This window comes from Streptomyces lomondensis, from assembly GCF_014651035.1.
In the GTDB taxonomy this organism is placed as follows: domain Bacteria; phylum Actinomycetota; class Actinomycetes; order Streptomycetales; family Streptomycetaceae; genus Streptomyces; species Streptomyces lomondensis.
The window spans coordinates 57,672-286,811 of sequence record NZ_BMWC01000008.1; the positions used below are offsets into that span (position 1 = coordinate 57,672).

A 229,140-nucleotide genomic window follows, 5' to 3' on the forward strand; every position below is an offset into this window, starting at 1 on the left:
TCAGGAAGCCGACGGCCACCGCTCGGGGCAGCGCCGTGACGTTCGGCGTGATCGGCGCCGGGGTCGATACCGCGAGGTCAGAACTAGACCGATTCCTCTCGGTATTTGTCGATTCCTCCGCATTCGCGGTCGGCGCTGCGATCGGGGCGGGGCGGTGGTGCAGCACCTTCGCCACAAGGTCCGACCCGAAGTAGATCGATCCCACCGGCAGCGAGGTGGCCAGCAACACCAGGGCCCAGTTCGCCGGGTCCCAGTCGGCCAGTCGACCCCAGTCGACCGAGCGGCCGTGCAGCTCCGGGACCAGGCCGTGCACGTAGTTCAGCACGAGTGAGGCGATGGTGTAGCCAGCCAGCACCCGCAGCGCGAAGGTCCGGTCCCGTCCGGCGAGCACGAGCGTCGCGATCAGGGCCAGAGCCATGAGGCCATCGACGACGAACGGGTACAGCATCGCGGCCGTGTCGTCGGCGCCGATGGCGCCCGCAACGTCGCGCAGAGCGTTCCAGGACACCCGGAAAGCCATCGCGACCACGACGACCAGCGCGAGCACGAGGGCCGCGCGGCCCTTGCGGTGAAGACTCACGCCGCACCCCCTGCCGTGAGCAGGGCGGCCAGGATGAGCAGCGCCCCACCGGTGCAGGTCAGGTCGACCGCACGGCGCAGGCATGTGAACTTGGCGACCGCGAGCCGGGAGAGACCGGCGATGTCAGCGGCCAGGTCGGTGGCGACGGCGTCTGTGATCTCCTCGGCGGTGAGCGTGGCCCACAGCGGGAACCCGTGCCGGCCGCGCAGGTTCGGGCGGGTCGAGCGCAGCAGCAGCCCGGCCGCCGCGACCAGCAGCGCGATACCGGCCCCGCCCACGAGGTAGGCGGGGAGGTTCAGCGGCAGGTCACGGGCGACCGTCCAGGCGCCGGCGAGTACGGCGCCGACGAACGCCAGCAGTAACCCGGTTTTGGTGTCGGTCCGCGTGATCTCGGCCTTCACCTCGGCGTGCGCGGCGGTCAGGCTCCGGGTGGTGGTGCTCATGCGGCACCCCCGGGCAGGGTCGCGGCGGCGGTGCGGTTGGCCAGGATGAGACGCTCGGCGAGCACCCGGCGGCGGGCCCGGCGGATGCGCCGGTTGTCCAGCTCGGTCGGGGTGCGGTCCAGGGTGATGATCTGCGCGTCCAGCAACTCGATGTCCGCCCGAATGACGGGCATCTCCTGCTCGATCGCGTCCAGCTCCGCGTTCGTCGGCTCCATCCAGTCGGCGAACGCGGTAACAGCGTCCTGGACAGTGACGATGTGGTCCATGGGTCGTGGTCTCCCTAGCAGGTGAAACGGCCCGAACAGCGGCCCCGGTGTTCCAGCACCGGGGCCGCGCGCCGTTGAAGTCGGAACATCCGGCTCCCCTCAGCGCCGCTCGTACGAGACGAGCAGCGGAGGCAACCGGCCGCAGCAGGCTGCGGAGATTGAGTCGCGCTGTACCTCACACGGGGACCCCGTGTGGCCGCCTACTTGGCCGAGGAGAGGCGGCGTAATCCCCATTCAGTTGTCAAGGAACTGACGCTTCCTTCGTACTCACCCGCCTGAGCTGGGCTTTCCTCCGGACGTTCCGCGCCGCCCCCGGTACGCCTGTCGTGGGCACAGGCGCGCCGAGGTTCAGCAACCGCTGATCCGGTCGGTGTGACCGGCGGGCACATCCCTAGGGTTCCCTAAGGTTCCCTGCGGTGTCAAGCGGTAAGCTAGGGAACCTAAGGGCACTGCGATGAGGGAGCTGACGAAATGGCTGGTCAGGCTGACAATCGAGCGCCATACGCGCGGATTGCCGCCCATTACGCGGACCTGATCGCGTCGGGTCAGCTACAGCCGGGAACACTTCTGCCGAGCATCAAAAACCTCTCGGAGGAGTGGAGTGTGAGCACCGCGACGGCCGAGAAGGCGTTGCGCAAGCTGCGCAACGATGGCCTGGTGAGGGGGATCCACGGAATCGGGACGGAGGTCTTGGACCGCCCCGGCCCAATGTCTTCGGGATCCCAACGGCAGGACCGCGGGCGGCGTACCGGATCGAGTTGGGGATCAGGCGAGCGGTCCGACTCGCACCAGGCCGCCGTGGTACCCGCGCCGGCAGACGTGGCTCAAGCCCTTGACATTGAGCCCGGTTCCGAGGTGATCCGGCGACGCCGGGTGTACAGGGACCGGCATGGCATCGTGGCACACAGCACGTCCTGGATCCCCGCTCGGTACGGGAAGCTCATCCCGCAGTTGGCGATGAGCGAGCGACTGACCGGGGGAACCTCGCTCCAGCTCATCGCGCAGGCGACCGGCCGCCCGATCACCCATCGAATCGACTCCGCCTCTGCACGCCTGCTGACAGCGGAGGATGCCCAACTCCTGGAGTTGGACCCGAGGACCCCACCCGATGAACCAGTGGTCGTCATGACAGCGAAATTCATCGACAGCGAGGGCAGCATCGTGGAGTACGGCGTCGACCTCGGCGCTCCTGGGCGCACCTGGCGGACGGAGTCGGAGGTCTTCCAGTGACATTCGAGGACGACACGCTCTTGAGCGTGCTCGAAGACCGCTTGGGTACTCTGCTTGCCGCTCGACGTAGCGGCCCGCTCGCCCCCGAAGCCGAAGCCGAAATGTCTGCCATCACCCAGACAATGACAAGGTCAATGCCCCCACGTCCGCCCTTCTGCGTCCTGATGGCCGGGTTGCCCGGCTCCGGCAAGACAACGCTCGCGCGTGTTCTCACCGCTCGCGGGTTCGTGCGCCTGTCCGTCGATGAGGAGATGTGGCGCCGCCACGGCGTGTATGGCGTGGACTTCCCGCGGGGCACTTTTCCCACCCTTGAGCGTCCGGTCCTTGAAGATCTCGCCGTGGAGCTCCGCAAGCACCTGGAGGCTGGGCACGACGTTGTCGTCGACCATGGCTTCTGGACGCCGGACGACCGCGCACGTTGGCGCGCCATCGCGACCGACGCCGGCGCCACTCCGGTGCTCGTCTATCTCGCAGCAAGCCACGATGAACTCTGGGCACGGATCAGCAAGCGCAACAAGGACCACGCGCACGACCCCAACGCGATCTACTTCTCCGAGAGCGACCTCCAGCGGTACCGCACTCGGTTCACACCTCCCGGATCGGAGGAACCGCACTTCACGTACCGCGGCGATCCCGCGGCCGTGGTCGCGGCACTTGACGCCGCTCGCCCCTGACCCTCACCACGCCCGGCGCCGCCGGCTTCAGCGCTCACATAGAACATGCGAGGCAGCGAAGCGAGCAGCGGTTGAGACCTTCGTCACATACGTGGTTGATGCGAAGGCAACTGTCATCAGGGGTCACAATCGGACGACGCCACTGGCGCCGTCTCTTATGGCTCGACATGGGCGCCCGGGCAGCGCATGCGGGGAAGTGCGTGTCCCAGGGGGACACAGTGCCGCGACCTGCACATTGCTTCTTAAAAAGTGCAACATCGGGTTGCAACCCAACCTTACAAAACCCCAGATGGCATTGCATGGCAATGCCGATACGGGGACTCTGACGCGGGGGTTGCACTAGCGAAGCGCAACCCTTGGTGCCTGTTTCACAAGGTGCGCGATTCGCGTCTGATGGGTCACCCTGTTGGCTCCTAACCGCAGCGCCTGCCCCCGCCACACTTTGCCGGCGGACGGGGGCAGCACGCCTGACTCATCGGAGAGCCGTAATGAGTGTTGCCCAGTGCTTACCTCTGCCGTCAAGTGAAGCCCGCGTCCGTTGGGTCGTTGTGGCGATCCTGGTCGTAGTCGCGACCGCTTCACGGCAGGTCGCAGAAGTCCTCGCCTGCGCCGCGAGTGCTGCGGCGGTAGTCGGCCTTAGTGCCTCCCAGAAGTGCAGTGGAGTGACGCACTAGGTCTGCGTTGGCGTACGCCAACCCGTACGCCAACAACAGCGCACAAGGACGAGCAACCGAGGCCGCCTGCGCCCTGCGCGATCAGGCCCTCGCCCGCCAGGACACGGCCTGAAAAGCGGAAGGTCGCCGGTTCGACCCCGGCCCCAGCCACCGCAGCCCTCACCGGGCCTGAGCCCCTCTCCGTCGACAGCGGAGAGGGGCTCTTTCGTGCTGTCTCGTCCGCAGTTGCCGCACCAGGGCCGACCTCAAAAGAGCCCTCGAATATGACACGCAGTACATGTCCGTGCACACAGAGCGTGAACTAGTTCACGCCGTGGCCATCACCGCCGCAGCAGCGTGCGTGCTGGTTCCGCAGTCGGGTTCACAGCCGGCACACGCTTCCTGCGTGAGCGATGAGTTCGGGCGGCGGATCGGGTCTGCCCTGGCATGACTCGAATCATCGCTGACATCTCGGCCTCCCTCGACGGCTTCGTCACCGGGCCCGGCGTGCTGGGTGCAGGGACGCCCCTGTTCACCGGCGGAGCGCCGCGCACGCTGGTGCAGCGGAGCGTGACTTCGGCATCGCCGGCGACGCACCTGACCTACGACGTCCTCCGGTGATCCGATGACCACCGTCAACGCCAATGGGATCACCTTGGGCATCGAGTCGTTCAGTGCCGACGACGCGCCACTCGTCCTGCTCGCGGGCGGGACGACGATGCTCTCCTGGCCCGACGCGCTGTGCGAGCGCCTCGCTGCCGGCGGGCGCCGCGTGGTGCGCTACGACCTGCGCGACAGCGGGGAGTCGACGACGGCGGACCCGACGGCGCCCGCCTACACCCTGCGCGACCTCGCCGCCGATGCGGCGGCCCTTGCCGACGTGCTCGGCGGCGGGCCCGCGCACCTCGCGGGGGTCGGCGTCGGCGGGATGGTCGCCCAAGTGGCCGTCCTCGACCATCCGGACGCGTTCTCGGCACTCACCCTGGTCGGCACCCGCGCGGTTGCGCCCGGCCCGCCCGATGACGACCTCCCCGACCACGACCAGGCGACGATGAGCCGGCTGTTCGCGCGTCCGATGCCCGACTGGGCCGACCGCGAGGCGGTGGCGGAGTTCGCCGCCGCCAGCGCGGAGATCCTCGGCGACGACCCCGTCGCCGCGCGTGCGATCGCCACACGCATCTGGGACCGCACGCCCGGCACCGCACCCCCGGTCCAGATGGCCAACCAGATGGGCATGGTGTTCTCCAGGCTCGACTGCAAACCCCGCTGGCGCGAGCGCCTGCCCGAGATCGAGGTCCCCACGCTCGTCGTCCACGGCCGCCGCAACCGCTTCTTCCCCCTCGGCAACGGCGAGGCGATCGCCCGCGAGATCCCCGGGGCGCAGCTGCTCGCCCTCGAGGAGACCGCCACCGCGATCCCCGATGCGGCGGTCGGCGAGGTCGCCGAGGCGATGCTCACCCTCGGGTAGAAGGCCGGTTCGACCCCGGCCCCCAGCCCAGCAGAAGCCCCGTCGAGAATTCGACGGGGCTTCACCCTTCGCCGAGGACCTCCACGGCGGGCAGCCGAAGGAGCCACAGGCCGCCGCAGGCACCCGGCCCCACCGCCGGAGGCAAAAGCGTTCGCCACGAAATTCCGTGGGATGAGATCCTGGACCCCGTATGTCTACGCAATCCGCCCCCGCCCTCGGCGCCCTCGCCCCCCGCCTGACCGAGCTGTCCCTGCGCGACGCGCACCGGCTCGGGCGCAGGCTCGAAGGTGCGCGCAAGATCCGTAAGCCGGAGGCCCGGTCCGCCGTCCTCGCCGAGATCGAGGCCGAGATCGCCAAGGGCGAGGAGCGTATCGCCACCCGGCGCTCCCGCGTGCCCCGCGTCACGTACCCCGAGCAACTGCCGGTCAGCCAGAAGAAGGACGACATCGCGGCCGCGATCCGCGACCATCAGGTCGTGATCGTCGCCGGCGAGACCGGCTCCGGCAAGACGACGCAGATCCCCAAGATCTGCATGGAGCTCGGCCGTGGCGTGCGCGGCATGATCGGCCACACCCAGCCGAGGAGGATCGCCGCCCGGACCGTCGCCGAGCGCGTCGCGGAGGAGCTGGACACCCCTCTCGGCGAGGCCGTCGGCTGGAAGGTCCGCTTCACCGACCAGGTCGACCCGGACGCCACCTTCGTCAAGCTGATGACGGACGGCATCCTGCTCGCCGAGATCCAGACCGACCGCGAGCTGCGCGCCTACGACACGATCATCATCGACGAGGCCCACGAGCGGTCCCTCAACATCGACTTCCTGCTCGGCTACCTCGCCCAGCTGCTGCCCAAGCGCCCGGACCTCAAGGTCGTCATCACCTCGGCGACGATCGACCCCGAGCGCTTCTCCCGGCACTTCGGCGACGCCCCGATCATCGAGGTCAGCGGCCGTACGTACCCGGTGGAGGTCCGCTACCGCCCGCTCCTGGAGGAGGACGGCGACGACGCCGACCGCGACCAGATCACGGCGATCATCGACGCGGTCGAGGAGCTTCAGAAGGAGGGCCAGGGCGACATCCTCGTCTTCCTCTCCGGCGAACGCGAGATCCGTGACACGGCAGACGCCCTGACCAAGAAGAACTACCGCTTCACGGAGATCCTGCCCCTCTACGCCCGGCTGTCGCACGCCGAACAGCACCGCGTCTTCCAGCCGCACACCGGACGCAGGATCGTGCTGGCCACGAACGTCGCCGAGACCTCGCTGACCGTCCCGGGCATCAAGTACGTCATCGACCCGGGCTTCGCGCGGATCTCCCGCTACAGCCACCGCACCAAGGTCCAGCGCCTCCCCATCGAGCCGGTCTCCCAGGCCAGCGCCAACCAGCGCAAGGGCCGCTGCGGCCGTACGTCCGACGGCATCTGCATCCGGCTGTACAGCGAGGAGGACTTCGACGCGCGCCCGGAGTTCACGGACGCCGAGATCCTCCGGACGAACCTCGCCTCCGTCATCCTGCAGATGACCGCGGCCGGCCTCGGCGACATCGAGAAGTTCCCCTTCATCGACCCGCCGGACCACCGCAACATCCGCGACGGCGTGCAGCTGCTCCAGGAGCTGGGCGCCCTCGACCCGGCGCAGAAGGACCCCCGCAAGCGGCTCACGGACACCGGCCGCAAGCTCGCCCAGCTGCCCGTCGACCCGCGGCTGGCCCGCATGGTCCTGGAGGCGGACAGGAACGGCTGCGTCCGCGAGGTGATGGTCATAGCCGCCGCGCTGTCCATCCAGGACCCGCGCGAGCGCCCCGCCGACAAGCAGACCCAGGCCGACCAGCAGCACGCCCGCTTCAAGGACGAGACCAGCGACTTCCTGGCCTACCTCAACCTCTGGCGCTACATCCGCGAGCAGCAGAAGGAGCGCGGCTCGTCCTCCTTCCGCCGGATGTGCAAGCAGGAGTACCTCAACTTCCTTCGCATCCGCGAATGGCAGGACATCTACAGCCAGTTGCGCACGGTCGCGAAACAGATGGGCATCCACCTCAACGAGGACGACGCCCCGGCCGACCGCATCCACGTCTCCCTCCTGGCCGGCCTGCTGTCGCACATCGGCATGAAGGACGTGAAGGACGGCGCGAAGAACGAGTACCTGGGCGCCCGCAACGCCAAGTTCGCGATCTTCCCGGGCTCGGCCCTCTTCAAGAAGCCCCCGCGCTTCGTGATGTCCGCCGAACTCGTCGAGACCTCCCGCCTCTGGGCCCGGGTCAACGCCAAGATCGAGCCCGAGTGGGTCGAACCCCTCGCCCAGCACCTCGTCAAGCGCACCTACAGCGAACCGCACTGGGAGAAGGACCAGGCCGCGGTGATGGCGTACGAGAAGGTGACGCTGTACGGCGTGCCGATCGTGGCGCAGCGGAAGGTCAACTACGGGCGGATCGACCCGGAGGCCAGCCGCGAGCTGTTCATCCGGAACGCGCTCGTCGAAGGCGACTGGCGCACGCACCACAAGTTCTTCTCGGACAACCGCCGGCTCCTCACCGAGGTCGAGGAGCTGGAGCACCGGGCCCGGCGCCGGGACATCCTCGTCGACGACGAGACGCTGTTCGACTTCTACGACCAGCGCATCCCCGAACACGTCGTCTCCGGCGCCCACTTCGACTCCTGGTGGAAGCACAAGCGGCACGAGCAGCCCGACTTCCTCGACTTCGAGCGCGAGATGCTCATCAACGAGAAGGCGGGCGAGGTCACCAAGGCCGACTACCCCGACTCGTGGCGCCAGGGGAACCTCAAGTTCCGTGTGACGTACCAGTTTGAGCCGGGCGCGGACGCCGACGGCGTGACCGTCCACATCCCGCTCCAGGTCCTCAACCAGGTCACGGACGAGGGCTTCGACTGGCAGATCCCGGGCCTGCGGGAGGAACTGGTCACGGAGCTCATCCGGTCCCTGCCCAAGCCGATCCGCCGCAACTACGTCCCCGCGCCCAACTACGCGAAGGCCTTCCTGGACAAGGCGGTCCCCCTCCAGGAGCCGCTCACGACGACCATGGCGCGCGAGCTGAGGCTCATGGTCGGCGTGCCCTTCGACGCGGACGACTTCGACTGGTCGAAGGTCCCCGACCACCTCAAGATCACGTTCCGGATCGTCGACGAACGCCGCCGCAAGCTGGCCGAGGACAAGGACCTGGAGACGCTGAAGCTCCGGCTGAAGCCGAAGGCGCGCAAGGCCCTCTCGCAGGCGGCAGCGGCGACGGCGGAACGCCAGGGCGGCGAGTCCCTGGAGCGCAAGGGCCTCACCGACTGGACGATCGGCACGCTCACCCGCGTCTTCGAGACCCGCCGGGCCGGCCAGCCGGTGAAGGCGTACCCGGCGCTGGTCGACGACGGCGACACGGTCTCCGTCCGCCTCTTCGACACCGAGGCCGAGCAGGCCGAGGCGATGTGGAAGGGCACGCGCCGGCTGATCCTGCGCAACATCCCGGTCAACCCGGCGAAGTTCGCCTCCGAGAAACTGACGAACGCCCAGAAGCTGGCCCTGTCCGCGAATCCGCACGGCTCCGTCCAGGGCCTGTTCGACGACTGCGCGATGGCCGCCGCCGACAAGCTGATCGCGGACTTCGGCGGGCCGGCGTGGGACGAGGAGTCGTACCGGAAGCTGTACGACAAGGTGCGCGCCGAGATCGTCGACACGACCGTCCGTACGGTGGGCCAGGTGCAGCAGGTCCTGGCGGCCTGGCAGGCCTGTGAGCGCCGTCTGAAGGCCGTCCGCAGCCCCGCGCTGCTGCCGAACCTCCAGGACGTGCGGCGGCAGCTGGACGCCCTGGTGAAGCCGGGCTTCGTGACGGAGGCGGGGGTGCGCCGGATGCCCGACCTGATGCGCTACCTGGTCGCGGCCGACCGGCGCCTCCAGCAGATGCCGACGAACGTCCAGCGCGACACCACGCGCATGGAGAAGGTCCAGGAGATGCAGGACGAGTACGCCTGGCTCCTGGAGCAGATGCCGCAGGGCCGGCCGGTGCCGCGGCAGGTCCTGGACGTCCGCTGGATGCTGGAGGAGCTACGCGTCAGCTATTTCGCCCATGCGCTCGGCACGGCGTACCCGGTCTCCGACAAGCGGATCGTGAAGGCGATCGACGCGCTGGCGCCGTAACGGCATGCGCACGCAGGGTGAGTTCGACCAGGGGGCTCACCCTCCTGTACAGTCTCTTCTCGCAGCGCAACGCAAGAAAAGTGCCGCGAAACCTGGTCCTGTGGAGCAGTTTGGAGTGCTCGCCACCCTGTCAAGGTGGAGGCCGCGGGTTCAAATCCCGTCAGGACCGCAGTGAGAAGGGCTCGGATCTTCGGATCCGGGCCCTTTTTCGTGTGCCCTGACCTCCCGAGGAGCCCTCCCCACCCCCTCACGCCGTCTTGACGGCCCTTCGTTCGCTAGGTACCCCAGAACCAGGGCCGTTCCCCGTACGGCCCCCTGGAGGTGGCGTATGGCGGCATCGGCTAGGCACGAGACGCGGGCCCTGCTCCGCGCGCACCTGGCGGCCGCGTCGTCGTACCGGCATCTCACACGACACTGCCCGATCTGCCACCACCTGCTGCGGCTGGCGATGGAGTCGGCCCCGCGCGCCGCCCGGGCCGCGACCCCGGTCACCGAGGAGGCCGTCGAGGACGAGAGCCCCGCGCCCGCGTGATCGCCGCCGGGTCTCAACACCCGCACCGGCAGGGGATGCTGGAGCCGCGGGCTCCTCTACCGCACCGGCGCCAGAGCTAACAAGCCGCTTGGTATGTGACGGGTGTCACCGCATGAGTTCTGGAAAGTGCGGTATTTACCCGCCTCCTACAACAGGTCAATTTAATATGTGCAATTGCACCCCACCCGGGGCACCGCGCACAGGGGATCCGACACCCCTCCCCAGACTCCGACAAGGCCACTCACAGCGAGCCCGGCAGCCCCCCAGTCCGCGCACAAAAAAGATCGCGCTGGACCCGGCGGAGTCCAGCGCGACCGACGACGCACCCTGTTACGTGCCTGCAAGGCTCTTACTTGCTTGGGCGTGGGGCCTGTTGGGGCAGGACCCGCGTCGCTTGGAGCTGTGGTTCCGGACGTCACGGCCAGTGGGGGACCGGCCGGTTTGCCCGGTTATTCAGTTGTTCAGGCCTCGCTGCGCTGCTGCGGGATGCCCGCGAGCAGGGCGCGGACCTCGGCCTCGCGGTAGCGCCGATGCCCGCCGAGCGTGCGGATCGACGTGAGCTTGCCGGCCTTCGCCCACCGCGTGACCGTCTTGGGGTCGACGCGGAACATCGTGGCGACCTCAGCCGGGGTCAGCAGCGGCTCGGCATCAGGGGTGCGAGCGGTCATGAGCGGCCTCCTCGGGAGAACCGAACCTTCTCGGTTCTTTCCTCTAAATTCTGCACCTTGACCCGCGTTGCCCGAAATGGCGGACGCGAGTCGAGTCGGTTATAGGACGAACGGCTTGTCCTCGGCACTACAACTACACCATCTGTCCAGCCGCGTCGGCCAAACCGATGGAATTGCCCCTCCAGGTGTTCATCAGCGACGGAAGCCGATGGACCATGCCATAGCGGACAGTCACGCCGCTGTGACGATCAGTCACAGGGCGATCAGGAGTCACGAGACCCCCCAAAGCGTGCAATGCTGAGATTCCGCCCATAGTGCAGCACTAGGGACGGAAGGAGCCCTCCCCGGACTCCTTGTCCTATTTTGGCATGAGGAGGGGCAAGGGGCGCAAGGGCCACGTACGTGTAGTCCGTCACGCTTGGCCTACTTGAGAGGTACGCCCGGATCGGGTCCTACGTCCCTTGTTGACGAAGCTTCAGGAAACGCACACTGCGCTTCAGGAACTCGGTGCGAGGACGAAACCCCAAATCGGGCGGTTCGTCAAACGTCAGTTCGTGACCGACCACGAGCGGTCCGTACCGAAACCAAGGTCAGAGGTCAGTTCGCGGACCGTAGATCCCGTACGGAACGCCACCGCTCCACCAGCCGCCCGTACGCCGCCCCCGCGGCCGTCCCGTCGCCCCGGCGCAGCGCGGCGATGCCCTCGGCCACGTCCGCCGCCGAATGGTCGTCCTCCAGGGCGCCGGCCGGCAGGGCGTGCACCAGGCCGCCGTAGTCCAGCTCCACGAGCGAGCGCGGGTGGAACTCCTCCAGCCAGCGCCCGACGTCCACCAGACCGTCGATCAGCGGCCCCTCGTCCATGGCCTCCTTCAGGGCCCTGAGGCCCCGGGCCACGCGCCGCCGGGCCTGAACCATGGGCGTGCGGTAGCGCAGCACGGGCGGGCTGCCGGCCGAGGCGCCCTTGTCGTACTCGCGCTCCTCGTCAGAGACGAGCACGAACCAGTTGATCGGCACCTGCCAGGTCGCCGTACGGATCCACGGCCGGGCGTCGGGGTTGATCGCCAGCCAGCGCTCGTAGTCCTGGGCGGCCTGGCGGCGCAGGACGGGCGGCAGGACCGCGTCCAGGACCGGCGGCGGGAGCTCCTCCGAGAGGTCCTCCAAGGCCAGCCAGCCGCGCAGCCGGGTGCGCCAGGGGCAGACGCAGACGACGCCGTCGACGTCGAGCACGAAGGCGTCCTCGCTCTCGTGCACCGGCACCGGGACCGGCGGCGTGGGCGCCAAGTCGGCCAGCGCGCGGCGGAGTTCGTCCTGGTACGACGGGCGGTCCGTACGGCGGGCGTAGCGGGCCCAGTGGCCGCGCTCCGGCTCGGGGAAGGCGGCCAGCGGTTCGTACACGCGCAGATAGGTCGCGTAGGGGACGATCACCGAGGACACCTTGGGCACGCCTGCTCCCTCCCCCGCGCTCCGTCGTGAAAACCTGCGGAACCCACTCACAAAGGCGCGAGAAATCTATACAAATCGTCGCACGGGTGTACTCCGGTCGGAGGTGATCCTGAGCACTGTGCGGTCGGCGGGCCGACCAGGCTCTAATCTCGTGCTCAACAGCCCCCGCCACCCGCACGGGAGCTGCTCTCCACCCGCCGCAACTTACTCAGGAGTCACCACAGTGACCGACGTAACCGGCGCACCTGCTGATGTACTGCACAGCCTGTTCCACTCGGACCAGGGCGGTCATGAGCAAGTCGTGCTCTGCCAGGACCGCGCGAGCGGCCTCAAGGCCGTCATCGCCATCCACTCCACCGCCCTGGGCCCCGCGCTCGGCGGTACGCGCTTCTACCCGTACGCGACCGAGGCCGAGGCCGTCGCCGACGCGCTGAACCTCGCCCGCGGGATGTCGTACAAGAACGCCATGGCCGGTCTCGACCACGGCGGCGGCAAGGCCGTGATCATCGGCGACCCCGAGCGGATCAAGACCGAGGAGCTGCTCCTCGCCTACGGCCGCTTCGTCGCCTCCCTCGGCGGCCGGTACGTCACCGCCTGCGACGTCGGGACGTACGTCGCCGACATGGACGTCGTGGCCCGCGAGTGCCGCTGGACGACCGGCCGCTCCCCGGAGAACGGCGGCGCCGGGGACTCCTCCGTCCTCACCGCCTACGGCGTCTACCAGGGCATGCGGGCCTCCGCGCAGCACCTGTGGGGCGACCCCTCGCTGCGCGCGAAGCGGGTCGGCATCGCCGGCGTCGGCAAGGTCGGCCACCACCTGGTGGAGCACCTCGTGAAGGAGGGCGCCGAGATCTTCGTCACGGACGTCCGCGAGGAGGCCGTACGGCGGATCACCGAGCGGCACCGGAACGTGATCGCCGCCCGGGACACCGACGAGCTGATCCGGGTCGACGGGCTCGACATCTACGCCCCCTGCGCGCTGGGCGGGGCGCTGAGCGACGACACCGCGCCCGTGCTGACCGCCCGGGTGGTCTGCGGCGCCGCCAACAACCAGCTCGCCCACCCGGGTGTGGAGAAGGACCTCGCCGACCGCGGGATCCTCTACGCGCCGGACTACGTGGTGAACGCCGGCGGTGTCATCCAGGTCGCCGACGAGCTGCACGGCTTCGACTTCGAGCGGTGCAAGGCGAAGGCGGCGAAGATCTACGACACGACGCTGGCCATATTCGCACGTGCGAAGGGCGACGGCATTCCGCCGGCTGCCGCGGCCGACCGGATCGCCGAGCAGCGGATGCACGACGCGGCCATGGCGCGCCGGGCGCGCTGACCGCGGTCCGGCCCGCAGCCGGTGCGGACGCCTCGCACGTTTGGCCGGTACCGTTCGGTGGGCAGTTAGAGAGAACTCTCACTTCTACCGGCGGGTCGATCGCCGATAAGTGGTTAAAATCGCGGTTGACCAGCGAGGACGGGGCACCTCGAAGGCTCTGAGCGCGGGCACGTCATGCGGGCGACGTACCGTATGGGCGCGGGCTCAGGTACCGTGGAAGCCCTACGGACCGGTCTCTCTGCGGAGAGTCCGTGCCGGACCATGAACGCGTGTCAAGACTCTGGGGCCGTCGAGCCCCGTCGTTGAGGGGGTCGAGCCATGGGGCGCGGCCGGGCCAAGGCCAAGCAGACGAAGGTCGCCCGCCAGCTGAAGTACAACAGCGGTGGGACTGACCTCTCACGCCTGGCCGAGGAGCTGGGTGCATCGCCTTCGAATCCGCAGCCGCCTAACGGCGGGCCGTTCGAGGACGATGATCAGGACGACGACCTGTACGCACGGTACGCCGACCTCTACGAGGACGACGATGAGGACGAGGACGACCAGTCCCCGCAACATCGTCGCGGCGCTTGACCTTGCACTGAGCACTTGCCCGGTCGGTGACCTCGGTCACCGACCGGGTTCTGTGCTGCCTTCGGGTCCTCAGTCGGCGTAGTCACCGATCAGGGCGGCACCAGTGGTGTGCTCGCCCCGGTCCGTGATCTCGCCGGCCACCCAGGCGTCCACGCCGCGGTCGGCGAGGGTCGCCAGGGCGACCTCCGTGGATTCCTGCGGCACGATCGCGATCATGCCGACACCCATGTTCAGGGTCTTCTCCAGCTCCAGCCGCTCGACGTTCCCCGTCCGGCCGACGAGGTCGAAGATCGGGCCCGGGGTCCAGGTGGAGCGGTCGACGATCGCGTGCAGCTCGTCGGGGATGACCCGGGCGAGGTTGGCCGCGAGTCCGCCGCCGGTGACGTGGCTGAAGGCATGCACCTCGGTGGTGCGCATCAGGGCCAGGCAGTCCAGCGAGTAGATCTTCGTCGGCTCCAGCAGCTCTTCGCCGAGGGTGCGGCCGAGCTCCTCGATGTGCGCGTCCAGCGCGAGGCCCGCCTGGTTCAGCAGGACGTGCCGGACGAGGGAGTACCCGTTCGAGTGAAGACCGGAGGACGCCATGGCGATCACCGCGTCACCCGTCCGGATACGATCCGCGCCGAGCAGCCGGTCGGCCTCCACGACGCCCGTACCGGCGCCGGCGACGTCGAAGTCGTCCTCGCCCAGCAGGCCCGGGTGCTCGGCCGTCTCGCCGCCGACCAGGGCGCAGCCGGCCAGCACACAGCCCTCGGCGATGCCCTTGACGATGGCGGCGACCCGCTCGGGGTGGACCTTGCCGACGCAGATGTAGTCAGTCATGAACAGCGGCTCGGCGCCGCAGACCACGATGTCGTCCATGACCATGGCGACCAGGTCGTGGCCGATCGTGTCGTAGACGCCCAGCTGGCGGGCGATGTCGACCTTGGTGCCGACGCCGTCGGTGGCGGAGGCGAGCAGGGGCCGCTCGTAGTTCTTCAGGGCGGAGGCGTCGAAGAGGCCGGCGAACCCGCCGAGGCCGCCGAGGACCTCGGGGCGCTGGGCCTTCTTCACCCACTCCTTCATCAGCTCGACGGCGCGGTCGCCCGCTTCGATGTCGACGCCCGCAGCTGCGTAGCTGGCACCAGTTGTCTCAGACATGGCTAATGAGAACCTTCGTGTCGTACAGCAGGTAGTGCGGGCTGCCTACGGGCGGCGGATCGCGTCGGTGGCGGCCGTGGCGGCCGGGCCGGCGGCCAGCTCCGTCTCCAGCAGCTGCTTGCCGAGCAGCTCGGGGTCGGGCAGCTCCATCGGGTACTCGCCGTCGAAGCAGGCGCGGCACAGGTTCGGCTTGGCGATGGTGGTCGCCTCGATCATGCCGTCGATGGAGATGTAGGCCAGGGAGTCGGCGCCGAGCGAGGTGCCGATCTCGTCGATCGTCATGCCGTTGGCGATGAGCTCGGCGCGGGTGGCGAAGTCGATGCCGAAGAAGCACGGCCACTTCACGGGCGGCGAGGAGATCCGGATGTGGACCTCGGCGGCGCCCGCCTCGCGGAGCATGCGGACCAGGGCCCGCTGGGTGTTGCCGCGCACGATCGAGTCGTCGACGACGACCAGGCGCTTGCCCTTGATGACTTCCTTCAGCGGGTTCAGCTTCAGGCGGATGCCCAGCTGGCGGATGGTCTGCGAGGGCTGGATGAACGTACGGCCGACGTAGGCGTTCTTCACCAGGCCGGCGCCGAAGGGGATGCCGGACGCCTCCGCGTAGCCGATCGCGGCCGGGGTGCCGGACTCCGGGGTCGCTATCACCAGGTCGGCCTCGACCGGAGACTCCTTCGCCAGCTTGCGGCCCATCTCCACACGGGAGAGGTAGACGTTCCGGCCGGCGATGTCGGTGTCCGGGCGGGCCAGGTACACGTACTCGAAGACGCAGCCCTTGGGCTTCGCTTCCGCGAATCGGGAGGTGCGCAGGCCGTTCTCGTCGATGGCGACGAACTCGCCCGGCTCGATCTCGCGGACGTAAGCGGCGCCGCAGATGTCGAGGGCGGCGGACTCGGAGGCGACGACCCAGCCGCGCTCCAGGCGGCCGAGGACCAGGGGGCGGATACCCTGCGGGTCGCGGGCCGCGTACAGGGTGTGCTCGTCCATGAAGACGAGGGAGAAGGCGCCCCGGACCTGCGGGAGGACGCTGTGGGCGGCCTCCTCGATGGTCAGCGGCTTGCCGTCCTCGTCCGTCTGGGCCGCGAGGAGCGCGGTGAGCAGGTCGGTGTCGTTGGTCGCCGCGACGCGCGGGGTGCGGCCGCCCTCCTGCTTGGGGAGGTCGGCGACCATCTCGGCGAGCTGGGCGGTGTTGACGAGGTTGCCGTTGTGGCCGAGCGCGATGGAGCCGTGCCCGGTGGCGCGGAACGTCGGCTGGGCGTTCTCCCAGACCGATGCGCCGGTGGTCGAGTAGCGGGCGTGTCCGACCGCGATGTGTCCCTGGAGCGAGCCGAGGGACGTCTCGTCGAAGACCTGGGAGACCAGGCCCATGTCCTTGAAGACGAGGATCTGCGAGCCGTTGCTGACCGCGATTCCCGCGGATTCCTGGCCTCGATGCTGGAGGGCGTAGAGCCCGAAGTACGTGAGCTTGGCGACCTCTTCGCCCGGAGCCCAGACACCGAAGACGCCGCAAGCGTCCTGGGGGCCCTTCTCACCGGGGAGCAGGTCGTGGTTGAGTCGTCCGTCACCACGTGGCACGCCACCGAGTGTAGGCGAGGTCGACCACTGGTCCGAATTGGGGATACCGGACTTTCCGGTGGATCACCGCTCGGCGACAGCTCGCACACTCGTGCCGTTTTCGCTGGTCAGGGTGAGGGTTTGGTGATCGACTCGGTACTTCGCCGTCCCGTCGAAAAGTCGCAGCAGCTTCTTCTCGTCGGCCATGAGTGAGTCTTCGCACATCATCCGGGTCGTGGCCGGGGGGCCGAGGGTGATATGGCCGTCGCGGACGGTGGCCTTGGCGTTGACCTTGTTGCAGCCGAGGCTGCCGGCGACGGTGCCCTTCTTCTCGTCGAAGGTGAGGTGGGCGCGGTCGTCGGCCCTCGGGGTCGTGACGGTCCACTTGGTGCCGCTGAGCGGGGCGTCCTTGGCCTCGGTCAGGCGGACGGTGTCCCCGTCGCCGGTGGTGAGGGTGAGGCGGCCGTTCTCCGTGCGGGCCTGGAGCTCGCCGTCGGAGAGGGTGCGGGACAGGGTCTGTTCGAAGGTCGCGGGCACCTTGTCGCAGGCCATCTCGGTCGCCGCGGTGTCGGTGAGCCGGACGCGGTCGCCGTCGACGGTGGCCCGGGCGCTGAAGTTGTTGCAGCCGAAGCTGCCCTCGGCCCGGCCGCCCTCGCCGATCGTCACGTGCGCGCCGGCGGGGGCGCGGTGGGTGGTGCCGTCCACCGTGACGCTGTCGATGCTCCAGTGCACACCGGTCACGGGCTGGTCGGCACCGACGGAGCCGCTGCCGCTGTCCGCCTGCTCACTGCCGCAGGCCGCCGCGAGCGGGACGAGCACGGCGACGGCCGTCAGGGTCATGCGCTGCTTCTGCCTGTACATGCCGATTCGACGGGGAGGGGGAGTGATCGGTTCCCCTCCGGCCGCCCCGTCCGTTTCCCTCCGCTCACCCCATCAGGGGCAGCAGTCCCCGGAGATCCGCCCGTTCCCCGCCGGCGCTGACCTTGGCGTCCCGGAGCGCCTGGTCCCAGGAGAGCCGCCCGGTCGCCAGCCGGATCCAGGTCAGCGGGTCCGTTTCGACCACGTTGGGCGGGGTGCCCCGGGTGTGCCTCGGACCCTCCACGCACTGCACCACCGCGTAGGGCGGGACCCGCACCTCCGTCGAGCCGCCGGGCGCCTTCGCGGCGAGCGCGTCGGCCAGCAGCCGGGTGCAGGCGGCGAGGGCCTGACGGTCGTAGGGGATGTCCAGGCCGGGGACGGCGGCGTTGAGGTCGTCGGTGTGGACGACGAGTTCGACGGTGCGGGTGACCAGGTAGTCCGCGAGGGTCATGGCACCCGTGCGAGCGGCCAGGACGCGGGTGCCGGGGGCGCCCGCGAGCTTCTCGGCGAAGCGCTCCGCGGTCCTGGCGTACAGGGCGTCGAGGTCGGGGTCGGCCTCGGCGAGCTGCCGGGTGCCGTCGTCGATGCCGACGGCCCGGGCAGCGGTGGCGAAGGGCCAGTCGAGGAGACCGAGTTCCGGTTTGGCCGGCTCGTCGCGGTCGAGGTTGCGGCTGACGCTCTCCAGGGCCATGGTCACGTGGGCCGCCAGCTCCCGGACCGTCCAGTCGCCGAGCCGGGTGGGCAGGGCGAGTTGCTCGGGGGTGAGGCCGGCGACAGCGGTCCGTACGTTCCCGAACTGGGCGAGCACGGCCGCCCGGATCTTGACGGGGTCGTAGCTGCGGGTGCGCTTCTTGGCCGGGGACATGGAGGTCAGCCTAGAGCGACGGTCGTCGGCGGCGCCTCGAAGATCTCTCCGTTGCGCGGCACGCCGATTCCGCGCCAGGTGAAGGGGACGCCCCGGGCCGCGTCCGGGTCCGGGCCGTCCATCAGCTGGAAGTGGAGGTGCGGCTCGGAGGAGTTGCCCGAGTTGCCGCAGCGGGCGAGCGGCTGCCCGGCGTGCACGCGGTCGCCCTCGCGGACGGTGAGCGAGCCGCGCTGCAGGTGGGCGTAGGCGGCGTAGGTGCCGTCGCCGAGGTCGAGGACGAGGTGGTTGCCGAGGAGGCGGCGGGTGCCGGACATCTCGCGCACCGAGGCCTCGATCAGCATCAGGTACAGCAGTCCCGGCAGGGACGTGCGGCTGAGGTGGTCGCGCTGACGGTCTTCCGCCCGGACGACCGTGGCGTCGGCGACCGCGAGGATCGGGGCGCCGAAGGCCGGGAAGTCCTGGGGGCGGCGGATGAGCGGCCACAGCCACCGGAAGGCGGGGCGGGCGCCCGGCTCGGGCTCGGCGAGGATGTCGATCGCGTACGTCTGACCGTGGGCGTGGACGCCGTGGCTCGGGGTGCGGTCGGCCGGGCTGTTCAGCGCGGACCAGCGGCCGGTGACCGGCGGGTCCACCTCGACGGGCTCGCGGGCCGCCCGTGGGCTGTCCGGGGCGCCGCCCCACCGGTTGGCGACGGTGACGACGGCGTACGCCAGGACCAGCGGCAGGCAGTTCCACAGGACGTGGTAGCCCCAGTCGAAGCAGATGTGTGCGACCACCAGGGCGATGAAGACCAGCTGTAATCCCCGGAAAGCCACCATGCCGAGCTTGCGTGCGGACATCCTGTCCCCCTTCGATGCGTTCTTATGGACGGGCCGTCGCCAGCGCCACCAGCAGCGGTACGACCCGCCCCGGCGGCACCTCGTGGCGGCCCCGGCCGGTCGTGTGCAGCCAGCCGGTGCCGGTGAGCTGGCGCAGGTGGTGGTAGATCTGGCCGGTCGTGCCGACCTCGTCCAGCTCGGCGAGTTCGGCCGCGGTGCGCCGGCCGCCGAGGATCTCGCGCAGCAGCCGGAGCCGGACCGGGTGGCCGAGGGCCGCGAACGACTCGGCGGCCGCCGTCCAGTCGCCCTCCAGCAGGTCTTCCGTGAGGGCGCCCAGCTGCCAGGCGTACTGCTCACCCGTCGGCAGCCGTACGGAGCCGGTGTAGAGGACGCCTCCGTCGGTGGCTCCCACCTCGGACAGCTGCTCCTTCAGCCCGTTCAGGGCCCAGAAGTCGCCGCCGTCCAGGCGGGGTCCGGTGCGCTGGGCGCCTTCCAGTGCCGCCAGTCGGCGCTCCAGGTCGGCGACGCGTTGTTCGAGATCCACGCCACGATATTACGGAACTACGTAATTACGTTCAAGAGCGGAATCCGGACACGGCGAAGCCCCCGCCCGGCGGACCGGACGGGGGCTTCGGAGGGAGTTGCCTACGCCAGCAGCGCCGGAATCGTCCCCTCGTGCGCCTCGCGCAGCTCGGACAGGGTGAGCGCGAACTCGCCCTGGACGTCCACCGTGTCGCCGTCGACGACACCGATGCGGGTGGCCGGGAGGCCCCGGGCGCCGCACATGTCGTTGAAGCGGAGCTCCTCGGAGCGCGGCACGGCGACGATCGCGCGGCCGGCCGACTCGGAGAAGAGGAAGGTGAACGCGTCGAGCCCGTCCGGGACGATCAGGCGCGCGCCCTTGCCGCCGAGCAGCGCCGACTCGACCACGGCCTGGATCAGACCGCCGTCGGACAGGTCGTGCGCGGAGTCGATCATGCCGTCGCGGGAGGCGGCGATCAGGATCTCGGCGAGCAGCCGCTCGCGCTCCAGGTCGACCTTGGGCGGCAGACCGCCGAGGTGGTCGTGCACGACCTGGGACCAGGCCGAGCCGCCGAACTCCTCACGCGTGTCGCCGAGGAGGTAGAGCAGCTGGCCCTCCTCCTGGAAGGCGACCGGCGTGCGGCGGGCCACGTCGTCGATCACGCCGAGGACCGCGACCACCGGGGTCGGGTGGATGGCGGCCTCGCCCGTCTGGTTGTACAGCGACACGTTGCCGCCGGTCACCGGCGTGCCCAGCTGCTGGCAGGCGTCCGCCAGACCGCGCACGGCCTCCGCGAACTGCCACATGACCGCCGGGTCCTCGGGCGAACCGAAGTTCAGGCAGTCGGAGACCGCGAGCGGCTTGGCGCCGGTCGTGGCGACATTGCGGTACGCCTCCGCCAGGGCCAGCTGCGCGCCCGCGTACGGGTCGAGCTTGGCGTACCGGCCGTTGCCGTCCGTGGCGAGGGCCACGCCGAGGCCGGTCTCCTCGTCGATCCGGATCATGCCGGAGTCCTCGGGCTGGGCGAGGACGGTGTTGCCCTGCACGAAGTGGTCGTACTGGCTGGTGATCCAGGACTTGGAGGCCTGGTTCGGGGAGGCGACCAGCTTCAGGACCTGGTCCTTCAGCTCCTCGGACGTCTGCGGACGCGGCAGCTTGTTCGCGTCGTCCGCCTGGAGGGCGTCCTGCCAGGACGGGCGGGCGTAGGGGCGCTCGTAGACCGGGCCCTCGTGCGCCACCGTGCGCGGGTCGACGTCGACGATCTTGCCGCCGTGCCAGTAGATCTCCAGGCGGTCGCCGTCGGTCACCTCACCGATGACGGTGGCGATGACGTCCCACTTCTCGCAGATCTCCAGGAAGCGGTCGACCTTCTCCGGCTCGACGACCGCGCACATGCGCTCCTGCGACTCGCTCATGAGGATCTCCTCGGGCGAGAGCGTGGAGTCGCGCAGCGGGACGTCGTCCAGGGTGACGCGCATGCCGCCCGAGCCGTTCGAGGCGAGCTCGGACGTGGCGCAGGACAGGCCGGCCGCGCCGAGGTCCTGGATGCCGACGACCAGCTTCTCCTTGAAGGCCTCCAGGGTGCACTCGATGAGCAGCTTCTCCTGGAAGGGGTCGCCGACCTGGACGGCCGGGCGCTTGGAGGGCTTGGCGTCGTCGAAGGTCTCGGAGGCGAGGATGGAGGCGCCGCCGATGCCGTCACCACCCGTCCGGGCCCCGTACAGGATGACCTTGTTGCCCGCGCCGGACGCCTTCGCGAGGTGGATGTCCTCGTGCCGCATCACACCGATGCAGCCGGCGTTGACCAGCGGGTTGCCCTGGTAGCAGGAGTCGAAGACGACCTCACCGCCGATGTTGGGCAGGCCCAGGCAGTTGCCGTAGCCGCCGATGCCGGCGACGACACCCGGCAGCACGCGCTTGGTGTCGGGGTGGTCGGCCGCGCCGAACCGCAGCGGGTCGACGACCGCGACCGGCCGGGCGCCCATGGCGATGATGTCGCGGACGATGCCACCGACACCCGTGGCCGCGCCCTGGTAGGGCTCGACGTACGACGGGTGGTTGTGCGACTCGACCTTGAAAGTGACCGCGTAGCCCTGGCCGACGTCCACGACACCGGCGTTCTCGCCGATGCCGACCAGCATGGCGTCGTTCTCGGGTGCCTTCTCGCCGAACTGGCGCAGGTGCACCTTGCTGCTCTTGTACGAGCAGTGCTCCGACCACATCACCGAGTACATGGCGAGCTCGGCCCCGGTGGGCCGGCGGCCGAGGATCTCCACGACCCGCTCGTACTCGTCCTTCTTCAGGCCCAGTTCGGCCCAGGGCAGCTCGACGTCGGGGGTCGCGGCCGCGTGCTCGACCGTGTCCAGAGGCGTCCGGCTCATGCGTTGACCAGCTTCTTGAGGATCGAGGTGAAGAACGGGAGGCCGTCGGTGCGACCGGTGCCGATCAGCGGCTCGACGGCGTGCTCGGGGTGCGGCATCAGGCCTACGACGTTGCCGGCCTCGTTGGTGACACCCGCGATGTCGTTGTTCGAGCCGTTGGGGTTGACGTCCAGGTACCGGAAGGCGACCCGGCCCTCGGACTCCAGCGTGTCCAGCGTGCGCTGGTCGGCGACGTACTGCCCGTCGATGTTCTTCAGCGGGATGTGGATCTCCTGGCCGGCGGTGTAGTCGCTGGTCCAGGCCGTCTCGGCGTTCTCCACGCGCAGCTTCTGGTCACGGCAGATGAAGTGCAGGTGGTTGTTGCGCAGCATCGTGCCGGGCAGCAGGTGGGCCTCGGTGAGGATCTGGAAGCCGTTGCAGATGCCGAGCACCGGCAGTCCGGCCCTCGCCTGCTCCAGCAGCGGCTCCATGACCGGCGAGAAACGGGCGATGGCCCCGGCGCGCAGATAGTCGCCGTAGGAGAAACCACCGCACAGCACCACGGCGTCGACCTGCTTGAGGTCCTTGTCCTTGTGCCACAGGGCGACCGGCTCGGCGCCCGCCAGACGGATCGCGCGCTGGGTGTCCCGGTCGTCCAGACTGCCGGGGAAAGTGACGACGCCAATACGAGCGGTCACTTCACGGCCTCCGCGACTTCCTCGACCCGGACGGTGAAGTCCTCGATCACGGTGTTCGCGAGGAACGACTCCGCAAGATCGTGAATGCGGGCGAGGGCGGCCTCGTCGACCGGCCCGTCAACTTCCAGTTCGAAACGCTTTCCCTGGCGGACGTCCGAGATCCCGTCGAAACCCAGCCGCGGCAGTGCGCGCTGCACCGCCTGGCCCTGGGGGTCGAGGATCTCCGGCTTGAGCATGACGTCGACTACGACGCGTGCCACTGGCACTCCCGGTGTGTGGTGCTGAGCAGGTTCCTTCAGACTACCCGCACAAAATTTCTACGCGCGTCGACTTGTAGGAAGCTACGTGACCGTCATCACGATCCGGCATCGGCGAGCACACACACGAAAATTTCCGGGAAAGATTCCGGATCGACACCCGAAACCTATTGCGTTCGGACACGCGGAAGGATTTAGTCGGGTTTCACAATGCATTGTCGGGCACTGTACAAATAAATTGGCAAGTGCCGCAGGAAGGGACCGATATTCGTGGCGCAGAAGGTCGTGGTCACTCTCTTTGACGACATCGACGGCTCGGAAGCGGCGGAAACGATCGCCTTCGGACTGGACGGCAGGTCGTACGAGATCGACCTGAGCGAGGTCAACGCCGGACAACTGCGGAAGGCGCTCGCGCCCTACGTGGAGGCCGGCCGCAAGCGGTCCCGCTCGGGCAAGGCGTACCGGCAGACGGAGGTCGCCCCCGACCCGTCGGCCGTGCGGGCCTGGGCTCAGGCCAACAAGATGGAGGTGCCCGCGCGCGGGCGCATCCCCAAGAAGGTCTACGAGGCGTTCAGCGCCGCCCAGTGACGGCTTTCCCGAGCACGGGCCGACGGCCGGTCACCCGCCCCTCGCGGCAACCGACTTGCGCAGCACCCCGGCTGATCAGCTAGAGTCTGGAGCACGCCGAGGGGCGAGGCCGAAAGGCCCAGCTCACGGAGATATGCGGGTGTAGTTCAGTAGTAGAACATCCCCCTTCCAGGGGGAAGGCGCAGTGTGCGATTCCTGTCACCCGCTCTGCACAGCCGTACCGACCACTCCTGTGGATCAGGTAAGCTGGTGCTCGCACCGATCGGTGAAAGCTGGTCGGGAGCAATGCGGACGTAGCTCAGTTGGTAGAGCGCAACCTTGCCAAGGTTGAGGTCGCGAGTTCGAGCCTCGTCGTCCGCTCGGGAAATGAGACCCCGGTCCTTCTGGACCGGGGTCTTTTTCGTGTGCGGCGTGTTGCGGCGTGTGCGGCGTTTGCGGCCAAGTCCCCTCCTGACATTTGTCATGGCGAGTGATGACAGCGCGCACTGCTCTCGGGGCTGTCCGGGCGGAACGCTGAAGACATGGAAAGCAACGGACACGAACACGTGATTGAGGTCACTGACCTGCGGCGTGTGTACGGGGGCGGGTTCGAGGCGGTAAGCGGAATCAGCTTTTCCGTGCGACGCGGGGAGATCTTCGCCCTGCTCGGCACCAATGGCGCGGGCAAGACGTCGACCGTCGAACTCCTGGAGGGGCTCGCGGCGCCGGCCGGCGGCCGGGTGCGGGTCCTCGGGCACGACCCGTACAGCGAGCGGGCCGCCGTACGGCCCCGCACCGGCGTGATGCTCCAGGAGGGCGGCTTCCCGTCCGAGCTGACCGTCGCGGAGACCGCGCGGATGTGGGCGGGGTGCGTGAGCGGCGCCCGGCCGGCGGCGGAGGTCCTGGCGCTGGTCGGTCTCGAGTCGAAGGCCGGCATCCGGGTCAAGCAGCTGTCCGGCGGCCAGCGGCGCCGGCTGGACCTGGCGCTCGCCCTGCTCGGCGACCCCGAGGTGCTCTTCCTGGACGAGCCGAGCACCGGGCTGGACGCCGAAGGCCGCCGGGACACCTGGGAGTTGGTGAGCGCGCTGCGCGACGGCGGCACGACGGTGCTGCTGACCACGCACTACCTGGAGGAGGCCGAGCACCTCGCCGACCGGCTGGCGATCATGCACGAGGGACGGATCGCCGTCACCGGGACGCCCGCCGAGGTGACCGCCACACAGCCGTCGCGGATCTCCTTCGAGCTGCCCGAGGGCTACTTCGTGGGCGACCTGCCACCGCTCGGCGAGCTGGGCGTGACCGGCCACGAGACCGACGGCCGGACCGTCCGGCTCCGCACCCGTGAACTCCAGCGGTCGGCCACCGGGCTGCTGACGTGGGCCGAGCGGGCCGGGGTGGAGCTGCGCGGCCTGGACGTGCGGTCGGCGTCCCTGGAGGAGGCATTCCTCGGGATCGCCAGGACCGTCTCGGCGGAGCAGGCCGGCGGGATGACGACGAAGGAGTACGCGGCATGAGCACCACCCGCACGATGTCCCGCCCGGCACCGACGGCGACCACCGCACTGAGCCGGATGACGGCTCTCGCCCGCGCCGAACTGACCCTGCTCGGCCGGACCAGGGGCGCGCTCGTCGCCGCGCTGTTCCTGCCACTGGTGATGCCGGTCAGCGTGCGGTCGGCGGCCGAGGAGATGGACCTCGCCGAGGCAGGGCTGAACGCCGGCACCCTGGTGCTGCCCGCCGCGATCGGCTTCTCCCTGCTCTTCGCCGTCTACTCGGTGCTCGTCGGCGCCTTCGTCGTCCGGCGCGAGGAACTCGTCCTCAAGCGGCTGCGCACCGGCGAGCTGCGGGACGTCGAGATCCTGGCCGGCTCCGCGCTGCCGGCCGTCCTCACCGGGCTGGTGCAGTGCCTGCTGCTGGCGGCGGCCTGCTCGGTGCTGCTGGACCTGTCCGCGCCCTCGGCGCCCCAGCTGGCGGTCCTCGGCCTGCTGGTGGGGCTCGTGATGTGCACTGCCCTCGCCGCGGCCACCGCGAGCTTCACCCGGACCGGCGAGAGCGCCCAGGTCACGCCCATGCCGCTGATGCTCGTCTCGATGATGGGCTCCGGGCTGTTCGTGCCGCTGGAGCTGCTGCCGGACAAGGTGGCCGCCATCTGCGAACTGCTGCCCCTGACGCCCGTCGTCACCCTGGTGCGCGGCGGCTGGACCGGCGACCTGTCTGCCTCCGAGTCCCTGGGCGCCCTGGTGACGGCGGTGGCCTGGATCCTGCTCGGGGTGTTTGCTGTACGGCGGTGGTTCCGCTGGGAACCGCGGCGCTGACCGAAGGGGGAGTGACGGGCTGATGCGGGGGCCGGGCAGGTGGTGGCGGCGGAAGACCACACCGGAGAAGGTCGAGACGTACACGCGGGCGTCGTTCCACTTCTTCGCGGTGGTCGAGTTCTTCTCCGTGGGGCTCACGGCCGTGGCACCGCTGGGAGAGCGACTGGGCGGCCTGGTGCTGCTGCTGGTGGGGGTGCACGCCGTCACCTGCTGCGCCATCGTCTCGCGGGCGGTGGACTGGACGCGTGGCCGGCGGCCGCAGCCCGTGCGGCTGCTGTGGACCCTGGCCGCCGTCACCGCCGCCGTGGCCGTCGCCGCGATCGGCATCGCCGAGCACGGACCGGACCGCGAGAGCGTCGACACCGCCGCGGGCGGGGTCTTCGGAGTCGTCCTGATCTTCGGTCCCGCCATCATCGCGCTCGGCGTCCGGAACCGGCGGCGGGTCTTCGGGATCGCGGGCGGCTTCGCCCTGGGCGCCTGGATCGTGTCGTTCGCGCTGGGAGCCTCCGCGCTCGCCGCGTTCTTCACAGCGGTGATCGTGCTGGCCGGCGGAGTGTTCCTGTCCTTCACGGCCGTCTTCTCCGTGTGGCTGCTCAACGCCGTCTACGAACTCGACGAGGCGCGCGAGACCAGGGCCCGGCTCGCCGTCGCCGAGGAGCGGCTGAGGTTCGGGCGGGATCTGCACGACGTCATGGGGCGGAACCTCGCCGTCATCGCGCTCAAGAGCGAACTGGCCGTGCAGCTCGCCCAGCGGGGTCGGCCGGAGGCCGTGGCGCAGATGGTCGAGGTGCAGCGGCTCGCGCACGAGTCGCAGCGGGAGGTGCGGGAGGTCGTGCGCGGCTACCGCGAGGCCGACCTCGTCTCGGAACTCGCCGGAGCGCAGGGCGTGCTGGCCGCCGCCGGCATCGACTGCACGGTCAGCGGGGCCACGGCGGCCGGGCTGCCGCCCGCGGTGCAGTCCGCCCTCGGGTGGGTCGTACGGGAGGCCGCGACGAACGTGCTGCGGCACGGGGACGCGCGGCGGTGTGTTGTGCGGCTTCGGATGCTGGAGGGGCGGGTGGTGTTGTCCGTGGAGAACGACGGGGTCACCGAGGCCGGGGACGGTTCGTCCGGCTCGTCCGGCTCCGGGCTCACCGGGCTGCGGGAACGGCTGGCGCAGATCGACGGGACGCTGGAGGCCGGGCCCGCGGGGCAGGGCCTGTTCCGGCTGACGGCGGAGATCCCGCTGCCCTCGGTTCCCGTGCCGCCCGCCCCCGCCGTACAGGCCGTGAGCGAGGTCACGGCATGACGGCCGCGGAATCCGTGCGGCTGCTGCTCGCCGACGACGAGCACCTCATCCGGGGGGCGCTCGCCGCGCTGCTGTCGCTGGAGGGCGATCTCATCGTCGTAGCCGAGGCGGCCACCGGGCCGGAGGCGCTGGCGATGGCCCGGGCGCACAAGCCCGATGTCGCCGTGCTGGATCTCCAGATGCCCGGCGCCGACGGTGTGAAGGTCGCCACATCCCTGCGGGCCGAGCTGCCCGGCTGCAAGGTGCTCATCGTCACCAGCCACGGGCGGCCCGGGCATCTGAAGCGGGCGCTGGCGGCCGGGGTGCGGGGATTCGTGCCGAAGACGGTGAGCGCGCAGCGGCTCGCGGAGATCATCCGCACGGTGCACGCCGGGAACCGTTACGTCGACCCGGAGTTGGCCGCCGACGCGATCGCCGCCGGTGACTCGCCGCTGACCGCCCGGGAGGCCGAGGTGCTGGAACTCGCCGCCGACGGGGCGCCCGTCGCGGAGATCGCCGAGCGGGCCGCGCTGTCGCAGGGGACCGTACGGAACTACCTGTCGTCGGCGGTGTCGAAGCTCGGGGCGGAGAACCGGCACGCGGCGGTGCGGCTCGCGCGGGAGCGAGGTTGGGTATAGTGGTTCCCGCGCCACGGCGCATGCGAACGTAGCTCAGTTGGTAGAGCGCAACCTTGCCAAGGTTGAGGTCGCGAGTTCGAACCTCGTCGTTCGCTCCAGCGAGAAGCCCCCCGGTTCCGGCCGGGGGGCTTCTTCGTGTTCTACGACCAGCTGGTGCCGGTGAGACGCTCGTACGCCTCCACGTACTTGGCGCGGGTGGCGTCGACGACCTGCTGCGGCAGCGGGGGTGGCGGCTGCTCGCTCTTGCGGTCCCAGCCGGACTCCGGCGAGGTCAGCCAGTCCCGGACGAACTGCTTGTCGTACGACGGCTGCGCGCGGCCCGGCTGCCACTGGTCGGCCGGCCAGAAGCGGGAGGAGTCCGCGGTGAGGACCTCGTCGGCGAGGACCAGGCTGTCGCCGTCGAAGCCGAACTCGAACTTGGTGTCCGCGAGGATGATGCCCCGCTCCCGGGCGATGTTCCGGCCCCGGGAGTAGACCGCGAGGGTCGCCTGGCGGAGCCGGGCCGCGGTGTCCGCGCCGACCTGGCGGGCGACCTCCTCGTAGGAGACGTTCTCGTCGTGCTCGCCGACGGCGGCCTTGGTGGCCGGGGTGAAGATCGGGGCGGGCAGTTCGCTGCCGTCGACCAGGCCCTCGGGCAGGGCGAGTCCGCAGACCGTGCGGGACTCGTTGTACTCGGCCAGGCCCGAGCCGGTGAGGTAGCCGCGGGCCACGCACTCCACGGGGACCATCTGGAGCGACTTGCAGACCAGGGTGCGGCCCTGCCAGTCGGCGGGGGCGCCCGCGGGCAGTTCCGTGCTCAGGACGTGGTTCGGGACCAGGTCGGCGAGCTGGTCGAACCACCACAGGGAGAGCTGCGTGAGGATCCGGCCCTTGTCGGGGATCTCGGTCGGCAGCACCCAGTCGAACGCGGAGATGCGGTCGCTGGCGACCATCACGAGGTCGCCCGCCTCGTTCTGGTACAGCTCGCGCACCTTGCCGGTGTGCAGATGCACCAGGCCCGGAACCTGGAGCGGCTCGGGCTTTTCGACGAATCCGGACACGGTTCCTCCCCGTGGTTCTGTACGAGTGGCTCGATTCTCCCGTATGCGAGCTTGATCACCGACAGCGGGTCAGTCGCGTTTGCAGATGCGGTCGAGGAGGTTCGCGGTGGCGCGCTGGACACGGGGGTCGACGTGGCCCGGGCGGTCCAGGGCCGGGGACCAGGCGAACGTTCCGGATGCGAAGACCCAGGCCCCGGAGGGGGCGCGGTAGAGGGACGTCTCCTGGTGGCGGAGGACGCCCTCCTTGTCGGTGTACGGGGAGTGGGCGAGCAGCACGCGCTCCTCGTGCTCGGGCAGCGGGGTGCGCGGGAAGTAGCGGTCGGCCTCGCCCGCCACCAGGTTCTCGATCTCGTCGCCCTCGTGTGCCCCGGTCGCCTCCCACAGCCAGTGCCCGGCGTTCCGCACGATCAGCGGGTGCGGTTCGGGGACGTGCCCCGCGTACTGGATGCCGAGGAGCTGCTGCTCCGCCCGGTCGATCTCCCGCCACAGCACCGGCTTGCCCGGGCCCTTGCGCTTGCGGCAGGTCAGCAGCCGGTGCGGGACGCCGGACGGGGAGGGGCCCAGCTCCACCTGCCAGTACAGGGAGTTGGCGGAGAGGAAGACGAGCGAGGTGCCGGCGTCGCGGGCGACCTCCACGGTCCGGCGCATCTCGGCCGACCAGTACTCGTCGTGGCCCGGGAAGACCAGGCCGCGGTAGCGGGTGGGGTCGACGCGGCCGGCGTGCAGGTCGCCGGCGTCGGCGTAGGCGACGTCGTAGCCGTAGCGCTCGGCCCAGCGGATGAAGTCGTAGGCGTGGCCGACGTGGAGGGGGAGGCCGGCGCCCGCGTACGGCCGGTCGAAGGAGACCGTCGTGGCGGCGTCGGCCTCGCCGAGCAGCCGGCCCTTCTCGTCCCAGGCGTGGTACAGGCTGGCGCCGGTGCGGCCGTCCTCCGGGTAGAGGTTGTACGCCTGCCAGGTGATGTCGGGCAGGACCAGGAGCAGGTCGGCGGGCTGGTCGTGGCGGACGGTGAACGGCACGTGGGAGCGGTAGCCGTCGGCGGTGGTGAGGACGGCGACGTACGCCCCGATGTTCCAGTACGACGGGACCTGGAGGCGCCAGGACAGCCACCAGTGGTGGCAGGAGACCGTACGGTCCGCGGTGAGCGGCGGGGGCTGCACGATGCCGGACAGGCGCGGGCTGTTGGTGATCTTGGCGGCGCCGTCACCGCCGTAGTGGCCGATGCGGTAGATGTCGACGCCGAACTCCTGGGGCGGGTCGACGGTGATGTGGAAGTCGATGGCCTCGCCGGGCGCGACCGCGCCGGTGGAGGTGAAGCCCTTGATCTGGCGGCGGATGTCGTCGGCCGCGCGGGGGCCGCCGGAGCGGCTGCCCGCCTTCGGCGCGTGGGGCGCGTCCTGCTCCGCGTACCAGGGGACGACCTGTCCGGTGTCGTCGAAGTACGTCACGCTGCCGCGCAGCCACGGAACCGGGCCCAGCCCGAAGGGATCCGTCACGGCGTGCGCCAGCGCTCCCGACTCCCAGCGGCGGATCTGCTCCGAACCCATGGTCGCTTCCCCTCCCCTTTGCCCCCGTGGTGTGCGTGCCGGTCTGCCGGTGTGGTGCGTGCGGTGCATGCGGTGCTTGAGGTGCTTGCGGTGCGGCGTGCAGTGGTGCGGTTCTGCGGTTGGTGCGATGTGGCGTGCCCTATGTGCTTGTCGTATGTCGCGCGCTCATGCCATGCGCGCGATCGGTCCAAGCACATCACATAACGCACGCACTCCGTCACTGTTCGTCTTGAATTGACCAGAAGCGGAAGGCCGGAGTCCGCATGCTGTGGCGCGGGGCCGTCAGCCGAGCCGGACCGGCTTCTCCGGGCGTATGCCGAGCTGGGAGAGCCAGGACCGCAGCGGGGTGGGGTCGCCGTCCTCGATGAGGCTGAGGACCTTGGGCGCCAGGTCGGCGGTGCGGTCGCCGTTGACGAGGAGGGTGGGGCCGTCCAGCCAGTCCAGGCCCGGTGTCGCGCCGGCGGTGTCCATCGCGGCGCAGCAGACCATCGCCGTGAGGTGGTCGGCGAGCAGTTCACGGGCCGTGCGCGGGGGCTGGAGGGGGAAGAGGGGGAGGGTCCGGTCGTCCCAGAGGGCGGGGTCGGGGGTGGTGGTCTGGCCGGTGGGCGGTGCGGTGGCCGCGGCGGGGGTGGTAGCCGAGACGGCGGTGGTAGCCGAGGCGGCGCTGGTGGGCGAGGCGGTGGTGGTGGGCGAGGCGGTGGTGGCCGTCCGGGGCGTCGCGGTGGCCTCCTCTCGGGCCAGTTCGGCGCTGAGGCGGGCGGCCAGGGTGGCGCTGCGGGGGGTTGTGCCGGAGAGGTCTTCGTCGTCGGAGGGGGCTGGGTCGCCGGCTGTAGCCCCCTCGGTCCCGTCGGTCTCTCTGATCGCATCGGTGTCTGGTCTGGATCCGGGTGCGGGTCCGGGTCCGGGGCCGTCTGTCGGCCAGGCGGGGGGCGTCTCCGTCAGGTGGTCCAGGACGCGGGAGAGGGTCGGGGCGCCGGTGGCCGGGGCCGTGGGGCCGGTGGCGGGGCGGACGCCCATCTCGTCCAGGACGCGGTGGAGGCGGGCCGCGTCCAGGCGCCACTTGCGGTCCACGACCTCCTCCGGATACTCGCTCCAGTCCACCGGGGACCAGTCGGGGCCGGGCCCCGCGGGGCCGCCGTGGAAGAGGCGGGCGGCGAGCAGGGAGGCGGCCTCGTCGATGGCGCCCGGTTCCTCCAGCAGATCGCAGGCCGGCCGCTCACCGAGCCGGGACGCGAAGCCCTCGGCCAGGCGGTCGCGCCGGGACAGCTCCGTGAGCGCCGCGACGACGCCCGCGTCCAGCCGGGACGGCCAGCGGCCCATCCGCCAGGCGGGCAGGGCCACCCTGGTCAGCAGCCGGTCCCAGCCCGCGTACGCCAGCCCCACCTGCTCCTGGGCGACGATCCGCAGGCCGTAATCCACAGCCTGTGCACGCTCCGCGGCCGCGGCCGCCACGCCCCGCTCCATCTCGGCGGCGTGCCCGCGGCAGCTGCGCAGCAGAAGCCGGGCCACCCAGCCGACACCGGCGAGCACCACCCGCGACACCGGGTCGCGGCGGGGCGCCGAGGTCACGGCCACCGCGGCGTCCAGACCCCGGACGAAGCGCCGGGCGGCGGCTATGTCCGGGTGGGCCGAAGGGCCCGTACCGGCGACGACCGGCGCGAGGACCGCGCGCAGCTCGCCGACCCGCATCCACCACAGGAAGGGCGAGCCGATGACGAGGACCGGCGCGACGGGGTGACGGCGCTGCGCGTACTTCCCCGCACCCGCTATCTCGTCGTGCTCCTCGACCGGGGGCGGGCCGTGGGCCCGGTGGGTGCGGTCCTCCAGCCAGCTGTCGCAGTCCGGGGTGAGCGCTATCGCGGAGGGTGCGGGGACGTCGAGACGGTCGGCGAGGTCGCGCACCATCCGGTACAGGTCGGGGGCCGCCTCCTCGGCGATCGGAACGGTCGGGCTGATGGCGGGGCGGGCCCGGGCGACGACGAGGGCGACACCGGCGGCGGCGAGCAGCACGAGGACAGCGACCGGCGTCAGGACCCAGCGGGCGGCGTCCCACCCGGGACCCGTGAGACGGCCGGTGGCGGCGCCCGCGAGCAGGATCACGGCGACGGCGGCGGGCAGCAGGGCGACGGCCAGCGCGCGGCTGCGGATGCGCAGCACGACGAGCGCCCGGGACCGCGCGGCCTGCGCGCCTGCCTCCACACCCATTCCGGTCACGACCGACCTCACCCCCTCCCCGTTGACCTGACGCTTTCCTTGCTCACTCCCCCACTGTGGCACCCGCCACCGACATCGCAATGCCGGTGGGCCAAGTGCCGGAACGCTTGCGCCGCACCCTAGTTGGGGCCTCGGCCCACGTCAGCCGGATAGGGCATCGGTCACTCGATGGAATGGCTTTGGGGAGAGGTGGATGACGGACGGCGAGGATCAGGCCCCCGCAACCCGACAACTTCAGGCCCCGGATCCTGAGACGGATCCGGGGCCTGTGAGGTTCATCGGCGGCGGGGTGGTTTCCCTGTGGCCTGCGGGGTGGTTTCCCTGCGCGGTTCGGTTACGCGCCGGCCACTCCGGCCGCCTTCGCGGCGATGTCCGTGCGGTGCTGGGAGCCGTCCAGGTGGATGCGTCCGACCGCCTTGTAGGCGCGGTCGCGGGCCTCGGCGAGGTCCTTGCCGGTGGCCGTGACGGACAGGACGCGGCCGCCCGCGCTGACGATCGCGTCACCGTCCCGCTTGGTGCCGGCGTGCAGCACGTACGCGTGCGGGGCGTCCTGGGCGGCGACCTCGTCCAGGCCGGTGATCGGGTCGCCGGTGCGCGGGGTGCCGGGGTAGTTGTGCGAGGCGACGACCACGGTCACGGCCGCGTCGTCGCTCCAGCGCAGCGGCTCCAGGTGGGCGAGGTTGCCGGTGGCGGCGGCCATCAGGACACCGGCCAGCGGCGTCTTCAGCCGGGCCAGGACGACCTGGGTCTCGGGGTCGCCGAAGCGGGCGTTGAACTCGATCACGCGGACGCCACGGGAGGTGATCGCGAGTCCGGCGTAGAGCAGGCCGGAGAACGGCGTGCCGCGGCGCTGCATCTCGTCGACGGTCGGCTGCAGGACGGTCTGCATCACCTCGTCGACCAGCTTCGGGTCGGCCCACGGCAGCGGGGAGTACGCCCCCATGCCGCCGGTGTTCGGGCCCTCGTCGCCGTCCAGCGCGCGCTTGAAGTCCTGGGCGGGCTGGAGCGGCACGACCGTCTCGCCGTCGGTGACGGCGAACAGGGAGACCTCGGGGCCGTCGAGGTACTCCTCGATGACCACGCGCTCGCAGGCGGCGGCGTGGGCCCGGGCCGCGTCCAGGTCGTCGGTGACGACGACGCCCTTGCCGGCGGCGAGCCCGTCGTCCTTGACGACGTACGGGGCGCCGAAGGCGTCGAGGGCCGCGTCGACCTCTTCCAGTGTCGTGCAGACGTACGACCGTGCCGTGGGCACCTCGGCCACCGCCATGACGTCCTTTGCGAAGGCCTTGGAGCCCTCGAGCTGCGCGGCCTGGCCGGAGGGGCCGAAGACCGGGATGCCCGCCTCGCGTACGGCGTCGGCGACACCGGCGACCAGCGGTGCCTCCGGGCCGACCACCACGAGATCCGCGCCGAGCTGCGTGGCCAGCGCGGTGACGGCCGCGCCGTCCAGGGCGTCGACCTGGTGCAGCTCGGCCACCTCGGCGATGCCGGCGTTGCCGGGGGCGCAGTGCAGCGCGGTGACGTCGGGGTCGTGGGACAGGGAGTGGCACAGGGCGTGTTCGCGGGCGCCGCTGCCGATGACGAGGACCTTCACGGGGGTCAGCCTAACCGGAGGGGCCGGGGTTCCTTTGTGCGGGCTTCCGAAGGGGGTGGGGATGTTGGGTTGGAGGTTCCTCCATGGCGGTTCCTCCATGGCGGGGATCGCTACTCGTTCGAGAACTCCGCTACTCGTTTACTCGTTCGAGAACTCCTCGACCACCGTCGCGCCCAGTTCCCGGACGATCAGCTCCTGGCCGGAGAGGGCCGACTCGTCGAGGTCCGGGTCGTCGTCCTCGGGGATGTCCTCCTCGACGGAGACGTGGCGGGGCTCCGGGGCGGAGGGCTGGGGGCCGGGGGCGGTCGGTGCGGGGGCCTGGGTGGAGGCGGCAGCCGGTCTGCTCGACTGCTGGGGCGGGGTGGCCGAAGCGGTCGGCTGGGTCGCGGCGGGGCGTTGGGCGGTCGCCGTACCGCCGCCGGAGTTGTATCCGACGCCGGAGTTGGATCCGCCGCCGCCACTGCCGGCGCTGCCGGCGCTGTAGCCTCCACCGCCGCCGAAACCGGAGGGGCCGCCGCCCGGCGTCGGGGGCGCGGAGCCGCCGGAGGGGTCGACGATCGCCTCGATCTTCCACTGGACGTTGAACTGCTCGCCCAGGGCCTGCCGCAGTACGTCCTCGCTGCCGCTGCTCAGGAAGTTGTCCCGGGCGCCCGCGTTGACGAAGCCGAGTTGGAGGGTCGTGCCGTCGAAGCCGGCCACCTGGGCGTTCTGGCTGAGCAGGATCCAGGTGAAGCGGCGGCGGTTCTTGACCGCTTCCAGGATGTTCGGCCAGAGCATGCGGGGGTCGAGACCGCCGGCGGGGGGCGAGGCGGGTGCCGGGGCAGGGGCCGGGGCCGCCTGTGCGGGCGCCGGGGGTGAGGGCGGGGTGCTGGGGGCGCTCGGCACCGGGGTGTGCGCTGCCGGAGCGCTCGGGGCGGGTGCGCCCGGGGCGGACGTGGGCCAGCCGCCGGGGCGACGGCCGCCGCTGCCTGCGGAGGCGGCGGTGGGCCAGGCGCCGGGGGCCGGTGCCTGGGGTGGCTGGGCGGGTGCGCCGGGGCTGGGGGCGGGAGGGGCGTCGGCGGGAGCTGCTGGTGCGCCGGGGGCGTGTGCCGCGGGCGTATCCGGCCCCTGCGGCGGCGTGCCCTGACCCGCTGCCGCCGGGGCGGGCTGCGCCGGAGCCGTCGTAGGACCGCCGCCAGGACCTCCGGGGCCGCCGCTGCTTCCACCGGGACCACTGGGTGCACCGGGGCCACCGGGTGCGCCGGGGACGCCGGAAGCCCGGACCGCCGCCCGGGCCGCGGCCGGGCCGCCGCCGGACGGGACCGGAGCCGCGCCCGCTCCCCCGTGCGCCGCCTCGTGGTGGCTCTCCGGCCCGGGGACGTACCCCATGGCGGGCATGCCGGCCGCGGGCCCCGCGGAGAAGTTCACACCGCGCTCGATCCGGTCCAGGCGGGCCATGACGGACCGCTCGTCGCCGTAGGCGGCGGGGAGCAGGACGCGGGCGCAGATCAGCTCGAGCTGGAGACGGGGCGAGTTGGCGCCGCGCATCTCGGTCAGTCCCTCGTTGACGAGGTCGGCGGCCCGGCTCAGCTCGGCGGGGCCGAAGGTGCCGGCCTGGGCCTGCATGCGCTCGACGACGTCGGCAGGGGCGTCGATGAGCCCCTTCTCGGCCGCGTCCGGGACGGCAGAGAGGATCACCAGGTCACGCAGCCGCTCCAGCAGGTCGGCGACGAAACGACGGGGATCGTTCCCGCCCTCGATCACGCGGTCGACGACCTCGAAGGCGGCGGCCCCGTCCCCGGTGGCGAAGGCCTCGACGACGGCGTCGAGGAGCGAGCCTTCGGTGTAGCCGAGCAGGGCGGTGGCCATGGCGTATGTCACACCGTCCGCCGCGGCGCCGGCGAGCAGCTGGTCCATGACGGACATCGAGTCACGCACGGACCCACCGCCGGCCCGCACGACGAGGGGAAGCACCCCTTCCTCGACCGGGATGTTCTCCTTTTGGCACACCTCGGCGAGGTAGTCCCGCAGGGTCCCGGGCGGGACGAGCCGGAAGGGATAGTGATGGGTCCGCGACCGGATGGTCCCGATGACCTTCTCGGGCTCGGTGGTCGCGAAGATGAACTTGAGATGCTCCGGGGGCTCCTCGACGACCTTCAGCAGCGCGTTGAAACCGGCCGACGTGACCATGTGGGCCTCGTCGATGATGTAGATCTTGTACCGGCTGCGCGCGGGGCCGAAGAAGGCCTTTTCCCGCAGGTCACGGGCGTCGTCCACACCGCCGTGGGAAGCGGCGTCGATCTCGATGACGTCGATGGAACCGGGCCCGTTGCGAGCGAGGTCCTGACACGACTGGCACTCGCCGCACGGCGTCGGCGTCGGGCCCTGCTCGCAGTTCAGGCACCGGGCCAGGATCCGCGCGCTGGTCGTCTTGCCACAGCCGCGCGGCCCGCTGAACAGGTACGCGTGGTTGACCCGGTTGTTCCGCAGCGCCTGCTGCAACGGGGCGGTGACATGCTCCTGCCCGATGACCTCGGCGAAGGTCTCCGGGCGATAGCGGCGGTACAGAGCGAGAGACGACACGCATACGAGGTTATAGGCGCCCACTGACATCGGTCCCCGCCCCGGACGCGGCCCGGGGCCCCAGGGCCCACGCGGGTCCACCCGGGAACGCAGACGCCCCCCACGCACCCGCCAGAGCCAACCTACCCTTGCTGCCTTCCGGCCCTGGGGGAGTTCAGTCAGATAGCGCCGCGTGAGGGGCTGCGCCAAGGCTACCTGATGTCCGGGGCGGGGAACGAGTTCGCGAGCACTCCTCTCGGTCATGTAATGTTTCCGGCGGAGGATTCGCCTAGAGGCCTAGGGCGCACGCTTGGAAAGCGTGTTGGGGGCAACCCCTCACGAGTTCGAATCTCGTATCCTCCGCCAGTGCCTCACCGGGCACGATGTCGAAGGGCCCCACCGCTCGCGGTGGGGCCCTTCGACGTGTCTCAGACCTCGTTGTCCTGGTTTTTGTCCACTGCGGGTGCTTCCGGGGCTCCCCAGATGGCATCGGCGATCTTCCGGCTCCCGCCCCATGATCTGGTCGATGACACGATCCGGGACGCCGAGCATGCCGCGCGTTCTCAGGCCCGCAAGACCCCGACCATGGGCGTCCCGGGCCTGACCGCCGACGAGCGCGCGGAGTTCGAGAGGCAGGGCGGCGAGACCACGCCTCTCAAGCGCATGGGCACGGGGGAGGAGGTCGCCGCCGCCGCGCTGTTCCTGGCCGCCGACGCCACGTTCACCACCAACGTCGAGTTCCCCGTCGACGGCGGCTTCGCCCAGGGCCTGACGGGCGCCGGCCACTGATCGCCCGTCACGGGCGTGTCACCGGCGCGTGAACGTAAACGTGACCCCCGCCCGCCCCGCCAGCTCTCCCCCGGACCCGAGCAGCGACACCGTGCCCTTCGCGCTCACCTCGGCGCTGAACGTCACCTCGTTCAGTTGGAACTCGCCCCCGTGCTGGGGCAGGGAGGCGATCACGTCCTGCATCGTCGTGATGAAGTCGGCGAGGCGGGCGCGGAGTTCGTCGGCGGGGATCTCCGTACGTGCGGCCCGCCATTCCTCCAGGCGGCGCAGGGTGAGGCGGTCGGTGCGGCCCTGGTCGGTGTCCTCCAGGCCGAGGACGCTGATCGTCCGGGTGGTGTCAGGGGTGGGCTGGGGCACGGGGTGTCTCCTCGAGTGTCGGGCGGACGTGGAGGCCGGGGTCGGCGTACGCGGCGTACGTGAGGCCGAGCGGGTTTCGTAGCGTGTAGAGCAGGTGCAGGCGGGACTCCAGGAGTGCTCTGCCCAGGGGGATCCTGCGGATGAGGAAGCGTTCGTACAGCGCCTTGGAGAACGCGGCGGCGATGTCGTCGGGGATCTCGGTCTCGGTGCCGATGAAGCCGCGGTTGCCGTTCATGAGGAAGAGGTACGGGAACGACGGCGCTCCCGGAGCTCGCATCCGGCCCGAACCGCAGGCGTTCATCATCACCAGCGGCAGGTCGAAGTCGCGCAGGTCCCGGCCGGCGGCGAGGGCGACGAGGTCCGCGCCGAGGGCGCCCAGCGTGGTGCGCGAGTGGTGTCCCGCTCCGCTGAGCTCGATCTCGGCCGCGAGGGTGTCGTCCGAGCGCGTGTAGCAGTGGCAGGCGAAGTGCTGGACCTGGTCGGGCAGCTCGCGGCGGGCGCCGTCGAGGAGGAGCCGGGGGTCGAAGATCTGCTCGGCCAGGCCCGGTGCGCGCTCGGCGCCGTCGGGGTACGGGCCTTCGAGGTCGATGTGCGTGCTTCCGGCGCCGCTGAACCAGGCCAGTTCCTCGACGGCCCCTTCCAGGTGCTCGTAGTACAGGTAGCGGGCGGGGACGCGGCCGTGCGGGCCGGTGTGCAGCGCGAGGCCGCCGTGGACCGGGGCGGGCAGCATGGCGCGGCGCACCACGCACGAGAAGCCGACGAGGGTCCGGCAGGCGGCGATGAAGTCGCCCGGGGTCTCGACGGGCGCGCCGGGGAACATCCGGAACAGCGGCAGGAACTCCAGGGGCAGGAAACCGTCCCGGCCGCCGACGCACTCGACGAGCGGGGGCGGCAGTTCGGGGTTCATGCCGTAGGGCAGGGCGTTGTTCCAGAAGGACTGGAGTTCCTTGAGGACGGTCTGCTGTCCGCCGAACAGGATGAAGAGCAGGGTGCGGCCGAGGCCGTGCAGGCTCTGGAAGACCCGGTTGAGGTCCTTGTCCTCGACGGCGAACGCGGTGAGTTCGTCCTTGAGGCGGGTCAGCCCCCTGTCCAGTTCTTCGCGGACCCTGAGCAGCGCGTCGCTGCCGACCAGGGTGGCACGCACGGGCGCGATACCCGGGCGCCCGGCGGTGAACTCCAGACGGGTCGCCTCGTCGGTGGTCAGGACGCGTACGGAGACGTCCGGCGGCCGTGCCTCGCTCATGCGTCGCCTGTCGCCCCCGCCGGGGCCCGCACCTCTACCTTGAGGGCGACGACCTGGACGAGGTGGCCCGCCTGGTAGAGCTGGAACCACACCTCGTGGCCGCCCTCCTCCTCGGGCAGCCGGAACTCGAAGGCCGTCTGCCGCTCGTTCTCGACGAGGAGGTTCCTGCGCTGGGGCAGGGGGGTGAGCGTGGAGCTGTCGGCCATGGCGTCGAAGGAGACCGTGCGGGTGTCCCTGCCGCCCTCGACGCGGACCGGCTCGAAGACGAAGAAGTCCCGGCCCGGGGGACTCTCGACGACCGACGGGAGGTCGCCCGCGCGCGGGTCGCGCACGACGGAGACGAAGAGCCTCACCCGCTGCCCCGCCGGGGCCGTGACCGTGCCGCCCTCGGCCCGTACGTCCTGCTGCCCGCGGTCCAGCTCGATGGCGAGGTAGCCGACGAAGTTCGACAGGGCGGGGCCGGTCACGGACTCCTTCACGGAGGAGTGGATCGCGGCTCGGACGTCCCGCTCGAACTGCCGGTGGAGGGCCGTCAGATGCTTCTTCAGGTCTTCCTTCAGGCCTTCGCCGACGGGGCCGGCCGTCCGGCGGGCGACCTCCCGCGCGAGCAGGTTCAGGTCGAGTTCCCCGCCTGCGGCGCCGGCCGGGAACCGCAGGCCGAGTGCCGCGTACTCCTCCCGGACCGCCTGGCGTACGTCGGCGCGTACGCCCTCCCGCACTCGTTGCGCCACGAGGGCGGCGAGTTCGTCGAGCCGGGCGCCCTGGGGAAGCTCCGGCTCCTCCGGCCGGTGCCAGCCGGACCGGTCCGGGGGCTCGCCGCCGCTCAGCACGGCGGCCAGCCGGATCATGTACTGGTCCGAGGGATCCGCCGGCAGGGTGATGTGCAGTCGCTTCGCCAGGTCGTACCGGTAGACCTCGACCGCCTCCGCCTTGGTCTCGTACACCTCGGCCAGCAGCCTGCGCGCCTGCACGAGCGCGACCGCCGCCACGAGCAGCGGCCCTCCGACGAGCGGGGCGGGCCGCCAGTCCATGAAGTGGAAACCGCCGAGCCCGGTGAGCGCGACGAGCAGCCAGGCGCCTGCCGTGCACAGGGCGGCGGCGATGGTGATCCGCCAGACGAGGACGCCGCGTTCCCCGCGCCGCACCTGTCGCAGGACCGCGTCGGGGGTGACCAGGGCGATCCGGGGCCAGATCTCGTCGATGACCAGGCCGGTCGCGCAGGCGGTACGCCGATGGAGTTCGGTCACGGTGGCGGACAGGAGGGGGTGCAGGAGACGCTGCGGCCAGGTGGGGTCACCGCCCTGCAGCGAGTCCGGATCGCGCCGGCGATGCTCGCGCTCCCACTCGTCCTCCGGGGACGCCGACCGCCCTGGCCCGTACCCGTCATACGCGCGGGGCGGCCGGCCGGAGTAATACGGACGCTCGGCCCGCTCGCGTGCCCGCCGGGCCAGTTCGGCCGCCCAGCTCCACGGCAGCGACGTGCCCGTCCAGACCAGGACGGCGTACTGCGCCACCAGCAGGACGGCGCCGGCCGCGGCCAGCCGGCCGGCCCGCAGCAGCAACTCGTCGGAGTCCGCCCCGCTCCACGGCGACCCGTGCGACATCGCCCACGCCAGACTGCCCAGCGGGACCAGGATCCCGGCGAGCTGTGCCCCGGGCGGAGCCGCCTGGGCGCCGGCGGTCCGCCGCCGCCGGGAGGCGGAGGCGAGGGACAGCACACCGGCGACGAGCAGCGGTCCGCCCACCGCGACACCGCCCGTCCACCACGCGGCCACGGTCTCGCCCCGCAGCGCGAACCGCGCCACCACACCGCCCGCGCCCAGGACCGCCGTGGCCCCGAACACCTTCGGATACCGGTCCTCGGCCGCCCAGTCCTGCGAGTCGGACAGCCAGAAGCCCGCGGCCAGCGCCACCATCGCGCCGCCCACGGCCCAGGCCGCCCACAGGGGCCCCTCGGCCGCGCAGCGGGCGGTGAGCCAGGCGCCGCACGCCTCGGCCAGGGCGAAGGCGGCGATGGTGAGGATGTTCTCGGAGGGGGTGTAGCCACTGGCCGAGCCGTAGCGGCCGCCGGCCTCGGCGGTGCGCCAGGACGCCGCGCCGGCCAGCGCGAGGAGCAGGCCTCCGGCCGCCCAGGCCGTCGCGTACTCCTGGCCGCGGGTCAGTCTGGCGATGATCAGGGTCAGTTCGGCCACCAGGGCCGTCGCCAGGATCCCGGTCGTGTACAGGTGCAGCGTCCGGGTCTCCGCATGACGAGTGAACGGGCGACCGCTCCGGACGCGGGCGACGGCCGCCTCGGCGGACCACCCGGCGGCCGCCGCGAGCACCAGCCAGCCGCCGAGCAGCCACAGACCGCCTGCCGGACCGCCGTCCACGGGAACGAGTACGGCGCCCGCGCCGCCCGCGGCGACCAGGAACGCGGCCGTCGCGAAGAGGGCGAGGCCCCGCGTCGTGCCCGTGCTCCCCGCCATCACACCCCCGTCGGCCGCTCCGAGTCCGGCAACTCATCGACCAGTATGGCCAGTTGCGGGACCGCCCGCGACGCCCCGGACGAAGGCGCTCATGGCGTGGTACTGGGGATCACGCAGTTCTTCGGCTGGGGCCGGCCCGTGGGCCAGCCCAGGCCGACGAACTTGAGGGTGCCGTTGCCCTTCGTGCCCGGGTCCAGTTCGACGATCGCGACCGGTTTGTCGTAGGCGTTGCCGCCGGTGGTCAGGCAGATCAGGCCGCTGGTGCCCGCGACGCGGTGGCGGGACTGGAGGAGCGACCACTGGCGGCCGACGTCCTCGCGCGAGGGGACCGTCGTCTCGGGGGCGCCCTGCTGGGCCTGGTGGAGGGCCTTGCCGATGGTGAGGAGGCCGTCGTGGACGAGCATCGTGCGGGAGTCGTCCAGGTTCGGGGTGGCGCCGAGGTCGATGCCCTCGGCTTCCGTCGCGGTGATCTGGCGGCGCAGGGCGTCCAGGGCCGCCTTCGGTTCGGTGAGGTACTGGGGGAGGTCCCGCTCGGCCGGCTCCCGGTCGTGGGTCGCCCGCCACTTCTTCGACCAGGCGGCCAGCTCGGTGGTCCAGGCGGCGGGGTGTGCGGGGGCCGCGTACTGCACCGTGACCTTCGCAGTGCCGTCGTCGCCGCGGAGCTTCGCCCAGTCCTGCTCCTTCATGTCCTGGCGCAGCGAGGCCGCGTCGGAGCCGCTGACGATGGTGTAGTGCCGGCCCTCACAGCCCACCTGGGCGAGTTTGAGGGCGAAGATGCGCAGGTGGAGGGTGCGGCCCGCGAAGTAGACGGTGTCGGCCTCGGAGTCGCAGATGTTGTTGGCCGTCTGGGTGAACTGGTTGCCGGTCGAGCCCGCCTCGTCGATGGACGGGGACTCGAAGGACATCGCGGCGGGGCCGGCCGGGCCCTTCTCCTTGATCCGGCTGAACGCCCTCGCCAGCGACTCGTTGTAGCCGTCGGGGCGTTTGTCGTAGACCAGGACCGTCTTGAAATTCTGGCGGCCCCGTTCGCCGTTGAAGCCGGCCAGGGCCTGGGCCGCGTCGTTGTTGGTGGGGAGGATGCGGGCCAGGCCCGGGAAGCGCAGCTCGGCCATGCCGTCGGCCCGGTCCTTGTTGGCGATCCGGTCTCCGCTGATGCGGGCGGCCAGCACCGGGATCCTGTTCTCGGTGAGGCGGGCGACGGCCGCCTCCGTGGCGGCGAGGCTCAGGTTGAAGCCGGTGACCGCGCGCAGCCGGTCCTCGGGCGAGGCCGCCATCCGCAGCAGGGTGTCGACGACCTTCTCCTGACGGCCGTAGTCCTGCCCGGGGTTGGCCAGCACCAGCCGGATCTTCGGTGGTTCTCCCTCGCCGGAGTTGGCCTGCCGCTGCCCCAGGTAGGCGCCCTGGAGGTCGCTGCGCATCTGCCGGCGCAGCGCCTCGCGGTCCGACTGGAGCGGCAGCATCATCGCCACCGTGACATGGGGCTGCTTCTCGATCCTGCGGTTCTCGCGGGCGATGGCCCGGGCCACGTCGGCGATCTCCGGGGTGCCGAAGTCGTAGCCCTCGCCGTTGACGCCGACGCACTCGCCCTCGATCCGCTCGACACCGTCGGCGCAGGTGTCCGGCTTGCGGACGAGTGAGGTGGTGACCGCGATGCCCGCGATGACCAGCACCGCACCTAACACCGAGTAGAGGATCTTCTTCCATCTGGGCATGCCCGCTATCTCCTTCGCCGGAGCTGTTCGGTGCAGGTGCAGCGCAGCAGGGGCTGCTCGTTCTCCGCCAGGCCGCTCCAGTCCGTCGCCGTCCTGCTGAGCAGGCCCGCGCCGTCGAAGTCCATGATCGAGAGCAGGTCCAGCAGCTTGGCCAGGGTGCGGGCCGTCTCCTTGCCGGTCGGCCGGGTCCGCTCCTCGCACAGCCACACGGCGTGCAGCAGCTGGTCGACCGTGCGGCGCAGCGGCGGGCCGTCCGCCGGTACCAGGCCCTGGGCGCGCTCCCGCCGGGCGTCCGCCCCGCCCGGGTAGGGCGCCTGGGCGATCTCCAGGAGCTCGGCGCACCACTGGCGAGGGCGGCCGGGGAGGGTGGCGGCGAGGTGGCTGACGACGTCGTCGGCGCCGCCGGACACCAGGTGGTGGTTCATCCGGTGCGCGGTGAGGGAGCGGAAGGCGCCGTCCGGCGACGGGGTGTCCTCCCCCTCCGCCGCGCGTGCCGCGTAGTGGTCGCGCAGCAGGTGGTGGTCGGCGTACCAGGCGGCGCCGCCGGGGAGCAGTCCGTACAGCCGGTGCACCAGCAGCTGGCGCAGGCCGAAGTCGCCGATGAAGTGGCGTTCGCAGGTGGGCCAGCCGGTGTCGGTGAGGAGCCGGGAGACGTGGTGGGCGGTCAGGTGGTGGACGTGGCCCGACTGGTGGTGGCGGAGCAGGACGTCCGCGCACTCCGTGTCGTGGGCCACCGACAGGTGGGTGAGGAGGTCGAGCCAGTGGGCGTGGTGCTCGGTGGGGAGCCGTACCGGTAACTGGTCCAGGACCAGCTCCCGCAACAGCACCTCCGCGACCGGGCGTTCCTCGTCGCCGGGGAGGCGCAGCGGGGCGTCCAGGATGTCCCGGTCGTTGGCGTCCGGCGGCATGCGGAAGGCCGCCGCGGCGGCGGCCAGGCGGATCACCGTGTGCGGCCGGCCGCCGCTCAGCCGGGCCACGGCGGCGTCGATGCGGCGGCGGTTCGCACCGCCCTCCGGCTCGGCGCGCTGCTGTCTTCGTACGGTCTCGCGGCGGAGCTGGTCGCCGGTGAGCAGCGGCATCCGCAGCAGGAGCACGCCGTCGGCGAGCGGGGCCCGGTCCGCGCCCTCGTCGGTGCGCCGGGACCAGGCGGGCGGGGCGCCGTCGGCGGGCCGGTACTCCGCCGGGGGCGTCGCCTCGCGGGGCGGCAGGCCGCCGTGCAGGAAGGCGCCGCCGTCGGAGCGGCGGGCCGTGCCCACGATGACGACGCGGTCGCGCTGCCCGCCCCGGCGGTCGGTGAGCACGGCCCGCAGCAGCTGCTCGCCCAGGGACGATTCGGCGTGGTCCAGCAGCAGGCCCGGGCGGCCGACCCGGCGCAGCCAGCCGGCCGGGCCGGCGTACGCCGCCTCCAGGTCCTCGCGCAGGGCCCGGAACAGGAAGCTCTCCGCGACCTCCCGTGCCTCGCCCCCGGCCTGGAAGTCGGCGGCGAGGATGCGCAGCCCGATCCGGGGCTGGCCGGCCGCGCCGGGGTAGGCGCCGTAGATCCGCTCCAGTTCCGCCCTGCCCCGGGGAGCGAGCCGCTCGAAGACGGCGTCCAGCAGGGCGTTGCTGACGGCCGCCGAGTACGGGTCGAGGGCCTGCCCGCCCAGGGTCGTCAGCAGGTTGCGGATGGCGCCGCGCAGCACGCCCCGCCAGAAGTCGCCGGCGCCCAGGCCCCGCAGGCGCTGCTTCTGGGGCAGGTTCTCGTAGCGCTCGGCCTCCGTGGCGACCGCCTCGGGCGTGCCCTCCGCGACGCCGGTGGCGATCACGGCGAGGCCGGTGAAGAGCCGGGGGAAGGCGAACGAGCCGCCCGTGCCCTGCCAGGTGCACAGCCGCCGGGCGACCTCGACCAGGGCCTCGGTGGCGGCCGAACGGGCGCCCGGCTCCGGGTCCGCGCGGTCCGCGTACACCGGGGAGGCGCAGTCCAGGTGGATCACCGGCACCTTGGCGGCGAAGCGGTCCCGCACGGCGCGCAGCAGCCGGCCCTTGCCCATGCCCGGGCCGCCGGTGAGCAGCACCACGGGCAGGTCGGGGCCGTACAGCGGGTCCGTGCCGGCACCCGACGGTGCCCGGCCGAACAGCCGGGCGAAGAAGTCCTCCTCGCCGAGGAGTTTCTCGAAACCCAGTTCTTCACACACGGACCCCCCATGGAGTGCCTGCCCGCCCGGGGGCGGGTGACCCGTGACCGATGTGCCAGAAAAGATCCAGTGGAACACGGAACCATCCGGTCGACAACGGTGGCCGCGTGGAAGGGAGTTGCGAAAACCGGGCCTATTGCTTGCGGTCCGACGCCGGCCAGACGTAGGGGAGGTCGTCGGGTACGCCGGGGAAGAGCTCCGCGTACGTGGCCGGGTCCTTGCGGACCAGGGCCGAGCGGTGGCTGCGGTGGAAGCCGGCGTCGCCCAGCCAGGGCGGCAGTTCGCCCTCGGCGGCCAGCCGGGACTGGTCGCGGACCGGCGCGTGCGGGCGGGCGGCGGCGAGGTCGGCGACCAGGGTGGCCGCGCAGCTGTCCTGGTGGCCCCGTTCCCGCCAGACCCGGCAGATCTCCAGGCCGTAGCGGACCAGGGCCTCCTCGTACCCCGCCCACATCCGCACGGCCGGATGGCGGCGCCAGCCGTAGCCCGGCACGATCAGGCCGCGCAGGACCTGCAACGCCTCGACCCGCTGCTTGCCGAGCCGCCGGCGGTCCAGGGCCAGGGCCGAGTCCCGGAAGCCGGGGTGGGGGAGGAAGGTCTGCATGCCGTGGCCCCCGGACCTCAGCGGGTCTCGCGGGAGCGGGTGGTGCGGCGGCTCAGGGCGAGGGCCAGGCCGATCATGGCGACGCCCAGGGCGAAGTGGAGCCAGTCGTCCGCGGTGTTGAGGGGGACGAAGTTGGCGTCGCTGTCGTGGCCGACGGACAGGCCGTAGACCCACAGCACGAGGTAGACGGCACCGCCGACCATCAGGTACGCGTACGCTCCGGCGGCCGTGCGGGCCAGGGCGAGACCGGCGAGACCGTAGGCCAGGTGCACGAGGTTGTGCAGGATCGAGACCTGGAACACGCCCAGCAGCTCGGCGCCCGACTCGTGGCCGGCGAACTCGATCGAGTCGTAGTCGGTGGTGATGCCGGGGATGAAGCCCAGCACGCCGACCAGCAGGAAGACGAGGCCGACCAGCAGGGCGGCCTGCTGGACGGGGGCGCGGGCGGCCCGGTGGGAGGTGGGTGTGGTCATGGCCGGTGGCTCCTCACTGGAAGGATGGGACAGACAGGGACTGTTCCGCCCAGATGGTCTTGCCCGTGGCGCCCTGGCGGGTGCCCCAGCGCTCGGTCAGCTGGGCGACGAGGAGCAGGCCCCGGCCGCCCTCGTCGTAGCTGCGGGCGCGCCGCAGGTGGGGGGCGGTGTTGCCGCCGTCGGAGACCTCGCAGATGAGGGTGGTGTCGTGGATCAGGCGGAGCTGGATCGGCGGCTCGGCGTGGCGGATGGCGTTGGTGACGAGTTCGCTGACGACCAGTTCCGTGACGAAGACGGCGTCGGACAGCCCCCACCGCTCCAGTTGCGCCACCACGTCCTTGCGGGTCTGGGCGACCGCGGACGGGTCGTCGGGGACCGCCCAGGTGGCGACCTGGTTCGCGTCGAGCGCGCGGGTACGGGCGATGAGCAGGGCCACGTCGTCGGACGGCCGCTGCGGCTGCGGCAGCAGGTCGGCGAGCACCCTGTCGCACAGCGCGTCCAGCGAGGGGGCCGGGCGGGCGAGGGCCTCCCGCAGCCGGTGGACGCCGTCGTCGAGGTCACGGTCGCGGGTCTCGATCAGACCGTTGGTGTAGAGCGCGAGCAGGCTGCCCTCGGGGAGTTCCACCTCGGTGGCCTCGTACGGCAGCCCGCCCACGCCGAGCGGGGGCGCGGCCGGGAGCCCGACGAGTCCGACAGTGCCGTCGGGACTCACCACGGCCGGCACGGGGTGCCCGGCACCGGCGAGGCAGCAGCGGCGTGACACGGGGTCGTAAACGACGTACAGGCAGGTCGCGCCTACGTCGCCGGAGGTCTCGGCGTAGCCGGCGGGCTCGGGGTAACGGTAGGTCTCGGCGTAGCCGGCGGGCTCCGGGTACCGGTAGGTCTCGGCGTAGACGGCCTGGTCCGGGGTCTCGTCGGTCTCGGCGTAGCCGGCCTGGTCCGGGGTCCCGGAGATCTCCGCGGGTCCGGAAGTGTCCGCGGGCCAGGAGGTCTCCGCGTGCCCGGAGGCGTCCGCGGGCGCCACAGGGGCAGCGTGCCCGGAGGCGTCCGCGGGCGCCGCGGGTCCAGCGCGGCCCGAAGCGTCCGCGGGCCCGGAAGTCTCCACATGCCCGAAGCCCTCCGCAGGCGCCGCAGGTCCAGCACGCCCAGAGCCATCCACAGGCGCCGCGGGTCCAGCGCGCCCAGAGGCATCCGCACCAGGCGCCGCGGGTCCAGCGCGCCCCGAAACGTCCGCGTGCCCGGAAGTCTCCGCGTGCCCGAAGGCCTCCGCAGGCGCCGCAGATGCAGCACGCCCAGAGCCATCCACAGGCGCCGCGGGTCCAGCGCGCCCAGAGGCATCCGCACCAGGCGCCGCGGGTCCAGCGCGCCCCGAAACGTCCGCGTGCCCGGAAGTCTCCGCGTGCCCGAAGGCCTCCGCAGGCGCCGCAGATGCAGCACGCCCAGAGCCATCCGCAGGCGCCACAGGTGCGGCTCGCCCAGAGGCATCCGCAGGCGCCGCAGGCGCAGCGGATCCGGCCGCCGCCCCGCCCCGGGCGTCCCCGTCCTCCTCCTCCGTGCTCAGGCGGGCCACGAGGTCGTCGAGGTGGGTGAGGAGTTCGTCGCAGGGCAGGTCGATGTCGGCGAGGGTGCGTACGGCCGTGCGCAGTCGGCCCATGGTCGCCGAGGCGTGCAGCCCGTGGCCCACGACGTCGCCGACGACCAGCGCCACCCGCGCCCCGGACAGCGGGATGACGTCGAACCAGTCCCCGCCGACGCCGGCGTGCGCGCCGGCCGGCAGATAGCGGGAGGCGACCTCGACCGCGGCCTGCCGGGGCAGCCGCTGCGGCAGCAGGCTGCGCTGGAGGGTGACCGCCGTGGCGCGCTCACGGCTGTAGCGGCGGGCGTTGTCGATGCTGACCGCCGCCCGCGCCGCGAGTTCCCCGGCCAGGACCTGGTCGTCGTGCCGGAAGGGCTCGGGGGTGCGGTACCGGACGAAGAAGGCGACTCCCAGGGTAGTGCCGCGGGCAGCCAGCGGCACGGTCATCACCGAGTGGATGCCGAGCGTCCGGACGCGGGCGGCACGGGCCGGGTCGTACGCCGGCCAGCCGGTGACCGCCGCGTCGGTCACCGCGTGCACGGCGGGCCGTCCGGTGCGCATGCTCTCGAAGGGCGCCGAGCCCTCCGGGTAGGACTCCACCCGCCCGATCGGCCCGACCGCCTCCGGGACACCGGGCGTCACCGACCGCAGGGCAACCCGCCGCAGCAGCAGCGGCCCGTCGGCCGGAACCCGGTGCGCGGGCGGTTCGTGCAGGTCGTCCAGCTCGGCCAGGAGATCGACGCTGACGAAGTCGGCCAGCACCGGGACGGTCACGTCCGCGAGTTCCTGGGCCGTGCGCGTCACGTCGAGCGTGCTGCCGATGCGCCGGCCGGCCTCGGCGATCAGCTGGAGCCGCTTGCGGGCCCAGAACTGCTCCGTCATGTCGTGCGCGGAGAGGCAGACGCCCCGGATCGTGCCCTCCTCGTCGCGCAGCGCGGACGTGAAGACCGACCAGGCGTGCTCGTGGTCCTCACCCGGGGCGCGCAGGTAGTTCTCGTCGTACTGCGGCTCCCCGGTCCGCAGCACCCGGGCCATGCTGAGTTCCGCCCGGACACCGGCGTCGTTGTCGACGATCTCGCAGACGCGCAGCCCCCGCATCTCCTCCTCGGTGAGCGCGACGGAGCGCTCCATGTCCGCGTTGGCCCGGCGCAGCCGCAGCCGGGTGTCGTAGAGCGCCAGGGCGCAGCACGGGGACTGGGCGAAGCTCCAGCTCACCAGGGCGTCGTCGAGGTCGGGCCGCGGCTGCTCGCCGGTCAGGGCCGAGACGATGAGCCAGGCGGGGGCGCCGGTGCCGGGTTCCCGGTGGTGGGCGAGGAGCCTGACCGTCAGCTTCCGGCCGTCCCGGTGCCGGAGCGCGACGTCGCCGTTCCAGCGGGGCAGCCCGGCGAGGGCGGGCATGCCGCCGCGCACCGGGATCGGCTCGGCCAGCAGATCCGCGGCGCGGCGGCCGGTCATCTGCCCGGCGGAGTACCCGAGGAGCCGCTCGGCGCCCGCGTTCCAGCCCGTCACCGTGCCGCGGTCGTCGAGGGTGACGCGGGCGGTGAGGGCTTCGCCGACGAGGGCTTCGAGGGTCTCGGGCCCTTCTCCGGACGACCGGGTGGCCCGGCCGAGGGTGACGGGCTGCTCCATGTCGGTCATCTCACTCTCACGGGGAATCAGGCAAACCCCAGATATATGCAATTATCTCCTGTTTACCCTGATTGCGGGGGCTTCACCGTCCTCGGCCGCCCGGCAGGAGGGCCTGCCGCCGCCCGGCTGGGGAGCCTGCCGACGACCGGCCCGGGTAACCGCTCCCCCATGGGCGAGATCCTCGTGGGCACGTGTTCCTGGACCGACCGGGCGCTGGTCGGCAGCGGCTGGTATCCGCCGGGTCGGCGGGACGCCGAGGGGCGGTTACGGCACTACGCCGAGCAATTCCCGGTCGTCGAGGTCGACGCGTCGTACTACGCGCTGCCGAGCGAGCGGAACAGCCTGTTGTGGGCCGAGCGGACACCGGACGGGTTCGTGTTCGACGTGAAGGCGTTCTCGCTGCTGACGGGGCATCCCACCCGGGAGGCGGTGATGCCGGGCGGGCTGCCGCCCGACCCCCGGGACCCGGCGGTGCTGGACGAGGTGTGGGCCAGGTTCGTCGCGGCGATCGAGCCGCTGCGGCGGGCCGGGCGGCTCGGGAGCGTGCTGTTCCAGTTCCCGCCCTGGTTCCGGCCCGGACAGCGGGCGGAGGCGTTCCTCGGGGAGTGCGCCGAGCGGACGCGGGGGTGGCCCGTCGCCGTGGAGTTCCGGCATCCGGCGTGGTGGGAGCCGGGCCGGGCCGAGGCGACGTGCGCGCTGCTCGCCCGGTACGGCATGGCCGCGGTCGCCGTCGACATGACGCAGACGCTGCCCTCCTCCGTACCGCCCGCGACCCCGGTGACCTCGCCCCGGCTGGCCGTCGTACGGTTCCACGGCCGCAGCACCGCCTGGGGGACCGGCAGCAAGGAGGACCGGTTCCGGTACGCGTACGGCGAGGACGAACTCGCCGAGTGGCTGCCCCGGGTGCGACGGCTGGCGGAGCGGGCCGAGCAGGTCCATGTCCTGTTCAACAACTGCTGCGGCGACGCCGCCGTATGCGCCGCCGAGACCATGACCCGGCTGCTCGACGGCGACCTGCCGACGGCGGCTCCGACGCTGCCTAGGGCACGATCCGCACCTTCTTCTCCACCGTCACCTGGTCCACCTCCGACACCCGCACGGTCGTCTTCATCGTCCACGTCCCGGGAAGGGGCAGGTTGACGGCGTTGGCACCCCAGTAGCCGCCCTGGTCGGTGACTTCGGCGTCGATCGGGCCGATCTTCCGGGAGGGGAGGCTGAAGGTGATGCGGATCTCGGGGACGACGACCAGCCCCGTGTCGGCGCCGTAGACCACGGCCTGCACGCCGTTCTCGCCGACCCGGGCCGGGTCCAGCGTGACCTGCACCTTGCCGCGGCCGGTCACGGAGCCCAGGCCCGTGTCGAAGGGCACGGTGGCCTGGGTCGTGGGCGGCAGCGCGCCCGCCGGGGCCTGCTGCGCCGCCTCGGCCTGGGCGCGGCCGGGCAGGGTCCCGGTGAGCACGGTCGTGATCAGCAACACCACGGCCGCGACGGCGACTTCGACGAGGACGGACCGGCGCAGGCCGCGGCGCAAAGTGTCCGGGGCATCCGGGTCGTCCGGGTCGTCCGGCGTCGGCTCAGGACTCTCCGGCTGCTCCGGTTCCGCCGGTGCCCCGACCGGCTGCGGGACCCGTGCCGGTACGGCGGCCCGGGCGGTGGCCGCCGGTGCGGCGATCCGCGCCGTCCAGCGCCGCGAGTACCCGGCCATCAGCAACAGCGCGGTCACCGCCACGAGTTTGGCCAGCAGCAGCCTGCCGTACGACGTGCCGGTCAGCGCGGAGAGGGAGCCGAGGCCGCGCCAGGACTGGTAGAGGCCGGTGACGGCCAGGACGGTCACCGAGGCGAACGCGATCCGGGAGAAGCGGGGCACGACCTCCGCCAGGTCCTCGCCGGACGAGCGGCGCAGGGTCAGCAGCAGCGCCACGAGGCCGCCGAGCCACACCCCGGTCGCCAGCAGGTGCAGCACCGATGACGTCATCGCCAGCGGCACCTGGATTCCGGCGGAGGCGTGCTCGGCCGCCGCCCAGGTCAGGGCCAGGCCGACGGCCAGGGCCGTGCCCACGGCGAGCGCGACGGGTTCCCGGCGGTCGCGGCGGTCACGGCGCCTCGACAGCCACACCAGGAAAGCGGCGGTCAGCAGGAGGACGACCAGCCGGGCGAGCAGGGCCAGGCCCGGGCGGCCGGTCAGGGTGCGGCCGAGGGCGTCGGCGTCGAAGGCGGTCGCCGGGCCGGCGCCTGCCTCGTAGGGGGCGCGGAGCAGGAGCAGGGCGGCCGTCGAGCCCAGCAGTGTCCACCAGGCCGCGACCACGGGGCGGCGCAGCGGGGACGTGTTCGCCGGTCGGCACAGCAGCGCGAACGCGACCGCGCCGACGAGCAGCGCGGCGGCGAGGTAGGCGAGGTAGCGGGCGGCGACGTGGAGGCCGGCGGTGAGCGGATCCTCGGGCGGGCCGGTGTCGACCTGGGCCGTCGTCGCGGAGCGTTTGCCCACGGAGAAGGTGAAGGCGCCGGAGACGGGGTGGCTGTCGGCGGAGACCACCCGCCAGGCCACGGTGTAGGTGCCCTGGGCGAGCTTGCCAGGGAGGGCTACCCGGGCCGTGTCGGAGCGGTCGTCGGCGTGGACGGCCTCGCCGGTGGGGACGCGGCGCTGGTCCGGGCCGAAGACCCGGAAGGAGTCGTCGAGCAGGCCTACGGACTCGGTGAAGGTCAGGGTGACGTGGCGGGGGGCCTGCCGGGCGACGGATCCGTCGTCGGGGTCGGTGCTGCGGAGGGCGGCGTGGGCCGAGGCGGGGGTTGCTCCGCCGAGGAGCAGTACCAGCACGGTGCCGAGCAGCACCAGGGCCTGGAATCGCCGGGGGTGTCCGACATTGCGCTCCACGTGGGTCTCCGGGGTCGGGCTGTACGGCTCCCGGTTATGTACGGATGGGAGTTGTGTAGCGCTCAGCGGGGAGGGTGGTGTCTGTTGTGCGGCGGCTGCGGGTTGTGGGGGGTTGTTCGCGCAGTTCCCCGCGCCCCTAAGAAGGTCGGGAAAGTCCTGCGATCTTGTCAGCCACTGCCGGATAGCTCGCCGCCAACTCCTCCGCGTCTCCGTGTTCGTAGCCCTGGAACGTGAAGCCGGGCGCCATCGTGCAGCCGAACAGAGTCCACGCCCCGCCCTCGGTCACCCTGCCGCCCATCCACGTGCCCGCCGGGACCGTGAACTGGACGTGCTGGCCGTGCAGGACGTCCGGGCCCAGTACCACCGTCCGGGTGCTTCCGTCCGGGGCGAGCAGGAGGAGCTCCAGGGGATCGCCCTGGTAGAAGTGCCAGATCTCGTCCGTGGGCAGGCGGTGGAGGGCGGAGAAGTCGTCCGCGGTGAGGAGCGCGACGATCGCCGTGCCCTCCGGTCTGCCGTCGGGGCGTTCGGGGCCGGCCCAGGTCTGGCGGAACAGGCCGCCCTCGCGGGGGATCGGCTCCAGGCCGTAGTGGGCGATGAGGTCGTCGGGCGTCACGCGGGGAAGAGTATCTCCCGGTCGAGGAAGGCGAGCTGGGCCTTCTTCTCCGGCAGGTACACGTCCGGGAGGTCGATCTCCGGCAGGACGACCACCGGTCCCGCCCGGAAGCCCTGCTTGAGGAAACGGGCGATCGCCTTCTCGTTGCGCACGTCCGGGTCGACGACGATCCGCCGGCGGTCCAGGCCGAGCAGGACGTACTCGGCGACGGCGGTCACCAGCCCGGCGGTCCAGCCGGGCCGCACGCCGTCCGGCCCGGCGGGTGCGAGCAGCAGGTGGACGCCGATGTCGCCGGGCCGGACGTCGTAGCAGTCGCCGACGCGGTCGGCCTCCGGCTCGTAGGTCTGGAGGAGCCCGACCGGGTCGCCGTCCCGGACGACGAGGAAGGCGTGGTGGGTGGTGAGTGTGTCCATGTGGGCGTAGATCTCGGCGACCTGCCGCTCGGTGAGGCCGGTCATGCCCCAGAAGACGGCCCGGTCCTCGCTCACCCAGCGGTGCACCGTCCCGGCGTCGGCCCGCGGGTCCAGCGGCAGGACGCGAACGGTGCCGAAGCCGTCGGCCACCTGCTGGTGGACGGCCGTGCGGGAGGCGTACGGGTCAGACATCGGTCTCCTTCTTCAGCAGGGTCCAGTCGGTGACGACCGGGACGAGGTCGCCGGCGAGCCACAGGGGGAGCTGGTCGCGGTGGTGGGGCGAGCCGGGGACGCCCGAGGCGCCGAGCGGGATCACCCAGCCGCTGTCCTCGCGCCGGGCCAGGTCCCAGACGTACCGGGCCGCCGGGCCCCGTGCGGCGCGGTCGGTGAGGCCCGGCACGCCCGAGGTGCACAGCACGCAGTCGTGGTCGCCGGACAGCCCCGGTTCGTCGTACGGCTGCTCCGGCTCCAGCGCCCGCCAGGGGGCGAGCCGGTGGGTGTCGCCCCAGACCCCGGCCGGTGGACGTGCGGCCACCTCCTCGACGGCCGCGCGGACCGCCGCCGGGCGGTCGATCCCGTACAGCTCCTCGGCGGCCAGCAGGTGTTCGAGGGCGAAGCCGACGCGCGGCACGAGGGCGAGCCAGGGCAGGAACACCTCGGGGTACGCCGGTGGTGTCGCCAGCGCGGTGAACGCCGGGTGCGCCGCCAGGTGCCGTACGACCGCCGAGCGCACCGCCGCGTACAGGGCCGCGTCGGCGCTGCCGGCGTCCATGCGGCGGTTCCAGCCCAGGAGGCGGTCCCGGAGGGCGGCGGCCTCGGGGGTGAGGTCGTCGAGGGACTTGAGGTGGTTCAGGAGGGTGGTCGCGGAGGCGAGGTGGGTGTCCGTGTGGACGGCGGGCATGTCGGCGGCGGACCAGCGCTCCTTGCCGGCGAGCAGCGCGGCGATGCGGTCGTGGCGGTGGGGCGGGGCGAACTCGACGCCGAGGGGTTCGGCCGGGCCGCGCTGGTTGGCCATGACGGCGACGCCGTCGGTGAGCCCGGCGCGGGGCGTCTCGTGCCAGCCGCGCCACTCGTGGCCGGGCTCCCAGGCGGGCACCAGGCGCAGCCGGTTGGCCTCGGCGCGCAGCGGCACCCGCCCGGCCACGCGGTGCAGCACACCGCCCTCGGTGTCGGCGGCCTGGACGACGTTGACGGGCTCGGCCCAGCGGTCGAAGGCCCGGTCCACATCGGCGACCCGGCGGGCCCGCAGCAGCGGCAGCAGGGCACCGAAGCCGAGGTCGCCGGTGACGCGGGGCGGGTAGCGCAGGCTGACGGCGACCGGGGGCAGGTCCGGCTCGGTGGTGCCGCCGTCCAGGCCCTCCGGTCCGCCGATGACCACCGGGCCCCGGCCGGTCTCGATCACCTCGACCTCGACCGGCTCCTCGCCCGCCACCTCGACGGTCTCCGTGTGCCGGACGGCCCGCCGCCAGACGCCGTCCGGGTCCAGCGCCTCCACTCCGGCTCCGGTGCGCCGCAGCCGCTCCCGGTACAGGTCCTGGTAGTCGGCCATGGCGTTGGTGATGGCCCAGGCGACCGTGCCGGTGTGCCCGAAGTGGGCGATGCCGGGGACGCCCGGGACGGCGAGGCCCACGACGTCGAACTCGGGGCAGGACAGCCGGATCTGCTGGTAGACGCCCGGGTCCTCGATCCAGCGGTGCGGGTCGCCGGCGATGAGCGCCTGCCCGGTGACCGTCCGCTCGCCGCCGACCAGCCAGCCGTTGCTGCCGGAGGTGCCGGGGCCGTCGGTGGCGAACAGGCCGACGGCGTCCGCGCCGAGGTGGGACACCACGTGCTCGCGCCAGAGCTTGGCCGGGAACCCGGCGAAGAGGATGTGCGTGGCGAGCCAGACGCCGAGGGGGGTCCAGGGCTCCCAGCGACCGGGAGCGAGCCGGGTGCGGGTGAACTCGGGGGCCGCGTCCGCTCCCTCGGCCAGCCCCGCGTTGACCCCGTCGACGTACGCCGTCACCCACGCGGCCGTCTCCGGGTCCTGTCTCTCCAGGTGCTCGAAGCAGCGTCTCGCCGTGTCGTCGAGTCCGGCCCGTCTGGCGAACCGGTCCCAGGCCAGGGCGCTCTCGCCGAGGAACGACGCCGAGGTGCCCCGCGCCCGGTGGCGCTCGACCTCCAGCTGCCAGGCCCGGTCCCGGGCGGTGACGAGGCCCTGCGCGTGGGCGAGTCCGGCCGCGCTGCCCGCGCGCAGATGCGGGATGCCCCAGGCATCACGGTAGATCTCGGTGGCCACGCTGTGCCCCTACTTTCCTTTAGGTTAGCCTTGCCTAAGTCAGAGCTGGGGCGAAATCGTACGCGAAGGGTGAACACGGGATGGGGCAGGGGCGGGGTTGGGAGGGAGCGGTCCTACGACTGCTGCGCGCGAAGGACTTCGTGTTCACCGTGACGGACGCCGAGGACGTCACCCCGGACTACCGGCGGCTGCGCTTCACCGACGGCGGTCTGCTGGCGGCGACCGGAGTCCACCCCACCATGTGGGTCCGGCTGTGGTTCGACAACGCGGGCAAGCCCCACCAGCGGGCCTACACCCTCGTCGACCCCGACCCGGCGGCCGGCACCTTCAGCCTGGAGTTCGCCCTGCACGAGGGGTGCGCCAGCGACTGGGCCCGGGCGGCGAAGCCCGGCGACACCATCGAGGCGACCGTCCAGGGCACCGGCTTCGAGCATCCCGACCCCGCTCCCTCCCACGTCTTCGCCGTCGGCGACCCGGCCTCCCTGCCGGCCATCAACTCCCTGCTGGACGCCCTCGGCTCCGCCCCGGCCACCGTCTGGTTCGAGGGCGGCGACGACGACCTGCCGTTCCGCACCGACCCGGACCGGCACGAGCTGCGCAAGGTGCCCCGCCAGGACTCCGGCGCCCATCTGGTCGACCGCGTGAAGTCGGACCTGCCCGGGCTGCTCCAGGACACCTCCGACCCGTACGTCTGGATCGCCTGCGACACGGCCACCACCCGGACGCTGGCGGCGTACGTCCGCAAGGAACTGGGCCTGCCCAAGCAGCGGGTGCACGCGCTGGGCTACTGGCGGGCCGGCTGAGGACGCGGCCGGACCCGCCCCGGGGGATGATCGGGGCATGGACGTCACTCTTCACCTCGCCCAGGACCCCGAGGCGGACGCGCTGCTCGGCCGCAGTCCGCTCGCCGCGCTGGTCGGGATGCTGCTGGACCAGCAGATCCCGATGGAGTGGGCGTTCAAGGGTCCGGCGACGATCGCCCAGCGGCTGGGCACCGACGATCTGGACGCGCACGAGATCGCGGCGCACGCGCCCGAGGCCTTCGCCGCGCTGCTCTCCCAGAAGCCCGCGGTGCACCGCTACCCGGGCTCCATGGCCAAGCGGATCCAGCAGCTGTGCCAGTACCTCGTCGAGCACTACGACGGCGACGCCGAGGCCGTCTGGAAGGACGTCGGCACGGGCCAGGAGCTGCTGAAGCGGCTGGCGGAACTGCCGGGCTTCGGCAAGCAGAAGGCCCAGATCTTCCTCGCCCTGCTGGGCAAGCAGCTCGGGGTGCGGCCGACCGGGTGGCGGGAGGCGGCCGGCTCCTACGGCGAGCCCAAGTCCTTCCGCTCGGTCGCCGACATCACCGGCCCCGAGTCGCTGGCCAAGGTACGGGCGCACAAGCAGGAGATGAAGGCGGCGGCCAAGGCCGCGAAGGCCGCCGGCGGCTAGGGCCTGTCGTTTGGATCAGGTCGCAGGGAAGTGACGGTGCTGTTCAGTGCCGGTGAGCGGGGTCTGGTGCGTGCAGCTGCAAGGCGGAGGAGGGCGTCGACGCGGAGCGTCGGCAACCGACGACAACGCGGCAGATGTGCGTGCCAGACCCCGCGTCTGCGGCGTGATCCAAACGACAGGCCCTAGCCGTCAGCCGCCTGGCCCGCCCCGGGTGGCGGGCCCCTCCGGCCCGGTCCAAGCATGGACCATGACCGAGCCACCGAGCGGCTCCCCCTGGGAACCGGAGCGCGAACCCTCCCACGACCGCGCCCCCCGCCCGCCCCAGGGCCCGGAACCCTACGTCCCCGAGGGCCCGGGCCCGGACGGCCCGCACACCCACGAACGGCACGGTCACACACCGCCCGGCCCCCCTGACCGCTGGCCGCGGGACCCGCAGGCGCCCCAGGACCAGGGCCACCGCGAACGTCCCGGTCGCACGCCACCTGCCGGCCGGCCGGACACCTGGCCCCCCGACCCGCACGGCCCGGCCCCCTCCGCACGCCGCAAGCCGCACACCACGAGCCGTCCCCCGGAGAGCGACCAGCGGTCGGCTCCCCTCGACCCCGGGCCCGCCGTACGCCGAGCGGGCGGTTCTCCGAGCGGGCGGGATGAACGGCCCGAACACGGCGGGGAATGACCTCCCATGAACCCCGCACCCCAGCCGCTCCCCCGCGCCCCGCGCCGGAACGCCTGGCTGCGGGTGCTCGTCCTGCTGCTCGCCCTGCTCGTGCCCGGCGCGCACGCCGCGACGCACACGGGGCCGGCGGCCACCGTCCCGGGGGAGAGCACGACCGTCGAGTACGACGCCTTCGACACCGCCCTGCGCCTGCCGGCCCGCACCGCCCGCCGCACCCCCGTACCGCTGCGCCCGGCCCCTCTCCCCGCCCCCGGGCCCGCGTCCACCGCACGGCTCCCCGTGCCCGTGCCGCCGAGCCCGCCGCACGACCCCCGCCCCCTGCGTTCCGAGGTCCTGCGCTGCTGAACGGACCCGCAACCGGTCCATCAGTGCCGCACGGAACGGAAGGAACGACACAGCCATGCTTCAAGACCCGTACGCGGTCCTGCGCGCCCTGGTGCGCGCGGAGGCCGTCCGCAGCGCCCCCAAGCCGTCCCGGCCCAAGCCGGACACGCGCAAGCAGCAGCCCGTCAGGGAACAGGAGCGCGGCTGACCCACCGCGGCGGCGGAGGCGACCCGGTCGACGCCTCCGCCGTCCGGAACGCCGCGCCGTCCTGGTACTCGGGGGCCCGGGCGGGCCTGGGGCACGAAGAAGACGCCGACCCCTTTCGAGCGAATCGGGCGCGCACGGGCAGGTCTCGCGGTCCGGCATATTCACGCCCTGTTCCCTTTTCGTACCGCCTTGCGGGGTTTTTTTCGGCGTCGTACCTCGGCGCCATGGCTGCGCCCGGAAGGTCTTGACCGGTAGGCTTTCCGTGTGATCTTCAAGCGCATCGGAAACGGCCGGCCGTACCCCGACCACGGCCGGGAAAGCACCCGGCAGTGGGCGGACGTCGCGCCGCGCCCGGTCCGCCTCGATCAGCTCGTGACGACGAAACAGCAGCTCGACCTCGAGACCCTCCTCGCCGAGGACTCGACGTTCTACGGGGACCTCTTCGCGCACGTCGTGAAGTGGCAGGGCGATCTGTACCTGGAGGACGGCCTGCACCGCGCGGTGCGGGCGGCGCTCCAGCAGCGCCAGGTGCTGCACGCGCGCGTGCTCGAGCTCGACTGACACCCGCCGGAAACGGGTTGGCCCTTTCGGGTTCCCCTGGGCGACGTCGAATGATCATCTAGTAGGCATCGTCGTCCGGGCGCACTACGCTGCGCTCATGAGCATGCTGACTCCCCCCGGCATGGGCGGCAAGTACCGCATCACGGGCAACAAGTACCCGCGGATGCGGCGGCCCCGGCGGCGCGGCAGGCTCGTCGTCCTGGTCGCCGCCTCCGCCGTCGTCCTCGGCGTGGGCGGCTGGGGCACGCTCCAGCTCGTCGACGTCTTCACCGGCGGCGGCAGAAAGGCTTCGGCGGCCGGCGGCGGCACGGAGTGCGGCCCCGCCACCAAGGCGAGCCCCTCGCCCAGCGCCAGGCCCCTGCCCGAGCCGCGCGCGATCACGGTCAACGTGCTCAACGCCACCACCCGCAGCGGCCTGGCGAAGAAGACCGCCGACGAGCTGAAGAAGCGCGGCTTCAAGATCGGCGACGTGGGCAACGCCAGCAAGGAGTACGACAAGAAGGTCAAGGGCCCCGGCGTGCTGCTCGGCCCCGCCGCCGCCCTCGACACCTCGCTGCCCGTGCTCGGCACCCAGCTCCCGGGCGCCGAGCGGCGCACCGAGGCGGCCCGCAAGGGCACCGCCGTCGACCTCGTCATCGGCGACGGCTTCAAGGAACTGGCGAAGCGGACGGACGCCGACCAGGCCCTGACCAAGCTGGCCAGGCCCGAGCCGACGCCGACGAAGAAGGGCTGCTGAGCCCCGTAGGGCCCGGGGGCCGGCCGGGTTACTCGGCCGAGCCGTACATCCGGTCCCCCGCGTCTCCGAGGCCCGGCACGATGTAGCCGTGCTCGTTCAGGCGCTCGTCGACCGAGGCGGTCACGACCGTCACCGGCGTGCCCGCCAGCTCGCGCTCCATGACCTCCACGCCCTCCGGCGCGGCCAGCAGCACCACGGCGGTCACGTCGTCGGCGCCGCGCCGGATCAGCTCCTGGATCGCCGCGACCAGCGTCCCGCCGGTGGCGAGCATCGGGTCGAGCACGTACACCTGACGGCCCGACAGGTCCTCCGGCATGCGCGTGGCGTACGTGGAGGCCTGGAGCGTCTCCTCGTTGCGGATCATGCCGAGGAAGCCCACCTCGGCGGTCGGCAGCAGCCGCACCATGCCGTCCAGCATGCCGAGGCCGGCCCGCAGGATCGGCACCACCAGCGGACGCGGGTGGGACAGCTTGACGCCCGTGGTCGCGGCCACCGGCGTCCGGATGTCGACCTGTTCGGTGCGCACGTCGCGCGTGGCCTCGTAGGCGAGCAGGGTGACCAGCTCGTCGGCGAGACGGCGGAAGGTCGCGGAGTCGGTGCGCTGGTCGCGCAGCGTGGTGAGCTTGTGGGCGACCAGGGGGTGGTCGACGACATGGAGACGCATGCCGACAACAGTAACCGGGCCGGATGAGCCCGTCCGCCCGGCAAGCCCCCCGCCCGGCCGTCACCCGTTCGCTGGCGTCAAACCGCCCGTCCGGGGGAAAGTGGGAGGGACGGACTTGGGGGTGGTGAACCTGATGCCCGACCGGGATTCCCTGGAAGATCCGTCGCCGCGCGCGCAGCCCGGGGCGGATCTGTACACCGACCGGACGGACCGGACGGACGAGTCGGACGCCGAGCGCCGCAGGCGCCGCGCCCGGTTCCTGCGCGACCTGGCCGAGGCGCGGGAGCTGCGCGACCGCGTCCAGCCGCGCCGCGCCAAGACGGCCCGGCTGCGGCACGCGATGCGCATGCGCACGTTCCGCTGGTAGGAAACGGGTGAGGAAACCGCCGGGGAAGATCACGAACCGCGCGGGCGTTGTCGAGGTGGCCGTGCGTGGAGCGGGGCAAAGCCGCGTACGATCCGCAGGTGGCGGCAACGAGCGTGCGAGCAGAAGTGCCGGACACAGGGAGCCGAAGACGTCCCCTGAACGCCTTGTTTCTGCCACGATTCCGAGTGGGTGGGGCTCGGAGGAGCACTCCCCGCCCGCAACCTCCGCCGGGGGGACCCCCAACCGGCACGCCTATGACCAGTGGGAGAGTCACGGTGTACTTCGCCGCACTGCTCGCGCGCACCGAAGACGGGTGGGAAGCGAGCGACACAGAGCTCGACGATGTGGAAACCCTGTCGGATCTGGCCGACCTGGCCCGTGAAGCCTCCCCCGACGAGGACACGGTGCTCGTGCTCATCGAGCAGGAGGACGCCTGGTTCGGCGTGGTCCGCGTGGACGGCGAGGAGGACCCTCGCATCTACGTCTCGGACGCCGCCGCCGCTGCCCGCAGCAGCTACGGCGAGATCCTGCTCACCGACGAGTTGCTCGGCCGGGATCCGGACGACGGGGACGTCCTGGACGCCCTCGACCTCGACGGCACCGAGGACGGTGAACCCGACGACGACGAGGCCGATGACGCCGAGCCGGTCGTCGGCACCGCCGACTCCGTGCCGCACGGCCCGGTCGGCGACGCCCAGATCCTGGACGACCTCGGCGTGAGCGAGAAGGAGCTGCGCTCGCTGACGACGGACGCCGTCACCGAGATCGCCGAGTCGCTGGGCGCCTCGGAGACCCTGGAGACCGTCCGCTGACCGCTCGTCCCGCCCCCGGGCCGCCGGATCCGGTACGGGACCCCTGGCGGCCCGCGATGCGACGCGCCCTGGACGAGGCCGCCGAGGCCGTCCGGGGCGGGGACGTCCCCGTCGGCGCCGTCGTCCTCGCCGAGGACGGCACCGTGCTGGCGACAGGGCACAACGAACGCGAGGCCGGCGGCGATCCCACGGCCCACGCCGAGGTCCTCGCCCTGCGGCGGGCCGCGGCCGGGCTCGGGCAGTGGCGACTGGCCGGCTGCACGCTCGTGGTCACGCTGGAGCCCTGCACGATGTGCGCGGGCGCGATCCAGCAGTCCCGCGTCGACCGGCTCGTCTACGGCGCCCGCGACGAGAAGGCCGGCGCGGCGGGCTCCCTCTGGGACCTCCTCCGCGACCGGCGGCTCAACCACCGGCCCGAGGTGATCGAGGGCGTGCTCGCCGAGGAGTGCGCCCGGCTCCTCACCGAGTTCTTCCGCACCCGCTGAACCCCGAATACCGATTTCGGAGCACGCCGCATCTTGCTGTAAGGTCTCCCTCGGTAGCGTGTCCGAGCGGCCGAAGGAGCTCGCCTCGAAAGCGAGTGTGGCGCAAGTCACCGAGGGTTCAAATCCCTCCGCTACCGCTTGAGAAGGGCCCCGTCGTCAGACGGGGCCCTTCATGCGATCAGCCCCTTCGTGCGATCATGTGCGCTGCATGGGACACCAGGGACAGGGGAGGCCGCGATGGCGGTGAACGCCAAGAAGGTTGCCGTCTACGTGCTCGTGGTCTTCATCTTCTACGTGATCATCACTGACCCGGAGAAGGCCTCCGACTACGTCTTGATAGGGTTCCAGGGCATATCGGACGCCGCGGGTGCCCTCGGCGACTTCGCCACCTGGGTCGCCAACGGAGGTAAGTGATGATCCGCCACCTGGTCCTCTTCAAGCTCCACGAAGGTGTCGAGCGCGACGACCCGCGGGTCCTGAAGGGCGTCGAGGCCTTCCGCGCGCTCGACGGCACGATCCCCGAGATCCGCTACTGGGAGCTCGGCTGGAACGTCAGCGACCGCCCCATCGCCCACGACTTCGCCATCAACTCGGCCTTCGACGACGCGGACGCGCTGCGCCGGTACGTCGAGCATCCGGCCCACCAGGCGGGCGTCGCGCTGTGGCGCGAGTTCTCCACGTGGGTGATCGCGGACTACGAGTTCTGAGCCCCTCACTTCGAGCCCCCCGCCGTACCGGCGGGGGGCTCTTCTGTTGCCCGCGTTGATCTGCTGCGGGCCGATTTATGCGGCATTCATCCCTCAACACGTAGTTATGGGGTTCTTGCACACAGTGCACATGTCTTGTGATGCTATGACCGCTTTTGATGGAGTAGACGATGAGTTGACGATGACGAGGTGGAGTTGACCGTGCTGGCCAGTACCGCACCTCAGGCACCCACCTCCGAAGCCGCCCCAGCCGCTCCGCAGCGGAGCCGTGGCGCCGACACCCGCGCCCTGACGCAGGTGCTCTTCGCCCAGCTCAAGGAGCTCCAGCCGGGCACACCCGAACACGACCGGGTGCGCGGGGCGCTCATCGAGGCCAACCTCCCGCTCGTGCGCTACGCGGCCGCCCGGTTCCGCTCCCGCAACGAGCCGATGGAGGACGTCGTCCAGGTCGGCACCATCGGGCTCATCAACGCCATCGACCGCTTCGACCCCGACCGGGGCGTGCAGTTCCCGACCTTCGCGATGCCGACGGTCGTGGGCGAGATCAAGCGCTACTTCCGCGACAACGTCCGCACGGTCCATGTGCCGCGCCGGCTGCACGAGCTGTGGGTGCAGGTCAACAGCGCGACCGAGGACCTGACGACCGCCTTCGGGCGGTCCCCGACGACCGCGGAGATCGCCGAGCGGCTGCGCATCGGCGAGGACGAGGTGCTGTCCTGCATCGAGGCCGGGCGGTCGTACCACGCCACCTCGCTGGAGGCCGCCCAGGAGGGCGACGGGCTGCCCGGGCTGCTGGACCGGCTCGGCTACGAGGACCCCGCGCTGGACGGTGTGGAGCACCGGGATCTCGTACGGCATCTGCTCGTCCAGCTGCCCGAAAGGGAGCAGCGCATTCTGCTGCTGCGGTACTACAGCAATCTCACGCAGTCTCAGATCAGCGCGGAACTCGGCGTCTCGCAGATGCACGTGTCGCGGCTACTCGCGCGTAGCTTCCAGCGGTTGCGGTCTGCGAACCGGATCGACGCCTAACCGCAAACAGGAGCGAGAGGTCACCGGCGGGAGGGAATCCCTCATCAGGGCTGTTCTCGGCGGTTCCGGGCCGAAAAGGCGTCAGACCCCTTGTTTGCAGGGCTGATTCGCGTCTCAGATGTCGACATGTCACTACAGCGTGTTGCCGACATGTGACATTCTGCGTGAAGCGCGTTTGCCGGGGCTTCGGCTCCGGTATTCAGGTGAAGGCTGCGTTCCTCAGGCGGGGGCGTTCGCCGCGACCGTCCCGCGACCCAAAGGGGGTGGCATGTCCGCAGAACAGGGCAGCTCGAAGGTGCTCACGCTCGCGGAGAGCGACACAGCTCCCCATGCTCTCGACTCACTCGGCCCCATCGACGACGTTCCGGCCGAGCTCGCGACCGAGCCCGCGCCGGCGCTTCCGGCCACGGGGGCCATCGACACCCGCACCCTGTCCCGCTCCCTGTTCCTGCGGCTGGCCGCGCTCGACGAGGACAGCCCCGAGCGTGCGTACGTCCGTGACACGCTGATCGAGCTCAACCTGCCGCTGGTGCGGTACGCGGCCGCGCGGTTCCGGTCGCGGAACGAGCCGATGGAGGACATCGTCCAGGTCGGCACGATCGGGCTGATCAAGGCGATCGACCGGTTCGACTGCGAACGGGGCGTCGAGTTCCCCACGTTCGCGATGCCAACCGTCGTGGGTGAGATCAAGCGGTTCTTCCGCGACACGTCCTGGTCGGTGCGGGTGCCGCGCCGGCTTCAGGAGCTGCGGCTCGCGCTGACCAAGGCCAGCGACGAGCTCTCGCAGAAGCTGGACCGGTCGCCGACGGTGACCGAACTCGCCTCCGTGCTCGGGGTGTCCGAGGAAGATGTCGTCGACGGCCTGGCGGTGGGGAACGCGTACACGGCGTCCTCGCTGGACTCGCCGGCGCCGGAGGACGACGGTGGCGAGGGGTCGCTGGCGGACCGGCTGGGGTACGAGGACACGGCGCTGGAGGGCGTGGAGTACCGGGAGTCCCTGAAGCCGCTGCTGGCGAAGCTGCCGCCGCGCGAACGGCGGATCATCATGCTCCGCTTCTTCGCGAACATGACGCAGTCGCAGATCGGCGAGGAGGTCGGCATCTCGCAGATGCACGTCTCGCGGTTGCTGACGCGGACGTTGGCGCAGCTGCGGGAAGGTCTGATCTCGGACTGACGCTGCGGGTAGCGGGTCGCCGCGGGGTGCCTGCGGCGGCCTGTGGCTGCTTCGGTGGGGGTGCGCGCCCTCGCCTGACGCCGGGTGTGGGTCGGGGCCGCGCCGGGGGGTATCCGTCCTCGGAACGGCGCGATGGGGTGTCTTACCGACTGACTGGCGTTGACGCGCCAACCGCTGCGGGCGGACACCCCCCGACACGGCCCCTTCTCGCCGTACGCGGGTGCGGGCGCGCCGGGGCGGGCCGCCAGTCCCGCTCAGCTGCGGACAGTCGTGCCGCTGGTCCGCTCAGCTGCGGGCAATCGTGCCGCTAAGGGCGGCACGGGTGGGCGCAGCGGCACCCCGCTCCGCCGGGCTGCGCGACGCCCCGGCCTCAGCACCGACGCCGAGCACCTGAAACCGGCAGCACCAGGCAACGGCCTGCCCCACCCGCGGAAAACCCTCCGTACGGGTTACGCCAGCGCCAGCCAAGCCACCGCCGCGACAACCGCGACGGCGACGACAACGCCGAGGATGAGACCGATCCGCGGTCCGCCGCCGGTCGCCGCGGCCTGCCGCCCCTGCGGCGCCTCGTCGACGAACGCGCGGAACATCTGGGTGCTGCCGGCAGGGTCGTGATTGCCCTGGGGGGCCTGGTTGTTAGCCATGGCCCGAGACCCTAGCGAAAACACCGGGACTCCCCAAGTGGGGGTTGGCCTTCCGTTTGCCCCGGCGCGACCCGTACCTCCGGGGTCGCCACCTGCACATTTACTGTCGCAATACTTGCCTTTGCCAACTTTTTGTGCCGCACCCACCTCTTTTATTTGCCTTCAGCAACCAATAGCTGTCATGGTTGCCCTAAGCAACGAACGCGGAGGTGTCATGGCCGAGAGGGCGCAGTACGAAGAGCTGGTCCGCCAGTTCAGTGCCTTCGGCGCCGTGAAGCGGGAGCTCGGCCGGATCATGCCGGCCGAGTGCCCCGGCGGGTCGGCGGCCGTACTGACGCTGCTGGGCCGCCACGGCGACATGCGCATGAGCAAGCTCGCCGAGCTGCTCGCGGTGGACATGTCGGTCACCAGCCGCCATGTCGCGCACGTCGTGGCCCGGGGCTGGATCGAACGCTCCCCCGACCCCGCCGACAAGCGCTCCCGCATCCTGCGCCTCACCCCCGCGGGCCACGCACAGCTCGACGAGCTGTCCCGGCGGACCACCGAGGTCCTCGCCGAGCGCCTGAGCGACTGGACCGACGAGGACGTCGGCCGGCTCACCCAGCTGATGGCGCGGCTGAGGGAGAGCTTCGACTGCCGGCCCGCGGCCCGCGCGGCCCCGCCCGCCTCCCACCGGACCACCCGTACACCCGCAAGCACATAAGAGAAGGAAGCCCATGGCAACGACCACACCAGCCGGTGTGCGGGCTCATGCCAAGCACGGGGGAGGCTCCCACGGCTCCCCCGGCGACGGCGCTCCGATGACGCACCGGCAGATCATGGAGGCCCTCACCGGCCTGCTGCTCGGCATGTTCGTCGCGATCCTGTCGTCGACGATCGTCTCCAACGCCCTGCCCCGGATCATCAGCGACCTCGGCGGCGGCCAGAGCGCCTACACCTGGGTCGTGACCGCCGCCCTGCTGGCGATGACAGCGTCCACCCCGCTGTGGGGCAAGCTCGCCGACCTGTTCTCCAAGAAGCTGCTCGTGCAGCTGGCGCTCGTGATCTACGTGGCCGGCTCGGCCGCGGCTGGCATGTCGCAGAACCCGGAAACGCTCATCACGTTCCGCGCGGTCCAGGGCATCGGCATGGGCGGTCTGTCCGCGCTGGCCCAGATCATCATGGCGGCGATGATCTCGCCGCGTGAGCGCGGCCGGTACAACGGCTACCTGGGCGCCGTCTTCGCCACGGCGATGGTCGGCGGCCCCCTGGTCGGCGGTGTCATCACCGACACCGACTGGCTCGGCTGGCGCTGGTGCTTCTACGTCGGCGTGCCCTTCGCGGTGATCGCCCTGATCGTGCTGCAGAAGACCCTGCACCTGCCCGTGGTAAAGCGGAAGGTCAAGGTCGACTGGGGCGGTGCCTTCTTCATCACCGCGGCCGTCTGCCTGCTGCTCATCTGGGTCACCTTCGCCGGTGACAAGTACGACTGGGTGTCGTGGCAGACGTATGCGATGGTCGGCGGTTCCGTGGTGCTGCTGGCGCTGTTCGTCCTGGTCGAGGCCAAGGCGAGCGAGCCGATCATCCCGCTGCGGCTGTTCCGCAACCGCACCATCACGCTGGCCTCCCTGGCCTCGCTGTTCGTCGGTGTCGCGATGTTCGCGGGGACCGTCTTCTTCAGCCAGTACTTCCAGCTGGCCCGGGACAAGTCGCCCACGATGTCCGGTGTCATGACGATCCCGATGATCGCGGGTCTGTTCGTCTCCTCCACCGTCTCCGGGCAGATCATCACCCGGACCGGGCGCTGGAAGGGGTGGCTGCTCGGTGGTGGTGTGCTGGTGACGGCCGGGCTCGGGCTGCTGGGCACGATCCGGTACGACACCGAGTACTGGCACATAGCGATCTTCATGGCGCTGCTGGGTCTCGGCATCGGCATGATGATGCAGAACCTGGTTCTGTGCACGCAGAACCAGGTGGAGCCGGGTGATCTCGGTGCCGCGAGCTCGACGGTGACCTTCTTCCGGTCCCTCGGCGGTGCCGTGGGCGTCTCCGCCCTGGGCGCGGTCCTGGCCAACCGGATCACCGACTACGTCAAGGACGGCCTCGCCGACCTCGGTCCCAAGGGCGCGGCCCTCGGTCACGCCGGCACGGGCGAGGGCAACATCCCCGACCTCGGCGCGATGCCCGCGCCGATCCGCACCGTCGTGGAGAGCGCCTACGGCCACGGTGTCGCGGACGTGTTCCTCTACTCGGCCCCGCTGGCGCTGCTCGCGCTGCTGGTGTCGCTGTTCATCAAGGAGGTCCCGTTGAAGACGAGGGGTGGGCTGGCGCAGGCGGCGGACACCGGCGCCCGCGCGGAGGCTCCCGCCGAGGTGGCCGCCGAGGCTCCCGCCGCGGAGAAGGCCGTGCCGAGCTGGGCCGTGGCGGACACCGAGACCGCCGGCGGGACCGGGCCCGAGGGCACGCGGCGGCTCGCCGCCGTCGCCACGGTGGCCCGGGCCGAGGAGCCCGTGTCCGACGGGGGCGGTGTGCCGGTCCGCGGTTTCGTCCGCGGCAGCGAGAGCGCGCCGGTGCCGCAGGCCGCCGTCACGCTGATCTCGCTGGCCGGGCGCCAGCTGGGCCGGTCCGTGGCGCAGGCCGACGGCTCGTACGCGGTGGACGCCCCGGGCTCCGGGTCGTACGTCCTGATCGCCTCCGCCGACGGCTACCAGCCGCAGGCGTCCACGGTCGTGGTGAACGGCGAGCCGCTCGCCTACGACATCCTGCTCAGCGGCACCAGCGGGCTGACCGGCCTGGTGCGGGCCGCGGAGAGCGGGCAGCCGGTCAAGGACGCGATGGTCATCGTGACCGATGTGCGCGGGGATCTGCTGGCCACCCAGGCCACGGGTGAGCAGGGCGAGTTCTCCTTCGCCGAGCTGGTGCCGGGGGCGGTGACCGTGGCGGTGAACGCCGCCGGGTACCGGCCGCGCGCCCTGCCCGTCGAGGTGGGCGGCACCGGGGTCACCCGGGTCGAGATCGACCTGGACTCGGGCGCCCGCGTCCAGGGTGTCGTCCGCGCCCCGCACGGGCCGCTGGCCGACGCCCGGGTGACGCTGGTCGACCAGGCGGGCAACGTCGTCGGCTCGGCCACGACCGGGACGGACGGGGCCTACGCCTTCACCGACCTGGACGGCGGCGAGTACACCGTCATCGCCACGGGCTACCCGCCGGTGGCCACCGCCCTGACGGTCACCGGCCGCGGCACCGACGGCCACGACATCGAACTCGCCCACCCCGGCGAGTAGTACGGACCCCGGCCCGTGGCGGTGGGCGCGCTCTGAGCGGAGGTGCGCCCCTGCCGCGGGCCGGTTTCTTTCTGAGGAGTTGCGTGAGATGGGACTGACCGCGAGGATCCGCACCCGGGACGGATGGGCCGTGTCGCACGCGGTCGTCACGGTGGCGGACATGACGGGCGCGCAGGTGCTGCGGGCCGAGGCCGACGCGGAGGGCGCCGTACGGGACGCCACGCAGCTGGAGCCGGGGGCGTACACCGTCATCGTCACGGCTGTCGGATACGCGCCCGCGGCCTCCAGTGTGATCGTCACGGCGAGCGGGCGGGCCGAGGTCGGCACGGTGACGCTGGCGCGGCAGGGCGGCACCGAGCTGCCGCCGCCGGGGCCGTGGACGATCGACCCGGTGCACTCCAGCGTGGCCGCCGTGGCGCAGCACCTGGGCATCTCCAGCGTGCACGGCCGGTTCACGGAGTTCTCCGGCGCGATCGAGATCGCCCCGGACGACGTCACCAAGTCCCGCGTGGAGGCGGTGATCCGGGCCGCGTCCATCGACACCGGCAACGGCATGCGCGACGGGCACCTGAAGTCGGCGGACTTCCTCGACGTCGAGCGGTTCCCCGAGATCACCTACCGGTCCACGGGGCTGACGGCCACCGGGTCCGACCGGTGGACCGTCCACGGCGAGCTCGGCATGCACGGCGTCGTACGGCCGGTCGACCTGGACCTGGCCTACCTCGGCACCGGCCCGGACCCCTGGGGCGGCACCCGGGCGGCGTTCCGCGCCACGACCGAACTGCACCGCGAGGACTTCGCGATGAAATACAACCAGGTCCTCCAGGCGGGCATCGCCGCCGTCGGCACGACGCTCAAGGTGGAGCTGGACATCCAGGCCGTGCAGGGCGAGTCACTGCCGTCTGCCTGAGGCCGGGTCGGAGACCTTCGCCACCAACTGGCCGCACAGGTCCCGGAGTTTGACGTTCCGGTGCTGCGAGGCGCGGCGCAGCCGCTCCAGCGCGTCACGGGCGTCGATCCGCTCCCGGGCCATGAGGATGCCGATCGCCTGGTCGATGACGCTGCGGGAGAGCAGCGCGGTGCGCACGTCGGCCGCCGACTGGCGCCGCCGCTCGATGCGCAGCGCCACGCTGATCGCGTCTCCGGCCCGGGCCGCGAAGGCGCGGGCCGCCTCCCGGCCCGTGCCCAGCACCCCGGCCCGCGCCCCGTAGAAGTTGATCGCGGCACCCGTCTCGCCCTCGACGGCGATCGGCACCGCCAGCACGCAGCGGACGCCCGTGGACAGCGCGTAGCCCGTGTACGACGGCCAGCGGGACTCCGCGGCCAGGTCCGGGGCGTACTGCTCGGCGCCGGTCTCGGCGGCCTCGACGCAGGGCCCGGAGCCGTTCTCGTACTGCCGCAGGTCCAGCCCCCTGGGCAGGCCGTCGCTGCCGGCCAGGGTGAGCAGCCGGTCCACGCGGCGCACCGTGATGCTGCACGCGGTGGCGCCGGGCACCTCCTGCACCGCGCGGTCGGTCAGATCGCGCAGCAGGGTGTCGAGACCGCTGCTGCGCACCATCGCCTGGTCCAGCGTGTCGGACGTCTCGGAACTCATGACCGTACGGGTATCCCGTCGTCACGCGAACACGCCCCCGAGGTACCTCACGTCACCTCAGGCGGTGTTGTGAGCCCCGACGATACGGCGGGCCAGATCGCGCAGTTTCACGTTCTCGCGCTGGGAGGCGCGCACCAGGCTCTCGAAGGCCGCGGCCGCGTCGATGCCCTGGCGCTCCATGAGGATGCCGGTGGCCTGGCCGATCAGGTCCCGGGTGTGCATGGCCTCGGTGAGCTGCTCGCGCACGGTCGCGGAGTCCAGGGCGATGCTGACGTGCGCGGTGAACAGCCGGCCGATGCGCGTCGCGTCCTCGTCGAAGACGCCCGGCTTGCGCGCGTAGGCCGTGAGCACGGTCAGCCGGCGGCGGTCGGCGCGCAGCCGCAGCGACAGCGCCGAGCGCAGCCCCAGGGCCGACAGCACGTCCCAGCCGCCGTCCGCCTCGCTGTCCGCTATCCGCGCCACCGGGCTGGTCCACAGCTGCTCCCAGTGCCCGGGCTGTTCGCGGCCCTCGTGCCGGGCCTCGGCGGAGCGCACCACCTCGTCGGTCCAGGCGAGCGTACGGAGCTTGTTGCCGCGGTCGATCTCGGAGATGCCGGCGTGCTCGGCCCCGGGCATGAGGTGGACGGCCAGCCGGACCGCCGTGCGCAGCGTGCTGTGCGGAGTGAGGGTCTCGTGCAGTTGCTGAGAAGCCACCGTGAGGGCTTCGGCCAGCTCGAAGCCGACCGGAAAACGGGGCAAATCAGGAAACTCGGACGCAGCCACCACGAACCTCTTCGGCGTGCACGGCCATGGCCGTGCGCAGGAGAGCTCCGCAGCACATTCCCGACTGCGAGCACAGGACGGACAGCACTCTAACTGCTCGGTTGCCTCGAAGTGACGTCCGGCCGACGGGCACGGCAGACGCTTCCGCGACCGCCCCGCGGCATGGTGGAATGGGCCCACGGGTCAGGAAGCGGCCTTACCGGAATACGGACGAACGTCTGCCAGGTGAGCACCGTGACTTTCCTCCCGAATCCCACCGAATCGCGCGACCTGCCCGGCCGCGTCCACCTCGCCATGCCCGCCGAGATCGACTTCTGCAACGCGGCGGAGCTGCTGCCCCTAGTCGTGTCCGCGGCCGAGTCCCGGGGCGACCGACTGGAGGTCCTCGTCCTCGACCTCAGCTCGACCTGTTTCATGGACTCCCAGGGCGTCCGTCTCATCAACGCCGTACGGCACCGGCTGCGCCCCGAGGCGCGGGTGCGCCTGGTGGCCCGGCCCGACGGCGTCGCGAGCCGCGTCCTGGAGCTGACCGGACTGCGCCGGGACGTCCCGGTGTACGACAACCTCGCCGAGGCCCTGGCGTCGTAGGCTGCCGGACATGGCACCGAACATCGCGACGAACACCCGCGTCTCCCTGGACGAGTTGCTCGACTTCGTCCGCCCCCGGCACCACGCGATCCTGCTGACCCGGCGGGCCGACGGCGGCCCCCAGGGCTCCCCGCTGACCTGCGGGGTGGACGACTCCGGCCGGATCGTGGTCTCCACCTACCCGGAGCGCGCCAAGACCCGCAACGCCAAGCGCGACCCGCGGGTAAGCCTGATCGTCCTCAGCGACGACTGGAACGGCCCCTGGGTCCAGATCGACGGCACGGCCGAGGTCGTCGACGCCCCCGACTCCGTCGAACCGCTCGTGGAGTACTACCGGAACATCGCCGGGGAGCACCCCGACTGGGACGAGTACCGCGCGGCCATGGTCAAGCAGGGCAAGTCCATCATCCGGATCACCCCGGAGCGGTGGGGCCCGGTGGCGACGGGCGGGTTCCCGGCGCGGCTGGCCGAGGGGGAGTAGCCGGTCCCTCGTCAGGAGGCTCCGCGCTCCCGGGCGACCATCGCCTCGATGCCCGCGACGAGCAGTTCCAGCGCGAACTCGAAGTCGCGCTCCAGCATCTCGGCGACCGTGTCGCCGCCGCGCGCCGCCATGATCTCCTGCGACTCCTGCATCACGTCGGCGGCCTGCGGGGCCGCGGTCACCGTGCTCAGGGCCTGCTGGAAGTACTCGTCCACGGTCAGGCCGGCGGTCGCGGCCCGGGTGGCGAGGTGGCCCTCCAGCGTTCCGTAGCCGTAGACGAACTGGAAGACGGCCGAGATCGTGCTCGTCAGGCGTTTCGCCGGCAGCCCGGTCCTGCGGACGACGCGCTGGACGGCCCGCGAGAAGGCCAGGTTGTTGGGGCCGATGTTGAGGAAGACGCCGACCAGCGCGGACACCCAGGGGTGGCGCACCAGCAGCGTCCGGTACTCCCGGGCGAGCGCCCGCACCTGGTCGCGCCAGTCCTCATCGGCGTCCGGGTCGGGCAGCCGCATCTCGCCCATGACGTGATCCAGGGCGAGTTCGAGGAGGTCGTCCTTGGTGTCGACGTACCAGTAGACGGACATCGCGGTCACGTTCAGCTCGGCCGCGAGCCGCCGCATGGAGAACCCGGCCAGCCCCTCGGCGTCCAGCAGCCGCACGGTGACCTCGATGATCCGCCCCCGGTCCAGCCCCGAGGGCTGCCCCCCACCGCGCCGCCGGTGCGCCTTGCCTTCCAGCCAGACACTGGCCCGCGCCTGCCCTTCCCGGGCTGCTTTCGCCATGGCGCACCTTCCTCGATCTTTCAATGCCGCTCATGCTAGACGCGCCTCTTGGGGGCGCGGGGAACTGCGCGACCAGCCCAAACGCTCCCGCAGCCGCCCACTACCCAGCCGCCCGAGCTCTTAGGCGGACTCTGCCCGCTCGGCCCGCCGCAACAACGCCGCCGCGACGAGTCCACCAGCCAGCACAGCAACCGCCCCGACCAACTGACTGGTCTCCAACCCAGAGGCGAACGCGTCAGAGATTCGCGCCCTCTCCGCCGCACTGTCGGCAGACGCCAGCGCCGCCGGCAACGACGCCGCCGAGACGGCAACCAGCGACGCGAACCGCGAGTTGAGCACGGCCCCGAGGACAGCAACACCCAGCCCGTTCCCGAACTCCGCGAGCGTCCCGTTGATCCCCGCGCCCACACCCGCCTTCTCGGGCGGTATCGCGCTCATGATCGCGTTGGCCATGGCGGGCATGGACAAGGCCACACCCGCCCCCATCACGACCAGGCCGAGCAGCATCCCCTCGTACCCGTGCCCGCCGAGCAGCGCGATCGCCGCCAGCCCGGCCGACACCAGGGTCATGCCGAGCGCGATCGCCCCCGGCGTACCGACCTTGAGCACCAGCTTCGCCCCGACCCCGGTGAAGTTGAGCGCCACGACGGTCAACGCCAGCGGAGCGGTCCGCAGCCCCGCGTCCAGCGGCTCGTAACCGAGCACGAACTGGAGGTGCTGCGTGAGCAGGAACAGCGACCCCGTCATACCGAACGCCACGAGGATCGCGCCCGCGACCGCGCCCACGAACTTCTGGTTGCGGAAGAAGTGCATGTCGAGCATCGGGTGCTCGATCCGCAGCTCCCACGTCACGAAGAGACCGAGGACGACCACGCCGATCAGGGCGGCGACCAGCACCTGCGCGGAGGTCCAGCCGTGCTCGGGGCCGGTGATGATCGCGTACACGATCGCCGTCATGCCGATGGTGGACAGCACCGCGCCGACCAGGTCGGGCCGGTCGCCCGCCTTGTGCTTGGACTCCGGTACGAGCGCGGCGACCGCTATCAGGCCGAGGACCGCGACCGGGATGTTGATCAGGAAGATCGCGCCCCACCAGAAGTGGTTCAGCATCACTCCGCCGATCAGCGGCCCGGCCGCGAAACCGAGCGAACTGACCGTCGACCACAGGGCGATGGCCTTCACCCGCTCCTTGTCGTCGAAGATCTGCACGACGACCGCGAGGGTCGTGGTCATCAGCAGGGCGCCGCCGACGCCCATGCCCGCACGGGCCGCGATCAACTGGGCGGGGCTCTGGGACAGTCCGGCCACGAGCGAGCCGACGCCGAAGATCGCGAGGCCCGACATCAGCAGCAGCTTGCGGCCGTAGCGGTCGGCGGCGTTGCCCGCGGTGAGCAGCAGGCCGGCCTGCACCAGCGAGTAGGCGTTCATCATCCACTGGACGTCGGAGGTCGACGCGTTCATCTCGCTGGTGAGCGAGGGGATCGCCACGTTGAGGATCGTGTTGTCGAGCAACACGGTCAGCTGCGCCAGGCAGATGACACCGAGGATCAGCCAGCGCTGTGGGTGGCCCTGAACCTGTGGCTGGGCCTGTTCCTGGGGAGTCGTCGTCATGCTGTACACCGTAGAATAGCTCCCATACGCTGTACAACCGAGTAACGGCGAAGGGCGGTGGCTTTCGGCCACCGCCCTTCTCCCGGTCGGGGAGTGTCAGCTGCTCGCCTTCTGCGTGAGGTCGTAGAAGGTCGCCGAACCGACCGTGACCTTCTTGAAGTTGGCCTCGACCCAGGAGGTGATCTGGGAGGAGGTGCCGTCGCTGCTGCCGCCCATGCCACCGCCCATGCCGGAGGCGATGAAGTAGTGGATCTTCCCGTCGGCCACATACTGCTTGAACTGGGCGAGCGTCGGGGACGGGTCGGTCCCGTTGAAGCCGCCGATCGCCATCACCGGCTCGCCGGTGGACAGCTGGTAACTCGCCGCGTTCTGGGCGCCGATGGCCGCCGCGGCCCACGTGTACTGGTCGGCGTCGGCCTCCAGGAGCTTCTTGGCCGCGGAGCTGACGCTGGCGCCGTTGAGCAGACCGCCCATGCCGCCACCGCCGCCCATGCCGCCCATGCCGCCCATCCGGCCGCCGTCGCCGTTCTGCTGGTTCTGTCCCTGCTGGTTCTGGTTCTGGCCCGGCAGGCCGCCGCCGGGGAAGCCCTGCCGGCCTTGCTGGTTCTGCTGCCCCTGCTGGTTCTGCTGCCCCTGCTGGTTCTGCTGTCCCTGCTGGTTCTGGCCCCCGCCCGGGAAGCCGCCACCGCCGGGACCACCGCCGCCGGGGCCGCCGCCACCCGGACCGCCGCGTCCGCCGGCCACCGCCGGACCCGCCGTGACGATCGAGCCGGTGTGCCCCTCGTTCAGCGTGGTGAGGGTGTACGCCGCCGGACCGGCCAGCGCGGCGACCAGGCCCAGCCCCGCGGCGCCCAGGGCCAGCCGGCGGCCCAGCCGGCCGGCGAAGATCAGGCCGAGGGCCGCCGTCAGACCGCCGACCAGCACCAGCCACTTCAGCCAGGGCAGGTAGTCGGAGGAGCGGTTGAGCAGGACGTATCCCCAGGCCGCGGTCGCCGTCATGGCCGCCGCCAGGGTCAGCGACGCCCACGCCTTGTCCCGCTTCTCCCAGAGCAGCACCGCGCCCATGCCGATCAGCGGGGCGATGTAGGGGGCCAGGGCCACCGTGTAGTACTCGTGGAAGATGCCCTGCATGTAGCTGAAGACCAGCATGGTCGTGAGCAGCGCGCCGCCCCAGACGAGGAACGCGCCGCGGGTCGCCGACGTGCGCTTCGCCTTGCGTGTGGCCACCAGTCCGGCGACGAGCAGGATCAGCGCGGCCGGGATCAGCCAGGAGATCTGGCCGCCGATGGAGGAGCTGAACAGCCGGTCCCAGCCGGTCTCGCCCCAGTTGCCCCCGCCGCCGACGCTGCCGGTCTCCTCGCCGTTGAGGCGGCCCAGGCCGTTGTAGCCGAAGGTCAGTTCCAGGAAGCTGTTGTTCTGCGAGCCGCCGATGTACGGCCGGGACGACGCGGGCCACAGCTCGACGATCGCGACCCACCACCCGCCGGAGACGACGATCGCGGCCAGGCCGGCGGCGAGCTGCCCGATCCGCTTCTTCACCGGCACCGGGGCGCAGACGCCGTAGACCAGGGCGAGCCCCGGCAGGATCAGGAAGGCCTGGAGGGTCTTGGCGAGGAAGGCGAAGCCGATGGCCGCACCGGCCCAGAGCAGCCACTTCGTGCGGCCGTCCTCCAGACCCCGGATGACGAGGTAGCAGGCCACGGCCATCAGCAGCGCCAGCAGCGCGTCCGGGTTGTTGAAGCGGAACATCAGCGCCGCGACGGGGGTGAGCGCGAGCACCGCGCCCGCGATCAGACCGGCCGCGGGGCTGAACCGGCGGCGCACCGCCGCGTAGACGACGGCGACGGTGCCGACGCCCATGAGGACCTCGGGGGCGAGGATCGCCCAGGAGCTGAGCCCGAAGAGCCGCACGGACAGGGCCATCGGCCACAGGGCGGCCGGGGGCTTGTCGACAGTGATGGCATTGGCCGCGTCCAGCGAGCCGAAGAAGAACGCCTTCCAGGACTGGCTGCCGGCCTGGACGGCCGCCGAGTAGAAGGAGTTGGCGTAGCCGGAGGCGCTCAGGTTGTAGAGGTAGAGCGCGGTGGTGACGAGCAGCAGGCCCAGGAAGGCCGGGCGGGCCCAGCGGGGGTCCTCGGGGCGGCCGCGCCAGAGCCGTTGCGTGAAGGGCCGCTTGGAGGCGGGGGGCGGCGGGGTGGCCGTGGCGGGCTGCTCCCGGGTGGCCGTGGCGGGCTGCTCCCAGGTGGCGGGGCTCGTGCCCGTCTCGCGGGTTCCCTCGTCGTAGGACGTCGTCATCGGGCGTTCCTCGGGTCGGTGTCGGTCGGGCGTACCGGCTGGAGTTGCACGGTGGCGTCCCTCCAGGTGCGGTCCGCGGCGTCACCGACGCGGAACCGGGTCGTGTCGTACGGGGCGTGCCGCCGCTCGGCCGGCCGCTGCGGGAGCGGGCCGTAGTCCTGGCGCGGGTCGGGTGTTTCCTGGGCCGCCGGGGGCTCCTGGTCGTCCCGCCGGTCGGGGAACACCCACGCCCGGAAGAGCAGGAAGCGCAGCACGGTCGCCGCGAGGTTGGCCGCGATGAGGACGGCCAGTTCGGTGGAGTGCGCGGGCTCGGCGGTGGCCGCGTTCAGTGCCGCGAGCGAACCGCTGGTCAGCGCCAGCCCGATACCGAACACGACCAGGCCCTGCGCCTGGTGCCGGACGGCCCCGCCGGGCCCGCGCACCCCGAAGGTGAGCCGCCGGTTCGCCGCCGTGTTGGCGATCGCGGAGACCAGCAGGGCGAGGGCGTTGGCGGTCTGCGAGCCGGTGAAGACGCGGAAGCCGCTGTAGAGCAGCAGGTAGAAGAGGGTGGACAGACCGCCGACCACGCAGAACCCGACGAGCTGGCGGGCCAGTCCCTTCGGTACGTCCTTGATCTCGCGGTCGCGCGGGTCGTCGCCGAACGGCCGGGTGAGCCGGTCCAGCGGCAGCGAACCGGTGGCCAGGGCCCTGCCGACCCGCCACACGCCCTTGAGGTCGTCGGTCGCCGTCTTGACGATGTGCACGGTCGAGTCGGGGTCGTCGACCCAGTCGACCGGCACCTCGTGGATCCTGAGGCCCGCCCGCTCGGCGAGCACCAGCATCTCGGTGTCGAAGAACCAGCCGGTGTCCTCGACGAGCGGCAGCAGCACCTGCGCCACGTCACGGCGGATCGCCTTGAACCCGCACTGGGCGTCGGAGAAGCGGGCCTGGAGCGAGCCGCGCAGGATGAGGTTGTAGGCCCGGCTGATGAACTCCCGCTTGGGGCCGCGCACCACGCGCGAGCTGCGGGCCAGCCGGGAGCCGATCGCGAGGTCCGAATGGCCGGAGATCAGCGGCGCCACCAGCGGGAGCAGGGCGTTGAGGTCGGTGGACAGGTCCACGTCCATGTAGGCGAGGACGGGGGCGTCCGAGGCCGACCAGACGGCCCGCAGGGCCCGGCCGCGGCCCTTCTGCTCCAGCCGGAAGGTGGTGACCTCGGGGATCTCCGCCGCCAGCCGTGCCGCCACCCGCGGGGTGGTGTCAGTGGAGGCGTTGTCCGCGATCGTGATGCGGAACGCGTACGGGAAGGTGCGGGCGAGGTGCTCGTGCAGTCTGCGGACGCACGGCTGGAGGTCCTTCTCCTCGTTGTAGACGGGGATCACTACGTCCAGGACAGGCGTACCGGCTGGTGCGGCCGGGAGGTGCTCCCGCGCCGGCAGGGTGCCGGGAGAAGAATCGGTTCGCATGGAACCGACTTTCGTCAGGCGCCCTGTTGTGCCCATGTGGTGACGCTGTGGCGTGCCTGTGAGTGCTGTTGCCGGCTCAATTCCCGCCGCGGCGGGGGCGGCAGGGCGGGCAGGTGCACCGTGAACACGGTCCGCCCGGGCACGCTGTCGACGGTCACGGCACCGCCGTGCGCGGTCGCCACGGCCTGCACGATGGCGAGGCCGAGACCGGTCGAGCCGGTGGCGCGGGTCCGCGCGGAGTCGCCCCGCGCGAACCGTTCGAAGACGCGCGGGAGCAACTCGGCCGGAATCCCCTGCCCGTTGTCCTCCACGTCCACGCACCACGAGGTCCCGTGCCGCCGCACCCGCGCGGTGACAGTCGTCCCGGGTGGCGTGTGGTTGCGGGCGTTGCCGAGCAGGTTGACGAGGACCTGCTGGAGCCGGGCCGCGTCCGCCGACACCAGGGCGGGCTCGTCGGGCAGGTCGAGACGCCAGTTGTGGTCCTGGCCGGCGGCACGGGCGTCGCTGACGGTGTCGACGACCAGCGGTACGAGGTCGGTCTGCTCGAACTGGAGCGGCCGTCCGGCGTCCAGCCGGGCCAGCAGCAGCAGATCCTCGACGAGGAGGGTCATACGGCCCGCCTCGGACTCGATCCGGCCGAGCGCGTGCCGGGTGTCGGGCCCGACCTGCTCCCTGCCCCGTCTGGTGAGTTCGGCGTACCCGCGGATGGAGGCGAGGGGTGTCCTGAGCTCGTGACTGGCGTCGGCGACGAACTGCCGTACCCGCATCTCGCTCTGCTGCCGTGCGTGCAGCGCGCCGTGGACGTGGTCGAGCATCCGGTTCAGCGCGGCGCCGACCTGGCCGACCTCGGTGTGCGGGTCGGTCTCGGAGTCGGGGACGCGCTCGCTGAGGTTCACCTCGCCGGTGTGCAGCGGGAGCTCGGAGACGCGGGTGGCGGTGGCGGCGACGCGGCGGAGGGGGCGGGTGGCCACGCCGACGATGACGGTGCCGGCGATGCCCGCGGCGATGAGCCCGGCCGCGGTGACGCTGACCTCGACGAGGATGAGGGTGTTGAGGGTGTCGGTGACCTCGGTGGTCGGCAGCGCCACGTAGTAGGCGCCGTTGGCCCCCTCGCGGTACTCCACGCGGTACTCACCGAGACCCGAGATGGTCACGGTGTGCGCCCTGCCGTCCCTGGCGACGGCGTTCAGCTCGCCCATCTGCGTCCGGCTCAGCGTGTACGGCGCGGCCTGCGTGACGCCGTTGTCGTCCTGCGCGGGCTTGCTGACCATGCCCTCGGTGACGGTGCCGCCCTCGACCTTCGCGGCGATGGTGCCGATCATCTGCTGCGGCCCCTTGGTGACGAACTCCGAGAGGTCGGGAACCTTGGGCCGCACCTCCGGCTCGCCGTCGGGCTTGGGCTGCCCGCCGCCCGGCAGCTCGGGACCGGCTCCCGCGGCGCGTCCCACCACCCCGCTGAGCACGCTGTCCAGCTGCTCGTACAGGCGTGAGTGCATCGCGATCGTCGTCACCGTCCCGATGACGGCGCACACCACCGCGATCAGCGCCAGCGCGGAGACGACGAGCCGCGTCCGCAGCGTGCGCGGCTGTCGTCCCCGCCGCTGCCTCTGCGTCTGCGCCTGCTTCTGCTTCTGCTTCTGCTTCTGCTTCTGCTGTTGCGCACGCGGTCGTCGTCGTCCGCTCATGAGGCCGCGGGCTTGATCAGGTAACCGGCACCGCGCCGCGTGTGGATCATCGGCTCGCGCCCGGCGTCGATCTTCCGCCGCAGATAGGAGATGTAGAGCTCGACGACGTTGGCCTGCCCGCCGAAGTCGTACGACCACACCCGGTCGAGGATCTGCGCCTTGCTGAGCACGCGCCGCGGATTACGCATCAGGAACCGCAGCAGCTCGAACTCGGTCGCCGTCAGGTGGATGTTCTCACCGGCCCGGGTCACCTCGTGACTGTCCTCGTCGAGGGTGAGGTCCCCGACGACCAGCATGGAGTCGGAGCGCCGGTCGGCCGCGCCGGACCGCCGTATCAGCCCCCGCAGCCGCGCGACGACCTCCTCCAGGCTGAACGGCTTGGTGACGTAGTCGTCCCCGCCCGCCGTCAGCCCGGCGATCCGGTCCTCGACGGCGTCCTTGGCGGTCAGGAACAGCACGGGCACGTCCGGCAGCTCGCGGCGCAGCCGCCCGAGCACGGTCAGCCCGTCCATGTCCGGCAGCATCATGTCGAGGACGACGGCGTCGGGCCGGAAGTCACGCGCGGTCTGGATCGCGCCCGTGCCGTCACCGGCACTCCGGATCTGCCATCCCTCGTAGCGCAGGGCCATGGACAGCAGCTCGGTGATCGACATCTCGTCGTCCACCACCAGCACTCGGACGGGGCTCCCGTCCGGCCTGAGCAGTTCGGTGCGCCCCTGGGGCGAGGTCGTGGTCATGTGAACACGATGTCGGGGCCCTCTGAGAGCGCCCTTTCGACAACCTGTGATTTCCCTGAGAAACGCACAGGCACTTCTCAGGGAACGCCTGGGAATATCGGCGGGGCCGTGGCCCTGGTCAGAACAACCCGTCCTGCACGCCCACCGCCCCTCGGAACTCCCGCACGGGAACCGTCAGTTCATCCCCCGGGGCCGGCACCAGCCCCCACCCGGTCATCAACCGCGTATCCAGCACGGCGACGCCACCCCCGGTCGCCAGATGGAGATCGAGCCCGGCGACAGCGACCAGCTCCCCACTGACCACGCCCCCGGCAACCAGCTCGCTCACCTCCCCGACGGCACCGGGCACCCCCGCGAGCCCGAACACGTCGACATGATCGACGACTCGCAGGGGCTCCCGCACCAGCGACTCCGGCCACGCGGGCAGCGCCACGGCCCGCGCATGCAGCTCACTGATCTCGGCGGCCCGGTCTGCGGACGCCTCCGGCAGCCCTGCCCGCACGGCCCGCTTCTCGGCGTACGGAATCCGGTCCGGCACGCGCAGGGCGGCCCGCAGCAGCTCCTCCGTACGCCGCGCGGCCATGAGCGGACCGACGCCCAGCCAGCTGAAGCAGACGGCCCCCTGCTCCAGCAGCCGCGCGGAGCCGCGCTCCTCCGCCGTGATCCCGACCTTGACCATGCCGGGCCCGAACCACGCCAGATATACGTGGTACGGCCGCGGGTCGTCCGCGAGGGTGTCCGCCGCCACGGAGTGCGCCCGGTCCAGCCGCGCACACTCCTCGCACCGCGCCCCCGTACTCCGCGCCGGCACGACCGCCCCCGCCGGACACGCATGCCCCCGAGCCCCCACGCATCTCCGCACACCCCCGTCCGCGACCCCGAAGGCCACGCGTTTCCCCCAGGTCAGCGCGGTGCACCGCCCGCCGTCCCACAGCAGCACGGGACCGTCCGCCGACCACCGCAGCCCCGAGCACTTCCATGCCTGTGCCATATCCTGTCGAGAGTAGGGGGCACCACTGACAACGGGGTCGGCCGACGAGGGCCGACGAACCTCACCGCACGGAGTCGGCACCCACGGCAGTAGCGTCAGCAGCGGTCTCCTGCTCCCCGTCCCGCTGAACCGGCATGGCCAGCTCCACCGAACCCCCGGCACGCCGCCGTCCCCGCCCGGCCAGCCGGCACCCCAGGCACTCCTCATGCCCACCCGGCGCCGCCGAATCCCGCACCCGCCAGCTCCACTCGTCCCGAGGCCGCACGCCGGGCCCCTTCCCCCACCCGGAGAGATGCAGCGCCCAGGTGACGAGCAAGCTCACCACCCCGATCCCGAGCCCCCCGGCGATCAGCACGCCCGAGACCGTACAAACCCCCAGCCCCACCACACCGGCCCCGACGCTGGCGATCGCGAATCCGACCCACCCCGCGACCGTGTGCCCGTGGTCATACTGATGTGCGCTCACGTGCTGCCCCCTCCGGAAGAGCCCTCACCCCGAGGACTCCGGAAGAGCACCCCCCGGACCCCTCACCGCTAAGCCATTTAGGCCCCAAACCTCTCACGAACTAAGGGAATTGGGAATGCAAGCCAAGCCGCGTCCGGCCGCCACACCGGAGCAGGCGCTCGCGGCGATGGACCACCTCATCGCCACCCACCTGGTCGGACAGCACGAGATCGCCCAACAGGTGGGCCTGAGTGTGACCGACCTCACCTGCTTCGCCTACGTCATCGAGGCCGGCGAGAACCTCCCCACAGCCGGCGACCTGGCAGCCCGCGTCCACGTCACCACCGGCGCGGTCACCGGCATCCTCGACCGCCTGGAACGCGCCGGCTACATCACCCGCCGCCCCGACCCGACCGACCGCCGCCGCGTCCGGGTGGCTGCCCGGCCGGACGCGGTCGCCCGCGTCCGCGAGGTCTACGAGCCGTACTACGCCCGCCTCACGGAACTCTTCGCGGACTACTCCCCCGACGAGATCGCCGTCCTCAACGACTGGTTCACCCGCGCGAGCACCCTGGCGGCGAACTACCTGGAGGAACACTGCCGCACCGAGTGACCGGCCCCAGCCGACCTGACGGCGGGACGCGGGACAGCGGGACGGCGGGACGGCGGGACGGCGGGACACGCCAGAGGCTCTGCGGATCATCGATCCTCAGAGCCTCTGGTCCGTGCACACTCGTGGAACTAAGCGGCCTTGGGTCGCGCCGTACGCCGACCCGGAACGGGCTCCCCGGCGTCCTCGGTCAGGAAACCCTCGTCCTCCCCGAAGTCCGGGGCCTGGAAGGGGTTCGTCGCCGGAGGCGGCGATGCTGCGGCGGAACGGCGGGGTTGCCCTTCCGGAGCGGAGAACAGCGAAGTCGGTTCGATGAGAGTCTCTCTTTCGTTGCAGGTCCCTGGAGGGGCCGTGCGTGCCGTGACCGGGCACAGCGGTCCTACAGCTTGGTCATCTTGGCGTACGGGCTCAAGATCCGCATGGGCGCCGACCCGAAGTCGACGAGCGCCGCGATCCCGTCCTCGATGCCGATGACCCTCCCGAGGCCGTACATGTCGTGGGTGACCTGGTCACCCACGGCGAAGTGCTTGGGAGCCGGTGCGACCGGAGCCTTGAAGGGGCTGGTGGGCAAGTGACGCTTCTGTGCAGCAGGCTTTGTCATTGCCCCCAGTATGCGCCTACATCCATCCGGCGCGCCTGTGGTCGTCCACGTCCGTGCTGTACTTCTCACCGCTGTACCCCCCTTTGATCGTTCTCCTGCCTCCGCACGCCGAAGCCGCTCCTCCACCCACCGCCACTCACCGACCGCCGTGGCCCAGTCCTCGGAGACCTCCGGAAGCTCCTCACCAAGCGGGCAAGGACATGCCGCCAACCGGGCAGCCCATGCGGCGTCGACCGGGCCGGCGGGTGGAGATGCGGCAGTCCACGGGGGCGAACCCGAGCAATCCCGTCGTTCAAGATTTCGTCCGCCGACGCCTGGATACAACGTGGCCGGAGAAGACCACCTGATCACTTGACCGGTGGAATCCATCCGCTTCCTATCGGCTGCGCACAGATCGTACGATCGACGCGAGGTGAGGGGGCCTGTGGACATCTCCCAAGTGCGCAATCCGTACGACTACCGGAATCCAGTGCGCGATGCCGCCGTCTTCGCCGGGCGAGGTGAGGAGGTCGCAGCGATTGAGTACGAGCTCGGCCAGGCGGCCGTCGACCGGCCGTCGATCTGCATCGCGCTGCACGGGCCGCGGGCCGCTGGGAAGACAAGTCTGCTCCATACGACGAAACGGATAGCCGCTGCATACGGAATGACCACCGCCTGGGTCGACTTGATCGAGGGCGACGGGGAGCCGATCCGCTTCTTCCGCAAGTTGTACGACGAGTTAGTCCCAGCGCTGGTCGCCGAGGCCGAGCGGAGTGGCAAAGACCTCCCCTTCGACGTGCCATCCGTGCGGCGAGTCATGGCCGGGATCGGCGACGCGGCATCCGTGTCCCCGCTGGAGTTCCCGGAGGCGCTGGCTCTCGCGGAGGCCGGAGGGCGCGTGCCGGAGGCGGCGCTGCGGGCCGACCTCTCCTTCTTCAAGCGCCTGCTCAACCATCCGATCGCTCTGCTGGTCGACGAGGCGCAGCTGATCGCCCAAGACGTCCGCGCGCTCGCGGTGTTGCGTTCCCTCACTACTCGTGTCGACGGATTGGTGCTGGTACTCGCGGGAACAGCCGGACTTATCGAGCGGATCACCGAGGTGCACTCACCGATCCTCCGACAGTTCAAGGAGATTGAGGTCGGGGGGTTTGTCGAGCGAGACGAGGTCGAGGACTGTGTCAGGCGCCCGCTCAGCAACGCTGGGATATACGGCTTGGCCGGGCACGATCTCGTCACCTCGCTGAGGCAGCTCACGGATGGCAATCCGTATGAGATCCAGCTGTACTGCTATGAAATGTTCGCGCGCCTACAGCGCGGCCTGGCAGATGACTTGGTACTCACGCCCGAGGTGCTCGAAGACATCCGCCGCCGCATGGAGTCTGGCGGCCGCGACGTCCTCGACCGTCCGCTGATCCGCGCCGTGCGCGCCATGAACTCGCGCGAGCTGCTGGCCTTCAACATTCTGACGTCGGCGTTGGGCCACGCGACACTGGACGAAGCCTGGTTCGCCTACTGCCTGACCGGCCCGCCGGAGATCACGCGTGACGAGTGCGAAGCGTTCAGGAAGACGCTGGTCGCCCAAGGCATTCTCGCGCCAGAGGAAACCCTCCGGCTCGCCATCGACACTGAGCTCTTCGACGAAATCTACGCACGGCTTTGGACTGCCGGCACCATCGGCAGGGCGCCCCACGCCCGCGCCATCACCAGCCGGACCGACGTTCGGGGCATGCTGATCGACCAGCTGGCCGGTCTGCTGCGCGAGATCGCCCAGGATCCCTTGCAGATCTACGTCACGTTCGGTTCCCAGATGAACGCGGAGCACGTCGAAGAAAGCTTCCGTGCCCTGGAGAGTCTGCCGGCAGCCGGACCGGACAGCGTCCCGCCGATCGACTTCCTCCACTACGCAATCCTCAGAGCGGGCGAACCGGCAGCCCTCGACCTCACCACCGTGACCTGTCAATACCGCAACCACACCGTCGAAAGATGGCTGTTCGCGGCGGACACGGACGACATATCGCTGGAGGAGACCTCTGGCTTCAAGGCGGCTGCCGACCGAATCGCCGCGTTGGGCGGCCGACTCACCGCTGATCGGGTTCGCTTGCCTCTACGGTCCTGGCCGGCCGAAGACTGGTTTCAGAGGGCTACGGGGCATCTACGGGCGGAACTGGCGAAGAACCACCTCATCGCCGCGTACGACGCGTACAGGAGTGGTGATGTCAGTCGTGCCCGGGCCCGCTTCCAGTCATGCTTCGCACTGGACCCAGGCTGGGAGCCGGCCAACTGTCTGACGTACCTCAGCCTCGTTACGGGGCGCGGGGCCGACGCACTCGAGTGGTCCAGTCGCGCCCTCGAACAGGCCAACGACCCGTGGGATCGCTCCCTGGCTCACTACAACACCGCCATGGCTCACCTCATAAGCGGCGACCGTGCCCTGGCGGCTGAGCACATCACCAAGTCGGCCGCAACATTGGAAAACATCTCGATGCCGCCTCACGGCATCGAGTTCATGGTTCTGCCAGATCCCGACGACACCACCAGCCTGCAAGAGGAAAAGCACGTCAATCTCGCCGACGCCGTGCACCGTGTCCGTACCCTGCTCAGCGACGGCCCCCAGGCGACGGTGGAAGCCGCGCACCCGCAGGAAGTCACTCCCGGTACGACGGTCTCCGCCCGCCGGCCCTCCGTCATCCTGTCCGTGGCCACCGAGTGGGCCTCCAACCACGGCGGGCTCAGTACGTTCAACCGTGAGCTGTGTCGAGGGCTGGCTGCCGCCGGAGCAGAGGTGTTCTGCGTGGTTCTCGACGCGAGCGAAGCCGACGCCGCCTCGGCCAGGGCAGCGAATGTCACTCTGCTTCCGGCCGCCGTCAGGCCCGGCGCCTCTGAGGACGTGCGCTTGACGAGCCGTCCGAAACTGCCCTCTGGCACCGAACCGGATCTGGTCCTGGGTCATGGCCGGATCACCGGGCCCGCGGCTCAGAAACTCGTCGAGGACTTCTATCCCACTGCCCGGCGCCTGCACTTCGTGCACATGGCCCCGGACGACATCGAGTGGCACAAGCCGGACAGGGCCAACGACGCCGGTCTCCGGGCCGAGGAGCGCACCGGCATCGAGCGGGCGCTCGGCCGAACCGCCCATCGCATGGTCGCGGTGGGACCTCGGCTTTATCAGCAGTTCCTCGCCGAGGTGAAAAGCGCCGCCGGCCTTCCTCCGCTTCGGCTCGATCCTGGGTTCGACTCTGAGGTACCGCATGCGTCGGGCCGCACGCCACCGGAGGGTGCGCCACTGCGGGTCCTCCTGCTGGGCCGCGCAGAGGACGCCGAGCTCAAGGGCGTCGACGTAGCCGCAGCGGCCTGCGGCCAAGTCGCCAAGTGGCAGCACCAGGACGGCCTCAAGGACGTTCGGCTCATCGTGCGCGGCGCTCCGGCGGCCGAGGTGGACGCGGCGAGGAAGGGCATCGTGCACTGGGCTGCGAGTCCGGGGCTGGAGGTTGTAGTCCGCCCCTACACGTCCGAACAAGCCCGTATTGACGACGATCTGGAAACCGCCAGCCTGGTAATAATGCCCTCCCGGAAGGAAGGGTTCGGCTTGGTCGGGCGTGAGGCGATTACCTTGGGCATTCCGGTTCTGGTCGGCTCACAGAGCGGACTAGCTGATCTGTTGCGTGAGACACTCGGGCATGAGCGGGCAAGCCGGTTCGTAGTCGAATTGTCGCGAGACGACGAAAAGGACACTGCCAATTGGGCACGAGCCATCGACCGGAAGCTACGCGACCGGGAAGCCGCCTTCGGACACGCGGCGGAACTCCGGGACGAGCTTGCCCAGCGGGTCACATGGGCAAAGGCGGCCGCTGTGGTACTCGGTGAGGTCGCTAAGGGGTGAGAGTCATCCACGGATGAACGCGGCCGCGGTTACCTCCCGCGCAAGTTCCGCTCGATGGAATTCATAGGTAGCGATTCCGGAAATTTTGATCATTATGCAGAATCGCTCCAGCGAGGACAGCTCCTTGGCCACCTGCTCGTATTCGCGGCGGAGGAAGTGAATCGCAGCCAAGTTGGCCATAGAGGTCTGCCCAGAGACCAGGAAGACCGGGCGGCTGGACTCTGCGGGCGTGAACTTCGCCACCAGGGCGAATTCCTGGTTGCCTCGGTCGAAGGGAAACTTCTCGCCACCGACCTCTATGGCAACCGAGTCCGGGTTGGTGCCGTCGTAGGGGTGGACGGTTACTCCTGGCAGATGGGCGGCCAGGTGGCCGCCGGCACGGATGTTGGCCTCGCCGAGGGGGCCGCCCACGCAGAACTCGGTGCGATCGCCGTTGCTGCCACGGAAGTCACCGGCCTCCACCGAAACATCACAGCCCAACTCGCCTGCGAGCACCGCCAGTTCCACGGCGGCACGCACGTCCCGATAGTGCGCGGTGCCGGGCGCGTTGTACTTGCCACCCAGAACAATCAGACATGTATGCCCTGGCCGGACACCGAAGAAGGCCGCTCGCCTGTTCACCGCACGCGTGCGCTTGGCCCGTTCCCACAACCAGACGAATCCGCCGCCCAGCAGGCTGGTCACCAGCCCGATCGCAACGTTCGCGATAACCGACAGTATCGTGTCCCCCTCTCCCCGCCCGCATCGTGCCATGACAAGCGAAGTCGCACCACAAGAACTTTCCGCGATCCGTAGGATCTACGCCACGGCCGAGTGTCCGCCCATGTCCCCGGCGGAGCCGCTCCCACCGACCCCGCCTCCGACCAGCCTTAGACGTCGAAGCTCATGGGAGCGCCTTGGGCGAAGACGATTTCGAGGCGGAGCCGCGTGATGCGCCGACCGTCCTCGGTTCGGCGGGCGACGGCGTGATACCTGCCGCCGGCGTCCACGTGTGTCGTCAGCTCCGACGCTTTCGGGAGGTGGTAGGCGACTTGGTAGGTGAGGATCGTGGCCTCATCCTCGTCGAGGTCGATGTATATCTGGCCCATGTGGTGATACGTCGCCCCGTAGCGGGTTGCCAGATCGTGCTTGGGACCGTCGATGATCGCTTGTCGGCCACGGCGGACTTGCCCGCCGATCTCCAGCACAGCGTCCTCGGTGAACAGTGCATCGAAGCCGTCTAAATCCCGTTCCTCGAGTGCTCACGGCAGCGCCTGCATCAGCTTCCGCAGCTCCGACTCGTCCAGCAATCGCTGCACCGTCGCAGTGTCCATGTCTTCGTTCCTCTCGCTGGCCGGCCTCGTCGGTGATGGTCGCTAGGGTGCGGTCGCGATGATGTTCGCGACGGATTCGTCGTTCATGAACCCCTCCGGCTCGGGCAGTCCGGGTTTTGGCGCGTGCGACGGAGGCCTGCAGTACGGTGCGCGCCCGATCGACGCGCCGAGCGTGGAATTCCGCCCAGAGGTGCTCGTCCACGCGGGACCTGCCCGGCAACAATTCGGCTAGCACCAAGGCGTCTTCGAGGCCTTGCGCAGCCCCTTGTGCAAATGTGGGCGGACTCACCACGGGGGAAGCCGAGCCCACGCCGGAAGCCGACGTCTACGCCCTCGGTGCCTCCCTGCTCATCTCGGCCACCGGCTGGCGGGCTGTCGAGTACCCGGACGACGCTCCACGCCCCGTCCAGAGGGAGGCCGTGGCCAACGGCAGACGCCGCGCGGTCAAGGCGCCCGGTGAGTTGGGCGAGTTGATCGAGGCGATACTCAGCCCTGCTCCCGAAGACCGGCCGACCATCTTCGAGGTGGGCAAGGCCCTGAGCTGAGCCGAGCCCGCCGGCTACTGCCTATGCATCCTGTTGGCCGCCGTCCTTTTCGGGCCGCTCGGCGACGAACGACCCGAGGCCGACCTCAGCTCGGATGAGTCCCTCAGCCTTGAGGTGGGCGAGTGCCTTCTGCGCCGTCGAGGTCGCGATACCGAATTCGGCGGACAACTCGACGACGGAGGGCACGCGAGCACCCACGGGGTACTCACCGTCGGTAATACGGGTGGCAATGGTTGCGGCGACCTGCCGCCAGACAGGGCGGGTGCGGTCAAGCTCGGGGCTCATACGGTGGACGCTAAAACACTGCGGTAGACCGCGCGACCGCGGTAGACTGCGGTAGACCGCGACAGACAGTGATGAGAAACCCCCGCGACGGGTGCTGCCGTCCGGGGGCGCGGCCACCAGCCAAATGGATCGGAGCTGATGACGTGACCGACCTTATCCGCCGACTCCTCGCTTGGGCGTCCCTCCTGCTGATGGGGCCCGCCTCGACACCGCGGCCAAGGCCCTCGTCTGCACCCTCGCCCTACGGGCCTCCACGGAACCTCACCCCGCCGCTTCCTCCCCACCGCAGCCCGTACACCCGAGACGACACCCCCCTGGACGTCACGGCAATCAGGCCAGTACGCCCGTACCTGATCGCTCATGAGCAACGACAGCATCGGCGGGAGCTGGCGGTGGCCACGCTGGGCCAGCACATGCCCGGCCCGTACGTAATGCACGGACTGGAGGTGGCCTGATGCCGGACCAACCCCGCCAGCCGCCCTGGTCCGGCCCCGAGGGCAAGCGCAGCTACCTGATCACCGACCACCACGGCGGACCGGTCTCCCGGCTGGCTGATGCCACGGAGTCGATCCAGCTCCACATGGGAAGCCAGCTCGTCGAGCACGCCCTCGCCCTGCTCCCCGGGACTCCGCCCAGCGATCTCCGCTATCTCGCCGAGCGCCTGACCGAGGCGCTCCGGGACGCCCTCCGTATCGCCGACAGCCGAGGTCGGCGTCTGGACGGTATGAGTCAGCGGTAGCAGAAACACCGAGGGCCCCGGATCTCTCCGGGGCCCTCGGTCTGTGTGCACTCGGCAGGATTCGAACCTGCAACCTTCTGATCCGTAGTCAGATGCTCTATCCGTTAAGCTACGAGTGCTTGTTCTGTTTTTTCGCCGCTCCCGGGCCTTCCGGCTCGCTCGCGGCGACAGGAAGAACATTACATGACTGCCGCCGCCATGTGAAATCCGTTTGCCATACCCCTTGTGACCTGCGGAAACGGCCGTACGGGGGGGGTGGCCGGGGGTAACGACAGCGAAGCCCCGGTCGGGGGGACCGGGGCTTCGTGATCAGGTGCGGAGGCGGAGGGATTTGAACCCTCGATGGGCTTTAAGGCCCAAACCGCATTAGCAGTGCGGCGCCATAGACCGGACTAGGCGACGCCTCCAGACACATCCTCCCGCGCGAGCGCGAGTCGGTGCGTGCCGATGATGACACAGTCGAGCGTGGTGTCACCAATCGCCCCCCACGGTACTAGGCGGGAAGGGCGCAGGGCAAAGGCCTTCTCCGCGCCCCGGACCCGCCCCGGACCCGCGGGCGCGCAACGTCCGGGACCGTGTCGCGTTAAGCAGGGCATGATGCGTGCCACCCCCCGGGCAACTGCCCGCCCCGCCCTGCGGCGCCTCCTCGTCGGTGCCGCCGCCTCCGTCGCCGCCGCCGGTTCGCTGGCCGCCGTGTCCCCGGCCGCGTACGCCCAGGCCGACGCGCCCGACCTGCTGTCCCCGCCCCGGCTCGGCGGCGGTCCGGACCGTGATCACCTCACCGTCACCGTGCGGAACGCCGGCGGCGGTGCCGACGGGACGTTCGAGCTGTACTGCGGCCCCGACGGCGGCAGCCACCCCGACCCGCGCGGAGCCTGTGCCGCCCTGGAGCGGGACACGCGGTGGGGGCAGGACGTCTTCGCGCCCGCGCCGGAAGGCGGCTTCTGCACCATGCAGTACGGCGGGCCGGCCACCGCGCACGTCACCGGTACCTGGGCCGGACGCCCCGTCGACGCCACGTACGACCGCCGCGACGGCTGCGAGATCGCCCGCTGGGACCGGCTCGTGCCGCTCCTGCCGGACATGAAGTCGGACATGAGGGGCGACGGAGGGGCCTGAGTTCAAGCGAGGGAGCCGTATCAGCACGTCCGTTTGCGCCACGCTCCGCGCCGATCGCGCCAGCCCGGCCAAAACGTACAGAAACGTCTCCCTCGTAAAGGTCCCGCGAAGGTCCCGCGACGTCGTCGCAGGAGGGCGGGCGTTTGACGGTTACTCGGTCGTCAGTTCGGGGTCACTTCCTCGTGCGACCTCGCTCTCATCCGGCGTCGCGAGCGCAACCGCAGCCCTTAGACTCCCTCGCGTGACACGCCGCGGGCCGGTTGGCAAGATGGCCCGAGCGGTCGGCAAGGTGCGGTAACAGGGAGGAAGCGTCGCGTGAGCAGCAGGCCATCCCGAGGCGCTGCTCGCCTCGCAGCCATACTGGACGCTCTTCCTGACGCGTTGGTGCTGGTCAATGCCAACGGGACGGTCGTCAACGCCAACAGCATCGCCTTGGAGGCCTTCGAGACGCCGGGCACCGCCCTGGTGGGGCGCGGGCTGCTCGATCTGCTGCCGCACTTCGACTCCAAGCTGATCCCCGGGTCCATGCGGCGGCCGGAGCACCTCGACCCGCGGGCCCGGACCAAGCCGACCCGGATGGTCGCGCGCAGGACCGACGGGACGGAATTCCCCGTCGAGGTCACCAGTGCGAATCTGGAGAACGGCCAGCAGGCCTACGACGGGTACGGCTACAGCGGGGACGAGTTGCTCATGCTCGTCGTGCGGGACCTCACCGGGACCGTCGACACCGAGGCCGAGCTGGCCCGCTCGCAGCGGCAGACCGAGATGATCCTGCGGGCCGCGGCCGAGGGCGTCGTCGGGACCGACACCGACGGGCGGATCGTCCTCGTCAATCCGGCCGCCGCTCAGATACTGGGTTATCGGGCCAGTGACCTCGGCGGGCGGGAGCTGCACACCCTCGTCCTGCACTCGCGTCCCGACGGGTCGCCCTTCCCGTACGACGAGTCGCCGCTCGCCGACACCCTGCGCTCCGGGCGCAAGCACCGGGTGCGCGGGCAGGTGCTGTTCGCCAAGGACGGCGGCAAGGTGCCGGTCGACCTGACGACCGCGCCCGTGCGCGACGGCGACCAGCTCGTCGGCGCCGTCATGACCTTCACCGACAGGCGGCCGTACGACGCGGTCGTCGAGGAGAAGGAGGCGGCGGAGAAGCGCCACGCCGAGGAGCTGGAGCGCATTGCCGAGGAGCACGCCTCCGAGCTGACCGCGCTGCGCCAGCAGCACGTCACCGAGCTGGAGGAACTGCAGGAGCGCCACGCCGAGGAACTCGGCGCGAACGAGGAGCGGTACGCCGCCCTCGGGGAGCGGGAGAAGGACCGGTTCGAGGCCCTCGCCGCCCGGCACGAGCAGCTGCTGACCCTGCTCGGGCGGTCCCTGCGCGGGCCGCTGGAGGAGCTGCGCCGCGAGCTGGCCGCGCTGGCCGCCGACGACGCCGGGCAGCTGTGGCCCGAGGCCAACCAGGTGCTCCACCATCTGTCGGCCGGCTATTCGCGCATCACGACGCTGATCGACAACGTCCTCGGGTACCAGCGGCTCGACGCGGGCAGCGAGAACATCTCCCGTACGAAGGTGATGCTGGACGCCGTCGTCGCCGCCGGTGTCGACGGGGCCGTCGAGCTCATCGGGCCCGGGCGGGTGCAGTTCGCCGTGCACGCGCCGCCCATCGAGGCCGAGGTCGATCCCCGGCTGCTGGCGACCGCCCTCGCGCATCTCGTCGCCGACGTGGCGGGGGTCGACGCGACCGGCAACACGCCCGTGTCGGCGGGCGGTTACCTGGACAACACCGTCGTGGTGGCGGCGGCGCAACGCGGCGAGGTCGTCCGCATCGAGGTGCGCGGGCCGTACGCCGGCGGCGACACCGTGCACGAGCCGATCGTGCGCGGGATCGTCCGGGCGCACGGCGGTGTGCTCCAGACGCATGAGGTGCCGGGGATGAGCGGGAGCGCGTACGTCCTCGAAGTGCCGATCGGGGGTGGGGCCGGGGCCGTCGCCTCGCAGGCGCTGGAGGTGGCTGTTCCTGCTGCTCCCGGTGACCAGACCGTCGGTGACCATGCCCCCGGTGAGCAGGCCCTCGGTGACCAGACCTCCGGTGGGGGGCGGCGCCGGGCTCGGCGGTCCTCCACCGATGCCTTCCTGGACGCGGACGCGGTCGCGGATGGTCCGGGGGCCGAAGGCGACGGTGCCGGTGCTGCCGGTTCCGGTGCCGAGGGGGCCGCCGCGCCCACCGGGCGGCGGCGGAGGCGGGCCGCCGGGGAACCGGCCGCGCTTCCGGCGCAGGCTTCCGGTGAGGGCGGGGCCGTGTCGGGCGGTACCGGGCGGCGGCGCGGGCGGCCTGCCGAGGATGCCGCAGCGGCCGCCATCGGGAGTGCCGTCCAGGGTGTCGCCGAGGGGGCCGTCGTCACGGCCGCCGAGCATGCGGCCGGGACCGCCGCCTCGGGAACGGGGCTGGGCGGGACCGTTCCGCCGCAGGGCGTGCCCGCGCCGTCCGGGCGGCGGGCCCGGCGCGAACCGGGTGAGCAGCACGCGCTGCCGCCGGCGCTGCCCGCGCTGTCGTCCGGTGAGGCCACGGGTTCGGCCGACGCGGCGCAGGAGGGGCAGGCCGAGCAGCCGACAGGGCGGCGACGGCGTGCGCTGGCCGCCGCCAACGAGCGGGCGGCCGCGCAGGAGGAGGCCGCCGCCGGGCCGCGTCAGGTGTTCGCGCTGCCGCCGGCCGAGGCCGACCAGACCGGTCCGGTCGACCAGGAGGTTCCGGCCGCCGGGCAGGGCGACCAGGTGCCGGGGCAGGGGCAGCAGGCCGTGGCGGTTGCCGGTCCCGGTGGCTCCGGTCCCGGTGGCTCCGGTCCCGGTGGCTCTGGTCCCGGTGGTTCCGGTGACGGGGCGGTCGAGGAAGGGCGGCATGACGCCGTCCCGCACGACCAGTCCGCCGATCACACCCCGCCGCAGCCGCATCCCACCAGTGCGCCGACGGGCCGCCGGCGACGGGCCGTGGCGCCGCCGCGTCCGGCGGCGGCCGGGGCGGCCGATGCGCCCGCGCAGGGGGCCGGGGCGCAGGCGGGTGCCGACCAGGTTGGACCGGCACCGGCAGGTTCTGCGCCAGCTGGTGCTGTGCCGACCGGCCCTGTGCCGACCGGTGCCGTGCCGACAGGCCCCATGCCGACCGGCCCCGGGGCCGTCCATGTCGGGCCCGGGCAGGGGGTTCCCGCGCAGCAGGACACCGGTGGTCAGGTCCCGCCGGGGCAGGCCGTGCCGGGCCAGGGCGCGCCCGTGCAGGTGGGAGTGGCCGCTGCCCAGGGCGGGCCGGGTACGGCCGTGCACCCGCAGGGCAACGCCGTTCCTCCCCAGGGCAACGCCGCCCACGGGAACGCCCCGCAGGGGAACATCCCGAACATCCCCCAGCCGCAGGGGGCCGCGGTCCCGCCGCAGGGCGCTGCCATCCCGCCCCACGGTGTCGCGGTGCCGCCGCAGGGCGTCGCCGTACCCCCGCACGGCGTGTCCGTCCCCGCCCAGGGCGGGCTCGGGCACAGTGTGCAGGCGGCTCTGCCGGGGCAGGCGCTTCAGCCTGCGGCCCAGCTCCAGCCCCACGCCGCGCAGCCCCTGCCGCAGCAGGGCGTCGCCGCGCCGGGGCAGCAGCCCTCCGCCGGTCAGCCGCTTCCCGCCGAGGCCGCCCCGGGGCAGGTCACCGGCATCCCAGGCCAGGGCACTCCGGCCCAGGGGACCACTGCTCAGGGCACCCCTCCCCAAGGCTCCCCGGCCCAGGGCACCCCCGCCCCCCAGCCCTGGCCCGCCGCCGACAACACGTCGGGAGCCGGTGTCGCCGTACCCCCGAACGGCATGCCGCCTCAGGCCCCGCAGGCGAACACCCCGGCCCCGGGCACGCCGTTGCCGCCGGAGGGTGCTCGGGCGGCTCAGCCGTTGCCCGCGGAGGCCGCGGCGGGTGTCGATCCGCACTCGACGCAGGGGCGGGCGATCAGCGTCCGGACGCTCGGGCAGGGCGTGCCCTTCAACCGGCAGGCGGCGCAGGTCCAGCAGCCGGCCGCACCCGCCGCACCCGCCGCCCCACCGACTCCGCAGGGACCGGGCGGTCCGGCGACGCCTCCCCCGCACCAGCCGGGTGGATCGGGCCGGCGCCGCAAGCTCGGCACGCCGCCCGACCCGGCCGCGCGTACGGAACAGGGGGCCCGGCAGGAGCAGGGACCGCGTCAGGAACAGGCAGCGCGTCCGGAACAAGGCGCCAGGCCGCATCCGACGGCCGAGCCGACATCCGCGCCGGCCGCCGCCCAGGCGCAGGCCCAGGTCCAGGCGCCGGTGTCCACGCCCGTCCCGGCGCAGCCGTCGCTCGCCGGTCAGTCGCGGCTCGCCCAGATGACCGAGGGCGGCGGGCGGTCGTACGCCATAGGCGCTCCGGACGAGAACGCCGCCGAGGGGCCCGAGCCGCTCGACGGGCCCGGCGGTGCCGTCGAGGTGGCGGATCCGCCGCGGCCGCAGCCGATGGACGACGAGTTGCCGCCGGAGCCGCTGGACAACCCGCGGCGGCTGCTGGTGTGGCCGGCGCCGGACGTCAGCACCTCGCAGGCGCTGAGCGACCGCGGCTACCGGCCAGTGATCGTGAATTCGCGCGAGGAGGTCGACGCGCAGATCGCGGCCTTCCCCGCCGCGCTGTTCGTCGACCCGCTGACCGGGCCGATCACGCGTACGGCGCTCCAGTCGCTGCGGCAGGCCGCCGTGGCCGCCGAGGTGCCCGTCCTCGTCACGGCCGGGCTCGGGCAGGCCTCGCGGGACGCGGCGTACGGTGCCGATCCGGCCGTCCTGCTGAAGGCGCTGGCGCCGCGCGACAGTGAGCAGCACCCCCCGCGGGTGCTGCTGATCGAGGAGCACGCGGAGATAGCGCTGGCGCTGACGGCGACGCTGGAGCGGCGCGGGATGCAGGTCGCGCGGGCCGCGAGCGACACGGACGCGGTGACGCTGGCGGGGCAGTTCCGGCCGAACCTGGTCGTGATGGACCTGCTTCAGGTGCACCGGCGGCAGGCCGGGATCGTGGACTGGCTGCGGGCGAACGGGCAGCTCAATCGCACCCCGCTCGTCGTCTACACCGCCGCCGTCGACCAGGCCGACCTGCCGCGGCTCGCCTCCGGAGAAACGGTGCTCTTCCTCGCGGAGCGGTCCACCAGCGGCGAGGTGCAGGCCCGGATCGTCGAGCTGCTGGCCCGGATCGGGACCAACTAGGAAACCTGCGGCCGGTGTACGGAGACGACCTCGTACGGTACGAGGTCGAGCGTCGCGATCTCCAGTACTTGCTCCATGCAGGCCCGCACTTCGGCGTCTTCGCGCGCGGCCGCCAGATCCGCCTGCGAGCGCCACTGGTTGTAGTTGGCCACTCGAGTGCCCTCAAGACCCCGGTGAATATTGGCCTGCACATAGCCAGGCTGCTTCGGCATGACCTCCCGCGCCATGTACTGGAGCAGCTCGATGAGACGTTGCTGATTCTCGGGAGCGACGGTGAAGACATTGATGTAAGTGACCAGGTCGCCGCCCGTACTGATTTCGGTCATGCTCAATGTCTCCTCGCAGGCCCTGTGAATCATGGTGGTGTCCGGCACAGGCGGCAACACGGATCGGCTCCGCGTTTCTTCCGGGCCGTGGCACTGCGCAACGCGCCGTCGCAGCTCTAACGGGCCGCGAGCCGGCGTGCCGCTTCCTTCACCGAGGCGCGCAGGCGGTCCCGGTCGGTGTCCTCGTCGCCGAGCAGGATGCGCCGCATCTGCGGCACGACGGCGGTCCAGTTGGCCAGGGCGGTCAGCAGGAACAGCAGGTCGGCCGCCGGGATCGCGTCGGTGACGACTCCCCGGTCCTGGCCGTCCTGGAGGGCGGCGACCTTGCGGGCGTAGTGCTCCTGGCGGTCGGACTCGTGGGGCAGTTCCGTGCTGCCGTACTCCAGGCCCTCCCAGAAGAGCAGGCGCAGCAGCTCGGGGTGGGCGGCGTGGTAGTCCATCAGGCGGTCGATCCAGCTCTCCAGGTCGTCCGGGTCGACGGGGACGGCCTCGGCGAGGTGGAGCATCTTGCGTTCGAGGACGATCGCGAACAGCTCCGCCTTGTTGCCGAAGTAGGCGTAGATGAGCTGCTTGTTGGCCTTCGCCTCGGCGGCGATGCGGTCGATGCGGGCGCCGGCGATGCCGTGCCGGGCGAACTCGGCGACCGCCGCCTCGAAGATCCGGGCCTTGGTGGCCTCGGGGTCCCTTGCTGCCATGGGGGAGAGGGTAGCGCGCCAGGTAACCAACTGTTTGGTTGACAGGGAATGGCGGACCGTCCCAGACTGTTCCCCCATCATCCAACCAACCAGTTAGTTGTTAGAGCCGACTCCAAGGAGTCCTCCCTCATGCCGTCAGCGACCACCACCCCGACCACGCCCGGCCGGGCCGGCACGGCCCCGGGGCGGCCCGCGCGCACGCCCTCCCCCGGTCTCTTCCTCACCCTGCTCGCCGTGTGCAGCGCGGTCACCGCCGCCAACATCTACCTCGCCGCACCGCTGCTCTCGCTCATGGCCCGCGACTTCGGCTCGGCCCCCTCGGCCGTGGCCTGGATCGCCTCGGTCGCCCAGCTCGGCTACGCGGTCGGCCTGCTGTTCTTCGCGCCGCTCGGCGACAGCGCGAACCGGCGCCGGCTGGTCGCCGGGCTCACGCTCGTCACCACGGTCGCGCTGGCCGCCAGTGCGGCCGCCCCGGGCGCCGCCGCCCTCGCGGTCGCCGTGTTCGTCGCCTCGGCCGCGACCGTCATCCCGCAGCTGCTCGTCCCGCTGGTCGCCGAGCGGGCCCCCGCGGAACGGCGGGCCCGCCATGTCGCGGCCGTCATCGCGGGTCTGTTCACCGGGATCGTCGCGGCCCGGGTGCTGGGCGGACTCGCCGGGCAGGCCTTCGGCTGGCGCTGGGTGTTCGCCGGAGCGGCCCTGCTCACCCTCGTCCTGGGGCTCGCGACCGCCGCCGTCCTGCCGTCGCGGCGGCGGCGGGAAGGGCCGCTGTTCGCGGGCCTCGCCGCGCTGCCGTCGGTCCTGCGGCACTCGCCCGACCTGTGGCGGGCGTGCCTGCGGCAGGCCGGGATGTTCGGTGCGTGGAGCGCGCTGTGGACCTCGCTCGCCCTGCTGCTGACCGGGCCGGTGTACGGGCTGTCCACCGCGACCGCCGGGCTCTTCGGGCTCTTCGGGCTGACGGCGACCGCGGTGGCGCCGTTGGCCGGCGGGCTCGTGGACCGGTTCGGCGCGGCGCGGGTCGTGCGGTCCGCGTACCTTCTCGCCGCCGTGTCCGTGCCGCTGTTCTGGCTGGGCGGGCAGGTGCTGGGGGCGCTGTGCGCCGCCGCGGTCCTGATCCACGCGGCGCTGGTCGCCTCCCACGTCGCCAACCAGACGCTCGCCCTGACCGCGACCGCGACGCCGGCCACCGCCAACACCGCCTATGTGGTCGCCGGTTTCGCGGGCGGCGCGGCCGCCTCGGCCCTCGCGGGCGTCGCCTTCAGCCACTTCGGCTGGGGCGGGGTGTGCGCGGTGGCGGGCCTGTGGCTGGTGCTGGGGTGGGGGCTGACCTGGTCGCGGCGGTGAGGTGACGCCGCCGGTGGTCTCGCGCACGGCCTCCGGCCCCGTCGGATGACAGCCGTGCGCTCGTGCGGCCGGGACCGGTCCCGGCCGCACGGCGGTATGTCTGGGTCCGGACACAACGGCCGCGGGGGCAGTGACGTGATCTTGGTTGCCTTGATCGTCGGCGGGATCGCCGCTTACGCCCTTTTCCAGTGGCTGGGCGTCGCCTATTACCTCCTGGCCATCTCCTGGGTCGCCGTCACCGGCGCCGTCCTGTTCTTCCTCGCCGTCGCCTCGCATGCGATCCGGTACGTGCGTGACGTACTGATCCCCGACATGAGGCGGAACCGGCTCATCAAGACGTACAACCGGCTGGGCGGGCAGACGATCTCGCCGCTGAACGTGCACAGCGCGCGCGTGGTCGCCATCGGTCTCGTCCGCAATGAGGCGGACGAGGCGTCACTGCCCCCGGAGACCACCTTCGACGGAATCCCCCTGTCCGAGGTGATGCGTCTGCGCTCGCGGACGTTCTACCTGATCACCACGAAGGCGTCGATCGAACTCTGGGAGCGCCACAAGGCGTCCTTCCTCGACATCGCCTGGTTCGACAAGGAACTGGTCGACTACGAGGTCCACTCGCCCTACTTCCACAGCCACACCATGGAACTGCGTTTCCCCGAGGGCACGTTCATCCGGCTCGCCTACGGTGCGACATGAGACGAGCCCCTGGCCGTGGCCAGGGGCTGTCGGGGTCCGGCCGGGTCAGCCGAGGCTGGTGACGTCCAGCTCGCCCTGCGCGTACTGCCTGCGCAGCACCTTCTTGTCGAACTTGCCGACGCTCGTCTTCGGCACTGCCTCGATCACCGTCCAGCGCTCCGGGAGCTGCCACTTGGCGATCCTGCCCTCGTCGGCGAGGAAGGCGCGCAGGGTCTCGAAGGTGGCGGTGGCGCCCTCCTTGAGGACGACCGTGGCCAGGGGGCGCTCGCCCCACTTGTCGTCGGGGACGGCGACGACGGCCGCCTCGGCGACGTCCGGGTGGGACATGAGCGCGTTCTCCAGCTCCACCGACGAGATCCACTCGCCGCCGGACTTGATGACGTCCTTGGCCCGGTCGGTGAGGGTGAGGTAGCCGTCGGGGGAGATGGTGCCGACGTCTCCCGTCTTCAGCCAGCCGTCCTCGCTGAACTTGTCGGCGGGGCGCAGGGGGTCGGCGTCGGGGCCGTTGTAGTAGGCGCCCGCGATCCAGGGGCCGCGGACCTCCAGCTCGCCGGCCGACTCGCCGTCCCAGGGGAGGCGTTCGCCGCCGGGGCCGGTCAGGCGGGCCTCGACGCCGGCCGGGAAGCGGCCCTGGGTGAGGCGGTAGGCGAACTCCTCCTCCGTGCCGACCACGCCGGCCGGCGGACGGGCGACCGTGCCGAGCGGGGACGTCTCCGTCATGCCCCAGGCGTGGCAGACCCGCATGCCCAGCTTGTCGAAGGCCTCCATCAGCGACGGCGGACAGGCCGAGCCGCCGATCGTGACCTGGGTGAGGGAGGAGACGTCCCGGGGGTGCGCGGTCAGCTCGGCGAGCAGGCCCTGCCAGATGGTCGGGACGGCCGCCGCGTGGGTCGGCTTCTCGCTCTCGATCATCGCGGCGAGGGGGGCCGGCTGGAGGAAGCGGTCCGGCATCAGCATGTTCACGCCGGTCATGAAGGTGGCGTGCGGCAGCCCCCACGCGTTCACGTGGAATTGCGGGACCACGACCAGCGAGGTGTCCTGGTCGGTCAGGCCCATCGACTGGGCCATGTTGACCTGCATGGAGTGCAGATAGATGGAGCGGTGGCTGTAGACCACGCCCTTGGGGTCGCCGGTGGTGCCGGAGGTGTAGCACATGGCGGCGGCCTGGCGCTCGTCCAGCTCGGGCCAGTCGTAGGAGGTCGGCTTCCCGGCGAGCAGGTCCTCGTACTCGTGCACCCGCGCGGTCGCGTCCGCGAGCAGGGAGCGGTCTCCGGGGCCCGTCACGACCACGTGCTCGACGGTCTTCAGGTGCGGCAGCAGCGGGGCGAGCAGGGGGAGCAGCGAACCGTTGGCGATGATCACGCGGTCGGCGGCGTGGTTGACGATCCAGGCCAGCTGCTCGGGCGGGAGGCGGAGGTTCAGGGTGTGCAGGACCGCGCCCATGGACGGGATCGCGAAGTAGGCCTCCACATGCTCCGCGTTGTTCCAGGCCAGCGTCGCGACCCGCTCGTCGGCGGTGACGCCGAGGTCCTCCCGGAGGGCGTGGGCCAGCTGGGCCGCGCGGGCGCCGATCTCCGCGAAGGAGCGGCGGTGCGGCTCGTCCTCACCGGTCCACGTGGTCACCTGCGATGAACCGTGGATCGTCGACCCGTGGGTCAGGATCCTCGAGATCAGCAGCGGTACGTCCTGCATCGTGCTCAGCACGGCGTCCTCCCGGGGCGACATTGCCTACGCGGTGGTAAAGGTTGCGCTGATTCTGCGCACATACCACTCGGTATGTCACTAGGAGGCGGTGATCGATCAGCTGACGTTAGCCCACGCTTCGGCTCAGGACCGAACAAGTCCCAGATCAGGGTCCTCGCGCAGCTTGCCGAGCGCGCGGGAGACGGCCGACTTCACCGTGCCCACCGACACGCCGAGCACCTCGGCCGTCTGGACCTCGCTGAGGTCCTCGTAATACCTGAGGACTACCATCGCCCGCTGCCGCGCGGGCAGCCGCATGATCGCCCGCCACATCGCGTCGTGCAGCGCCTGCTGCTCGGCCGGGTCGTCACCGCCGGGCACCGGATCCGGCTCGGGCAGCTCGTCGCAGGCGAACTCGTCGACCTTGCGCTTGCGCCACTGCGACGTCCGCGTGTTCAGCAGCGCCCGGCGCACATAGCCGTCGAGGGCTCGGTGGTCCTCGATGCGCTCCCAGGCGACGTACGTCTTGGCGAGCGCGGTCTGCAACAGGTCTTCGGCGTCGCTCGGGTTGCCGGTGAGCGAGCGGGCGGTACGCAGCAGCACCGGCTGGCGGGCCCTGACGTACGACGAGAACGACGGGTACGGAAGGGTCTGCGCCGCTGGTGCGGCCGCCTTCGAAGCGCTGGTGCAGACGGGTGTGGTCATGGCTCAACGCTATGAGCGGCGCCCTGCCGAGCGGATCGGCCGCAGGTCCCGAAGCGGTGTCCCCCTCAGGTTGTAGGGGTGGGGCTGACTGCACCTCCTGTAGGTGGAGCGCAGGGCCCGGGGTACTGCGGGATCACCCCTGGGGGCCGGCGGTCAGGACGAGCCCCGACGTAGGCACGCCCGTCCCGGCCGTCACCAGGACCCGTTCCGCCCCCGGCACCTGGTTCACCGCCGTCCCCCTGAGCTGCCGGACGGCCTCCGCGATCCCGTTCATGCCGTGCAGGTACGCCTCCCCCAGCTGCCCGCCGTGCGTGTTGAGCGGCAGCCGCTCCTCGGCCACGAAGTCGGGTGCCTCGCCGGGGCCGCAGAAGCCGAACTCCTCCAGCTGCGTGAGCACGAACGGCGTGAAGTGGTCGTAGAGGATGCCCACGTCGATGTCGGCCGGTGCGAGCCCCGAGGTGCGCCACAGCTGTCGGGCCACCACCGCCGTCTCGGGCAGGCCGGTGAGGTCGTCCCGGTAGAAGCTTGTCATCTGCTCCTGCGCGCGTCCCGCGCCCTGGGCGGCCGCCGTGATCACGGCCGGCCGGTGCGGCAGGTCGCGGGCCCGTTCGACGGAGGTGACGACGAGCGCCTGTCCGCCGTCCGTCTCCTGGCAGCAGTCGAGCAGCCTGAGCGGCTCGACGATCCAGCGGGAGGCGGCGTGGTCGGCGAGGGTGATGGGCCGGCCGTGGAAGTACGCCGCCGGGTTGGTCGCCGCGTGCTTGCGGTCGACGACGGCCACGTGCCCGAACGCCTCCGGGGTCAGCCCGTAGGTGTGGAGGTACCGCTGGGCCGCCATCGCCACCCACGAGGCGGGGGTGAGCAGTCCGAACGGCAGCGACCAGCCGAGCGCCGCGCCCTCCGCCGTCGGCTCCCGGTGCCGCACCCCGGAGCCGAAGCGGCGGCCGGAGCGCTCGTTGAACGCCCGGTAGCAGACGACCACGTCCGCCACGCCCGCGGCGATCGCGAGGGCGGCCTGCTGGACGGTGGCGCAGGCCGCTCCGCCGCCGTAGTGGATCCGGGAGAAGAAGGAGAGCTCGCCGATGCCCGCCGCCTGGGCGACGGTGATCTCGGGGCTGGTGTCCATGGTGAAGGTGACCATCCCGTCGACGTCGGCCGGTGTCAGCCCGGCGTCCGCGAGGGCCGCGCGCACCGCCTCGACGGCGAGGCGCAGTTCGCTGCGGCCCGAGTCCTTGGAGAACTCGGTGGCCCCGATGCCGACGACGGCCGCGCGCCCGCCGAGACCGTCCCGGCTTCTCAGGCTCATGCCGGGACCCGCACGGTGACCGTGCCGGTGACGTGCCGGCCGATGCCGTTGACGCCGACGATCCGGACCGTCGCCGTGTCGCCGTCGACCTCCTCGACCGTGCCCGTCAGCACCATCGTGTCGCCGGGGTGGTTGGGCGCGCCGAGCCGGATGGCCACCCGGCGCAGCTCCGCCCGGGGGCCGAAGTGGCCGGTGACGTAGCGGCCGACCAGGCCGTTGGTCGTCAGGATGTTCATGAAGATGTCGGGGGAGCCCTTCTGCCGGGCGAGCTCCGGGTCGTGGTGGACGTCCTGGTAGTCGCGGGAGGCGATCGCCCCGGTGACGATCAGGGTGCGGGTGATGGGGATCTCCAGCGGCGGAAGGCGGTCGCCGGCGTTCACGGCGCCACCCCCTGGAAGACCGGCAGCACCAGCTCCTCGTCGTAGCGCCGGAACTCCAGCCGCACCGGCATGCCGATCCGCACCTTGTCGTACGGCACCCCGACCACGTTGCTGACGATCCGCACACCCTCGGCGAGCTCGATCAGTCCGACCGCGTAAGGAGGCTCGAAGGCCGGGAAGGGCGGGTGGTGCATGACGACGTACGAGTAGACCGTGCCCTCGCCGCTCGCCTCGACGGTGTCCCAGTCCGGGGAGCCGCAGCCGTTGCACCCCGGCAGCCAGGGGAAGCGCAGGGCGCGGCAGGCGGTGCAGCGCTGGATCAGCAGCTCGTGGCGGGCCACGCCCTCCCAGAAGCCGGCGTTGTCGCGGTTGACGACGGGGCGCGGGCGGCGCTCCCGCGGTTTCTCCGGTCGGCGTGCGGGGGCGTACTTGAGGATGCGGAAGCGGTGGGTGCCGGCGAGTTCGCCGCCCGCGCGGACGTCCGTGCGGGTCGTGACGAAGTAGCCGGTGCCCAGCTTCGTGGTCTTGCGGTCCGACACCGACTCGATCACGGAGTCGAAGGTGATCTCGTCCCCCGGGCGCAGGGGGCGCAGGTACTCCTGCTCGCAGTCGGTGGCGACGACGGCGGTGCAGCCCGCCTCGTCGAGCAGGCCGAGCAGTTCGTCGTAGGCGGCCGCGCGCCCCGGGTGGCCGGACAGGCCGCCCATCGTCCACACCTGGAGCATGGTGGGCGGGGCCACCGCGTCGGGTCCCGTGTAGGCGGGGTGGGTGTCGCCCATCGCCTCGCACCAGTGGCGGATCATCGGCGCGTTGACGGGGTCCTTTCCCACGCCGGTGACGGCCGCGGGCCGCCCCTCGTAGGCCTTCAGGCGCGCGTCGAACTCCTCGTGGACATCGGGCTCAGCGCTCACAGTTTCTGACTGTCCGTCAGATATTGGGGTCTGTCAAGGTCGTCCGCCGCACGCGGAAAGCGCCTGGGCGGCGGTACCGAAGTACCGCCGCCCAGGCGCTTGTCACCCCACGAAGCACACCCACAGGAAACGGGCCGGTGCCGGTACACCGGCCCGCTCAGCTCACCACAGGGGGGCGAAGCTGACGGCGGTGTTGTCGTTGCCCTGGTTGACGGCCGTGAACGCCGAGCCGTTGACCTGGGCGGTGTTGCTCTGGTTCGAGGCGCCGTCGCCGACGGCCTGCTGCTGGGTGGTGGCCGAGTTGCCGAAGTTGTCGCCGCCGACTCCGCCGATGAGGCCCTGCTCGGCCTCCGTGGCGGACGCGATCGAACCGTTGTCCGCGAAGGCGCCGTTGTCCGCCGTCGCAACACCGGTGAAGAGAGCGGCTGCGAGCGGCAGGGCGGAGACGGCTGCGATGACGCGGGCGGTACGGAGACTTGCCATGTTTCTTGTCCCTCCAGGACTTCAGAACCGAGGACGCACCGACTTATGGCCGTCTGTGCGTGAAGTACTGCTGCCACCAGGGAAGTTGGCCGGCCGCCCCGGTGCGGTGCTCGACGTCGCGAGTCCAGAGTTGCCCACCGAATCCCCGGCGAACCACCCCGAAAGCCGCTATTCGCTCTCAAGCGTGATGACAAGTCGATAAACCCCTTTGCGTCACTTCCGTCCCGGACGGGGGCACAAGGGGGCGTTCGAACCCAGGTGCCGCAAGGGCCGAAGCGTTCCAGCACTTTTCCCCGACGGCACTCCGCCCCGGCGCGTCGCACCCGCTCCCTCTTTCCTTTTTCGAACGTACGTACGAAACTAGGAGCATGGCCACCACCGACCGGCAGGCCACGACGCTGGCCCTCGCACACGCCCTGTCAGCCGCCGAACGCGGACTGGCCGTCATCCCCCTGTCCCGCACCAAGCTCCCGGCGCTGCGCTCCCCGCACCGCGACGACCCCGCCCCGTCCCCCTGCCACGGCGAGTGCGGCCGCCTCGGCCACGGGGTGTACGACGCCTCCAGCGACCCGGCCCGCATCCGCGAACTGTTCGCCGCGGCGCCCTGGGCGAGCGGCTACGGCATCGCCTGCGGCCTGCCCCCGCACCACCTGATCGGCATCGACCTGGACGTGAAGACCGGCACGGACTCCTCGGCCGCCCTGCGCGAGCTGGCCCTGCGGCACCTGTTCACCATCCCCCCGACCGTGGTGGTGCTGACCCCGTCCGGCGGGCGTCACCTGTGGCTCAGCGGCCCGCCCGACGTGGTGGTCCCCAACTCGGCGGGCCGCCTCGCCCCCGGCATCGACATCCGGGGCGCCGGCGGCTACCTCGTCGGCCCGGGCTCCCGCACGGGCCAGGGCGTGTACGCCGCCGCGCCCGGCACCGCGCACCTGCCCCCCGCCCGCTGCCCGCGCTCCCTGCTGCGCCTGCTGCTCCCGCCGCCCCGCGCCCACCACCCCACGCCCCCGTCGGCCGGCGGACACGGCCAGGGCCTGGTCCAGTTCGTGCTCGCCGCCCACGAGGGCCAGCGCAACACCCGCCTGTTCTGGGCGGCCTGCCGCGCCTACGAGGACGGCATCGGCCCCGCGCTCGTGGACCCCCTGGTCGAGGCGGCCCTGAACACCGGCCTGTCCGAACGGGAGGCCCGGGCGACGATCGCCTCGGCGGCACGGCTGACGGGGCACCGGCCGTGAGCCGGACCCCGTCCACGAGCACCGAAAGACCCCCATGCACCGCACGCCAAACCGCCGGCCCTGGCGCTCGCCCGCCTCCTCCTGGCCTCCGGCCGCCCGGTGGATCTCGCCGACCTGCGGTTCACGTCGACGTACGGCGACCTGCGGGAGGGCTATCCCTGCAAGACGGTGAACGACCTGCGGATCCGCGGCCTGCTGCGGGCCGCCGAGCGGGCCCACCCCGGCACGCCGGTGCATCTCGTCCCGCCGCCGCGCGAGTATCCCGACCAGTACGCGGGCGGCCTCGGGCCCGTCGAGGTGCTGCCCGCCGTGGCCTGCCTCGGCACGTTCCACTCCACGGCCCTCGACCCGGCCCACGACCCGGTCGCGTACCGCTCCCGGCTCACCGTCCTCTGGTTCCAGTCCGCGCCGCACCTGCCGTCGGGGTGCGGCCCGGAGCAGGCGCTGCGGGACCTCGACTGGCCGGGACTGGCCCGGGACACCCGGGCGCCTGCGTAGGGTCGTCCGATGAGCGTCTCCCGTACGGAACTGCTGCGCGCGCAGTTCGAGTTGACCTGGTCCCTGTTCGAGTACCACCTGGAGCGGCTGGAGCCGGAGGACTTCCTCTGGGAGCCCGCGCCGCTCGTCTGGACCATGCGCCGGTCCGCCGACGGCAGCTGGGTGCCGGACTGGGCGGACACCGAGCCGGACCCCGTGCCCGTGCCCACCGTCGCCTGGGTGAGCTGGCACATCGGGTGGTGGTGGAGCGTCACCCTCGACCACGCGCAGGGCCGCCCGCCCCGCGACCGCACGGACGTCGTATGGCCCGGCGCGGGCGAGCCGACCGTCGAGTGGCTGCGCGGCCTGCGCACGCAGTGGCTGACGGTCCTGGACGACCTCACGGACACCGGCCTGGACGCCCCGGCCGGGTTCCCCGTGCCCGACGACCCTCAGTACACGGTCGCGCACATGGCGGCCTGGGTGAACACGGAACTGACGAAGAACGTCAGCGAGATCGGCCAGCTGCGCATGCTGAGGGCGGCCTCGGCGGTACGTCAAAATCACTAACCGCAAGCCTGTGACCAGCGACAAAGCAGTTCGTTGAAGCGGGCATGCGATCTCGTCTGCTCTCCCGTGCCGCCGTGCTGCTCGTCGCTCTCGTCGTTCTCCAGGCCGGCTCGCCCGCCCAGGCCGCCGAGGGCGGCGGAGGCGGCGGCAGCCGGTCGGGTTCGATCGATCCGCTCACGCCGTTCGCGCAGGGCGCCTCGGCCCTCGCCGGCATGGCCCAGCCGTTCTACAACGCGTTCAGCCAGACCGTGTCCCCGCCGCGGAAGGCCTGACCGAGCGGCGGGGCCGCGCGGCGCGTGCCATCGTGGGGGCATGAGCATCGACGTTCGCCCCGCCACGGACTTCGAGGACGTCCGTGCCGTGCTCGGCCCGAAGTCGCCGACCGCGAACGTCTGCTGGTGCCTGAGCTACCGGATCCCCTCCAAGCTCAACAACGAACTGCGCGGCGAGGCCCGCGGCGCGTACGTCGCCGAGCTGTGCCGCGCGGACCCGCCCCCCGGCGTGCTCGCCTACGACGGTGACGAACCGGTCGGCTGGGCCGCCGTCGCTCCGCGCGCGGACACCTCCTTCGCCCGCAACCGCAAGATCCCGCACGTCGACGACCTGCCCGTCTGGTCGCTGTGGTGCGTCCGGGTCCGCCCCGGTCACCGCAAGCAGGGCATCTCGCACGCCCTCATCGCCGGCGCGGTGGAGTTCGCCCGCGCCCACGGCGCACCGGCGGTCGAGGCCTACCCCCTCGACAACGGCGACGCCAAGGTCGACCTGACCATGGCCTACGCCGGCCTGCGGAAGAACTTCGAACGCGCCGGCTTCGCCTACGCGGCGCCCACCACCTCGGTCCTGGCCGGCCATCCCCGGGTCCTGATGCGCCTGGACCTGCGCTGAGAAAAGGCTCGACCGCTGGCGACGGGGGATGCACCAGCGGTCGAGCTATGGCCAAGGGTAACAAGCGCTTGCCCAGCGCGAGCCGACCATCCGTCAGGAAGTCGGCGTTGTGACTCGTATCACTCAACTCCCGTGACAGTTCGGCCTGTTGTGCACATGCCTCCCGTCAGCCGGCGCACGGCGGGTCGTACGAGAGCCGGGGCAGGTACTCGCTCCAGGTGTCCGGCGTCAGCACGCCCCGGGTCATCGAGCAGACGCGGCGTACGGCCTGGTCGACGTCCAGGTTCCAGATCCGGATGGTGTCGGCGCCGCTCGACACGGCCAGCATGTGGCTGTTCGGGCTGAACGACAGGTAGTTGCCGGTCTTGGCGCTGGGGCTCATCGACTGGCCGATCGCGGTGGCCCGGGAGGGGTCGGAGACGTTCCACAGCCGGACGGTGCTGTCGTTGCCGCCGCTCGCCAGGGTGCGCCCGTCCCGGCTGAACGTCAGGGACACCACCGCTTCCGTGTGACCGGTGAGGCGCGCCTGTTCGGACGCGCCGGCGGGGTCCGTGACGTCCCAAAGGCGGACGGAGCTGTCGTCGCCGGCGCTGGCGAGCGTTCTGCCGTCGCGGCTGAAGGCGAGGGAGTTGACGGCTCCGAGATGGCCTCTGAGGGGTGTGCCGAACAGGGTGACCCGGCCGGGGTCGGCCGCGTTCCACAGCCGGATGGTGCCGTCCGCGCTGCCGCTGGCGAGCGTCCGGCCGTCCGGGCTGAAGACGAGGAAGTTGACGTAGCCCTTGTGCCCGGTGAGGGGAGCGCCGAGGGCCCGGGGCCGGGTCGGGTCGCCGATGTCCCAGAGCTGGATGGTGCGGTCGTCGTGGGCGGTGGCCAGGGTGTGCCCGTCCGGGCTGAACGCCAGCGGGTCGGCGTACCGGATGCGCAGGGGAAGCGGGGACCCGTATGGAACAGGGCGTTCCGGATCGCTGAGGTTCCACAGCTGCACGGCCCGGTTGCCCGTCACCGCCGCGAGGGTGCGGCCGTCCGGGGAGAACTCCAGGGAGCGTACGTCGCCCTTCCCCGGCCGGAACGGCTCGCCCATCGGCACCGGCCTGCCGGGCTTGCGCACGTCCCACAGCCGGACCCGGCCGTCCCGCCCCGCTGTCGCGAGCACCCGCCCGTCCGGGCGGAACGTCCCGGTCCGGCCGGTCATGTCCGAGGTCGGCAGCGCCCACAGGCGGACCTTGTTGTCGCCCGTGCCGGTGGCGAGGGTGCGCCCGTCGGGGCTGAAGCCGAGCGCGTACATCTCGCCGCTGCTTCCCGCCAGGGGACCGCCGACCTGCGACGGGTACTCCGGATCACTGACCTTCCACAGACTCGCGGTGCTGTCCGCGCTGGCGGCGGCGAGCATGTTCCCGTCGGGGCTGAAGGCGACCGACCAGATCGGGCCGGTGTGGCCGGTGAGCGGCGCTCCGATCTGTTCCGGGTGGTGCGGATCGGCCATGTTCCACAGCCGGACGGTGTTGTCCTCACCGCCGCTGGCGAGCGTCCGGCCGTCGGGGCTGAAGGCCACGGAGTGCACGAGGGCGCTGTGCCCGGTCAGCGGCCTGCCGACCGGCGCCGGACGCCCGGGCTCGGTCACGTCCCACAGCCGGATCGTGCCGTCGTCGCCGCCCGCCGCCAGCGTCCGGCCGTCCGGGCTGAACGCCACCGAGCGCACCGCGGCCGTGTGCCCGGTCAGCGGCTCGCCGAGCGCCCGCGGCCGCCGCGGGTCGGCCACGTCCCAGAGCCGGACGGTGTGGTCCTCGGCGGCGGAGGCCAGCGTGCGCCCGTCCGGGCTGAAGGCGATCAGGTAGATCGTGCCGTCGTGGCCGGTCAGGGGCCGGCCGAGCGACTGCGGGCGGCCAGGGCTGGTCACGTCCCACAGCCGGATCGTGCCGTCGTCGGAGGCGCTCGCGAGCGTACGGCCGTCCGGGCTGAAGATCGCGCTGCTCACCCAGCTCGTGTGGCCGGTGAGCGGCTTGCCCAGGGGACTCGGACGCCTGGGGTCGGCCACGTTCCACAGCCGGACCGTCCGGTCGTAGCTGGCGGTGGCCAGGGTCCGGCCGTCCGGGCTGAACGTCGTGAGGTAGACGGCGCCCGTGTGCCCGGGCAGGGGCGTGGCCAGCGGGGCGTTCACGACGGAGAGCAGGCGGCTGTTCGCGCCCTTGTCGTCCGGCCGCAGCCGGTGTGCCACCAGGTCGAGCTGCGCGGACAGCGACGGATCCGTGTCCTGGACGCGGTCGGCCTGCGCGAGCACCTGCTCGAACACCGCGTCGTCCCGCTGCTTCCAGGCGACGACGGCCGTCCCGGCGGCCAGCACCGCCAGCGCCACCAGCGCCGCCACCGCGCCCCGGCTGATCCAGATGACGCGTCTGCGCAGCCTGACCGAGGCGGCCAGGAACTCCACCGCGCTCCGGGTCAGGAACCTGTCCCCGGCGGATCTCGCCCAGGCATGGGCCTGTTCCAGCCGGGAGCCCCGGTAGAGCAGCGAGGTGTCGCGGTCCGACTCCTCCCAGGCCCGGCCGTCCTCCTCCAGGCGCTGGCGCAGCAGGTTGCCCTGCCGGTCCTCGTCGATCCAGTCCCGCAGGCGCGGCCAGGCGTGCAGCAACGCCTCGTGGGTGATCTCCACGGTCTCCGCGTCGAGCGTCACCAGCCGGGCGCGGACCAGCGCCTCCAGGGACTCCTCGGTCTTGCCGGGGTCGGTCGACTCCTCCGCCAGCTGGCGCCGGGTCCCGCGCCGGCGCGTGGCCTGGGTGTCCTCGCCCAGCCGGACCAGCCTGAGCAGGAGCAGCCGGGCCGCCGTGCGCGCCGCCGGGTCGAGGCCGGTCCAGGCCCGTTCGGCGGTCGCCGCGACCGCGCCCTGGATGCCGCCGGCCGCGCGGTAGCCGGCGAGCGTCAGCCGGCCCGCCTTCCTGCGCTGCCAGGTGGCGAGCAGGGCGTGCGACAGCAGTGGCAGCACCCCGGCGTCGTGCGCCCCGCGCGGGCCGTCGGCGCTCACCTCCCGGACGATCAGCTCGGCCAGGCCCGGTTCCAGCTCCAGCCCGACGGCCTTGGCCGGGCCGGTCACCGCCTCGCGCAGCTCGGCGGTGGTGAGCGGCCCGAGCACCATGTGCCGGTGCTGGAGCGCGTCGGCCAGTTCGGGGTATCGGAGGCACTGCTCGTAGAAGTCGGCCCGGATGCCCAGGACCACCACCGCCGGGGCCGGTTCGCCGGGGCCGGCGGGTGAGCAGGCGGCGTGCAGGACCTCGATGAAGGCACGCCGGTCCGCCTCGTCGGGGCAGAGGGTGAACGTCTCCTCGAACTGGTCCACGATGACGACCGGCCGGGCGGCGGTGGGCGCCGCGCGGCGGGCCCAGGCGGTGACGGCGGCGCGGACCGCTTCGGCGCGGGGCGGAGCGGCGGCGTCCGAGCGGGGCGGAGTGACCGCTTCCGCGCGGGGGGAAGTGGCCGCCGCTTCCGCGCGGGGCTGAGCGCCGGGCTTTACGGCCGGGGGGCCGGGCTTTACGGCCGTGGGGCCGGGGTTCAGGGCCGTGGGGCCGGGTGTTGGGGCCGCGGGGTCGGGCTTTACGGCCGTGGGGTCGGCGGCGGGATTCTCCGGCGCCGGTCCGGCCGCGGACGGGACGCCGTCCCTCTCTCTTGCAGTCGTCTCTCCGGCAGGCGTCCCCTCTGCCCCGGGTCGGACCGGTGCCGACACGACCGGCCCCAGCTCGGGGATGCACCGGGCCAGCTCGGCCATCGGATCGGCGCCCGGAACGAGCTGCACCACTTCCCGGGCCCGACCGCCGCCGTCGCCACCGTCGTCGTCACCGTCGTCGCCGCCCAGCGCGCCGTCCCGCAGCGCGGGCACCAGACCGGCGTTCAGCAGCGACGACTTCCCCGCCCCCGACGCGCCGACGAGCATGACCAGGCCGCCCGTCTCCGCCACGGCCCGCAACTGGGCGACGAGCGCGTCCGTGCTCCGCTCCCGGCCGAAGAACCACCGGGCGTCCTCCCGGCGGTAGGAGGCCAGCCCCCGGTACGGGCACACCCCGCCGGGCGCGGCCGGGGCCTCGGCCGGATCCTGCTCCTGTTCCGGGGACGCGGCAGGACGCTCGCCGACCGGGTCGGCCACCGCGCGTTCCCACAGCCGCTGCCACTGGCCGAGGTCGTACAGGCCCGGGGACACCGGCGTGGGCCGCTCGCGCCGCGCCTCGGGGATCAGCACGTGCAGCACCGCCGCGAGGGCGGGGAACTGCGCGGGTACGTTCCGGGCCCGCCGCCAGTCGCTGATGCGCTGGGCGGACACCCGCACGGGCCGCCCGCGTTCGTCGACCCGCTGGAGCCGCCCGACCGCTTCGGACACACGTTTGAGTGGAGGGTTGCCGGCTTCCTTGTACAGCAGTGCGAGGCGTTCTGCGAAGGCGGTGCGTGCCCCCGAGTCGGAACTCAAGGTTTCCACTCCTCACTTCCCGCGCCTGGACGTCCGGACCGGAAAACTCACTCTATATGGCTGACCTGCGGTAATGCCCTCCGCAAAGCCTCGGAACCTCCCCCTCCATGGCCAGGAATGGCAGGATCCGGACGCAGCAGCGCACCCATCCGGTCAGCTTCCATCCGAGTTCCATCCGAGCCGGACGACGGTAGCTCCACCGTCCGGCACCGGTCCCCACGAGGGGAGGGACCGGTGCCGGACGACGTGGTGATCCTCCCCGGTGGCGTGCGCCCCCCAACCCCGCGGCCGCCGCTCTCCCGCCCTGGATAACTGACGACCCGTCAGCTATGGTCGGCCTGCCGTACCGCTTCCGGAGCGAAGTACAGGGGTGAGCGCAGTGGAGTCACGTCCCGAGAGCCCACAGCCGCAGGGCGCTCCGCGCTGGGTGGCGATGTTCCACCGGCCGACCGAGGGCTCCTGGCGGACGGCGGCGGAGTCGCCCCATCGCCAGCCGGTGCTGTACGCGCTCGGGGAGATGACCCAGACCCTGCGGGCGCGCGGCGACGAGGTGACCGCCGCCCTGTGGGGGCCGAAGGACGGTGGATGGCACCTCTTCGACGCCCCCCTCAAGCAGGCGGCCGCACCCCGGTCCGCCCCCGAGGCCACACCCAGCGAATCGAACAAACTGGCGGAGCGGATGACCGGCCGCCGCCATCAGGTCCTCATGGCCGGCCTGAACCAGGCGGGCCTCCACGACCTCTCCCCCGAGGACGACACGACCGTCCAGGCCCTGGTCGAACGGCTCGACGAGGCCGCCGTACGCCGGGTCGCCCAGTGGCTGGCGGCGGCCGGCGGCGCACGTTAGGGCCGGGCCGGTTCAGCCGGAGGTGCGCTGGGCAGTCAACTCCTCGCGGCAGGGCTTCCGCTGCCGCGAGGAGGGGGATGAAGAGGCATGAAGGTCTCCGTAGACCGCGAGCTCTGCTACGGCTCCGCCGAGTGCGTCCACCGGGCCCCGGCGGTCTTCGAGTTCGTCGACGGATTCGGCGTCGTCCGCCCGGGCCGCGAGGAGACGGGCGACGACCCGGAGATCCTGGAAGCGGCGGAGAAGTGCCCGAGCCAGGCGATCCGCATCACCGCGTCGCCGGACGCCCGTGGCGAGGGATGATGCCGGCGCCGAGTCTGCTGGCGGTCTTCGCCCACCCCGACGACGAGTCCCTGTCGGCGGGCGGCGTCCTCGCCCGGCACGCGTCCGCGGGCGCGCGCACCGCGGTCGTCACGGCGACCTGGGCCGAGGACACCCCGCGCGCCGCGGAACTGGCCGAAGCCCTCCGCGTCCTCGGCGCCGGCGAGCCGCGGATGCTCGGCTACGCCGACTCCCGCGTCCCCGGCTCGGCCCCGGGCAGACCACGCCTGTGCGACGCCCCGCTGGACCAGGCGGTGGGGGAACTGGTCGCCCACCTGCGGGCCTTCCGCCCGGACATCGTGGTCACCCATGACGCGTACGGCGGCCTGACCGGCCACGAGGACCATGTGCACACCCACCGGGTGGCCCTGCTCGCGGTCCACGCCGCCGGACTCGAACGCCTCTACCCGGACGTCGGCGAGCCCTGGCGGCCGAGCGCCCTGTACCTGGCCACGCACCCCCACTCGGCCGTCCGGGCATGGGGCGGGCACCTGGCGCCCACGGGCAAGGCGATGCGCACGGTCCCGGACGAGCTGGTCACCGCGGCCGTCGACGTCACCCCCTGGCTGGAACGCAAGGTCGCCGCCGTCCTGGCCCATCGCACGGAGGTGGAGCGGGGAGCGGTCCCGGGCCTGATCGCGGCGCTCCCGCCGCCCGAGCGGGAGCGGCTGCTCGGCACCGAGTACTACATCCGCCACGACCCCGTCGCCCAGGTGCCGCCCCAGACAGAACTCCGGTCATAGAGCCGCCGGGAAACCCCACGGCAGCCGCGCCAAGGCCCTGGCCCTGGCCTCCACGACCGCCATCCGAGCAGCACGCTCGGCGCGGTCCGCATGGGCCGCCTGCCCGGTCATCTGCCCGCCCCACTTCCGGTACAGCAGCCCCACCTCCCCCGAGAACCAGCCCCGGCTCACGGCGTTCAGCGCGAGCAACAGTCCCGTGTCCTCGGAGGCGGGAAGGGCCATCCACCCGCCGAGGGCGAGCAGCAGCTCCCGCCGCACGAACAGCGAGGCCGGATGCACCTGGGCAAGGAAGCCGTTGGCCTTCCAGTGCTCCAGCACGGCCCCCCGCTCGATGACCCCCTCGTCGGGATCGCCCGGAAACCCGACGGTCGACCCGTCGGGCATCAGATCCAGCACCCGCGACGTCACCCAGCCGAGACCGCGGTCCCCTTCCAGCACCGCCAGATTCCGCCCGAGCACCCCCGCCGCCAGCTGGTCGTCGGCGTCCAGCACGGTCACGTACTCACCCTCGGCATGGGCCAGCGCGACGGTCCGCGCCACACCGGGCCCACCGGCCCGCCCCTGCCGGAAGGTCACCCGCGGGTCGTCGGGCACATACGGCCGTACGTCCTCCCCCTCCCCGTCCTCCTGAACCACCCAGTGCCACTCCCACCCCTCCGGCAGCCCCTGCTCGCACAGCGACGCGTAGGCCTCCGGCAGGAACCGGGCATGAGGTCCGTGCACAGCGGTGACGACGACGATGCGCCGGCTCACGACGCGCACTCACCACCTTTCAGAGCACGTGCCTCGAAAACACGAGAGGGACTGCCGGCACCCGGCAGCCCCTCTCGTCTGTCCATCAGCTGTCCATCAGCGCGGAGGCGGTGGGATTTGAACCCACGGTGACATCGCTGCCACGACGGTTTTCAAGACCGTTCCCTTAGGCCGCTCGGGCACACCTCCCCGCGCCTGCCGTGATCGGCGGCGCGGGGACAAGGGTAACGGGTCGGTGCCCGCCGGTGGACGTCAGTTGTCGCCGACGCGGGAGCCCAGGGTGACGTCGACCGTGTGCTGCTTGCCGCCGCGCTCGTAGGTGATCGTGACCTTGTCGCCGGGCTTGTGCGTCCAGATCTCGCCGATCAGGGTGGGGCCGGAGTCGATCACCCGGTCGTCGAGCTTGGTGATGACGTCGCCGGGCTTGAGGCCCGCCTTGGCGGCCGGGCCGCCGGGCTCCACCGGGGGCGCGCCGCCCGCGCCCTGGTCGGTGATCTTCGCGCCGTCGGAGCTGTCGTCCAGGGAGACGGACGCGCCGATCTTCGCGTACACCGGCTTGCCGGTCTTGATCAGCTCCTGGGCGACGTACTCGGCCTGGTTGATCGGGATGGCGAAGCCCAGGCCGATGGAGCCGGACTGGCCGGTGCCGAAGCCGCCGTTGCCGGTGGACTGGATCGCGGAGTTGATGCCGATGACGTTGCCCTGCGCGTCCAGCAGCGGACCGCCGGAGTTGCCCGGGTTGATCGAGGCGTCGGTCTGCAGGGCGCTCATGTACGACGCCTGGCTGCCGCTGCCGTCGCTGGAGGCCACGGGGCGGTTCTTGGCGCTGATGATGCCCGTCGTCACCGTGTCGGACAGGCCGAAGGGGGCGCCGATCGCGATGGTGGCGTCGCCGACGGCCACCTTGTCCGAGTCGCCGAGGGTGAGCGGCTTCAGGTCGGAGGGGGCGTTCTTGAGCTTGATGACCGCCACGTCGTAGCCCTGGGCGTTGCCGATCACCTCGGCGTCGTACTTCTTGCCGTCCGGGAACGTCGCCGTCAGCTTGCCGCCGTCCACCGCGTCGGCCACCACGTGGTTGTTGGTGACGATGTGGCCCTGCTTGTCGAAGACGAAGCCCGTGCCCGTGCCGCCCTCGCCGCTGGTGCTCTCGGCCTCGATCGTGACCGTGCTCGGCAGCGCCTTGGCGGCCACGCCCGCGACCGTGCCCGGGTCGCGCTTGACGTCGCCGCCGCTGGTGGAGGCGGAGACCGTCGTCGAGCCGGTGCTGTCGTCGTTGTTCTTCGCCAGCGTGTAGCCGAGGCCGCCGCCCGCGCCGCCCGCGACCAGCGCGGCCACCAGGATCCCGGCGACCAGACCACCGCGCCCGCGGCCGGACTTCGGCGCCGGCTGCTGGTACGACGAACCCCAGCCGCCCGCGCCGTAACCGGAACCGCCGTCGCCGTGCGCATGGGCGGTCGGCGGCGGGGGCGGGGGCCACGACGGGTCGGGGGCGGAGGAGGAGACGCCGGGGTGGCCGGCGTCACCAGGAGCGCCCTGGCCCTGAGCGGGCTGCCCCTGGGGGTCCTGCCCGTACGGCCCCTGAGGGGCCTGTCCCTGGGGTGCCGGAGCAGCGGGAGCGTCCACCGGCACGGGGGGTGCGGACGGGGCGGGGGGTACCGCGGTGCCCTCGTTCTCGGTGCTCACAGCTTCTCTCCTCGATCCACGGCTGTTCCTGGGTCGCACTCGGTCACGCTCTTCACGCTGGTCGACGGGTCCGGCGCGATACAGCTGTGCTCATCCCTTTGTATGCCGTCAGCTTTTCCCACGGGCCGTCAGAGCACCATAAGCGGTTGCTGTGGGTCCGGGGTCATTCTTTATATAGGTCATTACTGGCGAAAAGGATGCAATCCCAATGCCTCCGTCCGGACCTGCCCAGCCGTCGGGTCCGTCCGACCGGACGCGTACCCGCACACGGTGGCACCATGACGCGGTGACCCACGCTCGGCAGCATGTGACTCAAGTCGTCGCCCACCGCGGGGCCTCCGAGGACGCCCCGGAACACACCCTGGCCGCGTACACCAAGGCGATCGAGGACGGCGCGGACGCCCTCGAATGCGATGTGCGCCTCACCGCCGACGGCCACCTGGTGTGCGTGCACGACCGCCGGATCAACCGTACGTCCAACGGCCGCGGCGCGGTCTCCGCCCTGGAGCTCGCCGACCTCGCCGCCCTGGACTTCGGCTCCTGGAAGACGGGCGAGGCCTACAAGGGGCGTGACGAGGACCCCGACTGGGAGCACCGCCCGGAGGACCGCGAGGCGACCTCCGTCCTCACCCTGGAGCGGCTGCTGGAACTCGTCGCCGACGCCGGGCGCCGGGTGGAGCTGGCCATCGAGACCAAGCACCCCACCCGCTGGGCCGGACAGGTCGAGGACCGGCTGCTGGTCCTGCTGAAGCGGTTCGGACTCGACGCCCCGGCTGCCGCCGAGGAGTCGCCGGTGCGGGTCATGAGCTTCTCGGCCCGGTCGCTGCACCGCGTGCGGGCCGCCTCGCCCACGCTGCCGACCGTCTATCTGACGCAGTTCGTCACACCCCGGCTGCGGGACGGGCGGCTGCCCGTGGGCGTGCGGATCGCGGGCCCCTCCCTCCGGATCGTGCGCAACCATCCGGGCTGCGTCACGCGCCTGAAGCGGGCCGGCCACCAGGTGCACGTGTGGACGGTGAACGAGCCCGAGGACGTCGACCTCTGCGTCGGCCTGGGCGTCGACGCCATCATCACCAACCGCCCGCGCGCGGTGCTCGACCAGCTCGGCCGCTGACCCTCCGTGCCCGGTATCGGCACCACACAAGTCACACCAGTCCCATGCACACCCCTTGACCCGCTCCGCGTCAGACGGGATCCTCGCGTCTCGGCCACACCGATGAAATCCAGCCACACGATCACAGGGAGTGCTCCGGCGCGTTCGGTCCGTATTCGGTCGTGGTGAATGCGTCACCGGAGATGGGTTGGCCGGTTTCCGGTACAGGCCAATGGGGCATCCACACCGTGGCGTGGGGCGAAGGAGGTCTCGGGGGTGGCGTTGGTGGTGGCACAGGAGGTGCCCACGTCGTCGAGCATGGCCGTTCCCCATGGCCCTGCGGGCGTGGGGGAAGCGAGACACTGTATGCGCGCGCAGTTGCGCAGAGGTGGCGTAGCGGAATCGGTCATCGACGACGCCGTGCTGATCCTTTCCGAACTCTTGAGCAACGCGTGCAAACACGGCAGACCGCTGGGCGACGCCCTCTCCGGTGACGGCGACGTCCGTGCCGCGTGGCGCGTGGACCCGTCCGGCCGACTCATCGTCGAGGTCACGGACGGCGGCGGCCCGACCCGCCCCGCCCCCGCGACCCCGTCGGTCACGGCGCACGGCGGCCGCGGGCTGAACATCATCACCGCGCTCGCCGACGACTGGGGCGTCCGGGACGACAGCAGTGGCGAGGTCACGGTCTGGGTCGTCGTCCACGACGACGTGTACGACCCGGACGCCGGCCACCGCCGCGACGACTTCGCGACGCGCGTCACCGCCCCGGCGGTCTCCCAGATACCCGGACTGGACTTCGCAGACGCCTTCGACGACATGGACTGAGCGCGGTACGCCGCGACGCGCCTGGGGTTGTCCACAGGACCCCGTCGCCCGGGGCATCAGCGGCTAGGCTCGCGACCGTACGAGACCAGCCGTAACCGGGAGACCCATCGATGGCCAAGAAGCGACCCCAGACGAAGGCCAAGCGCCCGCAGACCACGGGCGGGGCCCGCGCCGCAGGCACTGATGGAGAAGTTCCGGTCGTCGGTGCCCGCGAGCCCTGCCCCTGCGGCAGCGGCCGCCGCTACAAGGCCTGTCACGGCCGGGCCGCCGCCCACGCCGCGACCGAGCTGGTGCACCGCCCCTTCGAGGGCCTGCCCGGCGAGTGCGACTGGGTGGCCCTGCGCGAGCTGGTGCCCGCGGCCACGGTCGAGCTGACGCTCAGGGGCGGCCTGCCCGAAGGCGTCCCCGCGGTCACGCTGGCCACGGTCCTGCCGATGGCCTGGCCCGCCCTGCGCCGCGACGACGGCTCGGTCCTGCTCGGCCTCCAGAACGACACCGCGTCGGGCGACATCAGCCGCGACCTCGCCGACACCCTCCAGCGCGCCCTGGAAGCGCAGCCCGGCACGCCCGTGCAGGGCCGCCGCGCCCCGGCCGACAGCCCGCGGCTCCAGGACCTGCTCGACCCGGAGGGCGCCTTCGAGCCAGAAGTGCACAGCGGCTTCGAGTTCTGGGTCCCGGACCCGGAGAACGCCACGCCGGAGGTGACCGCCTCCCTGGAGCGGGCCAACGCCGCGGCCATCCCGACCGTCAAGCTCCAGGGCGTGGACGCCGCGTACTGGTGCGAGACGCCGGAGAAGAACCACCTGCGGTGGGTCATGCCCCACCCCGAGGAGCAGCTTCTGGACGCTCTCGCGCGGCTGCACGCCGCGGGCCGCTCCAGCCTCGGCGAGGGCACCCGCCTGGTGGGCTCCTTCCGCGCCCACGGGCTCACGGTGCCGGTGTGGGACCTGCCGAGCGGGGTCTTGGCCGAGGACGTGGAGAAGCCGGCGGCGGAGTTCGCCGAGCGCCTGGCCGCCGCCCTGGCGACGGACGCGCCGCTCACGGCGGACGAGCGCCGGGCGCGCGGCGGCCTCACCAACCGGCAGGTCACGCTGAGCTGACGGCGCGCGCCGCCGCGTCCCGTCCGGGAGGAACCAGGACTCCCTCCAGAAAGCACAACTCCCGGCAGGGACAAGCCAGTCGGTGACTGGAAAGGCGAGATCGAATTTGCGAACCGCCGATCTCTTGTTACCGTTCCTGTAGCCCGGTTGCTGGTGCATCCCCCGTCGCCAGCAACCGGGTCTTTTCGTCCGCGCTTCCCCTCACGGCACGTAGCCGCCCGTCAACTGCCTGTCCAGGCAGGGGAGTTGCTTCCCGAGCGCAGCAGCAGCGGCCCTTGCCCGCCCCGCTGGGCGAACTCCGCGACGGCCGTGTAGGCCGCCGGCTCCCCCCGCGCGGGCTCCCGGGGCGTCTCACATGTCCTCGGCTCGTCCTCCGCACCCACCGCGCACGTCATCCGCACGGTCCGGTCGTCGGGCCCCATCAGGCTCAGTACGGCGTCCAGCGCCTCGCCGGTCGCGTTGCGGTAGTAGGTCCTGGCCCAGACGGCCGTGCCCTGCCTGACCACACAGGTCTGCGCCTCGATGCCGTCGGGGGAGGAGAGTTCGGGGCCGCAGCGCACGGCGGCGGGTGCCTTGTCGTCGGCGAGTGGTTTGTCGTCGGCGGGTGCGTTGTCGTCGGACGTCTGCGCGCCGGAACCGGAGTCATGTGCGCCGGCACCGCTCACCGAGCCCGCGGACGCCACCGCCAGCGGCAGTGCGACCGCACACGCCGCAAGGACGCCCGCGAGGGCGAGCAGTCGGGTCTTACGGGGGTCCCGGCGGCGGCCCCGGGAATGACACGGCATGGCCCCGGAACTTAACGCGCCGGGGCGTGCGCGGCGCTCGGCGCGCCCGACGGTCCTAGAACTCGGGCGCGCTCACACCCGTACGAGTGAGGGCTTCGACCACGGCGTCCACCACGGCCTCGACATCGGGCACCCACGGCGAGGCGGAACCGGGCAGCGGCGCCCGCTCCCAGCGGATCTCGCCCTGGCCCGTCTCGGACGGGGGCAGGGCCAGGTAGCCGCCCTCGCCGTGGAAGCGGAGGGAGCCGGGCACGAAGTCCTTGGCGTAGAGCAGCTCGCCGAGCTGCTCCATGGAGTACGGCTTGACGAGGATCGCCCAGCGGCTGGGGGAAGCGACGACCGGGCCGAGCCGCATACCCATGCGGTCGAGCGCCCCGAGGGCGCGGGCGGCCGGCAGGGCGGGCAGCGAGACCGCGCAGGGGGCCTTGCCGCCGGTGGCCAGGACGATCGGCGCCGTCGGCCGGTTGCCCCACCACCAGCGGATCATGCGCCCGTCGGTGGTGGCCGCGAGGAGGCCGGGGTCGAAGGGGTGCGCGCCGGGCACCGTGCAGTCGGGGTCGGGGCAGCTGCACCGGGAGTGCCGCTGCGGGTCCGCCGCCACGCCCGGGAGTACGGGCCACTGCCATTCCGTCGCGTAGGTCAGGGCCGCGCCGATCAGCTCAGGCCTCCCGTCACTGCGCTGGGACAGGAGCCCGCGTCGCCTTCCGAGGATCTCGCGCATGAGCGCTCGTTCCTTTCCGTTGCACGCCGGCAACACCGTGGTCCATATCACACCATGTGTCGATCACTTCACTGTGCGTACCTGTTGGCGCATCACACCCCTGCCGGAAGCAAGGGGAACCCCTATGGGTCGAGCGTTGGCTGCCTCCGCGGCCGTCCCGCCCATACTGCGTCTATCAAAAGCACGGGCGTGGCGTAGGGGTGGCGAAGTATGGCGTTTGCCGTCGCGCGTATTTCTCTCCGCCTCCGCCACGGGAGGATGGGGCACGGTCGTCGGTGGATAGGACGCCCGGTTCCGTCACCAGGTTCCGGGTGGTTCCCAACCACCCCTGGCCTTCACCGAGTACGTACCCATCACGACCGTCGTGACGCTCCGTCGAGCAAGCCCAGTCGACCGCAATAAGCCGTCCCCTGCGGCAGTTTTAAGCCAACTTTGCATTTCGGCACGAGGAAGGAGAGTTGGCCCCTCTGACCTCACGGACACCAGGAATCCCAGCAGGACAATGCTGGACATCTCCTCACGAGTGCGTGTACATGTGGAGACACTGCTAGCGGCGCAGAATGACATGGGGGTTTGCGATGCTTTTGAGCAGTACGCGCCGGTCGGAAGGCCGGACGCCATGAACGCCCCGCACCCTCCGAAAGTGGCTGGAATCGATTCAACGGTTCCCTCGCCCGCACACACTGTCGCGCCCGTCGCGGCGGGTACCGCCGCCCCCGCAGACCCACCGGCCCCGCCCGGCGCGGTGCTCCAGGACCGTCTCGCCGGCTGGGTCTCCGACCTCACCACGCTGCACGAGCTGACCGAGCGCCTGGTGCGCACGGCCGCCCTCGACGAGGCGCTCCAGGAACTGCTGCGGGCCGGCGCCGCCCTCGTCGGCGCGCGGCGCGGCCTCGTCGTCCTCGAACCCGGGGACGGACTCGGCCCGGACACCACCATCGGCCTGGGCCTCGCCCGCGCCGACCTCGGCCATATCGAGACCGTGCCGCGCAGCGCCCTGTCCTACGGCCGGATCCTCGAAGGACTCCCGGGCGGCGAGGGCGGGATCGCCGACCCCGACCTGTTCGCCGAGAAGGGGCTCGACCCCCGCCACCGTGAGGTCGCGGCCCGCCTCGGCTACTCCGCCAGCTACGCCCTCCCCCTTTCCACCGATACCGCGGGCCGCCTCGGCGCCGCCGTCTGGCTCTACGACGAACCCGCCGAGCCAGGCGAGCGGCAGCGCCACCTCGCCGGCCTGTACGCCCGGTACGCCGCCGAGCACCTCGCCCGGCTCCTGGAACTGGAGCGCACCCGCACGTCCATGGCGGCCATGGCGGACGAGCTGCTGCCCTCCCGGCTGCCGCGGGTGGCCGGCGTCCAGCTCGCCGCCCGGCACCGCACCGGCCCGCGCGGCGGCGGCGACTGGTACGACGCGCTGCCGCTGCCCGACGCCGCCCTCGGCCTCGCCGTCGGCTCCGTCACGGGGTCGGGGCCCAGCGCGGTCGCGGCGATGGGCCGGCTGCGGGCGTCCCTGCGCGCGTACGCCGTGATGGAGGGCGAGGACCCGGTCGCGGTCCTGTCCGACCTGGAGCTGCTGCTGCGGCTGACCGAGCCGGCCCGCTCGGCCACCGCCCTGTTCGGCTACTGCGAACCGGCCGCCCGCAAGATCACGCTGGCCGGGGCCGGGCACAGCCCGCCGCTGCTGATCGGACAGCGCCGCACGGAGTTCGTGGAGACGTCGGTCTCGGCCCCGCTGGGCATGCTCGCCTGCTGGGAGGCGCCGAGCGTGGAGATCCTCGCCGAGCCCGGCGAGACGGTCCTGCTGTACACCGACGGGCTGCTGCACCGCACCGGCGAGGCCACGGACCGGGCCTTCGCCCGGCTGCACGCGGCGGCGGCCGGAGTGCCCCGGGCGCTGCGGCGCGACCCCGGCGCGCTCGCCGACCACGTCCTGCGCAGTGTGCTGCCGGACGGGCTGGACGCGGCGGACGGCGCGGAGGACGTCGTTCTGCTGGCGGCGCGGTTCGAGTAACGCTCCTCGTCATCGGCCCGGCCCCCCTTCCACGCCGCCGTACAGTGGACGGTGGTCCAGTGCCGTATCGAGGAGGATGACCGTGGCGGAGGAGCTCACACCGGAAGCTTCTGATTCTGCTGCTGACGCAGCGGGCCCGGAAGAGAGCGAAGAGCCGATCAAGCAGCGGAAGAACGGACTGTACCCCGGCGTGTCCGACGAGCTGGCCGAGAACATGAAGAGCGGCTGGGCCGACACCGAGCTGCGTGACCTCCAGCCCATCCCCCAGGCCGCCGAGACCGCCGCCCGCCGGGCCACGCTGTCCGCGCGCTTCCCGGGCGAGCGTCTGGTGATCCCCGCGGGCAACCTGAAGACCCGCTCGAACGACACCGAGTACCCCTTCCGGGCCTCCGTCGAGTACGCCTACCTCACCGGCAACCAGACCGAGGACGGCGTCCTCGTCCTGGAGCCCAGGGACGAGGGCCACGAGGCGACGATCTACCTGCTGCCCCGGTCCGACCGCGAGAACGGCGAGTTCTGGCTGGACGGCCAGGGCGAGCTGTGGGTCGGCCGCCGGCACTCCCTCACCGAGGCCGAGCAGCTCTACGGCATCCCCGCCTCCGACGTGCGGGAGCTGGCCGACGCGCTGCGCCAGGCCACCGGGCCGGTGCGGGTCGTCCGCGGCTACGACGCCGGCATCGAGGCCGCGCTCACCGACAAGGTCACCGCCGAGCGCGACGAGGAGCTGCGGGTCTTCCTCTCCGAGGCGCGGCTGGTCAAGGACGCGTTCGAGATCGGCGAGCTCCAGAAGGCGGTCGACTCGACCGTGCGCGGCTTCGAGGACGTCGTGAAGGTCCTCGACAAGGCCCAGGCCACCTCCGAGCGGTACATCGAGGGCACGTTCTTCCTCCGGGCGCGCGTGGAGGGCAACGACGTCGGCTACGGCACGATCGCCGCGGCCGGGCCGCACGCCTGCACGCTGCACTGGGTGCGCAACGACGGGCCCGTGCGGTCGGGCGATCTGCTGCTGCTCGACGCGGGTGTGGAGACGCACACGTACTACACGGCCGACGTGACGCGCACGCTGCCGGTCAACGGGCGGTTCAGCGAGATCCAGAAGAAGATCTACGACGCCGTGTACGAGGCGCAGGAGGCCGGGATCGCGGCCGTGCAGCCGGGGGCGAAGTACCGGGACTTCCATGACGCCGCACAGCGGGTCCTGGCCGAGAGGCTCGTCGAGTGGGGGCTGGTCGAGGGGCCCGTGGAGCGGGTGCTGGAGCTGGGGCTCCAGCGGCGGTGGACGCTGCACGGGACGGGTCACATGCTGGGCATGGACGTGCACGACTGCGCTGCCGCGCGGACCGAGACGTACGTGGACGGCGTGCTGGAGCCGGGCATGTGCCTGACCGTCGAGCCGGGGCTGTACTTCCAGGCCGACGATCTGACGGTGCCGGAGGAGTACCGCGGCATCGGGGTGCGGATCGAGGACGACATCCTGGTCACCGAGGACGGCAACCGGAATCTGAGTGCGGCGCTGCCCCGGCGGTCCGATGAGGTCGAGGCTTGGATGGCCTCCGTCAGGGGCTGAGCTTCGGGCGGTGAAAAACCAGCAGGTCAGCCGTAGTTGACGTGTGAGATCATGACCGACCTTGCCGGGCCGACTCGGAAAACAGGCGCGATCATCATGAAGAACGCTCAGACGGCACTGACCATGCAGGACGCCATCCTCACCCTGCAGAAGTACTGGAGCGACAACGGCTGCATGATCACGCAGCCGTTGAACACCGAGGTCGGAGCCGGTACGGCCAACCCGGCCACGGCGCTGCGGGTGCTCGGCCCCGAGCCGTGGAGCGTCGCCTACGTCGAGCCGAGCGTGCGGCCGGACGACTCGCGCTACGGCGAGAACCCCAACCGGCTCCAGACCCACACCCAGTTCCAGGTCATCCTCAAGCCCGACCCGGGCAATCCGCAGGAGCTGTACCTGGGCAGCCTCCGCGCGCTCGGCGTCGATCTGAACGCGCACGACGTGCGGTTCGTCGAGGACAACTGGGCCTCGCCCGCGCTCGGCGCCTGGGGGCTGGGCTGGGAGGTCTGGCTGGACGGCATGGAGATCACCCAGTTCACCTACTTCCAGCAGGTCGGCGGCGTCGCCCTGGACCCGGTGTCGGTGGAGATCACGTACGGCCTCGAACGCATCCTGATGAACCTTCAGGGCGTCTCGCACTTCAAGGACATCGCGTACGCGCCGGGCATCACGTACGGCGAGGTGTTCGGGCAGAACGAGTACGAGATGAGCCGCTACTACCTCGACGACGCCGACATCGACACCAACCACCGGCTGTTCGAGTCGTACGCGGGCGAGGCCCGGCGCCTGCTCGACCTGGAGCTGCCGGTCCCGGCGTACACGTACGTCCTCAAGTGCAGCCACACCTTCAACGTGCTCGACGCGCGCGGTGCGATCAGCACCACCGAGCGGGCCAAGGCGTTCTCGCTGATGCGCGGGCTGACGCACGAGTGCGCGAAGCTGTGGGAGCGGCGGAGGGCCGCGCTGGAGCATCCGCTCGGGGTCGCGGCCGCGCCGGCTCCGGCCGTACGGGCCACGCTGCCCAAGGTGCCCAGCGTCGAGACGCTGCTGTTCGAGATCGGTGTGGAGGAACTGCCGTACGCCGACGTCCCCGCCACCACCGAGGCGGTGCGCGAGTCGGTCACCGCCAAGCTGGCCGAGACCCGGCTCGGGCACGGCGCGATCACCGTGATGGCCACACCGCGCCGGATCGTGATCACGGTCGAGGGCGTGCAGCCGCGCGAGCGGGACACCATGCGGACCGTGCGCGGGCCCAAGGTCGCCGCCGCCTACAAGGACGGCGCTCCCACTCCCGCGCTGCTGGGCTTCGCCCGCAGTCAGGGCGCCGAGCCTGCGGACGTGCGGGTCGTCGAGGTCAAGGGTGTGGAGTACGTGTCGGTCACCCGGCACGAGCCGGGGCGTCCGGCCGTCGAGGTGCTCAGCGAGCTGCTGGCGGAGGTCGTGTCCGGGCTGCGGGCCGGGCGGAACATGCGGTGGAGTGACCCGGGGCTGTCGTTCTCCCGTCCCGTGCGCTGGCTGCTCGCGCTGCTGGGCCGTACTCCCCTGCCCGTGGTCGTCTCCTCCCTCGCCGCCGGTGACACCACCCGGGTGCAGCGCCAGGCCCCCTATCCGGAGGTCCGGGTCACCTCCGCCGAGGGCTACCCGCACTTCCTGCACATGCACGGCATCCTGCTCGACCGGGAGGCCCGGCGGGGCGCGGTGGTACGCGGTGCCCTGGAGGCGGCGGCCGAGGTGGGCGGGCGGATCGACGTGGCGGGCCAGGCCGGGCTGATCGACGAGATCACCGACATCCTGGAGTTCCCGTACGCCGTGCGGGGGTCGTTCGACGAGCGCTACCTCGAACTGCCCGCGAGCGTCCTGACCACCGTGATGCGCAAGCACCAGCGCTATCTGCCCGTGCTGGACGGCGAGCGCCTCATGCCGTACTTCGTCACCTTCGCCAACGCCCTGTGCGACGACGACGTGGTGCGGGCGGGCAACGAGGCGGTGCTGCGCGCCCGTTACGAGGACGCCGCGTTCTTCTGGCGGGCGGATCTGAAGGTGGCGCCGGAGGAGTTCCGGCGGCGGCTGGACAAGCTGACCTTCGAGGACCGGCTCGGCACGGTCGCCGACCGCGCCGAGCGCATCGCCGCCCTCGCCCTGAACCTCGCCGGGCGGGCCGGGCTCCCGGAGGAGACGGTGGAGGTCGTGCGCCGCGCCGGTGCGCTGGCGAAGTTCGACCTGGCCTCGCAGATGGTGATCGAGTTCTCCGGGCTGGCCGGGGTGATGGCCGAGGAGTACGCCCGCCGGGCCGGCGAGTCCGCCGACGTCGCCCGGGCCCTGGCGGAGATGGAGCTGCCGCGCTCCGCCGGCGGCGACCTGCCCGCCGGTGACGCCGGTGCCGTGCTGTCGCTCGCCGACCGGTTCGACCTGGTGACGGGCATGTTCCTGATCGGGGCCGCGCCGACCGGGAGCTCCGATCCGTACGGGGTGCGGCGGGCCGCGATCGGCCTGCTCAACGTGCTGAGGAGCGTGCCCGCCGTGGCGGGTGTCCGGGTGGGCGACGGGCTGCGCGCGGCGGCCGTACGATACGCCGCGCAGGGCGTCGAGGTGCCCAAGGAGCGGGTCGCTGAGGCCGCCGAGCTGATCACCCGGCGGTACGAGCAGCAGCTCACGGACGCCGGGCACGAGCATCGGCTGGTGCAGGCCGTCCTGGTGTGGGCCGACCGGCCCGCCCAGGGCGATCGCACGCTGGCCGCGCTGGAGCGGCACATCGGCAGCGAGGCGTTCGAGGCGCTCACCGCGGCGCTCCAGAGGGTGGTACGCATCCTGCCCGAGGACGCTGCTGCGGCCGATGCGGATCTGTCCCTGCTGACCGCGCCCGCCGAGCTGCGTCTGGCCGAGAGCGCGGACGCCGTACGCCAGGCCCTGCACGGCCGCGAGGACGACCTCGACGCGCTGGTCGAGGTCTCCGCCCCGCTGGTCGACGCGATCGGCGGCTTCTTCGACGAGGTGCTGGTGATGGACCCCGACCCGGCGGTCCGTGCGGCGCGGCTGGCGCTGCTGACGGAGGTGGCGGGGCTGGCGCGGACGACGCTGGACTGGGGTGCGCTGTAGCGCGGGCGTTCACGGGCGGTGTGGCACGGGCGGTGTTTCACGAGCGGTGTTTCACGTGAAACACCGCGCCGCCGGTGGGACTCAGACCGTCATCAGTGGGGCGTCCTCACGCCACTTCAGGACCTTGTCGAAGCTCACCACGGCCCCGCCCCGGCCCGGCTTGTTGCCGATGTGGACGTGGTCGGCGAGCTCCTCGATGAGGCACAGCCCTCTGCCATGCTCCGCGTCGGAGTGCGCGGGGCGGATCTGCGGGCGGGACCGGCCGGCGGAGGACCCGGGGAACCCCGGGCCCGCGTCGGCGACCTCGATCCGGCATTTCTCGCCGTCGAGGTACGCCGTGACCCGGTACGCCTCCGAACCGGGGCCGCGCCCCGTGTCCCCGCCGTGCTCCACGGCGTTCGCGCAGGCCTCGCTGAGGGCGACGGAGAGGTCGTAGGAGATGTCCGGGTCGACGCCCGCGGTTTCCATCGTGCCGATCAGAAGGCGCCGGGCGAGCGGCACGCTCGCAGCTTCGCGCCGCAGATGGAGTGACCACCAGATGCTCATGCTCCAGCCTCCTGGCCGCGGCTCGACATACCGTTACGTATTGCCCTGAGTCCCCGCATGTAAGCGTGAAGTTGACGTGATGCCGCCCATACGGCGGATGCGCGCTGGTACTGATCCGTGTATGCGAGGGACGGGCGGGGCCAGAGGGTGACGTTCCGGTCGTACGGCATCTTGCGGACCTGCCACACGAGGCATGCGGGGCCAGTGCGATGATGAGCCCGCCATGACTGCCCCCCACGCGCGCGCGACGCGCTCCGGACACACGCTCCGGATTCTGCGGGCCGCGGTGTTCGCCGCGGTCTGCGTCGTGCTGGCCGGGGCAGGTCACGCGCTCGCCTCCTGCGACGGTATTCCGCTGTGGACGCTGGGCGCCGGGTTCCTCGGAGCGGCCGCGGTGGCGGCCCCGCTCGCCGGACGCGTCCGCTCACTGCCGGGGATCACGGCACTGCTCGCGATCGGCCAGACGGTGCTGCACACGCTGTTCGGCCTCGGCCAGCACGGCACGGCCGCCGTCACGTCCTCGGCACCGACGGGCCTGAGCGACGCGGCGCTGGTCCAGCAGGCCGCGCGGTTCGTATGCGGTACGACGGCGGCGGCGATCAGCCCGGCGCAGGCCCACAAGATCCTCACCGACGCCCGGATCCAGCCGGTCACGGGGGCGCACACGCATCTGCCCTCGGACGCCGCGCCGGGGGCCTCGGCCTCGCTGTGGCCGTCCCTGCCGATGCTGCTCGGCCACATCCTGGCGGCGATCGCCGCGGGCTGGCTGCTGCGCCACGGCGACCTGGCCCTGCTGCGGCTGACCGAACTGTCGGCGCAGGGAGTCGCCGAAGGGGCGCTCGTACGCTCCCTGCGGGCCGCGCTCGCGCTGGTGCGGGCGCTGCGCGCCGGTCTCCCGGGAACGCCGGAGGCACCTCAGCGCCCCGCGCACACCGTGCGGCCCGCGCCCGAGATGCCCCGCACCGACGCACTCCAGCACACGGTGATCCGGCGCGGTCCGCCGGCCGTCACGGTTCCCGCAGCCGCATTCGCCCTCGCCGCCTGACGCGACGCGACCACCATTCCGTTTCCGCGGACACCTCCTGGGTTTCCGTATGGGTCGGATGAGGGGCCGCCGTCGTGCGGCACGCGCGCGTGCGCGCATCCCTCTGCCCTTTCCGACCGACTCACAGCGGAGTGCTCCTTCCATGAAGGCTTCCCGTATCGCCGCGGCCGGTGCCGCCGCCGGTGTCACCGTCCTCGCCCTGTCCGCCCCCGCCTTCGCGCACGTCACCGTGCAGCCCGAGGGCACGGCCGCCAAGGGCGGCTACGCGGTCGTGGACTTCAAGGTCCCCAACGAGCGCGACAACGCCTCGACCACGAAGCTCGAGGTCACCTTCCCGACCGACCACCCGCTGGCCTCCGTCATGCCGGAGCCGATGCCGGGCTGGAAGATCGAGATCACCAAGTCGAAGCTGGACAAGCCGCTGGAGATGCACGGCGAGAAGATCTCCGAGGCCGTCACCAAAGTCACCTGGACCGCCGACGGCAAGGGCATCGAGCCCGGCTACTTCGAGAAGTTCCCGGTCTCCATCGGCCAGCTGCCCGAGGACGCCGACCAGCTGGTCTTCAAGGCCCTCCAGACGTACTCCAACAAGGAGGTCGTCCGCTGGATCGAGGTGCCGCAGAAGGGCCAGGAGGAGCCCGACAACCCGGCCCCGGTGCTGGAGCTGTCCGCCGCCTCCGAGGACGGGCACCACACCTCGTCGGCCGGCGAGGACTCCGACAGCGGGTCGGCCGAGAAGGCCTCCGCCGACAGCACCGCCTCCGACTCCGCCTCCTCCGACACCACCGACACCACCGCCCGCGTCCTGGGCGTCGTCGGCATCGTGATCGGCGCGGCGGGCGTCGCCTACGGCGTGCTCGCCGGGCGCCGGCGCGCCGACGCCTGAGGCCGCTTCCGTTGCACGGCGCGTGCCGGGTCCCCGCCCCCGGGCGGGGGCACCCCGGTGCGCGCCGGGTTACCGACATCTGGGACATTTTTCTATGCGCACCAAGACTTTCGCCGCGGCTGCCCTGCTCGCCGCCGCCTCCCTGACCCTGACCGCCTGCGGCAGCGGCGACGCCGGCGACAAGCCCGTCGCCGTGGTGTCGGAGGAGGCCGGCTCCGACAAGGCCGCCACCGTCCTCGACAAGCCGTTCGAGAAGCCGGACCTGGTCCTCACCGACACGCAGGGCAAGAAGTACGACCTCCGCAAGGAGACCGAGGGCAAGCCCACGCTGATCTACTTCGGCTACACCCACTGCCCGGACGTGTGCCCGCTGACGATGAACAACCTCGCCGTCGCCAAGAAGCAGCTGCCCAAGGCCGAGCAGGAGGACCTGCGCGTGGTGTTCGTCACCACCGACCCCCAGCGCGACACCTCGGCCGAGCTCGGCAAGTGGCTCAAGGGCATCGACCCCGAGTTCATCGGCCTCACCGGCGACTTCGCGACCATCCAGGCCGGCGCCCGCACCCTCGGCATCTCCATCGATCCGCCGCACAAGGACAAGAACGGCAAGATCGTCTCCGAGCACGGCACCCAGGTCATCGCGTTCTCGCCGAAGACCGACGGCGGCTATGTGCTCTACGGCGAGGACGCCACCGTCGACGACTACACCAAGGACCTCCCCAAGATCGTCAAGGGGGAGAACCCGTGAGCCGGCGACTCGGCCCGGCGGCCCTCGTCATAGCCGGGGCGCTGGCCCTGGCGGGCTGCGGCGGCTCGGACTCGGGGAGCGGCAGCGGCTCCGGTTCCGGGGGCGGCAAGGCGGAACTCTCCGTCGGCTCCGCCTACATGCCGCAACCGGTCTCCGACGAGATGGCGGCCGGCTTCCTCACCGTCACCAACAAGGGCGGTACCGCAGACGAACTGACCTCCGTCACCAGCGACATCGCCGGGCAGGTCACCGTGCACGAGACCACCGGCGGAGCCATGCGGGAGGTCGAGAGCCTGAAGGTCCCCGCCCACGGCGAACTGATCCTGAAGAGCGGCGGCGACCACCTGATGTTCGAGCAGCTGAAGCGCAAGCCGAAGGAAGGCCAGACCGTCTCGGTCGAGCTGCACTTCGCCCGCTCCGGCCCCGTCAAGGTCGAGATGCCTGTGAAGCCGGCTACCTACACCCCGAAGACCGGACACTGAGGGAGGGACCACTGTGACGCCGACCATCGCCCCCCGCGTCCGGGCCCTGGTGCTGCTGCTCCTGGCCGCGGCCTGCGCACTCCTCGCCGGAGCCGGCCCGGCCTCCGCGCACGCCGCGGTCACCGGCAGCGACCCCGGTCAGGGGGCGGTGGTCGACAAGGCCCCGGCCCGGATCACGCTCACCTTCTCCGAGCAGGTCGCGATGTCCGACGACTCGCTGCGCGTGCTCGACCCCGAGGGCAAGCGCGTCGACACGGGCAAGCCGTCCGACGTCAGCGGCACGACGTACGCCGTGCGGCTCCGGTCCGGGCTGCCCGACGGCACCTACACGGTGGCCTACCAGGTCGTGTCGGCCGACAGCCACCCCGTCGCCGGCGCCTACACCTTCTCCATCGGCGCCCCCTCCAAGACGTCCGTGACAGTCTCCGGGCAGGGGACCGACGACGGCGTCGTCGGCTGGCTCTACGGCTTCGGGCGGTACGTGTCCTACGCCGGGTTCATCGTGATGGCCGGCGGCGCCGCCTTCGTGCTCGCCTGCTGGCCGCGCGGCTCCGGGGTACGCCCGGTGCAGCGGTTCGTCGTCTCCGGGTGGCTCGCGCTCACCGCCGCGACCCTCGCCCTGCTGCTCCTGCGCGGCTCCTTCACCGGCTCCGGGAAGGTCGCCGACGTCTTCGACCTGTCCCTGCTCGGGCAGGTGCTCCAGACCAAGACCGGCGCCGCCCTGGTATCCCGGCTGCTGCTGCTCGCCGCGGCGGCACTGTTCATCGCCGTGCTGTTCGGGGCCTACGACAAGCGGGACGACCCCCAGGAGAAGCGCGACCTGACCTTCGGCCTCGCCATCGGCGGTGTCGTCGTGGCGGCCGGGATCGCCGCGAGCTGGGCGATGTCCGAGCACGCCTCGGTCGGACTCCAGGCGGGCATCGCCATGCCGGTGGACGTGCTCCACCTGCTGGCCGTCGCGGCCTGGCTGGGCGGACTGGGCGCGCTGCTGGTCGCCCTGTACCGCGCACCCGCCGACGCGCCCGTCGACGCGTCGGCCGTCCACCGCTTCTCCCGCGTCGCCTTCGGCAGCGTGCTCGCGCTGATCGCGACCGGCACGTACCAGTCCTGGCGCCAGCTCGGCTCTTGGTCGGCCTTCACCGACACCCGGTACGGCCAGCTCCTGCTGGCCAAGATCGCCCTTGTGGCCGTCATGGTGGGCGTCGCCTGGATCTCTCGGCGGTGGACGGGACGGCTGGCGGGGACGGCTGCGCCAGTACCGGCGGAGCGGGAGAGGGCGAGGGTGGGGACCGGTGGCTCCGACACCACCGCCGATGCACCTGCCGACGCACAGCACGCCTCCGAGCCTGCCGACGAGCAGCACGAGCAGGGTGTCATCGCCCCCGCCGACGCCGAACGCGCCGCCCAGCTCGCCCGGCAGCAGGCCGCTCGGGACGCCGCCCGGCAGAAGCGGCTGCGGGACGCCGACCCGAACCGCTTCGGCCTGCGCCGCTCCGTGCTGGCCGAGGCCGGTATCGCCGTCGTCCTGCTCGCCGTCACCACCGTGCTGACGCAGACCGAGCCGGGACGCACGGAGCAGGAGGCCAAGGCGGCCACCTCGGCCGCCGCATCCGCCGACGCGGGCGCGTCCGGGGCGCTGACCCTGAACATGCCGTTCGACACCGGCGGCAAGGACGGCAAGGGCATCGTCACGGTCGACCTCGACCCCGCGCGCGTGGGCGACAACGAGATGCACGTCTACGTGGAGCGGCCCAACGGCCGCGCCTTCGACATCCCCGAGGTGAAGGTCGAGTTCACCCTGAAAGCCAAGGACATCGGGCCCCTGCCCGTCGTCCCCGACCACATCGCTACCGGACACTGGTCGGCGAACGGAGTGCAGATCCCCATGTCCGGCGACTGGGAGGTCGACGTGACCGTGCGGACCTCCGACATCGACGAGGTGACCGTTTCCAAGAACGCGCAGATCGGCTGAACGACCATGCCTGACCAGTCCATTCCGGAGGCCCGTACCCCCGACACCGTCCCGGGGGAGACGGAAGCGGCCTCCTCCCAGGGCCTCTCGCGCCGGCGGCTGCTCGGCACCGCCGGCGCCACCGGGCTCGTACTCGGCACGGCGGGAGCGGCCGTGGGATACGCCGCCGCCCCCTCCGAGGCCACCGCTCCGCTCACCTCGCTCGGCACCGACCGGGCGATGTTTCACGGGAAACATCAGCCCGGCATCACCGAGGGCCTCCAGGCCCGCGGCCATCTCATCGCCTTCGACCTGGCCGCGGGCGCAGGCCGCAAGGAAGCCGCCGCCCTGCTCCGCCGTTGGTCGGAGACGGCCCGGCGGCTGATGGCGGGCGAGCCGAGCGCGCACGGCGACACCGACGTGGCCCGCGACGCCGGGCCCTCGTCGCTGACGGTCACCTTCGGCTTCGGCCACAGCTTCTTCGCCAGGACAGGCCTGGAGAAGCAGCGTCCGGTCGCCCTCGACCCGCTGCCCGAGTTCTCCTCCGACCATCTCGACAAGAACCGCAGCAACGGCGACCTGTGGGTGCAGATCGGCGCCAACGACGCCCTGGTCGCCTTCCACGCCCTGCGCGCGATCCAGAAGGACGCGGGCCAGGCCGCCAGGGTGCGGTGGCAGATGAACGGCTTCAACCGCTCGCCGGGCGCCACCGCCCACCCCATGACGGCCCGCAACCTGATGGGCCAGATCGACGGTACCCGCAACCCCAAACCGAGCGAGCCCGACTTCGACCAGCGGATCTTTGTGCCGGAGAAGGGCGAGCCGGCCTGGATGGCGAACGGCTCCTACGCCGTCGTACGCCGGATCCGCATGCTCCTCGACGACTGGGAGAAGCTCTCCGTCAAGGCGCAGGAGGACGTCATCGGGCGCCGCAAGTCCGACGGGGCGGCGCTGTCCGGGGGCACCGAGACGACCGCGATGGACCTGGAGAAGACGGACGCCAAGGGCAACCTCGTCGTCCCGATCAACGCCCACGCCCGCATCACCCGGCCCGACCAGAACGGCGGCGCGGCGATGCTCCGCCGCCCGTTCTCCTTCCACGACGGCGTCGACGCCGACGGGGTGCCCGACGCGGGCCTGCTCTTCATCTGCTGGCAGGCCGATCCGCTGCGCGGCTTCGTCCCGGTGCAGCGCAAGCTCGACCGCGGCGACGCCCTGTCGCCGTTCATCCGGCACGAGTCGAGCGGGCTGTTCGCGGTGCCGGGCGGGGCCGCGCAGGGCGCGTATGTGGGGCAGAAGTTGCTGGAGGGGTGAGAGTCCGCCTGTGTACGGGCTTGTGGGGGATAGCGCTTCCGCGAGCCCACTAGGGTGAGGGTCATGCCAGCGAGCTATGCGTATCTCGGCCCCGAGGGCACCTTCACCGAAGTCGCCCTGCGCACGCTTCCCGAGGCCGCCACCCGGGAACTCATCCCGTACGTGTCCGTCCAGTCCGCACTCGACGCGGTACGCGCCGGCGAGGCCGAGGCCGCGTTCGTGCCGATCGAGAACTCCGTCGAGGGCGGCATCACCACCACCCTCGACGAGCTGGTCGCCGGGGCCCCGCTGATGATCTACCGCGAGGTGCTGCTGTCGATCACCTTCGCGCTGCTCGTCAGGCCCGGCACCGAGCTGTCGGACATCAAGACGGTCTCCGCCCACCCGGCCGCGCAGCCGCAGGTGCGCAACTGGCTGAAGAAGCACCTCCCGGACGCGCACTGGGAGTCGGCCGCCTCGAACGCGGACGCCGCCCGGCTGGTGCAGGAGGGCCAGTACGACGCCGCCTTCGCCGGTGAGTTCGCCGCCGCCCGCTACGGCCTGGAGGCCCTGGAGACCGGGATCCACGACGCGGAGAACGCCCAGACGCGGTTCGTGCTGGTCGGCCGGCCCGCCCGGCCCGCAGCGCCGACCGGCGCGGACAAGACCTCCGTCGTGCTGTGGCAGCGCGACGACCATCCCGGCGGCCTGCGCGACCTGCTGGGCGAGTTCGCCACCCGCGGCATCAACCTGATGCTGCTCCAGTCCCGGCCCACCGGCGCGGGCATCGGCAACTACTGCTTCTGCGTCGACGCCGAGGGCCACATCTCCGACCGCCGGGTGGCGGAAGCCCTGATGGGCCTGAAGCGGATCTGCCTCCAGGTGCGCTACCTCGGCTCCTATCCGCGCGCCGACGCGCAACCGGCGGACGTGCGGCAGCCGCGACTGGGGACGTCCGACGAGGAGTTCGTGGCGGCGGCGGACTGGGTCGCGCGGTGCCAGGACGGCCGCTTCTAGGCCGGTCGTACCTGCTGATCGTCGTTATCCACAGAAGTTATCCACAGGTCCGCTTCTCGACCTGGGGACAAGTCGACAACGAAGCGCGACTCAGTCGACAAATCGCCCTACAGGCCCCTGATGCGTCCATCGACGGGCAGGTCACCCTTCGTCCACCGTTTCCCCTTGCGTAACTCTTTAGGGTGACCCGTTTCCACTCGAAAGTGAGGGTAGAGGGGGTTTGCGACGGGGATTCTCAGGGTCGGCACCGCCTTCCGGAGTGATCAATTCCGAAGTCCACAGATCTTCCACACAGCCTGTGGATAACTCTTCGGCGGGTGTGGATTCCTGTGGACAACCGAATCCCAAGTCCCGCTCCCCACAAGGGATTCGAGTCAATGCGACGCCCGCCGGATGCCTCGTTACGGGGAGAGGTATCCCCATTATTGACACTGCGCGCAATTCCCCCATAACGGTACGTAAGGCGCGACAGGAATAGTGAGTCGTGGGCTGTCATCCCACACCGGTAGCCTTGAGCGCGTGATTGACCTTCGCCTGCTCCGTGAGGACCCCGACCGTGTGCGCGCGTCGCAGCGCGCCCGTGGAGAGGACGTCGCGCTCGTCGACTCCCTCCTGTCTGCCGACGAGCGGCGCAGGTCGTCCGGCGTCCGCTTCGACGAGCTCCGCGCCGAGCAGAAGGCGCTCGGCAAGCTCATCCCCAAGGCGAGCGGGGACGAGAAGGCCGAGCTGCTGAAGAAGGCGAGCCAGCTCGCCGCCGACGTCAAGGCCGCCGACGCGGACCGCGACGCGGCCGCCGCCGAGACCCAGGAGCTGCTGCTCCGCCTCGGCAACCTCGTCCACCCGGACGTGCCCGTGGGCGGCGAGGAGGACTTCGTCACGCTGGAGACGCACGGCACGATCCGGGACTTCGCCGCCGAGGGCTTCGATCCCAAGGACCACCTGGAGCTCGGCCAGATCCTCGGCGCGATCGACGTCGAGCGCGGCGCCAAGGTCTCCGGCTCGCGCTTCTACTTCCTCACCGGTGTGGGCGCCCTCCTGGAGCTTGCGCTCGTCAACGCCGCGATCGCGCAGGCCACGGCAGCCGGCTTCACGCCGATGCTGACCCCCGCGCTGGTCCGTCCCCAGTCCATGGCGGGCACGGGCTTCCTCGGCCAGGCCGCCCAGGACGTCTACCACCTCGCCAACGACGACCTGTACCTGGTCGGCACGTCCGAGGTGCCGCTCGCGGCGTACCACATGGACGAGATCATCGACGCCGACCGCCTCCCCCTGCGCTACGCGGGCTTCTCGCCCTGCTTCCGCCGCGAGGCCGGCTCGCACGGCAAGGACACCCGGGGCATCTTCCGCGTGCACCAGTTCGACAAGGTCGAGATGTTCTCCTACGTCACTCCCGAGGACTCGCAGGCCGAGCACCAGCGCCTGCTGGAGTGGGAGAAGCAGTGGCTGACCTCGCTGGAGCTGCCGTACCGCGTGATCGACGTGGCGAGCGCCGACCTGGGCTCCTCGGCCTCCCGCAAGTTCGACTGCGAGGCGTGGATCCCGACGCAGGGCAAGTACCGCGAGCTGACCTCCACCTCGGACTGCACGGAGTTCCAGTCCCGCCGCCTGTCGATCCGCGTCCGCGACGGCAAGCAGGTCCGCCCGCTGGCCACGCTCAACGGCACGCTGTGCGCCGTACCGCGCACGATCGTGGCGATCCTGGAGAACCACCAGCAGGCCGACGGCTCGGTGCGCGTGCCCGAGGTGCTGCGGCCGTACCTCGGCGGGCGTGAGGTGCTGGAGCCGGTCGCCAAGTGAGCGCCGGTTTCCCCTACCGACTGATCGCCACCGACCTCGACGGAACGCTCCTGCGCTCCGACGAGTCGGTCTCGCAGCGCACCCGTGACGCGCTCGCCGCGGCCACCGCGGCGGGCGCCGCGCACATCGTCGTCACCGGCCGCGCGGTCCCCTGGACCCGGCACATCCTCGACGACCTCGGCTACGAGGGGCTGGCCGTCTGCGGTCAGGGCGCGCAGGTGTACGACGCCGGCGCGCGCCGCCTGCTGACGTCGGTCACGCTGGACCGGCAGCTCGCCGGGCTGGCGCTGGCCAAGATCGAGGCGGAGGTCGGCCCGCTGTACCTGGCGGCGAGCCGCGACGGCCTGGACGGCGAGGTGCTGGTGGGTCCCGGCTACGCGGCGCACGGCAACCTGCCCGCGACCCCCTTCACGGACGCGTCGGACCTGTGGACCGCGCCCCTGAACAAGCTGTACATCCAGCACCCGACGCTGAGCGACGACGAGCTGTGCGAGGTGGCCACGCGCACGGCGGGTGGTTTCGTCACCGTCACCATGGCGGGCGCGGGCATCGTCGAACTGCTCCCCCTCGGCCTGTCCAAGGCGACCGGTCTGTCCCTGGCGGCCCGCCGGCTCAAGATGAAGGCGGCGGACACGATCGCCTTCGGGGACATGCCCAACGACATACCGATGTTCGCCTGGTCCTCCTACGGCGTCGCCATGGCGGACGCCCACGAGGAACTGAAGGCGGTGGCCGACGAGGTGACGTCCTCCAACGAGGAGGACGGGATCGCGGTGGTGCTGGAGCGGTTGCTGGGCTGAGCCTGCGTAGCGCGTGTGCGGCGGAGGATGCACGGATCGAACGTGCGCGGGCTTTTCAGCCCGACCATGGCTGCATGTGATCGAACACAGTGCAAGCCAGTGCCTTACCGCTCGGCCAATCCTCCGGGTGGGCGGCCTCACGCGATGTGCGATTCGCGTGCTCGAAGCGGCCGCCCCGGGCAGCTCCCCGTACGAGGCGGGTTCGACGGAGGGGTAGCGACTACTCCGGAACCCGCCGCGGGCTGCCCTGAAGGGAGCTGGACGTACTGCCGTGCATGGACATCGTCCCGCTCCTCTCCCAGAACGTGGCGCCGGATCGATGAACCCGGCGGTGACGACAACCACTCTGCCTGCCGGGCGAATTGGACGCCACTGAATAAATCGGGGCGCCTGCCGCAGTGTCAGCGCCTGCGCCACCTGCGTCTGCGGGCCTTGCTGAAGAACCAGCCCGCGGGCGGCTCGTCGGAGCGCCAGGGCTGTGGCTCGGGCTCCTCGCGGCGCCAGCGCTCGGCGAGCATCCGGGCACGGGCGGACGGCTCGGAGGTCTCGGCGGAGCGTATGAAGTCCTCGTCCAGGACGAGGTCGTCCCAGGCGTCCTCCCCGGACCCGGATCCCGACTGCCCGCGGTCGTCGTACTGAGCCCTCTCGCCCGCCATTCCCGCCTCCCAGCCGTCCAACTTCCGTGTGGTTTGCCTACATCCCGTTTGCCCAGTGTGCCCTGACAGGGGTGAAGCCCCCGTCAAGGCCGGGGCACGTCACTCCTCGCCGGCGAGGGTGAGCGAGCGCAGCTTCTGACCGGCGTACCAGGTGGCCAGGACCGTGACCGCCACCAGCAGCACCGCCGCCGTGGTCAGGCCCACGTCCGAGGTCACCAGATCCCCGCCGGACACCTTCTGAGCCACCGCCAGCGACCACTGCTGGACGCTCAGCGTGCGGGCGCCCGGCACCAGGGAGCCGAACAGGGCCTCCCAGACCAGGGCGTAGACGAGCCCGAACACCACGGCGTGCCGCGAGACCGTGCCGAGCAGCAGGAACAGGGCCGCGTACGCGATGGACGCGACCAGCGCCGCCACCGTGTAGGCCACGGCGACCTGCTGGCCGTTGCCGTTCAGGATGAAGCCCGCGATGAGCGTCGGCACCGCGGAGAACACCATCGTCACCGCGATGGCGACGATCAGCTTGGTGAAGATGATGGTCGGCCGCTTGATCGGCTTGGACAGCAGGTACACCACCGAGCCGTCGTCGATCTCCGGTCCGATCGCGCCGGTGCCGGCGATGACGCCGATGATCGGCACCATCGTGGCGAGGGCGAGGCCGCCGAGCAGGTCCGCCGCCGTCTGGTCGTCCGCCCCGGCGAGGAAGCGCACCACCACCGAGATGGCGATGAGCAGCAGCGGCAGGGCACCGAGGATGAGGGCCCGGCGCCGGCCGAGCAGGGCCCGGTAAGTGAGCCGGGCGACTGTGGGGTCGTACATCAGGGCCTCCTACGCCGCGACGAGGTACGAGAAGACGGACTCGAGGGACTCGTCGGACGGCGAGACGGTGAGCAGCCGGATGCCGTGGTCCCTGGCGACCCTGGGCAGCAGGGCCGTGAAGCGGCCGAAGTCGACGGCCTGGATGCGCAGCGCGCCCTCGGCGTGGTCGACCTCGATGCCGGACGTCGACGGGTCGGCGATCAGCGCGGCCGCGAGGGCGCGGTCGTCGCTGGAGCGCACCAGGTAGCGGTGCGGCCGGTCGGTCATCAGGCGGCGGATCTTGCGGAAGTCGCCGCTTGCCGCGTGCCGGCCGGCGACGACGACCTCGATGTGCCAGGCGAGTTGCTCGACCTCTTCGAGGATGTGGGACGAGAACAGCACCGTGCGGCCCTCGTCGCCCATGCGCCGCAGCAGGTCCATCAGCTGCATGCGCTGGCGCGGGTCCATGCCGTTGAAGGGCTCGTCGAGCAGCAGCAGCGAGGGGTCGTGGACGAGGGCGCTCGCCATCTTCACGCGCTGGCGCATGCCCTTGGAGTACGTCTGGATCTTGCGGTCCTGCGCGTACTCCATCTCGACCGTGGCCAGGGCCTTCTGGGCCGCCTTGGCGCCCAGGCCGTGCAGCTCGGCGTTGGCGAGGACGAACTCCTTGCCGGTGAGGAAGTCGTACATCGCCTCCCGCTCGGGGACGACGCCGATGTGCTTGTAGATCTGCTCGTTGCGCCACACCGGCTGCCCGTCGAGGGTGACCGTGCCCGTCGAGGGAGCCAGGAAGCCGCCCATCATGTTGATGAGGGTGGACTTTCCGGCGCCGTTGGGGCCGAGCAGGCCCGTGACGCCGGGGCCGATGGTCATGGTGATGTCGTTGACGGCGACCACGTTGCCGAACCAGCGGGAGACGTGGTCGATGGAGAGCGTGGTCACAGTCCCACCTTCTTGTAGCGGCGCATCAGGAGGCCGTAGCTCGCCGCGATCAGGCCGAGGGCGACGAGGAGGAAGACGACGCCCTCGGCGTTGCTCGGACCCACCCCGCCGGGGAAGGCCGAGGTCGCGCCCAGGAACGCCGACTGCACACCGTCGACGAGGGTGATCGGCGAGAACAGCCCGATCCACGGCACGGCCTCGCCGCTGCCCTGGACGTCGGCGATGGCCTGGAGGGTGGAGACCGCGCCGTAGGTGATGGTCAGCACGGCGATCACGGCCGCGATGCCGAAGCCGCGGCGCGGGGTGAAGGAGGCGATGACCAGGCCGATACCGGCGAACAGCAGTGAGAGCAGTGCCACGGAGACGAGTCCCTGTGCGAATCCCTTGGTCTGGTCGGCGAAGTCCAGCTTGGCGAGCAGCGCGCCCACGTAGAGCACGAGGAGCGGGGCAGCCGTCAGGATGAACAGCGCCGAGGCCAGCGCCGCGAACTTGGCGCGGACGTAGTCGGCGGTCTCGATCGGCCGCGAGAAGTACAGCGGCACGGTCTTGAAGCGCAGGTCCCGCGAGACGGACTGGGGCGCCTGCGAGGCGACGTACAGGCTGATCACGGCCTGCATGACGATCGCGTAGCGCGTGTAGTCGAGCGGCAGGTCCTTGGCCTTGGTGGCGACCGCGACGGCGACCATGATGGCCGCTGGCACGCACATCACCACGAACAGCAGCATCGGCAGCACCTTGGACTTGACCGAGCGGCCGAGGCCGTAGGAGCCGCGCAGGGACTGCGAGTACAGGGAGCGGCGGGCGTAGGACCGGCCCAGGCGGGGCCCGTCGTAACTGCGGTAGCCGATGTTGTGGATGCGGGTCTGGTCGCCCGGCCCCGGGGCGGATGTCCCCATGGTGTGCTCAACCGCCATGGCCGACCGCCTCCTTCCGCTGCTCGCGCTCGTCGCTGCTCGTGAAGACCTCGGAGATGTGGTGCCGGCGCTGCTCCATGCGCACCAGGCCGAGTCCGAGGTCGGCGATCACGTCCCGGACCAGGTCGTACGTCTCCTCGCCCTGCGCGGTGAGCAGCAGGACATGGCCGGCGCCCGGCAGGCCGCTGCCGTCCTCGACGCTCACCCCGCGCGCGTGCAGCGCCTCGCGGACCGCTCGGGTGCCGTCCGGGTGCTCGTCGGTGTCGGTGACCTCGATGGCGAGGGTCGTCGTGGTCTGGGTGAAGTCCGTGGTGGAGCTGGAGCGCAGGAGCTTGCCGCCGTCGATGACGACGACGTGGTCGCAGGTGCGCTCCAGTTCGCCCAGCAGGTGCGAGGTGACCAGGACCGAGATGCCGAAGTCGGTGTGGATCCGGCGGATCAGGCCGAGCATCTCGTCGCGGCCGACCGGGTCGAGGCCGTTGGTCGGCTCGTCCAGGAAGACCAGCTGCGGGTCGTGCACCAGCGCCTGCGCGAGCTTCACGCGCTGCTTCATGCCGGTCGAGTAGCCGCCGATGGGGCGGTAGCGCTCCTCGTACAGGCCGACGTGGCGCAGCGTGTCGGCGGTGCGCTCGCGCGCGGCCGTCGGCGGCAGGCCGGACATGCGCGCCATGTGGACGACGAACTCGGTGGCCGAGACGTCCGGCGGCAGGCAGTCGTGCTCGGGCATGTAGCCGACCCGCTCGCGGATGGCGGCGCCCTTGGTGGCGACGTCGAGGCCGAGCACTTCGGCGCGGCCCTCGGTGGCGGGGGACAGACCCAGCAGGATCTTGATCAGTGTGGACTTGCCGGCTCCATTTGCTCCGACGAGTCCGGTCACACCGGGCCCGACGTCCACGGAGAGCCGGTCAAGCGCGGTCACCCGGGGGAACCGCTTGCTCAGGCTTTCGGTCGCGATCACAGTCACGCTTCGAAGGTAGGGGCCGCGATCGTGGCGGTCGTCACTCCGCAGAGCTGTCTTCGGGTCAACCTGGAGTAGTAGGGGCCCTTAGGGGGCCTGGTTCTTCAGAGTTACCACGAGCGGGAACCTCCTATTGACGAACTCTCTAACAACTGCCAGATTCACCGGATGACGTTGCTCACGGGCGCGCGGGAGCGCAGGGTGCGGACCGGCGAAGTCGAGCTGTGCGTGGCCGAGCTGGGTGATCCAGGGCGGCCGACGGTCGTCCTGGTGCACGGCTATCCCGACAGCAAGGAGGTGTGGTCGGAGGTCGCCGCGCGGCTCGCGGAGCGGTTCCACGTGGTGGCGTACGACGTCCGCGGCCACGGCCGGTCCACGGCGCCGGAGCCACTGCGGGGCGGGTTCACGCTGGAGAAGCTGACGGACGACTTCCTGGCCGTCGCGGACGCGGTGAGCCCGGACCGGCCGGTGCACCTGGTCGGGCACGACTGGGGCTCGGTGCAGGGCTGGGAGTTCACCACCGTCGAGCGCACCGAGGGCCGCATCGCCTCCTTCACCTCGATGTCCGGGCCGTCCCTCGACCACTTCGGCCACTGGCTGGGCCGGCGCCTGAAGCGCCCCACCCCGCGCCGGGTCGGCCAGCTCCTCGGGCAGAGTGCCAGGTCCTGGTACGTCTACTTGCTGCACACGCCCGTGCTGCCCGAGCTGGCCTGGCGCGGCCCGCTCGGCAAGCGCTGGCCCCGGGTCCTGGAACGTGTCGAGAAGGTGCCCCGGGGTGACTACCCGACCTCGTCCCTGCCGTCGGACGCGGCCCACGGGGCCTGGCTGTACCGGGACAACGTACGGCGCCGGCTGCGCGACCCCCGCCCGGACGCGTACGCCCACGCGCCCGTGCAGGTCGTCACGCCCCTGGACGACCGGTTCCTGTCGGAGCGGCTCCACGACGGACTGGAGCAGTGGGTTCCGCAGCTGACCCGTCGGACGATCGCGGCGGGGCACTGGGTCCCGCGTACCCGCCCGGATCAGCTGGCCGCGTGGATCGAGGACTTCGTGACGTCCGTCGAGAACGGCCGGTCCCCGGTGGCCGCGAGCGGGAAGCTCGCCGAGCGGTTCGCCGGGCAGCTCGTGCTGGTCACCGGGGCGGGCAGCGGCATCGGGCGGGCGACGGCGCTCGCGTTCGCCGGGGCCGGCGCGCGCGTGGTGGCCGTCGACCGGGACGCGGAGGCGGCGGCCCGCACCGCCGAGTCGTCCCGCCGGGCGGGCGCCCCCGCGGCCTGGGCGGAGACGGCAGACGTCTCCGACGAGCAGGCCATGGAGACGCTCGCCGAGAAGGTCGGCGCCGCGTACGGCGTGGTGGACGTGCTGGTGAACAACGCCGGGATCGGACTGTCCGGCTCCTTCTTCGACACCACGCCGGAGGACTGGAAGAAGGTCCTCGACGTCAACCTGTGGGGTGTGATCCACGGCTGCCGGCTCTTCGGCCGGCGGATGGCCGAGCGGGGGCAGGGCGGCCACATCGTCAACGTGGCGTCGGCGGCGGCCTACCAGCCGTCCAGGGCGCTGCCCGCGTACAGCACCTCCAAGGCGGCCGTGCTGATGCTCAGCGAGTGCCTGCGCGCGGAACTCGCCGGGCAGGGGATCGGGGTGACGGCGGTCTGTCCCGGCTTCGTCAATACCGCCATCACCTCCACGGCGCACTTCGCCGGGGTCGACGCCGAGGAGGAGAAGCGGCTCCAGCAGCGCGCCGCCCGCATCTACGGGCTGCGCAACTATCCGCCGGAGAAGGTCGCCAGGGCGATCCTGCGGGCGGTGGCACGCAACGAGGCGGTGGTGCCGGTGACACCGGAAGCGCGGGGCGCGCGTGTGCTGTCGCGGTGGGCGCCGGGGGTGCTGCGGAGGATCGCACGGGTGAAGCCGCCGGTATGACGGTCTGAGACAGCCGGCATGACGGGCGAGACAGCCAGCGGGATGGCCCAAGACAGCGAAAACGAAGGCCAGTTGTCCACAGAATCGCCAATTCCCCTGTGGATAACACCACTTGGCTGTGGATCAAACCTCCGAAGGGAAACTCGATCGCGTGATTCACGTCTCTCTCGCACCCTGGTGAGGGAGTGTGACCGAGAGTGACTGTTTCACGTGAAACACAGGCGTCCTCCAGGGCTCCCTTAGGCTCGATGTCATGAGTCTGCGCCTGAGCACCGTGATCCTCCCGTACCGCCGCTGGCACGAAGGCGGCCGTGCGGCCTGGACGCGCGCCGAGCAGCTCGGCTTCCACGCCGCGTACACCTACGACCACCTGTCCTGGCGCAGCTTCCGGGACGGCCCGTGGTTCGGCGCCGTGCCGACCCTCACCGCCGCCGCGACCGTCACCGACCGGCTGCGGCTCGGCACCCTGGTGACCTCGCCGAACTTCCGGCACCCGGTGACCCTCGCCAAGGAGCTGATCTCCCTGGACGACATCTCCGGCGGGCGCGTCACCCTGGGCATCGGCGCGGGCGGCTCCGGCTTCGACGCCACCGCGCTCGGCCAGGAACCGTGGACCCCGCGCGAGCGCGCCGACCGCTTCGCCGAGTTCGTCCCGCTGCTCGACCGGCTGCTCAGCGAGGAGGCGGTCTCGTACGAGGGCGACTTCTACTCGGCCCATGAGGCACGGAACATCCCCGGCTGTGTGCAGCGCCCCAGGCTGCCGTTCGCGGTGGCCGCGACCGGGCCGCGCGGCATGCGGCTCGCCGCCCGGTACGGACAGGCCTGGGTGACCACCGGCGACCCCAAGCTGTACGAGAACGGCACTCCTGAACAGTCGATTCAGGCCATTCGCGGGCAGGCGGAGAAGCTCGCCGACATCTGCGCCGAGATCGGCCGGGACATGACCGACCTCGACAAGGTCCTGCTCACCGGATTCACCCCGGACCGCGGCGGCCCGCTCCAGTCCCTGGACGCCTTCGTCGACTTCGCCGGCCGGCACACGGAACTGGGCTTCACGGAGATCGTGATCCACTGGCCCGTGCCCGACTCGGCCTTCGCGGCGGAGGAGAAGGTCTTCGAGCAGATCGCGATGGAGGCGCCGGGGCAGCTGCGCTGAGGGCACCGAGGGCGAGCCCCTGATGAGGAGCCCCTGGTGAGCGCGGCATCCACTCACCTGTGCGGAGTCCCGCACGCCCGTGCAGGCATATGCGGGACAATGGCCGGGTGATCTCAGCGACCCGACAGCCCGAGACCGCGGCCGAGACCCTCCCGCCGCGGCTGATCGCCACCGACCTCGACGGCACCCTGCTGCGCGACGACAAGTCGGTGTCCCCGCGCACGGTCGCCGCGCTGGCCGCCGCCGAGGAGGCCGGTATCGAGGTCTTCTTCGTCACCGGGCGCCCGGCCCGCTGGATGGACGTCGTCAGCGACCACGTGCACGGCCACGGCCTGGCGATCTGCGGCAACGGCGCCGCCGTGGTCGACCTGCACGGCGGCCCCGGCAGCCACCGCTTCGTGAAGGTGCGGGAGCTGGCACGGGAGAACGCGCGGGACGCCGTACGGCTGCTGCGCGAGGCGGCGCCGGGCACGGTGTACGCGGTCGAGCAGACGTACGGCTTCTACCAGGAGCCGGCGTACCCGAAGCTGCACATGGAGATACCCGACAGTCTCGCCCCGGCCGAGGAACTGCTGTCCGCGGACCACCCGGCGGCTGCGGAGCCGGTGCTGAAGATCCTCGCCTACCACCCCGAGATCGACCCCGACGCCTTCCTGACCCTGGCCCGGCTCGCCATCGGCGACCGCGCCAACGTGACCCGCTCCAGCCCCAGCGCCCTGCTGGAGATCAGCGGTCCCGGGGTGTCCAAGGCCAGCACCCTCGCCCTGTGCTGCGCCGAGCGCGGCATCTCGCACGAGCAGGTCGTCGCCTTCGGCGACATGCCGAATGACGTGGAGATGCTGACCTGGGCGGGCCGGTCGTACGCGATGGGCAACGCCCACCCGGACGTGATCGCCGCGGCCTCGGGGCAGACGGTCGCGAACAACGAGGACGGGGTGGCGGTCGTGATCGAGCAGCTGCTGACCGAGCTGCCCTAGCGGTCGGCCCGCCCGGTCACAGCGACACCCCGCGCGCCGCCAGCCACGACACCGGGTTCACCGCCGAGCCCATCTCCGGCGTGACCCGGGTCTCGAAGTGCAGGTGCGGTCCGGTGGAGTTGCCCGTGCTGCCCGACTGGCCGATCCACTGGCCGGGGCTGACGTGCTCCCCCTGCTCGACCGCGACGGACGCGAGATGGGCGTACTGCGTGTAGTAACCGCCCGCGTGCCGGAGCACGATCTCGATCCCGAAGGCACCGCCGCAGGACACCTTCACCACCCGGCCCGCGCCCACGGCCCGCACCGGCGTGCCGACCGGCACCGCGAAGTCCTGCCCGGTGTGCCGGCTCGACCACCGCGCACCGCCGCTGCCGTAGGACGCGGACAGCTCGTACGTCTCCACGGGCGCGACCCACGCGCTGGTGAACCCCGTCTCCGGCTGGTCGAGCCGGACGGCCCCCCGGCATGACCCGGCGGCGACCGCGGCATCCGCCTGGCCCTGGAGCTGTGACCGTGCCGCTTCGAGCTTCTGCTCGATACCCGCCTTCAGAGCGGCGAGTTGGGTGTTCCGCGTCTCCAGCGCCTGCCACTGGGCCGCGGCCTTGGCCTCGTCCGCGGCGAGCCGGGCCTCGGCCCGGCGGTTCTTGGAGATCGCGTTGTTCACGGCGAGATCCGCCTGCGAGAAAGCGTGCTGACCTCGCATCAGGTCGTCGGGGCTGTCGGCGAGGATCATCTGCGCGGCGACCGGCAGGCCGCCGCTGGTGCGGTACTGGGCGCGGGCGATCCGGCCCAGGTCCTCGTGCAGGGCGGCGATGTGCCGCCGCTGGGCGTCCAGGAGCTCTTCCGCCCGCTGGGCTCTGGCCCGCTGCTCATCGGCCTCCTTGCGGCCGGCCTCGTACTGCTGGGTCGCCACCGCGGCCTCCTCGTACAGCCGCACCACCTCGGCGCTGAGGCCCTCCGAGTCGCCGCCGGTGCCGGTCCCGGGTTCCTTCTCCGCCGCCGTGGGCCGGGCCGCGAGGACCGCCAGGGCGCACAGCAGGACCGGAATCAGCAGCCGCAGACGGCGATATGAACGCATGTCAGCGATCGTCGCCCAGCCCCGCGGTCCGGTCCTGTTCATGTCGTACGGCCGGGGGACCGGCTGCCCCGAACGGATCAGCGCGGCACTTTCCGCGGCCGACCGGGCCGGGGGCGGGCCCGTATGAGCTAAGGCACTGCCACGAGCGACTCCGACGCAGCCTCCCGTTCCGCCATCTCCCGCAACGGCCCGTCCGCCGACACCAGCTCCGCGTATGGCCCGCGCTGCACGATCCGTCCCCGGTCCAGCACGATCACCTCGTCCACCGCCTCCAGGCCCGCCAGCCGGTGCGTGATGAGCAGCGTCGTACGGCCCTCGGTGGCGGCCAGCAGGTCGGCAGTGAGCGCGTCGGCGGTCGGCAGGTCGAGGTGCTCGGCGGGCTCGTCCAGCACCAGGACGGGGAAGTCGGCCAGCAGCGCGCGGGCGAGCGCCAGCCGCTGCCGCTGCCCTCCGGACAGCCGCGCCCCGTGCTCGCCGACGAGCGTGTCGAGCCCGTCCGGCAGGCTGTCGGCCCACTCCAGCAGCCGGGCCCGGCCGAGCGCGGCGCGCAGTTCGTCCTCGGTGGCGTCCCTCCTGGCTAGCAGCAGGTTCTCGCGCAGTGAGCTGTCGAAGAGGTGCGCGTCCTGCGCACACAGTCCGACGAGCCTCCGCACGTCGTCACCGAGCAGGGCGTACGCGTCCACGCCCGCCAGCGTGTAGGAACCCGCCTCCGCGTCGAGGAAGCGCAGCAGCACCTGCGCCAGCGTCGTCTTGCCGGAGCCGGAGGGTCCGACCACGGCGACCCGACGGCCCTCCTCCAGGGTCAGGTCGAGCCCGGCGAGCGCCTCCCGGTCCTGCCCGGCGTGCCGCGCGGCCAGCCCCTTGACGACGAGCGGGAACGGCGACGCCGGCGCCTGCCGCGGCCGCTCCGGCTCCCCCACGGGCTCGGGAGCGTCCAGCACCTCGTGGACCCGCTCGGCGCTGCGGCGCACCCGCTGCCGGTACTGCACGGCCAGCGGCAGCCCGAGCACGGCCTCGAAGGCGGCCAGCGGGGTGAGGACGACGACGGCCATGGTCACGCCGTCCAGCCGCCCGGCTACGACCGCCTGCGCGCCGAGCAGGGCGGCGGCCGTGACGGTCAGGCCGGAGATCAGCGCGGTGAGCCCGTCGCCGAGTGCCGTGGCGGTGGCGGCGCGCGAGGCGATCCGGGTGAGCACCCCGTCGGCCTCGCGTGCCTGGGCGGTCCGCGCGGGCAGGGCACCGGCGACGGTCAGTTCCGCGGTGCCGGTGAGCAGATCGGCCACCCGCGTCGCGAGCACCCCGCGGGCGGGCGCCAGCCGGTGCTCGGCCCGCCGGGCGACGGCACCGGTGACCAGCGGCACGCCCACGCCCGCGGCCAGCAGCCCGGCCGCGAGCACGGCCCCGGCCTCGGGCAGCAGCCACGCCGTGAAGCCGACGGAGGCGGCCGACACGACGACGGCCGCTCCGGCCGGCAGCAGCCACCGCAGCCAGTAGTCCTGGAGCGCGTCCACGTCCGCGACCAGCCGGGAGAGCAGATCACCCCGGCGGGTCCGGTGCAGCCCGGCGGGCGCCAGCCGCTCCAGCCTGCGGAAGACCGCGACCCTGGTGTCCGCCAGCATCCGCAGCACGGCGTCGTGCGACACCAGCCGCTCGGCGTACCGGAACACGGCCCGCCCGATCCCGAAGGCCCGCGTCGCCGTCACGGCCACCATCAGGTACAGCACCGGCGGCTGCTGTGACGCCCGCGAGATCAGCCACCCGGACGTGGCCATGAGCCCTACAGCACTCCCCAGCGCGAGGCTCCCGAGCAGCAGCGCGAGTCCCAGCCGCCCGCGCCGGGCACCGGACATGGCGCGGACGCGCGCGAGGGCACCGCCGGACGCGGGCTCGCCGACCGGCTCGGCCGGGACGGCCTCGACGGGCGGCCCGGCCTCGATGGAGCGCGCTCCGCGCATCGCGGCCGGCGCCGCGGGCACCGCGGCGGCCTCGGGCTCGGCCAGCCGCACGACCCGGTCCGCAACCCCCAGCAACGCCGGCCGGTGCACCACCAGCAGCACCGTCCGCCCGGCCGCCAGCCGCCGCACCGCCGCCACGACCTCGGCCTCGGTTGCCCCGTCCAGCGCGGCCGTCGGCTCGTCGAGCAGCAGCACGGGCCGGTCGGCGAGGAAAGCCCGGGCCAGGGCGAGCCGCTGCCGCTGCCCGGCGGACAGCCCGGCCCCGTCCTCGCCGAGCACGGTGGCGGCACCTTCGGGCAGCGCGTCCACGAACTCCAGCGCCCCGGCGTCCCGCAGCGCCCGCCGCACGGCCTCGTCGTCGGCGTCGGGCCGGGCCAGCCGTACGTTCTCGGCGATCGTCCCGGCGTACAGATGCGGCCGCTGCGGCACCCACGCGATCCGGGACCGCCACTGCTCCAGGTCCGCGTCGGCGAGATCGACTCCCCCGGCCCGCACCCGCCCCTCGGCCGGAGACACGAACCCGAGCAGGGCGTGCAGCAGCGTCGACTTGCCCGCACCGCTCGGGCCGACCAGCGCGACCGTCTCCCCGGGCTCGACGGTGAAGGTCACGTCGGAGACGGCGTCCGCCGACCGCCCCGGGTACCGGACGGTCACGCCCTCGAAGGACAGCGCACCGTCCGGCATGGCCTCGGAACCGGACGCCGGAACGGGCGTCTCCAGGACCTCGAAGATCTCCTCGGCCGCCGCGAGCCCCTCCGCAGCCGCGTGGTACTGCGCCCCGACCTGCCGCAACGGCAGATACGCCTCCGGCGCCAGGATCAGGATGACCAGGCCGGTGTACAGGTCCATCTCGCCGTGCACCAGCCGCATGCCGATCGTCACGGCGACCAGCGCCACCGAGATCGTCGCGAGCAGCTCCAGCGCGAAGGAGGAGATGAAGGCGATCCGCAGCGTCCGCATGGTCGCCCGCCGGTACTCGCCGGTGATCCGCCGGATCGACTCGGCCTGCGCCTTGGCACGGCCGAAGACCTTCAGCGTCGGCAGCCCCGCCACGACGTCCAGGAAGTGCCCCGACAGCCGCGACAGCAGCCGCCACTGACGGTCCATCCGGGACTGGGTGGCCCAGCCGATCAGCACCATGAAGACCGGGATGAGCGGCAGGGTGCCCACGATGATGGCCGCGGAGACCCAGTCCTCGGTGACGATCCGCGCCAGCACCGCCACCGGCACCACCACCGCGAGACCGAGCTGCGGCAGATACCGCGAGAAGTAGTCGTCGAGGGCATCGACACCCCGGGTGGCCAGGGCGACCAGCGAACCGGTCCGCTGCCCGCTCAGCCAGCCCGGGCCCAGCTGAGCGGCACGCTCCAGCAGTCGCCCCCGCAGCTCGGACTTGACCGCCGCGCTCGCCCGGTGCGCGGCGAGCTCGGTGAGCCAGCCGACCAGCGCCCGACCGACCGCGACGACGGCCAACAGCAGCAGGGGAGTGCCCAGTGCGGAGACCGCCATACGGTGCTGGAACGCGCCGACCACGACCTCGGCGATGAGCATCGCCTGGGCGATGACCAGCCCCGCCCCGACGGCGCCCAGGGCGATGACCGCCACCAGGAAGCCCCGGGTGGCACGGGCGTACCGGAGCAGACGCGGATCGATTGGTTTCACGTGAAACACACCTCAGTGCACGGGGTCGGCGATGTGCTGCGTACCGATCCGCTTGCGGAACACCCAGTACGTCCAGCCCTGGTAGAGCATCACGACCGGAGTGGCGATGGCCGCACACCACGTCATGATCTTCAGCGTGTACGGGCTGGACGAGGCGTTGGTGACCGTCAGGCTCCAGTCGGGGTTCAGCGTCGACGGCATGACGTTCGGGAACAGCGTCAGGAAGAGCACCGCCACCGTGGCCACGATGGTGAGCCCCGACAGGGCGAACGCCCAACCCTCACGCCCTGCCCGCGCCGCGACCAGCGCCAGGACGAGCGATGCCACGGCCGCCACCACGGCGACGAGCGACGCCCCGTCGCCTCGGTCGGCCTGCGTCCACAGCAGGAACCCAGCGGCCAGCAGGGCGGTCACCAGTCCGACGCGCAGCGCCAGCTTCCGCGCCCGCTCCCGGATCTCCCCGACGGTCTTGAGCCCGACGAACACCGTGCCGTGGAAGGTGAACAGCGCCAGCGTGACCAGGCCGCCCAGGAGCGCGTACGGGTTGAGCAGGTCCAGGACGCCGCCGGCGTAGTTGAAGTCCTGGTCGATCTTCACGCCCCGCACGATGTTGCCGAAAGCCGCACCCCACAGGAACGCGGGGATCAGCGAGGTCCAGAAGATCGCCGTCTCCCAGTTGCGCTGCCAGTTCTCCTCGGGCCGCTTGGCGCGGTACTCGAAGGCCACTCCCCGGACGATCAGGCAGACCAGGATGACCAGCAGGGGAAGGTAGAAACCGGAGAAGAGCGTGGCGTACCACTCGGGGAAGGCGGCGAAGGTCGCGCCGGCCGCGGAGAGCAGCCACACCTCGTTGCCGTCCCAGACGGGCCCGATGGTGTTGATCAGCACCCGCTTCTCGGGCCGGTTGCGGGCGAGCAGCTTCGTGAGCACACCGACCCCGAAGTCGAAGCCCTCCAGGAAGAAGTAGCCGGTCCACAGGACGGCGATCAGGACGAACCAGACGTCGTGCAGTTCCATGACTGTGCAGCTCCCTCGGCCTAGTACGAGAAGGCCATCGGCTTGTCGGCGTCACGGGTGTCGCCGCCGATCTTCGTGGGCGGGTTGAGGTCGGCCTCGGTGAGCTCGGGCGGGCCCGCCTTGACGTACTTGACCAGCAGCTTGACCTCGACGACGGCGAGGATCGCGTAGAGCGTGGTGAAGACGATCATCGAGGTGAGGACCTCGGCCTGGGAGACACCGGGGGAGACCGCGTCCCGCGTCTGGAACAGTCCGTAGACGACCCACGGCTGGCGGCCCATCTCGGTGAAGATCCAGCCCCAGGAGTTGGCGATCAGCGGGAAGCCCAGTGTGAGGATCGCGATGCGCCAGTACCACTTGGTGAGGGTCGGTCCGAGCGCCTTGTGGGGCAGCAGCACGAGATGCGGCACCTCGTCGTCGCCCACCCGCAGGTGCTGTGGCAGCAGGAACTTCTTGCGGGTCAGCCAGAGCCCGGCCAGGCCGATCGCGAACGACGTCATGCCGAAGCCGATCATCCAGCGGAAGCCCCAGTAGGCCACGGGGATGTTGGGCCGGTAGTCGCCGGGACCGTACTTCTCCTGCTCGGCCTTGTTGACGTCGTTGATGCCGGGGACGTACGAGGTGAAGTCGTCCTTGGCGAGGAAGGACAGCAGGCCGGGGATCTCGATGGCGACCACGTTGTGGCCCTTGTCGACGTCGCCGACGGCGAAGACCGAGAAGGGCGCCGGCTTCTCGCCGTCCCACAGGGCCTCGGCGGCGGCCATCTTCATGGGCTGCTGCTCGTACATGATCTTGCCCAGGACGTCACCGCTGATCGCGGTGAGCATGCCGCCGATGACGACGGTGACCAGGCCCAGCCGCAGGGAGGTCTTCATCACCGGCACATGCCGCTTGCGGACCAGGTGGAAGGCGGCGATGCCGACCATGAAGGCGCCGCCGGTCAGGAAGGCCGCGGAGAGCGTGTGGAAGGCCTGGGCGAGCGCGGTGTTCTGGGTCAGCACCAGCCAGAAGTCGGTGAGCTCGGCCCGCCCCTTCGCCTCGTTGATCCGGTAGCCGACCGGGTGCTGCATCCAGGAGTTGGCCGCGAGGATGAAGTACGCCGACAGGATCGTGCCGATCGAGACCATCCATATGCAGGCCAGGTGGATCTTCTTGGGCAGCTTGTCCCAGCCGAAGATCCACAGGCCGATGAAGGTGGACTCGAAGAAGAAGGCGATCAGGGCCTCGAAGGCGAGCGGCGCACCGAAGACGTCACCGACGAAGCGCGAGTAGTCGGACCAGTTCATGCCGAACTGGAACTCCTGCACGATGCCAGTGACCACACCCATCGCGATGTTGATCAGGAAGAGCTTGCCCCAGAACTTCGTCGCCCGGAGGTACTTCTCCTTCTCCGTCCGCACCCAGGCGGTCTGAAGCCCGGCCGTGAGCGCGGCCAGCGAGATCGTCAGGGGGACGAACAGAAAGTGATAGACGGTGGTGATGCCGAACTGCCATCGCGCCAGGGTCTCCGGCGCCAAAGCCAGGTCCACGTCGCCGCTCCTTACGTACGCTTGTGAAAGCGTTCACATTCACAAGCCATTATGCAGCACGCACTTTCGAGCCCCGGAGGGGGTCCCCCTGTGACGGTCAACCCCTTGGTGTGTGCTTCGACACACGGGTGTCCGTTTCACGTGAAACAGGCGCCCGGGAGGTCGTGGACGGCAACCCCCGCCTGCTCGAGGCCGTGCGCGACGGTGACCTGATACGCGTCGAGCCGGCCGACGTCTGACGCGCCGACCGGCTCGCTCAACAGGGCCCTTCTCAGCCCTCAGAACTCCTTGCGAAACCCTTCCGCCACCTTCAGGAAGATGTCGTTCGCCTCGGTCTCCCCGACCGTCACCCGCACGCCCTCACCCGGGAACGGCCGGATCACCACGCCCGCCTGCTCGCACGCCTCCGCGAACGCGACCGTGCGCTCCCCCAGCCGCAGCCACACGAAGTTGGCCTGGGTCTCGGGCACCGTCCAGCCCTGGGCGCGCAGCCCGTCGACCACGCGCGTGCGCTCACACACCAGCGAGCCGACCCGGCCGAACAGCTCGTCCTCGGCCCGCAAGGAGGCGATCGCCGCCTCCTGCGCGAGCTGGCTCACGCCGAACGGCACCGCCGTCTTGCGCAGCGCCGCCGCCACCGGCTCATGGGCGATGGCGAACCCGACGCGCAGCCCGGCCAGGCCGTACGCCTTGGAGAAGGTCCGCAGGACGCAGACGTTGGGCCGGTCACGGTAGAACTCCACGCCGTCCGGCACCTCGGGGTCGCGGATGAACTCACGGTAGGCCTCGTCGAGCACCACCAGCACATCGCCCGGGACCCGGTCGAGGAAGCGCTCCAGCTCCGCCCGCCGCACCACCGTGCCGGTCGGGTTGTTGGGGTTGCAGACGAAGATCAGCCGGGTCCGGTCGGTGATCGCCTCCGCCATCGCGTCGAGGTCGTGCACGTCACCGGAGGTCAGCGGCACCTGCACCGACGTCGCGCCGCTGATCTGCGTGATGATCGGGTACGCCTCGAAGGACCGCCAGGCGTAGATGACCTCGTCGCCGGGGCCGGAGGTGGCCTGGATCAGCTGCTGGGCGACGCCGACCGACCCGGTGCCGGTGGACAGGTGAGAGAGGGGCACGCCGAACCGCTCGGACAGCTCGTTCATCAGCGCCGTGCAGGCCATGTCCGGGTAGCGGTTGAAGCTGCCGGCCGCCGCCGTCACGGTCTCCATCACACCCGGCAGCGGCGGATAGGGGTTCTCGTTGGAGGACAGCTTGTAGGCCACCGGCCCGCCTGCCGCGGCGGGCTTGCCCGGCTTGTAGGTGGGGATCCCCTCCAGCTCGGCGCGCAGCTTGGGGCTCGTCTCGCTCACCGCAGTCCTCCTCGCGAAGACCGGCGGCCCATGACCGCCGCCGACATCCAATACTCCTCACCTTATGAGGATTCGGCGCCGCTGCGTACAGCCCTGAGGAGAGCGACGCCCGCAGGCCTCCTTCGCCCCATCGGCATCAGGTGCATCGCCGTACGAAGGCGTACGAATTCGGGGGCGCGCCGCACATATATCTACGCGCCGGTGGTGCACGCCGTGGCGCGCATCCCCCGTGCAGGTGAGTTGAGACCTCTTCGCAACATCTGCCACTTGGCAGGCCCGTGACGGCCGCTACGGCACGTCCTGCCATGGGAGCGCTCAACCCCCTTGGTTTCCCAAGCAATTGGGGTTAAATAATCATGCAGAAACGTGCCTGTCAACGCGCGCATATGCGTCCGCACTACCCCACCGCATGAGCCCTACTATCGGCTCGCCATGACAGCAGCAGGGAAGCACCAGGTGAGCCGCGCGGAAACCTCACGTCGAGGCAGTCGGCCGGGTCGGGCGGGTATCAGAGACGTGGCCGCCGCCGCCGGAGTGTCCATCACGACCGTCTCCGACGCCCTCAACGGCAAGGGCAGGCTCCCGGACGCCACCCGGCGCCATGTCCGCGAGGTCGCCGACCGGCTGGGCTACCGCCCGTCGGCCGCCGCCCGGACCCTCCGTACCGGCAAGTCGGGACTCATCGGCCTGACCGTGACGACGTACGGGGATGAACCTTTCACCTTCACCGAGTTCGCGTACTTCGCCGAGATGGCGCGCGCCGCCACCTCCGCCGCGCTCGCCCGCGGCTACGCCCTCGTCATCCTGCCCGCGACCTCCCGCCACGACGTGTGGTCGAACGTCGCACTGGACGGCACGGTCGTCATCGACCCCTCCGACCAGGACCCGGTCGTCAGCGAACTCGTCCGGCAGGGTCTGCCGGTCGTCTCCGACGGCCGCCCGGCCGGCTCGCTGCCGGTCACGGCCTGGGTCGACAACGACCACGAGGCCGCCGTCCTCGGCATCCTCGACCACCTGGCCGACGCCGGCGCCCGCCGCATCGGCCTGCTGACCGGCACGACCACGGACACGTACACCCACCTGTCCACCACGGCATACCTGCGCTGGTGTGAGCGGGTCGGCCAGGATCCGGTGTACGAGGCCTACCCGGCGCACGATCCGTGCGCGGGCGCCGTCGCCGCCGACCGCCTCCTCGCCCGGCCCGACCGCCCCGACGCGGTCTACGGCCTGTTCGACCCGAACGGCACCGACCTGCTCGCCGCCGCCCGCCGCTACGGACTGCGCGTACCGGACGACCTGCTGCTCGTCTGCTGCAGCGAGTCCACCGTGTACGCCAACACCGAGCCGCCCATCACCACGCTCTCCCTGAAGCCGCGCCGCATCGGCACAGCGGTGGTACAGCTTCTGATCGACGCCATCGAGGGAGTGGACTCCGACCGTCCGGTGGAGCAGGTGATACCGACGGAGCTGATCGTGCGCACGTCCTCGCAGCGACGCCCGCCGCGCACGACGGTCAGCCCGCCGCGGTCCCCCGAAGGAACGTAGGTCCGGCACCCGGGTGCACCCACACGACCCGGGTAAAGGGAAGGTCGCACTCCTGGGGAGAAACGGGGCTGGTCCCCCGGAGAGAAGGGATCGTTCTCGCGAAGAGAAGAAGAGCGAGGACGGTCACACGGTGGTCGAAGCCCGGCTCAATCGGGGCGAAAGCCGCGGTGAACTGGAGTCTTGCTCTGATTCACCACCCCTGGGTCATCACATGGCGCGATCCGCATTCCTATGATGGGCCCACGACACCGACGGGCCGCTACGACCAGGCAGTCCGATGCGGTGCAGATGCGGCGCGATGGTGGAGGGGTCGATGACTCAGGGGGCCGGTCAGGGACCCGAGGTGGAGCGGACGGCTACGTTGCGCGACTTCCGGGTGCCCGCGTACGTCCACGAGACCGGTCCGTACGTCCACAGCGCCCACCCCGGCGAGGTGGCCCCGCCGCCCGTCGAGGAGAGCTACCCCGAGGGCTACACGCCGACCCAGCGCGACCTTCCCGTCGTCAACCGGGGCGACACTGTCCAGGTGACCGTCGACCCCGAGAACGCCCCCGCCCCGCAGGCCACCACCGGGCAGGGCCCGCTGTACGTCGTGGGCGACGTGCACGGCTACCTCGACCAGCTGGTGGCCGCCCTCCAGGAGAAGGGCCTCCTCGACGCCGCCGGCCACTGGTGCGCGGGCACCGCCCGGCTGTGGTTCCTCGGCGACTTCACCGACCGCGGGCCGGACGGCATCGGCGTCATCGACCTGGTGATGCGCCTGTCCGCCGAGGCCGCCGCGGCCGGCGGCTACTGCAAGGCGCTCATGGGCAACCACGAGCTGCTGCTGCTCGGCGCCAAGCGGTTCGGCGACACCCCCGTAAACTCCGGCGCCGGCACCGCCACCTTCCAGGCGGCCTGGCTGCTCAACGGCGGCCAGAAGACCGACATGGACCGCCTCCAGGACCACCACCTGCAGTGGATGGCCCGCCTGGACGCCGTCGAGGAGGTCGACGGCCACCTGCTCGTCCACTCCGACACCACCGCCTACCTCGACTACGGCCGTTCCATCGAAGAAGTCAACGACACCGTCCGCGAGACGCTCACGCGCAACGACGCGGACGAGGTCTGGGACCTGTTCCGCAAGTTCACCAAGCGGTTCTCCTTCCGCGACGAGGGCGGCGCCGACGCCGTACGCTCCCTGCTCGATACGTACGGGGGCAGCCGCATCGTTCACGGACACAGCCCGATTCCGTATCTGCTGGGCGAAGTCGGCTCCGAGGACGACGAGGACAGCACCGACCCCGTCGTCGAGGGACCACATGTCTACGCCGGCGGACTCGCCATCGCGATGGACGGCGGCGTGACCATGGCCGGAAAGCTGCTGGTCCAGCAACTGCCGCTGGGTACGTGAACGTTCACTGGGCAGGCGTTCCCCGTCACAGGACCGGACCGGTGAGGGGTCAATTTCGGTAAACCCCCTGTCACCGCCTGCCTTCACCGCTCTACCATCGGCTTATCCGTAGCAGGCTCCCCTCCGTTTCTGCCCGACGGCTCGTCAGCATGCCGAGCCACAAGCCCTACGGAGCATCGGGGGATGCACATGAACAGCGTTCCGCAGCACCTGCTGAGCGAGGACCGCCAGGAATACGAGCGGATCCTCGATGAGGCGCTGCGCTCCGCACCACACCGTCCGGAACTGGCCGCTGTCGGACAGCGGCTGAACCCCGAACAACTGCGCACCATGGCACTCAACGCCACCGCGCTCATCACAGCGGCCGCGTCGACCGAATACCGGCACTACGTCAAGGTCCGCGAGGAACTGCGCCACCCGGCGCCGTCCGCCTCGCCGTCCGTCCGCGAGTCCGGCTCCTCCGAGCCTGACTCGGGCGCGGCGGGCCTAGCCGCCACCATGGGCGAGGTCGCCGAGACCGCGGGCGCGGGTGCCGTCGCCGTCGTCGCCGTCCTCGCGCCCGTCCTGGCCGGCACCGCCGCGGCGATCTTCCTGCTCGTCGGCTACATCCTGCGGATGCTCGACCCCGGGCAGGCGTTCGCCGGGACCCTGCTCACCACGGGCTGGGTGTTCGGCGCCGTCACTGCGGTCGCGATCCTCGTCGCCGCGGTGGGACTCCTGCTCACCGCCCTGCGCAACAAGCCGACGGCCGAAAGCGGACCGTACGGCGAACTCCAGAGGGAGGTGGCGCAGGCCAGGAAGGCCTGGCGCGAGGCCCTGCTGGAGCGGGGCATCCTGCCCTTCCTGCGGGAGGCGCTCGCCGACCCGGGTGCGGCCGCCGCGCTGCACCCCACGTCCTCGTCCGCGCCGATCAGCCGCATCCCACATCTCGGCTACGACCGCCCGGGTTTCACCAGCCCGGACGACGGCGGCCGCGGCTCGCGGCCGAGCTTCAGCAGCCCGGACTACACCAGCCCGGACTTCGGGGGACCGGAACACCAGCCGGAGTAGCCGCGGGCGCCCTGTCGCAGCGCCCGTCGGCTTGCGCTCCCGCGGGGAACGCATCAGGGAGCGCAAGCCGGGAACTCCGCCGTGCGGCACCGGACCCATGTGGTCGGTGCTGCGGTCGGTGTCCTCACAGACGGCGAAGGACCTGGGCCTCGACCCGCTCGACCGTGCGACGGCTGAAGGCATGCACCAGCGCGAGGTGGTACAGCGCCGGTGCCGTCGGCGCCCACCGGTGGACGCGGTCGTCGCGCAGCAGGTACCTGACCACCGTCGCCGGGCGGAAGGGGACGAAGTCGATGGTCCGGTGCTCCCAGCGGTCGGCGACGCCCCTGCTCATCCGTGCTTGCAGATCGGTGCTTCCGAGCTCCCGCAACCTGGCGTAGAAGTGCGCACTCCAGCCCCGCCTCTCCACGTCCAGCACGAAGGCCAGCAGTTCGAGCGAGTACTCCTGGGCCTCCAGGGAGAGTTCCTCCCGCATACCGCGGCGGGCCACCGCGTGCAGGTCCGGTGCGTTCCTCCCCGACGAGTCGATGTGGCGTGCCAGTCCTTCGTTGACGGAGGAGTTCCAGACGCCCGGTGCCACACGGACCCGGTCGCTGCGCTGGGTCACCACGAGCATGTCGTCCGCGGTGACGACCGCGATGTTGACCCCCAGGCTGCACTGGAGGAAGGCCGGGGCCTTCAGCGGCTCGTCCGGGTCCAGATAGCGCGACCTGGGCGTCGCGCCGTCCGGGAGCCGGCGGTCGAGTTGCTGCGCGGCGAGGAAGGTGTAGTAGTCGGTCGGCCGCAGCCTCAGGTGGACTTCGGGTCGCTCCTCGAGTGCCGTACGCGAGATGTCGAGGGATTCGACGGCGTACCGGGGGCCGTTCCACAGGGGAGTGCGTCCCTCAGCCTGTAGGCGCTCGCTCTCCTCTGCGATCTCGTCGCGCCAGCCGGCCATCTCCGGGGGCAGCGTCACCTCCTCGTCGAGTACGTGCACATGGACGGTTTCGGGTGATATGGGCAGCTCGCCGTCGCCCTCGACGATCAGGGCGGACGTCTGGAGCGGACCGAGGGAGAACGCCCGCCAGGCGGGCGCCGACTCGTCCCGGCGACCCAGGCTGCGGATCGCGCTCGTCGAGCGTCTGCGCAGGCGGTACCACGCGTCCTGGAGCGGCTGCTGGAACAGCACGGCGAACAACATGCCGAATACAGCGCCCACGACGCCGTTGACCACATCGATCCCATCCATGCCAGAGACCTTAGGGATCTTGGGTCGGGCAGGGTACGCCGTGCTGTTTCCGTAGTGCGGTCGGCAGGGCGGGATCAGTCCGCGATCGGCAGGTACACCCTGTTCCCGCTCGCCGCGAACTCCTTCGACTTCTGGGCCATGCCCTCCTCGATCTCGGTCCTGCTGCCGCCGTGTTCACGGCGGATGTCCTGCGAGATCTTCATGCTGCAGAACTTGGGACCGCACATCGAGCAGAAGTGAGCCGTCTTGGCGGGCTCCGCCGGCAGGGTCTCGTCGTGGAACTCCCGCGCCGTGTCCGGGTCGAGGGCGAGGTTGAACTGGTCCTCCCACCGGAACTCGAAGCGGGCGTCGGAGAGCGCGTCGTCCCACTCCTGCGCGCCCGGGTGTCCCTTGGCGAGGTCGGCCGCGTGGGCGGCGATCTTGTAGGTGATGACGCCCGTCTTGACGTCGTCACGGTTCGGCAGGCCCAGGTGCTCCTTGGGCGTGACGTAACAGAGCATCGCCGTGCCCCACCAGGCGATCATCGCGGCGCCGATGCCGGAGGTGATGTGGTCGTACGCCGGCGCGACGTCCGTGGTCAGCGGGCCGAGCGTATAGAACGGCGCTTCATCGCAGATCTCCTGCTGAAGGTCGATGTTCTCCTTGATCTTGTGCATCGGGACGTGGCCCGGGCCCTCGATCATGGTCTGTACGTTGAAACGCTTCGCGATCCGGTTGAGTTCCCCGAGTGTCCTCAACTCCGCGAACTGCGCCTCGTCGTTGGCGTCCGCGATCGAGCCGGGCCGCAGGCCGTCGCCGAGGGAGTACGTGACGTCGTACGCGGCGAGGATCTCGCAGAGCTCCTCGAAGTTCTCGTAGAGGAACGACTCCTTGTGGTGCGCGAGGCACCAGGCGGCCATGATCGAGCCGCCGCGGGAGACGATGCCGGTCTTGCGGTTCGCCGTCAGCGGCACGTACGCCAGGCGCACGCCCGCGTGGACCGTCATGTAGTCCACGCCCTGCTCGGCCTGTTCGATGACCGTGTCCTTGTAGATCTCCCAGGTCAGCTCCTCGGCACGCCCGTCGACCTTCTCCAGGGCCTGGTAGAGCGGCACGGTGCCGATGGGGACCGGGGAGTTGCGCAGCACCCACTCGCGCGTGGTGTGGATGTTGCGGCCGGTGGACAGGTCCATGACCGTGTCGGCGCCCCAGCGGGTCGCCCAGGTCATCTTCTCGACCTCCTCCTCGATGGAGGACGTCACGGCCGAGTTGCCGATGTTGGCGTTGACCTTCACCAGGAACCGCTTGCCGATGATCATCGGCTCGATCTCCGGGTGGTTGACGTTGGCCAGCAGCACGGCCCGCCCCGCCGCGATCTCGTCGCGCACGACCTCGGGCGACACGTTCTCCCGGATGGCCACGTACTCCATCTCGGGCGTGATCTCGCCGCGGCGGGCGTACGCGAGCTGCGTGACGGCCTTGCCGTCCCTGCTGCGGCGCGGCTGGCGCGGCCGGCCGGGGAAGACGGCGTCGAGGTTGCGGAGGCCGCCGCGGGGCGAGGTGTGCTTGATGCCGTCGTCCTCGGGGCGGACGGGGCGGCCCGCGTACTCCTCGGTGTCGCCGCGGGCGATGATCCAGTTCTCGCGCAGCGGCGGCAGGCCCCTGCGGACGTCGGTCTCTACGAGCGGATCGGTGTACGGGCCCGACGTGTCGTACAGCGTGACGGACTGCCCGTTGGTGAGGTGCACCTGGCGGACCGGCACGCGCAGGTCGGGGCGGGTGCCCTCGATGTACGCCTTGTGCCAGCCGATGGACTTCCCGGCCTCCTCGGACTGTCCGTCCTGAACGGAGGCAGGCGTGCGTGCGTCCTTGTTGGTCATGAGACCTACTCCCTACGCCGGCATTACCCGGTAACAGGTTCGGCGGTCGACGCAGCGGTTTCCGTCTGCCGACGTTCCGTGTGAAACATCACTCGACTTCGGTGATGTTTCATGTGAAACATCGCTGGGACGGAGGTCAGCGCCCTCTCAGCCCGGTGCTCCGAGCTCCCGCGTGTACAAAAGGTGCCTCCACGCTAGCGGCAATCTTGGCGCGGTGAACAGAGGGCCCCCCTCGTTCTTGCGATGATCGGTCGGTGACCACGACGCAGCGTCCCCCTTACCCACCGCCCGAACCGCCCCGCGGATCCGGCGCCGGAAACGGCAACGGCCCTGGAGACGGCCATGATTTCGCCGCCGGGGCCGGGCATGCCCCTGCCCGGAGGCAGGGGCACGGGTACGGACCCGGTGCGCGTTTCGGTGCCGGGGCCGGCGGTGAGCGCGGTCCCGGTTCCGCCGGCGGGCAGGGTGCCGGCCCCAGCGGTGGGTACGGGTCCGGCTACGGCAACGGCCAAGGTGCCGACCCCAGCAGTGGGCAGGGCCCCGGCCCCGCCGGTGGACAGGGCCCCGGTTCTGGAGGCGGACCCGGCGGAGGCGACGGGCACGGGCACGGACCCGGCTCCGGCTCGGGACCTGGCGGCGGACACGGGCATGCGCACAGCCACGGTCCGGCCACGCCCGTCTCCATGCATCTGCGCAAGGTCATCGCGGCCGTCCTGATCCCGTTCGCCGCGGCGGTGCTGGTCGGTCTCGCCGTGCTGTGGCCGGGCGGCGCCCCGCCGCACGAGCGCACCGGCGTCGGCTTCGACCGGCAGACCCAGCAGGCCACGGTCACCAGGGTGGTCGAGGTGAGCTGCAAGGAGGCCGGCACCTCGGGCGTCCCGCCGACCGGCGACACCTCCACCGCCGAGGGCTCCTCCGCAGTGCAGCAGGAGAACGGCACCTGCAAGCGGGCGACGATCCGGGTCGACAGCGGCAAGGACAAGGGGCGTACCTTCACCGAGATCGTCCAGCCGGACCAGTCCCGCCAGCTGCACGAGGGCCAGGAGGTCGTGGTCGCCTACGAGCCCTCCGCGCCGAGGGACCTCCAGTACTCGGTCACCGACGTCAACCGCCGCCTGCCCATGGGGCTGCTCGCCGGCATCTTCGCACTCGCCGTCGTGGTGGTCGGGCGGCTGCGCGGTCTCATGGCCCTGGTCGCGCTGGCCATCAGCTTCCTGGTGCTGAACTTCTTCATCCTGCCCGCGATCCTCCAGGGCTCGAACCCGCTGGTCGTGGCGGTGGTGGGCTCGAGCGCCATCATGCTCATCGCCCTGTACCTGTGTCACGGGCTGTCCGCCCGGACGTCCGTGGCGGTGCTCGGCACGCTCATCTCCCTGCTGCTGATCGGCATCCTCGGCTCGCTGTTCATCGGCTGGGCCGCGCTCACCGGCAACACCGACGACAACACCGGCCTGATCCACGGCCTCTACCCGACGATCGACATGAGCGGTCTGCTGCTCGCCGGCGTCATCATCGGCTCGCTCGGTGTGCTCGACGACGTGACGGTCACGCAGACGTCGGCGGTCTGGGAGCTGCACGAGGCCAACCCGTCGATGGGCTGGCGCGGGCTCTACCGCGCGGGCATCCGGATCGGCCGCGACCACATCGCCTCGGTCGTCAACACGCTGGTCCTCGCCTACGCGGGTGCCGCGCTGCCGCTGCTGCTGCTGTTCTCCATCGCGCAGAGCAGTGTCGGGACGGTCGCCAACAGCGAGCTGGTGGCGGAGGAGATCGTGCGCACGCTGGTCGGTTCGATCGGCCTGGTCGCCTCGGTGCCGGTCACCACAGCTCTGGCCGCGCTCGTCGTCTCGGCCGACCGCACGGGAGGGGAGCCCGCGAAGGAGGCCTCCGCGGTCCCGGCGCGCGGAGGGAAGGGCGGCCGACGCCGCAAGCGCTGACGCACCGGCAGGCGCTCACCCAGTCCCAGAGTCCCGGGGAGAAGCGTTCCTGCACAGCTCGGCGGCATCCGGTGAAGCGTTACTCCACCGTGCCGCCGGCTCGTGTCTCAGCCGGCGCCCTGCTCCGCCAGGATGCGGTCCAGGGCCTCGTCGAGGTGGGCGTCGAAGTCGGCGAGCGAGCCCTCCTGGCCGAGCGGCACCAGCTTGTCGGTGCGGTCGAGGAAGGCGACGAGCGGCGCCGTCGAGGAGCGGAACAGCGCCTGGTCGCTGCCGACCTGAAGCCGGATCAGCACCTCGCCCAGGGCGTCCGGTTCGACGGGGGTCACCCGCACATCGCCCTCACCGCACGGGCGGCCGACCCCGTCGATCAGCAACTCCCGGCCGAAAGCCCACGTCACCGGGGCATCACCGGGCAAGTGGAAGGTCAGCCGGACGGCATAGGGATCACTGCTGTCATAGCGCAGCTCCACCGGAATGCGGAAGGAGAGCTCCTCGGACACGAGAAAGCTCATCATGACCTCTGCCTGTACGGACTCGCGCATCGCTAACCCCGTCATTCGCCGTGGACTGGCCGGGAACGAACCTCTGACACTTGGTGGAATCTTGCTGAACGTACACAGCAGATCACAAGGAGTGAGTTTTCACATACTGATAGAGAGCGCGAGCGACCCCAGCAGCCGCCCGATCTCACTCTGCAACTGCCGGGCCGCGGGCAGCAGCCGGTCCTCCTGGTGAGCGGGCAGCGAGATGGCCACCGTCGCGGCCGTGGTGCCGAGGGTGAGCGGGATCGCCGCGCAGACCGCGCCGAGGGCGTATTCCTGACGCTCGGTCACGGGCTCCATCCGCCGCAACCGCTCCAGGCGCCGGAGCAGGCTGTGGTTGTCCCGCACCGTGTACGGCGTGAGCGGCTGCACCGGGTAGCGGTCGAGGTGGTCGCGGCGGGCCTCCTCGTCCAGCTGGGACAGCAGGCACTGCCCGATGGCGTGCGCGTGCCCGGTCTCCCGGAAGTCGGCCCACTCCTCGACCGCCGGAGTGCCCGGGGTGTCGGAGACGCACATGACCTCGATCTCGCCCTCGCGGTACACCGCGTAGTACACCGGGACGCCGAGCACGTCCCGCCAGTGCGCGAGCGCGTCGACGACCGTGCTGCGACGTTTCTGCCGCGCTCCGCTGCTGCTCAGCCGCTCGGCCGACTCCCCGAGGAAGAACAGGCCCTTCTCGCGGCGCAGATAGCCCTCGTGCACGAGGGTGCGCAGCAGGTGGTACGTCGTGGGCAGGGCCAGCCCGGTCTCGCGGGCCAGTTGCTTGGCGGGGGCGCCGTACTCGTGCCCGGCGACAGTCTCCAGCAGGCGCATCGCGCGCTGGACGGATCCGATGAGGGTCGCCGGAGGCGGCGGTGGGGCGGAACGCGGTGGCTCCGAGGGGGCCGCCGAGCGGGGTTGCGCGGGGACCGCGTGGAGGTGGACGGGTGCGATGTCAGCCGGGGTCAAGGGTCACTCCCGAAACGCGAGGGGGGCAGCCCGTGCCGATGAACACGGGTGGGGGTGTACGCCGCTCGCGGGGGATGTCCCCGCGTCGAGTTCCGGACTCTATTCGTCTGCCACCGCGCGCAGACGGCCCGGCCGGGAAACTTCCCCCGGCCGAGGGAACCGATGCTTCCAGGCGTTTCCCGCTACCCCCACCGGTTTCCCAGCGGTCTCACCAGTCGCTGCGCGACGAGGAGCCGGCGGTGAACTTCCGTACGACGTAGATCAGTCCACCGACCAGCGCCACGAAGACCAGCACCTTGAAGAGCAGTCCGATGACGAAGCCGACCACACTGGCGATCAGCCCGCCGAACACGACGAGGGCGATGACCGGCACCGCGACCCACTTCACCCACCACGGCAGCCCCGCGAAGATCTCTCGCATCGCCCTTGTCCCCATCTCTCCGCCCGTTCGAATGCCGGGTCCTGTCGGTCCTTCTGGATCTCTGACGTCCTGCACTCGATGCTAGGTCCGGGAGGGGGCCCTGCGGGGGCCTCGCGCCCCTTGTCCTCCCCTGACCGATCCCCTAGGGAACCCGGAGGCGGCGCCTCAGCTCTCGGGCGGAGAGAAGACCACCAGCACCCTGAGGTCCTCGGTGATGTGGTGGAACTTGTGGGCGACGCCCGCCGGTACGTAGACCACGCTGCCGCGCGCCACCTGAGTCGTCTCCATGCCGACGGTGATCGCGGCACGGCCGCTCACAACGAAGTAGACCTCGTCCTGATTGTGCGGCTTCTGTGGATCCTGCGCGCCGGCATCGAGGGCGTACAGGCCGACCGACATGTTCTGCTCCCGGAGAAACTGCAGGTAGGCGCCCTCATTGGCGGCGCGCTCCGCCTCCAGTTCGTCCAGCCGGAATGCCTTCATCGCCTGTCCGCCCCTGCCTCTTGTGCCCATGTCCGATCAGGTCTGCCACGATCAGACACATGATGAATTTCGTAGTCAAGACGATCGCCAACGCGGGTGCCCTGGCGGTCGCCGTATGGCTGCTCGAAAAGATCACCCTGACGGGTGACAGTACGGGCAAGAAGATCGGCACCCTGATCGTCGTCGCGCTGCTCTTCGGTCTGGTGAACTTCCTGGTCAAGCCGGTCGTCAAGCTCCTCAGCCTGCCGCTGCTGATCCTGACACTCGGCCTGTTCACCCTGGTCGTCAACGCGCTGATGCTGCTGCTCACCTCGTGGCTGGCCGACCAGCTCGACCTGAGCTTCCACGTGGAGGGCTTCTGGACGGCCGTCCTGGGCGGCCTGATCATCTCGGTCGTCTCCTGGGCGCTGAACGTCGTCCTGCCCGACAAGGACTGAGCGCGCATGACGTACCGCGTCTGCTTCGTCTGCACGGGCAACATCTGCCGCTCCCCGATGGCCGAGGCCGTCTTCCGCGCACGCGTCGCGGAGGCCGGTCTCGGCGGCCTGGTCGAGGTCGACAGCGCTGGCACGGGCGGCTGGCACGAGGGCGACGGCGCCGATCCGCGCACCGTGGCCGTCCTGGAGGAGAACGGGTACGCCGCCGGCCACACGGCCCGGCAGTTCCAGCCGTCCTGGTTCGCCCGCCTCGACCTGGTCGTCGCCCTCGACGCCGGCCACCTCAGGGCGCTGCGCCGCCTCGCGCCAACGGAACAGGACGCCCAGAAGGTGCGGCTGCTGCGCTCGTACGACCCCGCCGCCGGGGACGACCTCGACGTACCGGACCCCTACTACGGGGGCACGGACGGCTTCGAGGAGTGCCTTGAGATGGTGGAGGCCGCGAGCACCGGTCTGCTCGCGGCGGTGCGCGAGGACGTGGAGGGACGGGCGGCATGAGTGGATCCGCGACGGGTGGCGGAGACGGTTCGACGGGCGGCGCGGGCCGGGTTCCGGGTGACGCGGGGCGGGTTCCGGGTGAGGCGGGTCAGGTTCCGGGTGACGCGGGCCAGGTGGCAGGCGCGCCGGGTCCGGTGGTCGCCGGCTCCGGTGACGGCACGCGCGCGGTGCGGGCCGGGCTGCCCGAGGCGGTCAAGTACGAGCCCACCCTCCCCGGGCCCGTGTTCGCCGCCCACTACCACCTGCCGGGCGACCCGACCGGCCCCTACACCTACGGCCGTGACGAGAACCCGACGTGGACGCTGCTGGAGCGCGCCGTCGGCGAGCTGGAGGCGCCCGGCCAGGACGGGGTCGAGACGCTCGTCTTCGCCTCGGGGATGGCCGCGATCTCGGCGGTGCTCTTCTCCCAGCTGCGCACCGGGGACGTCTGCGTCCTGCCCGACGACGGCTACCAGGCGCTGCCCCTGGTCCGCGCCCAGCTGGAGGCGTACGGCATCGAGGTGCGCACCGCGCCGACCCGCGGCGACGCCCAGCTCGACGTCCTCGACGACGCGAAGCTGCTGTGGATCGAGACGCCGTCGAACCCCGGGCTCGACGTGTGCGACATCAGGCGGCTCGCCGAGGCGGCACACGCGCGTGGTGCCCTGGTGGCCGTCGACAACACCCTCGCGACACCGCTCGGCCAGCGCCCCCTGGAGCTCGGCGCCGACTTCGCGGTGGCCAGCGGCACCAAGCAGCTGACCGGCCACGGCGACGTCCTCCTGGGCTACGTCGTCGGCCGGGACGCCCAGGCCATGGCCGCCGTCCGCCGTTGGCGCAAGATCGTCGGTGCGATTCCCGGGCCCATGGAGGCCTGGCTCGCACACCGTTCGATCGCGACGCTCCAGATGCGGGTCGACCGGCAGAGCGCGACCGCCCTGGCCCTCGCCGAGGCGCTGCGCGAGCGGCCCGAGGTGACGGGGCTGCGCTACCCCGGGCTTCCAGACGACCCGGCGCACAAGATCGCCTCGCAGCAGATGCGCCGCTACGGGTGCGTGGTGTCGTTCACGCTGCCCACGCGCGCGCGTGCCGACCGTTTCCTCGACGCGCTGCGGCTCGTGGACGACGCGACGAGCTTCGGCGGAGTACGGTCCACGGCCGAACGGCGCGGACGCTGGGGCGGGGACGCGGTACCGGAGGGCTTCATCCGCCTGTCGGTCGGCGCGGAGGATCCCGAGGACCTGGTGACGGACGTACTGCGCGCACTGGACACGTCGGCGGACCGACCGGCCCGCTGACCGGCCCGCCGCGACGCCGCCTTGGGGCTGGTCCGCTCATTCCCGCCCCTTCGGGGGTTCTGACCGCGCTTCCTTGAGGGCTACGCCGAGTAGCACATCCGGCCGGAGCCACCTGAGGGTTCACGGAATCGCGGGCAGAACGTCATCGATCCGAAGGGAGGCTGGCGGCGGATGTCAGCCGGCCAGCTGGTTGATCTTGCGGATCTGCTTGTCGAAGGCCCGGGCAGGAACGATGCGGCGTAGTGTGCGTCGAAGGTTTGCCGCTGGTCCGCGTAGACCTGCAGAGAAGTGTCGGGCTGTTCGACGTTCGCGTCGAATGCGGTCCGGGTGTTGGCGGGTTCGACGAGAAGGGCTTGGACGCCGTGTTCCGCTGGCCGTCGCCGACGGCATCGCCGCCCACCTGGCGCCCGACGGTCCGCAGCAGGCATGCGTGAAGGCGCTCGGCCTCCTCGCCCTGATAGCCGGAGCGCTGCAGCTCTCCCGTGTCCTGGCCGACCCGAAACCTGCCGACGAGGTCCTCGAACAGGGCATCCACAACGCCACGGCGCTGATGCGTGCCGCAAGCTGACGCCATCACGACACCGCAGCACGCCGGCGGAGCTACGGCCGGAGACGCCTCTTCTCACCACCCCTAGTCGCACACCGGACCGGCCCCCTCAGTGAACTGAAGGGGGGCGAGGAGGCCGTCATGCGGGTGGAGACGCTGCAGGATGCCCTCTGGCCGGGCCTGAGCCCCAAGGTGCGGGCAGGTCACAGTCGTCGATGACCACCTGCTCAGAGCCCGTGTCCCCTCCAGCCGTAGCCATCACGGAAGCGCGGTCAGAACCCTTTCCGGAGCGCCACGGAGTTCCACCGCACCGCTTCACGGCCGAGCCGGTCCGCTCCCTCGTCCACGAGGCGAGTCGGTATCAGACCGACTGCGGCTCCGTGGCCGGCGACCTCCTCCGCAGGGATGTCGAACATGCGCCGGTCCACCGGCGGCTCACCGCGGCGCAGAGTGATCAGCAGAGTGCCGCCCGGCGCCAGCAGCTCGGCCAGGCGCCGCATGGCGGCGGGGCGCTCCTCCGATCCGAGGTGCATCCACACGGCGGACAGCAGGACGACGTCGTACGGTCCCTGGACGCCGTGCAGCTCGGGGAGCGCACCCGCGCGCCACGTCACGCCGGTGCCCGGGTGCAGCCGCTCGGCGACGCGCCGGAGCTCCGTCACCGGTTCCACCGCGTCGACCGTGAAGTCCCGTCCGGCCAGCGCCGCCGCGTCTCGGCCGGTCCCCGCTCCGACGTCCAGCACGCGCGCGGGCGGCTCAGGGAGCAGGTCCAGCAGCGCCTCGTGCACCGACTCGAACGAGACGCTCTCGTACACCGTCGCCAGCCGCTCCGCCGACTCGGCGTAGTAGGCCTGGACTCCCGCACCCGAAGTTCGCTCCATGCCCGAACCGTACGACGCGGCACTGACAGCGCTGGTGTAGTCGGGGCGCGGGATCGGCATACGAAAGACGGACGGTCCGAACCTCCCCCCTCGTGGCTCGGACCGTCCCCCGGTTCCGCGCGCAAGAACCGCGCGACCAAGGCTAGTTGACTCTCTGTCAGTGTCCAATCACAGTAGCGACAGAGACCTATCGACTTATTTATAGTTGGGCGCGGCCGGGGGGCCGGGAGCGGGGGCCGAAGAGGGGAGTGTGTCCGGTGGATCTGGCCTTGCTGCGGACCTTTGTGACCGTGCACCGGGCCGGCTCCTTCACCCGCGCCGCCGCGCTGCTCGGTCTGTCCCAGCCGGCCGTGACCTCGCAGATCCGGACGCTGGAGCGGCAACTGGGCCGCCCCCTGTTCCTGCGGCAGGCCCGCGGCGTGACCCCGACGAGCATCGGCGACGAACTCGCCCACAAGGCCGCACCGCATCTCGACGCCCTTGTGGAGATCACCGAGACCGGCCTCGACGACGACTCCTCCTTACGGACGCTGCACCTCGCCGGGCCTCCGGAGTTCACCGCCGAACGAGCCCTGCCCGCACTCACGGAGCTGACCGGCGAGGACGGCCAGGGCTTCGCCCTGCGGGCCTCCTTCGGAAACGCGGAGGAAACGCTGGAAGGACTTTCCGCCGGGCATCACGATCTGGCCATCAGCACGGCCCGGCCACGCGGCGCCCTGCTCACGGCGACTGCGCTCTGCGACGAGGAGCACGTCCTGGTCGCCGCCCCGCGCTGGGCCGAACAGCTCGGCGCCGGGCAGCCGGACCGCAAGCCGGAGCCGGCCCTGGAGCAGGTGCCCGTGGTGGAGGTGCACGAGTCGCTGCCCTTCGTCTCCCGCTACTGGGCCTCCGTCTTCGACTCGCGCCCGGCCGCCCCGGGCACCGTCGTCGTCCCCGACCTGCGCGCGGTCCTGGCCTGTGCGGTCGCTGGCGCGGGGCTGGCGGTGCTGCCGCGCTATCTGTGCGCGGCGGCGCTGGAGCGGGGTGACGTCGTCGCCCTGCACGAGCCGGCGGTGCCGCCGCTGCGGACGTACTTCCTGGTCGTGCGGACCGGGACTCTCGCGATGCCCCATATCGCCCGTGCTCATGAGTGGTTGCAGCGAGCAGCGACCGACTGGTGCTGAGGCGCTCGGGGCGGGCGCGGAGTCGCTCCGGCGGGCGTGCGGGGCGCCCCACCACCGTGCCTCACTCTGGGAGGTCGGCCGGTGACCTTTCGCGATGTTTCACGTGGAACCAGCCGGGCCACATTTCACCCATGACCGTCCGACCCGTGGTCAAGCGCACCGCCCGCGCCGTTCTGCTGGACGGTGACGACCTGATCCTGATCAAGCGCACCAAGCCGGGCATGGATCCGTACTGGCTCACTCCCGGCGGTGGGGTGGAGCCCGGCGACTCGACCGTCGTCGACGCCCTCCACCGAGAGGTGTACGAGGAACTCGGCGCGAAGATCACCGACGTCGTGCCCTGCTTCGTGGACACCGTGGAGCACATCGGGGAGGACGGCGGCGCGACCGGCGTGAAGGTGCAGCACTTCTTCGTCTGCCGCCTGGAGTCCATGGACCCCTCGCTGCGGCACGGCCCCGAGGTGGACGAGCCCATCGGCGAGTACGAGATCGTGCGCATCCCCTTCACCCGGGTCGGGATCGCCTCCGTCCACCTCGTCCCGCTGTCGCTGCGGCACTACCTGGACGGCAACATCGAGGGCGTACGCGCCATGCACGCCCCCGACCTGGGCTGAGACCGGCGGCGGGTCAGGGCCCGGCCGCGACCAGTTCCTCCACGGAGTCGTGCCGTATGCGGTCCGACGGGATGCCGATGTCCCTCAGGGCGTCCACACCGCTGCGAATCATCCCGGGCGGGCCCGAGAGGTAGGCGTCGTACTCGTTCCACGGCCCGTAGGCGCGTATCGCGTCCGGGAGCTGCTGGTGCGCCTGCTGGTCGATGATCGCGCGGACCGAGAGCCAGGGGTGGGTCTGCTGGAGGCGGAGCATCGTGTCGATGTCGTACAGGTCGTGGTCGGTGCGGGCGCCGTAGAAGACCTCGACCGGCCGGCGTTCCCCGTGCTCGGCGACGTCCTCGACCAGTGCCTTGATGGGCGCTATGCCGGTGCCGCCGCCCAGGCAGAGCAGGCCGCTGTCGGTGGTGTGGTCCACGGTCATGGTGCCGGCGGGCGGGCCCAGCCGGATGATGTCACCAGGGCGGGCGCGGTGCACCAGGGCGTTGGAGACCCAGCCGGCCGGGACGGCCTTCACGTGGAACGACAGCAGGCCGTCGGAGCGGGGCGCCGAGGCGAAGGAGTAGTGCCGCCAGATGCGGGGCCACCAGGGAGTCTCCACGCTCGTGTACTGCCCGGCGAGGAAGGGGTACGGCTGGTCGGGCCGGACGGTGACGACCGCGACGTCCGGCGTTCTCAGGTCGTGCGTGACGACCTCGGCGTACCACCAGGCCGGGGCACGCAGCTCGTCCGCGGCCGCCGCGTCGATCATGATCTGGGAGATCGTGGTGTAGGTCCGGACCCAGGCCGCCTCCATCTCCTCGTTCCAGACGGCGGCGGCGTACTTGCTCAGCGCGCCGATGAGGCATTCGCCGACGGCCGGGTAGTGCTCGGCCCGCGTTCCGTACTTCCGGTGGCCCCGGCCGAGGTTCTGCAGGTAGTCGACGAGCACCTCGGTGTTGTCGATGTGCTCGGCGGCCGTCAGCAGGGCCCTGAGCAGCCGGTCCCGCTGGGTGTCCATCGCGGCCGGGAACAGCGACCGCAGGTCGGGGTGGCGCACGAAGAGCAGGGCGTAGAAGTACGAGGTGACCTTGTCGGCCACGGGGGCGACCTCGGTCATGGCCCGGCGGACGAGGACGGCGTCCGGAGACGCTTCCTCGGCCGGGGCGGAGGCGGCCGGTCCGGGAGGCGATGCCGGTACGGGCCGCTGGGCGGGAACGCGTGGCTCGGCTGCGGCACTGGCGGGAGAAGCCGCGGTGGAGGTGATGGACTCCTCGGCCGGGGCGAACGCCATGGGCGCGGGGCGCGGCGATGTGGCCGCGGCGACTCCCGAGGTCACAGGGGTGGGGGCTGGCGGTGTGGATGCGAGGGCGGGTGCGGATATCGCGTCCTGAGACTCGCCCTCCGGCTCCCGGCCACCGGTGCGCGTGCTGCCGGCCGTCGCGTCGGGCGGCGCGGCTGTGTCGTCCGCCGGCGCTTCCGGATCGGTGGCGTGTCGACCCACCGGGCGTATCGCCGCCGGTCGACGCCCCTCTGCCGTACCGGGCTCGCTGCCCGGCTCCGGCTTCTTGCGGGGCGTGAACCAGCCGCCCCCGCCGCCAGAAGTGCCGTTGTCGGCCGACGTGGTGGTCGGAGCGTCCATGGTGTGCCTCGCCTCGAGCATCTTTCGGTCGGTCTGCGCACTTCCCCGGTCGGAAGGTGCCTGCTTTCCCCCGTGGACGGACTGCTTCCCGTCCTGTGTCGCGGCCAATGCCGCCACATTTAACCCGTATTTCGGCTCCGTACGGACAAGTAGGCGAGAGTGTGACATTGGCCGCAGTACTCTCACCGAGCTTCCCACTCGCCTGGACGGCTCAGTCGCATTAACCGGAAACGCGGGTCTTCGATCTCTCCGTCCCGTTAGGCTGCAGTGCCCTGCACTCGGCCGCACGGGACGGGTCACCTCGCCCCAGACGCGAACCGGAGTCGACCCTACCGGCCGTCGCCTCGCACACAAGTCCCCCCTTCCCTCGTCACGAATGCGGGCACGACGCGAATCAGCAGTTCCGTGAACTACGGGACAAGAACCCCTCGTTCGCCGTCCCGATCGGACACTCGCTGTTCTTACGTGTTTCACGTGAAACACCCAGCGTCTGTCCACGCGCTGTGCATGCGGCTACAACTGGCCAAAAGCTCGTATGTCTCCGCTGAAAGCGGTGGACGGCAGGGGTCCCTGTCGGACAGCCTGACCTGCGTGTCGACTCCTTCCCTTGCCTCTTTGCCCATCCGCCGTCTGACGCTCCGCGATCTCGCCGCCTGCGCCGACTTGTCCGAGGACCGGGGGTGGCCACGGGAGGAGCACAAGTGGGGCTTCCTCCTCACAGCCGGGAAGGGCTACGGCATCGACGACCCCGACGGCGGCCTGGTGAGCGCCTGCGTCGTCACCGAGTACGGACCTCATGAGCACCCCGCCCTCGCGGCGATCGGCATGGTCCTCGTCGCCGAACGGCACGCTCGGCAGGGCGTGGCGCGCCGGCTGATGCGGCATGTCGTCTCCGCGATGGCCGCCACACCCCTCACCCTGCACGCGACTCCGTACGGCCGCCCCCTCTACGAGGAGCTCGGCTTCAAGGTCACCGGGCGGGCCGAGATGGTGCGCGGGCACTTCACTCCTGGCGGACCGGAGCCGAAGGTCGCCACCCGTGCCGCGACCGCCGAGGATCTCGCCGCGATCCTGCGACTCGACGAGCAGGCGTTCGGGACCGACCGCACCCACATCGTCACCCGGCTGCCCGCCTTCGCCGACCAGCTGCGCGTGGCGGAGGAGGACGGACGGATCGTCGGCTACGCGGCCGCCTGGCCCAACATGGAGACCCACGTGGTGGGCCCGCTCATCGCACGCGACACGTCGGTGGCCCAGGCGCTCATCGCCTCCCTCGCCGCCCACACCGACCGCCCGCTGCGCACCGACATCGACGTGCGGCACGAAGAACTGCTCGCGTGGGTGAAGGCGCGTGGCCTGGCGTCCGTCGCCTTCAATTCGGTGATGACGTACGGGATCACCGAGCTGCCCGGAGACTGGAGCCGGCGGTTCGCACCGGTGACGGTCGCGGCGGGCTGACGGCCCCGACACGACGACGCCGACTCCTCGGGGGATCGGGGAACCGGCGTTGTCTCGCGGAAGGGCCCGGTCAGCCGAGGGCCTCCACGGCGGCCGTGGCGAAGGCGTGGTCCTGCTCCGTGGCACCGCCGCCGACACCGACCGCGCCGATGAGCCGGCCGTCGCGGTGCACCGGCACACCGCCTGCGATGAACAGCAACGGCCGGTCGAGCGCGGTGGGCAGCGTGTGGAAGAGGCCTCCGGGCTGCACGGCGTCGACGAGATCCGCGGTGGGCGCGTCCAGTTGGAGCGCCGTGTAGGCCTTGCGGGTGCTGGTCTCGCCTGAGATCAGCACGGCCCGGTCGTCCCGCCGGAAGGCGAGCAGGTGCCCGCCCGCGTCCAGCACGGTGACGCTGACGGTGGCTCCCGCGGCCTCGGCGGCCCGGCGGGCTGCGGTGACGAGGACGTCGGCGTCCTGGGTGGTCAGCGGGGCGACAGCGGTGGTGGTGCTCATCAGGGTGTTCTCCTGGAAGAGTTTCGGGTGACGGGTCGTGGTCCCGGGCGGCCTGGTTGCTCAGTGGTGCACAGCGGTCCGCTGCTCGGCCGGCGCGGATCCGGTGACGACCGTGCTGGGGGCACCTCGGCGCTCCAGAGCGGCCGAGAGGAAGGCCAGCAGCAGGGCTCCCGCGGCCAGGGCGGCACCGACCCAGTTGGGGGCGGTGTAGCCGAGTCCCGCCGCGATCACGAGGCCGCCGAGCCAGGCGGACAGCGCGTTGCCGAGGTTGAAGGCGCCGATGTTCACGGCGGAGGCCAGGGTCGGGGCGCCGTGCGCCTGGTCGAGGACCCGCTTCTGGAGCGGCGGCACGGTGGCGAAGCCCAGGGCACCGATCAGCGCGATGGTGACGGCCGACAGCAGCTTGTCGTGCGCGGTGAGGGTGAACAGCGCCAGCACGACGGCCAGGGCGCCCAGGGAGACGTACAGCATGGGCATCAGGGCGCGGTCGGCGAACTTGCCGCCGACGAGGTTGCCGCCGACCATGCCGAGGCCGAAGAGGACCAGCAGCCAGGTGACGGAGCCGTCGGCGAAGCCGGCGACGTGGGTCATCATCGGCGCGATGTAGGTGATGGCAGCGAAGACACCGCCGAAGCCGAGGACGGTCATCGCCATCGCGAGCAGCACCTGCACGTTCTTGAAGGCTGCCAGTTCGTGCCGCAGACGCACGCCCTCCGGCTTGGGCATGTCGGGGACGAGCCGGGCGATGCCCAGCAGGCCGACGACACCGAGAGCGGCGACGATGCCGAAGGTCACCCGCCAGCCGACGGACTGCCCGACGAGCGTGCCCAGGGGGACGCCGACGACGTTGGCGACGGTCAGTCCGGTGAACATCATCGCGATGGCTCCGGCCTTCTTGTCCGGGGCCACGAGGTCGGCCGCGACGACCGAGCCGATACCGAAGAAGGCACCGTGGGCCAGCGAGGCGACGATGCGGCCGATCAGCATGACGGCGAAGGCCGGGGCGAATGCCGAGAGCAGGTTGCCGACGATGAACAGGCCCATCAGCAGCATCAGCATCCGCTTGCGGGAGACCTTGGTGCCGAGAACGGTCATCAGCGGGGCACCGAACATGACACCAAGCGCGTAGCCGGTCACCAGGTATCCGGCGGTGGGGATGGAAACCCCGTAGTCGGCCGCGACCTCGGGCAGCAAGCCCATAATCACGAACTCTGTCGTTCCGATCCCGAAGGCCCCGATCGCGAGGGCCAGAAGCGCGAGAGGCATGGAGGGGTTACCTTCCCAGACGATTGCAGGAGCGCTTAGCGTGCGTCCACAATAGTTGCGCACGCGGACTATACGCAAACGCCTTCAATTGCGATCCTGCTCTATCCTGGGTGTCAGCCGCTCCGGGACGGAGGAAACGCCAATGACAGCGACGGACCCCGCGCTCACCGCTCTGGCCCAGGGCTGGTGCGCCCTCTCCCTGCTGCACGGGAGGATCGAGGCCCACATCGAGCGCGCCCTACAGGCCAAGCACGACCTGAGCGTGCGCGAGTACTCCCTGCTCGACGTGCTCAGCCGGCAGCACGACGGGGACGGCGGCCATCTGCAGATGAAGCAGGTCGCCGACGCGGTCGTCCTCAGCCAGAGCGCCACCACGCGCCTGGTCACCCGGCTCGAGGACCGCGGGCTCCTGGAGCGCTACCTGTGCCCCACCGACCGCCGGGGCATCTACACGAACGTCACCGAGGCCGGCCTCGAGCTGCTGGAGGCGGCGCGGCCGACCAATGACGCCGCCCTGCGTGAGGCCCTCGACGAGGCGGCCAAGAACCCGGAGCTCGCCCCGCTGGTCCGGGCCGTGGAGACACTGAAGGCCCCGGTGCCCGCGTAGAACGTCTCCGTAACCGGCCGCCTCTGCATAGGGTGCGGTCATGGGAGACCTTGAGATACGTGCCGCCGTCGCCGACGACGTCCCGGCGATCGTCGCCATGCTCGCGGACGACCCCTTGGGCGCACAGCGCGAGTCGCCGGACGACCTCGCCCCCTACCTGACCGCGCTGGAGCGGCTCAGCGCCGACCCGAACCAGCACCTGGTCGTGGCGGTGCGGGAGGGCCGCGTCGTCGGCACGCTCCAGCTCACGATCATTCCCGGACTGTCCCGGCGCGGTGCGACCAGGTCGATCATCGAAGGCGTACGCATCCATGCCGGTGAACGCGGCAGCGGCCTCGGAACACAGCTCATCGAGTGGGCGATCAACGAATCCCGTGACCAGGGCTGCCAGTTGGTCCAGCTGACCTCCGACAAGACACGCACCGACGCCCACCGCTTCTACGAACGGCTCGGCTTCACGGCCTCCCACACGGGCTTCAAACTTCAGTTGTGACCGCCGTGAAGGGGCGCCCTGTTTCACGTGAAACAGCCGTGAAACAGGGCACTGAAGCAGGGCACTGAAACAGGGTGCCCCTCCATGTCACCGCCTAGCCGATCCCACGCCACCCCTCGGGGTCGATCCCACCGGGCACAGGAGCCCCTTCGTCGTACGGCTGACGCGTGAACACGAAGGACCCGAGGTCCAGGTGGCTCACGGATCCGTCCGGCCGCCGTACGGCCTTCAGGAGCTCGCCGGCGTAGTAGCCCTCCAGCCCGGTCCAGGTGCCGTCGCCGTTCGAGCGGAACCGCGAGCGACGGCCGCTGCCGGACAACGGCCCCAGCGAGACGAGCCCCTCGGCCGTGAGCCGCAACGCGAAGGCATGTGTTCCCCAGTACCACTGACCCGTGAGTTCCAGCACGGACGGGTCGACCTCACGCAGCGGTTTCCACGGGGTGGGGATGCGCGGTTCCGCCTCGGCGACGATACGGACCAGGTCGGAGGCGACGGGGAACAGCAGCGGGCCGGAGGTGCAGTTGGCCAGGACGATCGCCGCCACGTCGTCCTCGACACCGATCATGAGGCAGGCGAGGAAGCCGGGCAGCGAACCGGTGTGGCCCACGAGGGACCGTCCGTCCCGGCGCCGGATCTCCATGCCCAGGCAGTAGGCGTAGCCGCTCGCCACGTCCGACGCGTCGTGCGGCGCTGCCGGTGTCCGCATCTCCCGCAGCGACTCGCGGTTCAGCACCCGCTCGTCGCCGTGGGCCAGGAAGGCCGCGAACCGCGCCAAGTCGCTCGCCGTCGACCAGAGTTGGCCGGCCGGGGCCATGCGCCCCAGGTCCTCGGCGGGCTCGGGCAGCATCACGTCGGCCCAGGGATGCACGGCCCAGCCACCCGCATGCGGCGGCTGCGGCCGCACGCTCGTGCGGTGCAGCTCCAGGGGTTCGAGCACTTCACGCCGAAGGACCGCCTCCCATGAATCGCCGCGCAGCTTCTCGATGAGTGCGCCGAGCAGTGCGTAACCGGGGTTCGAGTAGTGGAACCGGCGCCCGGGTGGGGACAGCGAGGGCCGCTCGCCCAGCACGTCGGCGAGTTCGGGCCGCAGGGATCCGGGGCTCCGCTCCCACCACGGCCCCGGGGTCTCGGCGGCCAGCCCTCCCGTGTGCGCCAGCAGTTCGGCGACGGTCGCCTCCCCCACGCCGGTGCCCGGCAGATGCCTCTCCAGTGGATCCCCGAGATCCAGGGCGCCCTCGTCACGCAGCCGCAGGACGAGAACCGCCGTGAACGTCTTGGTAATGGAGCCGATCCGGTACTGCACGTTCTCGTCCGGCGCATGCCCTTCCACTGAGCTCCGCGCGCCTGTCCACACCGGTTTCCCGTCCCGCACGACGGCCGCGACGAGCGACGGCGCCCGCCCTTCGGCCTGCGCGACGGCGATCCGGTGCAGCAGCGCGCGGCGCGTGCCGGGAAGCAGCTCTCCCTGAGATGTCGTCATGGACCCCAGTCCACCCGGCCCGGGGTCCCCGCGTCGAGCACAGGAGGCGCAGGTTCTCTCGGCTCATGTCATGACGCAGCACGCGGCTGAGCGACGGACGCTATCGGGACAGTGATCGGCGACGCAGACACGGCTGAGCAAGCGATCGCCTTGGTGACAGGCGGTCTGTCGACCGACTGCGGTCCGGCTGTTACCGGCACTGCGAATGATCTAGGCAACCAGCGTTCTTCGTGCTCGGCTAACCATGCCTAGAGCCTCTGCGGCAGCTCGACCGAGACGCAGCGGCCTTCTCGGGCTTGTCTCATGGCTGAGCGATGAATCCTGCGGATCGGTCGAGCCGGAAAGGAGAACCGGACCGGGTCGGATCCCAGCCTTGCTCCCGGGCTTCGCGAATGCTGGCACCAAGGTGAGCTGGAAGAAGAGGCTCTGCCTCGACACCCACCCAGTTGCTGGGATGGGCCTGGCCGCTGGTAATGATCAAGGTCGTCCCCGACTGGCTGCCATGGGCCGCCTCGACCGCGTAGGTCATCGGTGTCCAGCAGAGTCCCTGCGTGTAGGAGGGCTTCCTCCGGATCCGCCAGCGGTACTCGATCCCGTCAACAGTTATGCGCCGGGACCCCTTCTTGTTCAGCGCCATCAGTCCCCCTCTTCGGTCGGACTGTAGCGCCCTGCAACTGCCCGTCCCACGGGCATTCCTGGGTGCGGCGGCCTGCTGTGGACGGGTATCAGCAGCCGTCCGCTCCCGCCCACTCGCGCACGGTCACGGCATGCTCCATACGGTTGACGATGTCCTTCCTGGACGCCGTGTCCAAGGTCTCCGGGATCTTGTCGAAGGTGTCGGGAAGGACATCGAGCAAGCCCCAGATCTGTTCGCCGGTCCTGACGGTCAGCAGTTGCTGACACCTCCACTGCAGCGGCACCTCGGGACGGTGCCTCAGCTGCTGCACGAGTGTGGGGAACAGGTAGTGCGTCGCCTCTGCGGCCAGGTGATCTTGGAGCCAGTCGACCGGAAGCCGCTGGCTGAAGCCGTACACGGCGGTCTCCTGGGCCAGGTTCAGGAGCTGAGCGGTGTCGACGGCTCGGACGGTGCGGGGAAGGGCCGGGATCATGCCGAGATGATGCCAAGCATCCGACAGCGGCGACGAGACCGAATGAGAACCAACAGCTTCAACGCGACAGGACACCGCCGCGGTCAGGTCTGCGCCATGTCCACGAACCGCGAGTAGTGCCCCTGGAAGGCGACCGTGATCGTCGCCGTCGGGCCGTTCCGGTGCTTGGCCACGATCAGGTCGGCCTCGCCCGCACGCGGCGACTCCTTCTCGTAGGCGTCCTCGCGGTGCAGCAGGATGACCATGTCGGCGTCCTGCTCGATGGAGCCGGACTCACGCAGGTCGGAGACCATCGGCTTCTTGTCCGTGCGCTGCTCGGGACCACGGTTCAGCTGGGAGAGCGCGATGACCGGGATCTCCAGCTCCTTGGCCAGCAGCTTGAGGTTACGGGACATGTCCGAGACCTCCTGCTGACGGCTCTCGGCCCGCTTGGACCCGCCCGACTGCATCAGCTGGAGGTAGTCGATGACGACCAGCCTGAGGTCGTTGCGCTGCTTGAGGCGGCGGCACTTGGCGCGGATCTCCATCATCGACAGGTTCGGCGAGTCGTCGATGTAGAGCGGCGCCGCCGAGACGTCCGGCATCCGCCGGGCCAGGCGCGTCCAGTCCTCGTCCGTCATCGTGCCGGACCGCATGTGGTGAAGGGCGACCCGGGCCTCGGCGGACAGCAGACGCATCGCGATCTCGTTGCGCCCCATCTCGAGGGAGAAGATCACGCTCGGCAGGTTGTTCTTGATCGAGGCGGCCCGCGCGAAGTCCAGCGCGAGCGTGGACTTGCCCATCGCGGGACGCGCGGCGATGACGATCATCTGGCCCGGGTGCAGCCCGTTGGTGAGCGAGTCGAAGTCCGTGAACCCCGTGGGCACACCGGTCATCTCACCGCTGCGCGAGCCGATCGCCTCGATCTCGTCGAGCGCGCCCTCCATGATGTCGCCGAGCGGCAGGTAGTCCTCGCTGGTCCGCTGCTCGGTGACCGCGTAGACCTCCGCCTGGGCGCGGTTGACGATCTCGTCGACGTCGTCGTCGGCCGCGTATCCCATCTGCGTGATGCGCGTGCCGGCTTCGACCAGGCGGCGCAGGACGGCCCGCTCGTGGACGATCTCCGCGTAGTAGGCGGCGTTGGCCGCCGTGGGGACCGTCTGGACGAGGGTGTGCAGGTAGGAGGCCCCGCCGACCTTGTTGATCTCGCCGCGCTTGGTGAGTTCGGCGGCGATCGTGATGGGGTCGGCCGGCTCGCCCTTGGCGTAGACGTCGAGGATGGCCTGGTAGATCGTCTCGTGGGCGGGCTTGTAGAAGTCGTGGCCCTTGAGGATCTCGACGACGTCGGCGATCGCGTCCTTGGACAGGAGCATGCCGCCGAGGACGGACTGCTCGGCCTCGATGTCCTGTGGCGGTACGCGCTCGAACGCCGTGCCCCCGCCGCCGCCGTCCCACACCCCGTTATCACTGCCGCGCTCGTGCTGCTCGTCGCGACCCCGCGGGCCGTCGCCACGGCGGCGGGAGGCGGGCAGACGATCACTGGGACCGCTGTCGGCCCACGGGTCGTCCAAGGGCTCGGAAATGCTCACCGAGCCACCTCCTCCCGTCCGCCGCAGCAGACCTCGCCGTGCCCCTCTTTTCTACGGCACGGCACTGACAAATGAGAGGCCCAACTCCGGTTAGCGGACGCCGGGTTTGTGGCGTTTTGAAAACCGGCGGACGGAGCGGGCGCCGGACCACCGTAGGCCCGTCGGCACCGTCAGCCAATCTGGTTATCCACAGGCCATGTGGACGACGGCCCAGATGCTGTGGAGAACTCCGCGAAACCTGTGCACGACCCGGTGGACAGGCCTGTGAACAAGCACCGAGCCGCCTTGAGGGAACCGCTCTGACCTGCAATTTTGCCGTCCACGGGCTGTGCAGAAGAAAAACTTCCCCACCCGGGCCAAGATCGCTTCGAATGGTGCACAGCAGTGCGCACGACTAGACGGAAAGTAAGGGTCACAAAAGGCTTCCATCTCTTACCTGTGGACGATTAGATTGGTGCACATGACACAGGCCCCCGCGCGCCGCCGAGCCGACCGGAGACAGCACGACAGAGAGATCGTCGCGCTGGCCGTGCCGGCGTTCGGCTCCCTCGTCGCCGAGCCCCTCTTCCTCATGGCCGACACCGCCATCGTGGGCCATCTGGGCACGGCCCAGCTCGCCGGCCTCGGCGTCGCCTCGGCCCTCCTGATGACCGCCGTCAGTGTCTTCGTCTTCCTCGCCTACGCCACCACGGCAGCGGTCGCCCGCCGTGTCGGCGCCGGCGACCTCCCGTCCGCCATCCGCCAGGGCATGGACGGCATCTGGCTGGCGCTGCTTCTGGGCGCCGCCCTCGTCGCCGTCGCACTGCCGACCGCGCCTCACCTCGTGGATCTCTTCGGCGCATCGGACGCGGCAGCCCCCTATGCGACGACCTACCTACGCATCTCCGTGCTCGGCATACCGGCCATGCTCGTCGTCCTCGCCGCGACCGGTGTCCTGCGCGGTCTACAGGACACCAAGACCCCGCTCTACGTCGCCATCGCCGGCTTCGTCGCCAACGGCGCTCTCAACGCGGGACTCGTCTACGGCGCCGACCTGGGGATCGCCGGCTCCGCCTGGGGCACCGTCATCGCCCAGTGCGGCATGGCCGCGGCCTACCTCGTGGTGGTCCTGCGCGGGGCGCGCAAGCACGGCGCCTCACTGCGGCCGGACGCCGCCGGGATCAGGGCCTGCGCCCAAGCCGGTGTTCCCCTGCTGGTCCGTACGCTCTCCCTGCGGGCGATCCTGATGATCGCCACGGCGGTCGCCGCCCGTCTCGGAGATGCCGACATCGCCGCCCACCAGATCATCCTGTCCCTGTGGAGCCTGCTCGCCTTCGCCCTCGATGCAATCGCCATCGCGGGTCAGGCCATCATCGGGCGCTATCTCGGAGCCGGTGACGCCCAGGGCGCCCGCGAGGCATGTCGTCGCATGGTGGAGTGGGGTATAGCTGTCGGCGTCGTCCTCGGCGTCCTGGTGGTCATCACCCGACCGGTGTTCCTGCCCGTCTTCACCAGTGACCCGGCGGTCAAGGATGTGGCGTTGCCCGCCCTCATCATCGTCGCCCTCTCGCAGCCGATCTCCGGCATCGTCTTCGTCCTGGACGGAGTCCTGATGGGCGCCGGCGACGGACCCTACCTGGCCTGGGCGATGCTGCTCACCCTGGCCGTCTTCAGCCCGGTCGCCCTGCTGGTTCCGGTGCTGGGCGGTGGGCTCACCGCCCTCTGGGCGACGATGACGCTGATGATGACCGTGCGGATGCTGACCCTGTGGCTCCGCACCCGGTCGGGCCGCTGGATCGTCACAGGCGCGACCCGCTGACCGTTTCACGTGAAACGCCGACTGTTTCACGTGAAACGGCGTGATCCACAGATCGCGGTGTTTCACGTGAAACACAGAGGCTGGCCCGCCTCGCAGACACGACGATGGGGCCGTACCCCGAAGGGCACGACCCCATCGCTCACTGCTTCAGCGAGCGCGGCACTCAGGCCGCGACGACCTCGATGCTGACCTTGGCGGCAACCTCGGGGTGCAGACGCACGGACGTCTCGTGAGCGCCCAGCGTCTTGATCGGCGAGCCCAGCTCGATGCGGCGCTTGTCGACCTCGGGGCCACCGGAAGCCTTGATCGCCGAGGCGATGTCGGCCGGGGTGACGGAACCGAAGAGGCGACCGGCGTCGCCGGAGCGGACAGCCAGACGGACCTTGACACCCTCGAGCTGGGCCTTGACCTGGTTGGCCTGCTCGATGGTCTGGATCTCGTGGATTTTGCGAGCACGACGGATCTGCTCGACGTCCTTCTCGCCGCCCTTGGTCCAGCGGATCGCGAACTTCCGCGGGATCAGGTAGTTGCGAGCGTAACCGTCCTTGACGTCAACGACGTCGCCCGCGGCACCGAGGCCGGAGACCTCGTGGGTGAGGATGATCTTCATGAGTCGGTCACCCTTCCCTTATCGCGCGGTGGAGGTGTAGGGCAGCAGCGCCATCTCACGGCTGTTCTTGACGGCCGTGGCGACGTCACGCTGGTGCTGCGTGCAGTTGCCGGTCACGCGGCGGGCACGGATCTTGCCGCGGTCGGAAATGAACTTCCGCAGCATGTTCGTGTCCTTGTAGTCCACGTACGTGACCTTGTCCTTGCAGAAAGCGCAGACCTTCTTCTTCGGCTTGCGCACAGGCGGCTTCGCCATGGTGTATCTCCTGTGTGATCAAGAAGTTGGGGTGCGAGCCCGCCCTAGAAGGGGGGCTCGTCCGAGTAGCCGCCGCCCTGCTGGCCGCCGCCGGAGCCACCGCCCCAGCCGCCGCCACCCTGGTTGCCACCGGCGGGAGCGCCGGTCGCCCACGGGTCGTCAGCGGGAGCGCCGCCGCCCTGCTGGCCGCCACCGGGGCCGCCGCCCCAGCCGCCGCCACCCTGGGCGCCGCCGCCACCGCCGCCGTAGCCGCCCTGGCCACCCCGGCCGCTGGTCTTGGTGACCTTGGCCGTGGCGTTGCGCAGGCTGGCGCCGACTTCCTCGACGTCCAGCTCGTAGACCGTGCGCTTGACGCCCTCGCGGTCCTCGTAGGACCGCTGCTTCAGCCGGCCCTGCACGATGACGCGCATGCCTCGCTGGAGCGACTCAGCGACGTTCTCCGCCGCCTGACGCCAGACCGAGCAGGTCAGGAAGAGGCTCTCGCCGTCCTTCCACTCGTTCGTCTGACGGTCGAAGGTGCGGGGAGTGGACGCGACACGGAACTTCGCGACGGCCGCACCGGAGGGGGTGAAGCGCAGCTCGGGGTCGTCGACAAGATTGCCGACCACCGTGATGACGGTCTCGCCTGCCATGGGGGAACCTCTCGGCGGGTTTGCTCTGGCTGCTTGCTACTCGAATCCCGGATTCAGCTGAGCGTGCGAGCTCAGTGGGTCTCGGGACGGAGGACCTTGGTCCGGAGGACCGACTCGTTCAGGTTCATCTGGCGGTCGAGCTCCTTGACGACCGCAGGCTCAGCCTGCAGGTCGATGACCGAGTAGATGCCCTCGGGCTTCTTCTTGATCTCGTACGCGAGACGACGACGGCCCCAGGTGTCGACCTTCTCGACCTTTCCGCCGCCGTCACGGACGACAGAGAGGAAGTTCTCGATCAGCGGGGAGACAGCGCGCTCCTCGACGTCGGGGTCGAGGATGACCATCACCTCGTAGTGACGCATGTGGAACCCACCTCCTTTGGACTCAGCGGCCACGGTCGTTCCGTGGCAGGAGGGTTGTGATGCGTAGCAACGGTATCGGCCACCACTGACAATCGGGGTTCTGTGGAGAAGCCCTTGCCGTGACATGGGCAGACACCGGTGCGGACGGTACAGAGTACCCGCACAGCGGCTTGCGGTTGAAATCCGGCCGCCAGGGCAGCCAATCTGTACACATCGGGTGTGTATGGCGCTACGATGCGCCGACTTTCGCAGGAGGTGCCCTATGGCACAGGCATTGCGACCCAACACCGCCGGCGGCCTCTTCGCCACGGACGGCAAGCCCCACCCCCTCCAGGACACCCTGCTCGCGGTGACCTTGGTGCTGGGCATCACGTCGTTCATCACGGCACTCATCGACGAGGACCTGCATCTGCTGAGCTCCTGGACCGGCCTGGTGGGCATTCTCACCGGCGCGTACGGCCAGTGGATCTCGGTGACCACCCGTGAACGCTTCGGCCTGATCCTGGGCCTGGGCGCCGCAGGCGTCGGGTTCTTCCTGGGCATGGCGCACGGCGGCCTCTTCGGCGGGCTCATCGACTGACGCCAGGGACACCCCCCTTCTGAACACCGCGTGACGCCACGGCCGGCCACGGGCCGTGGCGCAGGTTCCGTACGCCCAACCGGCGCGCTCCCAAGGCGCAGTAGGCTTCGCGCGAGAGCCGGAGCCCCTGAACCCATGGGGACACACCAGCCCGAGGAGCGCCCCGAATGAGCCTGACCCTGAGGACCATCAGTCGAGAGCAGCATCTGGCCTACATCCAGAGCCTGCCGTCGGCGAGCCACATGCAGGTCCCGGCCTGGGCTGACGTCAAGGCGGAGTGGCGCTCCGAGAACCTCGGCTGGTTCGACGACCGGACGGGCGAGCTGGTCGGTGTCGGTCTGGTCCTCTACCGGCAGCTGCCCAAGATCAAGCGCTACCTCGCGTATCTGCCCGAGGGCCCGGTCATCAACTGGTTCGCGCCGAATCTGCAGGAGTGGATCGAGCCGATGCTGGCGCACCTGAAGCAGCAGGGCGCCTTCTCCGTGAAGATGGGTCCGCCGGTGATCATCCGGCGCTGGGAGGCGGCCTCCATCAAGGCGGGCATCCAGAACCCGGACGTCAAGCGCCTGCGGGACATCGAGGCCGACCACATCGAGCCGCGGGCCTTCGAGGTCGCCGACAAGCTGCGCCGCATGGGCTGGCAGCAGGGCGAGGACGGCGGCGCCGGCTTCGGCGACGTCCAGCCCCGCTACGTCTACCAGGTGCCGCTGGCGAACCGCTCCCTGGAAGAGGTCCACAAGAACTTCAACCAGCTGTGGCGCCGCAACATCAAGAAGGCCGAGAAGGCCGGCGTCGAGGTCGTCCAGGGCGGCTACCAGGACCTCGAGGAATGGCAGCGGCTGTACGAGATCACGGCCGTTCGCGACCACTTCCGGCCGCGCCCCCTGTCGTACTTCCAGCGCATGTGGACGGCCCTCAACTCCGAGGACCCCAACCGCATGCGGCTGTACTTCGCCCGGCACAACGGCGTGAACCTGTCGGCGGCGACGATGCTGATCGTCGGCGGGCACGTCTGGTACTCCTACGGCGCCTCCGACAACATCGGCCGCGAGGTCCGGCCCTCGAACGCCATGCAGTGGCGGATGCTGCGCGACGCCTACGCGCTCGGCGCCACCGTCTACGACCTGCGCGGCATCTCCGACTCCCTGGACGAGACCGACCACCTCTTCGGCCTGATCCAGTTCAAGGTGGGCACGGGCGGCCAGGCCGCCGAGTACCTCGGTGAGTGGGACTTCCCGCTGAACAAGCTGCTGCACAAGGCGCTCGACATCTACATGTCGCGCCGCTGATGTCACGTTCAGTGCTTCTATACCTCTGATACACGGCAACCACCGATACACGGCAACCACGAGAAAGGTTCCAGGTCCGGCCATGGCGCTCACGCTCTACGTCGACACCGCGCGCTGGCGGGCGCACCACAAGCACGTGCAGGAGCAGTTCCCGGGCCTCGTGCCGGTCTGCAAGGGCAACGGCTACGGCTTCGGGCACGAGCGGCTGGCGGAGGAGGCCACGCGGCTGGGCTCGGACGTCCTCGCCGTCGGCACGACGTACGAGGCCGCCCGGATCAAGGACTGGTTCGGCGGGGACCTGCTGGTGCTGACGCCCTACCGCCGCGGCGAGGAGCCGGTACCGCTGCCGGACCGGGTCATCCGCTCCGTGTCGTCGATAGACGGTGTGTACGGCCTCGTCGGTGCCCGCGTGGTGATCGAGGTGATGTCCTCGATGAAGCGGCACGGCATCAGCGAGCAGGACCTGCCCCAGCTGCACGCCGCCATCGAGAACATCCGGCTGGAGGGCTTCGCCATCCACCTGCCGCTGGACCGCACCGACGGCTCGGACGCCGTCGAGGAGGTCATCGGCTGGATGGACCGGCTCCGTGCGGCCCGGCTGCCCCTGCACACCATGTTCGTCAGCCACCTCAAGGCCGAGGAACTCGCCCGGCTCCAGCAGCAGTTCCCGCAGACCCGGTTCCGGGCCCGCATCGGCACGCGGCTGTGGCTGGGGGACCACGATGCCACCGAGTACCGCGGCGCGGTCCTGGACGTCACGCGCGTCGCCAAGGGCGACCGTTTCGGCTACCGGCAGCAGAAGGCGGCCTCCGACGGCTTCCTGGTGGTCGTGGCGGGCGGTACGTCCCACGGGGTGGGCCTGGAGGCCCCCAAGGCGCTGCACGGCGTCATGCCGCGCGCCAAGGGCGTCGCCCGCGCCGGCCTGGCGACGGTGAACCGGAACCTTTCTCCGTTCGTCTGGGGCGGCAAGCAGCGCTGGTTCGCCGAGCCGCCGCACATGCAGGTCTCGATCCTTTTCGTGCCCGCGGACGCGCCGGAGCCGAAGGTCGGCGAGGAGCTGGTGGCCCATCTGCGGCACACCACCACCCAGTTCGACCGGATCGTGGACCGCTGACCGGCACGGTTCACTGCTTCAATGACCGACGCGCTTCAGCGCAAAGGCCGTACACGACTTCTCGTGTACGGCCTTTCGGCTTTCTGGAGACGGCCCCGGGGCCGTTCGCTCAGAGCGAACCGCCCGAGGCGCCCCGCCTGCCCCACTCGACCAGCGGCCCGTCGAACTGGGCGGCCTCGTGCTGCCGGGGCCGGGCCGCGGGGCCGAAGACGAAGACGTCCTCCGCACCGTCGAGCACGCCGCCCGAAGGATCGTCGTCGCCGGACCTGCGCACCGGATCCCGCTCCGGCATGAAGATGTCCCGCACGACCATGACGCACAGGTACAGCGTCCCCAGCAGATGCATGCCGATGGCCCAGTGGTAGCCGTCGGTGGGCAAGCCCTTGTGAGCGTCTCCGCTGGTCGTGTACGCCAGGTACATCCAGATCCCCAGGAAGTACGCCACCTCGCAGGCCTGCCAGATCAGGAAGTCCCGCCACTTCGGCCGGGCGAGGGCGGCCAGCGGCACCAGCCACAGCACGTACTGCGGCGAGTAGACCTTGTTGGTGAGGATGAACGCCGCGACGATCAGGAAGGCGAGCTGGGCGAACCGCGGACGGCGCGGTGCGGTCAGAGCGAGCGCCGCCACAGCCGCGCAGCACACCAGCATCAGCAGCGTGGCAAGCGTGTTGACGGTCTCGGTGCTGAGCGGGTTGTCCGAGTTCTGGGCCATGATCAGCCAGAAGGAGCCGAAGTCGACGCCCCGTTCCTGGCTGAACGTGTAGAACTTCGACCAGCCCTCGAACGCGAAGAGCATCACCGGCCCGTTCACGACGACCCAGGCGATGATCGCGCCGCCCAGAGCCGTGCCGAACTCCCGCCACCTGCCCGCGCGCCAGCACAGCACCAGCAACGGGCCGAGGAGCAGGAAGGGGTAGAGCTTGGCTGCCGTGGCGAGCCCCAGCAGGACACCGAAGGCGAGGGAGCGGCCACGCGACCACATCAGCATCGCCGCGGCCGTCAGAGCGACCGCCAGCAGGTCCCAGTTGATCGTGGCCGTCAGTGCGGCGGCGGGCGCCAGGGCGACCAGCAGGCCGTCCCAGGGACGCCGGGCGTGGGTGCGGGTCACGCAGACGGCGATGACCGACGCGCACACCATGAGCATCCCGGCGTTGACCATCCAGTACCACTGCTCCTGGTACTGGATGGTGCCGCTGCCCGGCGTGAGCCAAGCGGCGACCTCCATGAAGACACCGGTCAGCACCGGGTACTCCAGGTACTGCATGTCCCCGGGGAGCCTGTCGAAGTACGGCACGAGCCCGTCGGCGAAGCCGCGCCCCTGGTAGAGGTGCGGGATGTCCGAGTAACACGCGTGCGTGTACTGGGAGCTGGCGCCGAAGAACCAGGCGCCGTTGTAGCAGGGCGCCTTCTGGACCAGGCCGAGGGCGAACATGCCGATCGCCACCAGCGCGATCACTCGTACCGGAGTCCACCAGGACGCCCCGAGCAGGGCACGCCGCCCGAGCGGGCCGCCGATCAGCTCGCTGCCGGCCGCGGCGACCTCGTCCTCCTTGGTCGGCCGCACCGGCTCCGGCTCGTGGACGCTCGCTCGCGTCGATTCTGCACTGGGCATGCCGCACATCCTGCCGTACGTGTCTAGTCATACGCCGAGGGCCGCCGTACCCGAGTGGGTGCGGCGGCCCTTGTTTCACGTGAAACAGCCTTGCGTTTCACGTGAAACACCCAAGCCGGGCGATCGGTCGGCTATCCGGCAGGGCCTCCGAAGATGCCGCCGTTGCCGTTACCCCTGCTGTTTCCGTTCTCGCCGGTATCCGAGGGTGAGGGTGAGGGGCTCACTTCTCCGCCGGTGCCCCCGTTCTCCGCGCCACCGTCGCTCTCGCACCCGAAGAACCCACAGGTGTCGCTCGGCGAAGGCGACGGAAGCGTCGGGCTCTCGCTGGGCGTGGCGCTCGGCGACTCGGTCGGAGTCTCGCTGGGCGTGGCGCTCGGGGTCGGGGTCGGCGACGGAGCACCCACCTCGTCCTGGATCTCGCCGATCGTCTCGGCCTCCGGGAAGCCGGGGTCGGGCTTGCCCTTCAGCGCGGCCTTCATGTACTCGGTCCACACCAGCGTCGGGACGTCACCACCGTGGATGGACTCCTCACCCGCCGTGCCGTTCATGGAGAGCAGCCTGGCGCTCTTGGGGTCCTCACGGAACATCGCGACCGAGGTCGACAGTTGCTGGGTGTAGCCGACGAACCAGGCGGACTTGTTCTCGTCCGTGGTGCCGGTCTTGCCGGCCGCCGTACGTCCCAGGGACAGCGCGTTCTGACCCGTACCGTTCTGGATGACGTTCTCCAGGACGTCCGTGACGTTGTTCGCCACCTTCTCGGGCATCGCCTGAGTGATCCTCGGCTTGTCGAAGCCGGCGATTTCCTGCCCGTTGAACTTGACGCTGGTCACCGAGTACGGGGCGGCCTGCTTGCCCGCGGCGGCGAACGTCGCGTAGGCGTCGGCCATGCGGATCGCGCTGGGAGTCGACGTACCGAGCGCGAACGACGGGTTGAGGGTGGCGAAGCTGGCGTCCAGGATGCCGGCCTTCTCGGCCACGTCCCGCACGTTCCTCATCCCCACGTCCATGCCCAGCTGCACGAACGGGGTGTTGACGGACTGCTCCATCGCCTTGCGCAGGGTGATGTAGCCCCAGGGGCGCGGACTCTCGTTCTTCTGGCGGAAGGGCGTGTTGTCCTTCTTGAGAACGTAGGAGCCGTCGTTGTTCCTGACCTTCAGATTGTCGTTGCCGTTGTACTTGCTGAGCGGCGAGAGGGGACCGTCACTCCGGTAGGTGCCGTGCTCCATGGCGGCGGCGAGCACGAAGGGCTTCCACGTCGAACCGACGGGGACACCCGAGGTGTCCGCGTTGTTGTTGAAGTGGCCCTTCTCGTAGCCCGCGCCACCGTAGAGCGCGACGATCGCGCCGTCCTTGGGCTTCACCGACGCCGCGCCGAACTGGACGTGCTTGTCCAGCTCACGGTTCTCCGGGTCGAGCTTCTCCTTCTCGATCTTCTTGACAGCCTTGGCCAGCGCCTCGACCTTGTCCTTCTCGAAGGTCGTCTTGATCTGGTAGCCGCCCTGGTCGAACTGCTGCTCCGTGATGTTGGAGTGGTTCAGGACGTACTTCTTGGCGGTGTCCACCAGGTAGCTGATCTGGCCGCTCATGCCCTTGGTGGCCTTCCGGCCCTGCGGCATGGGGTACTTGCTGATCGCTTTCTGGTACTGGGTGTCCGTGAGCCTCTTGTCGTTGTGCATCTGCTGGAGGATCCAGCCCCAGCGCTCCTTGGACCGCTTGAGGTTGTCGTCCTTGTTCGCCGAGGGATCAAGGCTCTCGTTGCCCGCGGGGTCGTAGTACGTCGGGCCCTTGAGCAGGGCGGCGAGGAAGGCGCATTCACTCTCCGTGAGCTTGTCCGCGTCCTTGCCGTAGTAGGTCTGGGCGGCGGCCTGGAGGCCGTAGGCACCACGTCCGTAGTACGAGGTGTTCAGGTAGCCCTGAAGGATCTCCTTCTTGGAGAGCTTCGTCCCCACCTTGATGGAGATGAACATCTCCTTGAACTTACGAGTGATCGTCTGTTCCTGGCTCAGGTAGGTGTTCTTGACGAACTGCTGGGTGATCGTCGAACCACCCTGCGTGTCCCCGCCCCGGGCCATGTTCGCCAGCGCCCGGGCGATGCCCATGGGGTCGACGCCCGAGTCCTGGTAGAAGGTCTTGTTCTCGGCCGAGATGACCGCCCACTGCATGGCCTCGGGGATCCGCTCGATCCCGATGTTCTGCCGGTTCTGGCCGCTGCCCGTCGCCACCATCTGCTGGCCGTTGGACCAGTAGTAGACGTTGTTCTGCGACCGGGCCGCCGCGTTCTCCTCGTTGGGGACGCCGACCATGGCGTACCCGATGCCCGCCACGGCCACCAGGCTGCCGAAGAAGCCGATGCACAGGCCGGAGACGAGCTTCCAGGAAGGCAGCCAGCGCTGCCAGCCGTACTTGCCGGCCCGCGGATAGTCGATCAGCCGCTTCTTGTCGGGGACGGCCGCGCGCCCTCGGCCCCGCCCTGGTCCGGTCGGACCGCCGGGAGCGGCGCGCCGGCCGCCGCGGGTCGGTTCGGCCGCTCTGCGGCGGCCACCTCCGCTTCTCTGCGCCGCACGCCGGGCCTCGGCACGGCCGCCGTACGGACGCTCCTCACCCCCCGAGCCGTAGGAACCCGACCCATAGGAGTCGGACGGAGACTCGGTGGCGCCTCGCGGTGCCGCGCGGCGGCCGGAGGACGAGCCGGGCTGGCCGCGTCGGGCCGCGGCACGTCCGCCTCCCTGCGGCTGCGGCGGTTTGCGACGGTGCTCGCTCATCGAACGACTACTCCTCGGGCAGGCGCACTCCTGCGCGCCTGGAAACGGCGGCTGGTTTCCGGTCCCCCCGAAGTACGGATGCGGTCGGCTCCGCATTCATCGGTCCCGCATGCACCCGTACTACACCGAAGACAACGACGCCCTCAGGCGCCACTTGGTTCCCGGTGATGTGCATGGCGCACAGACTACGCACCGCCAAAACCTGCCGAGCCCCGAAGTTCACCTCAAATCAGGCAACTCGCGTCCGATGAATCGGTGATGTGACCCCGTTCACCACACCCCCTCTTGTCGCATCCGGAAGGCCGTTCTATCGTCGTGATGTATCGAGTCGATACATCAGCGCGACACATCGGCCCGAGACATCGGACCGATACATGCGCACCGCGGCAGAGAGGAGGCGACGATGAGCCGGCGTTCCGGGATCCTCGAGTTCGCCGTCCTCGGCCTGCTCCGCGAATCTCCGATGCACGGCTACGAGCTGCGCAAACGACTCAACACGTCACTGGGCGTGTTCCGTGCGTTCAGCTACGGGACGCTCTACCCCTGCCTCAAGACGCTGGTCGCCAACGGCTGGTTGATCGAGGAACCGGGGAACGAGTCCGAGGCCGTGCCCCTCACCGGCCGCCGCGCCAAGATCGTCTACCGGTTGACGGCAGAGGGTAAGGAGCACTTCGAGCAGCTGCTCTCGCAGACCGGGCCCGACGCATACGAGGACGAGCACTTCGCGGCCCGTTTCGCTTTCTTCGGGCAAACCTCACGCGACGTCCGCATGCGCGTGCTGGAGGGCCGCCGCAGCCGGCTGGAGGAGCGCCTGGAGAAGATGCGCGTCTCCCTGGCCCGGACGCGGGAGCGCCTCGACGACTACACGCTTGAGCTCCAGCGCCACGGGATGGAGTCCGTGGAGCGCGAGGTGCGCTGGCTGAACGAGCTCATCGAGAGCGAGCGGGCGGGGCGGGACCTGAACGGTTCCGCCCCGGGGGAGCCCGATTCGCGTGACACCACATCTGGAGCGTCGGGCGGCCTGCCCCGGCCGGGGGACGACCCCCGTCCGGATACGCCCGGCGACACCGCCACGTGAGAGCCCGCTCAGGGCCTCACTCGTACACACAGGGAGCAACCGGAATGGGTTCGGTTCGCGTAGCCATCGTCGGTGTGGGCAACTGTGCCGCATCGCTGGTGCAGGGAGTCGAGTACTACAAGGACGCCGACCCGGCGTCCAAGGTGCCGGGCCTGATGCACGTCCAGTTCGGCGAGTACCACGTCCGCGACGTCGAGTTCGTCGCAGCGTTCGACGTGGACGCCAAGAAGGTCGGTCTCGACCTCGCGGACGCCATCGGCGCCTCGGAGAACAACACCATCAAGATCTGCGACGTCCCCCGCACCGGTGTGACGGTCCAGCGCGGCCACACCCTCGACGGCCTCGGCAAGTACTACCGCGAGACCATCGAGGAGTCCGCCGAGGAGCCGGTCGACATCGTCCAGGTCCTCAAGGACAAGCAGGTCGACGTCCTCGTCTGCTACCTGCCCGTCGGCTCCGAGGACGCGGCGAAGTTCTACGCCCAGTGCGCCATCGACGCCAAGGTCGCCTTCGTCAACGCCCTTCCGGTCTTCATCGCCGGCACCAAGGAGTGGGCCGACAAGTTCACCGAGGCGGGCGTCCCGATCGTCGGCGACGACATCAAATCGCAGGTCGGCGCGACTATCACGCACCGCGTCATGGCGAAGCTGTTCGAGGACCGGGGCGTCGTCCTGGACCGCACGATGCAGCTGAACGTCGGCGGCAACATGGACTTCAAGAACATGCTCGAGCGCGACCGCCTCGAGTCGAAGAAGATCTCCAAGACGCAGGCCGTCACCTCCCAGATCCGTGACCGCGACATGGGCGCGGACAACGTCCACATCGGCCCGTCCGACTACGTGGCCTGGCTCGACGACCGCAAGTGGGCCTACGTCCGCCTCGAGGGCCGCGCCTTCGGTGACGTCCCGCTGAACCTGGAGTACAAGCTCGAGGTCTGGGACTCCCCGAACTCCGCCGGCGTCATCATCGACGCCCTGCGCGCCGCGAAGATCGCCAAGGACCGCGGTATCGGCGGCCCCGTGCTCTCCGCGTCGAGCTACTTCATGAAGTCCCCGCCGGTCCAGTACTACGACGACGAGGCCCGCGAGAACGTCGAGAAGTTCATCAAGGGTGAGGTCGAGCGCTGACGCGCCGCAACTGATCGCTCCTGCCAGGGCTGTGAGGGTCCCCGGGTCGTACGACCCGGGGACCCTCCCCGTATGTGAGGCTGGGCCCCATGGCCGTCGTTCGTGACCTGCGCGTCCTGTTGCGCTTCCAGGGCTTCCGGCGCCTGCTCGCCGTGCGCCTGCTCTCCCAGGGTGCCGACGGCGTCTACCAGGTCGCGCTCGCCGCCTACGTCGTCTTCTCGCCGGAGAAACAGACCTCGGCGGCCGCGGTCGCCTCCGCGATGGCGGTGCTGCTGCTCCCGTACTCCCTCGTCGGCCCCTTCGCCGGTGTCCTGCTGGACCGCTGGCGACGCCGCCAGGTCCTGCTGTACGGCAGCCTGTTGCGCGCCCTGCTCGCCTCCGCGACGGCCCTGCTGATGCTCAGCCCGGCTCCGGACTGGCTCTTCTACGTCTCCGCCCTGTGCGTCACCGCCGTCAACCGCTTCGTCCTGTCGGGCCTGTCCGCCGCCCTGCCGCGCGTGGTCGACGCCGAGCGCCTGGTCATCGCCAACTCCCTCTCGCCGACCGCCGGGACGCTGGCGGCGACCGCGGGCGGCGGCCTCGCCTTCGTCGTCCGCCTGGTGGTGGCGGACTCCGACGCCGCTGTGGTGCTCGTGGCAGCCGCGCTGTATCTGTGCGCCGGCCTCACGTCGCTGAGCATGGCGCGGGAACTCCTCGGCCCCGACCGGACCTTGGCGCGCGTGCGGATCGGGACGGCGCTCACCGGCACCGTTCGCGAGTTGGTGGCGGGCGTGCGTCACCTGGCCGCGCCACCGCGCCGGGAGGCCGCCTGGGCGCTCGCCGCGATGTCGCTGATGCGGTTCTGCTACGGCGCCCTGCTGGTCATGCTGCTGATGCTGTGCCGGTACGCGCTCACCACGACCACGGACGACGGACTCGCCCTGCTGGGACTGGCGTTGGGCGTCTCCGGCGCCGGGTTCTTCGCGGCGGCCGTGGTGACGCCCTGGACCGCGGGGCGGCTCGGACCCGGCCGCTGGATCGTGGTGTGCGCGGGGGCCGCCGCACTGCTGGAGCCCGCTCTCGGCCTGCCGTTCGCCACCGCCCCGCTGCTGGCCGCGGCCTTCGTCCTGGGCCTGACCACCCAGGGCGCGAAGATCGCCACGGACACGATCGTCCAGTCCTCCGTCGACGACGGCTTCCGTGGCCGGATCTTCTCCGTTTACGACGTCCTCTTCAACGTCTTCTTCGTCGGCGCCGCCGCCGTGGCCGCCCTGATGCTGCCGCCGGACGGCCGGTCCGTGCCTCTGGTGATCACGATCGCCGTTATCTACGCGGCAGTAGCTGTGGCTATGGCCCGGTTTGGCCGCCAGTAAGTGTCACATCAATGACACAGAGCCACTCCTGGTTACTGCGTTGTCAGTGGGGACCGCTACCTTACGTGGGTCTTATCTCGCGACATGTTCGCGTCACTCATCCATGTTTGAGGGGGACCCCCAAGTGTCTACTCCGCCGCCCCAGGGCAACCCGTTCGCACAGGGCCAGCCCGCGGGTCAGCCCCAGGCCCCGTATCCGCCGCAGGGCGGCTACCCCCAGCAGCCCGGCCAGCCCGGCTTCCCGCCCCAGGGCGCGGCTCCCTATGCCCCGGTCCCGCCGCAGCCGTCCGGCCGCAAGCTCAGCTTCAAGACCATCAAGAACATCGTGATCGTCGTCGCCGTGGCGAGCGTGGCCATCGGCGGTTACATAACCAGCCGGGACGACGCCAACACGGCGGCTGTCGGCGACTGCATGCACCGCGGCAGCACCAACGACAGCAACCCGGACCTCGAGGTCGTCGACTGCGGTGACGCGAAGGCCCAGTACGAGGTGCTGGCCAAGATCGAGGGCAAGTTCCTCTCGGACACCATGGCCTCCAGCAAGTGCGAGACCGAGGCGAAGGACTTCCAGTACGTGTACACCGAGAGCGGTGACGGCAAGGACTTCCTGCTCTGCCTGAAGGACTACAAGAAGTAGGACAGACGCAGAAAGGGGCGGTGTTTCACGTGAAACACCGCCCCTTCGAGCTGCCCCCACAGGGTCATGTTTCACGTGAAACATGGCCCCGTTTCACAGCATCAGCCCTCCTGCTCGGTCCACCACTCCTTGAGCGCGGCCACCGCGGCGTCATGCTCCATCGGCCCGTTCTCCAGCCGCAGCTCCAGCATGTGCTTGTACGCGCGACCGATGACCGGACCGGGGCCGATGCCGAGGACCTCCATGATCTGGTTGCCGTCGAGGTCCGGGCGGATGGAGTCCAGCTCCTCCTGCTCCTGAAGCTTGGCGATCCGCTCCTCCAGCCCGTCGTACGCCCGCGCCAGGGCCGCCGCCTTGCGCTTGTTGCGCGTGGTGCAGTCCGAGCGGGTCAGCTTGTGGAGCCGGTCGAGGAGCGGGCCGGCGTCACGGACGTAGCGGCGGACCGCCGAGTCCGTCCACTCTCCGGTGCCGTAGCCGTGGAAGCGCAGGTGGAGTTCGACCAGCCGTGAGACGTCCTTCACCAGCTCGTTGGAGTACTTCAACGCCGTCATGCGCTTCTTGGTCATCTTCGCCCCGACCACCTCGTGGTGGTGGAACGAGACCCGGCCGTCCTTCTCGAAGCGCCGCGTGCGCGGCTTGCCGATGTCGTGCAGCAGGGCCGCCAGCCGGAGCGTCAGGTCGGGGCCGTCGTCCTCCAGCGCCATCGCCTGCTCCAGGACGATCAGCGTGTGGTCGTAGACGTCCTTGTGGCGGTGGTGCTCGTCGCGCTCCAGACGCAGAGCCGGCAGCTCGGGCAGCACGTGGTCGGCGAGGCCGGTCTCCACGAGCAGCGACAGGCCCTTGCGCGGGTGCGGGGAGAGGATCAGCTTGTTCAGCTCGTCCCGGACCCGCTCGGCCGAGACGATCTCGATGCGCCCGGCCATGTCCTTCATCGCCGTGACGACCTCGGGGGCGACCTCGAAGTCGAGCTGAGCCGCGAAACGCGCAGCCCGCATCATCCGCAGCGGGTCGTCCGAGAAGGACTCCTCCGGGGTACCGGGAGTGCGCAGCACCCGCGACGCGAGATCCTCGAGCCCGCCGTGCGGGTCGACGAACTCCTTCTCCGGCAGCGCGACGGCCATCGCGTTCACGGTGAAGTCACGGCGGACGAGATCCTCCTCGATCGAGTCGCCGTACGACACCTCGGGCTTGCGTGAGGTCCGGTCGTACGCCTCCGACCGGTACGTGGTCACCTCGATCTGGTAGCCGCCCTTGTGGGCGCCGACCGTGCCGAAGGCGATCCCGACCTCCCAGACGGCGTCCGCCCACGGGCGCACGATCTTGAGCACGTCCTGGGGACGGGCATCGGTCGTGAAGTCGAGGTCATTGCCGAGCCGGCCCAGCAGCGCGTCCCGGACCGAGCCGCCGACCAGGGCGAGTGAGAACCCGGCCTCCTGGAAGCGGCGGGCGAGGTCGTCGGCGACAGGAGCGACCCGCAGCAGTTCACTCACCGCGCGGTGCTGCACCTGGCTGAGGGCACTGGACTTTTCTTCGTTGGCGTTCGGCACAACAGAAGAGGGTACGTGGCCCGGGCGACCTCGGGCTCCCTCATTACACGTGCGGACACGTCCCTCAATACGCGCACAAGCCGCGCCCTTGCGATGTAAGGGATCGCTCACCTCCATAGTGGGCATACCAGACAGCACGTCATCGGCCCGCGATCTTGTCGAGCGGACCGCGGCACTTCCTCTCAGCGCGCATCGTTACCATGCGTGGACGCACATTCCGACGACCACTGACGACGACGAGGGACGGGCGAGCGCGTGGCCGAGGCGGCAGACTTCCAGGGGACCAGTGCCTCACCTGCCCGCCGGTGGCTACGGCGCACCGGGGCACTGCTCGCCGGTGCGCCCCTGCTGGCCGGACTCCTCCAGTTGCCTGCCGCGCCGCCGGCGGACGCGGCCGGGCAGGAGTCCCCGCAGGCCGCCTCCGGAACGGGTTCGGTGTCCGTCGCGATCGACTCGCTCAGTCCCAGCGCCCCCACGGAGGGCGACACGGTCACCGTGTCGGGCACGGTGACCAACAACGGCAAGCAGGCCGTCACCGACGCCCACGTCGACCTGCGGGTGGGGCCCTCCCTCGACACCCGCTCCGCCATCGACGCCCTCGCCAAGAAGAGCGACGACGTCCAGGGCCCCGTCGGCGAGCAGGTCGGCGGCAAGTACGCCGAGAAGTTCTCCCAGCTCACACCCGGCGTCGCGGAGCCCTTCGACATCTCCGTGCCGATCGACGAGCTCGACCTCGGCCCGGACGGCGTCTACCAGCTGGCCGTCGCGCTCTCCGGGGAGACCGCCGCACAGCCCTGGGACCAGGTCCTCGGCATCCAGCGCACGTTCCTGCCGTGGCAGCCGGAAGAAGCCGGTACCAAGACCAGGACCACGTTCCTGTGGCCGCTCGTCTCCACCGTCCACATGGCGGCCGAGACGGGGTCGAACGAGCAGCAGACACCGGTCTTCCGCGACGACGAGCTCGCCGAGGAGATCGCCCCGGGCGGCCGCCTCGACCAGATGGTGTCGCTGGGCAAGGACCTCGACGTCACGTGGGTGGTCGACCCGGACCTGCTGGCGTCCGTCGACGCGATGACCAGGAGCTACCAGATCCGCGCCGCGGACGGCACCACCACCTCCGGCAAGAACCAGGAGATCGCCAAACACTGGCTCGCCGAACTCCAGCAGGCGGTCACGGGCAGGGAAGTCGTCGCCCTGCCGTTCGGCGACCCGGACCTGGCCTCCCTCGCCCACAACGGCACGAGCGTCACCGGCTCGCTGAGCCACCTCAAGGAGGCCACCGACGTCATCGACGACACGGTGGAGACGATCCTCCACGTGAAACCGTCCACGGACTTCGCCTGGCCCGTGGATGGCGCCGTCGACCCGTCGATCGTGAAGGTCGCGACCTCCGCGGGCGCCGACAAGGTGATCGCCCGCAGCGACAGCCTCCAGGACAACCTGTCGTACACGCCCTCCGCGGCCCGGCCCATCGGCGGCGGCACCACGGCGGTCGTCGCCGACTCCAGGCTGTCCACGGCGTTCCAGGGCAACCTGACGAAGGCCTCCGCCTCCACGCTCGCCGTGCAGCGCTTCCTGGCCCAGAGCCTCACGCTCGGCCTCCAGACCGGCAAGCAGCGCAGTGTCGTCGTCGCCCCGCAGCGCATGCCGTCCGTCAGCCAGGCCCAGACCATGGCCGAGGCTCTTTCCACCCTCCAGGACGGAAACTGGTCGGAGTCGCAGGACCTCTCGGCCGCCGCCAAGGCCAAGCCGGACCCCGCGGCCAACACGAAGGTGCCCTCCGGGTACCCCCTCTCCTTGCGCAATCAGGAGCTGCGGCGCTCCGCCTTCGAGCAGATCGCGAAGACGCAGGACAAGCTCGACAAGTTCAAGGTGATCCTGACCCGCCAGTCCCGGGTGGTGACCCCCTTCGGACGGGCCATGAACCGCGAGATGTCCACGTCGTGGCGCGGCCGGGGCGCCGCGGCGCTGGAATACCGCGACGGCATCGAGTCGTACCTCGAAGGGCTCATCGACGGGGTCAAGCTGATCGACAAGTCGGAGACCAAGCTCTCCGGCCGCAGCGCCACGATCCCGGTGACCGTCCAGAACAATCTGGTCCAGGGCGTCGAGCACCTGAAGCTGCGGCTCACGTCGACGAACCCGACGCGACTCAAGATCGGCGGCGCCGCCTACGAGGAGCAGCGCGTCGCGGTCAACGGCGGCCACAGCCAGTCGGTGAAGTTCACCACATCCGCCAACGCCAACGGCCGGGCCGAGGTGGTCGCCCAGCTGTACACGGAGGACGGCCGGCCGTACGGCGCCGACGTCACCTTCGAGGTGAAGGTCACCGAGGTCACGCCCACCGTCATGCTGGTCATCGGCGGAGGCGTCCTGCTCCTGGTCCTGGCCGGCTTCCGGATGTACACCCAGCGCAAGCGCGCCGCCGCACGCGAGGCCACCGAGGACGGCACCGCAGAGACGGACGACGACGCCGACAGCCCGCAGGGCCCGGCCGCCGCTCCGCGGAACCCTGAGGCCCCCGGCGACCGTCCCGAGGAGGAGTCCGAGGCCGGCTCCCGGGCAGACGCCCCGCAGCAGCCGAGTGACCCGGCCCCGGACACCGCAGCGGAAAGCGCCGACCCGTCCGGCACGGGTGAGAGAGTGGACCGTTGAGATGTCGTGGCCGGTGGGCCCGGGACGATGAGGTGGGGTAACCATGAACGCGCCGTACGACGGTGACCACGGCCGTGCCGTGGGCAGCTCGGGCGACCCCGAGTCGGGCGGGCCCGAGGGTTCGCCGCCCCAGCACGGCCAGGTGCCGCCGCAGCCACCCGCGGACATGTACCTCCAGGACGCCTACGCCCAGGACCCCTACCGGGCGCAGGACCTCTCCGCCCAGGACCCGGTCGCCGAGGCGCTCTACGACCGCTCCGCGCATCCGCCGCCCCCTCCGGGGACGTACCCGCCGCACCAGATGTACGCCCAGCCGCCCCAATCGCCGTACGCGCCCGACCCGCGGGTGTGGGCCCAGACGCCCGCGCCGGAGCCCGAGGGCCCGACGCGGCACCTGCCGTACGGCGACGACCCCCGGACCACCCAGTTCGTGGGAGTGGACGACCTCGTCTCCCACGCCGGCGAGCCGCGCCAGGAGCCGGACGCCTTCGCGCACCTCTTCAGGGACCAGCAGCAGGGCAGCGGTCACCCGTCGTACGAGTCGCCGTCGGTCCCCGGACCGTCCCCGGCCCCGATGACGCAGGGCCAGTACGCGACGCCCGACCAGACCGCGGCGACGGCACCCCTCGTCGACGAGACGCCCACCCCGGAGCCCGCCGCCTCACCCGCCCCGAAGAAGGCCGGCCGCGCCGCGGGCCTGATGAAGTCCAGCGCCGTGATGGCCGCGGGCACGATGGTCTCCCGCCTCACCGGCTTCATCCGCTCCGCGCTGATCGTCTCGGCCATCGGCGTCGGCTTCCTCGGTGACACCTTCCAGGTCGCCTACCAACTGCCGACGATGCTCTACATCCTCACGGTCGGCGGCGGTCTCAACTCCGTCTTCGTGCCTCAACTCGTGCGGGCCATGAAGGAGGACGAGGACGGCGGCGAGGCGTACGCCAACCGCCTGCTGACCCTCGTCATGGTGGCGCTCGGCGCACTCACCGCGCTCGCGATCTTCGGCGCGCCACTCCTGATTCGCGTGATGTCCCCCTCGATCGCCAGCGACCCCGCGGCGAATCAGGTCGCCATCACCTTCGTCCAGTACTTCCTGCCCTCGATCTTCTTCATGGGCGTCCACGTGGTGATGGGGCAGATCCTCAACGCCCGCGGGAAGTTCGGCGCGATGATGTGGACCCCGGTCCTCAACAACATCGTCATCATCGTGACGCTGGGCATGTTCATCTACGTCTACGGCACCGCCGCCGACTCGGGGATGAAGGTCACCACCATCCCGCCGGAGGGCCAGCGCCTCCTGGGCATCGGTGTGCTGCTCGGCCTCGTGGTGCAGGCGCTGGCGATGATCCCCTACCTGCGCGAGACGGGCTTCCGGCTGCGGCTGCGCTTCGACTGGAAGGGTCAGGGCCTCGGCAAGGCCGTCACGCTCGCCAAGTGGACGGTCCTGTTCGTCCTCGCCAACCAGGCGGGCGCCATGATCGTCGTCTGGCTGTCCACCGCGGCGGGCAAGGCATCGCCCGTCGACGGCACCGGTTTCTCCGCCTACGCCAACGCGCAGCTGATCTGGGGCCTGCCGCAGGCCATCATCACGGTCTCCCTCATGGCCGCGCTGCTGCCGCGCCTGTCGCGCTCGGCGGCCGAGGGCGACGGCGGCGCCGTCCGCGACGACATCTCCCAGGGCCTGCGCACCACGGCGGTCGCCATCGTGCCGATCGCGTTCGGGTTCCTCTCGCTCGGCATCCCCATGTGCACGCTGATGTTCGGCTCCTCGGGCACCAGCGAGGCCACCAACATGGGCTACATGCTGATGGCGTTCGGTCTCGGCCTGATCCCGTACTCCGTGCAGTACGTGGTCCTGCGCGCCTTCTACGCCTACGAGGACACGCGAACTCCCTTCTACAACACGGTCATCGTGGCCGCGGTCAACGCCGGCGCCTCGGCGGTCTGCTTCTTCGTCATCCCGTCCCGCTGGGCCGTCGTCGGCATGGCCGCCTCGTACGGCCTGGCCTACGCGATCGGTGTCGGGGTCGCCTGGCGCCGGCTGCGCAAGCGGCTGGGCGGGGACCTCGACGGCGCCCGGGTCCTGCGGACTTACGCCCGGCTGTGCATCGCGTCGGTCCCGGCCGCCCTGCTCAGCGGCGCGGCCTGCTACGGCATCGGCCACACGCTAGGCCAGGGCGTCGTGGGCTCGCTCGCCGCGGTGTTCGCCGGTGGGGCCGTCCTCCTCGGGATCTTCTTCGTCGCCGCCCGCCGCATGCGCATCGAGGAACTCAACTCGCTGGTCGGCATGGTCCGCGGGCGCCTGGGACGCTGAGACGGGGGGTAGGCGCACAACCATCGTCAGCCACCGCGTGTCGTGCATAGCGGCGGACTGTGGGCACAATTGGTTTCGGCGTCGGACGGCGCGCATCGGATGCCGGCCGGCGCGCAATGGATGGGGAGGCAGGAACGACGGTGGCGGAACGGAGTACGGCTGCCGTCGACGTGGCAGACAACAGCGACGAGACGTCGCTGACCGCACAGGCGGACCAGTCCACGGCCGACGGGGTGGCCAAGAACCGGGAGCGGGACACGGACAGCGACGAGGCACAGGAGAGCACCCGGACCGACGGTTCCGGAAAGACCTCGCCGCCCGAACTGCACAGTGGTCACAAGCTCGCCAGACGCTACCGCCTCGAGGAGTGCGTCACCCGTCTGGACGGTTTCAGCAGCTGGCGTGCCGTGGACGAGAAGCTCCGCCGCGCCGTCGGCGTGCACATTCTGCCCGCGGACCACTCGCGGGCCCGCTCCGTCCTGGCCGCCGCCCGCTCCTCCGCCCTCCTCGGTGATCCCCGCTTCGTCCAGGTACTGGACGCGGTGGAGGAGAACGATCTCGTCTACGTCGTCCACGAGTGGCTTCCCGACGCCACGGAACTGACCACGCTCCTCGCCTCCGGGCCGCTGGAACCGTACGACGCCTACCAGATGGTCAGCCAGGTCTCCGCCGCCATGGCCGCCGCTCACCGTGAGGGCCTCGCCCATCTGCGACTGAACCCCAACGCCGTCCTGCGCGCCTCCACGGGCCAGTGGCGCATCCGCGGCCTCGCCGTGAACGCCGCGCTGCGCGGCGTCTCGTCCGACACCCCGCAGCGCACCGACACCGAGGCCATCGGAGCCCTGCTGTACGCGGCGCTGACCCAGCGCTGGCCGTACGAGAGCGACGCCTACGGGCTGTCGGGCCTTCCGAAGGACATCGGCCTCATCGCCCCGGACCAGGTGCGGGCCGGGGTGCACCGCGGCCTGTCCGAGCTCTCCATGCGCGCACTCGTCAACGACGGAGCCACCGCCTCCCGGCACGAGTCGCCGTGCACCACGCCGGAGGAGCTGGTGAAGGCGATCGGCGAGATGCCTCGCATCCGCCCGCCGGAGCCGGCGTTCACCGCCCCGCCCGAGTACCAGCGCACGACGTACCAGCAGGGCACATACGGCCGTCAGACGCCGCGCCCCGGCGCCACCCAGCCCGTCCCGTCTCCGCCGCCCCCGCTCCAGAGCCGCACCGGCAAGGCGCTGAAGTGGGCCGTGTCCGCGCTCCTGATCGCCGCGCTGGGCCTCGGCAGCTGGCAGCTGGCGGACGCGCTCATGGACCAGGGTGGCAAGACGGATGACCCCAACAAGACGCAGAACACCGAGGACAACGACAAGAACGCCAAGTCCGAGGCACCGAAGCCCATCGCCATCAAGGACGCCGAGGAGTATGTCGCCAAGGGCGACGCCCAGCATCCCGCCGACGTGGACAAGACCTACGACGGCAACACGTCCACGGGCTGGCGCACCAGCAGCTACCTGGACGGCCCGAAGATGGTGATAAAGCCGGGCGTCGGCATCGTCTACGACCTCGGATCCGAAAGGGAAGTGTCGACCGCGACGCTCTCGCTGCGGTACGGCGGCCCCCACACCACGATCGAGCTGTACGCGACCGACTCTCTCGGATCGTCCACACCGCTGAGTTCCATGGAGAAGCTGGGCACGGTGACGACGAGCAGCACCTCCGCGAAGGTGACCGTGGACAAGCCCGTGAAGAGCCGGTACCTCCTGGTGTGGCTGACGGCCCTGCCGTACTCCGGCGACGACCCCGCCAACTACAGCAACCCGGGCTACAAGCAGGCCATCACCGAAGTGAAGTTCGCGGGCTGAGAGCCGACAGCGGGAAGGGGGTTCGATGGCGGACCGCGCCGAGCACGGCGGTGCAAGTGATCAGGACCTCCTCGCCCGGCATGTCGAGGGTGATCCCGACGCCTTCGGCGAGATCGTGCGGCGGCACCGCGACCGGCTCTGGGCCGTCGCCCTGCGGACCCTGGGGGACCGCGAGGAGGCCGCTGACGCGGTACAGGACGCCCTCGTATCCGCCTACCGGGCCGCCCACACCTTCCGGGGCCAGTCGGCCGTCACGACGTGGCTGCACAGGATCACGGTGAACGCCTGCCTGGACCGCGCCCGCAAGGCGGCCTCCCGCAAGACCTCGCCCGTCGACGACACCGAGCGCCTGGAGCAGCTGCTGGAGCCGCACGAGTCGGCGTCGGCACCCGCGGAGCGCAACGATCTCCACCGGCAGCTCATCGAAGCCCTGGGCACCCTGCCGGCCGACCAGCGAGCGGCGCTCGTCCTGGTGGACATGCAGGGCTACCCGGTCGCGGAGGCGGCCCGCATCCTCGACGTGCCGACCGGCACGGTGAAGAGCAGATGCGCACGCGGCAGAGCCAGACTCCTGCCGCTGCTCACCCATCTCCGGCCGGATGGCAACGGTGGGGAGAAGAAGCCGGGCGGGGAACGGAACCGGACGCAGGGGCCGACCGTCCCACCCGCAGCGGGACCGCACCGAGCGGAACCACCGGACACAGGACCGAGCGACCCAGCTGCACTGAAGGGCGGAGGTGGACGAGCGTGACGTCGACGACAGACATGGCCGGGCACCCGGACGTCGCGGAGATCTCCGACCTCGCCGAGGGCCTCCTCCCACCGTCCCGGACCACCGACGTACGCCGGCATCTGGACGAGTGCGAGCTCTGCGCGGACGTCTTCGCCTCCCTGGAGGAGATCCGCGGGCTGCTCGGCACGCTGCCGGGCCCGCCGCGCATGCCCGCCGATGTCGCGGGCCGCATCGATGCCGCTCTCGCCGCCGAGGCACTGCTGAACGCCACGGAGCCGGAGGCCCCGGAGAACCCTGTGCCGGTGAGTGCTCCCGGTACCGGGTCCGAGGACGACAGCGGTGCGCATGTTTCACGTGAAACATCGGCGCCCACCGACCGGCCCGCCGGGCGTCCCCGCTCTTCCACCACCGGCCCGGGCCGCAAGGGCCGCACGCGGAACGGGCGCCGCAGGATCGCCGTCCTGGGGACCGTCTTCACGGTGGCCGCCCTGGGGCTGGGCTCCGGCCTGCTGTCATCACTCGGCGACAACCAGCCGCCCCGCGACACGGCGGGCGGCCGGCAGACCACTCCTGCGGACACCTTCTCCGAGGGGAAGCTGCAGAAGCAGGTCACCGATCTCCTGGCCGAGAACAAGACCGAGGGAGGCGGTGGCTCCCGCTCCCCCTACGGCACGGAGACCGCCCCCGGCACCAACCACACCAAGGTCGCCAGGGAGGCCGTGGTGCCCGGCTGCGTCCGCGACGGCATCGGGCGCGACGACGCCGCCCTCGCTGTCGAGAACGGCAGGTACCAGGGGAAGAAGGCCATGCTCGTGCTGCTTCCCGATGCTTCCGACGCCACCCGGGTCACCGCCTACATCGTCGACGCGACCTGTGTGGATCACCATGCGTCAACCACCGACGGCAAGATCCTCCTGGAGCGCTCCTACCCGTCCTCCTGAGTGAGTGCCTCGTCTTCTCCTCAAGTGAGTGCTTCGCGTTCTCCCTGTGTGGTGTCCGGCACGGTGCCGCATCTCCGTGTGCCCGGACACAGTGGGAATGCGCGCCCCTTAGGATCCGTTGGGTGGGGTGAGAGTTCCGAGAGAAGCTCCCACCGGTCGAACGACGCAGTCCAGAGACGAGGAATCAAGCCGTGAGCGACGTCCGTAACGTGATCATCATCGGCTCCGGGCCCGCCGGCTACACGGCGGCGCTCTACACCGCGCGCGCGTCGCTGAAGCCACTGGTGTTCGAGGGCGCCGTCACCGCGGGTGGCGCGCTCATGAACACCACCGACGTCGAGAACTTCCCGGGCTTCCAGGACGGCATCATGGGCCCCGAGCTCATGGACAACATGCGCGCCCAGGCGGAGCGCTTTGGAGCCGAGCTGGTCCCGGACGACGTGGTGGCCGTCGACCTGGCCGGTGAGATCAAGACCGTCACGGACACGGCCGGTACCGTCCACCGGGCCAAGGCCGTCATCGTCGCCACCGGCTCGCAGCACCGCAAGCTCGGTCTGCCGAACGAGGACGCGCTGTCCGGCCGGGGCGTGTCCTGGTGCGCCACCTGTGACGGGTTCTTCTTCAAGGACCAGGACATCGCCGTGATCGGCGGTGGCGACACCGCGATGGAGGAGGCCACCTTCCTTTCGCGGTTCGCCAAGTCCGTGACCGTCGTCCACCGCCGCGACACCCTGCGCGCCTCCAAGGCCATGCAGGAGCGCGCCTTCGCCGACCCGAAGATCAGCTTCGTGTGGGACAGCGAGGTCGCCGAGATCCAGGGCGACCCGAAGCTCTCGGGCCTGAAGCTGCGCAACGTCAAGACCGGTGAGCTCTCGGACCTGCCGGTGACCGGTCTGTTCATCGCCATCGGCCACGACCCCCGCACCGAGCTCTTCAAGGGTCAGCTCGACCTGGACGAAGAGGGCTACCTGAAGGTGGACGCGCCGTCGACGCGCACCAACCTGACCGGTGTCTTCGGTGCCGGCGACGTGGTGGACCACACCTACCGTCAGGCGATCACCGCGGCCGGGACCGGCTGCTCCGCCGCTCTCGACGCCGAGCGCTACCTCGCCGCCCTCGCGGACGAGGAGCAGCCCGAGCCCGAGAAGACCGCTGTCTGACCCTCCCTACCCGCCCCACGCATCAACCAGTTAAGGAGCCCGCCGTGGCCGGCACCCTGAAGAACGTGACCGACGACTCCTTCGAGCAGGACGTCCTCAAGAGCGACAAGCCCGTCCTCGTGGACTTCTGGGCCGCCTGGTGCGGTCCCTGCCGCCAGATCGCGCCGTCCCTGGAGGCGATCGCCTCCGAATACGGCGACAAGATCGAGGTCGTCAAGCTGAACATCGACGAGAACCCGGGTACGGCCGCCAAGTACGGCGTCATGTCCATCCCGACCCTGAACGTCTACCAGGGTGGCGAGGTCGCCAAGACCATCGTGGGCGCCAAGCCGAAGGCCGCGATCGTTCGCGACCTCGAGGAGTTCATCACCGAGTGAGGCGACTGAGCCGTCACACCGACGGTGCATGTTTCACGTGAAACACGAATGGGCCAACCCGGAAGGGTTGGCCCATTCGTTTGACTGCGGGCTCTACAGCGGTCGCAGCGCCGGCTCCTTCTGTACGGCGCCCAGGAGCCGGTCCAGCGCCATCTCGACGTCTTCCTTCCAGGAGAGCGTCGACCTCAGTTCCAGCCTCAGCCGAGGAACGGTGGGGTGCTGTCGGACCGTCTTGAAGCCCACCGCCAGGAGATGATCGGCGGGCAGCACACAGGCCGGTTCCTTCCAGCGCGCGTCTCCGAACGCCTCGATCGCCTTGAAGCCGCGCCGCAGCAGATCCTTGGCGACCGTCTGGACCATCACCCGGCCCAGCCCCTGCCCCTGGTAGCCCGGCACGATGAACCCGGTCATCAGTTGCACCGCGTCAGGGGAGACGGGGCTCGTGGGAAACGCCGTGGAGCGGGGCACATAGGCGGGCGGGGCGTACAGCACGAAGCCCACGGGCACGTCGTCGACGTAGACCACCCGACCACAGGATCCCCAGTCCAGCAGGACCGCCGAGATCCAGGCCTCCTTCTCCAGCGCGGGCGTGCCCGCCTTTACCGCGGCCTCGCCGCTGACTGGGTCGAGTTCCCAGAAGACACACGTGCGGCAACGCTTGGGAAGGTCCTGAAGGTTGTCCAGCGTGAGCGGTACGAGCCGACGCCCCATGAAGGCTGTTCCTCGCTTCCTTCGCCCGCCGCATCGCGGGCGGCTGTCAGAACGCTCCGTTCCCTGAGGAGACTGCCGATGAATCCACCGACGGCTCCCAGCCCCAAACCGGCGCTCACCAGTCCGGTGCGGCTCATCGTTCGCATGGCCCCTGCCTCCCTCTCAGAGGTGCTGCCGGGTGGTCGCGCCGTACCCGAACGCATCGTATCCACGATGCGATTCCATCGATACCGCCAGAAAGGAAAGAGCGGGCCACGTTCCGGTACACACCGGACACGGCCCGCTCTGTCGGATGCACAGGGGACGCTCCTGCCGGAGGCTCAGGACTCGCTCTCCTCGGAGTCGCCCTCCAGGAGACTCTTCTGCAGGACCGGTCCCTCGCCAGGGGCGAGAGAGCCGAGGATCCGCTCAAGGTCCTCCATCGAGGCGAACTCGACGGTGATCTTGCCCTTCTTCTGCCCCAGGTCGACCTTCACCCGCGTCTCGAAACGGTCCGAGAGCCGGGTGGCGAGCTCGGACAGCGCGGGAGAGACCCGGGCACCGGCACGCGGGCCCTTGGGCCGCTGGGCCTTCTGCGGCCGTGACCCCATCAGGGTCACGATCTCCTCCACCGCCCGCACCGAGAGCCCCTCGGCGACGATGCGGTGGGCCAGCTTGTCCTGCTCCTCCGAGTCCTCGACCGACAGCAGTGCCCGCGCATGGCCGGCCGAGAGCACCCCGGCGGCGACCCGGCGCTGTACGGCCGGCGAAAGCTTCAGCAGACGCAGGGTGTTGGAGACCTGTGGGCGGGAACGGCCGATGCGGTCCGCGAGCTGGTCGTGCGTGCAGTTGAAGTCCCTCAGCAACTGGTCGTAGGCAGCTGCCTCTTCCAGAGGGTTCAGCTGGGCGCGGTGCAGGTTCTCCAGCAGAGCGTCCAGGAGGAGCTTCTCGTCCTCCGTGGCCCGCACGATCGCCGGGATCGCCTCCAGCCCCGCCTCACGGCAGGCCCGCCAACGGCGCTCGCCCATGATGAGCTCGTAGCGGGCGGGACCCACCTGCCGCACGACGACCGGCTGGAGGAGCCCCACTTCCTTGATGGAGGTGATGAGTTCCGCCAGCGCGTCCTCGTCGAAGACCTCACGCGGCTGCCGCGGGTTCGGCTTGATGGAGTCGAGGGGGATCTCGGCGAAGTGCGCACCGATGGGTGCCGCAGGCGCGGCCGGAGCACTGGGCTGCGCCGGCTCCTCTGTTTCACGTGAAACAGTCGGCAGAGTCGTCACCTTCGCCGCGGCCACCCCACGGTCGTTCGGCAGCGCGGGCACGGCCGCAGGGGATGTGGAAGCGGCACCCCCCGCCGCAGCCTGGGCCACCGACTTCTCCGTCGGGGCGGCAGGGATCAGTGCGCCGAGACCACGGCCCAGCCCCCTCCGTCGCTCGCTCACTGGATGCCCTCCACCATGTTCGGGTCGTTCTGCTGTACGCCGATGTGAGCGTGGGTCGCGTCATAGCTGACGCCCACGCCCTTCAGCGCGATCTCTCGTGCCGCCTCAAGATAGGAGAGGGCACCACTCGATCCAGGATCGTAAGTCAGTACCGTCTGCCCATAACTCGGCGCCTCCGAGATACGGACGGACCGAGGGATGCTCGTCCGCAGTACCTCGTCGCCGAAGTGGGTGCGCACCTCTTCGGCGACCTGGGACGCGAGTCGCGTCCGGCCGTCGTACATGGTGAGCAGGATGGTCGACACATGCAGGGCGGGGTTGAGGTGCCCCCGCACCAGGTCGACGTTGCGCAGCAGCTGTCCCAGGCCCTCCAACGCGTAGTACTCGCACTGGATCGGGATCAGGACCTCCTGGCCCGCCACCAGGGCGTTGACCGTCAGGAGACCGAGCGAGGGCGGGCAGTCGATGAGGATGTAGTCCAGCGGCTGCTCGTACGCCTGGATGGCGCGCTGAAGCCTGCTCTCCCGTGCCACCAGGGATACCAGCTCGATCTCCGCACCGGCGAGATCGATCGTGGCGGGGGCGCAGAAGAGACCCTCGACATCCGGGACCGGCTGGACGACCTCGGAGAGCGGCTTGCTCTCCACCAACACGTCATAGATGGACGGAACTTCGGCGTGGTGGTCGATGCCCAGTGCGGTGGACGCGTTGCCCTGTGGGTCGAGGTCGACCACCAGAACGCGGCCACCGTGCAGGGCCAGCGACGCGGCAAGGTTGACGGTCGTCGTCGTCTTGCCCACGCCGCCCTTCTGGTTGGCGACCACGATGATTCGGGTCTGCTCGGGCCGTGGCAGGCCCTCGCCGGCGCGGCCTAGAGCCTCCACCGCCAGTTGGGCAGCACGACCGATGGGAGTGTCGTCCATCGGAGGCGGTGTTTCACGTGAAACATCCGCCCCCATCGACTCGGTACGGGGACCGGGGACCGGATCGGTCATCGGTCCCGCGATGTTGGCGTCGGACCGCAAGGATTCACTCTCCTCGACTTCAGGCTCGCAATGAACAGAGCCTCCCATGTCTTCGGGGTCATGAACCAGTGAGGCCTTGCGTTCTGTGGAGAAATCCACCTCTGTGGACAACTCCGGTCCCTCATCGAGTGAACCGAGAGGCTTACGGTCGCGGGGTTCGGCCGCAGCGCGGCCACGACTGATGATGCCGTGCAGCAGTGAGCGACGTTTCACGTGAAACACGATGCACAGCAGCGGTGGCCGTACTGTCGCGACACTCCGGCATGCGTAGGTTTGGCAGCTTGTGTGGAGTACGTCTCGTCCTCAGGACGGATCAGCGTCGCCGCCTCGCACGACCCGTACGAGCCGCCTTGGCGCGCTTCGCGGCGAAGCGCACACCGCCGGGACTCTCCCCGACCTCGACGCGCACGACCGTGGACATCGGGTCCACCACGCCCTCACCGACATGCAGGATGGACGTCTCCACAGCACCCAGCTTGCTGAGAGCCGCCGACGCGCTCTTCAGCTCCTCCTCCGCGGCATCGCCCTTGAGCGCGAGCATCTCCCCGTACGGCCGCAGCAGCGGGATGCCCCAGGTGGCGAGTCGGTCGAGGGGCGCGACGGCACGGGCGGTCACGACGTGGACGGGCTGGATCTTCCCCATGACCTCCTCGGCCCGGCCGCGTACCACGGTCACATGATCGAGCCCGAGCAGTTCCACGACCTCGGTGAGGAAGTTGGTGCGCCGCAGCAGCGGCTCCAGCAGCGTGATCTTCAGGTCCTCCCGGACCAGCGCCAGCGGAATGCCGGGCAGGCCGGCGCCCGAACCGACATCGCAGACCGTCACGCCCTGGGGCACCACTTCCGAGAGCACCGCGCAGTTCAGCAGGTGCCGCTCCCACAGGCGGGGCACTTCACGCGGGCCGATGAGACCGCGCTGCACGCCCGCCTCAGCGAGCAGTTCGGCGTACCGCACCGCATCCGCGAAGCGATCACCGAACACCGCGCGCGCCTGTTCGGGCGCGGGGGGAAGCTCCGCTGCCTCCGTCACGGGGGGACCGTCCTTCCGTACCGCGTCGGCGCACCCCGCGCCGACACCAGAACCACCAGAACTATCAGGCTGACAAAGTTCGGCCCCGCCTGCGCAACAGACGGGGCCGGGGAACGTACGGGCCGATCAGGCGGGAAGCACGACGACGAACCGCTGCGGTTCCTCGCCCTCGGACTCGCTGCGCAGGCCCGCGGCCTTGACCGCGTCGTGCACGACCTTGCGCTCGAACGGAGTCATGGGCTTCAGCTTCACGGCCTCACCGCTGCTCCTGGCCTCGGCGGCGGCCTTGGCGCCCAGCTCGGACAGCTCGGAGCGCTTCCGGGCGCGGTATCCCGCGATGTCGAGCATCAGGCGGCTGCGGTCACCGGTCTCGCGGTGCACGGCCAGACGGGTGAGCTCCTGGAGTGCCTCGAGCACCTCGCCGTCGCGGCCGACCAGCTTCTGCAGGTCACGGCTGCCCGTGTCGCTGATGATCGAGACGGAGGCGCGGTCGGCCTCGACGTCCATGTCGATGTCGCCGTCGAGGTCGGCGATGTCGAGCAGACCCTCCAGGTAGTCCGCCGCGATCTCGCCCTCCTGCTCCAGGCGGGTCAGGGTGTCTGCACCCTCGGCAGCGGCGGAGGTGGTGCCTTCCGTCACGGGATGGACTCCTTCTTACTTCTTGGACGGGGACTTGGGCCGCTGCGGACCCTTGCGCTGTCCGGACTGGGCCTTGCTGCGGGTACCGCTGCCGGGCTTCGCGCCGCCCTTCTTGGCAGCGGCTGCGGGCTTGGTGTCCTCGGGCTCGTCGGCCTTGGTCAGCGACGTCTTCGGCTCGTGTTCACCGGCCGCCTTGGCGGTGCCGGACTGGCGCTGGGCCTTGGTCTGCCGCTTGGGCTGCTGACGCTTCGGGGTGCCGACGGTGGTCGGCGCACCGTCCTCGGCCTGGGCGGCGGCCGCGGTGTCGCTCTTGATCACCGTGCCATCGGCCTGGGCGGCGAGGCCGGCCTTGCTGAGGCCGTTGATGAACTTGCGCTCGAACTCGTTGCGGTCGCGGCCCTTGGCGACGATCGCCTTGATGATGGCCCGGTCACGGCGCCGGCTGACCTTGTTGCGGTCCGTGACGTGCTTGTGCAGGCGCTCCAGGTAGGAGGCCTGGGCCTTGGAACCCGGGGTCGGGTTGTTGTGGATGACGTACATCTGCTGGCCCATGGTCCACACGTTGGTGGTCAGCCAGTAGACGAGGACACCGACCGGGAAGTTGATGCCGAAGACGGCGAAGATGATGGGGAAGACGTACATCAGCATCTTCTGCTGCTGCATGAACGGCGTCTTCACCGTGGTGTCGACGTTCTTCGTCATCAGCTGGCGCTGGGTGAAGAACTGCGACGCCGACATCAGGATGATCATGATGGCGGTGACGACCCGGACGTCGGTCAGGGTGGCACCGAGCGCTTCCACCTTCGACGAGCTGTCGGTGAACTTCACCGCCAGCGGCGCCCCGACGATGTGCGCCTTCTGGGCGCTCTCCAGGAGGCTGTTGTTGATCACGCCGATGGTGTCGTTCGACGCGATGCTGTTGAGCACGTGGTACAGGGCGAAGAAGAACGGGGACTGCGCCAGGATGGGAAAGCACGAGGACAGCGGGTTGGTGCCCGTGTCCTTGTACAGCTTCATCATCTCTTCGGACTGACGCTGCTTGTCGTTCTTGTAGCGCTCCTGGATCTTCTTCATCTCGGGCTGGAGCGTCTGCATCGCCCGGGTCGCCTTGATCTGCTTCACGAAGAGCGGGATCAGGCAGATACGGATCAGGATCACCAGGGACACGATCGACAGGCCCCAGGCCCACCCGGTGTCGGGGCCGAAGATGGCGCCGTACACCGTGTGGAACTGGACGATGACCCAGGAGACGGGTGTGGTGATGAAGCTGAAGAGGCTGGCAATCGTGTCCACTAATCATGCTCCTTGGGCATGGGACGGTGTCTCTGCGGCCGGGCTCGAAGGACTGGACGGACTTGTGGGAGAAGTCTGTCCCTCGGTGGCCGGTTCGGCGGCGGAGGGCCCGCCCTTGCGTGCACGCCACGCGTTACGCAGCATTTCGTGCCACCGCGGGCGCTTACGCGGCGGGACATGGTCTACTCCGCCCAGCGACCACGGGTTGCACCGCAGGATGCGCCAGGCCGTGAGTGCCGTTCCCTTGATGGCACCATGCCGGTCGATGGCCGTGTAGCCGTAGTGTGAGCACGACGGGTAGTACTTGCAGACCGGCCCGAGCAGCGGACTGATCGTCCACTGGTAGAGCTTGATCAGAGCCAGCAGCGGGTACTTCATCGCGCGCCCCCTCCCAGCAACCGCTGGAGAGCGGCATCCAGGTCTCGGGCCAGCTGTGCATGGTCGGCGTCGCCCGATCCGGGCAGCGCTCGTACGACTACCAGGCTACCGGGGGGCAGCTGGGCGACTCGCTCGCGCATCAGGTGGCGAAGCCTGCGCTTCACTTTGTTGCGCACGACCGCGCCACCCACGGCTTTGCTCACGACGAAACCCGCACGCGTCGGGGGAGCGCTCTCCCCAGGCGCGTGCGGGTCCGTGGCACCGCTTCGAAGGTGGACGACGAGGGTAGGGCGTCCAGCCCTACGACCTCGTCGCACCGCGGTCGCGAAGTCCTCGCGCCGCCTCAGCCGGTTCTCGGTGGGCAGCACGACGTCATGACCTGATCGGAATCAGGCGGACAGGCGGGCGCGACCCTTGCTACGGCGGGACGCGAGAATCGCGCGGCCGGCACGGGTGCGCATACGCAGCCGGAAGCCGTGGGTCTTCGCGCGACGACGGTTGTTCGGCTGGAAGGTGCGCTTGCTCACTCGGGGGCTCCAGAAGAAATCGGTAGTTGCGGGGTGCCGTCCTGGCTGTCACCGTGCGCCCACGAGTAGCTCGCAGTTACGCCCGAGTGCACCGCTTACCGATCACCCAAATGATCTGTGCCCATCGGAGGCAGGCGGCAGCAGCCATCGACAACTCGACCTGGTTACGGTACGCGCGGCTACGCCATCCGGTCAAACCGGGAGCCGCCGGGAGACACTTGTCCACAGGCTGGGGACAACAACTTGAACCGCACCGGCCGCCCTGACTACCGTGACGGAACTCCGATTCGTTCCCTTATCCCTGACCCACCCGATTTACATCCCGACCCGTCCCAGAACCACACGTTCGTGGGACCTGTGAGAGAGCGTGCCCTGTGGCTGACGTACCTGCCGATCTTGCCGCAGTGTGGCCACGCGTATTGGAGCAGCTCCTCGGGGAGGGCCGCGGCCAGGGTGTCGAGGCCAAGGACGAGCACTGGATCCGGCGCTGCCAGCCGCTCGCGCTGGTCGCGGACACCGCCCTGCTCGCCGTACCGAACGAATTCGCGAAGGGCGTGCTCGAGGGCCGTCTGGCGCCGATCGTCAGCGAGACGCTGAGCCGCGAGTGCGGCCGCCCGATCCGGATCGCGATCACCGTCGACGACTCCGCGGGCGAGCCCCCGGGCCCGCCCGCGCCCCCGGCCCGCTCCCAGCCGCGCTATGAGGAGCCCGAGCACCCGGCCCCGCGCCAGGACCGCGACGGATACGACTCACGCCAGGACCGCGACGGATACGAGGGGTACGGCCGCCACCGCGCCGACCAGCTGCCGGGAACCGCCGGCGACCAGCTTCCGCCTAAGCGCGGAGATCAAATCCCCACGGCCCGTCCCGCGTATCCGTCCGAGTACCAGCGCCCCGAGCCCGGCTCCTGGCCGCGGCCGACGCAGGACGAGTACGGCTGGCAGCAGCAGCGCCTCGGCTTCCCCGAGCGTGACCCGTACGCGTCACCGCAGCAGGACTCGTACGGCTCTCAGGACTCCTACGGGTCCCAGGACGCGTACGGATCCAAGGAGAAGTACGGCTCGCAGGATTCGTACGGTCAGCAGGACACCTATGGGTCGAAGGACTCCTACGGTCCCCCCTCCCAGGACTACCGCCCGCAGTCCATGGAGCGCCCCTCCTACGAGCCGCCGCGCTCCGACTACGAGACGTCACGCCCCGACTACGACCAGCGCGACCCGGTCCGCCGGGAGCTGCCCGAGCCGCCGCCCGGCTCGGGGCACGTGCACCGGGGCGGCCCCGTCGGCCCGAACCTGCCCACCACCGGTGCGCCCGGCCCGCTGGCCGCGCAGCCCGCGCCGGCGACCGGCCCGGGTGAGCCCACCGCGCGTCTGAATCCGAAGTACCTCTTCGACACGTTCGTCATCGGCGCGTCCAACCGCTTCGCGCACGCGGCCGCGGTCGCCGTCGCCGAGGCGCCGGCGAAGGCGTACAACCCCTTGTTCATCTACGGGGAGTCCGGGCTCGGCAAGACGCACCTGCTGCACGCGATCGGGCACTACGCGCGCAGCCTCTACCCGGGCACGCGGGTGCGGTACGTGAGCTCGGAGGAGTTCACCAACGAGTTCATCAACTCCATCCGCGACGGCAAGGGCGACAGCTTCCGCAAGCGGTACCGCGAGATGGACATCCTGCTCGTCGACGACATCCAGTTCCTGGCGGACAAGGAGTCGACGCAGGAGGAGTTCTTCCACACGTTCAACACGCTCCACAACGCCAACAAGCAGATCGTGCTGTCCTCCGACCGGCCGCCGAAGCAGCTGGTCACGCTGGAGGACCGGCTGCGGAACCGTTTCGAGTGGGGGCTGATCACCGACGTCCAGCCGCCCGAGCTGGAGACGCGGATCGCGATCCTCCGCAAGAAGGCGGTGCAGGAGCAGCTGAACGCGCCGCCGGAGGTGCTGGAGTTCATCGCGTCGCGGATCTCGCGCAACATCCGTGAGCTGGAGGGCGCGCTGATCCGGGTCACGGCGTTCGCCTCGCTCAACCGGCAGCCGGTCGACCTGGGGCTGACGGAGATCGTCCTCAAGGACCTCATCCCCGGCGGCGACGATTCCGCTCCCGAGATCACGTCCACGGCCATCATGGGCGCGACGGCGGACTACTTCGGGCTGACCGTCGAGGACCTGTGCGGCACCTCGCGCGGCCGCGCACTCGTCACCGCCCGGCAGATCGCCATGTACCTGTGCCGTGAGCTGACCGACCTGTCGCTGCCGAAGATCGGCGCGCTGTTCGGCGGGCGCGACCACACGACCGTCATGCACGCGGACCGCAAGATCCGCAACCTGATGGCCGAGCGCCGCTCCATCTACAACCAGGTCACGGAGCTGACCAACCGCATCAAGAACGGCTGACAGCGACGACAGCACACCGCTGAGGGCGCCCCGGAGGACTCCGGGGCGCCCTTCTTCTCGTTCCACCGCCACCTGTCATCCCCCTGCCGAAGCCCATCGCCGGGCACCCTCCCGCAACCCCCTGTTCGAATAGCCACCGCGTTACGGCCTCCCTCCACAGATTCGGGGACTTTCTGCCGTCCACATCCTGGGGACCGGGGAGTTGTCCAGACCGTGTCCACAGAAGGCGCTGTTGAAAGACCATCAGACCAGCTCAGGTGGTTGTGGATCCGTGGACGGAGGATCTCCACAGACTGTGGACGGAGCGGGGATCCACAGGCTGTGCACCGAGTTGTCCACCGGCCGCCCACAGGCTGGGGGCCGTTGTCCCCAGCGATCAGCCGCTTCTCCACATGCCTGTCCACTGTTCGGCAACGCGACGCGCCTCCTCACCGGGTCGAGTGAAAGGCGTCACACAAAGCTGCCGGGTTGGGCTGTGGGAAAGGTGGGTAAAGCTGGGGACAGCACTGGGGAAAACTCGCCCCACCCTGTGCACGGTGTGTGCAGAACTTTCTGTTCTCCACAGCTACACCCGGTTGTCCACCGCTCGCGCCCACAGGCCCGGTGGACAAAATTCGCGCTCTGAGCTGGGCAAACGTGGTTATCCACGGTATCCACAGGCCCTACTACTACGTCCGACTAGAGAGAGAGCGGAATTCGTTTCGAAGCGGGTCCTGTGCACAACTCGCCCTCCGGTGCCCGACCGCCCCTCGTCACGACTTGACCCCGAGAGGCACCTACTGTCAGTGCCGTGCGTCAGACTGGTCCCCGGTGTCCTCCCCATCACAGGGGCCGGAGACACCGAGTCAGACGACGAAGGCGAAGCAGGGCGAGAACGCCGGCAACAGCAGGAGGCGGCTTACGGTGAAGATCCGGGTGGAACGCGACGTACTCGCGGAGGCAGTGGCCTGGGCGGCGCGCAGCCTCCCGGCCCGTCCGCCGGCGCCTGTCCTCGCCGGCCTGCTGCTGAAGGCCGAGGACGGCCAGCTGAGCCTGTCCAGCTTCGACTACGAGGTCTCCGCACGCGTGTCGGTGGAGACGGAGGTCGAGGAGGAGGGCACGGTCCTGGTCTCCGGCCGCCTGCTCGCGGACATCTGCCGCGCGCTCCCCAACCGGCCGGTGGAGATCTCCACAGACGGTGTACGGGCGACGGTGGTGTGCGGCTCCTCCCGGTTCACACTCCACACCCTGCCTGTGGAGGAGTACCCGGCCCTGCCGCAGATGCCGAACGCTACGGGCACGGTCCCCGGTGAGGTCTTCGCCTCCGCGGCCGCCCAGGTGGCCATCGCGGCGGGCCGCGACGACACGCTGCCCGTCCTCACGGGCGTCCGCATCGAGATCGAGGGCGACACGGTCACGCTGGCGTCGACCGACCGCTACCGCTTCGCGGTCCGCGAGTTCCTGTGGAAGCCGGAGAACCCGGAGGCCTCCGCGGTCGCCCTGGTCCCCGCCAAGACGCTTCTGGACACCGCCAAGGCCCTGACGAGCGGCGACCAGGTGACCCTGGCGCTGTCCGGCTCGGGCTCGGGCGAGGGCCTGATCGGCTTCGAGGGCGCCGGCCGCCGTACGACGACCCGCCTGCTGGAGGGCGACCTCCCGAAGTACCGCACGCTGTTCCCGACGGAGTTCAACAGCGTCGCCGTCATCGAGACGGCCCCCTTCGTGGAGGCCGTCAAGCGCGTGGCCCTGGTCGCCGAGCGCAACACCCCGGTGCGGCTCAGCTTCGAGCAGGGCGTCCTCATCCTGGAGGCGGGCTCCAGCGACGACGCACAGGCTGTGGAAAGGGTCGACGCCCAGCTGGAGGGCGACGACATCTCGATCGCCTTCAACCCGACGTTCCTGCTGGACGGCCTGAGCGCCATCGACTCCCCGGTCGCCCAGCTCTCCTTCACGACGTCCACGAAGCCCGCGCTGCTCAGCGGCAAGCCGGCGCTGGACGCCGAGGCGGACGAGGCCTACAAGTACCTGATCATGCCGGTGCGGCTCAGCGGCTGAGGTCCGGCGGCTGTCCACAGGCTGGGGACAAACCCGCAGGTGAGGGCGTACGACTGAGCGCGTATGCCCACAGATGTGCGCGAGCGTCCGGGTTTAGGCTCGGCACGGTACGAAAGTGCCGCAACGCCACGTCGGACACCTGCAAACCTAAGGAACACAACTGATGGAGCTCGGTCTCGTCGGCCTCGGCAAGATGGGCGGCAACATGCGCGAGCGGATCCGCCGCGCGGGCCACACCGTCTACGGATACGACCGCAACCCGGACCTCGCCGATGTCCACAGCCTCCAGGAACTTGTGGGCAAGCTCAGCGGCCCGCGCGTGGTCTGGGTGATGGTCCCGGCGGGCGAGCCCACGCAGTCCACGATCGACGAGCTCGCCGAGCTGCTGGAGCCGTGCGACGTCGTCGTGGACGGCGGCAACTCCCGCTGGACGGACGACGAGAGGCACGCCGAGGAGCTGGCGGCCAAGGGCATAGGCTTCGTCGACTGCGGTGTCTCCGGGGGCGTCTGGGGCCTGGAGAACGGCTACGCGCTGATGTACGGCGGCGACAAGGAGAACGTCGCCAAGGTGCAGCCGATCTTCGACGCCCTCAAGCCGGAGGGCGAGTTCGGCTCGGTGCACGCCGGCAAGGTCGGCGCCGGCCACTTCGCGAAGATGGTCCACAACGGCATCGAGTACGCGATGATGCAGGCCTACGCCGAGGGCTGGGAGCTGCTGGAGAAGGTCGACTCCGTGACCGACGTCCGGGAGGTCTTCCGCTCCTGGCAGGAGGGCACGGTCATCCGCTCCTGGCTGCTGGACCTCGCGGTGAATGCCCTCGACGAGGACGAGCACCTGGAGGGGCTCCGGGGTTATGCACAGGACTCCGGCGAGGGACGCTGGACTGTGGAGGCCGCGATCGACAACGCGGTGCCCCTGCCGGCGATCACGGCGTCGCTGTTCGCGCGGTTCGCCTCCCGCCAGGAGGACTCGCCCCAGATGAAGATGATCGCGGCGCTGCGGAACCAGTTCGGCGGCCACGCGGTCGAGAAGAAGTAACCGAGCACCGAGGGAGGTCGGCGAAACGACCATGCACGTCACGCATCTGTCGCTGGCCGACTTCCGCTCGTATCCCCGGGTCGAGGTCCCGCTCGACCCGGGGGTGACGGCCTTCGTCGGGCCGAACGGGCAGGGCAAGACCAACCTCGTCGAGGCCGTCGGCTATCTCGCCACCCTCGGCAGCCACCGGGTCTCCTCCGACGCCCCCCTGGTCCGCATGGGCGCCGACCGCGCGATCATCCGGGCCCAGGTCCGGCAGGGCGAGCGGCAGCAGCTGGTCGAGCTGGAGCTGAACCCGGGGCGCGCCAACCGGGCCCGGATCAACAGGTCCTCACAGGTCAAGCCGCGTGACGTGCTGGGGATCGTACGGACGGTCCTGTTCGCTCCGGAGGATCTCGCCCTGGTCAAGGGCGATCCCGGGGAGCGGCGCCGCTTCCTCGACGAGCTGATCACCGCGCGCTCCCCGCGCATGGCCGGGGTCCGCTCCGACTACGACCGCGTCCTCAAGCAGCGCAACACCCTGCTGAAGTCGGCCGCGCTGGCCCGACGGCACGGCGGCCGCAGCATGGACATGTCCACGCTCGACGTATGGGACCAGCACCTCGCGCGCGCGGGCGCCGAGCTGCTCGCCCAGCGCCTGGACCTGATCGCCACGATCCAGCCGCTCGCGGACAAGGCGTACGAGCAACTCGCCCCCGGTGGCGGCCCGATCGCCCTGGAGTACAAGCCGTCCGCGCCGGGCGAGGCGCACACGCGCGAGGACCTCTACGAGCAGCTGACGGCCGCGCTCGCCGAGGCCCGCAAGCAGGAGATCGAGCGCGGTGTCACCCTGGTCGGCCCGCACCGGGACGACCTCCAGCTCAAGCTCGGCCAGCTGCCCGCCAAGGGCTACGCCTCGCACGGCGAGTCCTGGTCCTACGCGCTGGCGCTGCGCCTGGCCTCGTACGACCTGCTCAGGGCGGAGGGCAACGAGCCGGTGCTGGTGCTCGACGACGTTTTCGCCGAGCTGGACACCCGCCGGCGTGAGCGCCTCGCCGAGCTGGTCGCACCGGGCGAGCAGGTCCTGGTGACCGCCGCGGTCGACGACGACGTACCGCATGTGCTGTCCGGGGCGCGGTTCTCCGTGTCCGAGGGGACGGTGGAGCGCGTATGAGCACGCAGGAGCCGAAGAAGACCCCCGAGCCCTCCGGCGTCGACCTCGCGCGCGTGGCGCTCCGCGCGGCCAAGGACGCGGCACGCGCGCGTGGGGACGCGGCGCAGCAGAAGAAGCAGGCGCGCCGCGGTGGCGGGCTGCGCTCCGGCGCGCGCGCCGACGGCCGCGACCCCATGGCGCTCGGCTCCGCGATCAACCGGCTGATCACCGAGCGCGGCTGGGAGGCCCCGGCCGCGGTGGGCGGCGTGATGGGCCGCTGGCCGCAGATCGTCGGCGAGGACGTGGCCAAGCACTGCGTGCCGGAGAAGTACGACGAGGACGAGCACGTCCTGACGGTGCGCTGCGACTCGACGGCCTGGGCGACGAACCTCAGGCTGCTCGCCCCGACCCTGGTCGCCCGCCTCAACGAGGACCTGGGCCACGGCACCGTGCGCCAGATCAAGGTCATGGGACCCGGTGGTCCCGCGCGCCGCTACGGCCCTCTGCGTGTCCCCGGCAGCAGCGGACCGGGCGACACCTACAGGTGACTTACGTCACGTCTCTCCGGCCCGGGTCGGCGGGCGCGACCCTCCCGTCATGCCACCGCACACGGTTGCGAATCGCGACCTGACTCCGAAGTAGCCAAGGGTTGACGGCCGGAAGCGCTGAGTGCCTCCGTGAGCCTCTTGGAGCCCCCATCCGTATATCGGGAGTCGGACAAGACCCGTCGAGGGCGGCACATGCGGACTCAGGTACCGGCAAACCCCCATCAGTGTCAGTGCTACCGGTAGACTGGAAGTAATCCCGCCCCACTCGTGGGGACCGTCCGGGAAAAGCTGAGCAACGCTGATCAAGGCTTACCAACGCAACATGCCGCAGCCGCTCCGGCAACCCGCCGACGAGCCTGGCTCGTGCTGTGCCAGAAAGGGCGCTTCGTGGCCGATTCCGGCAACCCCAACGAGAACATCCCGTCCACCGAGGCCCCGGCCGGAGTCGCCGAGGCCTCTGTAACGGCGTCGTACGACGCCAGTGCCATCACCGTCCTCGAGGGTCTGGACGCGGTCCGCAAGCGACCCGGCATGTACATCGGTTCGACCGGTGAGCGAGGACTGCACCACCTCGTGTACGAGGTCGTCGACAACTCGGTCGACGAGGCACTGGCCGGCCACGCGGACACCATCGACGTGACGATCCTCGCCGACGGCGGGGTCCGCGTCGTCGACAACGGCCGTGGCATCCCGGTGGGCATCGTCGCCTCCGAGGGCAAGCCGGCCCTCGAGGTCGTGCTGACGGTGCTGCACGCGGGCGGCAAGTTCGGCGGCGGCGGCTACGCGGTCTCCGGTGGTCTGCACGGCGTGGGTGTCTCCGTCGTGAACGCGCTGTCCTCGAAGGTCGCCGTCGAGGTCAGGACCGACGGCCACCGCTGGACGCAGGACTACAAGATGGGCGTCCCCACGGCGCCGCTCGCCCAGCACGAGGCCACCGACGAGACCGGCACGTCGGTCACCTTCTGGGCCGACCCGGACATCTTCGAGACCACCGAGTACTCCTTCGAGACGCTCTCGCGGCGCTTCCAGGAGATGGCGTTCCTCAACAAGGGCCTCACGATCAGGCTCACCGACGAGCGCGAGTCCGCGAAGGCCACCTCCGGGGCGGACGAGGCGGGCGCGGACGAGACCGCCGAGGTCAAGACGGTCACGTACCACTACGAGGGCGGCATCGTCGACTTCGTGAAGTACCTCAACTCCCGCAAGGGCGAGGCGGTGCACCCCACCGTCATCGACCTGGAGGCCGAGGACAAGGAGAAGCAGCTCTCCCTCGAGGTCGCCATGCAGTGGAACGGCGGCTACACCGAGGGCGTGTACTCCTTCGCCAACATCATCCACACCCACGAGGGCGGTACGCACGAAGAGGGCTTCCGGGCCGCGCTGACCTCGCTCATCAACAAGTACGCGCGCGACAAGAAGCTGCTGCGCGAGAAGGACGACAACCTCACCGGTGACGACATCCGTGAGGGTCTGACCGCGATCATCTCGGTCAAGCTGAGCGAGCCCCAGTTCGAGGGCCAGACGAAGACCAAGCTGGGCAACACCGAGGCCAAGACCTTCGTGCAGAAGGTCGTCTACGAGCACCTCGCGGACTGGCTGGACCGCAACCCGAACGAGGCCGCGGACATCGTCCGCAAGGGCATCGCGGCGGCCACCGCGCGCGTGGCGGCCCGCAAGGCCCGCGACCTGACCCGCCGCAAGGGCCTGCTGGAGACGGCGTCCCTGCCGGGCAAGCTCTCCGACTGCCAGTCGAACGACCCCACCAAGTGCGAGATCTTCATCGTCGAGGGTGACTCCGCCGGCGGCTCGGCCAAGTCCGGCCGGAACCCGCAGTACCAGGCGATCCTCCCGATCCGCGGCAAGATCCTCAACGTCGAGAAGGCGCGCATCGACCGGATCCTGCAGAACCAGGAGATCCAGGCGATGATCTCCGCGTTCGGCACGGGCGTGCACGAGGACTTCGACATCGAGAAGCTCCGCTATCACAAGATCATCCTGATGGCGGACGCCGACGTCGACGGCCAGCACATCAACACCCTGCTGCTGACCTTCCTGTTCCGCTTCATGCGGCCCCTGGTCGAGGCTGGGCACGTGTACCTCTCCCGCCCGCCGCTCTACAAGATCAAGTGGGGCAAGGACGACTTCGAGTACGCGTACTCCGACCGCGAGCGCGACGCCCTGATCGAGATGGGCCGCAACGCCGGCAAGCGCATCCGCGAGGACTCGGTCCAGCGCTTCAAGGGTCTCGGCGAGATGAACGCCGAGGAGCTGCGCATCACGACCATGGACCAGGAGCACCGCGTCCTCGGCCAGGTCACGCTCGACGACGCCGCCCAGGCCGACGACCTGTTCTCGGTCCTCATGGGCGAGGATGTCGAGGCCCGCCGCGCGTTCATCCAGCGCAACGCCAAGGACGTCCGCTTCCTCGACATCTGAGTCGGTCTCAGCTGACCGCACCAGGAAGGACCTTCACCAGCAATGACCGACGAGAACACTCCCGTGACGCAGCCCGAGGGTGACGCCCTGGCCATGCGCGTCGAGCCCGTCGGGCTCGAGACCGAGATGCAGCGCTCGTATCTCGACTACGCGATGTCCGTCATCGTCTCGCGTGCGCTGCCCGACGTCCGCGACGGCCTCAAGCCCGTCCACCGCCGTGTGCTGTACGCGATGTACGACGGCGGCTACCGCCCCGAGCGCGGCTTCTACAAGTGCGCCCGCGTCGTCGGCGACGTCATGGGCAACTACCACCCGCACGGCGACTCCTCCATCTACGACGCGCTGGTGCGCCTCGCGCAGCCCTGGTCGATGCGCATGCCGCTCGTCGACTCCAACGGCAACTTCGGCTCCCCGGGCAACGACCCGGCCGCGGCCATGCGGTACACCGAGTGCAAGATGGCGCCGCTGTCGATGGAGATGGTCCGTGACATCGACGAGGAGACCGTCGACTTCACGGACAACTACGACGGCCGCTCCCAGGAGCCGACCGTCCTGCCGGCCCGCTTCCCGAACCTGCTGATCAACGGCTCGGCCGGTATCGCGGTCGGCATGGCGACCAACATCCCGCCGCACAACCTGCGCGAGGTCGCGGCCGGCGCCCAGTGGTACCTGGAGAACCCCGAGGCTTCGCACGAGGAGCTGCTCGACGCGCTCATCGAGCGCATCAAGGGCCCGGACTTCCCGACCGGCGCGCTCGTCGTCGGCCGCCGGGGCATCGAGGAGGCGTACCGCACGGGCCGCGGCTCCATCACGATGCGCGCGGTCGTCGAGGTCGAGGAGATCCAGAACCGCCAGTGCCTGGTGGTCACGGAACTGCCGTACCAGACCAACCCCGACAACCTCGCGCAGAAGATCGCCGACCTGGTGAAGGACGGCAAGATCGGTGGGATCGCCGACGTCCGCGACGAGACGTCCTCGCGCACGGGCCAGCGCCTGGTCATCGTCCTCAAGCGGGACGCGGTCGCCAAGGTCGTCCTGAACAACCTGTACAAGCACACCGACCTGCAGTCGAACTTCGGCGCCAACATGCTGGCGCTGGTGGACGGCGTGCCGCGCACGCTCTCGCTGGACGCGTTCATCCGCCACTGGGTGACGCACCAGATCGAGGTCATCGTCCGCCGTACGCGCTTCCGGCTGCGCAAGGCCGAGGAGCGGGCGCACATCCTGCGCGGTCTGCTGAAGGCCCTGGACGCCATCGACGAGGTCATCGCGCTGATCCGGCGCAGCGACACCGTCGAGATCGCTCGCGGCGGCCTGATGAGCCTCCTGGAGATCGACGAGATCCAGGCCAACGCCATCCTCGAGATGCAGCTGCGCCGACTGGCCGCCCTGGAGCGCCAGAAGATCGTCCAGGAGCACGACGAGCTCCAGGCGAAGATCAACGAGTACAACGAGATCCTGGCCTCTCCGGTCCGCCAGCGCGGCATCGTCAGCGCGGAGCTGGCCGCGATCGTCGAGAAGTACGGCGACGACCGCAAGACCAAGCTGATCCCGTACGAGGGCGACATGTCCATCGAGGACCTGATCGCCGAGGAGGACATCGTCGTCACGGTCACCCGGGGCGGCTACATCAAGCGCACCAAGACCGACGACTACCGCGCCCAGAAGCGCGGCGGCAAGGGCGTGCGCGGCGCGAAGCTCAAGGAAGACGACATCGTCGACCACTTCTTCGTGTCCACCACGCACCACTGGCTGCTGTTCTTCACCAACAAGGGCCGCGTCTACCGCGTCAAGGGCTACGAACTGCCCGACGCGGGCCGGGACGCGCGCGGCCAGCACGTGGCGAACCTGCTCGCCTTCCAGCCGGACGAGGCGATCGCCGAGATCCTCGCGATCCGCGACTACGAGGCCGTTCCGTACCTCGTCCTCGCCACCAAGGCCGGACTTGTGAAGAAGACGCCTCTGAAGGATTACGATTCGCCCCGTTCCGGCGGTGTGATCGCGATCAACCTCCGTTCCATGGAGGACGGTTCGGACGACGAACTGATCGGTGCCGAGCTTGTCTCGTCCGACGACGATCTGCTTCTGATCAGCAAGAAGGCACAGTCGATCAGGTTCACCGCCTCGGACGAAACCCTGCGTCCCATGGGCCGTGCCACCTCGGGTGTCAAGGGCATGAGCTTCCGCGAGGGTGACGAGCTGCTCTCGATGAATGTTGTTCGACCCGGTACGTTCGTGTTCACTGCCACAGACGGCGGGTACGCGAAGCGGACCAACGTCGACGAGTACCGCGTCCAGGGTCGCGGCGGCCTCGGCATCAAGGCCGCCAAGATCGTGGAGGACCGCGGATCTCTCGTCGGCGCTCTGGTGGTCGAGGAGACCGACGAGATCCTCGCCATCACGCTGTCGGGCGGTGTGATTCGTACGCGAGTCAACGAGATCAGGGAAACCGGCCGTGACACCATGGGCGTCCAACTGATCAATCTGGGCAAGCGCGATGCCGTCGTGGGCATCGCTCGCAACGCCGAGGCGGGACGCGAGGCGGAGGAGGTCGACGGCGACGTGGTCGTCGACGACACCGCCGAGGGTGTCGCTGCCACCGGCACGGACGAGGGTGAGGCGCCCTCGGCCGAGTAGGCACGAGGAGTGAGTCAGCGTGAGCGGAGCCACGGGCGCCGGACCGAGCGGTACCTCGACGGGTACGGACACGGACGACGGCGGCCGTGGCTCCGCCGCGCGTGCGGCGGACCCGCACACGACCAACCTGAAGGCGATCAAGTCCCCGACCAAGGACGCGCCCTCGCCTGACGCGCAGGAATCCCAGGGGGGAACCGTGACGGACACCCGAGGTCCGCAGACACAGCAGCCCAAGGCGGGCGCGGGCCCG

The 229,140-nt window shown here is 70.9% G+C and carries 202 protein-coding genes, 10 tRNA genes, 1 other RNA gene and 3 pseudogenes (2 of these 216 running past the window's edge); 109 read left to right on the plus strand and 107 right to left on the minus strand.

Translation table 11 applies throughout. The annotated features are described in order from the left end of the window. The 3 genes in view from IE255_RS25320 to IE255_RS25330 are tightly spaced (at most 56 nt apart) and all read right to left on the minus strand, a layout consistent with a single transcriptional unit that may run on beyond the window. On the minus strand, positions 1-520 hold the 5' portion of the coding sequence (locus IE255_RS25320) for a DUF2637 domain-containing protein (protein ID WP_229906602.1). The gene continues 311 nt to the left of window position 1, outside the view; only the first 520 of its 831 coding nucleotides appear in the window; its start codon is at positions 518-520; its stop codon lies off the left edge, out of view. Positions 521-576: 56 nt separating this feature from the next. Continuing rightward, positions 577-1,023 (minus strand): Pycsar system effector family protein, encoded by a 447-nt coding sequence (locus IE255_RS25325; RefSeq protein ID WP_190052683.1) that lies wholly within the window; start codon positions 1,021-1,023, stop codon positions 577-579. After that, on the minus strand, positions 1,020-1,289 hold the full coding sequence (locus IE255_RS25330; RefSeq protein WP_190052684.1) for a DUF6284 family protein: 270 nt from the start codon (positions 1,287-1,289) through the stop codon (positions 1,020-1,022). Before IE255_RS25330 ends, IE255_RS25325 begins: the two co-directional genes overlap by 4 nt. 471 nt (positions 1,290-1,760) lie before the next feature. On the opposite strand from IE255_RS25330, the gene IE255_RS25335 reads away from it, so the two are divergent. The 7 genes and pseudogenes from IE255_RS25335 to IE255_RS25365 all read left to right on the plus strand — a co-directional run bounded on the left by IE255_RS25335 (position 1,761) and on the right by IE255_RS25365 (position 9,981). Continuing rightward, on the plus strand, positions 1,761-2,519 hold the full coding sequence (locus tag IE255_RS25335; protein WP_190052685.1) for a GntR family transcriptional regulator: 759 nt from the start codon (positions 1,761-1,763) through the stop codon (positions 2,517-2,519). Continuing rightward, positions 2,516-3,193, plus strand: a complete 678-nt coding sequence (locus tag IE255_RS25340) for a P-loop nucleotide/nucleoside kinase family protein (protein WP_190052686.1) — start codon at positions 2,516-2,518, stop codon at positions 3,191-3,193. The genes IE255_RS25335 and IE255_RS25340 overlap by 4 nt, the downstream gene beginning before the upstream one ends. A 1,154-nt stretch (positions 3,194-4,347) precedes the next feature. Beyond that, positions 4,348-4,467: pseudogene (locus tag IE255_RS25345) on the plus strand (dihydrofolate reductase family protein); the annotation flags it as partial. 4 nt (positions 4,468-4,471) lie between these two features. Further along, the gene (locus tag IE255_RS25350) at positions 4,472-5,314 is read left to right on the plus strand and encodes an alpha/beta fold hydrolase (protein WP_190052687.1); all 843 of its coding nucleotides are present in this window, start codon (positions 4,472-4,474) and stop codon (positions 5,312-5,314) included. 190 nt (positions 5,315-5,504) lie between these two features. After that, positions 5,505-9,449, plus strand: coding sequence for an ATP-dependent RNA helicase HrpA (hrpA, locus tag IE255_RS25355; protein ID WP_190052688.1), 3,945 nt, complete (start codon positions 5,505-5,507; stop codon positions 9,447-9,449). Between the two features lie 94 nt (positions 9,450-9,543). Further along, positions 9,544-9,618: transfer RNA gene (locus tag IE255_RS25360), tRNA-Asp, on the plus strand. Positions 9,619-9,777: 159 nt separating this feature from the next. Next, positions 9,778-9,981 (plus strand): DUF6274 family protein, encoded by a 204-nt coding sequence (locus IE255_RS25365; RefSeq protein ID WP_190052689.1) that lies wholly within the window; start codon positions 9,778-9,780, stop codon positions 9,979-9,981. A gap of 461 nt (positions 9,982-10,442) precedes the next feature. Here IE255_RS25365 and bldC read toward each other — a convergent pair whose 3' ends face one another. Together bldC and IE255_RS25375 are read right to left on the minus strand one after the other, a co-directional pair. Beyond that, a complete protein-coding gene (gene bldC / locus IE255_RS25370) occupies positions 10,443-10,649 on the minus strand; it encodes a developmental transcriptional regulator BldC (RefSeq protein WP_003949541.1) in 207 nt (68 codons plus the stop codon). Positions 10,650-11,246: 597 nt separating this feature from the next. Beyond that, positions 11,247-12,092 carry a DUF8083 family protein gene (locus IE255_RS25375; RefSeq protein WP_190052690.1) on the minus strand — a complete coding sequence of 282 codons (846 nt, stop codon included), beginning with the start codon at positions 12,090-12,092 and terminating at the stop codon, positions 11,247-11,249. A 223-nt stretch (positions 12,093-12,315) separates the two neighbouring features. On the opposite strand from IE255_RS25375, the gene IE255_RS25380 reads away from it, so the two are divergent. Both IE255_RS25380 and IE255_RS25385 read left to right on the plus strand, forming a co-directional pair. Continuing rightward, entirely contained in the window at positions 12,316-13,419 is a 1,104-nt protein-coding gene (locus IE255_RS25380) for a Leu/Phe/Val dehydrogenase (RefSeq protein WP_190052691.1), read from the plus strand. Between the two features lie 318 nt (positions 13,420-13,737). Next, a complete protein-coding gene (locus tag IE255_RS25385; RefSeq protein WP_184985501.1) occupies positions 13,738-13,989 on the plus strand; it encodes a DUF3073 domain-containing protein in 252 nt (83 codons plus the stop codon). Between the two features lie 69 nt (positions 13,990-14,058). Here IE255_RS25385 and purM read toward each other — a convergent pair whose 3' ends face one another. From purM to purS, 9 genes are all read right to left on the minus strand, one after another. Beyond that, positions 14,059-15,126: a phosphoribosylformylglycinamidine cyclo-ligase gene (gene purM / locus IE255_RS25390; RefSeq protein WP_190052692.1), complete on the minus strand. Its 1,068-nt coding sequence runs from the start codon at positions 15,124-15,126 to the stop codon at positions 14,059-14,061. A gap of 45 nt (positions 15,127-15,171) precedes the next feature. Then, positions 15,172-16,701 (minus strand): amidophosphoribosyltransferase, encoded by a 1,530-nt coding sequence (gene purF, locus IE255_RS25395; RefSeq protein WP_190052693.1) that lies wholly within the window; start codon positions 16,699-16,701, stop codon positions 15,172-15,174. A gap of 63 nt (positions 16,702-16,764) precedes the next feature. After that, the gene (locus IE255_RS25400; protein ID WP_190052694.1) at positions 16,765-17,541 is read right to left on the minus strand and encodes an META domain-containing protein; all 777 of its coding nucleotides are present in this window, start codon (positions 17,539-17,541) and stop codon (positions 16,765-16,767) included. A 64-nt stretch (positions 17,542-17,605) separates the two neighbouring features. Continuing rightward, a complete protein-coding gene (locus IE255_RS25405) occupies positions 17,606-18,403 on the minus strand; it encodes a maleylpyruvate isomerase family mycothiol-dependent enzyme (protein WP_190052695.1) in 798 nt (265 codons plus the stop codon). A 5-nt stretch (positions 18,404-18,408) separates the two neighbouring features. Continuing rightward, a complete protein-coding gene (locus tag IE255_RS25410; RefSeq protein ID WP_190052696.1) occupies positions 18,409-19,242 on the minus strand; it encodes a M23 family metallopeptidase in 834 nt (277 codons plus the stop codon). A gap of 22 nt (positions 19,243-19,264) precedes the next feature. Beyond that, positions 19,265-19,765, minus strand: a complete 501-nt coding sequence (locus tag IE255_RS25415; RefSeq protein WP_190052697.1) for an ArsR/SmtB family transcription factor — start codon at positions 19,763-19,765, stop codon at positions 19,265-19,267. Positions 19,766-19,866: 101 nt separating this feature from the next. Further along, on the minus strand, positions 19,867-22,125 hold the full coding sequence (purL, locus tag IE255_RS25420) for a phosphoribosylformylglycinamidine synthase subunit PurL (protein ID WP_190052698.1): 2,259 nt from the start codon (positions 22,123-22,125) through the stop codon (positions 19,867-19,869). Further along, complete coding sequence (gene purQ / locus IE255_RS25425) at positions 22,122-22,802, minus strand: phosphoribosylformylglycinamidine synthase subunit PurQ (protein ID WP_190052699.1); 681 nt, start codon at positions 22,800-22,802, stop codon at positions 22,122-22,124. The genes purL and purQ overlap by 4 nt, the downstream gene beginning before the upstream one ends. After that, complete coding sequence (purS, locus tag IE255_RS25430; RefSeq protein WP_030251612.1) at positions 22,799-23,062, minus strand: phosphoribosylformylglycinamidine synthase subunit PurS; 264 nt, start codon at positions 23,060-23,062, stop codon at positions 22,799-22,801. Before purS ends, purQ begins: the two co-directional genes overlap by 4 nt. Before the next feature lie 267 nt (positions 23,063-23,329). Between purS and IE255_RS25435 the strand changes: the two genes are divergently transcribed. The 8 genes from IE255_RS25435 to IE255_RS25470 all read left to right on the plus strand — a co-directional run bounded on the left by IE255_RS25435 (position 23,330) and on the right by IE255_RS25470 (position 27,943). Continuing rightward, complete coding sequence (locus IE255_RS25435) at positions 23,330-23,647, plus strand: histone-like nucleoid-structuring protein Lsr2 (RefSeq protein WP_190052700.1); 318 nt, start codon at positions 23,330-23,332, stop codon at positions 23,645-23,647. Between the two features lie 135 nt (positions 23,648-23,782). Continuing rightward, positions 23,783-23,854, plus strand: a tRNA-Gly gene (locus IE255_RS25440). Between the two features lie 80 nt (positions 23,855-23,934). Next, a tRNA-Gly gene (locus IE255_RS25445) sits at positions 23,935-24,007 on the plus strand. 161 nt (positions 24,008-24,168) lie between these two features. Then, on the plus strand, positions 24,169-25,140 hold the full coding sequence (locus tag IE255_RS25450; protein WP_190052701.1) for an ABC transporter ATP-binding protein: 972 nt from the start codon (positions 24,169-24,171) through the stop codon (positions 25,138-25,140). Then, the gene (locus IE255_RS25455; RefSeq protein WP_190052702.1) at positions 25,137-25,940 is read left to right on the plus strand and encodes an ABC transporter permease; all 804 of its coding nucleotides are present in this window, start codon (positions 25,137-25,139) and stop codon (positions 25,938-25,940) included. Before IE255_RS25450 ends, IE255_RS25455 begins: the two co-directional genes overlap by 4 nt. Positions 25,941-25,962: 22 nt before the next feature. After that, positions 25,963-27,228, plus strand: a complete 1,266-nt coding sequence (locus IE255_RS25460; protein ID WP_190052703.1) for a sensor histidine kinase — start codon at positions 25,963-25,965, stop codon at positions 27,226-27,228. After that, complete coding sequence (locus IE255_RS25465; protein WP_190052704.1) at positions 27,225-27,845, plus strand: response regulator transcription factor; 621 nt, start codon at positions 27,225-27,227, stop codon at positions 27,843-27,845. The genes IE255_RS25460 and IE255_RS25465 overlap by 4 nt, the downstream gene beginning before the upstream one ends. A 22-nt stretch (positions 27,846-27,867) precedes the next feature. Next, positions 27,868-27,943 (plus strand) — tRNA-Gly (locus tag IE255_RS25470). A gap of 42 nt (positions 27,944-27,985) precedes the next feature. On the opposite strand, the gene IE255_RS25475 is transcribed toward IE255_RS25470, so the two are convergent. From IE255_RS25475 to ffs, 6 genes are all read right to left on the minus strand, one after another. After that, positions 27,986-28,885: a phosphoribosylaminoimidazolesuccinocarboxamide synthase gene (locus IE255_RS25475; RefSeq protein ID WP_190052705.1), complete on the minus strand. Its 900-nt coding sequence runs from the start codon at positions 28,883-28,885 to the stop codon at positions 27,986-27,988. 69 nt (positions 28,886-28,954) lie between these two features. Further along, entirely contained in the window at positions 28,955-30,430 is a 1,476-nt protein-coding gene (locus IE255_RS25480) for a N,N-dimethylformamidase beta subunit family domain-containing protein (protein WP_190052706.1), read from the minus strand. 282 nt (positions 30,431-30,712) lie between these two features. Then, the gene (locus tag IE255_RS25485; protein ID WP_190052958.1) at positions 30,713-32,635 is read right to left on the minus strand and encodes a hypothetical protein; all 1,923 of its coding nucleotides are present in this window, start codon (positions 32,633-32,635) and stop codon (positions 30,713-30,715) included. Positions 32,636-32,978: 343 nt separating this feature from the next. Next, positions 32,979-34,238, minus strand: coding sequence for a phosphoribosylamine--glycine ligase (purD, locus tag IE255_RS25490; protein ID WP_190052707.1), 1,260 nt, complete (start codon positions 34,236-34,238; stop codon positions 32,979-32,981). 138 nt (positions 34,239-34,376) lie between these two features. Next, entirely contained in the window at positions 34,377-36,800 is a 2,424-nt protein-coding gene (locus IE255_RS25495) for a DNA polymerase III subunit gamma and tau (RefSeq protein WP_190052708.1), read from the minus strand. Between the two features lie 89 nt (positions 36,801-36,889). After that, positions 36,890-36,984, minus strand: an RNA gene (ffs, locus tag IE255_RS25500) — signal recognition particle sRNA small type. 73 nt (positions 36,985-37,057) lie between these two features. On the opposite strand from ffs, the gene IE255_RS25505 reads away from it, so the two are divergent. Continuing rightward, positions 37,058-37,145 (plus strand) — tRNA-Ser (locus IE255_RS25505). 219 nt (positions 37,146-37,364) lie between these two features. After that, positions 37,365-37,568, plus strand: coding sequence for an SDR family oxidoreductase (locus IE255_RS25510; RefSeq protein ID WP_308280896.1), 204 nt, complete (start codon positions 37,365-37,367; stop codon positions 37,566-37,568). Positions 37,569-37,586: 18 nt separating this feature from the next. Here the strand turns inward: IE255_RS25510 and IE255_RS25515 are convergent, their stop codons facing one another. The 8 genes from IE255_RS25515 to IE255_RS39380 all read right to left on the minus strand — a co-directional run bounded on the left by IE255_RS25515 (position 37,587) and on the right by IE255_RS39380 (position 49,801). Continuing rightward, positions 37,587-37,925 (minus strand): Pepco domain-containing protein, encoded by a 339-nt coding sequence (locus IE255_RS25515; RefSeq protein ID WP_190052709.1) that lies wholly within the window; start codon positions 37,923-37,925, stop codon positions 37,587-37,589. Next, positions 37,906-39,168: a CHAT domain-containing protein gene (locus tag IE255_RS25520; RefSeq protein ID WP_190052710.1), complete on the minus strand. Its 1,263-nt coding sequence runs from the start codon at positions 39,166-39,168 to the stop codon at positions 37,906-37,908. Before IE255_RS25520 ends, IE255_RS25515 begins: the two co-directional genes overlap by 20 nt. After that, positions 39,165-41,636: a hypothetical protein gene (locus tag IE255_RS25525; RefSeq protein WP_190052711.1), complete on the minus strand. Its 2,472-nt coding sequence runs from the start codon at positions 41,634-41,636 to the stop codon at positions 39,165-39,167. The genes IE255_RS25520 and IE255_RS25525 overlap by 4 nt, the downstream gene beginning before the upstream one ends. Before the next feature lie 89 nt (positions 41,637-41,725). Further along, positions 41,726-43,348 carry a type 1 periplasmic-binding domain-containing protein gene (locus IE255_RS25530; RefSeq protein ID WP_229906582.1) on the minus strand — a complete coding sequence of 541 codons (1,623 nt, stop codon included), beginning with the start codon at positions 43,346-43,348 and terminating at the stop codon, positions 41,726-41,728. Positions 43,349-43,353: 5 nt separating this feature from the next. Beyond that, positions 43,354-45,522 (minus strand): amino acid adenylation domain-containing protein, encoded by a 2,169-nt coding sequence (locus IE255_RS25535; protein ID WP_190052712.1) that lies wholly within the window; start codon positions 45,520-45,522, stop codon positions 43,354-43,356. A 133-nt stretch (positions 45,523-45,655) separates the two neighbouring features. Continuing rightward, positions 45,656-46,123, minus strand: coding sequence for an MSMEG_6728 family protein (locus IE255_RS25540; RefSeq protein ID WP_190052713.1), 468 nt, complete (start codon positions 46,121-46,123; stop codon positions 45,656-45,658). Between the two features lie 17 nt (positions 46,124-46,140). Further along, positions 46,141-46,596: a DUF4383 domain-containing protein gene (locus IE255_RS25545; protein WP_190052714.1), complete on the minus strand. Its 456-nt coding sequence runs from the start codon at positions 46,594-46,596 to the stop codon at positions 46,141-46,143. A gap of 13 nt (positions 46,597-46,609) precedes the next feature. Next, entirely contained in the window at positions 46,610-49,801 is a 3,192-nt protein-coding gene (locus IE255_RS39380; protein ID WP_229906583.1) for a SpoIIE family protein phosphatase, read from the minus strand. Positions 49,802-49,969: 168 nt separating this feature from the next. Between IE255_RS39380 and IE255_RS25560 the strand changes: the two genes are divergently transcribed. Then, a complete protein-coding gene (locus tag IE255_RS25560; protein ID WP_190052715.1) occupies positions 49,970-50,941 on the plus strand; it encodes a DUF72 domain-containing protein in 972 nt (323 codons plus the stop codon). Here IE255_RS25560 and IE255_RS25565 read toward each other — a convergent pair. The 4 genes from IE255_RS25565 to IE255_RS25580 form a co-directional block, all read right to left on the minus strand. Next, the gene (locus IE255_RS25565; protein ID WP_190052960.1) at positions 50,841-52,631 is read right to left on the minus strand and encodes a copper resistance CopC/CopD family protein; all 1,791 of its coding nucleotides are present in this window, start codon (positions 52,629-52,631) and stop codon (positions 50,841-50,843) included. The genes IE255_RS25560 and IE255_RS25565 overlap by 101 nt on opposite strands. A gap of 178 nt (positions 52,632-52,809) precedes the next feature. After that, positions 52,810-53,286, minus strand: coding sequence for a cupin domain-containing protein (locus IE255_RS25570; protein ID WP_190052716.1), 477 nt, complete (start codon positions 53,284-53,286; stop codon positions 52,810-52,812). Continuing rightward, positions 53,283-53,891 carry a GNAT family N-acetyltransferase gene (locus IE255_RS25575; RefSeq protein WP_190052717.1) on the minus strand — a complete coding sequence of 203 codons (609 nt, stop codon included), beginning with the start codon at positions 53,889-53,891 and terminating at the stop codon, positions 53,283-53,285. The genes IE255_RS25570 and IE255_RS25575 overlap by 4 nt, the downstream gene beginning before the upstream one ends. Beyond that, positions 53,884-55,977, minus strand: a complete 2,094-nt coding sequence (locus tag IE255_RS25580) for a penicillin acylase family protein (RefSeq protein WP_190052718.1) — start codon at positions 55,975-55,977, stop codon at positions 53,884-53,886. Before IE255_RS25580 ends, IE255_RS25575 begins: the two co-directional genes overlap by 8 nt. 80 nt (positions 55,978-56,057) lie before the next feature. On the opposite strand from IE255_RS25580, the gene IE255_RS25585 reads away from it, so the two are divergent. The 6 genes from IE255_RS25585 (at position 56,058) to IE255_RS25605 (ending at position 59,916) form a co-directional block, all read left to right on the plus strand. Then, entirely contained in the window at positions 56,058-56,780 is a 723-nt protein-coding gene (locus tag IE255_RS25585) for a siderophore-interacting protein (RefSeq protein ID WP_190052719.1), read from the plus strand. A gap of 37 nt (positions 56,781-56,817) precedes the next feature. After that, on the plus strand, positions 56,818-57,411 hold the full coding sequence (locus IE255_RS25590; RefSeq protein WP_190052720.1) for an HhH-GPD-type base excision DNA repair protein: 594 nt from the start codon (positions 56,818-56,820) through the stop codon (positions 57,409-57,411). A 682-nt stretch (positions 57,412-58,093) separates the two neighbouring features. Further along, complete coding sequence (locus IE255_RS25595) at positions 58,094-58,432, plus strand: hypothetical protein (RefSeq protein ID WP_190052721.1); 339 nt, start codon at positions 58,094-58,096, stop codon at positions 58,430-58,432. Positions 58,433-58,487: 55 nt separating this feature from the next. After that, positions 58,488-58,619, plus strand: a complete 132-nt coding sequence (locus tag IE255_RS39965) for a hypothetical protein (protein ID WP_267975012.1) — start codon at positions 58,488-58,490, stop codon at positions 58,617-58,619. Between the two features lie 264 nt (positions 58,620-58,883). Further along, positions 58,884-59,180 carry a type II toxin-antitoxin system VapB family antitoxin gene (locus IE255_RS25600; RefSeq protein ID WP_004943146.1) on the plus strand — a complete coding sequence of 99 codons (297 nt, stop codon included), beginning with the start codon at positions 58,884-58,886 and terminating at the stop codon, positions 59,178-59,180. 121 nt (positions 59,181-59,301) lie between these two features. Further along, positions 59,302-59,916: a LytR C-terminal domain-containing protein gene (locus IE255_RS25605; RefSeq protein ID WP_190052961.1), complete on the plus strand. Its 615-nt coding sequence runs from the start codon at positions 59,302-59,304 to the stop codon at positions 59,914-59,916. A gap of 28 nt (positions 59,917-59,944) precedes the next feature. Here the strand turns inward: IE255_RS25605 and upp are convergent, their stop codons facing one another. Beyond that, complete coding sequence (upp, locus tag IE255_RS25610; protein ID WP_190052722.1) at positions 59,945-60,580, minus strand: uracil phosphoribosyltransferase; 636 nt, start codon at positions 60,578-60,580, stop codon at positions 59,945-59,947. 133 nt (positions 60,581-60,713) lie between these two features. Between upp and IE255_RS25615 the strand changes: the two genes are divergently transcribed. The 8 genes from IE255_RS25615 to IE255_RS25650 all read left to right on the plus strand — a co-directional run bounded on the left by IE255_RS25615 (position 60,714) and on the right by IE255_RS25650 (position 65,154). Then, positions 60,714-60,947 (plus strand): hypothetical protein, encoded by a 234-nt coding sequence (locus IE255_RS25615; protein ID WP_190052723.1) that lies wholly within the window; start codon positions 60,714-60,716, stop codon positions 60,945-60,947. 275 nt (positions 60,948-61,222) lie between these two features. Further along, positions 61,223-61,759, plus strand: a complete 537-nt coding sequence (locus IE255_RS25620) for a tRNA adenosine deaminase-associated protein (RefSeq protein ID WP_190052962.1) — start codon at positions 61,223-61,225, stop codon at positions 61,757-61,759. A 56-nt stretch (positions 61,760-61,815) separates the two neighbouring features. Continuing rightward, positions 61,816-62,244, plus strand: coding sequence for a tRNA adenosine(34) deaminase TadA (tadA, locus tag IE255_RS25625; protein ID WP_190052724.1), 429 nt, complete (start codon positions 61,816-61,818; stop codon positions 62,242-62,244). A 52-nt stretch (positions 62,245-62,296) separates the two neighbouring features. Beyond that, positions 62,297-62,381: transfer RNA gene (locus IE255_RS25630), tRNA-Ser, on the plus strand. Between the two features lie 100 nt (positions 62,382-62,481). Further along, positions 62,482-62,658 carry a hypothetical protein gene (locus tag IE255_RS25635; protein ID WP_190052725.1) on the plus strand — a complete coding sequence of 59 codons (177 nt, stop codon included), beginning with the start codon at positions 62,482-62,484 and terminating at the stop codon, positions 62,656-62,658. After that, a complete protein-coding gene (locus IE255_RS25640) occupies positions 62,658-62,951 on the plus strand; it encodes a Dabb family protein (RefSeq protein WP_190052726.1) in 294 nt (97 codons plus the stop codon). The genes IE255_RS25635 and IE255_RS25640 overlap by 1 nt, the downstream gene beginning before the upstream one ends. Positions 62,952-63,140: 189 nt before the next feature. Continuing rightward, positions 63,141-63,980, plus strand: coding sequence for an RNA polymerase sigma factor SigF (locus tag IE255_RS25645; RefSeq protein ID WP_190052727.1), 840 nt, complete (start codon positions 63,141-63,143; stop codon positions 63,978-63,980). A 268-nt stretch (positions 63,981-64,248) separates the two neighbouring features. Then, the gene (locus IE255_RS25650) at positions 64,249-65,154 is read left to right on the plus strand and encodes an RNA polymerase sigma factor SigF (RefSeq protein ID WP_190052728.1); all 906 of its coding nucleotides are present in this window, start codon (positions 64,249-64,251) and stop codon (positions 65,152-65,154) included. 449 nt (positions 65,155-65,603) lie between these two features. Here IE255_RS25650 and IE255_RS25655 read toward each other — a convergent pair whose 3' ends face one another. After that, positions 65,604-65,798 carry a hypothetical protein gene (locus IE255_RS25655; protein WP_190052729.1) on the minus strand — a complete coding sequence of 65 codons (195 nt, stop codon included), beginning with the start codon at positions 65,796-65,798 and terminating at the stop codon, positions 65,604-65,606. A gap of 214 nt (positions 65,799-66,012) precedes the next feature. On the opposite strand from IE255_RS25655, the gene IE255_RS25660 reads away from it, so the two are divergent. The 3 genes from IE255_RS25660 (at position 66,013) to IE255_RS25670 (ending at position 69,971) form a co-directional block, all read left to right on the plus strand. Beyond that, complete coding sequence (locus tag IE255_RS25660) at positions 66,013-66,501, plus strand: MarR family winged helix-turn-helix transcriptional regulator (protein ID WP_190052730.1); 489 nt, start codon at positions 66,013-66,015, stop codon at positions 66,499-66,501. Between the two features lie 97 nt (positions 66,502-66,598). Next, complete coding sequence (locus tag IE255_RS25665) at positions 66,599-69,061, plus strand: MFS transporter (protein WP_505016482.1); 2,463 nt, start codon at positions 66,599-66,601, stop codon at positions 69,059-69,061. A gap of 88 nt (positions 69,062-69,149) precedes the next feature. Further along, the gene (locus IE255_RS25670; RefSeq protein ID WP_190052732.1) at positions 69,150-69,971 is read left to right on the plus strand and encodes a YceI family protein; all 822 of its coding nucleotides are present in this window, start codon (positions 69,150-69,152) and stop codon (positions 69,969-69,971) included. Here IE255_RS25670 and IE255_RS25675 read toward each other — a convergent pair. Continuing rightward, positions 69,954-70,655: a GAF and ANTAR domain-containing protein gene (locus IE255_RS25675; RefSeq protein WP_190052733.1), complete on the minus strand. Its 702-nt coding sequence runs from the start codon at positions 70,653-70,655 to the stop codon at positions 69,954-69,956. The two genes, IE255_RS25670 and IE255_RS25675, sit on opposite strands and share 18 nt — an antisense overlap. A gap of 57 nt (positions 70,656-70,712) precedes the next feature. Further along, positions 70,713-71,393 (minus strand): ANTAR domain-containing protein, encoded by a 681-nt coding sequence (locus IE255_RS25680; protein WP_190052734.1) that lies wholly within the window; start codon positions 71,391-71,393, stop codon positions 70,713-70,715. A 258-nt stretch (positions 71,394-71,651) separates the two neighbouring features. Between IE255_RS25680 and IE255_RS25685 the strand changes: the two genes are divergently transcribed. Both IE255_RS25685 and IE255_RS25690 read left to right on the plus strand, forming a co-directional pair. Then, positions 71,652-72,005: an STAS domain-containing protein gene (locus IE255_RS25685; protein ID WP_372487585.1), complete on the plus strand. Its 354-nt coding sequence runs from the start codon at positions 71,652-71,654 to the stop codon at positions 72,003-72,005. 10 nt (positions 72,006-72,015) lie between these two features. After that, entirely contained in the window at positions 72,016-72,486 is a 471-nt protein-coding gene (locus tag IE255_RS25690) for a PPOX class F420-dependent oxidoreductase (protein WP_190052736.1), read from the plus strand. An 11-nt stretch (positions 72,487-72,497) separates the two neighbouring features. On the opposite strand, the gene IE255_RS25695 is transcribed toward IE255_RS25690, so the two are convergent. From IE255_RS25695 to IE255_RS39385, 8 genes are all read right to left on the minus strand, one after another. Beyond that, a complete protein-coding gene (locus IE255_RS25695; protein WP_190052737.1) occupies positions 72,498-73,268 on the minus strand; it encodes a TetR/AcrR family transcriptional regulator in 771 nt (256 codons plus the stop codon). Between the two features lie 120 nt (positions 73,269-73,388). After that, positions 73,389-74,879, minus strand: a complete 1,491-nt coding sequence (locus IE255_RS25700) for an MFS transporter (RefSeq protein ID WP_190052738.1) — start codon at positions 74,877-74,879, stop codon at positions 73,389-73,391. Between the two features lie 96 nt (positions 74,880-74,975). Then, a complete protein-coding gene (locus IE255_RS25705; protein WP_190052739.1) occupies positions 74,976-77,174 on the minus strand; it encodes an ArnT family glycosyltransferase in 2,199 nt (732 codons plus the stop codon). Beyond that, complete coding sequence (locus IE255_RS25710; protein WP_190052740.1) at positions 77,171-78,619, minus strand: bifunctional glycosyltransferase family 2/GtrA family protein; 1,449 nt, start codon at positions 78,617-78,619, stop codon at positions 77,171-77,173. The genes IE255_RS25705 and IE255_RS25710 overlap by 4 nt, the downstream gene beginning before the upstream one ends. 14 nt (positions 78,620-78,633) lie before the next feature. Then, on the minus strand, positions 78,634-80,304 hold the full coding sequence (locus tag IE255_RS25715) for a sensor histidine kinase (protein WP_190052741.1): 1,671 nt from the start codon (positions 80,302-80,304) through the stop codon (positions 78,634-78,636). Next, positions 80,301-81,041 (minus strand): response regulator transcription factor, encoded by a 741-nt coding sequence (locus IE255_RS25720; protein ID WP_190052742.1) that lies wholly within the window; start codon positions 81,039-81,041, stop codon positions 80,301-80,303. Before IE255_RS25720 ends, IE255_RS25715 begins: the two co-directional genes overlap by 4 nt. A 118-nt stretch (positions 81,042-81,159) precedes the next feature. Then, the gene (locus IE255_RS25725; RefSeq protein ID WP_190052743.1) at positions 81,160-82,032 is read right to left on the minus strand and encodes a DUF2797 domain-containing protein; all 873 of its coding nucleotides are present in this window, start codon (positions 82,030-82,032) and stop codon (positions 81,160-81,162) included. 61 nt (positions 82,033-82,093) lie between these two features. Next, positions 82,094-82,498: an HGxxPAAW family protein gene (locus tag IE255_RS39385; protein ID WP_229906585.1), complete on the minus strand. Its 405-nt coding sequence runs from the start codon at positions 82,496-82,498 to the stop codon at positions 82,094-82,096. A gap of 115 nt (positions 82,499-82,613) precedes the next feature. Here IE255_RS39385 and IE255_RS25730 point away from each other — a divergent pair, with 115 nt between their 5' ends. Then, complete coding sequence (locus IE255_RS25730) at positions 82,614-83,090, plus strand: MarR family winged helix-turn-helix transcriptional regulator (protein WP_190052744.1); 477 nt, start codon at positions 82,614-82,616, stop codon at positions 83,088-83,090. 376 nt (positions 83,091-83,466) lie between these two features. Here the strand turns inward: IE255_RS25730 and IE255_RS25735 are convergent, their stop codons facing one another. Continuing rightward, entirely contained in the window at positions 83,467-83,688 is a 222-nt protein-coding gene (locus IE255_RS25735; RefSeq protein ID WP_114254023.1) for a hypothetical protein, read from the minus strand. A gap of 424 nt (positions 83,689-84,112) precedes the next feature. Between IE255_RS25735 and IE255_RS25740 the strand changes: the two genes are divergently transcribed. Beyond that, positions 84,113-87,547 (plus strand): glycosyltransferase, encoded by a 3,435-nt coding sequence (locus IE255_RS25740; RefSeq protein ID WP_190052745.1) that lies wholly within the window; start codon positions 84,113-84,115, stop codon positions 87,545-87,547. A gap of 3 nt (positions 87,548-87,550) precedes the next feature. Here the strand turns inward: IE255_RS25740 and IE255_RS25745 are convergent, their stop codons facing one another. Continuing rightward, complete coding sequence (locus IE255_RS25745; RefSeq protein ID WP_229906586.1) at positions 87,551-88,231, minus strand: hypothetical protein; 681 nt, start codon at positions 88,229-88,231, stop codon at positions 87,551-87,553. A gap of 185 nt (positions 88,232-88,416) precedes the next feature. Then, a pseudogene (locus IE255_RS25750) lies at positions 88,417-88,776 on the minus strand (nuclear transport factor 2 family protein); the annotation flags it as partial. Positions 88,777-89,144: 368 nt separating this feature from the next. On the opposite strand from IE255_RS25750, the pseudogene IE255_RS25755 reads away from it, so the two are divergent. Next, positions 89,145-89,405: pseudogene (locus IE255_RS25755) on the plus strand (protein kinase family protein); the annotation flags it as partial. Between the two features lie 21 nt (positions 89,406-89,426). On the opposite strand, the gene IE255_RS25760 reads toward IE255_RS25755, so the two are convergent. Then, positions 89,427-89,690, minus strand: a complete 264-nt coding sequence (locus IE255_RS25760; protein WP_190052746.1) for a GntR family transcriptional regulator — start codon at positions 89,688-89,690, stop codon at positions 89,427-89,429. Positions 89,691-90,144: 454 nt separating this feature from the next. On the opposite strand from IE255_RS25760, the gene IE255_RS25765 reads away from it, so the two are divergent. Beyond that, on the plus strand, positions 90,145-90,429 hold the full coding sequence (locus IE255_RS25765; RefSeq protein WP_190052747.1) for a hypothetical protein: 285 nt from the start codon (positions 90,145-90,147) through the stop codon (positions 90,427-90,429). A gap of 46 nt (positions 90,430-90,475) precedes the next feature. Here the strand turns inward: IE255_RS25765 and IE255_RS25770 are convergent. Next, positions 90,476-90,548, minus strand: a tRNA-Arg gene (locus tag IE255_RS25770). 197 nt (positions 90,549-90,745) lie between these two features. Further along, a tRNA-Ser gene (locus tag IE255_RS25775) sits at positions 90,746-90,836 on the minus strand. Positions 90,837-91,023: 187 nt separating this feature from the next. Here IE255_RS25775 and IE255_RS25780 point away from each other — a divergent pair. Both IE255_RS25780 and IE255_RS25785 read left to right on the plus strand, forming a co-directional pair. Continuing rightward, a complete protein-coding gene (locus IE255_RS25780; protein WP_372487583.1) occupies positions 91,024-91,548 on the plus strand; it encodes an SSI family serine proteinase inhibitor in 525 nt (174 codons plus the stop codon). 315 nt (positions 91,549-91,863) lie between these two features. Then, positions 91,864-96,768, plus strand: coding sequence for a hybrid sensor histidine kinase/response regulator (locus tag IE255_RS25785; RefSeq protein ID WP_190052749.1), 4,905 nt, complete (start codon positions 91,864-91,866; stop codon positions 96,766-96,768). On the opposite strand, the gene IE255_RS25790 is transcribed toward IE255_RS25785, so the two are convergent. Further along, entirely contained in the window at positions 96,765-97,094 is a 330-nt protein-coding gene (locus tag IE255_RS25790) for an antibiotic biosynthesis monooxygenase family protein (RefSeq protein ID WP_190052750.1), read from the minus strand. The two genes, IE255_RS25785 and IE255_RS25790, sit on opposite strands and share 4 nt — an antisense overlap. 116 nt (positions 97,095-97,210) lie before the next feature. Continuing rightward, entirely contained in the window at positions 97,211-97,789 is a 579-nt protein-coding gene (locus IE255_RS25795) for a TetR/AcrR family transcriptional regulator (protein ID WP_190052751.1), read from the minus strand. A 129-nt stretch (positions 97,790-97,918) separates the two neighbouring features. Between IE255_RS25795 and IE255_RS25800 the strand changes: the two genes are divergently transcribed. Both IE255_RS25800 and IE255_RS25805 read left to right on the plus strand, forming a co-directional pair. Further along, a complete protein-coding gene (locus tag IE255_RS25800) occupies positions 97,919-99,130 on the plus strand; it encodes an MFS transporter (protein WP_190052752.1) in 1,212 nt (403 codons plus the stop codon). Positions 99,131-99,265: 135 nt separating this feature from the next. Continuing rightward, on the plus strand, positions 99,266-99,823 hold the full coding sequence (locus tag IE255_RS25805; protein ID WP_190052753.1) for a hypothetical protein: 558 nt from the start codon (positions 99,266-99,268) through the stop codon (positions 99,821-99,823). Between the two features lie 45 nt (positions 99,824-99,868). On the opposite strand, the gene IE255_RS25810 is transcribed toward IE255_RS25805, so the two are convergent. The 6 genes from IE255_RS25810 to IE255_RS25835 all read right to left on the minus strand — a co-directional run bounded on the left by IE255_RS25810 (position 99,869) and on the right by IE255_RS25835 (position 105,291). Next, on the minus strand, positions 99,869-101,548 hold the full coding sequence (locus IE255_RS25810; RefSeq protein ID WP_190052754.1) for a long-chain fatty acid--CoA ligase: 1,680 nt from the start codon (positions 101,546-101,548) through the stop codon (positions 99,869-99,871). A 102-nt stretch (positions 101,549-101,650) separates the two neighbouring features. After that, positions 101,651-102,211 (minus strand): SigE family RNA polymerase sigma factor, encoded by a 561-nt coding sequence (locus IE255_RS25815; protein ID WP_190052755.1) that lies wholly within the window; start codon positions 102,209-102,211, stop codon positions 101,651-101,653. Positions 102,212-102,344: 133 nt separating this feature from the next. Next, entirely contained in the window at positions 102,345-103,517 is a 1,173-nt protein-coding gene (locus IE255_RS25820) for a lipid-transfer protein (RefSeq protein ID WP_190052756.1), read from the minus strand. Continuing rightward, positions 103,514-103,897: a MaoC family dehydratase gene (locus tag IE255_RS25825; RefSeq protein ID WP_190052757.1), complete on the minus strand. Its 384-nt coding sequence runs from the start codon at positions 103,895-103,897 to the stop codon at positions 103,514-103,516. The genes IE255_RS25820 and IE255_RS25825 overlap by 4 nt, the downstream gene beginning before the upstream one ends. Next, positions 103,894-104,808: a bifunctional MaoC family dehydratase N-terminal/OB-fold nucleic acid binding domain-containing protein gene (locus IE255_RS25830; RefSeq protein WP_190052758.1), complete on the minus strand. Its 915-nt coding sequence runs from the start codon at positions 104,806-104,808 to the stop codon at positions 103,894-103,896. The genes IE255_RS25825 and IE255_RS25830 overlap by 4 nt, the downstream gene beginning before the upstream one ends. A 162-nt stretch (positions 104,809-104,970) precedes the next feature. Then, positions 104,971-105,291, minus strand: a complete 321-nt coding sequence (locus IE255_RS25835; protein ID WP_190052759.1) for a hypothetical protein — start codon at positions 105,289-105,291, stop codon at positions 104,971-104,973. A 368-nt stretch (positions 105,292-105,659) separates the two neighbouring features. On the opposite strand from IE255_RS25835, the gene IE255_RS25840 reads away from it, so the two are divergent. Genes IE255_RS25840 through IE255_RS25860 form a run of 5 tightly spaced genes read left to right on the plus strand, consistent with a single transcriptional unit; the run spans position 105,660 to position 108,458 of the window. Next, positions 105,660-106,526 carry a bifunctional DNA primase/polymerase gene (locus IE255_RS25840; RefSeq protein WP_190052760.1) on the plus strand — a complete coding sequence of 289 codons (867 nt, stop codon included), beginning with the start codon at positions 105,660-105,662 and terminating at the stop codon, positions 106,524-106,526. 60 nt (positions 106,527-106,586) lie between these two features. After that, positions 106,587-107,024, plus strand: coding sequence for a hypothetical protein (locus tag IE255_RS25845; RefSeq protein ID WP_190052965.1), 438 nt, complete (start codon positions 106,587-106,589; stop codon positions 107,022-107,024). Between the two features lie 9 nt (positions 107,025-107,033). After that, entirely contained in the window at positions 107,034-107,573 is a 540-nt protein-coding gene (locus IE255_RS25850) for a DinB family protein (protein WP_190052761.1), read from the plus strand. 44 nt (positions 107,574-107,617) lie between these two features. After that, positions 107,618-107,845 carry a hypothetical protein gene (locus IE255_RS25855; RefSeq protein ID WP_190052762.1) on the plus strand — a complete coding sequence of 76 codons (228 nt, stop codon included), beginning with the start codon at positions 107,618-107,620 and terminating at the stop codon, positions 107,843-107,845. 40 nt (positions 107,846-107,885) lie between these two features. Then, positions 107,886-108,458, plus strand: coding sequence for a GNAT family N-acetyltransferase (locus IE255_RS25860; protein ID WP_190052763.1), 573 nt, complete (start codon positions 107,886-107,888; stop codon positions 108,456-108,458). A 166-nt stretch (positions 108,459-108,624) separates the two neighbouring features. Here IE255_RS25860 and IE255_RS25865 read toward each other — a convergent pair whose 3' ends face one another. Then, positions 108,625-112,917: an nSTAND1 domain-containing NTPase gene (locus IE255_RS25865; protein WP_372487584.1), complete on the minus strand. Its 4,293-nt coding sequence runs from the start codon at positions 112,915-112,917 to the stop codon at positions 108,625-108,627. A 370-nt stretch (positions 112,918-113,287) separates the two neighbouring features. Here IE255_RS25865 and IE255_RS25870 point away from each other — a divergent pair, with 370 nt between their 5' ends. From IE255_RS25870 to IE255_RS25880, 3 genes are all read left to right on the plus strand, one after another. Then, positions 113,288-113,755, plus strand: coding sequence for a hypothetical protein (locus IE255_RS25870; RefSeq protein WP_229906588.1), 468 nt, complete (start codon positions 113,288-113,290; stop codon positions 113,753-113,755). An 87-nt stretch (positions 113,756-113,842) separates the two neighbouring features. After that, entirely contained in the window at positions 113,843-114,055 is a 213-nt protein-coding gene (locus IE255_RS25875; RefSeq protein WP_190052766.1) for a ferredoxin, read from the plus strand. Further along, positions 114,055-114,816, plus strand: coding sequence for a PIG-L deacetylase family protein (locus IE255_RS25880; RefSeq protein WP_190052767.1), 762 nt, complete (start codon positions 114,055-114,057; stop codon positions 114,814-114,816). Before IE255_RS25875 ends, IE255_RS25880 begins: the two co-directional genes overlap by 1 nt. On the opposite strand, the gene IE255_RS25885 is transcribed toward IE255_RS25880, so the two are convergent. The 3 genes from IE255_RS25885 to IE255_RS25895 all read right to left on the minus strand — a co-directional run bounded on the left by IE255_RS25885 (position 114,811) and on the right by IE255_RS25895 (position 117,252). Then, positions 114,811-115,569 (minus strand): glycosyltransferase family 2 protein, encoded by a 759-nt coding sequence (locus tag IE255_RS25885; protein WP_190052768.1) that lies wholly within the window; start codon positions 115,567-115,569, stop codon positions 114,811-114,813. The genes IE255_RS25880 and IE255_RS25885 overlap by 6 nt on opposite strands. A gap of 102 nt (positions 115,570-115,671) precedes the next feature. Next, positions 115,672-115,758 (minus strand) — tRNA-Ser (locus IE255_RS25890). A 63-nt stretch (positions 115,759-115,821) separates the two neighbouring features. Further along, the gene (locus tag IE255_RS25895) at positions 115,822-117,252 is read right to left on the minus strand and encodes a S1C family serine protease (RefSeq protein ID WP_190052769.1); all 1,431 of its coding nucleotides are present in this window, start codon (positions 117,250-117,252) and stop codon (positions 115,822-115,824) included. A gap of 286 nt (positions 117,253-117,538) precedes the next feature. On the opposite strand from IE255_RS25895, the gene IE255_RS25900 reads away from it, so the two are divergent. The 3 genes from IE255_RS25900 (at position 117,539) to IE255_RS25910 (ending at position 120,273) form a co-directional block, all read left to right on the plus strand. Then, a complete protein-coding gene (locus IE255_RS25900) occupies positions 117,539-118,366 on the plus strand; it encodes a glycerophosphodiester phosphodiesterase (RefSeq protein WP_190052770.1) in 828 nt (275 codons plus the stop codon). Positions 118,367-118,534: 168 nt separating this feature from the next. Beyond that, positions 118,535-119,173, plus strand: a complete 639-nt coding sequence (locus IE255_RS25905; protein ID WP_190052771.1) for an ATP-binding protein — start codon at positions 118,535-118,537, stop codon at positions 119,171-119,173. A 110-nt stretch (positions 119,174-119,283) separates the two neighbouring features. Beyond that, a complete protein-coding gene (locus IE255_RS25910; RefSeq protein WP_190052772.1) occupies positions 119,284-120,273 on the plus strand; it encodes a DUF5926 family protein in 990 nt (329 codons plus the stop codon). Between the two features lie 221 nt (positions 120,274-120,494). Here IE255_RS25910 and IE255_RS25915 read toward each other — a convergent pair whose 3' ends face one another. Together IE255_RS25915 and IE255_RS25920 are read right to left on the minus strand one after the other, a co-directional pair. Then, a complete protein-coding gene (locus IE255_RS25915; protein ID WP_190052773.1) occupies positions 120,495-121,058 on the minus strand; it encodes a hypothetical protein in 564 nt (187 codons plus the stop codon). A gap of 55 nt (positions 121,059-121,113) precedes the next feature. After that, positions 121,114-121,779 carry a bifunctional DNA primase/polymerase gene (locus IE255_RS25920; RefSeq protein WP_190052774.1) on the minus strand — a complete coding sequence of 222 codons (666 nt, stop codon included), beginning with the start codon at positions 121,777-121,779 and terminating at the stop codon, positions 121,114-121,116. A gap of 502 nt (positions 121,780-122,281) precedes the next feature. Between IE255_RS25920 and IE255_RS25925 the strand changes: the two genes are divergently transcribed. The 3 genes from IE255_RS25925 to IE255_RS25935 all read left to right on the plus strand — a co-directional run bounded on the left by IE255_RS25925 (position 122,282) and on the right by IE255_RS25935 (position 128,450). Then, positions 122,282-123,790: a PP2C family protein-serine/threonine phosphatase gene (locus tag IE255_RS25925; RefSeq protein WP_190052775.1), complete on the plus strand. Its 1,509-nt coding sequence runs from the start codon at positions 122,282-122,284 to the stop codon at positions 123,788-123,790. A gap of 76 nt (positions 123,791-123,866) precedes the next feature. Next, positions 123,867-125,357 (plus strand): aminopeptidase P family protein, encoded by a 1,491-nt coding sequence (locus IE255_RS25930; protein ID WP_190052776.1) that lies wholly within the window; start codon positions 123,867-123,869, stop codon positions 125,355-125,357. 96 nt (positions 125,358-125,453) lie between these two features. Next, positions 125,454-128,450 carry a glycine--tRNA ligase gene (locus tag IE255_RS25935; RefSeq protein ID WP_190052777.1) on the plus strand — a complete coding sequence of 999 codons (2,997 nt, stop codon included), beginning with the start codon at positions 125,454-125,456 and terminating at the stop codon, positions 128,448-128,450. A gap of 81 nt (positions 128,451-128,531) precedes the next feature. Here IE255_RS25935 and IE255_RS25940 read toward each other — a convergent pair whose 3' ends face one another. Continuing rightward, positions 128,532-128,996, minus strand: a complete 465-nt coding sequence (locus tag IE255_RS25940) for an ATP-binding protein (protein WP_190052778.1) — start codon at positions 128,994-128,996, stop codon at positions 128,532-128,534. Positions 128,997-129,219: 223 nt separating this feature from the next. Between IE255_RS25940 and IE255_RS25945 the strand changes: the two genes are divergently transcribed. From IE255_RS25945 to IE255_RS25985, 9 genes are all read left to right on the plus strand, one after another. Then, the gene (locus IE255_RS25945) at positions 129,220-130,041 is read left to right on the plus strand and encodes a hypothetical protein (protein WP_190052779.1); all 822 of its coding nucleotides are present in this window, start codon (positions 129,220-129,222) and stop codon (positions 130,039-130,041) included. A gap of 142 nt (positions 130,042-130,183) precedes the next feature. Continuing rightward, the gene (locus tag IE255_RS25950; protein WP_190052780.1) at positions 130,184-130,927 is read left to right on the plus strand and encodes a YcnI family copper-binding membrane protein; all 744 of its coding nucleotides are present in this window, start codon (positions 130,184-130,186) and stop codon (positions 130,925-130,927) included. 94 nt (positions 130,928-131,021) lie between these two features. After that, positions 131,022-131,675 (plus strand): SCO family protein, encoded by a 654-nt coding sequence (locus IE255_RS25955; protein WP_190052781.1) that lies wholly within the window; start codon positions 131,022-131,024, stop codon positions 131,673-131,675. Continuing rightward, complete coding sequence (locus tag IE255_RS25960) at positions 131,672-132,157, plus strand: copper chaperone PCu(A)C (RefSeq protein WP_190052782.1); 486 nt, start codon at positions 131,672-131,674, stop codon at positions 132,155-132,157. The genes IE255_RS25955 and IE255_RS25960 overlap by 4 nt, the downstream gene beginning before the upstream one ends. Before the next feature lie 13 nt (positions 132,158-132,170). Then, complete coding sequence (locus tag IE255_RS25965; protein ID WP_190052783.1) at positions 132,171-134,129, plus strand: copper resistance CopC/CopD family protein; 1,959 nt, start codon at positions 132,171-132,173, stop codon at positions 134,127-134,129. A 6-nt stretch (positions 134,130-134,135) separates the two neighbouring features. Further along, positions 134,136-135,422: an iron uptake transporter deferrochelatase/peroxidase subunit gene (efeB, locus tag IE255_RS25970; protein ID WP_190052784.1), complete on the plus strand. Its 1,287-nt coding sequence runs from the start codon at positions 134,136-134,138 to the stop codon at positions 135,420-135,422. Positions 135,423-135,485: 63 nt separating this feature from the next. Further along, positions 135,486-136,418 carry a prephenate dehydratase gene (gene pheA, locus IE255_RS25975; protein WP_190052785.1) on the plus strand — a complete coding sequence of 311 codons (933 nt, stop codon included), beginning with the start codon at positions 135,486-135,488 and terminating at the stop codon, positions 136,416-136,418. Between the two features lie 519 nt (positions 136,419-136,937). After that, positions 136,938-138,215: a serine--tRNA ligase gene (gene serS, locus IE255_RS25980; protein ID WP_190052786.1), complete on the plus strand. Its 1,278-nt coding sequence runs from the start codon at positions 136,938-136,940 to the stop codon at positions 138,213-138,215. Further along, entirely contained in the window at positions 138,212-139,015 is an 804-nt protein-coding gene (locus tag IE255_RS25985) for an HAD family hydrolase (protein WP_190052787.1), read from the plus strand. Before serS ends, IE255_RS25985 begins: the two co-directional genes overlap by 4 nt. 21 nt (positions 139,016-139,036) lie before the next feature. Here the strand turns inward: IE255_RS25985 and IE255_RS25990 are convergent. The 6 genes from IE255_RS25990 to IE255_RS26015 form a co-directional block, all read right to left on the minus strand. Continuing rightward, positions 139,037-139,140, minus strand: a tRNA-OTHER gene (locus IE255_RS25990). Positions 139,141-139,416: 276 nt separating this feature from the next. Beyond that, positions 139,417-139,671 (minus strand): SGM_3592 family protein, encoded by a 255-nt coding sequence (locus IE255_RS25995; RefSeq protein ID WP_190052788.1) that lies wholly within the window; start codon positions 139,669-139,671, stop codon positions 139,417-139,419. Positions 139,672-139,770: 99 nt separating this feature from the next. Continuing rightward, positions 139,771-140,490, minus strand: a complete 720-nt coding sequence (locus IE255_RS26000) for an ABC transporter permease subunit (RefSeq protein WP_190052789.1) — start codon at positions 140,488-140,490, stop codon at positions 139,771-139,773. A gap of 9 nt (positions 140,491-140,499) precedes the next feature. Next, entirely contained in the window at positions 140,500-141,411 is a 912-nt protein-coding gene (locus IE255_RS26005) for an ABC transporter ATP-binding protein (protein ID WP_190052790.1), read from the minus strand. Then, entirely contained in the window at positions 141,408-142,325 is a 918-nt protein-coding gene (locus IE255_RS26010; protein ID WP_190052791.1) for an ABC transporter permease, read from the minus strand. Before IE255_RS26010 ends, IE255_RS26005 begins: the two co-directional genes overlap by 4 nt. Continuing rightward, a complete protein-coding gene (locus IE255_RS26015; protein ID WP_190052966.1) occupies positions 142,315-143,283 on the minus strand; it encodes an ABC transporter ATP-binding protein in 969 nt (322 codons plus the stop codon). The genes IE255_RS26010 and IE255_RS26015 overlap by 11 nt, the downstream gene beginning before the upstream one ends. A 168-nt stretch (positions 143,284-143,451) precedes the next feature. Here IE255_RS26015 and IE255_RS26020 point away from each other — a divergent pair, with 168 nt between their 5' ends. The 3 genes from IE255_RS26020 (at position 143,452) to IE255_RS26030 (ending at position 147,342) form a co-directional block, all read left to right on the plus strand. Beyond that, on the plus strand, positions 143,452-145,209 hold the full coding sequence (locus tag IE255_RS26020; RefSeq protein WP_190052792.1) for an SDR family oxidoreductase: 1,758 nt from the start codon (positions 143,452-143,454) through the stop codon (positions 145,207-145,209). Between the two features lie 253 nt (positions 145,210-145,462). Then, positions 145,463-146,365, plus strand: a complete 903-nt coding sequence (locus IE255_RS26025; protein WP_190052793.1) for an LLM class flavin-dependent oxidoreductase — start codon at positions 145,463-145,465, stop codon at positions 146,363-146,365. An 89-nt stretch (positions 146,366-146,454) separates the two neighbouring features. After that, positions 146,455-147,342: an HAD family hydrolase gene (locus IE255_RS26030; protein ID WP_190052794.1), complete on the plus strand. Its 888-nt coding sequence runs from the start codon at positions 146,455-146,457 to the stop codon at positions 147,340-147,342. 16 nt (positions 147,343-147,358) lie between these two features. Here IE255_RS26030 and IE255_RS26035 read toward each other — a convergent pair whose 3' ends face one another. The 6 genes from IE255_RS26035 to hisC all read right to left on the minus strand — a co-directional run bounded on the left by IE255_RS26035 (position 147,359) and on the right by hisC (position 155,941). Then, entirely contained in the window at positions 147,359-148,420 is a 1,062-nt protein-coding gene (locus tag IE255_RS26035) for a M23 family metallopeptidase (RefSeq protein ID WP_190052795.1), read from the minus strand. Positions 148,421-148,548: 128 nt separating this feature from the next. Next, positions 148,549-152,037: a thiol reductant ABC exporter subunit CydD gene (cydD, locus tag IE255_RS26040; RefSeq protein WP_190052796.1), complete on the minus strand. Its 3,489-nt coding sequence runs from the start codon at positions 152,035-152,037 to the stop codon at positions 148,549-148,551. A 12-nt stretch (positions 152,038-152,049) separates the two neighbouring features. Next, positions 152,050-153,054: a cytochrome d ubiquinol oxidase subunit II gene (gene cydB, locus IE255_RS26045; RefSeq protein WP_190052797.1), complete on the minus strand. Its 1,005-nt coding sequence runs from the start codon at positions 153,052-153,054 to the stop codon at positions 152,050-152,052. 20 nt (positions 153,055-153,074) lie between these two features. Further along, positions 153,075-154,583, minus strand: coding sequence for a cytochrome ubiquinol oxidase subunit I (locus IE255_RS26050; protein WP_190052798.1), 1,509 nt, complete (start codon positions 154,581-154,583; stop codon positions 153,075-153,077). A 137-nt stretch (positions 154,584-154,720) separates the two neighbouring features. Then, positions 154,721-154,843 (minus strand): hypothetical protein, encoded by a 123-nt coding sequence (locus IE255_RS39970; protein ID WP_267975017.1) that lies wholly within the window; start codon positions 154,841-154,843, stop codon positions 154,721-154,723. Positions 154,844-154,861: 18 nt separating this feature from the next. Then, positions 154,862-155,941 (minus strand): histidinol-phosphate transaminase, encoded by a 1,080-nt coding sequence (gene hisC, locus IE255_RS26055; protein ID WP_190052799.1) that lies wholly within the window; start codon positions 155,939-155,941, stop codon positions 154,862-154,864. Positions 155,942-156,373: 432 nt separating this feature from the next. Between hisC and IE255_RS26060 the strand changes: the two genes are divergently transcribed. The 3 genes from IE255_RS26060 (at position 156,374) to IE255_RS26070 (ending at position 159,929) form a co-directional block, all read left to right on the plus strand. Continuing rightward, positions 156,374-157,486 carry a LacI family DNA-binding transcriptional regulator gene (locus tag IE255_RS26060; RefSeq protein WP_190052800.1) on the plus strand — a complete coding sequence of 371 codons (1,113 nt, stop codon included), beginning with the start codon at positions 156,374-156,376 and terminating at the stop codon, positions 157,484-157,486. 298 nt (positions 157,487-157,784) lie between these two features. Beyond that, positions 157,785-158,879, plus strand: coding sequence for a metallophosphoesterase (locus IE255_RS26065; RefSeq protein ID WP_267975018.1), 1,095 nt, complete (start codon positions 157,785-157,787; stop codon positions 158,877-158,879). Between the two features lie 183 nt (positions 158,880-159,062). After that, positions 159,063-159,929, plus strand: coding sequence for a hypothetical protein (locus tag IE255_RS26070; protein WP_190052802.1), 867 nt, complete (start codon positions 159,063-159,065; stop codon positions 159,927-159,929). 124 nt (positions 159,930-160,053) lie between these two features. On the opposite strand, the gene IE255_RS26075 is transcribed toward IE255_RS26070, so the two are convergent. Then, positions 160,054-161,157, minus strand: a complete 1,104-nt coding sequence (locus IE255_RS26075; RefSeq protein WP_190052803.1) for a hypothetical protein — start codon at positions 161,155-161,157, stop codon at positions 160,054-160,056. A gap of 74 nt (positions 161,158-161,231) precedes the next feature. Beyond that, positions 161,232-163,016, minus strand: a complete 1,785-nt coding sequence (gene thiC / locus IE255_RS26080) for a phosphomethylpyrimidine synthase ThiC (protein WP_229906589.1) — start codon at positions 163,014-163,016, stop codon at positions 161,232-161,234. A gap of 254 nt (positions 163,017-163,270) precedes the next feature. On the opposite strand from thiC, the gene IE255_RS26085 reads away from it, so the two are divergent. Then, entirely contained in the window at positions 163,271-164,953 is a 1,683-nt protein-coding gene (locus tag IE255_RS26085) for a YibE/F family protein (RefSeq protein WP_190052804.1), read from the plus strand. A gap of 107 nt (positions 164,954-165,060) precedes the next feature. On the opposite strand, the gene IE255_RS26090 is transcribed toward IE255_RS26085, so the two are convergent. From IE255_RS26090 to IE255_RS26105, 4 genes are all read right to left on the minus strand, one after another. Continuing rightward, on the minus strand, positions 165,061-165,495 hold the full coding sequence (locus tag IE255_RS26090) for an SsgA family sporulation/cell division regulator (RefSeq protein WP_190052805.1): 435 nt from the start codon (positions 165,493-165,495) through the stop codon (positions 165,061-165,063). A gap of 99 nt (positions 165,496-165,594) precedes the next feature. Continuing rightward, positions 165,595-166,329, minus strand: coding sequence for an IclR family transcriptional regulator (locus IE255_RS26095; RefSeq protein ID WP_229906603.1), 735 nt, complete (start codon positions 166,327-166,329; stop codon positions 165,595-165,597). A gap of 322 nt (positions 166,330-166,651) precedes the next feature. After that, positions 166,652-166,864, minus strand: a complete 213-nt coding sequence (locus IE255_RS26100) for a DUF5326 family protein (RefSeq protein ID WP_190052806.1) — start codon at positions 166,862-166,864, stop codon at positions 166,652-166,654. Between the two features lie 165 nt (positions 166,865-167,029). Continuing rightward, positions 167,030-167,347, minus strand: a complete 318-nt coding sequence (locus tag IE255_RS26105; RefSeq protein ID WP_190052807.1) for a cupin domain-containing protein — start codon at positions 167,345-167,347, stop codon at positions 167,030-167,032. 59 nt (positions 167,348-167,406) lie between these two features. Between IE255_RS26105 and IE255_RS26110 the strand changes: the two genes are divergently transcribed. From IE255_RS26110 to IE255_RS26125, 4 genes are all read left to right on the plus strand, one after another. Continuing rightward, the gene (locus tag IE255_RS26110; RefSeq protein ID WP_190052808.1) at positions 167,407-167,784 is read left to right on the plus strand and encodes a phage holin family protein; all 378 of its coding nucleotides are present in this window, start codon (positions 167,407-167,409) and stop codon (positions 167,782-167,784) included. Positions 167,785-167,790: 6 nt separating this feature from the next. After that, the gene (locus IE255_RS26115) at positions 167,791-168,282 is read left to right on the plus strand and encodes a low molecular weight protein-tyrosine-phosphatase (protein ID WP_190052809.1); all 492 of its coding nucleotides are present in this window, start codon (positions 167,791-167,793) and stop codon (positions 168,280-168,282) included. After that, positions 168,279-169,559 carry a cystathionine gamma-lyase gene (locus IE255_RS26120; protein WP_229906590.1) on the plus strand — a complete coding sequence of 427 codons (1,281 nt, stop codon included), beginning with the start codon at positions 168,279-168,281 and terminating at the stop codon, positions 169,557-169,559. Before IE255_RS26115 ends, IE255_RS26120 begins: the two co-directional genes overlap by 4 nt. A 430-nt stretch (positions 169,560-169,989) precedes the next feature. Continuing rightward, a complete protein-coding gene (locus IE255_RS26125) occupies positions 169,990-170,127 on the plus strand; it encodes a hypothetical protein (RefSeq protein ID WP_190052810.1) in 138 nt (45 codons plus the stop codon). Between the two features lie 251 nt (positions 170,128-170,378). Here the strand turns inward: IE255_RS26125 and IE255_RS26130 are convergent, their stop codons facing one another. Beyond that, positions 170,379-170,987 (minus strand): class I SAM-dependent methyltransferase, encoded by a 609-nt coding sequence (locus IE255_RS26130; RefSeq protein WP_190052811.1) that lies wholly within the window; start codon positions 170,985-170,987, stop codon positions 170,379-170,381. 257 nt (positions 170,988-171,244) lie between these two features. Here IE255_RS26130 and IE255_RS26135 point away from each other — a divergent pair, with 257 nt between their 5' ends. Both IE255_RS26135 and IE255_RS26140 read left to right on the plus strand, forming a co-directional pair. Next, positions 171,245-172,150, plus strand: a complete 906-nt coding sequence (locus tag IE255_RS26135; protein ID WP_190052812.1) for a LysR family transcriptional regulator — start codon at positions 171,245-171,247, stop codon at positions 172,148-172,150. Positions 172,151-172,281: 131 nt separating this feature from the next. Next, positions 172,282-172,764 (plus strand): NUDIX domain-containing protein, encoded by a 483-nt coding sequence (locus tag IE255_RS26140; protein WP_190052813.1) that lies wholly within the window; start codon positions 172,282-172,284, stop codon positions 172,762-172,764. Between the two features lie 13 nt (positions 172,765-172,777). On the opposite strand, the gene IE255_RS26145 is transcribed toward IE255_RS26140, so the two are convergent. Further along, positions 172,778-174,382, minus strand: a complete 1,605-nt coding sequence (locus tag IE255_RS26145; protein WP_190052814.1) for a globin domain-containing protein — start codon at positions 174,380-174,382, stop codon at positions 172,778-172,780. 591 nt (positions 174,383-174,973) lie between these two features. On the opposite strand from IE255_RS26145, the gene IE255_RS26150 reads away from it, so the two are divergent. Further along, positions 174,974-175,840 carry a GNAT family N-acetyltransferase gene (locus IE255_RS26150; RefSeq protein ID WP_190052815.1) on the plus strand — a complete coding sequence of 289 codons (867 nt, stop codon included), beginning with the start codon at positions 174,974-174,976 and terminating at the stop codon, positions 175,838-175,840. Between the two features lie 70 nt (positions 175,841-175,910). Here IE255_RS26150 and IE255_RS26155 read toward each other — a convergent pair whose 3' ends face one another. Both IE255_RS26155 and IE255_RS26160 read right to left on the minus strand, forming a co-directional pair. Then, positions 175,911-176,333: a GlcG/HbpS family heme-binding protein gene (locus IE255_RS26155; RefSeq protein WP_190052816.1), complete on the minus strand. Its 423-nt coding sequence runs from the start codon at positions 176,331-176,333 to the stop codon at positions 175,911-175,913. A gap of 60 nt (positions 176,334-176,393) precedes the next feature. Further along, complete coding sequence (locus IE255_RS26160) at positions 176,394-177,599, minus strand: MFS transporter (protein ID WP_190052817.1); 1,206 nt, start codon at positions 177,597-177,599, stop codon at positions 176,394-176,396. Between the two features lie 142 nt (positions 177,600-177,741). Here IE255_RS26160 and IE255_RS26165 point away from each other — a divergent pair, with 142 nt between their 5' ends. Together IE255_RS26165 and IE255_RS26170 are read left to right on the plus strand one after the other, a co-directional pair. Then, complete coding sequence (locus IE255_RS26165) at positions 177,742-178,206, plus strand: MarR family winged helix-turn-helix transcriptional regulator (protein ID WP_190052818.1); 465 nt, start codon at positions 177,742-177,744, stop codon at positions 178,204-178,206. Positions 178,207-178,246: 40 nt separating this feature from the next. Then, positions 178,247-178,699 (plus strand): GNAT family N-acetyltransferase, encoded by a 453-nt coding sequence (locus IE255_RS26170; protein WP_190052819.1) that lies wholly within the window; start codon positions 178,247-178,249, stop codon positions 178,697-178,699. Between the two features lie 94 nt (positions 178,700-178,793). Here IE255_RS26170 and IE255_RS26175 read toward each other — a convergent pair whose 3' ends face one another. The 4 genes from IE255_RS26175 to dnaB all read right to left on the minus strand — a co-directional run bounded on the left by IE255_RS26175 (position 178,794) and on the right by dnaB (position 182,856). Beyond that, entirely contained in the window at positions 178,794-180,179 is a 1,386-nt protein-coding gene (locus IE255_RS26175) for a serine hydrolase domain-containing protein (RefSeq protein WP_190052820.1), read from the minus strand. Between the two features lie 301 nt (positions 180,180-180,480). Then, positions 180,481-180,816: a hypothetical protein gene (locus IE255_RS26180; protein WP_190052821.1), complete on the minus strand. Its 336-nt coding sequence runs from the start codon at positions 180,814-180,816 to the stop codon at positions 180,481-180,483. An 88-nt stretch (positions 180,817-180,904) separates the two neighbouring features. Continuing rightward, complete coding sequence (locus IE255_RS26185) at positions 180,905-181,288, minus strand: hypothetical protein (RefSeq protein WP_190052822.1); 384 nt, start codon at positions 181,286-181,288, stop codon at positions 180,905-180,907. An 83-nt stretch (positions 181,289-181,371) separates the two neighbouring features. Further along, positions 181,372-182,856, minus strand: a complete 1,485-nt coding sequence (gene dnaB, locus IE255_RS26190; protein WP_190052823.1) for a replicative DNA helicase — start codon at positions 182,854-182,856, stop codon at positions 181,372-181,374. Positions 182,857-183,316: 460 nt separating this feature from the next. Between dnaB and IE255_RS26195 the strand changes: the two genes are divergently transcribed. Then, the gene (locus IE255_RS26195; RefSeq protein ID WP_190052824.1) at positions 183,317-184,654 is read left to right on the plus strand and encodes an MATE family efflux transporter; all 1,338 of its coding nucleotides are present in this window, start codon (positions 183,317-183,319) and stop codon (positions 184,652-184,654) included. A 163-nt stretch (positions 184,655-184,817) separates the two neighbouring features. On the opposite strand, the gene rplI is transcribed toward IE255_RS26195, so the two are convergent. From rplI to rpsF, 4 genes are all read right to left on the minus strand, one after another. Next, the gene (rplI, locus tag IE255_RS26200; protein WP_190052825.1) at positions 184,818-185,264 is read right to left on the minus strand and encodes a 50S ribosomal protein L9; all 447 of its coding nucleotides are present in this window, start codon (positions 185,262-185,264) and stop codon (positions 184,818-184,820) included. 18 nt (positions 185,265-185,282) lie between these two features. After that, positions 185,283-185,519: a 30S ribosomal protein S18 gene (gene rpsR / locus IE255_RS26205; RefSeq protein ID WP_003949403.1), complete on the minus strand. Its 237-nt coding sequence runs from the start codon at positions 185,517-185,519 to the stop codon at positions 185,283-185,285. A gap of 44 nt (positions 185,520-185,563) precedes the next feature. Further along, positions 185,564-186,151: a single-stranded DNA-binding protein gene (locus IE255_RS26210; RefSeq protein WP_190052826.1), complete on the minus strand. Its 588-nt coding sequence runs from the start codon at positions 186,149-186,151 to the stop codon at positions 185,564-185,566. 71 nt (positions 186,152-186,222) lie between these two features. Beyond that, positions 186,223-186,513: a 30S ribosomal protein S6 gene (gene rpsF / locus IE255_RS26215; RefSeq protein ID WP_003991486.1), complete on the minus strand. Its 291-nt coding sequence runs from the start codon at positions 186,511-186,513 to the stop codon at positions 186,223-186,225. A 262-nt stretch (positions 186,514-186,775) separates the two neighbouring features. Here rpsF and IE255_RS26220 point away from each other — a divergent pair, with 262 nt between their 5' ends. From IE255_RS26220 to IE255_RS26230, 3 genes are all read left to right on the plus strand, one after another. After that, positions 186,776-187,093: a hypothetical protein gene (locus IE255_RS26220; protein ID WP_190052827.1), complete on the plus strand. Its 318-nt coding sequence runs from the start codon at positions 186,776-186,778 to the stop codon at positions 187,091-187,093. A 167-nt stretch (positions 187,094-187,260) separates the two neighbouring features. After that, entirely contained in the window at positions 187,261-188,382 is a 1,122-nt protein-coding gene (femX, locus tag IE255_RS26225) for a peptidoglycan bridge formation glycyltransferase FemX (protein WP_190052828.1), read from the plus strand. A gap of 82 nt (positions 188,383-188,464) precedes the next feature. Then, positions 188,465-189,496, plus strand: a complete 1,032-nt coding sequence (locus IE255_RS26230; protein ID WP_190052829.1) for an alanine racemase — start codon at positions 188,465-188,467, stop codon at positions 189,494-189,496. Between the two features lie 109 nt (positions 189,497-189,605). Here IE255_RS26230 and IE255_RS26235 read toward each other — a convergent pair whose 3' ends face one another. Further along, positions 189,606-191,117, minus strand: coding sequence for a glycosyltransferase family 87 protein (locus IE255_RS26235; protein WP_190052830.1), 1,512 nt, complete (start codon positions 191,115-191,117; stop codon positions 189,606-189,608). A gap of 122 nt (positions 191,118-191,239) precedes the next feature. Next, positions 191,240-193,870 carry a transglycosylase domain-containing protein gene (locus tag IE255_RS26240; RefSeq protein WP_229906592.1) on the minus strand — a complete coding sequence of 877 codons (2,631 nt, stop codon included), beginning with the start codon at positions 193,868-193,870 and terminating at the stop codon, positions 191,240-191,242. A gap of 403 nt (positions 193,871-194,273) precedes the next feature. Between IE255_RS26240 and IE255_RS26245 the strand changes: the two genes are divergently transcribed. From IE255_RS26245 to IE255_RS26260, 4 genes are all read left to right on the plus strand, one after another. After that, positions 194,274-194,948 (plus strand): PadR family transcriptional regulator, encoded by a 675-nt coding sequence (locus tag IE255_RS26245; protein WP_190052831.1) that lies wholly within the window; start codon positions 194,274-194,276, stop codon positions 194,946-194,948. Between the two features lie 44 nt (positions 194,949-194,992). Continuing rightward, entirely contained in the window at positions 194,993-196,075 is a 1,083-nt protein-coding gene (locus IE255_RS26250; protein WP_190052832.1) for an inositol-3-phosphate synthase, read from the plus strand. A gap of 89 nt (positions 196,076-196,164) precedes the next feature. After that, positions 196,165-197,427: an MFS transporter gene (locus tag IE255_RS26255; protein ID WP_190052833.1), complete on the plus strand. Its 1,263-nt coding sequence runs from the start codon at positions 196,165-196,167 to the stop codon at positions 197,425-197,427. Between the two features lie 124 nt (positions 197,428-197,551). After that, positions 197,552-198,064: an LppU/SCO3897 family protein gene (locus IE255_RS26260; protein WP_190052834.1), complete on the plus strand. Its 513-nt coding sequence runs from the start codon at positions 197,552-197,554 to the stop codon at positions 198,062-198,064. Between the two features lie 101 nt (positions 198,065-198,165). Here the strand turns inward: IE255_RS26260 and IE255_RS26265 are convergent, their stop codons facing one another. Further along, positions 198,166-199,611: a CCA tRNA nucleotidyltransferase gene (locus IE255_RS26265; RefSeq protein WP_190052835.1), complete on the minus strand. Its 1,446-nt coding sequence runs from the start codon at positions 199,609-199,611 to the stop codon at positions 198,166-198,168. A 255-nt stretch (positions 199,612-199,866) separates the two neighbouring features. Between IE255_RS26265 and IE255_RS26270 the strand changes: the two genes are divergently transcribed. The 7 genes from IE255_RS26270 (at position 199,867) to trxA (ending at position 209,647) form a co-directional block, all read left to right on the plus strand. Then, a complete protein-coding gene (locus IE255_RS26270) occupies positions 199,867-202,266 on the plus strand; it encodes a DUF6049 family protein (RefSeq protein ID WP_190052836.1) in 2,400 nt (799 codons plus the stop codon). A gap of 43 nt (positions 202,267-202,309) precedes the next feature. After that, positions 202,310-204,577: a murein biosynthesis integral membrane protein MurJ gene (murJ, locus tag IE255_RS26275; RefSeq protein ID WP_190052837.1), complete on the plus strand. Its 2,268-nt coding sequence runs from the start codon at positions 202,310-202,312 to the stop codon at positions 204,575-204,577. A 140-nt stretch (positions 204,578-204,717) separates the two neighbouring features. Further along, entirely contained in the window at positions 204,718-206,436 is a 1,719-nt protein-coding gene (locus IE255_RS26280) for a protein kinase family protein (RefSeq protein WP_190052838.1), read from the plus strand. Positions 206,437-206,461: 25 nt separating this feature from the next. Further along, positions 206,462-207,187, plus strand: coding sequence for an RNA polymerase sigma factor SigM (gene sigM / locus IE255_RS26285; RefSeq protein ID WP_190052839.1), 726 nt, complete (start codon positions 206,462-206,464; stop codon positions 207,185-207,187). Continuing rightward, positions 207,184-208,110 (plus strand): anti-sigma factor family protein, encoded by a 927-nt coding sequence (locus IE255_RS26290; RefSeq protein ID WP_190052840.1) that lies wholly within the window; start codon positions 207,184-207,186, stop codon positions 208,108-208,110. The genes sigM and IE255_RS26290 overlap by 4 nt, the downstream gene beginning before the upstream one ends. A gap of 191 nt (positions 208,111-208,301) precedes the next feature. Further along, positions 208,302-209,270 (plus strand): thioredoxin-disulfide reductase, encoded by a 969-nt coding sequence (trxB, locus tag IE255_RS26295; protein WP_190052841.1) that lies wholly within the window; start codon positions 208,302-208,304, stop codon positions 209,268-209,270. A gap of 44 nt (positions 209,271-209,314) precedes the next feature. Then, positions 209,315-209,647, plus strand: coding sequence for a thioredoxin (trxA, locus tag IE255_RS26300; protein WP_020273083.1), 333 nt, complete (start codon positions 209,315-209,317; stop codon positions 209,645-209,647). 93 nt (positions 209,648-209,740) lie between these two features. Here the strand turns inward: trxA and IE255_RS26305 are convergent, their stop codons facing one another. The 9 genes from IE255_RS26305 to rpmH form a co-directional block, all read right to left on the minus strand. Further along, positions 209,741-210,358: a GNAT family N-acetyltransferase gene (locus IE255_RS26305; RefSeq protein WP_190052842.1), complete on the minus strand. Its 618-nt coding sequence runs from the start codon at positions 210,356-210,358 to the stop codon at positions 209,741-209,743. A 320-nt stretch (positions 210,359-210,678) separates the two neighbouring features. Next, on the minus strand, positions 210,679-211,779 hold the full coding sequence (locus tag IE255_RS26310) for a ParB/RepB/Spo0J family partition protein (protein WP_190052843.1): 1,101 nt from the start codon (positions 211,777-211,779) through the stop codon (positions 210,679-210,681). Continuing rightward, positions 211,776-212,852 carry a ParA family protein gene (locus IE255_RS26315; protein WP_190052971.1) on the minus strand — a complete coding sequence of 359 codons (1,077 nt, stop codon included), beginning with the start codon at positions 212,850-212,852 and terminating at the stop codon, positions 211,776-211,778. Before IE255_RS26315 ends, IE255_RS26310 begins: the two co-directional genes overlap by 4 nt. Before the next feature lie 265 nt (positions 212,853-213,117). Then, complete coding sequence (rsmG, locus tag IE255_RS26320) at positions 213,118-213,834, minus strand: 16S rRNA (guanine(527)-N(7))-methyltransferase RsmG (RefSeq protein ID WP_190052844.1); 717 nt, start codon at positions 213,832-213,834, stop codon at positions 213,118-213,120. 126 nt (positions 213,835-213,960) lie between these two features. Then, positions 213,961-214,473 carry a Jag family protein gene (locus IE255_RS26325; protein ID WP_190052845.1) on the minus strand — a complete coding sequence of 171 codons (513 nt, stop codon included), beginning with the start codon at positions 214,471-214,473 and terminating at the stop codon, positions 213,961-213,963. A gap of 15 nt (positions 214,474-214,488) precedes the next feature. Further along, positions 214,489-215,766: a membrane protein insertase YidC gene (gene yidC, locus IE255_RS26330; protein ID WP_190052846.1), complete on the minus strand. Its 1,278-nt coding sequence runs from the start codon at positions 215,764-215,766 to the stop codon at positions 214,489-214,491. Positions 215,767-215,769: 3 nt separating this feature from the next. After that, the gene (yidD, locus tag IE255_RS26335; protein ID WP_190052847.1) at positions 215,770-216,144 is read right to left on the minus strand and encodes a membrane protein insertion efficiency factor YidD; all 375 of its coding nucleotides are present in this window, start codon (positions 216,142-216,144) and stop codon (positions 215,770-215,772) included. Next, complete coding sequence (gene rnpA, locus IE255_RS26340) at positions 216,141-216,512, minus strand: ribonuclease P protein component (protein ID WP_078650725.1); 372 nt, start codon at positions 216,510-216,512, stop codon at positions 216,141-216,143. Before rnpA ends, yidD begins: the two co-directional genes overlap by 4 nt. A 21-nt stretch (positions 216,513-216,533) precedes the next feature. Beyond that, positions 216,534-216,671 carry a 50S ribosomal protein L34 gene (rpmH, locus tag IE255_RS26345; protein ID WP_003956500.1) on the minus strand — a complete coding sequence of 46 codons (138 nt, stop codon included), beginning with the start codon at positions 216,669-216,671 and terminating at the stop codon, positions 216,534-216,536. A gap of 374 nt (positions 216,672-217,045) precedes the next feature. Between rpmH and dnaA the strand changes: the two genes are divergently transcribed. The 8 genes from dnaA to IE255_RS26385 all read left to right on the plus strand — a co-directional run. Next, complete coding sequence (gene dnaA, locus IE255_RS26350; protein WP_190052848.1) at positions 217,046-219,064, plus strand: chromosomal replication initiator protein DnaA; 2,019 nt, start codon at positions 217,046-217,048, stop codon at positions 219,062-219,064. A 903-nt stretch (positions 219,065-219,967) separates the two neighbouring features. Next, positions 219,968-221,098, plus strand: coding sequence for a DNA polymerase III subunit beta (gene dnaN, locus IE255_RS26355; RefSeq protein ID WP_190052849.1), 1,131 nt, complete (start codon positions 219,968-219,970; stop codon positions 221,096-221,098). A gap of 163 nt (positions 221,099-221,261) precedes the next feature. Continuing rightward, entirely contained in the window at positions 221,262-222,137 is an 876-nt protein-coding gene (gnd, locus tag IE255_RS26360; protein WP_190052850.1) for a phosphogluconate dehydrogenase (NAD(+)-dependent, decarboxylating), read from the plus strand. Between the two features lie 31 nt (positions 222,138-222,168). Further along, positions 222,169-223,290 carry a DNA replication/repair protein RecF gene (gene recF, locus IE255_RS26365; protein ID WP_190052851.1) on the plus strand — a complete coding sequence of 374 codons (1,122 nt, stop codon included), beginning with the start codon at positions 222,169-222,171 and terminating at the stop codon, positions 223,288-223,290. Further along, a complete protein-coding gene (locus tag IE255_RS26370; RefSeq protein ID WP_190052852.1) occupies positions 223,287-223,817 on the plus strand; it encodes a DciA family protein in 531 nt (176 codons plus the stop codon). The genes recF and IE255_RS26370 overlap by 4 nt, the downstream gene beginning before the upstream one ends. A gap of 363 nt (positions 223,818-224,180) precedes the next feature. Continuing rightward, positions 224,181-226,253: a DNA topoisomerase (ATP-hydrolyzing) subunit B gene (gene gyrB, locus IE255_RS26375; RefSeq protein ID WP_190052853.1), complete on the plus strand. Its 2,073-nt coding sequence runs from the start codon at positions 224,181-224,183 to the stop codon at positions 226,251-226,253. Positions 226,254-226,295: 42 nt separating this feature from the next. Next, on the plus strand, positions 226,296-228,890 hold the full coding sequence (gyrA, locus tag IE255_RS26380; RefSeq protein WP_190052854.1) for a DNA gyrase subunit A: 2,595 nt from the start codon (positions 226,296-226,298) through the stop codon (positions 228,888-228,890). Between the two features lie 19 nt (positions 228,891-228,909). Further along, positions 228,910-229,140, plus strand: the 5' end (the start) of a protein-coding gene (locus IE255_RS26385) for a DUF3566 domain-containing protein (RefSeq protein ID WP_190052855.1). Its footprint extends 591 nt past the window's final position; 231 of the gene's 822 nt are visible here — the first part of the coding sequence; its start codon is at positions 228,910-228,912; the stop codon falls past the right edge of the window.

What these genes read in the sequence shown, in the direction of transcription:
- IE255_RS25325 (WP_190052683.1), bottom strand. Translation starts at nt 1,023, where the DNA reads ATGAGCACCACCACCCGGAGCCTGACCGCCGCGCACGCCGAGGTGAAG.
- IE255_RS25330 (WP_190052684.1), bottom strand. Translation starts at nt 1,289, where the DNA reads ATGGACCACATCGTCACTGTCCAGGACGCTGTTACCGCGTTCGCCGAC.
- IE255_RS25335 (WP_190052685.1), top strand. Translation starts at nt 1,761, where the DNA reads ATGGCTGGTCAGGCTGACAATCGAGCGCCATACGCGCGGATTGCCGCC.
- IE255_RS25350 (WP_190052687.1), top strand. Translation starts at nt 4,472, where the DNA reads ATGACCACCGTCAACGCCAATGGGATCACCTTGGGCATCGAGTCGTTC.
- hrpA (WP_190052688.1), top strand. Translation starts at nt 5,505, where the DNA reads ATGTCTACGCAATCCGCCCCCGCCCTCGGCGCCCTCGCCCCCCGCCTG.
- IE255_RS25365 (WP_190052689.1), top strand. Translation starts at nt 9,778, where the DNA reads ATGGCGGCATCGGCTAGGCACGAGACGCGGGCCCTGCTCCGCGCGCAC.
- bldC (WP_003949541.1), bottom strand. Translation starts at nt 10,649, where the DNA reads ATGACCGCTCGCACCCCTGATGCCGAGCCGCTGCTGACCCCGGCTGAG.
- IE255_RS25385 (WP_184985501.1), top strand. Translation starts at nt 13,738, where the DNA reads ATGGGGCGCGGCCGGGCCAAGGCCAAGCAGACGAAGGTCGCCCGCCAG.
- purM (WP_190052692.1), bottom strand. Translation starts at nt 15,126, where the DNA reads ATGTCTGAGACAACTGGTGCCAGCTACGCAGCTGCGGGCGTCGACATC.
- IE255_RS25400 (WP_190052694.1), bottom strand. Translation starts at nt 17,541, where the DNA reads ATGTACAGGCAGAAGCAGCGCATGACCCTGACGGCCGTCGCCGTGCTC.
- IE255_RS25405 (WP_190052695.1), bottom strand. Translation starts at nt 18,403, where the DNA reads ATGTCCCCGGCCAAGAAGCGCACCCGCAGCTACGACCCCGTCAAGATC.
- IE255_RS25410 (WP_190052696.1), bottom strand. Translation starts at nt 19,242, where the DNA reads ATGTCCGCACGCAAGCTCGGCATGGTGGCTTTCCGGGGATTACAGCTG.
- purL (WP_190052698.1), bottom strand. Translation starts at nt 22,125, where the DNA reads ATGAGCCGGACGCCTCTGGACACGGTCGAGCACGCGGCCGCGACCCCC.
- IE255_RS25450 (WP_190052701.1), top strand. Translation starts at nt 24,169, where the DNA reads ATGGAAAGCAACGGACACGAACACGTGATTGAGGTCACTGACCTGCGG.
- IE255_RS25455 (WP_190052702.1), top strand. Translation starts at nt 25,137, where the DNA reads ATGAGCACCACCCGCACGATGTCCCGCCCGGCACCGACGGCGACCACC.
- IE255_RS25460 (WP_190052703.1), top strand. Translation starts at nt 25,963, where the DNA reads ATGCGGGGGCCGGGCAGGTGGTGGCGGCGGAAGACCACACCGGAGAAG.
- IE255_RS25465 (WP_190052704.1), top strand. Translation starts at nt 27,225, where the DNA reads ATGACGGCCGCGGAATCCGTGCGGCTGCTGCTCGCCGACGACGAGCAC.
- IE255_RS25480 (WP_190052706.1), bottom strand. Translation starts at nt 30,430, where the DNA reads ATGGGTTCGGAGCAGATCCGCCGCTGGGAGTCGGGAGCGCTGGCGCAC.
- IE255_RS25485 (WP_190052958.1), bottom strand. Translation starts at nt 32,635, where the DNA reads ATGGGTGTGGAGGCAGGCGCGCAGGCCGCGCGGTCCCGGGCGCTCGTC.
- IE255_RS25510 (WP_308280896.1), top strand. Translation starts at nt 37,365, where the DNA reads ATGGGCGTCCCGGGCCTGACCGCCGACGAGCGCGCGGAGTTCGAGAGG.
- IE255_RS25520 (WP_190052710.1), bottom strand. Translation starts at nt 39,168, where the DNA reads ATGAGCGAGGCACGGCCGCCGGACGTCTCCGTACGCGTCCTGACCACC.
- IE255_RS25525 (WP_190052711.1), bottom strand. Translation starts at nt 41,636, where the DNA reads ATGGCGGGGAGCACGGGCACGACGCGGGGCCTCGCCCTCTTCGCGACG.
- IE255_RS25530 (WP_229906582.1), bottom strand. Translation starts at nt 43,348, where the DNA reads ATGCCCAGATGGAAGAAGATCCTCTACTCGGTGTTAGGTGCGGTGCTG.
- IE255_RS25540 (WP_190052713.1), bottom strand. Translation starts at nt 46,123, where the DNA reads ATGCAGACCTTCCTCCCCCACCCCGGCTTCCGGGACTCGGCCCTGGCC.
- IE255_RS25545 (WP_190052714.1), bottom strand. Translation starts at nt 46,596, where the DNA reads ATGACCACACCCACCTCCCACCGGGCCGCCCGCGCCCCCGTCCAGCAG.
- IE255_RS39380 (WP_229906583.1), bottom strand. Translation starts at nt 49,801, where the DNA reads ATGGAGCAGCCCGTCACCCTCGGCCGGGCCACCCGGTCGTCCGGAGAA.
- IE255_RS25560 (WP_190052715.1), top strand. Translation starts at nt 49,970, where the DNA reads ATGGGCGAGATCCTCGTGGGCACGTGTTCCTGGACCGACCGGGCGCTG.
- IE255_RS25575 (WP_190052717.1), bottom strand. Translation starts at nt 53,891, where the DNA reads ATGTCTGACCCGTACGCCTCCCGCACGGCCGTCCACCAGCAGGTGGCC.
- IE255_RS25585 (WP_190052719.1), top strand. Translation starts at nt 56,058, where the DNA reads ATGGGGCAGGGGCGGGGTTGGGAGGGAGCGGTCCTACGACTGCTGCGC.
- IE255_RS25590 (WP_190052720.1), top strand. Translation starts at nt 56,818, where the DNA reads ATGGACGTCACTCTTCACCTCGCCCAGGACCCCGAGGCGGACGCGCTG.
- IE255_RS25595 (WP_190052721.1), top strand. Translation starts at nt 58,094, where the DNA reads ATGAACCCCGCACCCCAGCCGCTCCCCCGCGCCCCGCGCCGGAACGCC.
- IE255_RS39965 (WP_267975012.1), top strand. Translation starts at nt 58,488, where the DNA reads ATGCTTCAAGACCCGTACGCGGTCCTGCGCGCCCTGGTGCGCGCGGAG.
- IE255_RS25605 (WP_190052961.1), top strand. Translation starts at nt 59,302, where the DNA reads ATGGGCGGCAAGTACCGCATCACGGGCAACAAGTACCCGCGGATGCGG.
- upp (WP_190052722.1), bottom strand. Translation starts at nt 60,580, where the DNA reads ATGCGTCTCCATGTCGTCGACCACCCCCTGGTCGCCCACAAGCTCACC.
- IE255_RS25615 (WP_190052723.1), top strand. Translation starts at nt 60,714, where the DNA reads ATGCCCGACCGGGATTCCCTGGAAGATCCGTCGCCGCGCGCGCAGCCC.
- tadA (WP_190052724.1), top strand. Translation starts at nt 61,816, where the DNA reads ATGCGACGCGCCCTGGACGAGGCCGCCGAGGCCGTCCGGGGCGGGGAC.
- IE255_RS25635 (WP_190052725.1), top strand. Translation starts at nt 62,482, where the DNA reads ATGGCGGTGAACGCCAAGAAGGTTGCCGTCTACGTGCTCGTGGTCTTC.
- IE255_RS25640 (WP_190052726.1), top strand. Translation starts at nt 62,658, where the DNA reads ATGATCCGCCACCTGGTCCTCTTCAAGCTCCACGAAGGTGTCGAGCGC.
- IE255_RS25650 (WP_190052728.1), top strand. Translation starts at nt 64,249, where the DNA reads ATGTCCGCAGAACAGGGCAGCTCGAAGGTGCTCACGCTCGCGGAGAGC.
- IE255_RS25655 (WP_190052729.1), bottom strand. Translation starts at nt 65,798, where the DNA reads ATGGCTAACAACCAGGCCCCCCAGGGCAATCACGACCCTGCCGGCAGC.
- IE255_RS25660 (WP_190052730.1), top strand. Translation starts at nt 66,013, where the DNA reads ATGGCCGAGAGGGCGCAGTACGAAGAGCTGGTCCGCCAGTTCAGTGCC.
- IE255_RS25665 (WP_505016482.1), top strand. Translation starts at nt 66,599, where the DNA reads ATGACGCACCGGCAGATCATGGAGGCCCTCACCGGCCTGCTGCTCGGC.
- IE255_RS25670 (WP_190052732.1), top strand. Translation starts at nt 69,150, where the DNA reads ATGGGACTGACCGCGAGGATCCGCACCCGGGACGGATGGGCCGTGTCG.
- IE255_RS25675 (WP_190052733.1), bottom strand. Translation starts at nt 70,655, where the DNA reads ATGAGTTCCGAGACGTCCGACACGCTGGACCAGGCGATGGTGCGCAGC.
- IE255_RS25690 (WP_190052736.1), top strand. Translation starts at nt 72,016, where the DNA reads ATGGCACCGAACATCGCGACGAACACCCGCGTCTCCCTGGACGAGTTG.
- IE255_RS25695 (WP_190052737.1), bottom strand. Translation starts at nt 73,268, where the DNA reads ATGGCGAAAGCAGCCCGGGAAGGGCAGGCGCGGGCCAGTGTCTGGCTG.
- IE255_RS25700 (WP_190052738.1), bottom strand. Translation starts at nt 74,879, where the DNA reads ATGACGACGACTCCCCAGGAACAGGCCCAGCCACAGGTTCAGGGCCAC.
- IE255_RS25705 (WP_190052739.1), bottom strand. Translation starts at nt 77,174, where the DNA reads ATGACGACGTCCTACGACGAGGGAACCCGCGAGACGGGCACGAGCCCC.
- IE255_RS25710 (WP_190052740.1), bottom strand. Translation starts at nt 78,619, where the DNA reads ATGCGAACCGATTCTTCTCCCGGCACCCTGCCGGCGCGGGAGCACCTC.
- IE255_RS25715 (WP_190052741.1), bottom strand. Translation starts at nt 80,304, where the DNA reads ATGAGCGGACGACGACGACCGCGTGCGCAACAGCAGAAGCAGAAGCAG.
- IE255_RS25720 (WP_190052742.1), bottom strand. Translation starts at nt 81,041, where the DNA reads ATGACCACGACCTCGCCCCAGGGGCGCACCGAACTGCTCAGGCCGGAC.
- IE255_RS25725 (WP_190052743.1), bottom strand. Translation starts at nt 82,032, where the DNA reads ATGGCACAGGCATGGAAGTGCTCGGGGCTGCGGTGGTCGGCGGACGGT.
- IE255_RS25730 (WP_190052744.1), top strand. Translation starts at nt 82,614, where the DNA reads ATGCAAGCCAAGCCGCGTCCGGCCGCCACACCGGAGCAGGCGCTCGCG.
- IE255_RS25735 (WP_114254023.1), bottom strand. Translation starts at nt 83,688, where the DNA reads ATGACAAAGCCTGCTGCACAGAAGCGTCACTTGCCCACCAGCCCCTTC.
- IE255_RS25760 (WP_190052746.1), bottom strand. Translation starts at nt 89,690, where the DNA reads ATGAGCCCCGAGCTTGACCGCACCCGCCCTGTCTGGCGGCAGGTCGCC.
- IE255_RS25765 (WP_190052747.1), top strand. Translation starts at nt 90,145, where the DNA reads ATGCCGGACCAACCCCGCCAGCCGCCCTGGTCCGGCCCCGAGGGCAAG.
- IE255_RS25780 (WP_372487583.1), top strand. Translation starts at nt 91,024, where the DNA reads ATGATGCGTGCCACCCCCCGGGCAACTGCCCGCCCCGCCCTGCGGCGC.
- IE255_RS25790 (WP_190052750.1), bottom strand. Translation starts at nt 97,094, where the DNA reads ATGACCGAAATCAGTACGGGCGGCGACCTGGTCACTTACATCAATGTC.
- IE255_RS25795 (WP_190052751.1), bottom strand. Translation starts at nt 97,789, where the DNA reads ATGGCAGCAAGGGACCCCGAGGCCACCAAGGCCCGGATCTTCGAGGCG.
- IE255_RS25800 (WP_190052752.1), top strand. Translation starts at nt 97,919, where the DNA reads ATGCCGTCAGCGACCACCACCCCGACCACGCCCGGCCGGGCCGGCACG.
- IE255_RS25810 (WP_190052754.1), bottom strand. Translation starts at nt 101,548, where the DNA reads ATGTCGCCCCGGGAGGACGCCGTGCTGAGCACGATGCAGGACGTACCG.
- IE255_RS25815 (WP_190052755.1), bottom strand. Translation starts at nt 102,211, where the DNA reads ATGACCACACCCGTCTGCACCAGCGCTTCGAAGGCGGCCGCACCAGCG.
- IE255_RS25820 (WP_190052756.1), bottom strand. Translation starts at nt 103,517, where the DNA reads ATGAGCCTGAGAAGCCGGGACGGTCTCGGCGGGCGCGCGGCCGTCGTC.
- IE255_RS25835 (WP_190052759.1), bottom strand. Translation starts at nt 105,291, where the DNA reads ATGGCAAGTCTCCGTACCGCCCGCGTCATCGCAGCCGTCTCCGCCCTG.
- IE255_RS25840 (WP_190052760.1), top strand. Translation starts at nt 105,660, where the DNA reads ATGGCCACCACCGACCGGCAGGCCACGACGCTGGCCCTCGCACACGCC.
- IE255_RS25850 (WP_190052761.1), top strand. Translation starts at nt 107,034, where the DNA reads ATGAGCGTCTCCCGTACGGAACTGCTGCGCGCGCAGTTCGAGTTGACC.
- IE255_RS25855 (WP_190052762.1), top strand. Translation starts at nt 107,618, where the DNA reads ATGCGATCTCGTCTGCTCTCCCGTGCCGCCGTGCTGCTCGTCGCTCTC.
- IE255_RS25860 (WP_190052763.1), top strand. Translation starts at nt 107,886, where the DNA reads ATGAGCATCGACGTTCGCCCCGCCACGGACTTCGAGGACGTCCGTGCC.
- IE255_RS25875 (WP_190052766.1), top strand. Translation starts at nt 113,843, where the DNA reads ATGAAGGTCTCCGTAGACCGCGAGCTCTGCTACGGCTCCGCCGAGTGC.
- IE255_RS25880 (WP_190052767.1), top strand. Translation starts at nt 114,055, where the DNA reads ATGCCGGCGCCGAGTCTGCTGGCGGTCTTCGCCCACCCCGACGACGAG.
- IE255_RS25905 (WP_190052771.1), top strand. Translation starts at nt 118,535, where the DNA reads ATGCGTCACCGGAGATGGGTTGGCCGGTTTCCGGTACAGGCCAATGGG.
- IE255_RS25910 (WP_190052772.1), top strand. Translation starts at nt 119,284, where the DNA reads ATGGCCAAGAAGCGACCCCAGACGAAGGCCAAGCGCCCGCAGACCACG.
- IE255_RS25915 (WP_190052773.1), bottom strand. Translation starts at nt 121,058, where the DNA reads ATGCCGTGTCATTCCCGGGGCCGCCGCCGGGACCCCCGTAAGACCCGA.
- IE255_RS25920 (WP_190052774.1), bottom strand. Translation starts at nt 121,779, where the DNA reads ATGCGCGAGATCCTCGGAAGGCGACGCGGGCTCCTGTCCCAGCGCAGT.
- IE255_RS25925 (WP_190052775.1), top strand. Translation starts at nt 122,282, where the DNA reads ATGCTGGACATCTCCTCACGAGTGCGTGTACATGTGGAGACACTGCTA.
- IE255_RS25930 (WP_190052776.1), top strand. Translation starts at nt 123,867, where the DNA reads ATGACCGTGGCGGAGGAGCTCACACCGGAAGCTTCTGATTCTGCTGCT.
- IE255_RS25935 (WP_190052777.1), top strand. Translation starts at nt 125,454, where the DNA reads ATGAAGAACGCTCAGACGGCACTGACCATGCAGGACGCCATCCTCACC.
- IE255_RS25940 (WP_190052778.1), bottom strand. Translation starts at nt 128,996, where the DNA reads ATGAGCATCTGGTGGTCACTCCATCTGCGGCGCGAAGCTGCGAGCGTG.
- IE255_RS25945 (WP_190052779.1), top strand. Translation starts at nt 129,220, where the DNA reads ATGACTGCCCCCCACGCGCGCGCGACGCGCTCCGGACACACGCTCCGG.
- IE255_RS25950 (WP_190052780.1), top strand. Translation starts at nt 130,184, where the DNA reads ATGAAGGCTTCCCGTATCGCCGCGGCCGGTGCCGCCGCCGGTGTCACC.
- IE255_RS25955 (WP_190052781.1), top strand. Translation starts at nt 131,022, where the DNA reads ATGCGCACCAAGACTTTCGCCGCGGCTGCCCTGCTCGCCGCCGCCTCC.
- efeB (WP_190052784.1), top strand. Translation starts at nt 134,136, where the DNA reads ATGCCTGACCAGTCCATTCCGGAGGCCCGTACCCCCGACACCGTCCCG.
- pheA (WP_190052785.1), top strand. Translation starts at nt 135,486, where the DNA reads ATGCCAGCGAGCTATGCGTATCTCGGCCCCGAGGGCACCTTCACCGAA.
- IE255_RS25995 (WP_190052788.1), bottom strand. Translation starts at nt 139,671, where the DNA reads ATGGCGGGCGAGAGGGCTCAGTACGACGACCGCGGGCAGTCGGGATCC.
- IE255_RS26000 (WP_190052789.1), bottom strand. Translation starts at nt 140,490, where the DNA reads ATGTACGACCCCACAGTCGCCCGGCTCACTTACCGGGCCCTGCTCGGC.
- IE255_RS26010 (WP_190052791.1), bottom strand. Translation starts at nt 142,325, where the DNA reads ATGGCGGTTGAGCACACCATGGGGACATCCGCCCCGGGGCCGGGCGAC.
- IE255_RS26020 (WP_190052792.1), top strand. Translation starts at nt 143,452, where the DNA reads ATGACGTTGCTCACGGGCGCGCGGGAGCGCAGGGTGCGGACCGGCGAA.
- IE255_RS26025 (WP_190052793.1), top strand. Translation starts at nt 145,463, where the DNA reads ATGAGTCTGCGCCTGAGCACCGTGATCCTCCCGTACCGCCGCTGGCAC.
- IE255_RS26030 (WP_190052794.1), top strand. Translation starts at nt 146,455, where the DNA reads ATGCGGGACAATGGCCGGGTGATCTCAGCGACCCGACAGCCCGAGACC.
- IE255_RS26035 (WP_190052795.1), bottom strand. Translation starts at nt 148,420, where the DNA reads ATGCGTTCATATCGCCGTCTGCGGCTGCTGATTCCGGTCCTGCTGTGC.
- cydB (WP_190052797.1), bottom strand. Translation starts at nt 153,054, where the DNA reads ATGGAACTGCACGACGTCTGGTTCGTCCTGATCGCCGTCCTGTGGACC.
- IE255_RS26060 (WP_190052800.1), top strand. Translation starts at nt 156,374, where the DNA reads ATGACAGCAGCAGGGAAGCACCAGGTGAGCCGCGCGGAAACCTCACGT.
- IE255_RS26065 (WP_267975018.1), top strand. Translation starts at nt 157,785, where the DNA reads ATGGTGGAGGGGTCGATGACTCAGGGGGCCGGTCAGGGACCCGAGGTG.
- IE255_RS26070 (WP_190052802.1), top strand. Translation starts at nt 159,063, where the DNA reads ATGCACATGAACAGCGTTCCGCAGCACCTGCTGAGCGAGGACCGCCAG.
- IE255_RS26075 (WP_190052803.1), bottom strand. Translation starts at nt 161,157, where the DNA reads ATGGATGGGATCGATGTGGTCAACGGCGTCGTGGGCGCTGTATTCGGC.
- thiC (WP_229906589.1), bottom strand. Translation starts at nt 163,016, where the DNA reads ATGACCAACAAGGACGCACGCACGCCTGCCTCCGTTCAGGACGGACAG.
- IE255_RS26090 (WP_190052805.1), bottom strand. Translation starts at nt 165,495, where the DNA reads ATGCGCGAGTCCGTACAGGCAGAGGTCATGATGAGCTTTCTCGTGTCC.
- IE255_RS26100 (WP_190052806.1), bottom strand. Translation starts at nt 166,864, where the DNA reads ATGCGAGAGATCTTCGCGGGGCTGCCGTGGTGGGTGAAGTGGGTCGCG.
- IE255_RS26105 (WP_190052807.1), bottom strand. Translation starts at nt 167,347, where the DNA reads ATGAAGGCATTCCGGCTGGACGAACTGGAGGCGGAGCGCGCCGCCAAT.
- IE255_RS26110 (WP_190052808.1), top strand. Translation starts at nt 167,407, where the DNA reads ATGATGAATTTCGTAGTCAAGACGATCGCCAACGCGGGTGCCCTGGCG.
- IE255_RS26115 (WP_190052809.1), top strand. Translation starts at nt 167,791, where the DNA reads ATGACGTACCGCGTCTGCTTCGTCTGCACGGGCAACATCTGCCGCTCC.
- IE255_RS26120 (WP_229906590.1), top strand. Translation starts at nt 168,279, where the DNA reads ATGAGTGGATCCGCGACGGGTGGCGGAGACGGTTCGACGGGCGGCGCG.
- IE255_RS26130 (WP_190052811.1), bottom strand. Translation starts at nt 170,987, where the DNA reads ATGGAGCGAACTTCGGGTGCGGGAGTCCAGGCCTACTACGCCGAGTCG.
- IE255_RS26140 (WP_190052813.1), top strand. Translation starts at nt 172,282, where the DNA reads ATGACCGTCCGACCCGTGGTCAAGCGCACCGCCCGCGCCGTTCTGCTG.
- IE255_RS26145 (WP_190052814.1), bottom strand. Translation starts at nt 174,382, where the DNA reads ATGGACGCTCCGACCACCACGTCGGCCGACAACGGCACTTCTGGCGGC.
- IE255_RS26155 (WP_190052816.1), bottom strand. Translation starts at nt 176,333, where the DNA reads ATGAGCACCACCACCGCTGTCGCCCCGCTGACCACCCAGGACGCCGAC.
- IE255_RS26160 (WP_190052817.1), bottom strand. Translation starts at nt 177,599, where the DNA reads ATGCCTCTCGCGCTTCTGGCCCTCGCGATCGGGGCCTTCGGGATCGGA.
- IE255_RS26165 (WP_190052818.1), top strand. Translation starts at nt 177,742, where the DNA reads ATGACAGCGACGGACCCCGCGCTCACCGCTCTGGCCCAGGGCTGGTGC.
- IE255_RS26170 (WP_190052819.1), top strand. Translation starts at nt 178,247, where the DNA reads ATGGGAGACCTTGAGATACGTGCCGCCGTCGCCGACGACGTCCCGGCG.
- IE255_RS26175 (WP_190052820.1), bottom strand. Translation starts at nt 180,179, where the DNA reads ATGACGACATCTCAGGGAGAGCTGCTTCCCGGCACGCGCCGCGCGCTG.
- IE255_RS26180 (WP_190052821.1), bottom strand. Translation starts at nt 180,816, where the DNA reads ATGGCGCTGAACAAGAAGGGGTCCCGGCGCATAACTGTTGACGGGATC.
- IE255_RS26185 (WP_190052822.1), bottom strand. Translation starts at nt 181,288, where the DNA reads ATGATCCCGGCCCTTCCCCGCACCGTCCGAGCCGTCGACACCGCTCAG.
- IE255_RS26195 (WP_190052824.1), top strand. Translation starts at nt 183,317, where the DNA reads ATGACACAGGCCCCCGCGCGCCGCCGAGCCGACCGGAGACAGCACGAC.
- rplI (WP_190052825.1), bottom strand. Translation starts at nt 185,264, where the DNA reads ATGAAGATCATCCTCACCCACGAGGTCTCCGGCCTCGGTGCCGCGGGC.
- rpsR (WP_003949403.1), bottom strand. Translation starts at nt 185,519, where the DNA reads ATGGCGAAGCCGCCTGTGCGCAAGCCGAAGAAGAAGGTCTGCGCTTTC.
- IE255_RS26210 (WP_190052826.1), bottom strand. Translation starts at nt 186,151, where the DNA reads ATGGCAGGCGAGACCGTCATCACGGTGGTCGGCAATCTTGTCGACGAC.
- rpsF (WP_003991486.1), bottom strand. Translation starts at nt 186,513, where the DNA reads ATGCGTCACTACGAGGTGATGGTCATCCTCGACCCCGACGTCGAGGAG.
- IE255_RS26220 (WP_190052827.1), top strand. Translation starts at nt 186,776, where the DNA reads ATGGCACAGGCATTGCGACCCAACACCGCCGGCGGCCTCTTCGCCACG.
- femX (WP_190052828.1), top strand. Translation starts at nt 187,261, where the DNA reads ATGAGCCTGACCCTGAGGACCATCAGTCGAGAGCAGCATCTGGCCTAC.
- IE255_RS26230 (WP_190052829.1), top strand. Translation starts at nt 188,465, where the DNA reads ATGGCGCTCACGCTCTACGTCGACACCGCGCGCTGGCGGGCGCACCAC.
- IE255_RS26235 (WP_190052830.1), bottom strand. Translation starts at nt 191,117, where the DNA reads ATGTGCGGCATGCCCAGTGCAGAATCGACGCGAGCGAGCGTCCACGAG.
- IE255_RS26240 (WP_229906592.1), bottom strand. Translation starts at nt 193,870, where the DNA reads ATGAGCGAGCACCGTCGCAAACCGCCGCAGCCGCAGGGAGGCGGACGT.
- IE255_RS26245 (WP_190052831.1), top strand. Translation starts at nt 194,274, where the DNA reads ATGAGCCGGCGTTCCGGGATCCTCGAGTTCGCCGTCCTCGGCCTGCTC.
- IE255_RS26250 (WP_190052832.1), top strand. Translation starts at nt 194,993, where the DNA reads ATGGGTTCGGTTCGCGTAGCCATCGTCGGTGTGGGCAACTGTGCCGCA.
- IE255_RS26255 (WP_190052833.1), top strand. Translation starts at nt 196,165, where the DNA reads ATGGCCGTCGTTCGTGACCTGCGCGTCCTGTTGCGCTTCCAGGGCTTC.
- murJ (WP_190052837.1), top strand. Translation starts at nt 202,310, where the DNA reads ATGAACGCGCCGTACGACGGTGACCACGGCCGTGCCGTGGGCAGCTCG.
- sigM (WP_190052839.1), top strand. Translation starts at nt 206,462, where the DNA reads ATGGCGGACCGCGCCGAGCACGGCGGTGCAAGTGATCAGGACCTCCTC.
- IE255_RS26305 (WP_190052842.1), bottom strand. Translation starts at nt 210,358, where the DNA reads ATGGGGCGTCGGCTCGTACCGCTCACGCTGGACAACCTTCAGGACCTT.
- IE255_RS26315 (WP_190052971.1), bottom strand. Translation starts at nt 212,852, where the DNA reads ATGGGAGGCTCTGTTCATTGCGAGCCTGAAGTCGAGGAGAGTGAATCC.
- yidD (WP_190052847.1), bottom strand. Translation starts at nt 216,144, where the DNA reads ATGAAGTACCCGCTGCTGGCTCTGATCAAGCTCTACCAGTGGACGATC.
- gnd (WP_190052850.1), top strand. Translation starts at nt 221,262, where the DNA reads ATGGAGCTCGGTCTCGTCGGCCTCGGCAAGATGGGCGGCAACATGCGC.
- recF (WP_190052851.1), top strand. Translation starts at nt 222,169, where the DNA reads ATGCACGTCACGCATCTGTCGCTGGCCGACTTCCGCTCGTATCCCCGG.
- IE255_RS26370 (WP_190052852.1), top strand. Translation starts at nt 223,287, where the DNA reads ATGAGCACGCAGGAGCCGAAGAAGACCCCCGAGCCCTCCGGCGTCGAC.
- gyrA (WP_190052854.1), top strand. Translation starts at nt 226,296, where the DNA reads ATGACCGACGAGAACACTCCCGTGACGCAGCCCGAGGGTGACGCCCTG.